The organism is Morganella psychrotolerans, assembly GCF_001676055.1.
GTDB classification, from domain to species: domain Bacteria; phylum Pseudomonadota; class Gammaproteobacteria; order Enterobacterales; family Enterobacteriaceae; genus Morganella; species Morganella psychrotolerans_B.
In genome coordinates this window covers 1-212,018 of sequence record NZ_LZEX01000044.1, presented here as the reverse complement: position 1 = coordinate 212,018, position 212,018 = coordinate 1, and the positions used below count along the sequence as shown (strand labels likewise).

General features: G+C 50.0%; 166 protein-coding genes, 2 tRNA genes, 1 rRNA gene, 13 pseudogenes, 2 riboswitches and 1 other annotated feature. Of the genes and pseudogenes, 60 read left to right on the top strand and 122 right to left on the bottom strand.

Annotated elements, in window-relative coordinates; all coding sequences use genetic code 11:
- Window positions 1–341 precede the first annotated feature (341 nt).
- Complete coding sequence (gene gmhB, locus AYY17_RS18970; RefSeq protein ID WP_067426359.1) at window positions 342–896, bottom strand: D-glycero-beta-D-manno-heptose 1,7-bisphosphate 7-phosphatase; 555 nt, start codon at window positions 894–896, stop codon at window positions 342–344.
- A gap of 169 nt (window positions 897–1,065) precedes the next feature.
- Here gmhB and metN point away from each other — a divergent pair, with 169 nt between their 5' ends.
- The 6 genes from metN (at window position 1,066) to proS (ending at window position 6,743) form a co-directional block, all read left to right on the top strand.
- Window positions 1,066–2,100 carry a methionine ABC transporter ATP-binding protein MetN gene (gene metN, locus AYY17_RS18965; protein WP_067426357.1) on the top strand — a complete coding sequence of 345 codons (1,035 nt, stop codon included), beginning with the start codon at window positions 1,066–1,068 and terminating at the stop codon, window positions 2,098–2,100.
- Window positions 2,093–2,746, top strand: coding sequence for a methionine ABC transporter permease MetI (locus tag AYY17_RS18960; RefSeq protein WP_067401675.1), 654 nt, complete (start codon window positions 2,093–2,095; stop codon window positions 2,744–2,746). Before metN ends, AYY17_RS18960 begins: the two co-directional genes overlap by 8 nt.
- Window positions 2,747–2,804: 58 nt before the next feature.
- A complete protein-coding gene (locus AYY17_RS18955) occupies window positions 2,805–3,620 on the top strand; it encodes a MetQ/NlpA family lipoprotein (protein WP_067401674.1) in 816 nt (271 codons plus the stop codon).
- 170 nt (window positions 3,621–3,790) lie between these two features.
- The gene (gene rcsF / locus AYY17_RS18950) at window positions 3,791–4,201 is read left to right on the top strand and encodes an Rcs stress response system protein RcsF (protein ID WP_067401673.1); all 411 of its coding nucleotides are present in this window, start codon (window positions 3,791–3,793) and stop codon (window positions 4,199–4,201) included.
- Window positions 4,194–4,901 carry a tRNA (N6-threonylcarbamoyladenosine(37)-N6)-methyltransferase TrmO gene (tsaA, locus tag AYY17_RS18945; RefSeq protein WP_067426355.1) on the top strand — a complete coding sequence of 236 codons (708 nt, stop codon included), beginning with the start codon at window positions 4,194–4,196 and terminating at the stop codon, window positions 4,899–4,901. The genes rcsF and tsaA overlap by 8 nt, the downstream gene beginning before the upstream one ends.
- Window positions 4,902–5,021: 120 nt before the next feature.
- Window positions 5,022–6,743 carry a proline--tRNA ligase gene (proS, locus tag AYY17_RS18940; protein ID WP_067426353.1) on the top strand — a complete coding sequence of 574 codons (1,722 nt, stop codon included), beginning with the start codon at window positions 5,022–5,024 and terminating at the stop codon, window positions 6,741–6,743.
- A 73-nt stretch (window positions 6,744–6,816) separates the two neighbouring features.
- Here the strand turns inward: proS and nlpE are convergent, their stop codons facing one another.
- Window positions 6,817–7,476, bottom strand: a complete 660-nt coding sequence (gene nlpE, locus AYY17_RS18935; RefSeq protein ID WP_067426351.1) for an envelope stress response activation lipoprotein NlpE — start codon at window positions 7,474–7,476, stop codon at window positions 6,817–6,819.
- Window positions 7,477–7,743: 267 nt separating this feature from the next.
- Here nlpE and rof point away from each other — a divergent pair.
- Window positions 7,744–8,009, top strand: a pseudogene (gene rof, locus AYY17_RS21385) (Rho-binding antiterminator).
- On the opposite strand, the pseudogene tilS reads toward rof, so the two are convergent.
- The 18 genes and pseudogenes from tilS to rpsB all read right to left on the bottom strand — a co-directional run bounded on the left by tilS (window position 7,987) and on the right by rpsB (window position 29,136).
- Window positions 7,987–9,382 (bottom strand): annotated as a pseudogene (tilS, locus tag AYY17_RS18930) (tRNA lysidine(34) synthetase TilS). The pseudogenes rof and tilS overlap by 23 nt on opposite strands.
- Before the next feature lie 9 nt (window positions 9,383–9,391).
- Window positions 9,392–10,351, bottom strand: a complete 960-nt coding sequence (gene accA, locus AYY17_RS18920; RefSeq protein WP_067426343.1) for an acetyl-CoA carboxylase carboxyl transferase subunit alpha — start codon at window positions 10,349–10,351, stop codon at window positions 9,392–9,394.
- 12 nt (window positions 10,352–10,363) lie between these two features.
- Window positions 10,364–13,843, bottom strand: coding sequence for a DNA polymerase III subunit alpha (gene dnaE / locus AYY17_RS18915; protein WP_067426342.1), 3,480 nt, complete (start codon window positions 13,841–13,843; stop codon window positions 10,364–10,366).
- Window positions 13,844–13,857: 14 nt separating this feature from the next.
- Window positions 13,858–14,450: pseudogene (rnhB, locus tag AYY17_RS18910) on the bottom strand (ribonuclease HII).
- Window positions 14,450–15,604 carry a lipid-A-disaccharide synthase gene (lpxB, locus tag AYY17_RS18905; protein ID WP_067426340.1) on the bottom strand — a complete coding sequence of 385 codons (1,155 nt, stop codon included), beginning with the start codon at window positions 15,602–15,604 and terminating at the stop codon, window positions 14,450–14,452. Before lpxB ends, rnhB begins: the two are co-directional and overlap by 1 nt.
- A gap of 14 nt (window positions 15,605–15,618) precedes the next feature.
- Window positions 15,619–16,410: an acyl-ACP--UDP-N-acetylglucosamine O-acyltransferase gene (gene lpxA, locus AYY17_RS18900; RefSeq protein ID WP_067401651.1), complete on the bottom strand. Its 792-nt coding sequence runs from the start codon at window positions 16,408–16,410 to the stop codon at window positions 15,619–15,621.
- Between the two features lie 3 nt (window positions 16,411–16,413).
- Window positions 16,414–16,865, bottom strand: a pseudogene (fabZ, locus tag AYY17_RS18895) (3-hydroxyacyl-ACP dehydratase FabZ).
- A gap of 225 nt (window positions 16,866–17,090) precedes the next feature.
- On the bottom strand, window positions 17,091–18,119 hold the full coding sequence (gene lpxD / locus AYY17_RS18890) for a UDP-3-O-(3-hydroxymyristoyl)glucosamine N-acyltransferase (RefSeq protein ID WP_067426336.1): 1,029 nt from the start codon (window positions 18,117–18,119) through the stop codon (window positions 17,091–17,093).
- 3 nt (window positions 18,120–18,122) lie between these two features.
- Window positions 18,123–18,623, bottom strand: a complete 501-nt coding sequence (locus tag AYY17_RS18885; RefSeq protein WP_067401644.1) for an OmpH family outer membrane protein — start codon at window positions 18,621–18,623, stop codon at window positions 18,123–18,125.
- Window positions 18,624–18,790: 167 nt separating this feature from the next.
- Complete coding sequence (bamA, locus tag AYY17_RS18880) at window positions 18,791–21,184, bottom strand: outer membrane protein assembly factor BamA (RefSeq protein ID WP_067426335.1); 2,394 nt, start codon at window positions 21,182–21,184, stop codon at window positions 18,791–18,793.
- A 37-nt stretch (window positions 21,185–21,221) separates the two neighbouring features.
- Window positions 21,222–22,577, bottom strand: coding sequence for a sigma E protease regulator RseP (rseP, locus tag AYY17_RS18875; RefSeq protein ID WP_156656740.1), 1,356 nt, complete (start codon window positions 22,575–22,577; stop codon window positions 21,222–21,224).
- Window positions 22,578–22,604: 27 nt separating this feature from the next.
- Entirely contained in the window at window positions 22,605–23,462 is an 858-nt protein-coding gene (gene cdsA / locus AYY17_RS18870; protein WP_067426330.1) for a phosphatidate cytidylyltransferase, read from the bottom strand.
- A complete protein-coding gene (uppS, locus tag AYY17_RS18865; RefSeq protein ID WP_067401682.1) occupies window positions 23,455–24,168 on the bottom strand; it encodes a polyprenyl diphosphate synthase in 714 nt (237 codons plus the stop codon). Before uppS ends, cdsA begins: the two co-directional genes overlap by 8 nt.
- Window positions 24,169–24,434: 266 nt before the next feature.
- Window positions 24,435–25,631 (bottom strand): 1-deoxy-D-xylulose-5-phosphate reductoisomerase, encoded by a 1,197-nt coding sequence (gene ispC, locus AYY17_RS18860; protein WP_067426328.1) that lies wholly within the window; start codon window positions 25,629–25,631, stop codon window positions 24,435–24,437.
- A gap of 227 nt (window positions 25,632–25,858) precedes the next feature.
- Window positions 25,859–26,417, bottom strand: a pseudogene (gene frr, locus AYY17_RS18855) (ribosome recycling factor).
- A gap of 118 nt (window positions 26,418–26,535) precedes the next feature.
- Complete coding sequence (gene pyrH, locus AYY17_RS18850) at window positions 26,536–27,264, bottom strand: UMP kinase (RefSeq protein ID WP_067401629.1); 729 nt, start codon at window positions 27,262–27,264, stop codon at window positions 26,536–26,538.
- Window positions 27,265–27,418: 154 nt separating this feature from the next.
- Window positions 27,419–28,272: pseudogene (gene tsf / locus AYY17_RS18845) on the bottom strand (translation elongation factor Ts).
- A gap of 144 nt (window positions 28,273–28,416) precedes the next feature.
- On the bottom strand, window positions 28,417–29,136 hold the full coding sequence (gene rpsB, locus AYY17_RS18840; RefSeq protein WP_067401626.1) for a 30S ribosomal protein S2: 720 nt from the start codon (window positions 29,134–29,136) through the stop codon (window positions 28,417–28,419).
- 370 nt (window positions 29,137–29,506) lie between these two features.
- Between rpsB and map the strand changes: the two genes are divergently transcribed.
- From map to AYY17_RS18820, 4 genes are all read left to right on the top strand, one after another.
- Window positions 29,507–30,304 (top strand): type I methionyl aminopeptidase, encoded by a 798-nt coding sequence (gene map, locus AYY17_RS18835; RefSeq protein WP_067426326.1) that lies wholly within the window; start codon window positions 29,507–29,509, stop codon window positions 30,302–30,304.
- 168 nt (window positions 30,305–30,472) lie between these two features.
- Window positions 30,473–33,127 carry a bifunctional uridylyltransferase/uridylyl-removing protein GlnD gene (gene glnD / locus AYY17_RS18830; protein WP_067426324.1) on the top strand — a complete coding sequence of 885 codons (2,655 nt, stop codon included), beginning with the start codon at window positions 30,473–30,475 and terminating at the stop codon, window positions 33,125–33,127.
- A 37-nt stretch (window positions 33,128–33,164) separates the two neighbouring features.
- On the top strand, window positions 33,165–33,989 hold the full coding sequence (dapD, locus tag AYY17_RS18825; protein WP_067426322.1) for a 2,3,4,5-tetrahydropyridine-2,6-dicarboxylate N-succinyltransferase: 825 nt from the start codon (window positions 33,165–33,167) through the stop codon (window positions 33,987–33,989).
- A gap of 107 nt (window positions 33,990–34,096) precedes the next feature.
- A complete protein-coding gene (locus tag AYY17_RS18820) occupies window positions 34,097–34,483 on the top strand; it encodes a DUF3461 family protein (protein ID WP_067426319.1) in 387 nt (128 codons plus the stop codon).
- A gap of 118 nt (window positions 34,484–34,601) precedes the next feature.
- Here AYY17_RS18820 and AYY17_RS18815 read toward each other — a convergent pair whose 3' ends face one another.
- From AYY17_RS18815 to syd, 4 genes are all read right to left on the bottom strand, one after another.
- Window positions 34,602–35,051, bottom strand: a complete 450-nt coding sequence (locus AYY17_RS18815; RefSeq protein WP_067401618.1) for a flavodoxin — start codon at window positions 35,049–35,051, stop codon at window positions 34,602–34,604.
- A 50-nt stretch (window positions 35,052–35,101) separates the two neighbouring features.
- Window positions 35,102–35,827: a tRNA pseudouridine(65) synthase TruC gene (gene truC, locus AYY17_RS18810; RefSeq protein WP_067426317.1), complete on the bottom strand. Its 726-nt coding sequence runs from the start codon at window positions 35,825–35,827 to the stop codon at window positions 35,102–35,104.
- Window positions 35,824–36,147 (bottom strand): YqcC family protein, encoded by a 324-nt coding sequence (locus AYY17_RS18805; RefSeq protein WP_067426315.1) that lies wholly within the window; start codon window positions 36,145–36,147, stop codon window positions 35,824–35,826. Before AYY17_RS18805 ends, truC begins: the two co-directional genes overlap by 4 nt.
- Window positions 36,148–36,572: 425 nt before the next feature.
- Window positions 36,573–37,124, bottom strand: coding sequence for a SecY-interacting protein (gene syd / locus AYY17_RS18800; RefSeq protein ID WP_067426312.1), 552 nt, complete (start codon window positions 37,122–37,124; stop codon window positions 36,573–36,575).
- A 108-nt stretch (window positions 37,125–37,232) separates the two neighbouring features.
- Between syd and queF the strand changes: the two genes are divergently transcribed.
- The 3 genes from queF to xni all read left to right on the top strand — a co-directional run bounded on the left by queF (window position 37,233) and on the right by xni (window position 40,341).
- Window positions 37,233–38,084 (top strand): NADPH-dependent 7-cyano-7-deazaguanine reductase QueF, encoded by an 852-nt coding sequence (gene queF, locus AYY17_RS18795; RefSeq protein WP_067426310.1) that lies wholly within the window; start codon window positions 37,233–37,235, stop codon window positions 38,082–38,084.
- Between the two features lie 63 nt (window positions 38,085–38,147).
- Window positions 38,148–39,515: a nucleotide 5'-monophosphate nucleosidase PpnN gene (gene ppnN, locus AYY17_RS18790; RefSeq protein WP_067365588.1), complete on the top strand. Its 1,368-nt coding sequence runs from the start codon at window positions 38,148–38,150 to the stop codon at window positions 39,513–39,515.
- Window positions 39,516–39,576: 61 nt separating this feature from the next.
- Window positions 39,577–40,341, top strand: coding sequence for a flap endonuclease Xni (xni, locus tag AYY17_RS18785; protein ID WP_202906440.1), 765 nt, complete (start codon window positions 39,577–39,579; stop codon window positions 40,339–40,341).
- Between the two features lie 180 nt (window positions 40,342–40,521).
- Here xni and rlmM read toward each other — a convergent pair whose 3' ends face one another.
- From rlmM to AYY17_RS18770, 3 genes are read right to left on the bottom strand one after another with little or no spacing between them, the layout of a single operon-like run.
- Window positions 40,522–41,619: a 23S rRNA (cytidine(2498)-2'-O)-methyltransferase RlmM gene (gene rlmM, locus AYY17_RS18780; RefSeq protein WP_067426305.1), complete on the bottom strand. Its 1,098-nt coding sequence runs from the start codon at window positions 41,617–41,619 to the stop codon at window positions 40,522–40,524.
- The gene (locus tag AYY17_RS18775; protein WP_067365583.1) at window positions 41,612–42,007 is read right to left on the bottom strand and encodes a DUF423 domain-containing protein; all 396 of its coding nucleotides are present in this window, start codon (window positions 42,005–42,007) and stop codon (window positions 41,612–41,614) included. Before AYY17_RS18775 ends, rlmM begins: the two co-directional genes overlap by 8 nt.
- 27 nt (window positions 42,008–42,034) lie before the next feature.
- Window positions 42,035–42,961: a transcriptional regulator GcvA gene (locus AYY17_RS18770; protein ID WP_067401601.1), complete on the bottom strand. Its 927-nt coding sequence runs from the start codon at window positions 42,959–42,961 to the stop codon at window positions 42,035–42,037.
- 559 nt (window positions 42,962–43,520) lie between these two features.
- Here AYY17_RS18770 and csdA point away from each other — a divergent pair.
- Both csdA and csdE read left to right on the top strand, forming a co-directional pair.
- Window positions 43,521–44,729, top strand: a complete 1,209-nt coding sequence (gene csdA / locus AYY17_RS18765; RefSeq protein WP_067426303.1) for a cysteine desulfurase CsdA — start codon at window positions 43,521–43,523, stop codon at window positions 44,727–44,729.
- Window positions 44,730–44,754: 25 nt separating this feature from the next.
- The gene (gene csdE, locus AYY17_RS18760) at window positions 44,755–45,201 is read left to right on the top strand and encodes a cysteine desulfurase sulfur acceptor subunit CsdE (protein WP_067426377.1); all 447 of its coding nucleotides are present in this window, start codon (window positions 44,755–44,757) and stop codon (window positions 45,199–45,201) included.
- Between the two features lie 8 nt (window positions 45,202–45,209).
- On the opposite strand, the gene tcdA is transcribed toward csdE, so the two are convergent.
- Complete coding sequence (gene tcdA / locus AYY17_RS18755; protein ID WP_067426301.1) at window positions 45,210–46,025, bottom strand: tRNA cyclic N6-threonylcarbamoyladenosine(37) synthase TcdA; 816 nt, start codon at window positions 46,023–46,025, stop codon at window positions 45,210–45,212.
- A 91-nt stretch (window positions 46,026–46,116) separates the two neighbouring features.
- Entirely contained in the window at window positions 46,117–47,214 is a 1,098-nt protein-coding gene (gene mltA, locus AYY17_RS18750) for a murein transglycosylase A (RefSeq protein WP_067426300.1), read from the bottom strand.
- Between the two features lie 243 nt (window positions 47,215–47,457).
- Between mltA and AYY17_RS18745 the strand changes: the two genes are divergently transcribed.
- Window positions 47,458–47,534: transfer RNA gene (locus tag AYY17_RS18745), tRNA-Met, on the top strand.
- 257 nt (window positions 47,535–47,791) lie between these two features.
- Here AYY17_RS18745 and amiC read toward each other — a convergent pair.
- Complete coding sequence (gene amiC, locus AYY17_RS18740; RefSeq protein ID WP_067426299.1) at window positions 47,792–49,042, bottom strand: N-acetylmuramoyl-L-alanine amidase AmiC; 1,251 nt, start codon at window positions 49,040–49,042, stop codon at window positions 47,792–47,794.
- A gap of 338 nt (window positions 49,043–49,380) precedes the next feature.
- Between amiC and argA the strand changes: the two genes are divergently transcribed.
- Window positions 49,381–50,706, top strand: a complete 1,326-nt coding sequence (gene argA / locus AYY17_RS18735) for an amino-acid N-acetyltransferase (RefSeq protein WP_067426297.1) — start codon at window positions 49,381–49,383, stop codon at window positions 50,704–50,706.
- Window positions 50,707–50,730: 24 nt separating this feature from the next.
- Here the strand turns inward: argA and recD are convergent, their stop codons facing one another.
- From recD to rppH, 12 genes and pseudogenes are all read right to left on the bottom strand, one after another.
- Window positions 50,731–52,566 carry an exodeoxyribonuclease V subunit alpha gene (recD, locus tag AYY17_RS18730; RefSeq protein ID WP_067426295.1) on the bottom strand — a complete coding sequence of 612 codons (1,836 nt, stop codon included), beginning with the start codon at window positions 52,564–52,566 and terminating at the stop codon, window positions 50,731–50,733.
- Complete coding sequence (recB, locus tag AYY17_RS18725; RefSeq protein ID WP_067426293.1) at window positions 52,563–56,177, bottom strand: exodeoxyribonuclease V subunit beta; 3,615 nt, start codon at window positions 56,175–56,177, stop codon at window positions 52,563–52,565. Before recB ends, recD begins: the two co-directional genes overlap by 4 nt.
- A 4-nt stretch (window positions 56,178–56,181) precedes the next feature.
- Window positions 56,182–59,064, bottom strand: coding sequence for a pitrilysin (gene ptrA / locus AYY17_RS18720; RefSeq protein ID WP_067426292.1), 2,883 nt, complete (start codon window positions 59,062–59,064; stop codon window positions 56,182–56,184).
- Window positions 59,057–62,458: an exodeoxyribonuclease V subunit gamma gene (gene recC, locus AYY17_RS18715; protein WP_067426289.1), complete on the bottom strand. Its 3,402-nt coding sequence runs from the start codon at window positions 62,456–62,458 to the stop codon at window positions 59,057–59,059. The genes ptrA and recC overlap by 8 nt, the downstream gene beginning before the upstream one ends.
- The gene (locus AYY17_RS18710) at window positions 62,433–62,795 is read right to left on the bottom strand and encodes a prepilin-type N-terminal cleavage/methylation domain-containing protein (RefSeq protein ID WP_067426288.1); all 363 of its coding nucleotides are present in this window, start codon (window positions 62,793–62,795) and stop codon (window positions 62,433–62,435) included. Before AYY17_RS18710 ends, recC begins: the two co-directional genes overlap by 26 nt.
- Complete coding sequence (locus AYY17_RS18705) at window positions 62,788–63,303, bottom strand: DUF2509 family protein (RefSeq protein ID WP_235845432.1); 516 nt, start codon at window positions 63,301–63,303, stop codon at window positions 62,788–62,790. Before AYY17_RS18705 ends, AYY17_RS18710 begins: the two co-directional genes overlap by 8 nt.
- On the bottom strand, window positions 63,278–63,859 hold the full coding sequence (locus AYY17_RS18700) for a prepilin peptidase-dependent protein (protein ID WP_067426285.1): 582 nt from the start codon (window positions 63,857–63,859) through the stop codon (window positions 63,278–63,280). Before AYY17_RS18700 ends, AYY17_RS18705 begins: the two co-directional genes overlap by 26 nt.
- A gap of 2 nt (window positions 63,860–63,861) precedes the next feature.
- Window positions 63,862–64,452: a peptidase gene (locus tag AYY17_RS18695; protein WP_235845431.1), complete on the bottom strand. Its 591-nt coding sequence runs from the start codon at window positions 64,450–64,452 to the stop codon at window positions 63,862–63,864.
- 138 nt (window positions 64,453–64,590) lie between these two features.
- Complete coding sequence (gene thyA / locus AYY17_RS18690) at window positions 64,591–65,385, bottom strand: thymidylate synthase (protein WP_067398758.1); 795 nt, start codon at window positions 65,383–65,385, stop codon at window positions 64,591–64,593.
- Window positions 65,382–66,263 carry a prolipoprotein diacylglyceryl transferase gene (gene lgt / locus AYY17_RS18685; RefSeq protein WP_067426283.1) on the bottom strand — a complete coding sequence of 294 codons (882 nt, stop codon included), beginning with the start codon at window positions 66,261–66,263 and terminating at the stop codon, window positions 65,382–65,384. Before lgt ends, thyA begins: the two co-directional genes overlap by 4 nt.
- Before the next feature lie 107 nt (window positions 66,264–66,370).
- A complete protein-coding gene (ptsP, locus tag AYY17_RS18680; RefSeq protein WP_067426282.1) occupies window positions 66,371–68,617 on the bottom strand; it encodes a phosphoenolpyruvate--protein phosphotransferase in 2,247 nt (748 codons plus the stop codon).
- Window positions 68,618–68,626: 9 nt separating this feature from the next.
- Window positions 68,627–69,158: pseudogene (gene rppH, locus AYY17_RS18675) on the bottom strand (RNA pyrophosphohydrolase).
- Between the two features lie 560 nt (window positions 69,159–69,718).
- Window positions 69,719–69,826: riboswitch (TPP riboswitch) on the top strand.
- Window positions 69,827–69,896: 70 nt separating this feature from the next.
- Between rppH and thiB the strand changes: the two are divergent.
- From thiB to rluA, 6 genes are all read left to right on the top strand, one after another.
- Window positions 69,897–70,907, top strand: coding sequence for a thiamine ABC transporter substrate binding subunit (gene thiB, locus AYY17_RS18665; protein WP_156656743.1), 1,011 nt, complete (start codon window positions 69,897–69,899; stop codon window positions 70,905–70,907).
- Complete coding sequence (gene thiP, locus AYY17_RS18660) at window positions 70,883–72,493, top strand: thiamine/thiamine pyrophosphate ABC transporter permease ThiP (RefSeq protein WP_067426278.1); 1,611 nt, start codon at window positions 70,883–70,885, stop codon at window positions 72,491–72,493. The genes thiB and thiP overlap by 25 nt, the downstream gene beginning before the upstream one ends.
- Window positions 72,490–73,188, top strand: coding sequence for a thiamine ABC transporter ATP-binding protein ThiQ (thiQ, locus tag AYY17_RS18655; RefSeq protein WP_067426277.1), 699 nt, complete (start codon window positions 72,490–72,492; stop codon window positions 73,186–73,188). The genes thiP and thiQ overlap by 4 nt, the downstream gene beginning before the upstream one ends.
- Window positions 73,189–73,269: 81 nt before the next feature.
- The gene (locus tag AYY17_RS18650) at window positions 73,270–75,642 is read left to right on the top strand and encodes a DNA polymerase II (RefSeq protein ID WP_067426275.1); all 2,373 of its coding nucleotides are present in this window, start codon (window positions 73,270–73,272) and stop codon (window positions 75,640–75,642) included.
- Window positions 75,643–75,855: 213 nt separating this feature from the next.
- Complete coding sequence (rapA, locus tag AYY17_RS18645) at window positions 75,856–78,762, top strand: RNA polymerase-associated protein RapA (protein ID WP_067426370.1); 2,907 nt, start codon at window positions 75,856–75,858, stop codon at window positions 78,760–78,762.
- A 57-nt stretch (window positions 78,763–78,819) separates the two neighbouring features.
- Window positions 78,820–79,470 (top strand): bifunctional tRNA pseudouridine(32) synthase/23S rRNA pseudouridine(746) synthase RluA, encoded by a 651-nt coding sequence (rluA, locus tag AYY17_RS18640; RefSeq protein WP_067426273.1) that lies wholly within the window; start codon window positions 78,820–78,822, stop codon window positions 79,468–79,470.
- 249 nt (window positions 79,471–79,719) lie between these two features.
- On the opposite strand, the gene djlA is transcribed toward rluA, so the two are convergent.
- Complete coding sequence (djlA, locus tag AYY17_RS18635; RefSeq protein ID WP_067426270.1) at window positions 79,720–80,538, bottom strand: co-chaperone DjlA; 819 nt, start codon at window positions 80,536–80,538, stop codon at window positions 79,720–79,722.
- A gap of 179 nt (window positions 80,539–80,717) precedes the next feature.
- Here djlA and lptD point away from each other — a divergent pair, with 179 nt between their 5' ends.
- The 6 genes from lptD to apaH all read left to right on the top strand — a co-directional run bounded on the left by lptD (window position 80,718) and on the right by apaH (window position 87,599).
- On the top strand, window positions 80,718–83,090 hold the full coding sequence (lptD, locus tag AYY17_RS18630; protein ID WP_067426268.1) for an LPS assembly protein LptD: 2,373 nt from the start codon (window positions 80,718–80,720) through the stop codon (window positions 83,088–83,090).
- A 191-nt stretch (window positions 83,091–83,281) separates the two neighbouring features.
- Complete coding sequence (surA, locus tag AYY17_RS18625; RefSeq protein WP_067426266.1) at window positions 83,282–84,580, top strand: peptidylprolyl isomerase SurA; 1,299 nt, start codon at window positions 83,282–83,284, stop codon at window positions 84,578–84,580.
- Complete coding sequence (pdxA, locus tag AYY17_RS18620; protein WP_067426264.1) at window positions 84,564–85,562, top strand: 4-hydroxythreonine-4-phosphate dehydrogenase PdxA; 999 nt, start codon at window positions 84,564–84,566, stop codon at window positions 85,560–85,562. The genes surA and pdxA overlap by 17 nt, the downstream gene beginning before the upstream one ends.
- Window positions 85,559–86,371, top strand: a complete 813-nt coding sequence (gene rsmA / locus AYY17_RS18615; RefSeq protein WP_067398779.1) for a 16S rRNA (adenine(1518)-N(6)/adenine(1519)-N(6))-dimethyltransferase RsmA — start codon at window positions 85,559–85,561, stop codon at window positions 86,369–86,371. Before pdxA ends, rsmA begins: the two co-directional genes overlap by 4 nt.
- Before the next feature lie 10 nt (window positions 86,372–86,381).
- A complete protein-coding gene (gene apaG / locus AYY17_RS18610) occupies window positions 86,382–86,759 on the top strand; it encodes a Co2+/Mg2+ efflux protein ApaG (protein ID WP_067398781.1) in 378 nt (125 codons plus the stop codon).
- 6 nt (window positions 86,760–86,765) lie between these two features.
- Window positions 86,766–87,599, top strand: coding sequence for a bis(5'-nucleosyl)-tetraphosphatase (symmetrical) ApaH (apaH, locus tag AYY17_RS18605; RefSeq protein ID WP_067426260.1), 834 nt, complete (start codon window positions 86,766–86,768; stop codon window positions 87,597–87,599).
- A 93-nt stretch (window positions 87,600–87,692) separates the two neighbouring features.
- Here the strand turns inward: apaH and folA are convergent, their stop codons facing one another.
- Window positions 87,693–88,187 (bottom strand): type 3 dihydrofolate reductase, encoded by a 495-nt coding sequence (gene folA, locus AYY17_RS18600; protein WP_067426258.1) that lies wholly within the window; start codon window positions 88,185–88,187, stop codon window positions 87,693–87,695.
- 189 nt (window positions 88,188–88,376) lie between these two features.
- Here folA and AYY17_RS18595 point away from each other — a divergent pair, with 189 nt between their 5' ends.
- Together AYY17_RS18595 and AYY17_RS18590 are read left to right on the top strand one after the other, a co-directional pair.
- Window positions 88,377–88,598, top strand: coding sequence for a hypothetical protein (locus AYY17_RS18595; protein ID WP_067426256.1), 222 nt, complete (start codon window positions 88,377–88,379; stop codon window positions 88,596–88,598).
- A gap of 5 nt (window positions 88,599–88,603) precedes the next feature.
- Complete coding sequence (locus tag AYY17_RS18590; protein WP_235845430.1) at window positions 88,604–89,359, top strand: nucleotidyltransferase domain-containing protein; 756 nt, start codon at window positions 88,604–88,606, stop codon at window positions 89,357–89,359.
- A 63-nt stretch (window positions 89,360–89,422) separates the two neighbouring features.
- On the opposite strand, the gene ftsP is transcribed toward AYY17_RS18590, so the two are convergent.
- The 7 genes from ftsP to nudF form a co-directional block, all read right to left on the bottom strand.
- Window positions 89,423–90,850 (bottom strand): cell division protein FtsP, encoded by a 1,428-nt coding sequence (gene ftsP, locus AYY17_RS18585; RefSeq protein ID WP_067426251.1) that lies wholly within the window; start codon window positions 90,848–90,850, stop codon window positions 89,423–89,425.
- A 228-nt stretch (window positions 90,851–91,078) separates the two neighbouring features.
- Entirely contained in the window at window positions 91,079–91,825 is a 747-nt protein-coding gene (locus AYY17_RS18580) for a 1-acylglycerol-3-phosphate O-acyltransferase (protein ID WP_067426248.1), read from the bottom strand.
- A 78-nt stretch (window positions 91,826–91,903) separates the two neighbouring features.
- Window positions 91,904–94,165: a DNA topoisomerase IV subunit A gene (parC, locus tag AYY17_RS18575; RefSeq protein WP_067398791.1), complete on the bottom strand. Its 2,262-nt coding sequence runs from the start codon at window positions 94,163–94,165 to the stop codon at window positions 91,904–91,906.
- A gap of 42 nt (window positions 94,166–94,207) precedes the next feature.
- Window positions 94,208–96,103: a DNA topoisomerase IV subunit B gene (gene parE / locus AYY17_RS18570; RefSeq protein ID WP_067426246.1), complete on the bottom strand. Its 1,896-nt coding sequence runs from the start codon at window positions 96,101–96,103 to the stop codon at window positions 94,208–94,210.
- A 91-nt stretch (window positions 96,104–96,194) separates the two neighbouring features.
- A complete protein-coding gene (yqiA, locus tag AYY17_RS18565; RefSeq protein WP_067426244.1) occupies window positions 96,195–96,776 on the bottom strand; it encodes an esterase YqiA in 582 nt (193 codons plus the stop codon).
- Window positions 96,776–97,609 carry a 3',5'-cyclic-AMP phosphodiesterase gene (cpdA, locus tag AYY17_RS18560; RefSeq protein WP_067426242.1) on the bottom strand — a complete coding sequence of 278 codons (834 nt, stop codon included), beginning with the start codon at window positions 97,607–97,609 and terminating at the stop codon, window positions 96,776–96,778. The genes yqiA and cpdA overlap by 1 nt, the downstream gene beginning before the upstream one ends.
- 106 nt (window positions 97,610–97,715) lie before the next feature.
- Window positions 97,716–98,354, bottom strand: a complete 639-nt coding sequence (gene nudF, locus AYY17_RS18555) for an ADP-ribose diphosphatase (protein WP_067426240.1) — start codon at window positions 98,352–98,354, stop codon at window positions 97,716–97,718.
- Between the two features lie 218 nt (window positions 98,355–98,572).
- Between nudF and tolC the strand changes: the two genes are divergently transcribed.
- From tolC to AYY17_RS18540, 3 genes are all read left to right on the top strand, one after another.
- Window positions 98,573–99,931, top strand: a complete 1,359-nt coding sequence (gene tolC / locus AYY17_RS18550; protein ID WP_067426239.1) for an outer membrane channel protein TolC — start codon at window positions 98,573–98,575, stop codon at window positions 99,929–99,931.
- Window positions 99,932–100,240: 309 nt separating this feature from the next.
- Entirely contained in the window at window positions 100,241–100,924 is a 684-nt protein-coding gene (locus AYY17_RS18545; protein WP_202906438.1) for a DUF1190 family protein, read from the top strand.
- Between the two features lie 6 nt (window positions 100,925–100,930).
- Complete coding sequence (locus AYY17_RS18540) at window positions 100,931–102,091, top strand: glutathionylspermidine synthase family protein (protein ID WP_067426237.1); 1,161 nt, start codon at window positions 100,931–100,933, stop codon at window positions 102,089–102,091.
- Between the two features lie 70 nt (window positions 102,092–102,161).
- On the opposite strand, the gene ygiD is transcribed toward AYY17_RS18540, so the two are convergent.
- Together ygiD and ribB are read right to left on the bottom strand one after the other, a co-directional pair.
- A complete protein-coding gene (ygiD, locus tag AYY17_RS18535; RefSeq protein WP_067426234.1) occupies window positions 102,162–102,941 on the bottom strand; it encodes a 4,5-DOPA-extradiol-dioxygenase in 780 nt (259 codons plus the stop codon).
- Window positions 102,942–103,276: 335 nt separating this feature from the next.
- A complete protein-coding gene (gene ribB / locus AYY17_RS18525) occupies window positions 103,277–103,930 on the bottom strand; it encodes a 3,4-dihydroxy-2-butanone-4-phosphate synthase (RefSeq protein WP_067426231.1) in 654 nt (217 codons plus the stop codon).
- A 155-nt stretch (window positions 103,931–104,085) separates the two neighbouring features.
- Window positions 104,086–104,234, bottom strand: a riboswitch (FMN riboswitch).
- 141 nt (window positions 104,235–104,375) lie between these two features.
- On the opposite strand from ribB, the gene ubiK reads away from it, so the two are divergent.
- Window positions 104,376–104,636 (top strand): ubiquinone biosynthesis accessory factor UbiK, encoded by a 261-nt coding sequence (gene ubiK / locus AYY17_RS18520; RefSeq protein WP_067426230.1) that lies wholly within the window; start codon window positions 104,376–104,378, stop codon window positions 104,634–104,636.
- Window positions 104,637–104,851: 215 nt separating this feature from the next.
- Here the strand turns inward: ubiK and hldE are convergent, their stop codons facing one another.
- The 3 genes from hldE to AYY17_RS18505 all read right to left on the bottom strand — a co-directional run bounded on the left by hldE (window position 104,852) and on the right by AYY17_RS18505 (window position 110,232).
- On the bottom strand, window positions 104,852–106,279 hold the full coding sequence (gene hldE / locus AYY17_RS18515) for a bifunctional D-glycero-beta-D-manno-heptose-7-phosphate kinase/D-glycero-beta-D-manno-heptose 1-phosphate adenylyltransferase HldE (RefSeq protein ID WP_067426228.1): 1,428 nt from the start codon (window positions 106,277–106,279) through the stop codon (window positions 104,852–104,854).
- Window positions 106,280–106,383: 104 nt separating this feature from the next.
- On the bottom strand, window positions 106,384–109,215 hold the full coding sequence (gene glnE / locus AYY17_RS18510) for a bifunctional [glutamate--ammonia ligase]-adenylyl-L-tyrosine phosphorylase/[glutamate--ammonia-ligase] adenylyltransferase (protein ID WP_067426226.1): 2,832 nt from the start codon (window positions 109,213–109,215) through the stop codon (window positions 106,384–106,386).
- 51 nt (window positions 109,216–109,266) lie between these two features.
- Window positions 109,267–110,232, bottom strand: coding sequence for a CYTH domain-containing protein (locus tag AYY17_RS18505; RefSeq protein WP_067426224.1), 966 nt, complete (start codon window positions 110,230–110,232; stop codon window positions 109,267–109,269).
- A gap of 228 nt (window positions 110,233–110,460) precedes the next feature.
- Between AYY17_RS18505 and AYY17_RS18500 the strand changes: the two genes are divergently transcribed.
- Together AYY17_RS18500 and AYY17_RS18495 are read left to right on the top strand one after the other, a co-directional pair.
- On the top strand, window positions 110,461–111,078 hold the full coding sequence (locus AYY17_RS18500; protein WP_067426367.1) for a TIGR04211 family SH3 domain-containing protein: 618 nt from the start codon (window positions 110,461–110,463) through the stop codon (window positions 111,076–111,078).
- A gap of 25 nt (window positions 111,079–111,103) precedes the next feature.
- The gene (locus AYY17_RS18495) at window positions 111,104–112,279 is read left to right on the top strand and encodes a multifunctional CCA addition/repair protein (RefSeq protein WP_067426222.1); all 1,176 of its coding nucleotides are present in this window, start codon (window positions 111,104–111,106) and stop codon (window positions 112,277–112,279) included.
- 41 nt (window positions 112,280–112,320) lie between these two features.
- Here AYY17_RS18495 and exbD read toward each other — a convergent pair whose 3' ends face one another.
- Window positions 112,321–112,743, bottom strand: a complete 423-nt coding sequence (exbD, locus tag AYY17_RS18490; RefSeq protein WP_067369432.1) for a TonB system transport protein ExbD — start codon at window positions 112,741–112,743, stop codon at window positions 112,321–112,323.
- 6 nt (window positions 112,744–112,749) lie between these two features.
- Entirely contained in the window at window positions 112,750–113,691 is a 942-nt protein-coding gene (exbB, locus tag AYY17_RS18485; RefSeq protein ID WP_067426221.1) for a tonB-system energizer ExbB, read from the bottom strand.
- A 341-nt stretch (window positions 113,692–114,032) separates the two neighbouring features.
- On the opposite strand from exbB, the gene AYY17_RS18480 reads away from it, so the two are divergent.
- From AYY17_RS18480 to dkgA, 3 genes are all read left to right on the top strand, one after another.
- Window positions 114,033–114,731 (top strand): DedA family protein, encoded by a 699-nt coding sequence (locus AYY17_RS18480; RefSeq protein ID WP_067426219.1) that lies wholly within the window; start codon window positions 114,033–114,035, stop codon window positions 114,729–114,731.
- A gap of 145 nt (window positions 114,732–114,876) precedes the next feature.
- Window positions 114,877–116,034, top strand: coding sequence for an alcohol dehydrogenase (gene yqhD, locus AYY17_RS18475; RefSeq protein WP_067426217.1), 1,158 nt, complete (start codon window positions 114,877–114,879; stop codon window positions 116,032–116,034).
- A gap of 31 nt (window positions 116,035–116,065) precedes the next feature.
- Window positions 116,066–116,890 (top strand): 2,5-didehydrogluconate reductase DkgA, encoded by an 825-nt coding sequence (gene dkgA, locus AYY17_RS18470; RefSeq protein WP_067426365.1) that lies wholly within the window; start codon window positions 116,066–116,068, stop codon window positions 116,888–116,890.
- Between the two features lie 506 nt (window positions 116,891–117,396).
- Here the strand turns inward: dkgA and AYY17_RS21955 are convergent.
- The 9 genes and pseudogenes from AYY17_RS21955 to ribF all read right to left on the bottom strand — a co-directional run bounded on the left by AYY17_RS21955 (window position 117,397) and on the right by ribF (window position 130,811).
- A complete protein-coding gene (locus tag AYY17_RS21955) occupies window positions 117,397–118,590 on the bottom strand; it encodes a YadA C-terminal domain-containing protein (protein WP_067426215.1) in 1,194 nt (397 codons plus the stop codon).
- A gap of 202 nt (window positions 118,591–118,792) precedes the next feature.
- Window positions 118,793–122,019, bottom strand: a pseudogene (carB, locus tag AYY17_RS18460) (carbamoyl-phosphate synthase large subunit).
- Window positions 122,020–122,034: 15 nt separating this feature from the next.
- A complete protein-coding gene (carA, locus tag AYY17_RS18455) occupies window positions 122,035–123,174 on the bottom strand; it encodes a glutamine-hydrolyzing carbamoyl-phosphate synthase small subunit (protein ID WP_067398823.1) in 1,140 nt (379 codons plus the stop codon).
- 432 nt (window positions 123,175–123,606) lie between these two features.
- Window positions 123,607–124,422 carry a 4-hydroxy-tetrahydrodipicolinate reductase gene (dapB, locus tag AYY17_RS18450; RefSeq protein WP_067426213.1) on the bottom strand — a complete coding sequence of 272 codons (816 nt, stop codon included), beginning with the start codon at window positions 124,420–124,422 and terminating at the stop codon, window positions 123,607–123,609.
- A 305-nt stretch (window positions 124,423–124,727) separates the two neighbouring features.
- Window positions 124,728–125,678: a 4-hydroxy-3-methylbut-2-enyl diphosphate reductase gene (ispH, locus tag AYY17_RS18445; RefSeq protein WP_067426210.1), complete on the bottom strand. Its 951-nt coding sequence runs from the start codon at window positions 125,676–125,678 to the stop codon at window positions 124,728–124,730.
- A 303-nt stretch (window positions 125,679–125,981) separates the two neighbouring features.
- On the bottom strand, window positions 125,982–126,413 hold the full coding sequence (gene fkpB / locus AYY17_RS18440; RefSeq protein ID WP_067426208.1) for an FKBP-type peptidyl-prolyl cis-trans isomerase: 432 nt from the start codon (window positions 126,411–126,413) through the stop codon (window positions 125,982–125,984).
- Between the two features lie 60 nt (window positions 126,414–126,473).
- Complete coding sequence (gene lspA / locus AYY17_RS18435; protein ID WP_067369461.1) at window positions 126,474–127,022, bottom strand: signal peptidase II; 549 nt, start codon at window positions 127,020–127,022, stop codon at window positions 126,474–126,476.
- A gap of 3 nt (window positions 127,023–127,025) precedes the next feature.
- The gene (gene ileS / locus AYY17_RS18430) at window positions 127,026–129,839 is read right to left on the bottom strand and encodes an isoleucine--tRNA ligase (RefSeq protein WP_067426206.1); all 2,814 of its coding nucleotides are present in this window, start codon (window positions 129,837–129,839) and stop codon (window positions 127,026–127,028) included.
- A gap of 27 nt (window positions 129,840–129,866) precedes the next feature.
- Window positions 129,867–130,811, bottom strand: a complete 945-nt coding sequence (gene ribF, locus AYY17_RS18425) for a bifunctional riboflavin kinase/FAD synthetase (RefSeq protein WP_067398834.1) — start codon at window positions 130,809–130,811, stop codon at window positions 129,867–129,869.
- Between the two features lie 350 nt (window positions 130,812–131,161).
- On the opposite strand from ribF, the gene rpsT reads away from it, so the two are divergent.
- Window positions 131,162–131,422 (top strand): 30S ribosomal protein S20, encoded by a 261-nt coding sequence (gene rpsT / locus AYY17_RS18420; protein WP_067398952.1) that lies wholly within the window; start codon window positions 131,162–131,164, stop codon window positions 131,420–131,422.
- Window positions 131,423–131,480: 58 nt separating this feature from the next.
- Here rpsT and nhaR read toward each other — a convergent pair whose 3' ends face one another.
- Window positions 131,481–132,410 carry a transcriptional activator NhaR gene (gene nhaR / locus AYY17_RS18415; protein ID WP_067398836.1) on the bottom strand — a complete coding sequence of 310 codons (930 nt, stop codon included), beginning with the start codon at window positions 132,408–132,410 and terminating at the stop codon, window positions 131,481–131,483.
- Between the two features lie 90 nt (window positions 132,411–132,500).
- Window positions 132,501–133,679, bottom strand: coding sequence for a Na+/H+ antiporter NhaA (gene nhaA / locus AYY17_RS18410; RefSeq protein ID WP_067426203.1), 1,179 nt, complete (start codon window positions 133,677–133,679; stop codon window positions 132,501–132,503).
- A 282-nt stretch (window positions 133,680–133,961) separates the two neighbouring features.
- Between nhaA and AYY17_RS18405 the strand changes: the two genes are divergently transcribed.
- The gene (locus AYY17_RS18405; protein WP_067426201.1) at window positions 133,962–134,804 is read left to right on the top strand and encodes a DMT family transporter; all 843 of its coding nucleotides are present in this window, start codon (window positions 133,962–133,964) and stop codon (window positions 134,802–134,804) included.
- Here the strand turns inward: AYY17_RS18405 and AYY17_RS18400 are convergent.
- From AYY17_RS18400 to tal, 6 genes are all read right to left on the bottom strand, one after another.
- Complete coding sequence (locus tag AYY17_RS18400) at window positions 134,801–135,445, bottom strand: hypothetical protein (protein ID WP_067426199.1); 645 nt, start codon at window positions 135,443–135,445, stop codon at window positions 134,801–134,803. The two genes, AYY17_RS18405 and AYY17_RS18400, sit on opposite strands and share 4 nt — an antisense overlap.
- A 127-nt stretch (window positions 135,446–135,572) precedes the next feature.
- Window positions 135,573–136,709, bottom strand: a complete 1,137-nt coding sequence (gene dnaJ / locus AYY17_RS18395) for a molecular chaperone DnaJ (RefSeq protein ID WP_067398842.1) — start codon at window positions 136,707–136,709, stop codon at window positions 135,573–135,575.
- A gap of 104 nt (window positions 136,710–136,813) precedes the next feature.
- The gene (gene dnaK / locus AYY17_RS18390) at window positions 136,814–138,736 is read right to left on the bottom strand and encodes a molecular chaperone DnaK (RefSeq protein ID WP_067426196.1); all 1,923 of its coding nucleotides are present in this window, start codon (window positions 138,734–138,736) and stop codon (window positions 136,814–136,816) included.
- Between the two features lie 494 nt (window positions 138,737–139,230).
- A complete protein-coding gene (locus AYY17_RS18385; protein ID WP_067426195.1) occupies window positions 139,231–140,529 on the bottom strand; it encodes an MFS transporter in 1,299 nt (432 codons plus the stop codon).
- Window positions 140,530–140,650: 121 nt separating this feature from the next.
- On the bottom strand, window positions 140,651–141,235 hold the full coding sequence (gene mog, locus AYY17_RS18380; protein WP_067426193.1) for a molybdopterin adenylyltransferase: 585 nt from the start codon (window positions 141,233–141,235) through the stop codon (window positions 140,651–140,653).
- Window positions 141,236–141,341: 106 nt separating this feature from the next.
- Window positions 141,342–142,295, bottom strand: coding sequence for a transaldolase (gene tal / locus AYY17_RS18375; RefSeq protein ID WP_067398850.1), 954 nt, complete (start codon window positions 142,293–142,295; stop codon window positions 141,342–141,344).
- A gap of 321 nt (window positions 142,296–142,616) precedes the next feature.
- Between tal and yaaA the strand changes: the two genes are divergently transcribed.
- Entirely contained in the window at window positions 142,617–143,390 is a 774-nt protein-coding gene (gene yaaA / locus AYY17_RS18370) for a peroxide stress protein YaaA (RefSeq protein ID WP_067426191.1), read from the top strand.
- 84 nt (window positions 143,391–143,474) lie between these two features.
- Here the strand turns inward: yaaA and thrC are convergent, their stop codons facing one another.
- The 3 genes from thrC to thrA are packed head-to-tail and all read right to left on the bottom strand — an operon-like array spanning window position 143,475 to window position 148,172.
- Window positions 143,475–144,767: a threonine synthase gene (gene thrC, locus AYY17_RS18365; protein ID WP_067426189.1), complete on the bottom strand. Its 1,293-nt coding sequence runs from the start codon at window positions 144,765–144,767 to the stop codon at window positions 143,475–143,477.
- Between the two features lie 9 nt (window positions 144,768–144,776).
- Window positions 144,777–145,709, bottom strand: coding sequence for a homoserine kinase (gene thrB / locus AYY17_RS18360; protein WP_067426187.1), 933 nt, complete (start codon window positions 145,707–145,709; stop codon window positions 144,777–144,779).
- A gap of 3 nt (window positions 145,710–145,712) precedes the next feature.
- Complete coding sequence (gene thrA / locus AYY17_RS18355) at window positions 145,713–148,172, bottom strand: bifunctional aspartate kinase/homoserine dehydrogenase I (RefSeq protein ID WP_067426185.1); 2,460 nt, start codon at window positions 148,170–148,172, stop codon at window positions 145,713–145,715.
- A 30-nt stretch (window positions 148,173–148,202) separates the two neighbouring features.
- Window positions 148,203–148,317: a sequence feature (Thr leader region), on the bottom strand.
- 651 nt (window positions 148,318–148,968) lie between these two features.
- Between thrA and arcA the strand changes: the two genes are divergently transcribed.
- Window positions 148,969–149,685: a two-component system response regulator ArcA gene (arcA, locus tag AYY17_RS18350; protein ID WP_004237112.1), complete on the top strand. Its 717-nt coding sequence runs from the start codon at window positions 148,969–148,971 to the stop codon at window positions 149,683–149,685.
- Between the two features lie 149 nt (window positions 149,686–149,834).
- On the opposite strand, the gene creA is transcribed toward arcA, so the two are convergent.
- Window positions 149,835–150,326 carry a protein CreA gene (gene creA / locus AYY17_RS18345; protein WP_067398858.1) on the bottom strand — a complete coding sequence of 164 codons (492 nt, stop codon included), beginning with the start codon at window positions 150,324–150,326 and terminating at the stop codon, window positions 149,835–149,837.
- A 207-nt stretch (window positions 150,327–150,533) separates the two neighbouring features.
- Between creA and robA the strand changes: the two genes are divergently transcribed.
- Complete coding sequence (gene robA / locus AYY17_RS18340) at window positions 150,534–151,448, top strand: MDR efflux pump AcrAB transcriptional activator RobA (RefSeq protein WP_067426182.1); 915 nt, start codon at window positions 150,534–150,536, stop codon at window positions 151,446–151,448.
- 84 nt (window positions 151,449–151,532) lie between these two features.
- Here the strand turns inward: robA and gpmB are convergent, their stop codons facing one another.
- A complete protein-coding gene (gene gpmB, locus AYY17_RS18335) occupies window positions 151,533–152,180 on the bottom strand; it encodes a 2,3-diphosphoglycerate-dependent phosphoglycerate mutase GpmB (protein WP_067426181.1) in 648 nt (215 codons plus the stop codon).
- 203 nt (window positions 152,181–152,383) lie between these two features.
- Between gpmB and yjjX the strand changes: the two genes are divergently transcribed.
- On the top strand, window positions 152,384–152,923 hold the full coding sequence (gene yjjX / locus AYY17_RS18330) for an inosine/xanthosine triphosphatase (protein ID WP_067398862.1): 540 nt from the start codon (window positions 152,384–152,386) through the stop codon (window positions 152,921–152,923).
- 65 nt (window positions 152,924–152,988) lie between these two features.
- On the opposite strand, the gene AYY17_RS18325 is transcribed toward yjjX, so the two are convergent.
- On the bottom strand, window positions 152,989–153,531 hold the full coding sequence (locus AYY17_RS18325) for a GNAT family N-acetyltransferase (protein ID WP_067426179.1): 543 nt from the start codon (window positions 153,529–153,531) through the stop codon (window positions 152,989–152,991).
- Between the two features lie 174 nt (window positions 153,532–153,705).
- Here AYY17_RS18325 and AYY17_RS18320 point away from each other — a divergent pair, with 174 nt between their 5' ends.
- Window positions 153,706–154,572 carry a helix-turn-helix domain-containing protein gene (locus AYY17_RS18320; protein ID WP_067426177.1) on the top strand — a complete coding sequence of 289 codons (867 nt, stop codon included), beginning with the start codon at window positions 153,706–153,708 and terminating at the stop codon, window positions 154,570–154,572.
- A gap of 4 nt (window positions 154,573–154,576) precedes the next feature.
- Here AYY17_RS18320 and trpR read toward each other — a convergent pair whose 3' ends face one another.
- A complete protein-coding gene (trpR, locus tag AYY17_RS18315) occupies window positions 154,577–154,900 on the bottom strand; it encodes a trp operon repressor (RefSeq protein ID WP_067398868.1) in 324 nt (107 codons plus the stop codon).
- Window positions 154,901–155,009: 109 nt separating this feature from the next.
- The gene (gene sltY / locus AYY17_RS18310; protein ID WP_067426363.1) at window positions 155,010–156,932 is read right to left on the bottom strand and encodes a murein transglycosylase; all 1,923 of its coding nucleotides are present in this window, start codon (window positions 156,930–156,932) and stop codon (window positions 155,010–155,012) included.
- Window positions 156,933–157,621: 689 nt separating this feature from the next.
- Between sltY and ettA the strand changes: the two are divergent.
- The 3 genes and pseudogenes from ettA (at window position 157,622) to AYY17_RS18295 (ending at window position 159,931) form a co-directional block, all read left to right on the top strand.
- Window positions 157,622–159,288: pseudogene (gene ettA, locus AYY17_RS18305) on the top strand (energy-dependent translational throttle protein EttA).
- Between the two features lie 139 nt (window positions 159,289–159,427).
- Window positions 159,428–159,679 (top strand): YoeB-YefM toxin-antitoxin system antitoxin YefM, encoded by a 252-nt coding sequence (yefM, locus tag AYY17_RS18300; protein WP_067426175.1) that lies wholly within the window; start codon window positions 159,428–159,430, stop codon window positions 159,677–159,679.
- Window positions 159,676–159,931, top strand: a pseudogene (locus tag AYY17_RS18295) (Txe/YoeB family addiction module toxin). The gene yefM and the pseudogene AYY17_RS18295 overlap by 4 nt, the downstream one beginning before the upstream one ends.
- 377 nt (window positions 159,932–160,308) lie before the next feature.
- Here AYY17_RS18295 and nadR read toward each other — a convergent pair.
- Genes nadR through serB form a run of 4 tightly spaced genes read right to left on the bottom strand, consistent with a single transcriptional unit; the run spans window position 160,309 to window position 163,962 of the window.
- Window positions 160,309–161,409, bottom strand: a complete 1,101-nt coding sequence (nadR, locus tag AYY17_RS18290; protein WP_328585550.1) for a multifunctional transcriptional regulator/nicotinamide-nucleotide adenylyltransferase/ribosylnicotinamide kinase NadR — start codon at window positions 161,407–161,409, stop codon at window positions 160,309–160,311.
- On the bottom strand, window positions 161,342–161,557 hold the full coding sequence (locus AYY17_RS22465; RefSeq protein ID WP_235845428.1) for a helix-turn-helix domain-containing protein: 216 nt from the start codon (window positions 161,555–161,557) through the stop codon (window positions 161,342–161,344). Before AYY17_RS22465 ends, nadR begins: the two co-directional genes overlap by 68 nt.
- Before the next feature lie 10 nt (window positions 161,558–161,567).
- Window positions 161,568–162,959: a DNA repair protein RadA gene (gene radA / locus AYY17_RS18285; RefSeq protein ID WP_067426173.1), complete on the bottom strand. Its 1,392-nt coding sequence runs from the start codon at window positions 162,957–162,959 to the stop codon at window positions 161,568–161,570.
- Between the two features lie 25 nt (window positions 162,960–162,984).
- On the bottom strand, window positions 162,985–163,962 hold the full coding sequence (gene serB, locus AYY17_RS18280) for a phosphoserine phosphatase (RefSeq protein WP_067426171.1): 978 nt from the start codon (window positions 163,960–163,962) through the stop codon (window positions 162,985–162,987).
- A gap of 125 nt (window positions 163,963–164,087) precedes the next feature.
- Here serB and AYY17_RS18275 point away from each other — a divergent pair, with 125 nt between their 5' ends.
- Complete coding sequence (locus tag AYY17_RS18275) at window positions 164,088–164,750, top strand: YtjB family periplasmic protein (protein WP_067426168.1); 663 nt, start codon at window positions 164,088–164,090, stop codon at window positions 164,748–164,750.
- A gap of 2 nt (window positions 164,751–164,752) precedes the next feature.
- Here AYY17_RS18275 and crcB read toward each other — a convergent pair whose 3' ends face one another.
- The 16 genes and pseudogenes from crcB to AYY17_RS18195 form a co-directional block, all read right to left on the bottom strand.
- Window positions 164,753–165,136: a fluoride efflux transporter CrcB gene (gene crcB, locus AYY17_RS18270; RefSeq protein ID WP_067369525.1), complete on the bottom strand. Its 384-nt coding sequence runs from the start codon at window positions 165,134–165,136 to the stop codon at window positions 164,753–164,755.
- Window positions 165,137–165,144: 8 nt separating this feature from the next.
- Window positions 165,145–166,230, bottom strand: a complete 1,086-nt coding sequence (locus AYY17_RS18265) for an FUSC family protein (protein WP_067426166.1) — start codon at window positions 166,228–166,230, stop codon at window positions 165,145–165,147.
- 12 nt (window positions 166,231–166,242) lie between these two features.
- Window positions 166,243–167,409: an NAD-binding protein gene (locus AYY17_RS18260; protein WP_067426164.1), complete on the bottom strand. Its 1,167-nt coding sequence runs from the start codon at window positions 167,407–167,409 to the stop codon at window positions 166,243–166,245.
- Window positions 167,410–167,421: 12 nt separating this feature from the next.
- Window positions 167,422–168,414 (bottom strand): urea transporter, encoded by a 993-nt coding sequence (gene yut, locus AYY17_RS18255; protein WP_067426162.1) that lies wholly within the window; start codon window positions 168,412–168,414, stop codon window positions 167,422–167,424.
- An 83-nt stretch (window positions 168,415–168,497) separates the two neighbouring features.
- Complete coding sequence (locus AYY17_RS18250) at window positions 168,498–169,463, bottom strand: urease accessory protein UreD (RefSeq protein ID WP_067426160.1); 966 nt, start codon at window positions 169,461–169,463, stop codon at window positions 168,498–168,500.
- The gene (ureG, locus tag AYY17_RS18245; RefSeq protein WP_067426158.1) at window positions 169,460–170,098 is read right to left on the bottom strand and encodes an urease accessory protein UreG; all 639 of its coding nucleotides are present in this window, start codon (window positions 170,096–170,098) and stop codon (window positions 169,460–169,462) included. Before ureG ends, AYY17_RS18250 begins: the two co-directional genes overlap by 4 nt.
- A gap of 32 nt (window positions 170,099–170,130) precedes the next feature.
- Window positions 170,131–170,817 carry an urease accessory protein UreF gene (locus AYY17_RS18240; protein WP_067426156.1) on the bottom strand — a complete coding sequence of 229 codons (687 nt, stop codon included), beginning with the start codon at window positions 170,815–170,817 and terminating at the stop codon, window positions 170,131–170,133.
- Window positions 170,818–170,842: 25 nt separating this feature from the next.
- Window positions 170,843–171,532 carry an urease accessory protein UreE gene (locus AYY17_RS18235; RefSeq protein ID WP_067426154.1) on the bottom strand — a complete coding sequence of 230 codons (690 nt, stop codon included), beginning with the start codon at window positions 171,530–171,532 and terminating at the stop codon, window positions 170,843–170,845.
- Window positions 171,533–171,617: 85 nt separating this feature from the next.
- Window positions 171,618–173,336 carry an urease subunit alpha gene (locus AYY17_RS18230; RefSeq protein WP_067426153.1) on the bottom strand — a complete coding sequence of 573 codons (1,719 nt, stop codon included), beginning with the start codon at window positions 173,334–173,336 and terminating at the stop codon, window positions 171,618–171,620.
- A gap of 63 nt (window positions 173,337–173,399) precedes the next feature.
- Window positions 173,400–173,822, bottom strand: a complete 423-nt coding sequence (locus AYY17_RS18225; protein ID WP_067369545.1) for an urease subunit beta — start codon at window positions 173,820–173,822, stop codon at window positions 173,400–173,402.
- A 30-nt stretch (window positions 173,823–173,852) separates the two neighbouring features.
- The gene (locus AYY17_RS18220) at window positions 173,853–174,155 is read right to left on the bottom strand and encodes an urease subunit gamma (RefSeq protein ID WP_067369547.1); all 303 of its coding nucleotides are present in this window, start codon (window positions 174,153–174,155) and stop codon (window positions 173,853–173,855) included.
- Window positions 174,156–174,610: 455 nt separating this feature from the next.
- Window positions 174,611–175,412 (bottom strand): annotated as a pseudogene (locus tag AYY17_RS18215) (ATP-binding cassette domain-containing protein).
- Window positions 175,412–176,218, bottom strand: a complete 807-nt coding sequence (locus tag AYY17_RS18210; RefSeq protein WP_067426151.1) for an ABC transporter permease — start codon at window positions 176,216–176,218, stop codon at window positions 175,412–175,414. The pseudogene AYY17_RS18215 and the gene AYY17_RS18210 overlap by 1 nt, the downstream one beginning before the upstream one ends.
- Window positions 176,215–177,183 carry an ABC transporter permease gene (locus AYY17_RS18205; RefSeq protein ID WP_067426149.1) on the bottom strand — a complete coding sequence of 323 codons (969 nt, stop codon included), beginning with the start codon at window positions 177,181–177,183 and terminating at the stop codon, window positions 176,215–176,217. The genes AYY17_RS18210 and AYY17_RS18205 overlap by 4 nt, the downstream gene beginning before the upstream one ends.
- Entirely contained in the window at window positions 177,183–178,778 is a 1,596-nt protein-coding gene (locus tag AYY17_RS18200; RefSeq protein WP_067426147.1) for an ABC transporter substrate-binding protein, read from the bottom strand. Before AYY17_RS18200 ends, AYY17_RS18205 begins: the two co-directional genes overlap by 1 nt.
- A 658-nt stretch (window positions 178,779–179,436) precedes the next feature.
- Window positions 179,437–180,213 carry an energy transducer TonB family protein gene (locus tag AYY17_RS18195; RefSeq protein ID WP_067426145.1) on the bottom strand — a complete coding sequence of 259 codons (777 nt, stop codon included), beginning with the start codon at window positions 180,211–180,213 and terminating at the stop codon, window positions 179,437–179,439.
- 190 nt (window positions 180,214–180,403) lie between these two features.
- Between AYY17_RS18195 and AYY17_RS18190 the strand changes: the two are divergent.
- The 5 genes and pseudogenes from AYY17_RS18190 to AYY17_RS18170 all read left to right on the top strand — a co-directional run bounded on the left by AYY17_RS18190 (window position 180,404) and on the right by AYY17_RS18170 (window position 189,263).
- Window positions 180,404–180,942, top strand: a pseudogene (locus tag AYY17_RS18190) (RNA polymerase sigma factor).
- Entirely contained in the window at window positions 180,942–181,907 is a 966-nt protein-coding gene (locus tag AYY17_RS18185; RefSeq protein ID WP_067426143.1) for a FecR family protein, read from the top strand. Before AYY17_RS18190 ends, AYY17_RS18185 begins: the two are co-directional and overlap by 1 nt.
- A gap of 89 nt (window positions 181,908–181,996) precedes the next feature.
- A complete protein-coding gene (locus AYY17_RS18180; RefSeq protein ID WP_067426142.1) occupies window positions 181,997–184,744 on the top strand; it encodes a secretin and TonB N-terminal domain-containing protein in 2,748 nt (915 codons plus the stop codon).
- Window positions 184,745–184,786: 42 nt separating this feature from the next.
- Window positions 184,787–186,487, top strand: coding sequence for an ABC transporter ATP-binding protein/permease (locus AYY17_RS18175; protein WP_067426140.1), 1,701 nt, complete (start codon window positions 184,787–184,789; stop codon window positions 186,485–186,487).
- Entirely contained in the window at window positions 186,477–189,263 is a 2,787-nt protein-coding gene (locus AYY17_RS18170; protein WP_067426138.1) for a M16 family metallopeptidase, read from the top strand. The genes AYY17_RS18175 and AYY17_RS18170 overlap by 11 nt, the downstream gene beginning before the upstream one ends.
- Before the next feature lie 840 nt (window positions 189,264–190,103).
- On the opposite strand, the gene deoD is transcribed toward AYY17_RS18170, so the two are convergent.
- From deoD to AYY17_RS18110, 12 genes are all read right to left on the bottom strand, one after another.
- Window positions 190,104–190,823 carry a purine-nucleoside phosphorylase gene (gene deoD, locus AYY17_RS18165; RefSeq protein ID WP_067369579.1) on the bottom strand — a complete coding sequence of 240 codons (720 nt, stop codon included), beginning with the start codon at window positions 190,821–190,823 and terminating at the stop codon, window positions 190,104–190,106.
- 71 nt (window positions 190,824–190,894) lie between these two features.
- Window positions 190,895–192,118, bottom strand: a complete 1,224-nt coding sequence (gene deoB / locus AYY17_RS18160; RefSeq protein ID WP_067426137.1) for a phosphopentomutase — start codon at window positions 192,116–192,118, stop codon at window positions 190,895–190,897.
- A gap of 60 nt (window positions 192,119–192,178) precedes the next feature.
- Window positions 192,179–193,501, bottom strand: a complete 1,323-nt coding sequence (gene deoA / locus AYY17_RS18155) for a thymidine phosphorylase (RefSeq protein ID WP_067426135.1) — start codon at window positions 193,499–193,501, stop codon at window positions 192,179–192,181.
- 91 nt (window positions 193,502–193,592) lie between these two features.
- Window positions 193,593–194,375 (bottom strand): deoxyribose-phosphate aldolase, encoded by a 783-nt coding sequence (gene deoC, locus AYY17_RS18150; protein ID WP_067398911.1) that lies wholly within the window; start codon window positions 194,373–194,375, stop codon window positions 193,593–193,595.
- 637 nt (window positions 194,376–195,012) lie between these two features.
- The gene (locus AYY17_RS18145) at window positions 195,013–196,275 is read right to left on the bottom strand and encodes a NupC/NupG family nucleoside CNT transporter (protein WP_202906439.1); all 1,263 of its coding nucleotides are present in this window, start codon (window positions 196,273–196,275) and stop codon (window positions 195,013–195,015) included.
- Between the two features lie 374 nt (window positions 196,276–196,649).
- Entirely contained in the window at window positions 196,650–197,432 is a 783-nt protein-coding gene (locus tag AYY17_RS18140) for a TatD family hydrolase (RefSeq protein WP_067426132.1), read from the bottom strand.
- A gap of 9 nt (window positions 197,433–197,441) precedes the next feature.
- On the bottom strand, window positions 197,442–198,494 hold the full coding sequence (locus AYY17_RS18135) for a patatin-like phospholipase family protein (protein WP_067426130.1): 1,053 nt from the start codon (window positions 198,492–198,494) through the stop codon (window positions 197,442–197,444).
- Window positions 198,495–198,524: 30 nt separating this feature from the next.
- The gene (locus AYY17_RS18130; protein ID WP_067426128.1) at window positions 198,525–198,935 is read right to left on the bottom strand and encodes a BON domain-containing protein; all 411 of its coding nucleotides are present in this window, start codon (window positions 198,933–198,935) and stop codon (window positions 198,525–198,527) included.
- 199 nt (window positions 198,936–199,134) lie between these two features.
- Window positions 199,135–200,724, bottom strand: coding sequence for a peptide chain release factor 3 (prfC, locus tag AYY17_RS18125; protein ID WP_067426126.1), 1,590 nt, complete (start codon window positions 200,722–200,724; stop codon window positions 199,135–199,137).
- A 156-nt stretch (window positions 200,725–200,880) separates the two neighbouring features.
- A complete protein-coding gene (fliB, locus tag AYY17_RS18120; RefSeq protein ID WP_067426124.1) occupies window positions 200,881–202,113 on the bottom strand; it encodes a flagellin lysine-N-methylase in 1,233 nt (410 codons plus the stop codon).
- 100 nt (window positions 202,114–202,213) lie between these two features.
- Entirely contained in the window at window positions 202,214–202,666 is a 453-nt protein-coding gene (gene rimI / locus AYY17_RS18115; RefSeq protein ID WP_067426121.1) for a ribosomal protein S18-alanine N-acetyltransferase, read from the bottom strand.
- Entirely contained in the window at window positions 202,638–203,045 is a 408-nt protein-coding gene (locus AYY17_RS18110; RefSeq protein ID WP_067426119.1) for a DNA polymerase III subunit psi, read from the bottom strand. Before AYY17_RS18110 ends, rimI begins: the two co-directional genes overlap by 29 nt.
- Window positions 203,046–203,136: 91 nt before the next feature.
- Here AYY17_RS18110 and rsmC point away from each other — a divergent pair, with 91 nt between their 5' ends.
- Both rsmC and AYY17_RS18100 read left to right on the top strand, forming a co-directional pair.
- On the top strand, window positions 203,137–204,150 hold the full coding sequence (gene rsmC / locus AYY17_RS18105; protein ID WP_067426117.1) for a 16S rRNA (guanine(1207)-N(2))-methyltransferase RsmC: 1,014 nt from the start codon (window positions 203,137–203,139) through the stop codon (window positions 204,148–204,150).
- 101 nt (window positions 204,151–204,251) lie between these two features.
- A tRNA-Leu gene (locus AYY17_RS18100) sits at window positions 204,252–204,338 on the top strand.
- 62 nt (window positions 204,339–204,400) lie between these two features.
- Here the strand turns inward: AYY17_RS18100 and AYY17_RS18095 are convergent.
- The 5 genes and pseudogenes from AYY17_RS18095 to AYY17_RS18075 form a co-directional block, all read right to left on the bottom strand.
- Window positions 204,401–204,661 (bottom strand): DUF1435 family protein, encoded by a 261-nt coding sequence (locus AYY17_RS18095; protein WP_067369612.1) that lies wholly within the window; start codon window positions 204,659–204,661, stop codon window positions 204,401–204,403.
- 177 nt (window positions 204,662–204,838) lie between these two features.
- Window positions 204,839–206,502: pseudogene (locus AYY17_RS18090) on the bottom strand (Na/Pi cotransporter family protein).
- Between the two features lie 436 nt (window positions 206,503–206,938).
- A complete protein-coding gene (gene phoA, locus AYY17_RS18085; protein ID WP_067426114.1) occupies window positions 206,939–208,375 on the bottom strand; it encodes an alkaline phosphatase in 1,437 nt (478 codons plus the stop codon).
- Between the two features lie 540 nt (window positions 208,376–208,915).
- Window positions 208,916–209,578: an ATP-binding cassette domain-containing protein gene (locus AYY17_RS18080; protein WP_067426112.1), complete on the bottom strand. Its 663-nt coding sequence runs from the start codon at window positions 209,576–209,578 to the stop codon at window positions 208,916–208,918.
- 40 nt (window positions 209,579–209,618) lie between these two features.
- On the bottom strand, window positions 209,619–210,515 hold the full coding sequence (locus tag AYY17_RS18075) for a LysR family transcriptional regulator (RefSeq protein ID WP_067426110.1): 897 nt from the start codon (window positions 210,513–210,515) through the stop codon (window positions 209,619–209,621).
- Between the two features lie 111 nt (window positions 210,516–210,626).
- Here AYY17_RS18075 and AYY17_RS18070 point away from each other — a divergent pair, with 111 nt between their 5' ends.
- Window positions 210,627–211,070: a PACE efflux transporter gene (locus AYY17_RS18070; RefSeq protein WP_067426103.1), complete on the top strand. Its 444-nt coding sequence runs from the start codon at window positions 210,627–210,629 to the stop codon at window positions 211,068–211,070.
- Between the two features lie 345 nt (window positions 211,071–211,415).
- Here AYY17_RS18070 and AYY17_RS18065 read toward each other — a convergent pair whose 3' ends face one another.
- Window positions 211,416–211,598 (bottom strand): pertactin-like passenger domain-containing protein, encoded by a 183-nt coding sequence (locus tag AYY17_RS18065; protein ID WP_067426098.1) that lies wholly within the window; start codon window positions 211,596–211,598, stop codon window positions 211,416–211,418.
- 318 nt (window positions 211,599–211,916) lie between these two features.
- Window positions 211,917–212,018, bottom strand: a 5S ribosomal RNA gene (rrf, locus tag AYY17_RS18060); the annotation flags it as partial.

The following is a 212,018-nucleotide window of genomic DNA, read 5'->3' as shown; positions in this document are numbered from 1 at the left end:
GACTTCTCAAAAATAATATTTTTTGCGATATGTCCTGTGAGTGCCCACACAGATTGTCTGATAAATTGTTAAAGAGCGTTGCAACTTACGCTGCCGTTGCCGGTCTTCTGCGTTGTTGCGAGGCTGCATATATTACGTTTTCAGCCCCTTTGAGTCAAGCGTTGTTTTTCAACTTTTTTCGCTTTTCTCTACTGTCGGCGCGCTTGTCAGCGTGTTGTTCCGTGTCAGTGAGGGCGCATTATAGGGAGTTTCTGTCTGACCGCAAGGGCTAATTTCAATTTTTTTTCTGTTTGCAGAAAAATCACCCGATCCGGCTGTTTTTTAGGTAATTATGCGATTTTTTATACAGCTTTAAGCAGTGCAGGCAGATCAGCAATACTATTAATGACTATATCCGCTGCCGCTTCTGCTTCTTCAGTCAGTGGTTTACCGGTACGTACCAGAACTGTTTTACCTACTTTTGCCGCACGGCCAGCCTGCATATCTTCTAATTTATCACCTACCATATAAGAGTTACCCATATCGATATCAAGATGCTGCTGTGCATCAAGCAGCATACCCGGTGCAGGTTTACGACAATTACATACCTGGCGGTACTCTTCAACGGTGCCTTCAGGATGATGAGGACAATAGTAGATACCATCCAAATCAACGCCACGATCCGCCAGTGACCAATCCATCCACTCAGTAAGATGCATAAATTTATCTTCGGTAAACATACCGCGGGCAATGCCTGACTGGTTTGTGACTATAATTAACGCGTAGCCCATTTTTTTGATGGCCTGCATCGCTTCAATGGCGTTATCAATAAACTGAAAATCATCACTCTCATGGAGATAGCCGGTATCAATATTAATTGTGCCGTCTCTGTCCAGAAATACTGCGGGGATACCCATGGTTACACTCTTATTTCGTCATCAATAATGCGTTTAGTATCGCTTATTTAAGAAGGAATGAGAATGCAGCCTGATAACTAAATACTGTTGACTTAGCCGTCTGGACATCTTAACATCCATTAATCATCTGGTGGAAACCGGTTTCACGTAACAAGGTAATAATAATTACATGATAAAGCTGACAAATATAAATAAGGTTTTTCAGCAGGGTCATCGCGAGATTCAGGCGCTTTCTGATATTAACCTGCACGTCCCGAAAGGGCAGATTTATGGTGTGATTGGGGCATCCGGTGCCGGAAAAAGTACACTTATCCGCTGCGTGAATATGCTGGAACGTCCTACCTCGGGTCAGGTACTCGTGGGAGAGCGTGATCTGACAAAGATGAATGATAAAGAGTTAACCCGTGCCCGCCGCGGGATCGGGATGATTTTTCAGCACTTCAACCTGCTCTCCTCCCGCACGGTGTTCGGTAATATCTCATTACCGCTTGAATTAGATCGCGTACCTGCTGCTGAGATAGAAAAACGGGTTGTCACATTGCTGGACCTGGTTGGTTTGTCTGACAAGCGGGATGCCTACGCGGCAAACCTGTCAGGCGGACAAAAGCAACGCGTTGCTATTGCCCGCGCACTGGCAAATGAACCGGATGTTTTACTGTGTGATGAAGCCACCAGCGCCCTGGATCCTGCGACAACCCGCTCGATTCTGGCACTGTTAAAAGATATCAACCGCCGTCTGGGGCTGACCATCCTGCTTATCACCCATGAAATGGATGTGGTCAAACGGATTTGTGATCAGGTTGCGGTTATCAGTGGCGGACAGCTGATTGAGCAAAACAGTGTGAGCGAAGTGTTCTCTCATCCGAAAACACCTGTCGCGCAGGCCTTTATTGAATCCACGCTGCACCTGGATGTTCCGGAAGATTACCTTGCCCGGCTACAGCCGGAGCCGGCGGAAGGTCTGGGGCCGTTACTGAAACTGGAGTTCACCGGGCAATCTGTTGATGCACCGCTGATTTCAATTGCATCACGCCGGTTTAATATTGATATCAGCATATTAAGTTCTCAGATGGATTACGCAGGTGGTGTGAAGTTTGGTGTCATGCTGGCTGAGCTGGACGGCAACAGTCCGCAGGATGTTCAGGCGGCAATCGCCTTCCTGAAAGAACACCATGTCAAAGCAGAGGTTCTCGGTTATGTCTGAAGGAATGATTTTACTGTTAGTTAAAGGCATCTGGGAAACACTGGTGATGACATTTTCATCGGGCTTTCTGGGATTTCTGATAGGCTTGCCGGTCGGTGTACTGTTATACATCACGCGCTCCGGACAGATTGCAGACAATAAGAGTCTGTATCATACCCTGTCAACGCTGGTAAATATTTTCCGGGCCATCCCGTTCATTATTTTACTGGTGTGGATGATCCCGTTTACCCGGATAATTATCGGTACGTCTATCGGGTTAGAAGCGGCGATTGTTCCGCTGACAGTCGGTGCGGCACCGTTTATTGCCCGTATGGTGGAAAATGCATTATTAGAGATCCCGTCAGGGCTGATTGAAGCTTCCCGTGCAATGGGTGCGACACCGTTGCAAATCGTCAGAAAGATTCTGCTGCCGGAAGCATTACCGGGACTGATTAACGCCGCAACCATCACTCTGATAACACTTGTGGGTTACTCCGCAATGGGGGGAGCAGTGGGTGCCGGCGGGCTGGGACAGATAGGGTATCAATACGGTTATGTCGGTTATAACGCAGTGGTAATGAATACGGTATTAGCATTATTAGTTATTTTAGTCTTTATTATTCAGGTATGTGGTGACCGTTTAGTTAAAGCTGTTACACACAAGTAAGCGTCTCCTTGCGCCGCACAAACTGCGGATGCACCTTAAACAGAACGAGGAAAAAATAATGGCTTTTAAATTAAAATCGGTTGTCATTGCAGGTGCTTTGCTGGGTTCATTGGTTCTGGCAGGCTGCGGACAAAATGAAAAAGATCCGAAGAGTATTAAAGTAGGCGTTATTGTCGGGGCTGAGCAGCAAGTTGCTGAAGTCGCACAAAAAGTCGCAAAAGATAAATATGGTCTGAATGTTGAGTTAGTCACATTCAATGACTACGTCATGCCGAATGAAGCACTCAGCCGCGGGGATATTGACCTTAACGCATTCCAGCATAAGCCGTATCTCGATCAGCAGATTAAAGATCGTAACTATAAATTAGTGCCGGCGGGCAACACCTTTGTTTATCCGATTGCCGGATATTCAAAGAAAATCAAATCACTGGATGAATTGCAGGACGGCGCACAAGTTGCTCTGCCAAATGATCCGACTAACTTAGGCCGTTCTCTGCTGCTGTTGCAGCAACAGGGATTAATCAAACTGAAAGATGGTACAGGCCTGCTGCCGACCGTACTGGATGTCACGGAAAACCCGAAAGGACTGAAGCTTATCGAGCTGGAAGCACCACAGTTACCGCGTTCTCTGGATGATAACAAAATCGACCTGGCTATCATCAACACAACCTACGCCAGCCAAATCAACTTAACACCGGCGAAGGATGGTCTGTTCGTTGAAGATAAAAATTCACCTTACGTAAACATTATTGTCTCCCGCGAAGATAATAAAGACAGTGAGAATGTGAAACAGTTTGTTCAGGCATATCAATCAGATGAAGTATTCCAGGCTGCTGATAAAGTCTTTAATGGCGGGGCTGTGAAAGGCTGGTAATAAGAATAACCGGCAAGTTCTTCCATCTTTAATTGAAGAATATTACACTAAGGGCGAACAATAGTTCGCCCTTTTTATTTCAATAATGATCATCAAATGCTCTTCATATAAATAATAATACTTATTTTGTTTTAATTACTTGTTATGTATAGCCAGAGGATCCAATTTCCATGCGTGTGCTTATCGTAAGCCTGCTCACTTTTTTTATGGTGGGGTGTTCTGTCCGTGAAACACCCCGCGAACCGGAGCAGCCCAAATATGCTGACCTGCGACTGAAAAAGCCGGTCAGTAAAAAAACCAAAACGACATCCTCATCATCCCGTGTCAGGCTCTATACTCAACCGGAAGATCTGCTTGGCAAACCTTTCCGTGACCTGGGCGTTGTTTTAGGTCAGAATTGCCGGGGAGCGGCAAAATCTGTGCCCGCCAGTATTCCGGCGGCCCGTAAACAAATGTTACGTCATGCCGGAAAAATGAAAGCAGATGCCGTGTTACTCCATCAGTGTGAAATAACCACCAGCAAGGATTGTGAGCAACTGGCGGTTTGTGAAGGTACTGCAATTAAGGTTGATGATGTCTGAGTTTTCGTTTTCACCCATTGGTTTTATCCGCTCACCCTGGCAGGAGAAATTTGCGATCCCGCGCCAGCCCGGTCTGGTTGAAGACGGAACCGGTGAGCTGCATTTTGTTGCACCTTATAATAATGCCGATTGTGTCCGCGGACTGGAACAGTTCAGCCATGTGTGGATTATCTTTGTCTTTCATGAAATCCCCGCCAACAGTTGGCGCCCGTTAGTTCGTCCGCCGCGTCTTGGCGGCAATACGAAACTCGGCGTATTTGCCACCCGTTCCACTTACCGGCCTAATCCGGTTGGTATGTCACTGGTCAGACTAAACGAAATTTGTTACGAGGGTGAAACCGCCTACCTGTCACTCGGCAGCCTCGATCTCCTGAATGGTACACCTGTGCTGGATATCAAACCGTATCTGCCTTATGCTGAGTCAGTTCCCGGCGCTCAGGCCGGATTTGCGCAGGAAGAGCCGGCTGCTGATATGCCGGTGATATTCAGTTCTGCCGCACAGCATTTCATGACAGCTCAGTCCGCCCGTTATCCTGATTTAGCCCGCTTTATCACTCAGGTACTGGCGCAGGATCCGCGTCCGGCGTATAAAAAGCAGCAGACTGATGACAAAATTTATGCTGTCCATCTGCTGGATTTCGATGTCCGCTGGCAGATCCGTAACGGCGTAACAGAAGTCATTAGTCTGGAAAACCGTTAAAAATATTTCCCCCCTCTTTTGGGGCGTGTCAGTCACTGGTAAACTGTCAGGCTTAATCTCACTTCTGCGCAGAATAACTCTGCGATAAGACATGTTTGTCGTTCTAATGGAACCTAAATAATGCGTACTACCCAATATCTGCTCTCTACTCTGAAAGAGACCCCTGCTGACGCCGAAGTTATCAGCCACCAGCTGATGCTGCGCGCCGGGATGATCCGTAAACTTGCTTCAGGTCTGTACAACTGGATGCCGACAGGCGTGCGTGTATTACGCAAAGTTGAAAAGATCGTTCGCGAAGAGATGGAAAATGCCGGTTCTCTGGAAATTTCCATGCCGGTTGTTCAGCCTGCGGATTTATGGCTGGAGAGCGGGCGCTGGGAACAATATGGTCCGGAACTGCTGCGTATTACCGATCGCGGTGATCGTCAGTTCGTCCTGGGGCCGACACATGAAGAAGTGGTGACTGATATCATCCGTAACGAAGTCACCTCTTATAAACAGCTGCCGCTGAATGTGTTCCAGATCCAGACCAAGTTCCGTGATGAAGTCCGCCCGCGTTTTGGTGTGATGCGCTCACGTGAATTTATTATGAAAGATGCGTATTCCTTCCATCTGACACAGGATTCACTTCAGGAAACCTATGACCTGATGTATCAGGCATACAGCAAAATTTTCACCCGCATCGGTCTGGATTTCCGCGCTGTTATGGCAGATACCGGCTCTATCGGCGGCAGTGCCTCTCACGAATTTCAGGTTCTGGCGCAGAGCGGTGAAGATGATGTTATTTTCTCTTCAGAATCAGACTATGCGGCGAATATCGAGCTGGCTGAAGCGGTGTGTAATATCACTGAACGCCCTGCCGCACAAAAAGCGATGGAACTGATTGAGACACCGGATGCAAAAACAATTGCAGAACTGGTTGAGCAATTCAGCCTGCCAATCGAAAAGACAGTGAAAACACTGATTGTCCGTGCCAGCGAAGAAAGTGGTCATAAACTGGTTGCTCTGCTGGTTCGTGGTGACCATGAACTCAATGAAGTTAAAGCAGAAAAACATCCGTTAGTTGCCTCTCCGTTTGAGTTTGCAACAGAAGAAGAGATCCGCGCAGAACTGAACGCCGGTCCGGGTTCATTAGGGCCGGTGAATCTGCCGCTGCCGGTTGTTGCTGACCGCACTGTTGCAATGATGAGTGATTTTGGCGCCGGGGCTAACATCGACGGAAAACACTATTTCAACATCAACTGGGAGCGCGATGTCGCACTGCCGGATGTGGCTGATATCCGTAATGTTGTTGCCGGCGACCCTAGCCCGGATGGCAAAGGTACGCTGATGATCAAGCGCGGGATTGAAGTCGGTCATATCTTCCAGCTCGGTAAAAAATATTCCGAAGCACTGAAAGCGACTGTTCAGAACGAAGCCGGTCATAACGAAGTGGTCTTTATGGGTTGTTACGGTATCGGGGTCACCCGTATTGTTGCGGCTGCGATTGAACAAAACTTTGATGATCGCGGCATCATCTGGCCGGATGCTATCGCACCATTCCAGGTTGCGTTACTGCCGATGAATATGCACAAGTCATATCGCGTGAAAGAAGTCGCGGAAAAACTCTATGCAGACCTGACCGCACAAGGCATTGAAGTACTCTTTGATGACCGTAAAGAGCGTCCGGGTGTGATGTTTGCGGATATGGAACTGCTCGGCATACCGCATACCATTGTTATCGGTGATCGCAATCTCGACAGCGGTGTTATTGAATACAAATATCGCCGCAGCGAAGACAAATCACTGATCGCACTGGATGATGCAGTCAGTATTCTGAAAGAAAAAATCATTAACGCTTGATTATTAAGGTGTTAAATGTCAAAAGGCTGAGCAGATGCTCAGCCTTTTTTGTACCGGTCACACCGCGGATGACTTATTTACAACCGCGTGATTTATCTAAAACAGATTTACCTGTCTGGATAAGAGCCTGATCGAACTGACCATCCTCCATGGATGGGCGGATACTGTAATACCCTTCCACTTCCATATAAACCGGTGTACCGCCTTCGACGCCCAGTTTACTGTAACCGCGCTCTAACCCGGAATTATCTGCCACCGCATAAACAACGCCGGTTTCACAGTCTTTAAAGGTTGCGGCATCAGCAAGATAACGGTATTCCCCTTTCAACTGCACAGGTTTTACCATTCTCAGGGTATAGTTCAGATCAGATTCGATCGCATTCCCTTCGGTATCCAGCATTACCAGGGATTTCTCCTGTGGATCGTAATAAGAGCGCTGTCCCGAGGTATCGGTGAAACGGAATTTTTCTCCGTCTTTCGCCCAGGTGCCGGTTTCAAAAAAGGTTTTGTTTCCGTCACGGGTTTCCAGATAGGTCCGCTGCATTACGTAAGTGCCATCCGTTTCCAACAGCACAGTCACACCCATTCCGCTGCAATCAGCACACGGAACAACACCCGAATAGGCGCGATCAAGTACGTGTACTTCCGCCGTCGGCGTTACCGAAACAGTCGAACTACAAGCGGTTATGCTGAAAATACCCACCGCCAGCAAGAATTTTGTCAGATTTTTCATATTTATCCCCCCGAACATCAAGTGAGTTAATGTTAACAAATTGATTGTCAGTTTTTGTATATTCCAGATTTTTCAGACTATTACGCATTTCTTGTTCAGCTTATCAGCGATTTGGAAGAAAACAGTGACAAACAATACGTTTGCTCATAATAAAATATAATCATTAATAGCCAATATGCTAACTATGATATAGTCTGCTGGAAGCGATGAGGCTATTTGAATAACCATCAGCGGATGATACCGCGATCAGAAGTATGGTGAGGGAATATGTCTACAGAAAATGAGTACCAACCAATTAATTGCGATGATTATGATAACCTCGAACTGGCCTGTCAGAACCATATGGTACTGGAAGTGACCTTACAGGGAGGGGATGTTCTGACAGGAAAAGCAACCGATCTGGTACTCAGAAAAAAAGTGGAGTACCTCTTGTCAGTATTGACAACGAATTGCGCGAGCTTCGTCTGGACGCGATTATCAGTTACAGTCATCCCGACCTGGGAACAGTGGTTATTGATCACTCACCGTCCTGAATCTATCTGTAAAATTAGCCCCGCCAGCGGGGTTAATTTTTGTCCGTTTGACATAGAGTTTTGCCTCATCCGCTTTCGCTTCCCCTTCCCGTGTCACAAATATTCCCGGCGCTGCAATTAATGTGTCGTTATACCAGAGCAACGGTGTGCGATCGCGCAGCCAGGGCGCAACATGCAGCTCCTGCCACAGTTTTTTCGCTGATCGTCTGCGATCACGCCCCGAAATATGATGATTTCCCTGTAATCCAAAACGAACAGTAACCAGCTCACCGGCTTTTGGCGGACGCACTATTGAAAACAGATCTGTCAGATCAGGTGTCTCTGTTACACACAGATATCCGGCATCATCCGGTAATGTCAAAACAGATGATATATCCCATGACAGGCAATAGTCTGATAACCCTGTGGTTTTATCAACAGCAAACAGTTTCCCCTGATAGCGGCGAATAGTCAGAGGCTTCACGAAGTATCCCGGTTCCGCATCCGGTTTTGCCAGCGCCACTTCCTGCCAGATAAGCGCAAGCTGCTGCTGTGACGGCATCAGTGCGCCGCATTGATCCAACCAGCGGCGTAATATTGCATTTCGTTTCATCGCGGACATTACCAGCAGCGGGCTGACAGATAACCCATGATGACTGTCTGTCAGCTGAGCGACTTCAGGTAAAAGCAGTTCATCAAGCAGCGCTTCCTGCTCCGCACAAAGTGAGGCACTACGGGAAACGGCATGAGCAAAGTGTGGCCAGCGGGTATTGAGGTGCGGTAAAACAGAGTGGCGGAGAAAATTGCGGTCGTAACGGATATCCCCGTTACTGTCATCCTCAACCCAGGTCAGGTGATTTATTTCAGCATAATGCTCAAGCTGTACACGACTGAAAGAGAGTAACGGGCGAATGAGCGAATGCCCGCTGAAGTTCATATTTTCTGCCATGGCTGAAAGCCCTGCCGGGCCACTGCCGCGCTTTAATGCCAGAAAAAAACGTCTCGCTCTGGTCATCAAGATGCTGTGCCGTTACCAGTGCTTCATCCGGGGCAATAATATCGCGGAAGGCCTGATAACGTGCCTCGCGTGCCGCCGCTTCAATCCCTTTCTGACGGGGATCAACCTGTACCGGACACATCTGAAAAGGAACGGAATGCGCCTCACAAAATGCCCGGCAATGCGCAGCCCAGCTATCCGCCAGCGGATTTAATCCGTGGTGAATATACACCGCGCGCAGCCGGAGATCCGCCCGCTCCGTTATCTGCCACTGCCGCAGCGCATGCAGCAGGACAGTCGAATCCAGCCCGCCGCTCAGACCCGCCAGCAGTGCCCGCTGTGTGCTGAACACACGGCGGAACGTGGCAAAAAGTTGCTCGTCAAAGGCGGTATTCACAACAGGTTATCAGCAGTAGCCGTAGCTCATCAGACGCTCATAGCGACGATTTGCCAGAGACTCACTGTCCAGCTTATCCAGCTCTTCCAGATCAGAAAGGATCTGTGCTTTCAGTGATGCAGCCACCGCTTCATAGTCACGGTGTGCGCCGCCCAGCGGCTCAGGGATCACATTATCGATCAGTTTCAGCTCTTTCAGACGTGGTGCCGTGATACCCATAGCTTCTGCGGCAATCGGCGCTTTATCGGCACTTTTCCACAAAATAGAGGCACAGCCTTCCGGAGAGATAACAGAATAGGTGCTGTATTGCAGCATGTTTACTTTGTCACCAACCGCAATCGCCAGCGCACCACCAGAGCCGCCCTCACCCACAACCGTACAGATGGTCGGCACTTTCAGGCGGGACATTTCACGCAGGTTACGGGCAATCGCTTCTGACTGACCACGCTCTTCCGCGCCCACGCCGGGATATGCGCCCGGTGTGTCGATAAAGGTGATAACCGGCAGGTTAAAGCGCTCTGCCAGTTCCATCAGACGCAGTGCTTTGCGGTAGCCTTCCGGTGCCGGCATACCAAAGTTGCGGCGGATTTTTTCTTTGGTTTCGCGCCCTTTCTGGTGCCCGATGATCATGACCGGACGACCTTCAAGACGGGCGATCCCGCCGACAATGGCTTTATCATCCGCATACGCGCGATCGCCTGCCAGCTCCTGAAAATCGGTAAAGATCAGTCTGACATAATCCAGGGTATACGGACGACGCGGATGGCGTGCCAGTTGTGCAATCTGCCATGCGCCTAAATCTGCAAAAATTTTACGCGTCAGTTCCAGACTCTTAGCCCGTAAGCGTTCAACTTCTTCATCCAGATTAATATCGAGTGATTCATCCTGGCGGCTAACCGCGGTAAGCGAATCAATTTTCGCCTCTAACTCGGCAATCGGCTGTTCAAAATCCAGAAAATTAAGACTCATAATGTTCCTATTTTAGTCAAATTCTAATTCTACCTGCTCATTACCCAGCAGAGTTCGCAGATCAGTCAGAAGGGTATCGGTTGGTGTTACCCGCCATGTTGCGCCGAATCGCATCCGCGCTCTGGCATCTTCCTTCTGATAATAAAGATGAACCGGTATTGTCCCGGAACGGTGCGGTTCAAGTGCACCGCGCAACCGGTGCAGCAGTTGTTCGTCAATTTGCCCGTCCGTGAGCGAGATAGCAAGCCCCCGCGCATATTTTTCACGCGCTTCGCTGATATCCAGCAGCTCCCTGACCACCATTTTAAGCCCGCCGCTGAAATCATCAAAGCTGACCTGCCCGGAGGCAATCAGAATGCGATCTTGTTCAAGCAGGTGCTGGTAGCGTTCCAGTGCATCAGAAAATAACATAATATCCAGCCGGCCGGAACGATCATCCAGTGTACACACGCCGATCCGGTTACCCCGTTTCGTGGTGATCACTTTTGATGCCAGCACCAACCCGACAACGGTTGTCATTTGCCCGCGCGGTGTCGGGTTCACATCTTTGAGACGCAAGCCATTAGTATAGCGTTCTATCTCTTTAAGGTAGCGGTTTATCGGATGTCCGGTCAGATAGAGACCCAGCGTTTCCCGCTCACCTTCCAGAATAATCTCTTCCTGCCATTTAGGGATATTGGCATAAGAGCGCTCCACCTGTTCCGGCGCTTCGGCTAATACCCCGAACATGTCCGCCTGACCAATCGCTTCCGCTTTAGCATGCTGATCGGCCGCTTTCAGCGCATCTTCCAGCGCTGACATCAGTGCCGCACGATGCGGTCCCAGCCGGTCAAATGCCCCGGACATAATGAGTTTTTCCATCATGCGGCGGTTCAGTTTTTTGGTGTCCGTGCGGGCGCACAAATCAAAGATATCTTTGAAATGCCCCTCTTCACGGGCTTCCAGAATGGCTTCTATAGGCCCTTCACCGACACCTTTAATCGCCCCGATACCATAAACTATCTCACCTTCATCATTCACATGGAAGTGATACAGTCCGCTATTGATATCCGGCGGTAATACTTTCAGTCCCATCCGCCAGCATTCATCCACCAGCCCGACGACCTTTTCCGTGTTATCCATATCAGCAGTCATTACCGCTGCCATAAATTCCGCCGGATAGTGCGCCTTGAGCCACAGAGTCTGGTAAGACACCAGTGCATAGGCGGCGGAGTGAGATTTGTTAAATCCGTACCCGGCGAATTTTTCCACCAGGTCAAAGATTTTCATCGACAGTTCAGCATCAACGCCATTTTTTATCGCGCCGTCCCGGAATACCGAGCGCTGCTTAGCCATCTCTTCCGGCTTTTTCTTACCCATTGCACGGCGCAGCATATCCGCGCCGCCCAGCGTGTAACCCGCCAGCACCTGCGCAATCTGCATCACCTGCTCCTGATAGAGGATGATGCCGTAGGTCGGTTCGAGTACCGGTTGCAGAGATTCATGCTGCCATTCCACATCCGGATATGAAATCGCTTCGCGCCCGTGCTTACGGTCGATAAAGTTATCTACCATGCCCGATTGCAGCGGACCCGGGCGGAACAATGCCACCAGGGCTATCATATCTTCAAAACTGTCCGGACGCAGACGTTTGATCAGATCTTTCATCCCGCGGGATTCAAGCTGGAAAACAGCGGTCGTTTCCGAACGTTGCAGCATGTCGAAACTTTTCTGGTCATGCAGCGGGATTGCCGCAATATCAACCGGCGGCTTGCCGTTCTTCAGGTTGCGCGGGTTAATCATGCCCAGCGCCCAGTCGATAATAGTCAGGGTTCGCAGTCCGAGGAAGTCAAACTTCACCAGACCGGCGTATTCCACATCATTTTTATCAAACTGCGTAACCGGGTTTCCCCCTTCCGCATCGCAATAAAGCGGGGCGAAATCGGTAATTTTTGTCGGCGCGATAACCACACCACCGGCGTGTTTACCGGCATTACGCGTGACACCTTCAAGGATCCGCGCCATATCAATCAGCGCCCGGACTTCCTCATCAGCGTCATACACTTCACCGAGCTGCGGCTCTGCGGCAAACGCTTTTTCCAGTGTCATACCCGGATCCGGCGGCACCAGTTTTGAAATGCGATCAACAAAGCCGTACGGATGACCCAGCACACGGCCGACATCACGGATAACCGCTTTTGCCGCCATCGTACCAAAGGTAATAATCTGCGAAACCGCATCCCGCCCGTACATTTCAGCGACATGATCAATAACCATATCGCGTTTTTCCATACAAAAATCGACGTCAAAGTCAGGCATGGAAACACGTTCCGGGTTTAAGAACCGCTCAAACAGCAGATCAAACTCCAGTGGATCCAAATCGGTAATTTTCAGGGCATACGCCACCAGTGAACCGGCACCGGAACCACGACCGGGACCCACCGGAACATCATTATCTTTTGACCACTGGATAAATTCCATCACGATCAGGAAGTAACCGGGGAATCCCATCTGGTTGATAACTTTAAGTTCAATTTCCAGACGCTCGTCATACTCAGGACGCCGCTTTATGCGCTCATCCGGATCAGGGAACAGGAACGCAAGGCGCTCTTCCAGTCCTTCCAGCGAGCATTTAACCAGGAAATCTTCCGTGCTCATATCCCCGGTCGGGAATTGCGGCAGGAAATACTCGCCGAGACGGATGGTAACGTTACAACGCTTAGCAATCTCAACGCTGTTTTGCAGGGCTTCCGGGATGTCTGCGAATAACTCGCACATCTCTTCTTCACTGCGCAGGTATTGCTGAGGACTGTAGTTCTTCGGGCGTTTCGGATCGACTAAGGTAAAGCCGTCATGGATAGCCACGCGGATCTCATGGGCATCAAAGTCATCACTCTTAATAAAGCGGACATCGTTTGTCGCCACGACCGGCAGCGATTTTGCTGTCGCAAGTTCAACCGCAGCGTGCAGATAACTCTCTTCATCCGGACGACCGGTGCGGATAAGTTCCAGATAATAACTGTCGGGGAAATGAGTCTGCCAGAATTCCAGCGCCTGCTCCGCCAGCACATTATTGCCGCGCAGCAGGAATTTACCCACATCGCCCATGCGACCACCGGAGAGAATGAGTAATCCCTCTTTGTGATTGATCAGCCATTCACGCAGAATAGTCGGCCCCTGTGCGCCATACCCTTTCTGGTATGCCTCTGAAATCAGCAATGTCAGATTCTGGTAACCGATATTATTACGGGCAAGAATAGTTAATGACGCAAGTTCATCACCGAGCAGCTCGCTTTCCATCAGGAAATCAGCCCCGACAATCGGTTTGACCCCTGCGCCATGGGCGCTGCCATAGAATTTCACCAGCCCGCACAGGTTGGTAAAGTCAGTGATAGCTAACGCCGGCATATTCATAGACGCGACTTTTTTAACCAACGCACCGGTTTTTGCCAGTCCGTCAATCATGGAATAGTCACTGTGAATATTCAGATGAATAAAACGCGGATCCGCCATTACACCATCCTCACTTACTTAACCCCGGTCAGCACACGGCGAACCGGCGCAAAACTGGTGCGGTGATGCTCTGTTGCGCCATATTTTTCCAGCATGGCAAAATGCAGCGCAGTCGGGTATCCCTTGTGTTTTGCAAAACCATACTGCGGATACAGTTTGTCCAGCTCTGCCATTTCGCGGTCACGCGTCACTTTTGCCAGTATTGATGCTGCACTGATCTCCGGTACCAGTCCGTCACCTTTAATTACCGCCAGTGCCGGAACACCAAAGTCCGGGGCTTTATTACCATCGACCAGCACAAATCCCGGGCGGATAGCCAGCCCGGCAACCGCGCGCTGCATGGCAACAAATGTCGCCTGCAAAATATTTATCTGATCAATTTCTGCCGCTTCTGCGCGACCCAGGCTCCAGTACAGCGCTTTTTCCTGAATCTCAATAAACAAGCGCTCACGTTTTTTTCACTGAGCTTTTTGGAGTCCATTAATCCGTCAATCGGATTTGCCGGATCCAGGATCACGGCAGCGGTAACCACGGCGCCGACTAACGGCCCGCGTCCGACTTCATCCACACCCGCAATGAATGTGGCTTTCGGATAAATAAAATCCATTATTGACTCGCTATATCTAATACGGCCTGTGCAGCCTGATTGTCTGCATCCAGACGGATTTTCTGATGTAATTCCAGGAATGTCTCTCTAAGCCCTTCTACCGCTTCACCACCCTGCAACAAAGGCAGAAGAGCAGCAGCCAGCAGCTCACTGCGGCACTCGTCCTGTAACAGCTCCGGCACAATTTCCCGACCGGCTAACAGGTTCGGCAGTGATACATAGGGGGTTTTTACCAGACGCTTTGCCAGCCAGAAAGTGAAGGGTTTCATGCGATAGCCCACGACCATCGGACATTTTGCCAGCATGCATTCCAGCGCAGCCGTGCCGGATGCAAGCAAAGCGGCATCGGATGCGATCATGGCATCGCGGGCACGACCATCCAGCAGATGAACCGTAAGATCAGGTGCAATTTCCTGCTTTATCGCTTCAAACTCTGCGCGGCGCTTTGCATTGACTAACGGAACCACAATCTGTAAGTCCGGCAGTGTCTCACGCAGCTGTCGTGCTGTTTTCAGAAAATCACCGCTGAGCATAGAGACTTCAGCGTGACGGCTTCCCGGCAACATAGCGAGACAAGGCGCGGTGAGAGAGAGTCCCAGCGCATCACGGGCAGCGGTTTTATCAGGTTGCAGCGGCAGAGAGTCCGCCATGGTGTGACCGATAAAACGGCACGGCACATTGTATTTATCATAAAACGCTTTTTCAAACGGCAGAAACGCCAGCACAAGGTTGGTTGATTTGCCGATTTTAAAGACCCGTTTCTGCCGCCACGCCCAGACGGACGGACTGACATAATGGATTGTTTTAATGCCTGATGATTTTAAGCGGCCTTCCAGCGTGATATTGAAATCAGGCGCATCAATGCCGACAAACACATCCGGTTTGAGTTCACGAAAGCGACGGGTAAGGTCACGGCGGACAGAAAGCAGCCGTGGCAGACGCCCCAGCACTTCCACAATCCCCATGACTGCCAGCTCTTCCATTTCATACCAGGTTTCGCAGCCTTCGGCCTGCATCAGCGGGCCGGCAACGCCGACAAAACGGACATCCGGACATTTTTCTCTGAGTGCGCGCATTAAGCCTGCGCCAAGAATGTCACCGGAGGTTTCTCCGGCGACTATACCTATCGTGAGCGGACGAGGTGATACCGACATGGCAGCCCCCGAAATTACGGACGGATGATGCCGCGTTCTGCGGAATCCAGGAAATCAGCGAAGGTTTTAACGTGAACGTTTTCTTTCGCCAGTTCAGCCAACTGCTCTTTGGCTTCTGCCAGCGTCAGATTGTTGCGGTACAGTACTTTATAAGCATTCTGTAACGCACTGATATCTTCTTTGGTAAAACCACGACGTTTCAGACCTATAGCGTTCAGGCCATACGCAGTAACATGATTTCCCTGTGCAATCAGGAACGGCGGGACATCCTGCGCCACACCTGAACAGCCACCGATCATCGCATGAGCACCAATACGGCAGAACTGATGAACCGCTGATAAACCGCCGAGAATGACATAATCATCCAGTGTAACGTGTCCCGCCAGCGTACCATTGTTGGCAATGATACAGTGGTTGCCGACAACACAGTCGTGGGCAACGTGCGCATTGATCATCAGCAGGTTATCGTTACCGATGCGGGTAACACCCGTATCCTGCGCCGTACCCCGGTGAATAGTAACACTTTCACGGATGCGGTTACGATCACCAATCTCAACACGGGTCGGCTCGCCGTTGTATTTCAGATCCTGGTTTATTTCACCAATAGAGGCAAACTGAAAGATCTGGTTATCACGGCCAATTTTAGTGTGACCGTTGATAACAACGTGGGATTTGATGTCAGTCCCTTCACCGATTTCAACATCTGCCCCGATGCAACAAAAAGGACCGATGCGAACGTTGGCACCAATAACAGCGCCATCTTCAATAATTGAAGACGGATGGATCACGGCGGTTTTATCAATCATTTATCAGCCCTCACGGCGGCGTGCGCACATCATCGTGGCTTCGCAGGCAACTTCTCCGTCAACTTTCGCGACACCCGTGAAACGGGCGACTCCGCGTCGTTCTTTCAGGAAAGTCACCTCAAGGATCATTTGATCTCCAGGCAGTACCGGACGCTTGAAGCGGCAATCATCAATCGCTGCAAAATAATAAAGCTCGCCGGGTTCTAATTTACCGAGCTTTTGAATGCCAGAATACCTGTGGCCTGTGCCATGGCTTCCAGAATCAGGACGCCCGGAAAAATCGGTTTACCCGGGAAATGCCCCTGGAAGAACGGCTCATTAAACGATACGTTTTTAACCGCACGTAAAAAACGACCTTCTTCAAAATTCAGCACGCGATCCACTAATAAAAATGGGTAACGGTGCGGAAGGAGCTCTAAAATTTCATCAATATTGAGAGTATGGTTATCACTCATCAGAATACTCTTCCTGTCTCTTTGTCATATTTATTATGAATAACACGGCCCGCATACCCTTATTCATTCAAACCGCAGGTTCGTTGGCAGCACTCAGCCCGCCGGGTCACATAGTTTACCTATGCTCCCCGGCGGTCTGAGCTTGCCGCCTTCCTGCAACTTGAATGACGTTGGGTATATACCCGTAATATGGTCAGCAGGCCGCAAAAATCGCTGAATACGCGGTTACTTTTCGTCGTTATCCATCTGCCGTTCAACCGCCTTGAGGCGCTTGTTGATTTCGTTGATATTCATTACCAACGCAGCAGTTTTACGCCAGGTTTTATTTGGCTGTAACGGAATACCGGAGGAGTACACACCCGGCTCAGTGATAGGACGCATGACCATTCCCATGCCTGTCACAACGACGCGATCGCAGATTTCCATATGACCATTAATGACGCTTGCCCCGCCAATCATACAGTTACGACCGATTTTCAGACTCCCCGCCATAATCACACCACCGGCAACCGCCGTGTTGTCACCGATTATAACGTTATGCGCAATCTGGCACTGGTTATCAATGATAACACCATTACCGATCACTGTATTTTCTAATGCACCCCGATCAATCGTGGTACAGGAGCCGATTTCAACCCGGTCACCGATAATAACGGAACCCAGCTGAGGAATTTTAACCCACTGACCGCGATCATTTGCATAGCCAAATCCGTCTGCACCAATAACGGTATTTGAATGAACAAGACAGGCTTCGCCAATCACAATCTCATGGTAAACAGTGACATTCGCCCAGATACGGGTTTTGGCACCGATTTGTGTATTTTTGCCGACAAATGAACCGGCACCGATAATAACATCGTCACCCAGCACAACGCCGGACTCAATCACTGCATTTGCACCGACGCAAACATTGTTTCCGAGGGATGCTGACGGGTCAATCACCGCAGAAGGATGGATATTCACAGCCGGAGCCGGCGTGGTGTCCATAATCTGAGCCATGTATGCATACGCCAGGTACGGGTCTTTGACAACCAGTGCCGCGACCTGACAAAACGGTAAATCGCCTTCACGCAATACTACCGCGCCGGCCTGACAATCGGTCAGTTTTTCACGGTAACGGGCATCAGACAGGAAAGTAATTTGCCCGCTGTTTGCTGAATGCATGGGTGCGATACCGGTGATGGCAATATCGCCATCACCGTGTAACGTTGCATTCAACTGCTGAGCGAGGTCAGCTAATCGAATGGAAGACATTAATTATTTAACCTGTTTCAGAACATCAGCAGTGATATCGATACCGGATACAGAATACGCTACTGCATTTGCATCGATAACAACGTCATATCCGCCTTTGGCTGCAACAGATTTCACTGCATCTTCAACACGTTTCATGACTTTGCCGCGCTCTTCCATCTGACGCTTCTGGAAATCCTGGTCAAATGTCTGGGCTTTTTTAGCGAAATCAGCACGTTTGGCGTCGAATTCACCAGCCAGTTTCTGACGCTCACTGTCTTTCATGGTTGCGCCGTCTTTCTGCAGTTTCTGAGCACGGGTTTGCAGATCTTTTTCTAAGCTCTGCAGATCAGTACCACGGCTTTTGAATTCACTTTCCAGCTGTTTAGCTGCCGCTTCACGGCCCGGCATCTTCTGAACAACTTCACCGATATTCACAACCGCGATTTTATCAGCAGCCTGAGCAGCACCGGCAGACATCGCTAACACCATTCCCACGCTGGCAGCAGTTAATAACTTTTTCACAATAAAACCCCTTAAACCCATTCATTGGTTGGATATTAAACCCAATGGTAAAGATTCTCTTTGCACACTGAGCGTACTGGCTATTACGCATGGTAATTACATATATCCCCTTACTCATTCGAAATGCAGGTTCGTTGCCTGCATCCCGAATGACCAGGGTAATGTAATTACCAGGTCTTACCGATATTAAACTGGAACTGTTCGGTCCGGTCACCTGAGTAGTCTTTGATTGGTCTCGCATAAGAGAAGACCAACGGCCCGAGCGGAGAAATCCACTGAAGCGCGACACCGGAGGAGACACGAATATTTCCTGCTTTACTGTAATCAGGAATACCGAGATTTTGCATTTCTGCCGTATTATCCCAGTTGGTATCCCACACTGTACCGGCATCCACAAACAGAGAGGTCCGGACAGAGTTTGTATATTTCTCGTCGATAAACGGCGTTGGCGTAATCAGCTCAAGGCTGGCCACGGCCATTGCGTTACCGCCGATTGCATCACGTGACGGACTATCTGATTTTGGTTTGCCGGTGCTATCCAGATAAACCGCTTTCGGACCAATAGTATTGGAACGGAAACCACGGACAGTACCGGAGCCGCCTGCATAGAAGTTCTCATAGAACGGCAGTTCTTTGCCGCCGAGCCCGTCACCAAAGCCTAAACGACCACGACCCATCACAACCCAGCTGTTATTATCATCAATCGGATAATAACCGGTAGTATCAGCGATCAGCTTGTAGTATTCGTTATCAGAGCCCGGAACAGTCACTTTCGCACTGACGGTGGATTTCACCCCTGAGGTCGGGAAGAACCCGCGGTCAAGGTTGTTGTACACCCATGCAGTGGTAAAGGTGAAGTCATCCGCACGGAATTCTTCGCGATCTTCAAAGCCCGGAGTCTCACCCATTGATTCCAGGTAGCGCCACATAGCAACCTGTGGCTCCATACGGGACAGGGTATTATGTACGTAGCCCAGACCTAAACGGAATGAGTTATTTTCATTAATCGGGAAGCCGAGTGTTCCGTCCACACCATAGGTTTTATTGGTATAGCCGGACAGGTCTGCGTCATCAGCACGGAAGTCGTTATAGAAAATACGACCACCCAGGCTAACACCATCCACCGTGAAGTACGGGTCTGTCATTGACAGTTCCGCATAAGTGGAATAGTCATTTTTGCTGGCGTTAGCCGCAACCTGATAACCTGTACCTAACCAGTTATCCTGGGTCACACCGACCTGGAAGCTGACGCCGCTCTCTGTCCCGAAGCCCACACCAAAGTTCAGGGAACCAGTGTTACGCTCTTTGACTTTATAGACAACATCGACCTGATCCGGTACGCCCGGCACACGCTGAGTTTCCACTTCGACCGTTTCAAAGAAACCGGTACGGTTCAGGCGCTCTTTCCCGGATTCCACCAGGTCATTACCTAACCATGCACCTTCCATCTGACGCATTTCACGGCGCAGAACGGAGTCTTTACTCACGTCATTACCGGCAAAACGGATCTGGCGGACATAGAAACGGTTACCGGCATCCACATTGACATGCAGTGTAACGGTTTTATCTGCTTCATTGATTTCCGGCTGAGTCATGACGCGCGGATAAGCATAGCCATAACGGCCAAGCATATTTTTGACATCATTCTCCATCTTGGTAACTTGCGTACCATTATAGAGTGAGCCAGGCTCAATCATGGTCAGTTCAGTGATTTCAGCAGAGTGTCCGGCTGTTTCACCGGCAACCTGAACGCCGGCAATCTGATACTGCTCGCCTTCGGTCACGTTAACCGTGATATAAATGCCTTTTTTGTCCGGTGTCAGACTGACCTGAGTCGAATCAATATTAAATTTGGCGTAACCGCGATCCAGATAAAAGCTGCGTAACGTTTCAAGGTCACCAGCCAGTTTTTGTTTCTGGTATTTCTGGTCAGCCGCCAGGTTCCACCACGGTACATCATCACGCAGCTGGAAACGGTTCACCAGTTCTGCGGTAGTAAACGTGTCGTTACCCACGATATTGATTTGCTGAATAGTGGCAGAAACCCCTTCAGCAAAAACAAATTTAACATCAATACGGTTACGCGGAAGCGGTGTTACAACCGCTTTAACTGTCGCATTGTATTTACCGACACTGTGATAGAAATCTTCCAGTCCCTTTTCAATATTTGCCAACATCGTCCGGTCAAGCGCTTCACCAACACGGATGTTGGAGGCTTCCAGATTCTGTTTGAGCATGTCATCCTTCACGGATTTATTGCCCGAGAAAGTAATATTTGCAATGGTCGGACGTTCTTTTACCTGAACCAGCAATGCATTACCATCACGCAGGACGCGGACATCTTCAAAGTTACCTGTCGCGAAGAGTGCGCGAATGGTACGACCGATATCTTCGTCACCGGCCGTGTCTCCGACACGAACAGGCATGTTCAGTAATGCAGCACCAACGGCGACGCGCTGAAGACCTTCAAACTGAATGTCCTGAACCACGAATCCGTCTGAACCGTATGCAGTGAAGCTGCCAAGCAGCAGCGACGCTATGAGCAACTTTTTCATCGCCATCGTTGTTATGCGTTTTCCTTACCGGTCCCCTGCTTCTTCAGAAGCGGGAGAAATCATTAAAAAGTGCAAGCCCCATCAACAATATCAGTGCAATTACACCAATACGATAACTGAAGTCTTGTACACGCTCGGACACCGGCCCGCCTTTTATCTTCTCGATAAGCAGGAATAACAGGTGTCCACCATCTAAAACGGGCAGCGGGAACAGGTTAATGATCCCTAAGTTGACGCTAATCAGCGCCAGAAACATCAGATAATACACTAAGCCGGAATCGGCGGAAATACCGGCGCCTTTAGCAATTGATACCGGGCCGCTCAAATTATTGAGCTTCACATCACCGGTAATCAGTTTACCGGTCATTTTCACCGTCAGTTGCATTAACTGCCAGGTCTTCCCTGTTGCCTCCGCAATCGCCTCTACCGGCCCGTACTGATGCTCGGTAATATATTGCGGGTCCAGCGGAATGACATTTAATTCGACACCGGCAAAACCAATTTGTTTACTGCCTGTGCCACTTTTTACATCCGGCGTCAGCGGCACAATAATATGCTCACCATTACGCTCAATCAGCAAATCGAGCGTTTTACCGGGGCTATTACGCACAAATAATGTAAACGGCTGCCACGTACTAACCGGCTCACCGCTCACTTTAACTATCCTGTCCCCCGGTTGTAAACCTGCTTTTTCAGCCGGTGCTCCGGGCGTCAGTGCTTTAATCAGATTTTCTGCCTTTGCTGATACCGGCATAATCCCCAGCGCCAGGATAGGGTCTTGTTTTTCAGGATCAAATTTCCAGCGGGTGAGATCAAGGCGTTTCTCCGCCGGAGCAGAACCCGGCTCAGGGGTCACATTCAAAACAGTGAAATCATCACCGATTTTACTGACCATCGCCATACGCACACTATTCCAGTCAGGCGTTTCGATACCGTCAACGGAATTTAGTTCCATTCCCGGTAAAATATTTGCCTGTTCTGCAACCGAACCGGGCCGGATATCTGCCACAACCGGGCGAACAGCCGGAACACCAATCATGAATACAATCCAGTAAGCCACAATGGCTAACAGGAAATTGGCAATCGGTCCCGCACTGACAACAGCGGCCCGTTGCCCGATCGTTTTATTATTAAATGCCAGATGGCGCAGTTCCGGTGCAACCGGCGCCACACGTTCATCCAGCATTTTGACATAGCCACCCAGCGGAATTAATGCGAGAACAAACTCAGTGCCGTGTTTGTCTGTCCGCCGCCAGAGTGCTTTGCCGAAACCGACAGAAAACCGCTCGACAAAAATGCCGCAGCGCCGGGCCACCCAAAAGTGCCCGAATTCATGTACGGTAACTAAGATCCCCAGCGCAACAATGAATGCCGCTAAGTTCCAAATAAAAGTCATCATGCGCCTTTTGTCTGCACCGGCCTGTTATTAAAAGCCGGAGAATACTAACAAAATCAGACCGGCAAATACCGGTACTGCTGCCGTCAGGCTGTCAATACGATCCATTACACCGCCGTGTCCGGGAATAAGCTGACTGCTGTCTTTCACGCCGGACTGGCGCTTAAACATGCTCTCGGTCAGGTCGCCGAATACAGAGATCAGAACCACAATGACAGAGACCGGAATCAGATGCTCCGGTAAATTGTGTAACGGCGAATAGTGGCTGAATAACCAGGAGACCAGCCCGGCGGTAATCAACCCGCCCGCAAGACCTTCCAGGGTTTTACCCGGAGAAACACGGGGCGCCATTTTGTGTTTACCCATAAGGCGTCCGAATGCATACGCACCGGAATCCGCCGCCCAGACCAGTAACATGACATACAACAGCCACCAGGAGCCCTGATAGATATCACCACCTGCATAACCCTGCGTGCGCAATACCATCATTCCGCTGTAAAACGGCACGATTGTCACGACACCGAAGAGCAGACGGATAACCACCGAATTTTTCCACAATGCTGCGGATTTCGGGAAAGTGACCACTAACAGCACAGCACAAATCCACCAGACCAGTGCTACCCACAGGCTGCCGGTTACGGCAACATCCGCAGTCAGATAATTCATATCCAGTGTCAGCTGCCACGCAGCCAGACCTGCTGCAAACACGAGCCCGGTTACAATCCGTTGCCCCGCGCCAAATAAACCGGCGAATTGCGCCCATTCCCAGCCACCCAGACCACACACGGCAATCACGACAAAACCAAAGGCTGCCGGAGGTAACATAAACAGCGCCAGAATGACCAGCGGAATTAAAATAATGGCAGTAATAAGACGGTATTTAAGCAACGTATCCTCCCGGTGTTTGCTCAGAATGTTCGTCCGGCGTGGTTCCGCCGAAGCGACGCTCACGCTGAGTAAAGGCCGTCACAGCATTACCAAACGCTGTTTCGTTAAAATCCGGCCACAGAACCTCAGTAAAATAAAACTCCGCGTACGCCACCTGCCAAAGCAGGAAGTTACTGATACGATGCTCGCCACCGGTCCGGATAACCAAATCGATAGCAGGCTGTTCATGGAGAGAAATATAACGGTTGATGTCCAGTTCACTGACATCGTCAAGAGCCAGTTCACCGCGCTGAACTTCTGCGATAACCTGCTTCATACTGTTGGTAATATCCCAGCGTCCGCCATAGTTGGCGGCAATATTAAGCTGCAATCCGGTATTACCGGCAGTCAGAACCTGACCGCGGCGGATCCGTTCCTGCAATCGCGGGCTGAAGCGGCTGACATCACCAATAACGGACAGTCTGACATTGTGTTTATGCAGACTTTTGACTTCATTATCCAGTGCAAAGACAAACAATTCCATCAGTGAATGGACTTCCTGTTCGGGACGGTTCCAGTTTTCACTGCTGAAAGCATAAAGTGTCAGCGATTTTATCTGATTTTTGATTGCAAAACTGACAGAGCTGCGGACTGATTTGATCCCGGCGCGGTGACCTGAAATACGCAATTTTCCGCGTTTTTTTGCCCAGCGGCCATTGCCGTCCATAATAATGGCGACATGCTGTGGTCCCGGCTTATCTGAGGCATTTTCACTGGATACTGTCACGCAAGTTAATCCTTTGAGATATCGGCTAATGCATGGCGTCTGACACAAAAACACCGTGTAAGATCACGGTGCGGATATCTGTCAGTCAATGATGACGTCATACGGTTATTAACCGGTCATTAAAATTCAAATTTATAGAAATCGTAACGCTGAACTATACCACTTGCGTTATTCACCCACAAACGCAACCCGTTAATATAAATTAATTACTTCGCGATATTTCTGATTGATTTCCGGGTCATTTCACGGGCGTCCTTATCAATAATAAGGACATCGTCAATCGACTGAGGTTCCGTAAACCGATGATTTTCTACCACCATCCGGTTTATCTGTGCAATATCTGTGAAGCGGATTCTGTTTTGCAAAAATGCCTGAACGGTTTCTTCATTAGCCGCATTCATCGCCGTTGTCGCCGCCTGTCCGTCATCACAGGCCTCAATAGCCAGTTTCAGGCAGGGATAGCGCTCATAATCAGGCGTTTCAAATGTCAGCCCGCCCATGCGGGTAAAATCCAGTCGTTGTGCACCGGCAGTCATGCGTGAAGGGTAACTCATCGAGTAACTGATCGGCGTGCGCATATCCGGGGTGCCCAATTGCGCGATAATACTGCCGTCAGTATAGCGCACCATGGAATGGATAACGGACTGCGGGTGAATAATCACTTCCATCTGCGCGGGAGAGGCATTGAAGAAATAACGTGCCTCAATGTATTCAAGACCTTTATTCATCATAGTCGCGGAATCAACGGAGATTTTACGTCCCATCGACCAGTTAGGATGCGCGCAGGCCTGATCCGGTGTCATATTGACCAAATCAGCAAGCGCCGTTTCACGGAAAGGTCCGCCTGAGCCCGTCAGAATAATGGAATCAATGCCCGCAGCCTGTAAATCTGCATGACCCAGCGATAGCTGAACGCTCGTCGGCAGAGACTGAAAAATAGCATTGTGTTCGCTGTCGATGGGAAATAACTCAGCACGGCTGGCACTCATTGCAGCAAAAAAGAGGCGTCCGCTGGTAATAAGTGCTTCTTTATTTGCTAACAGAATGCGTTTATCCGCACGGATCGCGGCTAATGTCGGTAACAAGCCCGCCACACCGGTTATCGCCGCCATCACCTGGTCTATCTCATCCAGTTGAACAAGCTCGCAAATCGCATGGCTTCCGCTCAGCACTTCAGTTGTACTGCCATGAAGTTTCAGCTGTATCCGTAATTCACCGGCAGCCACTTCGTCAGATAACACCGCGTAACGGGGTTTAAATTCCAGACACTGTTCAAACATAATCCGGACGTTTTTTCCGGCTGCCAGAACAACGGCACGGAACAGATCAGGATGCTGACGAACAAGGGAGAGTGTGCTTTTGCCGATAGACCCCGTAGAGCCGAGGATTGCCAAACCTTTCATGGATAAATTACTCAATGTTGCTTTATACCCTTATCTCATTATCTCATTCAAACCGCAGGTTCGTTGAACGCATCCTGAATGATATCGGGTATATCGTTATTTCGAATCGCGAAAGTATAGCACTTTGGTGAACAGACAGTGAGTAGTCATTTCTCTGACTAATAGGTAAAAAAATAGTGCCGTCAGGCACTATTTCTATGTATGTTCTCTTAAAGATCATGTCAGGATTAGAAATCCATCAGCTCTTTTTCTTTTGCTGCCAGTGATTCATCGATTTTTTTTGATGAACATATCAGTCATTTTCTGAATGTCATCCTGTGAACGACGATCTTCATCTTCACTGATTTCTTTGTCTTTCAGTAACGCTTTGACTTTGTCGTTTGCATCACGGCGGACGTTACGCACAGCAATACGACCCTGTTCTGCCTCATTACGGACCACTTTGATCAGGTCTTTACGGCGCTCTTCAGTCAGTGCAGGAAGCGGAACACGGATAACGGTACCGGCAGAAGACGGGTTCAGACCGAGATCTGATGCCATAATCGCTTTCTCAACAGCAGGAGACAGTGAACGGTCAAATACAGTCAGCGCTAATGTGCGTGAATCTTCAACAACGACGTTAGCTAACTGACGCAATGGTGTCGGTGTGCCGTAATATTCAACAATAATACCGTCAAGCAGGCTCGGAGATGCGCGGCCGGTACGGATTTTACTAATTTGAGTTCTCAGCGACTCAACGCATTTGTCCATGCGTTCCTGCGCGTCTTTCTGGATGTCATTAATCACGTTATGAGTCCTTGGAAACGGGTAATTTTTCAGACTGCACTGGTCGCGCAGCCCGCGTTATAAGTTTGGCGAATCTATATATAAATGATACCGTCAAATGCCGCCGGTGTCCCGGCGTTTAGTCACGCGCAATCAAGGTACCTTCTTTCTCACCCATCACAACACGACGTAATGCACCGGGTTTGTTCATGTTGAAAACACGGATTGGCAGGTTGTGATCACGGGCCAGCGTAAAGGCCGCTAAATCCATCACCTTCAGTTCGCGCTCCAGCACATCCTGATAGTTGAGTTTTTCGTACAGTACGGCATCCGGATCTTTCGCCGGATCCGCCGAGTAAACGCCGTCCACTTTCGTGGCTTTCAGCACAACATCGGCTTCAATTTCGATTCCGCGCAGACAGGCCGCAGAATCCGTAGTAAAGAATGGGTTGCCTGTTCCGGCTGAAAAAATAACCACACGGCCGTGACGTAAGAGGCTGATTGCTTCAGCCCAGCTGTAATTGTCACAAACACCGTTCAGCGGGATAGCGGACATCAGTCGCACGTTAACATAAGCACGGTGAAGCGCGTCACGCATTGCCAGCCCGTTCATAACGGTCGCCAGCATCCCCATGTGGTCACCGACGACGCGGTTCATACCGGCCTCGGCCAGTCCTGCGCCACGAAACAGATTGCCCCCGCCAATAACGACACCGACCTGAATTTGCAGCTCAACCAGTTCCTTGATTTCCTGTGCCATACGGTCAAGTACAGCCGCATCAATCCCGAAACCTTCATTCCCTTGTAAAGCTTCGCCACTGAGCTTCAGCAGAATACGTTGATATACAGGTTTTGCATTGGTAGCCATGGTGTTCTGTCCTAAACAGATGATTTATTGCCAGAGATACCCGGACGATTGCCGGATAATAAACAGAGGTACTATTTTTTATACCGATACTATTTTTATACCGATACTAATACAGATAAAACAGAACCGCCTTCCGGCGGCTCTGATGCAATGATTATTTACCGCTCATTGCCGCGACTTCAGCTGCGAAGTCTGCTTCAGCTTTCTCGATACCTTCACCCACTTCAAAGCGGATAAATGCAGTCACGTCAGCGCCGTTTTCTTTTAACAGGTCACCAACAGATTTGCTTGGGTCCATGACGAACGGCTGACCGGTCAGAGAGATTTCGCCGGTGAATTTATTCATACGGCCGAGAACCATTTTCTCTGCGATTTCTTGTGGTTTACCGGATTGCATAGCGATATCCAGCTGAATTTGTTTCTCGTGAGCAACAACATCAGCAGGAACATCACCCGGTTTCACGTATTCTGGTTTGCTTGCAGCAACGTGCATTGCAATGTGCTTGAGCAGCTCTTCATTGGCGTTAGTACCTGCAACCAGAACACCAATACGTGCGCCGTGCATATAAGTACCGACCATGTCGCTTTCTAAAACAGCTACGCGACGGAAACTAATGTTTTCACCGATTTTAGTAACCAGTGTTACACGCTGTTCTTCAAATTTTGCAGCGATTTGTTCGACATCAGTCGTTTTTTCAGCCATAACGAAGTCAGGATATCCTGAGCAAACGCAATGAAACCGGCATCTTTGGCAACGAAGTCTGTTTCGCAGTTAACTTCAATCAGTGCGCCAAATTTTGCATCTGCGCTGACCGCAGATAAGATGATACCTTCAGCAGCAACGCGGCCTGCTTTTTTCGCTGCTTTTGCCTGGCCGGATTTACGCATGTTATCGATAGCTAATTCGATATCACCGTTTGCTTCAACCAGTGCTTTTTTACATTCCATCATACCTGCGGCTGTACGCTCACGCAGTTCTTTTACCAATGCAGCGGTAATTCCAGACATGTGTTTATTTCCTTGATGAGCTCGCAGAAACTGTTTCTGCGGGGAGTTTGTTCGTATATCAGATGCGTATAGGGAGCCATGAAGGCTCCCTAACCATTTGCAGCAATACCTGGTTAACAAGAGCGCTCTGAGAGCGGAACTCTATTATTCAGTAACTGTTTCTTCAGCCTGAACAACCAAATCCTGTGAACGGCCTTCGCGGACAGTTGTCGCTACTGCGCCCAGGTACAGCTTGATTGCACGGATTGCATCGTCGTTACCCGGAACGATGAAATCAACACCGTCAGGATCAGAGTTAGTATCAACGATAGCAAATACCGGGATACCCAGGTTGTTTGCTTCTTTGATTGCAATGTGCTCGTGCTCTGCATCGATAACAAACAGAGCGTCAGGTAAACCGCCCATGTCTTTGATACCACCCAGGCTGTTTTCTAACTTACCAAGTTCACGGGTACGCATCAGCGCTTCTTTCTTGGTCAGTTTTTCAAAAGTACCGTCCTGAGACTGTGCTTCTAAATCTTTCAGGCGTTTGATTGACTGACGTACTGTTTTCCAGTTAGTCAGCATACCGCCTAACCAGCGATGGTTAACAAAGAACTGGTCACAGCTGATTGCTGATTCCTGAATTGCTTCCACAGCAGCACGCTTAGTACCGACAAACAGAATTTTGCCTTTACGTGAAGCGATTTTGTTCAGTTCAGCCAGCGCGTGGTTGAACATAGGAACAGTTTTTTCCAGGTTGATGATATGCACTTTGTTACGGGCACCAAAGATGAATGGTTTCATTTTCGGGTTCCAGTAACGAGTCTGGTGACCGAAGTGAACGCCCGCCTGGAGCATATCGCGCATGGAAACAGTTGCCATTTTAAACCTCTGTAAATAGTTAGTTGGGGTTATGCCTCCACGGATCCCATGCTACCGACTCCCTGTCAGCTGAACGCTTCGGAGCACCCCGGCGCATGTGCCGATCCGTGTGTGTTATACACAGTTGAGTTATTAAAAGTCCGGCTTCCGGGCAAAAATACACGGAATACCGGCGCGCTTTATACCATAAATACCCCGGCGATACCACTTTTTCTTCATTTTTCACCTGAGAAACGACAGCGCATTACTCAATGATTGGCATGATCGGCGCACAATGATTGGCATCCTTTTCTCCGGCTGTTAACATACCGCCGACTAAATTCTCATTTTCCTAAGTGACGGGATAATCCCGGTTCGGATACCTACAATTATGGCAATCACAATTAAAACAGAAGACGACATCCGGAAAATGCGTGTCGCCGGTCGTCTCGCGGCCGAAGTTCTCGAAATGATCAAACCGCATGTTGTGCCGGGCGTCAGCACCGGTGAGCTGGACAGACTCTGCCACGAGCATATTACCGTTAAACAGGACGCGATTTCTGCCTGTCTCGGCTATCACGGCTTCCCGAAATCAGTCTGTATCTCTGTAAATGATGTGGTCTGTCACGGGATCCCGGACAATGACAAAATCTTAAAAAACGGTGATATTGTTAATATCGATGTGACCGTAATAAAAGACGGTTTTCATGGTGATACCTCTGCAATGTTTATTGCGGGAACGCCGTCAATTCAGGCTGAACGTTTGTGCAAAGTCACGCAGGAGAGTCTCTACCTCGCTCTGCGTATGGTCAGACCCGGAATTCGCCTGCGTACCCTGGGTGCGGCCATCCAGAAATTTGTGGAAAGCCATGATTACTCGGTTGTCCGTGATTACTGCGGGCACGGGATCGGCGAAGGTTTCCACGAAGAGCCGCAGGTTCTGCACTATGACGGTGATGATGGCGGCGTGGTGCTGAAAAAAGGCATGGCATTTACTATCGAGCCGATGGTTAACACCGGCGATTACCGCATCCGGACAATGAAAGATGGCTGGACGGTGAAAACCAAAGATCACGGTCTGTCCGCGCAGTATGAACACACCCTGGTCGTTACCGACGACGGCTGTGAGATAATGACGCTGCGCAACGATGAAGAAGGCGCACTTTCGCGTATTCTTATCGTGCAATAAGTGTCTCTGCTGTTCCGTCCGGTGCTGTCGCCGGACGGGATAACAGCCCCGGATCCCCCCGTCCTCTTACCCGCTCCGTTCCCTGACGATAATCGCCCCTGAACGCTGGTTATTTACCCGCTGACACAGTAATCTTATTAAAAACCGCATCCCCGAAAAGGATCTCTCATGGATATTGCCCGGTCTGCGGCACCTGCCCTCAAGCCCGCCTCGCCGCTGTCATTTACTGATGATGATTTGCAGCTTCCTGTCTTGCGGGAACACCTTGAACACTACCACCGCTGGCAGTCAGAAGCGTTCCGCGAAGGACAACCGGTGCATTCCCTGCTGCTGACCCGCAGTGATTATATTGATCAGTTGCTTATCCGCCTGTGGCAGTTTGCCGGGTTTGAGGATATTGCCGGATTTTCACTGATTGCTGTCGGCGGTTACGGGCGACGGGAGCTGCATCCGTTATCCGATGTGGATATTCTGCTGCTCAGTGAAGCACCGCTGCCGGAGGCACTCACACCGAAAATCGGTGAGTTTATCGCGCTGTTGTGGGATCTGAAACTGGTCGTCGGGCACAGTGTGCGTGACCTTGACGAGTGCATCCGTGAGGGGCTCAATGACCTGACTATCGCGACCAATCTGATTGAATCACGCCTTATCTGCGGCTCACTGCCACTGTTTCTGCAACTGCAAAAACGTGTATTCAATGATGATTTCTGGCCGTCGCCGCGTTTTTTTGCCGCCAAACTGGAAGAGCAAAACGCGCGCCATGCCCGCTATCACAGCACCAGTTATAACCTGGAGCCGGATATCAAAAGCAGTCCCGGCGGCCTGCGGGATATCCACACACTGCTCTGGGTCGCCCGCCGCCATTTTGGCGCAACGTCGCTCACTGAAATGGCCGGTTCCGGTTTTCTGACCAATGCTGAGCGGGAAGAGCTGAATGAGTGCCTGGATACACTCTGGCGGATCCGTTTCGCCCTGCATCTGTCTCTGACCCGTTACGACAACCGCCTGCTGTTTGACCGCCAGCTGAGTGTGGCAGAGCAGCTTGGTTATGACGGGGAACGCAATCAGCCCGTTGAACGGATGATGAAAGCTTATTATCGCGTTACCCGCCGTGTATCTGAGCTCAATGAGATGCTGTTGCAGCTGTTTGATGAAGCGATTTTACACTCAGGTCATCACGACGCCCCCTGCCCGCTCGATAACGAATTTCAGTTATACGGACACCGGATCGGCTTAGTTGACAGTGACACATTCAGCCACGACCCCGCTGCAATAATGCGGATGTTTTATTTGATGGCCTGCGATGAGCGTATTACCGGGATTGATTCCGCGACATTGCGTCAGTTGCGTCATGCCCGCCGCCACCTCACCCGCCCGCTGATGGAATACCCGCAGGCGCGGGAGCTGTTTATTGCTATTCTCCGCCATCCGCGCGGGGTAAGTGCGGCGTTTGTCCCGATGCACCGCCACGGCGTACTGAGCGCCTACATGCCGCTGTGGAGTAATATTGTCGGACAAATGCAGTTCGATTTATTCCATGCCTATACGGTCGATGAACACACGCTCCGCGTGCTGGGAAAAATAGACACATTCAAGCGGGAATCAGAGCGGGTAAACCATCCTGTTTGTGTGGATGTTTATCCGGCGCTTGCACAGCCGGAGCTGCTGCGCCTTGCCGCCCTGTTCCATGATATCGCCAAGGGCAGACAGGGTGATCATGCTGTCGTTGGCGCAGCCGATGCCCGTCAGTTCTGTGAATACCACTCGCTGAGTGAAGAAGATACCGATCTGGTCAGCTGGCTGGTTGAACAACACCTTCTGATGTCAGTCACTGCACAGCGCCGCGATATTCAGGATCCGGAAGTGATCCGCACCTTTGCCGACGAAGTCCGGACAGTTGATCGCCTGCGCTATCTTATTTGTCTGACAGTGGCGGATATCTGGGCGACCAATGCCTCGCTGTGGAACAGCTGGCGGCGCAGTCTGCTTCAGGAGCTGTTTATCAGTACGGAAAACCAGTTGCTGCGCGGAGTGCATAACAAACCCAATCTGCGCCAGCGTATCCGCCATCACCGCGATCGCGCCCTGGCACTGCTGCGCCAGTACGGTACGGATGAACAGCGCCTTCAGTTGCTCTGGTCGCGCTGCCACGCAGATTATTTTCTGCGCCATACCCCTGAACAACTTGCCTGGCACGCAAAAGCCCTGATAAGCCACGATACAGACTCGCCGCTGATCCTTATCAGCAACCAGCGCAGCCATGGCGGCAGTGAAATTTTTATCTGGTGCCACGACCGGCCTTCACTGTTTGCCTCAGTGGTCAGTGAATTGGATCGCCGCAATCTGAGTGTCCAGAATGCGCAGATTTTTACTAACCGGGACAACATGGCAATGGACTCCTTTGTGGTACTGGAGCCGGACGGTAAACAGCTTGCCGCCGACCGCCACGAATGCATCCGTCACGCGCTTGCCGCCGCGGTGACCACCGATTTTATCCCCAATCACCGCACCCGCACCGCACCGGCAAAGCTGCGTCATTTCGATGTACCGACCCGTATCCGATTTATCCACAACAAACGGGGATTGCGCAGTTATATGGAATTGTATGCCTTAGACAAGCCCGGATTGCTGGCGCAGGTCGGACAAATTTTTGCCGGGCTCGCTTTACAGTTGCATGGTGCGCGGATCACCACAACCGGCGAAAAAGTAGAGGATATCTTCATTCTGACGGATAAGGATAATAAAGCGCTGAATAAAAACATTCAGGAAGAACTGGCTAAAAGGTTGACAAAAGCCCTCAATTCAAAGGATAAAACAGAGTAAATTTGTCAAATCACCCGATAAAAGGAACATGACGTCAATGCAGCAATTACAGGCCATTATTGAATCCGCCTTTGAAGACCGCGCCGCCATCACACCGGCAACCACCACGCCTGCACTGCGCGAAGCAGTCAATCAGGTGATTGAGTTACTGGATTGCGGGAAACTGCGGGTCGCAGAAAAAATCGGCGATACCTGGGTAACCCATCAGTGGCTGAAAAAAGCAGTGCTGCTCTCTTTCCGTATCAGTGATAATCAGGTCATGGATGGCTCGGAGTCCCGCTATTTCGATAAAGTCCCGATGAAATTCGCCGGATACGACCAGGCTCGTTTTGAGCGCGAAGGCTTTCGTGTCGTGCCGCCGGCCGCAGCCCGCCGTGGTGCTTATATTGCCCGCAACACAGTGCTGATGCCGTCTTATGTCAATATCGGCGCTTATGTGGATGAAGGCACAATGGTTGATACCTGGGCGACTGTCGGCTCATGTGCACAGATCGGGAAAAATGTGCATCTCTCCGGCGGAGTCGGTATCGGCGGCGTGTTAGAGCCGTTGCAGGCGAATCCGACCATTATTGAAGATAACTGCTTTGTCGGCGCACGTTCAGAAGTGGTTGAAGGCGTGATAGTGGAAACCGGCTCGGTCATTTCGATGGGGGTTTTCATCGGACAGAGCACCAAAATTTACGATCGTGAAACCGGTGAAATTCACTACGGACGCGTACCGGCAGGCTCAGTGGTTGTCTCCGGCAATCTGCCGTCAAAAGATGGCAGCTACAGCCTCTATTGTGCGGTCATCGTCAAAAAAGTGGATGAAAAAACCCGGGGAAAAGTCGGGATTAATGAATTGTTACGCACCATAGACTAATCTCAGAAATAGCGGATAATAACTCCGCTATTTTATTATCCGTGCAGTTTATCTTTCGCCGCATCCGGTGAAAACAGAACAGAATATACTCTAAATAGGTGGCGCACATGTATGACAATTTAAAAAGTCTGGGAATTACGCATCCTGAAGATATTGATCGCTATACCCTTCGTCAGGAAGCGAACAATGACATTCTGAAAATCTATTTTCGCAAAGATAAAGGTGAGTTTTTTGCCAAAAGCGTGAAGTTTAAATACCCGCGCCAGCGCAAAACGATTCAGGACGCGCAGGGCTTTAAAGAAGTCAACGAAATCAACAGCAACCTTCGTTATGTTATTGAAGAGCTGGATAAAATTTGCATACAGGATGAAAGTGCGCTGCCGGAAGTTGATCTTAAACGCAAGATCCTCGACGATCTGCGCCATCTGGAGCATGTTGTGTCAAACAAAATCGCTGAGATTGAAAGCGATCTTGAAAAACTGACCCGCAAATAATCCTCAGCCAATACCCTTTATCATTCAGGATGCAGGCCTGCCAACGCACCTGCGTCTGAATGATAAAGGTATACTGCGCCGTTGTGCCGTGTCAGGCTTATAACGGCGAGGTTTTTAGTTACTTAATCAGCGCGGCCCACTGTGTTATCCACGCCAGTGCATACTCTTCAGGCACGGCAACGTCTGCGCCGTCAATCACCAGCATCTCACCAATGCGCTGCGCCTGTTGCTCTTGCAATAGTTCATCAAACTGCTGACCACCACCGGCAAAGTTATCATAACTGCTGTCGCCCAGCGCGATAATGCCGTAACGCAGGGATGGCTGATAACCAACGTCATCGCGCAGCCCGGCAAACAGCGCGCGGATATTATCCGGTAAATCACCCTGCCCGGTCGTGGAGGTAATCACCAGCGCCACATCCGTCAGATAGGCTTTCCACTGTGCAAGTTCCGGTTCATCAAATAATGTCACATCATGACCGGCGTCCGTCAGGACAGCCTGTGCTTCTTCACCCACAGCCAGCGAATTGCCATACACTGTGCCGACAAAAATACCGATACGCGCCATCATTTGTCCTTTTCAGTCAGATTTAATCAGAAAAATCATTTTTACGATGTTCAGGGTAACGTCCAGCCAAACTGTGCCGCAACCTGCTGCCATTGCTCATCAAAGGGGGCGCGGAACACTAATGGTACACCGGTAACCGGATGCATCAGAGACAGCTCAGAGGCGTGCAACATCAGTCTGCGGCTGCCGAAATGCTCAGTGAACCCCCGGTTTTGCCGCAGGTCGCCGTGAGCGCTGTCGCCGATAATCGGGTGGCGCAAATGAGTCATATGTCGGCGCAGCTGATGTTTTCGTCCGGTTTCCGGTTTCAGCTCCATCAGGGTATAGCGGGAGGTCGGATAACGCCCGACAGCAACCGGGCATTCAATCCGCGCCAGCGGTCGGTAGTGAGTCACCGCCGGTTGTGCCGGTTTTTCCGTGGCAAATTTATCCGCGATTTTATCCAGCTCTTCTGTCAGCGCATAATCCAGGGTGGCGGTTTCTTCTATCCAGCCACGCACAATGGCATGATACGTTTTCTGCATCTCGTGGCGCTCAAGCTGCTGAGACAGCAGCCTTGCCACATCAGAAGAGAGCGCCATCAGCAGCACACCCGATGTCGGGCGATCCAGGCGATGGACAGGAAAAACATGCTGACCAATCTGGTCGCGCAATGTCTGCATCACAAAAACCGTCTCATGGCGGTCAAGCCAGCTGCGGTGGACTAACCATCCGGCAGGCTTATTGATTGCAATAAGATATTCATCCTGATAGCAAATTTCTAATAACTGACTCACGCGAAAAGCCCGTCCAATGTCCGCAGATGATTTAATAATGCCAGATAGCGTGCCGATTCTGCATCATTGCGGTAATGCTCTTCAAAATACGGGGTTATCTGAAAGGCGGACGGTAATGCTGAACCCTGCTCAATCACAGCATACAGGCGCGGAATAAGGATCCACTGTAACCATTCGTGGGCATTCATGGTATCGACGGCAAACGGCAGTTTGCTTTCAAACGCATCTGCCGCAGGCGGCTGTCCCTGCCACAGATCAACTGCGCGCATTTCTTCTTCAATACCGGTAAGAATATCAACAATCTGCTGATGTTTTGTCATAACTGAAACCTGTTCACCCGCACAATAAGTTCATCTCAGGAAGGCGGAGCTTGCTGCCTGCATCCTGAATAATATTGGGTATAGCGTAACATTGGTGTCAATTAAGTAAAAATCAATTCCCGCGATCCGGGTACAAAAAAGGCAATAAAAAAGAGGGGGGAAAATCCCCCCTCATTTTTAATGAAATAACATCCTGTCCCTGAAGAAAATACGTCCGTTTATTTTCGTCCATTTCCTTATGAACACAGACAGGATGCAGGAACCCGCAGGTACAAACAACACAAGCACAGGTAACTATTTGTCGCATCAACGTGTAACAAAAAATAACCTGATGAATTGTCTGATTATTTTTAACAAACTGTCATGATTTCCGGACAGAGGCAGCAGGATAAAGCGACAGAATCCCACACGGATGTCAGTTATCGTTATGCTGTAAATTCAACAGTCAGCAGAGAAAGAAATGTCGCAATATCCGCAGCAAGTACCCGGCGCTTTTTAGTGCCGAATGTTTCCAGGAGAACTTCCCCGCTCAGATTACAGACTGAAATGATGTCAAACTCTGACTCAAGGGTGGCAATAAACAGGGTCGGCGGAAGTTTGAGACGCCGCTGTGTCACCAGGTGACCTATCAGGTTTTCCTGAAGACGGATAAAATCGTCTTCACTCCAGACCTGTACCAGACTGAGCGGCAGCCCCTCAAAGTTCGCCTGCATATCCCCCGCGAACTGCTGTGTGTAATATTCAGCCACATCCGGATGCACTTCAATTCCCAGCGCATTTTCAACCGGTTGTAAATGTGGATCAGCCGTAAATGCTGCCGGCATCCAGTACACACACTCATCACCTGTACGAATAATACACGGTGACGGAATGCTGTAAAGTTCATGACTGACCGGCGCTAAGCCTGTTTTTTCCTGACATAAACCGACATAATGTCGGGTAAACTGATGTAACGCCTGAGAAACCGTTCGGGTCATTTCGCAAAACCTGATAAAAATAAGTGTGCCATATCGCTATAGTAACGTATGACAGGCTATATTGGCGACAGGCGTACAATTTTGTCATCTGATGTTAAAAGGCTATATATGTCTCTGTATGAAGGAAAAGCTGAGTTAGCGTCTCTGACGCTGGGCAAAAAAACCGGCTACGAGCAGCACTACAATCCCGCATTATTGCAGGGTGTACCGCGCAGCCTGAACCGGGATGCACTGCATCTGCATGCAGATAACCTGCCTTTCCGTGGTGCGGATCTCTGGACGCTGTATGAGCTCTCCTGGCTGCAACCCAACGGGGTTCCCTGTATCGCGCTGGGTTATGTCTCACTCGATGCCGGCGGGCTGAATCTGATTGAATCAAAAAGCTTTAAGCTCTATCTCAACAGCTTTAATCAGACTGTTTTTGCCTCTGCTGATGATGTACGAAAAACACTGGAGCAGGATTTGAGTGCCTGCGCACAGGGTGAGGTAACCGTTAAACTTCTGCGCCCGGAACAGTTCGCTGAACAAAAAATCGTTGATTTTACCGGTGAATGTCTTGATTATCAGGATATTACTATTGCGGATTATCAGTTTAGCAGTGAGTATCTTATTGACGCGGTCAATGACAACGACGATTTCGTTGAAGAAACGTTAGTCAGCCACCTGTTAAAATCAAACTGCCTGATCACACAGCAGCCGGATTGGGGATCGGTCTCAATCCAATACCGTGGTCCACGGATCGATCGCGCCAAACTACTGCGCTATCTGGTGTCATTCCGCAACCATAACGAATTTCATGAACAGTGTGTTGAGCGTATTTTTACTGATATCAATACACACTGCCGCCCGGCAACCCTGACCGTCTACGCCCGTTACACACGGCGCGGCGGGCTGGATATCAATCCGTGGCGTACAAATACGGACTTTACACCATCCGCAGCCCGTCTGGCCCGCCAGTAAGGCCGACAGTACGGAACGTGCAGAGTGAACATATTTTATCCACGGGATAACAAGGAGTTTTACTTGATCACACATATCAGCCCGCTAGGTTCGATGGACCTGCTCTCTCAGTTCGAAGTTGATGTTTTAAAACGAACCGCGAGCAGCCACCTGTACCGCCTTTACCGCAATTGCTCGCTGGCGGTACTGAACTCCGGCAGCCAGACAGACAACAGTCACGCGTTGCTGTCTAAATTTCAGGATTTTGATATCAATGTGCTGCGCCGTGAGCGTGGTGTAAAACTCGAACTGGTCAATCCGCCGCAAAATGCCTTTGTTGACGGTAAAATTATCCGCTCACTCCAGGCAAATCTGTTCGCTGTATTGCGCGACATTCTGTTTGTGCAGACACAAATTACGGACGCCCAGCGCTGCCGTGGTCTGAATCTGGATGATGGTGCGCATCTGACCAACCTGATCTTCTTTATTCTGCGCAATGCCCGTGCCCTGCATATTGATGAAGATCCGAATATGATTGTCTGCTGGGGCGGTCACTCCATCAATGAAACAGAATACCTGTACGGGCGCAAAGTCGGTAACGAACTGGGACTGCGCGAACTGAATATCTGTACCGGCTGCGGACCGGGTGCCATGGAAGCACCGATGAAAGGTGCGGCTGTCGGTCACGCACAACAAGGCTACAAAAACAGCCGGTTTATCGGGCTGACAGAACCGTCGATTATCGCCGCTGAGCCGCCTAATCCGCTGGTCAATGAACTGATCATCATGCCGGATATCGAAAAGCGCCTTGAGAGCTTTGTCCGTCTCGCACACGGGATAATTATCTTCCCGGGCGGCGTCGGTACAGCGGAAGAGCTGCTTTATCTGTTGGGAATACTGATGCATCCGGATAATAAAGAGCAGGTATTGCCGCTGGTCTTAACCGGGCCAAAAGAGAGTGCAGACTACTTCCGTGTCCTCAATGATTTCGTGATCAATACTCTGGGCGAGGATGCAACACGCCACTATCAGATTATTATTGACGATCCGGTTGAAGTTGCCCGTGTCATGAAGCACGCTATGCCGATGGTGAAAGATAACCGCCGCAGTACCGGCGATGCATACAGCTTCAACTGGTCAATTAAAATTGCCGATGATTTACAGCATCCGTTTGACCCGACCCATGAAAACATGGCGGCGCTGAACCTTTACCGTAACCAGGCACCGGAAAAACTGGCGGCTGATCTGCGCCGTGCCTTCTCCGGTATTGTCGCCGGTAACGTAAAAGAAAATGGCCTACAGGCAATTGCACAACACGGACCATTTAAAATCCATGGCGAAGAAAGCATTATGCAGCGCATGGATGTCATGCTGCGCGGATTCGTTGACCAGCACCGGATGAAGCTGCCGGGCAGCTCCGCCTACGAGCCGTGCTACGAAATCGTCCGCTGATGATTACCTTTCTCTGAACTGACTTCCCCGCCTCCGGCGGGGAAATTTTATATATAAAGCGATTATGATCCATTTACTGATTATCGATGCAATGAATCTGATCCGCCGGATCTACGCGGTACAAAGCCAGTCCGGTCTGATTATCTGTGAACAGGCGCTGATGCAGATTCTGGGGCATGCACAGCCCACACATGCTGTCGCTGTCTTTGATGAAGATGACCGCAGCCACAGCTGGCGGCATCAGTTGTTGCCCGGTTATAAGGCCGGACGCAGCGAAATGCCGGATATTGTCAGGCAGGAGTTACCACTGCTACGGGAGATGTTTGCCCGCCACGGCATCAATGCATGGCACTCTGAGGGCGATGAAGCCGATGACCTGGCGGCAACACTGGCACACAAAGTCGGTCAGGCGGGACATCAGGCAACCATTGTCTCCACAGACAAAGGTTACTGTCAGTTGCTTTCTCCGCACATTCAGATCCGCGATTATTTCCAGAAACGCTGGCTTGATATGCCGTTTATCGCTGCAGAATTTGGTGTCACATCACAACAACTGCCTGATTTTTGGGGATTAAGCGGTATCAGCAGCAGTAAAATACCGGGAATTGCGGGGATCGGTCCCAAAACCGCAGCTACACTGCTCAGCACCTTTGCGGATTTGGATACCCTCTATAACAATACAGAGCACGTACCGGAAAAGTGGCGTAAAAAAATTATCGACGGAAAAGATATCGCTTACTGCTGCCGCGATATTGCCACTCTGAAGCGGGATCTTGAATTGCAGGGAAATTTAAACCAGCTTAGATTGCACCAGCTATTGCACTAAGGGAAAGAGCATTAGCTATATCTTAAATAATTCGGTCATGCCAAAAGTGAAATAATACAAAAAATAATCCCGGCAATATCAGCCGGGATTATTTATATCGCGAAGTAATCAGTCAGGATATACCCAACGTCATTCAGGATGCAGCCAACGCACCTGCAGTTTGAATGAATAAGGGTATAATCAGAAGACCCGATCCGGGTTGTATGCACCCCAGACGCGCTGGACGTGAACCGTTATCTCTTCACGGTCATGATATAGCTGCTTGGCATGAATAAGGACATTGATATCCTGAGCTTTCAGCTCTGCAGCCATTTTTTCCAGGATATGTGACACTTCTTCATAGCGCTTTTTCATCGGCAGTTTTAAGTTGAAAATAGACTCACGACACCAGCCGTTCGCCATCCAGGTTGTCATCAACGCTGCAACTTTTGCCGGTTTTTCAACCATATCACACACCAGCCAGGTGATATTTTTCGACGACGGTTCAAACTTAAAGCCGTCCTCGCGAAGATGGCGCACCTGTCCGGTATTCATCAGGCTTTCTGCCATGGTGCCGTTATCCACAGCCTGCACGCGCATGCTGTGTTTGACCAGCTGATAGGTCCAGCCGCCCGGGCAAGCGCCCAGATCCACCGCATGCATTCCGCCTTCCAGACGCTCTTCCCACTCTTCGTAAGGAATAAACATGTGGAAAGCCTCTTCCAGCTTCAGTGTGGAACGGCTCGGTGCATCGGAAGGGAACTTCAGGCGCGGAATACCCATATAGAATGAAGAGTTATTATTCGAATATGAATAACCCGCATAGCAACAACCCGGTGCAATAAAGAAAATGTGAATAACCGGACGACCACGGTTCTCTTTTGCCAGCAGTAATTTTTCCTGACGCAGTGCTGAACGCAGCGGAACAGTAAACTTACGGCAGAACTTCATCAGCTCTTTCGCTTCGTCATTATCAGGCACTTCAACACGCAGCTCACCGGCGCGATCCACAATTCCGGTCAGCATTCCGATAATCGGTGTAATGCGATCGTTTTCCGGTAAATGCTTGAGTAATTCACCCACCACAATCATCTGGCGGGCAAAAATCAATTCTTTAAACGGGATCTCTTTTGCAATGCGATCAGCATCATCCGGCTGATAACATTCAAAAATGACATACCCGCTGTTCTCTTTAACACGCGGGAATCCGAAAATTTCAAGACGTCCGGCTTTATCCGTGATCTCGGCTGCACACTCTTTTTCAAAGCCCGGACGGCAATATAATGCAATTTTATTCATGGCCGGAAGCCACTTTCCTTAGACGCACTGCGCCGATTAATACACAAACCCAACCTAACAGGAAACTTACCCCGCCAACCGGCGTGAAGTAGGCAAAGTATTTCATCTGCAAAAGCGCCATACAATACAGGCTGCCGCTGAACAGTAAAATACCGATCCCGAAAAATAATCCACTCCAGTAAAACCACAATACCACTTTTCGCATCAGCAATGCGGCAAGCCCCATCATTGCAAGCGTGTGGGAGATTTGGTATTGCAGACCTAAATTAATCCAGTCCATCTGGTGCTTTGCCAGCAGAGGCGTTAAGAGATGGGAGCCTATCGCGCCAAATGCAACATAAAAAAAGCCGCTGAAACCGGCAAAAATTAACATCAACCGACTATTCATTTGCCATTACCTTTTGTGATGATCAGGTCAATCCTGCTCACTTGTCATCCATCCTAATTTTTCCTGCTCGCTCGCCGCCTGTGCCATAATCCACTGACGGAACGCCGCGATTTTTCCGGAATCTGCCTGACTGTCCTGGCACACCAGATAAAACGCATTTTTGCTGACTAAGATATCTTTAAACGGGCACACCAGTCTGCCCCCATCCAGTTCATTCTTAGCCATCACATTATTGACCAGCGCCACACCTTGTCCGTGTACCGCGGCCTGAATAACCATTGCGCTGTGGCTGAATATCGGGCCATGCTGCACGTTTACCTGCTGTTGCAGATCCGCCTGGCGGATATACGCCTGCCAGTCGCGGCGGGACGAATCATGCAAAAGCGTATGATACGATAAATCAGTCAGCATTTTCAGTGGTCGTTCACCGGTCATCAGTGACGGCGCGCACACCGGTATCAGATATTCCGCATACAGCCGGTCTGTCCGCAGGCCCGGCCAGTTACCCCGCCCGTAAAAAATAGCCACATCCACATCATCAGCCAGTTTATCCTCTTCCCTGTCCACCGCCTGGATCCGGACATCAATGCCGGGATACGCCTGGTGAAAACCGGATAAACGCGGAACCAGCCACTGAATAGCAAAACTCGGCGACAAACTGACCGTCAGCGCCCCTTTTGCGCTGCGCGCCAGTAGCTTGCGGGTTGCATCATTAATAGAGGAAAAAATCTCTTTGATGTCGAGATAATAACTCTGCCCCTCTTCCGTCAGCAACAACGAACGATTCCGGCGGCGAAATAACTTCAGCCCGAGGAAATCTTCCAGACTTTTCATCTGATGACTCACAGCGGCTTGTGTGACAAATAACTCTTCTGCCGCCTTAGTAAAACTTAAATGACGGGCGGCAGCATCAAAAACACGCAAAGCATTAAGCGGAGGCAATCGTTTGGACATTTTCAGGCTTATTTATCAGGACCGGATACCGGTAACATGGTTTATACCCTTATTCATTCAAATTCATGGTGTCGGGTATAGAATAGGATTAGTTTTTTTAATCCGAAGCATTATAATTTGTCCCTTGATGATACACCAGTAAATACCTATAGTATGCCCACTTCCTGAGCCGGAACGAAAAGTCGGGCAGTAGCGATACTGCAAAACTTTTGGCTATGTGGTTGTGATGTTGTGTTTGCAAGTTGTCCGGAAATTCCGGACATAGTAGCTTAAGCTACTGTTTTTTTCACTTCCTGTACATTTACCCTGTCTGTCCATAGTGATTTTTTGTATGCACCGCCGATTGCGGTGCTTTTTTTTTGTTCTTCTTCCGCAAAACTCAGTCTGAAATCTGCCGGAAATCTGGAAAGACAGCGCAATCTTGATTATAGTAAACTGTCGCTGACGGTGCTACCTGACGCACTCAGGCCGGTCGCCGGCTGATTTACGCCGCAGATGTACCGGACACCGCACATTTTGCATAAGCTCTGTTTATCTCAGACCCTGATTAATTAAACCGATGAAAACCTTCTCTCCCGACACATTCCGCACCTGCTTTCCCGGCATAGCCAGTGACACCGTTTTTCTCGACAGTGCCGCCACCGCGCTGAAACCTGACGCAATGTCGCAGGCAACGCACCACTATTATCAGCATAACAGTGGTGCAACGGTTCACCGCAGCCACCATCAGCAGGCGCAGACAGCAACGGAGCAGTTTGAACAGGCGCGTGATGCCGTCTGCCGGCTGATTAATGCAGATGATGCCCGCCACTGTATCTGGACAAAAGGCACCACGGAATCCATCAATCTGGTCACACAGGGCTATTTCCGCCCGCGCCTGCAACCGGGTGATGAAATCATTGTCAGCGAACTGGAACACCACTCTAATCTGATCCCGTGGATAATCCTGGCGCAGCAAACCGGTGCAACACTGGTAAAGTGGCCGCTGACCGAAGACCGCACGCTCTGCTATGCTCAGCTGCAAACACTGCTTACGCCGCAGACCCGCGTAGTGGCGGTCACTCAGATGTCAAATGTCACCGGTTTTCAGCCGGATATTGACCGTACCGCCCGGCTGGCACACCAGTATGGCGCGCTGATTGTTGTCGACGGCGCACAAGGTGTTGTTCATCACCCTTGCGATGTCACGCAAAGTGATATCGATTTTTACGCCTTCTCAGCACACAAGATATACGGCCCGAACGGGCTGGGCGTACTGTACGGACGTGGTGAGCTGCTTGATGCCATGCAACCCTGGCAGGGCGGCGGAAAAATGCTGACGGACACCGATTTTTTCAGTTTCACCCCGGCCCCGGTTCCCGCACGGTTTGAAGCCGGCACGCCAAATGTGGCGGGCGTTATCGCTTTCGGTGCAACACTCCGCTGGCTTGAAACCTGTGATCTTCGTGCTGCGCACCATCATACCATTGCCTTATGTGACAGTGCAGAACAACAACTCGCCGCACTGCCCGGCTTTCGCAGCTATCGCGCGCCCGGCAGCCCGCTGCTGGCATTCAATTTTGATAATATTCATCACAGTGATATCGCCACACTACTGGCGGAGAAAGGCATTGCGCTGCGCCATGGACAACATTGCGCACAACCGCTTTGTCAGGCGCTGAATACAGACGGCTGCCTGCGTGTTTCATTTATGCCATATAATCAATCGAATGATATAGATAAGTTACTACAGGCAATCCGGTTTGCACTCGATATCCTGGCTGAATAACCCACTGATGACAAAAGAGACACAGATGATACATGCATTTCCGGTACATCCGTTTGGTCATGATATTCGCCGTGAACAACTCGCAGAAACATTTGCCGCCAGCCATTCATGGGAAGAAAAGTATCGTCAGTTGGTGATGCTTTCCCGTCAGTTACCGGCACTGCCGCCGGAAAACAGGACCGGGGATAGCGAAATTAAAGGCTGTGAAAACCGTGTCTGGCTGGATGGCGCACTGAATAATGACGGCACACTGCATTTTTGGGGTGACAGTGACGGGCGGATTGTCAAAGGACTGCTGGCGGTTCTGCTGACAGAGATTGAAGGATTGACGCCCGCGACACTGTTATCGCTTGATCTTCCGGCTGTTTTTGAACAATACAAACTGAGTGACCAACTCAGTCAGTCACGCCGCAATGGTATTGCGGCACTAATTAATGCCGCGCATATTATTGCACAAAAATTCAGCGACTGACCGGCACTTTATTCAGCCGCAGCCCGCGCGGCTTTTGCCATCAGTTTTTTCAGGGCGTGAGATACCGCAACAAACCCGAATGAGGCCGTCACAACAGTGGCGGCACCAAAGCCTGCCGCACAATCCATCCGCATGCTGCCTTCTGCCGTATTTTTCATGCCACAGACTGCACTGCCGTCTGCCTGCGGATAACGCAATGCTTCTGTTGAGAAAACACATTCAATCCCCAACCGCCCTTTGCTGTTTTTAAGTACGCCATGCTCTGATTTCAGGCGCTCACGCAGTTTTGCCGCCAGCGGATCCTGAAGTGTTTTCGCCAGATCAGCGACCTGAATCTGTGTCGGATCAATCTGTCCGCCCGCCCCGCCGGTTGTAACCAGCGGAATTTTATTGCGGCGGCAATACGCCAGCAGCGCAGCTTTCGGGCGAATACTGTCAATTGCATCAATCACATAATCAAACCCGGGCTGCATCATTTCCGGTACATTATCCGCCGTCACAAAATCATCCACACACTGCACCTGACATTCAGGATTGATCGCGAGGATCCGCTCACGCATCACTTCAATCTTAGGCTGCCCGATTGTTCCCTGCATCGCGTGGATCTGCCGGTTAATATTTGTCACGCAAACATCATCCATATCAATCAGTGTGATCGCGCCGATCCCGGTACGAGCCAGTGCTTCCGCCGCCCAGGATCCTACACCGCCGATGCCGATGACACAGAAATGAGAACGGGCAAATAAATGAAGCGCCTGCTGACCATAAAGGCGGCCAATACCTGCGAAGCGTTGCAGGTAAGCATCAGATAAAAGGGTTTGCATAATCGGGAACCTGAGGTGAAAAAGTCACAGAAACAACGGAGAAATAATCCCGGTGCATACCTTTGCAAGTATACACCGGACAGAAAAAAGACTACAGAACCGGATTTAAGATTGGCGGGGTACCTTTCTTCAGTACCCACACGCGCCCGTAATGGTTATAAAATCCGGCCATCATCCCCGCATCATGCCCGATACCATGATAGATATCGAAATGATGTCCTTTAATGGCACCGCCGACATCCAGGGCAACCATCAGGCGCATATCATAACGTCCGGTAAAATTACCCTGATTATCCAGTACCGGAATTTCTGCCAGCAGCGTGGTTCCCGGCGGGATCAGGCTTTTATCTGATGCCACAGAGGCTTTTGCGATTAAAGGAACGGCACTCGCCCCTTTCACCGGCGCAAACTGTTTTGGTGAGAAAAAGACAAAAGACGCGTTTTGCTCCAGCAGTTCCTGTACTTCCTGCGGGGAGTGATTGTCTGCCCACTGACGGATAGCCAGCATCGACATATCTTTCTTTTCAACCTCGCCACGTTCAATCAGTACCCGTCCGATACTGGTATAACCGTGTCCGTTCTTCCCGGCATAGGCAAAAAAGTTCAGCTCAGAACCATCACCGAAATCAATGTAAGCGCTGCCCTGCACATCCATCAGGAAGTTATCCATCAGCGAGTTACTGTATGCCAGCACATAATTGTCACTCAGTGCGCCCGCATAGATTTGCGCACGGCTCGGCAGGCGGCTGCCTTTTTTCGGCGGCATACGATAAATAGGATACTGAAATTCACCCTGACGGGTATGGCGCGCCTGAACAACCGGGGTGTAGTAACCGGTAAACTGGACGTTGCCGTAATTGTCCTTTCCTTCCATCTGATAACTGTGGAGATTGAACTGACGTAACTGCGCGGGATCTGCACCTGAGCGCAGCCAGTTTTCGACCGCGCGGAAGTTTTCATTATTCGCATTGTACAAACGCGGTGACGCTGTTTTAACCGCATCAACCTGTTTAAGGAAATCAGCACCATTCACCGGATTACCGGGACTATTAATACCCGCCACTTCCTGTAAATTCTGCGTCAGACGACCATCTTTATATTGCTGACCTTTATCTGTCGGATGCGACTGACAGCCGACTAACAGAGAGAACATCACGCCGCACAACAAAAACCTGCCGGTTTTGTTCATACTTATATTTATCCGCCAATGAATAATGAATAATGTGAATTAACTTAATTTAAGTGCAAACGATAGCAAATCACTTTTATTATGCAACCGATTTACGGAGCCGTTAATAAACAATAATCAGGCTGATTGTATTCAAAACAAACGATTCGGGGAATAATCATCCGAAACAGGATAAGAGATAGCTTTTTATCAAGAAATAACTTGCAACAGCGTATTTCCTGAGTATAGTAAGCGCCTCACAGACGCGGGATGGAGCAGTCTGGTAGCTCGTCGGGCTCATAACCCGAAGGTCGTCGGTTCAAATCCGGCCCCCGCAACCAATCTTATACCGACATTATCTGTCAAAATCCCCTGAAAAACACTTCCTGAATAATTCCTCTTTACTAAAAAATCCATATTTTCAATTTATTACCTCCCTATTATACTCTAAATAATTCGGGATGCCTGTAGGCGACAAGCTCCGACTGCCGGGGAGCATACATCAGTATGTGACCCGGCGGGCTGAGTGCGGTCAACACCCGGGCATCCTGAAGTATGACGAGTATAATCAGTGCCACATCCTTGTGACACACTACTTTTAATCTCTGCGCGCGACTGCGCCACCATTCGCAAAATAGGCTTTGATACCCTGGAAAACCGAATTCGCCATCTCCTGCTGGAATTTTGCTGTTTTCAGTAAACGCTCTTCTTCGATGTTACTGATAAAGGCAGTTTCCACCAGGATGGACGGGATATCCGGTGCTTTCAGTACCGCAAACCCGGCCTGGTCGACTGTTTTTTTATGCAGTTTATTAACTGAGTTCATCCGCTTGAGAACTTCTGAGCCAAATTTAAGGCTGTCTTTAATACTCGCGCTCTGCACCATATCAAACATGGTTTGATCGAGATATTTATCACCGCTTTTGCTTACACCACCAATTTTGTCGGCGTCATTCTGGGTTTGCGCCAGAAATTTTGCCGTATTACTGGTTGCTCCGCGTGTCGATAGTGCAAAAACGGACGAGCCTCTGGCTGAACGGTCGGTAAAGGCATCAGCATGAACAGAAACAAAGAGATCCGCACGCATCTTGCGCGCTTTTGCCACACGCACTGACAGCGGGATAAACACATCCTCATTGCGCGTCATATAGGCACGCATTCCCGGTTCCCGGTCAATAAGGGATTTCAGGCGGCGTGCTATTTGCAGTACGACATCTTTTTCCCGCGTTTTGTATTTACCAATCGCCCCGGGGTCTTCCCCGCCGTGGCCCGGATCAATCATGATCACAATCGGTCTGTCTTTCCCCGCTTTACCCGGTTTCGGCGTTTCACGCGGAAGACTCTCTTCCAGGTCACCCCGGTTGTAATCTTCCAGCAATGCAAGCAGAGGATCATCTTCTTCTCTGCTGCCATTTTTCGGATAAAAATCAAGTACAAGGCGATTTTTGAATTCAGCAACCGGCGTCAGTTCCAGCACCTGCGGGCTCATTGCCTGCTTCACTTCAAACACGAGGCGGACGGTCTGCGGATCATTTTGTCCGACACGGACCAGCTTCAGGTGCGGATCCCGGTTTTGTACCTGCTTATCCAACCCTTTCAACACGCTGTTGAGATGCACGTTTTTCAGATCGATAACAACACGTTCCGGGTTTTGCAGGGTAAATTGTTTATATTTCAGCGGACTATCGGACTCAATAGTCACACGGGTATAGCTTGATGCCGGCCAGATACGCACAGCCACAATTTGCGATGAAGCCGCAAACCCGAAAGGGCTTATACTCAGCAGACAAAATGCCGCTGTACCTTTGAGCAACAGACGGCGTGATGCATCGTGTTCAGAATGACTCATGAAAAGATATCCATAGCGTAAATCACATCAATATTGCCGAAATGTATATCCGGAAAACCAACGAAATTAAAAAAACAGAATGATACCCGACGTCATTCAAGATGCAGACAACAAACCTGAAGTTTGAATGAATAAGGATAATATTATTCTAAATAATTTAAACGGCACTTTATCTAATCATTTGCGCCCTGTCATTATGGATTTTTAGCTTATATGGCGATAATTCAGGCAAACTCAGCTTCCTTCTTTTCCGCCACCCAAAATTTAGGCTTGCTATTCCCTCACAAAAAGAATAAAAATACATAAATTACGAATAAAAATTCATTTGCGAGGGTGTTATGAAAGAACGTAGTATCGAACTGGTAGACGGTTTCCGTCAGTCAGTTCCTTATATCAATGCCCATCATGGCAAAACATTTGTGGTTATGCTGGGCGGCGAAGCCATCGAGCATGAAAATTTTCCTAACATTGTAAATGATATCGGCCTGCTGCACAGCTTAGGTATCCGCCTGATTGTCGTTTATGGCGCCCGTCCGCAAATTGAAAAAAATCTGCAGGCTCATCAGTGCGAGCCGGTTTATCACAAAAATACCCGTGTGACAGATGCCCGGACACTTGAGTTGGTCAAACAGGCTGCCGGGCAATTACAGCTGGATATCACCGCCCGCCTGTCAATGTGTCTGAATAATACGCCGCTGCAGGGCGCGCATATTAATGTGGTCAGCGGTAATTTTGTGATTGCCCAGCCGCTCGGCATTGATGACGGTGTTGATTATTGTCACAGCGGGCGGATCCGGCGGATTGATGAAGATGCTATCAACCGGCAACTGAATAACGGCGGCATTATACTGATAGGCCCTGTCGCTGTTTCTGTCACCGGCGAAAGTTTTAACCTGACCTCTGAAGAGATTGCCACACAAATTGCCGTTAAGCTCAAAGCCGAAAAACTGATTGGCTTTTGCTCCGCACAAGGTGTGGTTGCCGACAATGGCGCAATTATCTCCGAAATGCACCCGAATGACGCCGAACACTATGTGCAGGATATGGAAGGTCGCGGTGATTACTATTCAGGTACGGTCCGTTTTCTGCGCGGGGCAATCAAAGCCTGCCGCCGTGGTGTAAAACGCAGCCATCTTCTGAGTTATCAGGATGACGGGTCACTCATCCAGGAACTGTTCTCCCGTGACGGGATCGGAACCCAGGTCGTGATGGAAAGTGCGGAACAAACCCGCAGAGCAAATATCAATGATATCGGCGGGATCCTGGAGCTTATCCGTCCGCTGGAGCAGCAGGGCATTCTGGTACGCCGCTCACGCGAACAACTGGAAATGGAAATCGATAAATTTACGATTGTTGAGCGGGATAACACCACCATTGCCTGCGCCGCACTCTATCCGTATCCGGAAGAGAAAATCGGTGAAATGGCCTGTGTGGCAGTGCATCCTGACTACCGTAGCTCTGCGCGGGGCGAAGAATTACTCAACCGGATAACGCAACAGGCAAAACTGGCGGGGCTGGAAAAACTGTTTGTTCTCACTACCCGCAGTATTCACTGGTTTCAGGAGCGCGGGTTTGTACCGGCAGAAATTGAAAACCTGCCGGTCAAGAAACAAGCAATGTACAACTATCAGCGGCGCTCAAAAATTCTTATTCTGGATTTTTAGTAACCGGCTGCCTGTTATTGCTGTTCAGCGCAACCTTTCACTCAGCCCGCTGTAACGCTGAGTGGGCGTTTTCACCGCACGGCGCAGGCACTCTTCCCGGCTGTAAACAGTCAGGAACTGCTTTGCCCGCGTCAGTGCGGTATACAACAACTCACGGCTGACCAGCGGTGATATTTGTACCGGCAATACCAGCGCGGTATGTGCAAATTCAGATCCCTGGGATTTATGCACAGTCATCACATACGCCGTTTCATGAGCCGGTAACCGGCTCGGCTGAATGCTTTTTATTGTGCCGTCCGGCAGCTGGAAATACACACGAAGCTCGTTTTTATCATCCCGCAGCATTATGCCGATATCGCCGTTAAACAGCCCGAGCGGGCTGTCATTGCGGTTGATCATCACCGGTTTTCCGTGATAACCACGCAGCCGGTGAATAAGAGGACGCCGGATATGCCCCTGCTGATGCAACAGCCGTTCAATGCGCTCATTCAGACCTTCCACACCGAACGGCCCTTCCCGCAGAGCACACAATAGCCGGAACTGATTAAAAGCATGCAGAACAACCGCCGGATCTGCCTGTTTTTTCACCAGAGAGAGAAACGGCAGATAGGCGGTCATCGTATCGGTCAATACCTGCGGGTAGCCGTTTTCATCCTCCAGCGGTACGTAGCGGACATCAGAGCGCTGCCCGTTCAGAATAGCCATAGTTTCGCGGGCATCGCCCTGGTTTACGGCAGCTGCCAACTGACCAATCCCGGAGTTTTCATCAAAACGGAAACTTTTACGCAGCAGACAGAGGTGATCCTGCACATTTACAGGGTGAGCCGGTATCGTTTCCGGCAGGAGACAACCTGTCATCGCTTCCAGCACCAAACGTCTTTCCGGTGTATATCCCTCTTTGGCAAAGCGACAGATATCCCCCAGAACCGCCCCCGCTTCAACGGATGCCAGTTGGTCTTTATCACCCAGCAGAATCAGCCTTGCCTGCGGCGGCAATGCATCGATAAGCGCGGCCATCATCGGTAAATCCACCATGGAGGCTTCATCAACAATCAGAATATCCAGCGGCAACGGATTTTTATGATGATGGCGCATCTGACGGCTGTCCGGCTGTGCGCCGAGCAAACGGTGCAGGGTTTTTGCCTGCTTCGGTATCATCGTGCGCTGCTCATCTGTCAGAGTCAGTTGTTCAATCGCCGAACCCAGTGATTCAGTCAGGCGGGCCGCCGCCTTACCGGTCGGGGCAGCCAGTTCAATCAGCAACTGACGGGGTGCCGATTGCACCAGTGCCGCCAGGATACGGGCAACAGTTGTGGTTTTCCCGGTTCCGGGTCCGCCGGAGATAACAGCAGTCCGGCTGCTGACCGCCACCGCTGCCGCCACTTTTTGCCAGTCAGTTTCCGGCACTGATAAACCAAACAGCGCATCCAGCAACGGGCGGATACTTTCCGGGTCCTGCGTAGCCGGTTGTGGTTGTGAAAAATACGCGGCAACCTGACATTCATACTGCCACATACGGTGCAGATACAAATTAGTGCCGGATAACACGACAGGTGCGGGAAGTGAGCCATCACTAACCGCATCAGATACGCTGAGCGTGGAGCTGATCTGTGCAACTGACGGCTCACCCAGAGCCCGCCAGACAGACTGTAATAGTTCGGCGTGCCGCCCGCCCTGTTCCATCAGCGGCGCGATGCGGGATAACGGCAGGCAGACATGCCCCGCACCGGTCTGTGCGCTGAGCAGTGCAAAAACTAATTGCAACAGTGGTGCATCATCCGTTGCCAGCATTGCAGCGAACTGACAATCTAAAGGGCGCAGGATCTGCTCAGTACACAATGTTTGTAAGTGAGCATTCATTTACTTGTCTCCCCTTTAAACATCTCATCCAGTTGTTCGGTGAACGCCTGTTCCGGCCGGTAAAAATAAATTCCCTGCCCGGCTTGCTCCGGTGTCATTCCGCGCAAAAATAAATAATAGACCCCGCCGAAATGCACATCATAGTTATAATCCGGCAATCTGTGGCGTAAATAGCGGTGTAATGCCAGGGTGTAAAGCTGATACTGCAAATCATAGCGGTGCTCAATCATTGCGTCCGCCAGCGCCGCCTGTTGGTAGTCTGCCGCACTGTCACCGAGATAGTTTGATTTATAGTCCGCTATGTAATATTTACCGTCATGACAAAATACCAGGTCAATAAAACCTTTCAGCATTCCGGTCACCGTTGTGAAATCCAACGGACGCGCCCTCTCTGACAGTGGGTCAAAGGCTCGCATCAGTGCATCCAGCGCCTGCGCGGTCAGTTCACTTTCAATCGGCAGGAAAAATTGCATTTCATCCTGCTTCAGTTGTGCCGGAATCTGTTTCAGCGCCGGTCCTCCCCCACAAAGCGGGGTATTCAGCAGCTTAGTAAGCCAGGATTGCAGGAATGGCGCCCAGTGTGCGGAAAAACCAAACGATAATAACTGATCATTCAGCCACTCAAGTGAGGGCTCACTATCAAATTCAAGTGCTTCAAACAGACTGTGAAGAAATGTACCTGCCTGCGCGCCACGTGGAAACGTATAGGCCGTCAGTTCAGACCCGGCTTGCGCCTGTATCTCACCAACTGTTTCTGTATCCATGTCCGGGCTGAGTGCGCGGATCATCGCCATCATCTCTTCCTGCCGGTCCTGCGTATACACATTACCGCCGGATGCGGCGCCGTAACTCAGACCACTGTAGCTGGTTACCCGCCACTGTCCGCGAATGTGCCGGGTGAAGGCTTTCACCGCCAGAGATACCGGCTCGCGGGCTTGCGGCACCCATGGCGTGAGCGTCAGCCCCTGCACCGGAGTCAGTGCCAGTGAGTCATCATCCTGACAAAACGCTGTCAGCCGCCCGAACAGGGTTTCACTGTCACACGCCTGACCATTTTGTATCAGATATCCCAGCCCGCAGAGGTGTAAATCGGTGTTACCTGCTTTCTTGCGGTTGCCTTTTATAATGGGCGCGACACCCAGGCTGCAATGGTAAATTGCCCGCGTAACCGCAACATAAAGCAGGCGCAGGTCTTCCGCCAGGCGCTCTTTATCTGCCAGCGCGAGTTGGGTTTCATCAGGTGAAAGGGTCAGACATGGCTCAAACGTGGTTTCATCATGATAAAGGCGCTGCCCGCCGGCCTGAAAATTACAGATAAACGGCAGCCAGACCAGTGAATATTCCAGCCCTTTGGATTTATGAATAGTACAGATTTGCACCAGATTCTGGTCGCTTTCCAGGCGCATTTGCTGACTTTCGGATTGTGCATCCGGGCGCAATACCTGTTGCGCCAGCCAGCGCACCAGTGCGTGTTCATTTTCCAGCGTCTGTGAGGTTTCCTGAAGCAATTCACCGATATGCATAATATCGGTCAGCCGTCGCTCCCCCTCCTGACCGGCGAGCAGATTTTCAGCAACCTTCCGCCGGCTGAATACCGTGCGCAACATCGGCAGAACACCCTGCTGCTGCCAGACTTGCCCATAACCGGCAAATTCATCCACCAGCGCATCCCATGCGGTTTCATCGTGATTCAGCTCATCCATGTCAGGAGCATTAAGACCGAATAATCCCGATGCCAGCGCACTTCTCAGCAAACGTTCTTTTTCAGGGCTGAGCACCGCCTGTAACAGCCACAGCAATTCACGCGCTTCCGGTGTATCAAAAACACTGTCCCGGTTTGAGAGAAAGACTGACGGGATCGCCAGTTGGTTCAGTGCATCTTTTATCAGTTGTGCTTCCCGGCGGCTGCGCACAAGAACCGTGATATCGGCGGCACTTACGGGGCGCTGCTTATCACCACGCCCGAGTAATGCAGTACCGCTCTGCCCCTGCTGTAACCAGTCACGGATTTGACCGGCACACACACCGGCCATTGTTCTCTCATAGTCACCACTGCTGACACCCTCGGCCCCCTGCCACCAGAATTGCATTGCCGGTTGTATTTTTCCGTCAATGACAAATGCTGATTTATCGCTTCCGGGAGCGGGTAGCACCGGCTGAAACGGGATCTGTTTAAAACAGAAGGGTTCATCTGCCTGTAAAAACAGTTTATTTACCCCGTCCACCATCGTTTTTGCCGAGCGGTAATTTGTTCCCAGCGTGTAATGCGCACTGACATCCTGCCGGGCTTTGATATAGGTAAAAATATCAGCGCCACGAAACGCATAAATAGCCTGTTTCGGATCCCCGATAAACAACAGCCCGTGGGGTTCTGTTTGCGTACCGTCATCACAGCGCGCGGCATCGTCCTGATAAATTGTCCGGAAGATCCGGTACTGCTGTGGGTCGGTATCCTGGAATTCATCAATCATGGCGACAGGAAAACGTTTTCGCAGCGTTTGCGCCAGCAATGCACCATTTTCACGACGTAATGCCTCATCAAGCCGGGTCAGCAGATCATCAAACCCCATTTCACCGTGTATCTGTTTTTCCTGCGAAATTGTCTGACGGATTTCATACACCGCGCGGGTAAAAAGTACATCCTCCAGTGTCAGTGCCTGCTCTGCCAGGATTTCTATGGCAGAAAAAACCGGGTGAGACGGTGATGTACCGCCTTTTTTGGTTTTCTCACACAAAACGGCCTGACTGAAACGCTCAAGATTCTTAGGCAAGGCATAATGAGTGGTTACCCGCTCTTCTGCCCATGCATTGATACCGGCAATCCATCCCGGCACCAGATTGGCGCGGTAACTGCTTTTGTTCAGATCTGAATCCTGAATCAGACTGACAAAATCAACATCACTGTCCCGCCATTGCTGCTTTACCTCATCAATGGCGGTAATGATTTTCTGATGGCGGGAAAGTAATGTTTCATCTGACTCCGGGGCATCGGTGATCCGCGGCTCTTCTCCCTGCAACCAGGGGTAGATATCCCGCAACAGTGCATCCGGACCTGACCAGAGCTGAGTAACGGCCCTTGCCAGCTCAACCGGCAGCGGATAACAATGACGCCGCCAGAAGTCCGCGCACGCCTGTCTGCGGATAGGATGTTCATCCTGAATCAGTGTTTGCTCAAATAATACGCCGGACTCAAATGCATTATGTGTCAGCATCCGCTGACAGAATCCGTGAATGGTAAAAATGGCGGCTTCATCCATCTGGCGCTCGGCAAGTAACAGTCGCTGAGCCGCCATTTGCTTGTCCGTGATAAGTGCAAGCAGGGGAGCAAATGCATGACCCGGATCCTGTTCATCACGCAGACAGGCAATGCGTAGCGCGTGAATATTCTCACGGATACGCCCGCGCAACTCATTGGTTGCCGCTTCAGTGAACGTCACCACCAGGATCTCTTCCGCTGACAACGGACGGCTGAATGCGCCTTCCCCCAGCCCCAGCAACAAACGCAGATAGAGTCTGGCAATAGTGTAGGTTTTTCCCGTACCCGCAGACGCTTCAATTAACCGCTGCCCCCGCAGCGGTATTGTGACCGGGTTTAAAGATTCAGCCGCCATAGACTTACCTGATTTCCTCTTTCACAGGTAGCAGTGACTGAAACTCTGTCACTGTAGGATAGGTTGTCCAGCCTTCCGGCTTCGCATAATCATCCGCTTTACCGCTGGTTCCTGTTACCTGAGAATAAAGCGCCAGTCCGTTTTTCGACATAACCGCTTTCTCATAGAATGTCACCACATCCTGTTTTGTCATTTTTTTCACCGCGTCGATGGTCTGTGCGCGGGTATTAAAATCAAAATAGTTATTTTTGAAATCAAATGAATAACGGGATGCTTCTTCGGCAAAGGTTTCCGGTGGCTGGGTCAGTTCAGTCAGCAGAGCACTGCGGTATTTATCAAACTCCGCATTGTCCAGTGCCTGTAACCGTTTTTCCGTTTTCACATAAAAATCATTAAAACGCTGTGCCAGATATGTCGGATTTTTTTCATTGCTCTGTAACAGGAAACCGATCCCCCACTGGCGACCAAAACCTGGGTTAAAGGCAAACAGGGCATAACCCAGTTGTTCCTGTGTCCGCAGTTGATCATAGAACCACGGGTGCAGAATTTTTGATAATACAGAAGAGAATGCCGCTCCTTCAGTGCGCGAATACCCTGTCGGAATAAAGATATTTGCCAGTGCATTATCTGTGCTGTTCGCTTTCTCATCAAAATTCGGTTTCAGGGTTTTATCGATAACGTAGTAATCACCCACCCACCATTGAGTTCCCTGCGAGCCAAGCTGTACCTGTGCTTTTGCAGCGATCTGTTCTGCCTGAGGTGCCGTCACATTACCAAAAATAAACATCTGTAACGCACCTTCACGGATCAACCGATCACGGAAGTCAGTCACATCTTTTTCTGTAATGGTTTCAAGTGCTGCGAGACGATCTTTTTCCTCAAAATACGGGACATATTTCAGGCGGCTGAACGGGCGCATTGCCATTTCATACGCTTTGCCGTTATTTGAGACAGCAACCTGCTCACGATACCAGGATTTCGCCTGAACCAGTTCAGCAGCCGTCGGCGTAAAGGTCTGATACTGCCCGATTGCGGTTGTCAGAAGCTCAGGTAAGTGCTGAGAATAACCATCTGCGCTGATATTCAGACCATCATCATCACTGATGTTAATCCCCATTCCCGCCACACCGGCCTGATAACGAAGCTGGTTCAGTTTCAGTTCACTGATATAGCTGAGCACAGAACTGGTGACAAAATCTTTCGCGGTTCTGCTGGTATTTTTGTTGCGCAGTTCCAGTGCAATAATCGCTTTCGGTTCGTCAGCGAAATACTGGCTCGGCATATAAAACAGACGTAATTTTGCTGTGTCTGTCAGTTGTACCGGTTTTTCCTGTTTCTCTTTTTTGATCAAATCAAAGTTATCCGGAATGAACGGGTTCAGTGCCGGCAGAGAGAAATGAAAATCAGGTTCAGACTTACGCCATTTATCGAGTTGTGCGGCGGTGACATTATCCACCTGATACGGTGCATCCACAAAATAGGCTTTTTTATTGCTTGGTTCATCCGGGCTGGTATACCAGATACGGGCTTTTTCCGGGGTTAAATCACTGAACCGTGCTTTAATCGCAGCCGGATCCCAGTCATCCGCAAGGTAGCCGACATTCAGGATATTACTGACCGGATAATCCATCATGGTATTCGCCAGAGACTCAACATAGCCCATATCACGGACAATGGAGTTGTAACGGAATGCCAGTCCGTTGACCCGGGCTATCTCATCGAAATAGGCTTTACTGATCCCTTTTTCTTTAATCAGATTCAGATAAGAAAACACGGCAGCGGTGATTTCATCACGCTTTAACATGCCTTCATCTGTCAGCGCCACAGAGATAATAAAAATGCCCTGATTCCGCGCCAGATCTGAAGAGGCAGATGCACTGATATTCTCTGCAAGACCTTTTGATATCAGCCAGTTTGCCAGTGTTCCTTCACTGCGGTTTCCCAGCAGGTAAGCAATATAAGTGTCTGTTTGTTTACGGAAATCTTTGCTGTTGTTGTCAATGACAAATTCAAAATCCAGGGATTTCTGAGGCTGGGCCGGAACATAGTGAATAATTTTCTGTTGCTCGGCTGCGGTGATAAGCGGCACCGTAATCTGCGGAATGGCCGCTTTACGGTTCGGGATTGTCCCGAATGTATTGTTCGCAAGAACAGCCAGCTCTTCCGTGGATTCCGGTCCGTACAGCACACCTTTCATCAGGTTTGACGAATAGTATGTATTGTAGAATTTGAGCAATTCCTCATGCAGGATACTGCCCGGTTTATCTTTCAGTGTATCCAGATTACCACCGGAAAAACGGGAGATCGGGTGTGCCGGGTTCCAGGTTTCAGCCCGCACCTGATACATACGGTGCCCGTCGCGGGAGCGTGCCATTGTCAGCTCCGCATTAACCGCATTCCGCTCTTTATCTGCATTCACCGGATCAAGCAGCGGCTCAGCCAGCGCATCAGCCAGGCGCTCAGTGGCACCTTTCAGTGCGCTGTTTTCAACTTCAAAATAAAAGTCAGTGTAATTCGACCCTGTACTGGCGTTATGGCTTCCGCCATGTTTGGCAAGATAATCACTGAAGTTTCCGGGTTCAGGGAAACGTTTTGATCCCATCAGTACCATGTGCTCCAGATAATGCGCCAGTCCTGCCTGGCTCTGCGGCTCATCCATGCTGCCTATCGCCAGGCTGATTGCTGCCGCAGATTTACGCGCGGCACTGTCTGAAATCAGCAGAACGGTCATGTCATTTTTCAGGGTAATTGCCTGATACTGACGCGGATCATTCTCACTTTTCTCTATTTCATCCGGTAAAACCTGCCATGCATTCTGTGCAAGTGCGTTCGCGCCGGTAAAAAAGAAAAGCAGTGTAAAGATAAACTGCACTAGTTGTTTAGGCATCAGCCTGGTTCTCCCTGTTTTTCTGATGATGAAACATCGGCAAAAATAATTGTTGCGAAAGCTGCTTAACGGTATCGAGGAGCGCTGTATCAAAATGACGGAATGCACGAACCACATAGTCATCCTCAGCTTCACCATTAAACTGAAAACCACCCTGCAATGTCTGCAGCAACAGCGATGAAGCTTTATGTTGGAGTGCTTCATCATCAGAGAGTTCACCACTTTTTTCATCTGCCAGTGTGCTCAGCCATGCCCAGCCACTCTTAATGAAAACCGGCAGTGGTTCATTGAGACCCTGAACAAACACATCCAGTAATGGTTGCAGATACTGTTGTGCCTGTGCCGCTGTGAGCGGTTCAAAAATCCATGCGGTATCATTACGTCCGAATGCCCTGCTGAATTGCTGCCGGTCACTCAGGCTGTAAACCAGGTGCTCAATCCACAGGCGCAACCCGTCAACCGCAGTCAGCGCGGCGGCCCGCCAGCGCAGTAATCCGTCATTCTGAACACCGGTTAATTGCCCGGTTAATGTATAAGGCCCCACACCATAGCAGAACAACTCACTCTCTGATTCTGCCCGTGCCATGCGGATTTTTTCCGCCAGCACATCCATTTCCTGTAACTGATCTTCCCAGTAAACCTGTGCAAATGCCCCGGCGGGTAACGATCCGGCGGCTTTCAGGGTGGTAAACACCTGTTCTTCTGACTCACCGTCCACCAGCGCGTCAAGCAACTGTGTGTTAAACCCGTAGCGCTGTAAGTTATCAACGCTGAACGGCTCTTCTTCCGGCAGTGCGACATCTTCAATATCAAAATGGACTTTCAGACGCTGCTGAAAAAAGGCGCGGATCGGGTGGCGGTAAAACCGTAAAAGCTGATCCAGTGTAATATCCTTCACCGATTCATCCGGAACCGGCACATTAAACGGCCCCTGCGCCCGGCCCTGTCCCAGCGCCGCCGGCAGCCACTGAGGCGCAAAGCTCTGAAATTCAGTGCCTTCCCGGTAATTTTCCGCCGCAAAGGGAACACGTGAATGGCAGACTGTCAGGTGGTTTCCAACAGCTTTCCGGCTGATATCCAAATCTGCCGGACGGTCTTTTTCCAGGCAAAAATTTAACCCGATATATTCCAGTAATTCACTGACTAAGACTGACGGATTGCGCTCCTCGTTATCGCGGATAGAACGCCCGATATAACTGATATATAAATGCTCTTTTGCAGAACCTAATGCCTCAAGGAAAAGATAGCGGTCATCATCACGGCGCTTACGGTCGCCGCGACGCGCCTGCTCTGCCATCAAATCAAACCCCAGAGGCGGGATATTGCGCGGATACACACCGTCATTCATTCCGAGCAGACAAACAACCTTAAACGGGATCGAGCGCATCGGCATCAGTGTACAAAAATTAATCGCACCCGATAAAAAACGCTGACTGATTTTTTCATCATCCAGCCGCAGAGAAAGTTCGTCACGGATCAGAGAAAGCGGCACGTCATCGTCATAACAGGCTTTTATTGCCTGCTCCAGCACCTGCTGCCACTGTTGCAGCACCATGCTGAGCACCGGCTCGGTATCAGGTGCTACCGCAAAGAAAGCAGAAAGCAGCTCAGTACCGGTTTCACGCCACTGTACCGGGGTACGGGTTTCACTCAGAATATCCTGCCACCGGCTCAGAGTATCGATAAATGCCGCAAGCTGACCGACTCTCCCGGCGGCAATACCGGATGCATCATCATACGGAAGGATCCCGCGCCAGGTGCCCTCCTGCTGCGCCATAGCATACCCCAGCAACATACGCTCCAGCCCGAATTTCCAGGTATTCTGACCAAAAACCGGCAATGAAAACGATTCGATGTTGTCATCATCCAGCCCCCAGCGAACGCCCGAACCACTGACCCAGCGGCGTAACAACGGCAGGTCGCTTTCATCCAGACCGAACTGTTGTGCAATCGCAGGCACTTCCAGCAGACTGAGGACATGTTCTGAGGTGAACCGGCTCTGCGGCAGCTCCAGCAGGGTTAATACCGCTTGTAAAACAGGATGCGCCTGACGGGCTTTGCGGTCAGAAATAGCAAACGGCAGGTAACGGTTGTCATTACCATGACCAAATACCGCCTGAATGTACGGAGAATAGCTGTCAATATCCGCTACCATCACAATAATATCACGGGGGGTAAGAAGCGGGTTATTTTCCAGTAAATTCAGTAAGTAATCCTGTAAAATCTCAACTTCCCGCTGAGGGCTGTGACAGGAATGGAAGCTCAGGGAGCGGTCGTCAGCTGCAAGGATCCGCCGGTCTTTACTCACGGAAAACTCTTCTTTTGTCTTACCGACCCGGCTGTAGTCAGCCAAATCAAGAATATCCTGCTGAATACTGGTCAGTAGTGTATCCGGCGTGTGGTCAACAAACGCTTTAATAACATGAGCATCGTCAATCTCTTCCAGGAACCAGAGATTGTCCCGCCCTAAACGCCCCCAGGACGCCAGCAGCGGATTACCGATATTTTGCTCTCCATCTGCCTCAAAATTAAAAAGTGAGGGTGCATCGTCGTCAGATTTAAACCAGCTGACCGCCTTTTTATCCCAATAGCTTTGCGGCTTACGTGCCAGCATCCGGCGCAGTAATGCCGGGTTCTGAATATCGCCCCAGTAATATTGGCAGGGATTGGTAAACATCAGATGAATATGGGTATGCTGCCCGAGTGCGCGCAGCGCCTGTAAATAAACAGGCGGTAATGCAGAAATACCACAGATAAACAGCCGGGGAGGTAAATTTGCCATGATGTGCGGATCCCCCTGATTCAGCACATCAATAAAACGCTGATAAAGATTCGCGCGATGCCATTGCGGTTGATCCAGCGCACGCGTCAGTGTCTGTAAATCCTGCCACAGCGATTTTTGCCAGGCCTGGTTGTGACTCAGTCCGTCAACCAGCGTGTCGCCTTCCCATGCGGTCAGCCAGTCCGGACGGTAAACAAGATATTGGTCAAATAAGTCCGCAATACGACCTGAAAGCTGATGAAGTTTGCGTTTATCGTTATCATCATCAAGATAGTGGCGCAGCGGGGTAAAGTCAGGGTTCTCAAGGCGCTGCGGTAACAGAGACATCAGTTTCCATGTCATTGCACCTTTACTGAAGGCACTCTCTTTCGGAATACCCGGCAATACGCGGGTAAACATATCCCAGATAAAGGTTGCGGGCAGCGGGAAATCAATATTTGCCGCAATACCCAGTTTTTCCGCCAGCGCAATCTGTAACCACTGCGACATTCCCGGACTTTGCACGAGAACCGTTTCCGGGCGGAATGGATCCGCAATCTTATCAGTATCAATAATATGGCAGATAACATCTTTCAGCAGATCCAAATCATTGGAGTGATAAATCGTAAACATTTTTCTGCCCTTGCATGCAGTGCCATCGGCTGGCGGTTAACTGACGTTCTGAGACTAAACGGATAGTAACGGAAACACAGCCCGGTGCCACGTTTTCCTGTCTGTTTTCCCATTGCCACCGGGAAGATAACGTTGTGTTCATCATCTGCTGTAATGTACCGGGATCTGCGGTAAACCGCATCAACTGATGTAACCGGCGTACTGTTCTGACATCATCATACTGCCGGTGTTTTCCGCTGTTCAGAAGCTGATGATAACGCAATAAGCCGGTCATCAATACCGCAAAAACAAAAGTACAAATAAGCACTTCCGGTAACGACATCCCCCGCTCATTCATCTCTTTCTCCTGTCTCACTGTGCCCCGCACAACCGGGTTTCAGATCCGGAGGACAAAAATCACTCCATCCCTGAGCCTGCGCTGTCAGCGTGATTTCATTACCCTGCATCGTTGCAGTAACAAGCTGATAATGAGATATATTTTGTCTGAACCAGGGTGAAAAAGAACTACCCTGTAATAAAAAACGATTTCCCTTCAACCGCCGGAGACAACTTTTCAGAGCCGGGTCCGCCGCTGTCCTGCAATATAACGGCTCTCTGACAAGAGAGCTCCGGGACCAGTGCAGTGTCATTCCCCACGCCAGTGCGGACGCGGCTCCCGCATCTGCCTGATAAAAGGCGATTTCATCCTGTCCGTTGCGCCACTCAGTCTGATAAAACCGATGCAGGACGGATAACAACATCAGAGCAACCCCCAAAAGAAGCATGATCATCATCATCAACGCACTGCCCTGCATTGTTTTTTCACGCTGATCCACACTGTTACGGATGATAATTGGGTGTTGCAATCAGGCTTTCTCCGGTTCGTTGCAGCACCGGTTTTTCTTTACCGGCCAGTGTCAGCGATAACTGTAAGCCACGTTGCTGATGAAGGCTGACCGGCGTGACGGAAAAACGTGTCACCACAATCTGCCGGTTATCTGTCACTTTTTCCCATCCTGAATCCTGGCAGCTCAGCGCATTACGGGTCCATTCCAGCGCATTTTTGTTCAGGCGATAACCGAAATGCTCACCGGTTTTTCGTGTGTTGCGTTCCCAGCGGCTGTTATGGTTGAGATCATAGGCAACAATAATACAACTGTTTGCCGGTTCCCCTTTTTTTGCCGCTATCTGTAATGGTCTGCCCTGACAGGTTCCCCGGCAAAAAGCGGTTCGCCGGAGATCTTTTTCCAGCCGTAACAACGTCTCACGCATAATATTATCCAGTTTATATTGCCGGTATGTATTCGTTACATCCTGACAGAGAACCGGAAAAAAACGGGTAATCGTCACCAGCAATATCGCGCTGACGGCCATACTGACCAGCATTTCAAGCAAAAGTGAGCCCCTTGATGACAATGTCATTATCAACACGCCGGGATACCGGACAACTGCCCCGGAGTGCATAACCGGATACGCCCGGGGGCGGAAATAATCAGCTTTATCTGCCCTTGCCCGTTCTCCAGCAAAAAACTGGCAGCGGATGCAGTATGGCGGGTTCCCCAGAACAACACTGCATTGATTGTACCGGAAGCAATACGTACGCCATCCAGTGGCGTAAACCCGTCGGTTTCTCTGTCACAAAGAACCGGTGAAACCTGATGACAAGCACCGCTGTTATCACCAAAAAAAATGGAAATTTGTCTGGTTTCATTCAGGTATGTTGCCCGCAGTTTATGGCTGCTGAGATACTGATGAAACAGGGCGGCAGTCTCTGTCAGATACCGTTTTTCCCTGAAGTTTTCCCATGACACACCCAGCATAGTTACGGGTAATGCCATAATAAACAACACGATTATCATTTCCATCAGTGAGATCCCTTTTTCTGTCTGCATCGTTGCGTCTGCCCGGATTGATCCTGATGAAAAAATAACGGGTTTACCGGTATCCGGTACTGAAAGCGGTGATAAATGCGATGCAACAGGAAGAAATAACAGCCATACACTGAAAACGATCATCTTTTTTTCGTGTTGCGCCGAAGATTATATTTTGACGGGAAAACAGCAGTAGAGCCTGCGGGGTAAAAACGATAAAAAAGAGCGGACACCGCCGCTCTTTAACAATTTGGATTTTGCTGTGCGCTGTGTGCGCTGAAATCAGATAGCAACCGGTGCTTTAATTCCCGGATGCGGATCATAGCCTTCGATTTCAAAATCATCGAAGTGATAATCAAACAGAGATGCCGGTTTACGTTTGATAATCAGTTTCGGCAATGCACGCGGCTCACGGCTTAACTGCCGGTGAGTCTGTTCCATATGGTTGCTGTACAGATGGGTATCACCGCCGGTCCAGACAAAGTCACCGACTTCAAGGTCACACTGCTGCGCCATCATATGGACTAACAAAGCGTAGCTGGCAATATTGAACGGCAGCCCCAGGAAAACATCACAAGAGCGCTGATACAGCTGACAGGATAACTTACCGTCTGCAACATAGAACTGGAAAAATGCATGGCACGGCGCCAGAGCCATCTGATCCAGTTCACCGACATTCCATGCCGAAACAATAATACGGCGGGAGTCAGGATCACTTTTCAACTGTTCGATAACGCGTTTTATCTGGTCAATCTTAGTACCGTCTGCCGCACCCCATGCGCGCCATTGTTTGCCGTACACCGGTCCCAGGTCGCCGTTTTCATCAGCCCATTCATCCCAGATAGTCACGCCGTTATCGCGCAGATATTGCGTGTTGGTATCACCTTGTAAAAACCACAGCAATTCATGAATGATGGAGCGGATATGACAGCGCTTGGTGGTTACCATCGGGAAACCATCCTGTAAATTGAAACGCATCTGATGCCCGAAGATGGATAACGTACCGGTGCCGGTACGATCATCTTTTGGCGTGCCTTCATCAAGCACCTTCTGCATTAGTTCCAGATACTGTTTCATTTTACCTCTTCACTTTTCTTTTGGTTATCAGAACGTTTAAACGCCCATATCATCATTAACACACCAATGATTATCATCGGCACAGAAAGAATTTGCCCCATACTGATCCCGCTGAATAACCCGAGCTGTGAATCCGGCTGACGGAAGAATTCAACAATAATACGGAACAAACCGTAGCCTATCAGGAACAGTCCCGACACACTGCCCATTGGCCGGGATTTACGGACAAAAATATTCAAAATAATAAAGAGCACTATCCCTTCGAGCAGCATTTCATAAAGCTGTGACGGGTGGCGCGGCAATACGCCGTATTGTTCAAGCACCGGTAACAGGGACGGATCCGCCGCCGCCAGTTTCACATCCTCACCATAGGATGTCGGGAACAGAAACGCCCACGGCGTATCCAGCGTGACACGCCCCCACAATTCACCATTGATAAAGTTGCCGATACGCCCCATCCCCAGACCAAACGGAATAAGCGGTGCCACAAAGTCAGAAACCTGAAGAAAATTACGTTTTGTGCGATGGGCAAACCACCACATAGCAAGAATCACACCCAATAATCCGCCGTGGAAGGACATACCGCCGTCCCAGACTTTAAGCAGATAGAGCGGGTTATCCATAAACAGAGGGAAGTTATAAAACAGAACATAACCGATACGACCACCAAGGAAAACCCCGACAAATCCGGCATATAACAGTGTTTCAACCTCACTGCGCTTCCAGCCGCTGCCCGGTTTATCTGCCCTGCGGTTTGCCAGCCACATGGCAAAAACAAACCCCACAAGATACATCAGCCCGTACCAGCGCAGCGCCAGCGGACCTACAGAAAAAATGATAGGATCAATATCGGGAAATGCCAGATAAGTAATACTCATCGTACCTCACACAGTGGTTGCCCGGCAGACAGACGGCATAAAGCGTCCCGCTGACCGGTAAAATAGGACTATCAGAACAAGATGCCGCCGTGCGTCATTGTTGTCCGTTAAACACTGCCGCGGATAAGCTGCGCCAGCCCCTGATTCTCAATAAACAGCTCTGCTTTTTCACGGATTTCAGCAGCCGTATGTGCATCCAGTAATGATGCAAGCAGCGGTTTAAGTGCGCCTGTATCAAGATGGTGCAGTAAATATTTAATTCGCGGAATACTGCGCCCGTTCATACTCAACTGACGGTAACCCAGACCAACCAGAATCATGGCACCTAACGGATTCGCCGCCATTTCGCCGCAGACCGACACCGGAAGCCCCAGACGGGATGTTTCCTGCTGAACAAAATTCAGCATACGCAATACAGCCGGATTGAGCGAGTCATACAGCGGTGCCACATGGGTATTATTCCGGTCAACTGCCAGCAAATACTGGGTTAAATCATTTGTGCCGACAGAGATAAAATCAATACATTGCTTTAGTTCCGGCAACATAAACAGCAGTGACGGGACTTCCAGCATAACGCCGACAGGCGGTCGTTTTACGGTTTCGCCTGTCAGTGCGGAGACTTCTTCACAGGCGCGATCCAACAACCGGATTGCCTCTTCCACCTCTGCCAGTCCGGAGACCATCGGGAATAATACTTTCAGGTTATTCAGCCCGATATTCGCCCGCACCATTGCCCGTAACTGAATAAGAAAAATTTCCGGCTGATCCAGCATCACACGGATGCCACGCCAGCCCAGACACGGATTTTCCTCGCTGATCGGCATATACGGCAATTGCTTGTCAGCCCCGATATCCAGGGTGCGCAAAACAACCGGCTTGCCGGCAAAGAGTTGCAGCATATCCTGATAACGGACTTTCTGCTCCTCTTCTGACGGAAAACCATTATGCACGAGAAACGGAATTTCCGTACGGTATAAACCAATCCCGTCGATGCTTTTAACTATTTTTTGCTCATACTTCAGGCTGAGCCCGGCATTGAGCTGCACTGAAATACGCTCACCACTTTTCAGGGCGGCAGAGCGGCTCAGTTCATCTTCCGCCAACTGGCTGATGACCTGTTCCTGTTCAATAATCTGGCGGAATTCCTGCGCTATCAGCGGTTCCGGCTCGATATACACCACACCCCGGTAGCCATCAAGAATAAGCAGCCGGTTATGCAGCAGTTCAGGCTGGATATCGGCCCCCATAATAACAGGGATCCCCATCGCTCTGACCAGGATAGCAGAATGCGAATGTGTGGCGCCATCGCGCACAACAACCCCGGCAAGCTGCTCCTGCGGCAGTTCAGCCAGCAGGCTGACACTCAGTTCATCCGCCACCAGCACAAAACGCTCCGGCCACTGATTACTGCCGGTAAAGTTATCATCGAGATGAAACAGCAACCGCTGCCCCAGCGCCCGCAGGTCGGTTGCCCGTTCCCGCATATAACTGTCCTGTAACTCAGCAAACTGAGCGGCAAATTTTTCAATCACCGTTTTCACGGCCCATTCCGCCACAAAACCCTGATCCACAATACTGAACAGACCTTTTTTCAGTTGCGGATCATTGAGCAGATGAGAATAGAGATCAAAAATAGCGGCGCTCTCTTTCTGAGCCGCAGAATTAAAACGCTTGCTGATACGACGGCATTCCGCCGTAGCATCCTCCAGCGCTTTACTGAGACGTAACCGTTCCTGTGCGCTGTCCAGCGCGGACGCTTCAGATACCAGCTCAAGTACCGGCTGAGAACGATCTTCCCAGCCATACGCCATCACAATACCGGATGACACCGGAATCGCCTGAATCCTGGTCTGACGGAACTGCCCGAACAATCCTTTGGTTTGCGCCTGTGCCAGTATTACCGCCAGTTGCATCGCCAGTGTGACAATAAAAGACTCTTCTGTTTCACTGAACAGACGTTTCTCTTTCTGCTGAACCACCAGCACGCCAAGTAACTGACGGCGATAGACAACCGGCGCACCGAGAAAGGCACGCAGGTTATCTTCTTTAATCTGAGGGAAATATTTAAAAGCGGGGTGTTCGCGGACATCTGCGATATTGATAAGCTCGGCATGACGACCGACATGACCGACCACACCTTCGCCAAAAGCAAGGCTGACAGCACGGCCACGGGGTTTTTTCAGTCCCTGCGTTGCCATCAGATAAAAACAGTGATGCTGATTATCTGCCAGATAGATAGAACAGACATCTGTTCCCATCGCCTGACAGGTTTCCTTAACCAACAGCTCCAGCGCTTCCGCGAGATCGGCGGCGGCTGCCACTTTTTCAATCACTTCACGTAAACGCGTCAGCATCTGTTCTCCCTAATTCTGACGTCTGCGACGATAGGGAAATGGTGCCCGCACAGCCGTCGCTTCGCTGTTGGCAGGCATTACAATGGCAGAAAACTCTTTCATCACACGGCGATAAACATCGCGCTTGAAAGAGACTACCTGACGAACAGGATACCAATAGGTTACCCAGCGCCAGCCATCAAATTCCGGCGATTTACTACAGGTAACATTGACCTCTTTGTCTTCACAGAGCAGTTGCAGTAAAAACCAGCGCTGCTTCTGACCAATACAAACCGGTTTGGTATCCCAACGCACCAACGTTTGGGTAATTTGTAACGTAACCAGTTGCGCGTCACCGCGAGGATGCGCACATCTTTACGCGTTAAACCGACTTCCTCAAACAACTCACGGTACATGGCCTGTTCCGGTGATTCGCCGGGATTAATGCCTCCCTGAGGAAACTGCCATGAGTGCTGTCCGTAGCGGCGGGCCCATAAAACCTGGCCTTCCTTATTACAAATTACAATCCCGACATTCGGGCGGTAGCATCATCATCAATCACTCGACTACCTCGGAAACAAAAAACTGAAAGATAACCAATTGTTTCACACTCCCACCATGGGGTAAACCTCTATACTCAAAATCCTTCAGCCCGCCGCACTCCTGCCCCCGGTGCCTGCACAGCGGTATAAATCAGACAGGATTTCCCAACCGGTTTCACACCCGAAAATAAGCATCTAAGCGAATGAAATAATACAATATTACATACTGCACTAAATCATTTGTTCAGGCGCTACCCAGAATTTTACACAAAATCATACGTTCTGAGGCGGGATGTCATTTTATGCAAAATCATGTGTTCTGTGGCAAGGCGGCAACCGAAAAAAACCGGGGAGCATACACCAGTATGTGACCGGGGCTGGCGAACGCGACCAACACCGCTACAAGACAAAGGATGAAGCGCTGCGCAAAATCATTTGTTCTGTAGCAAGGCGGCAAAGTGAGCGCGTCCCCGGGAGCATACACCAGTATGTGACCGGGGCGGGCGAACGCGGCCAACGCCGCTACAGGACAAAGGATGAAGCGCATAATTGTATTTCCCGGGGAAAACACTACACTACTCTCATCTCAACGGGGTGCAGCGCGGTCTTCGGATACGCGCTGCTGAGATAACACCCGAGGAACCTGATCCGGTTAATACCGGCGTAGGGATTTGAGCCGCCACTTGCTGACAGGACTGCCTGTCGCCGCTTTGCTGCACTCAGATCCTTTGCCAATCCTTCTCTTACAGGAGCGCAAAGTGTTACGTAAACTGACAAAAAATCTTGCTGTCGGCAGTATTGCCGCCCTTCTCTCTTTTCATGCTGCGGCTGATAACAGCAAACCGGTTCTGACTATCTATACCTATGACTCTTTTGTGGCGGAATGGGGACCGGGGCCGGAAATTAAGAAAAACTTTGAGGCTCAGTGCGGCTGTGAACTGAAACTTGTCGGACTGAGTGATGGTGTGACATTACTCAACCGTCTGCGCATGGAAGGAAAAAAATCACAGGCTGATATTATTTTAGGTCTGGATAACAACCTGATGCAGGCCGCAGAAGACACCGGGCTGTTTAAAGAGAGTCATGCAGACCTGTCAAAACTGGTGCTGCCGGTTGAATGGCACAGCAAAACCTTTATCCCTTATGACTACGGCTGGTTTGCCTTTATCTACAACAAGGAAACCCTGCCTAACCCGCCGAAAAGTATGAAAGAGTTACTGAACAGTGACCAGAAACTCACGATTATTTATCAGGATCCACGCACCAGTACACCGGGTCTGGGTCTGCTGCTGTGGATGGAAAAACTCTACGGCACAGATGTGGCCGCGCAATGGGAAAAAATGGCGAAGAAAACCCTGACGGTCACCAAAGGCTGGAGTGAATCTTACGGCTTATTCCTCAAAGGTGAGGCGGATCTCGTTCTGAGCTATACCTCTTCACCGGGCTATCACATGCTGGCGGACAAAAAAGATAATTATGCCGCCGCACTGTTTGATGAGGGACATTATCTCCAGGTAGAAATGGCCGGCGTGCTTGCTGCATCCAAACAGCCTGAACTGGCAGAACAATTTATGCAGTTTATGCTGACACCGGATTTCCAGAACACACTGCCGACCACCAACTGGATGTATCCGGTGATTGATATCCCGCTGCCGCCGGTTTATGACAAAATGCCGAAACCGGTGAAAACGCTGGAATTTGATGCAAAAGAAGTGGCAAAAGAACGCAATCAGTGGATCCGTATATGGCAAAGCGCAGTCAGCCGTTAATTGCGTCCTATCTGATCCCGGGCGCGCTGGCGACAGGCCTTCTGATCCTGGTCGCCGTCAGCGCCTTTGGTGCGCTGTGGTTTAACGCCCCTGAGACAGACTGGCAGCAGATCCGCGATGACAGCTACCTGTGGCATGTTGTCCGTTTCACCCTCTGGCAGGCCTTTTTATCCGCCGTGTTCTCCGTGATCCCGGCGATTTTTCTCGCCCGCGCACTGTGGCGGCGGCGCTTTCCGGGACGGATTCAATTTCTGCGCTTATGCGCTATGACGCTCGTGTTGCCGGTACTGGTCGCGGTGTTCGGTATTCTGTCTGTTTACGGGCGTAACGGCTGGCTGGCACATATTTCAGATTTTCTGGGTCTGCACTATTCTTTCACGCCTTATGGCTTACAGGGCATTTTGCTGGCGCATCTCTTTTTTAATATGCCGCTCGCAACCCGCATGCTGTATCAGCAGCTCGACAGTATTGCCACCGAGCAGCGCCAGCTTGCCGCGCAACTGAATATGAATGAGTGGCAGCATTTTCGCATTGTGGAGTGGCCATATCTGCGCCGGCAACTGCTGCCCACTGCCGCACTGATTTTTATGCTCTGCTTTGCCAGCTTTGCTACTGTGCTGGCACTCGGCGGCGGCCCGGCGGCAACCACTATTGAGCTGGCTATTTATCAGGCGCTGAATTATGACTTTGATATTGGTCGTGCTGCATTGCTCGCACTTATTCAGCTTACCTTCTGTATCGGGCTGGTGCTGGTAAGTCAGCGGCTCTCAGGGCATTTTTCGGTTGGCTTTACCCAATCACTGCAATGGCGCAATCCGCAGGATACCCTGCCGCGTAAGCTGGCCGACGGCGCTATTATTCTCTGTGCTCTGCTGTTTCTGTTGCCGCCGTTTTTTGCGATTATTGCTGACGGACTGAACTCCGGACTCCTGCGGGTATTGCAACAACCGGCACTCTGGCGGGCTTTCTTTACCTCTCTGGGAATTGCGCTGGCTTCCGGACTTATCTGCGTAGTGCTGACCATGATGCTGTTATGGAGCAGCCGTGAGCTGCGCCTGCGCCGGGCAGTCAGAGCCGGGCAGGCGATGGAGCTTTCCGGATTGCTGATCCTCGCCATGCCGGGTATTGTGCTGGCGACCGGGTTTTTCCTGATCCTCAATAACACCACCGGCACCACTGATTTGGGGGCGATCCCCTACGGATTAGTGATTCTGACGAATTCCCTGATGGCTATCCCGTATGCTCTGAAAGTACTGGATAACCCGATGCTGGATTTGGCCGAACGCTATAATCCGCTCTGTACCTCACTGAATATTGAAGGATTTAACCGCCTGCGGCTGATTGAGCTGCGCGCCCTGCGCAACCCGCTGGCGCAGGCGCTCGCCTTCGCCAGTGTACTGTCTGTCGGGGATTTCGGGGTCATCGCCCTGTTTGGTAATGAAGATTTCCGCACATTGCCCTTCTATCTTTATCAGCAAATTGGCGCTTACCGCAATGCGGATGCCGCTGTAACCGCGCTCCTTTTATTATTACTGTGTTTCGGGCTGTTCAGTCTGCTGGAACGCTTACCGGGAAAACGTCCATGATCCACTTAAACAGGGTGTATTACCCGTATCAGCAACAAACGATGGAATTTGATTTTACTGTGGAGGCCGGTGAAAGAGTGGCGATCCTCGGTCCCAGCGGTGCGGGTAAAAGTACATTGTTGTCGCTGGTTGCCGGCTTTCAGTTTGCCCGGAGCGGGACTATCCGCCTCAACGGCGGCGATCACACCCGCACCCCGCCGGCAATGCGTCCGGTTTCCATGCTGTTTCAGGAAAATAATCTGTTTGCACACCTGACTGCCGCACAGAATATCGCCCTGGGGTTTCACCCCGGTATGAAACTGAACACAAAACAGAAAACAGAACTGGCTCAAATTGCAGAGCAGGTTTCCCTCACTCCGCTGCTCAGCCGGCTGCCCTCTCAATTGTCCGGCGGGCAACGCCAGCGCGTGGCGCTCGCACGGTGCCTGGTGCGCTCACAGCCCATCCTCTTGCTGGATGAACCTTTTTCCGCGCTGGACCCGGCACTGCGCAATGAAATGCTCGCGCTGCTGGAAACTATTTGTGAAACCCGTCAGCTTACCCTGCTGATGGTGTCACACAATCCGGATGATGCCGCCCGCATCGCATCGCGCGCAATGGTAGTCGATGTCGGACACATTGCCTACGACGGCTCCACCGCAGCGCTGGTCAGCGGAGAGGTTCCGGCAGCCCGGATCCTCGGTATCAGAAAGTAATCCGTTTCGCACATAAATACTGTATATAATCACACCTCTCTGATATAGTTATTTTTTATTCAGCAGAACGGATAAACAGTGATGACAGGGCTGGAGAACACTACCTCCCGTCAGGTGGCGGCACCGGCGGAGGCCGGTTTTATACTGACCCGCCACTGGTCAGACACGCCACGCGGTATTGAAGTCAGCTACTGGCTGGCGACAGATAATGGCCCGCGATACGTCTCTGTGCCGGTACAGCAGGCGGTCGGGTTTGTTCCGCACCGCGAGCTGGCAGAAAGCCGTCCGTTTATTGATAGCACGCCGGGTGCAATACTGACGGAACGCCCCCTGCGCGATTTTCAGCGTGATGCGGTCAGTGCCGTCTATTGCCGTCAGTACCGGAAGTTACAACAACTGGAAAAACAGCTGGGTGAAATGAATCTTCATCTCTATGAAGCCGATATCCGCCCCTGTGAGCGCTATTTAATGGAGCGCTTTATTACAGCATCCGTCTGGGTCCGGCCGCAACCCGGCGGTCATGTTCTGATGAAACCACACCCGGATTACCGCCCTACACTGAAAATTGTCTCTCTGGATATTGAAACAACTGAATTCGGGGATCTCTATTCTATCGGGCTGTCCGGCTGCGGGGCGGATACCGTGTTTATGCTCGGTCCGGAAAACGGCACACCACTGACCAACCCGGATTTTACCCTGGAATATGTCCCGCGCCGCCCGGATTTACTCCACCGCCTGAATCAGTGGCTGGCGGAGCACGATCCGGACATGATTATCGGCTGGAGCCTGATCCAGTTTGATCTGCGCGTCTTACAGCAGCATGCGGAAAAATATCAAATCCCGCTGCTTTTCGGGCGTAATAACACCCCGCTGTCATGGCGGGAGCACGGTTTCAAGCCGGGACAATTTTTTGCCGGTGCGCGCGGGCGGCTTATTATTGATGGCATTGATGCCCTGAAAGCGGCAACCTGGCAATTTCCCTCTTTCAGTCTGGAAGCAGTTTCACAGACGCTGCTCGGCGAAGGCAAAGACAGTGACACGCCGTATGATCGCATGGATGAAATCAACCGGCGCTTTCGTGAGGATAAACCGGCACTGGCGCGTTACAATCTTCAGGATTGCCGCCTGGTGATGCGGATTTTTGAACACACGCATCTGACCGAATTCCTGCTGGCACGCGCCGCTGTCACCGGACTGGCAGTGGATCGCATGGGCGGGTCTGTTGCAGCATTTACCCATCTTTATCTGCCGTCAATGCACCGCAAAGGCTATGTGGCCCCGGATCCGGGCGAAAAACCCGGTGAGCCAATCCCGGGCGGCTTTGTGATGGACTCTCTTCCGGGTTTGTATGACTCGGTTGTTGTGCTGGATTTCAAAAGCCTGTATCCCTCTATTATCTGTACCTTTCTGATTGACCCCATCGGCATGGTGGAAGGACTCGCCGCACCGCAGCCCGCCGTTCCGGGTTTTAAAGGTGCCTGTTTCTCCCGTGAACATCACTGCCTGCCTGATATTGTCAGCCGTATCTGGCGTGAGCGGGATATTGCCAAACAGCATGGCGACAAGCCCCTGTCACAAGCACTGAAAATTATTATGAATGCCTTCTGCGGCGTGCTCGGTGCCGTCGGATGCCGTTTTTATGATCCGCGTCTGAGCTCGTCTGTGACCATGCGCGGGCACGATATTATGCGTAAAACCCGTACCATTATTGAATCACTCGGCTATCAGGTTATTTATGGTGATACCGATTCCACCTTTGTCTGGCTGAAAGGTTCACACAGTGATGCGGATGCTGAGCAAATTGGTCGCCGGCTGGTGGAGGAAATTAATCTTTGGTGGCGCAATCATCTGAATGATGAATACGGCCTGACATCTGCGCTGGAAATTGAATACGAAACACATTACCGCCGGTTTCTGATGCCGACCATTCGTGGCACAGAACTGGGCAGCAAAAAACGTTACGCAGGGCTGGCGGGAGATACACTGGTGTTCCGCGGGCTGGAAACCGTGCGCAGTGACTGGACACCTCTGGCACAGCATTTTCAGCAAACACTGTACCGGCTGATTTTCGATAAAATGCCGTATCAGCAATTTATCCGTGATTATGTGCGCGACACCCTCGCCGGACGTTATGATGACCGGCTGGTTTACCGCAAACGCCTGCGGCGTCCGCTGGCAGATTATCAGCGTAATGTGCCGCCCCATGTCAAAGCAGCGCGCATTGCAGATGAGTATAATATCCGCATGAAACGCCCGCAGCAGTACCAGCGGGGAGCGCGGATAAGTTATATTATTACCCGCACAGGACCGCAGCCGCTGGAAATACTGACAGCGCCTGTGGACTATGAGCACTATATCAATAAACAACTGATGCCGATTGCAGATGCCATTTTGCCGTTTATCCAGGATGACTTCACCACACTGTTAACCGGGCAATTATTGATGCCGTTTTAATTTTGCCATTTTACAGGTGACGATGCGGATCTTATGGATTAACATAGCGCCCCTTTACTGCTTTTAACACCGGGAACGGAGCACTGCAGCAGACGCTGAGTTCCTGACTGACAGGTGTTTTTCCGCCGGCGTGATAATTACGTAGCGCTGCCGGTAATGATAGTCACAGCATTCATCAAACTAGCCCTGAATAATAGAATCGAGCCCAAAAATATGCCGTTTACTCTTGGTCAACGCTGGATCAGCGATACTGAAAGCGAGCTGGGATTAGGTACTCTTGTATCTGTCGACGCCCGGATGATTACCCTTCTTTTCCCTGCTACCGGTGAAAACCGTCTTTATGCTTCTGCCGATGCACCTATCACCCGCGTGATGTTCAACGAAGGGGATACTGTCACCAGTCATGAAGGCTGGCAGCTCAGTGTGACCGCCGTTGAAGAGAACGACGGACTGTTAACCTATATTGGTCAGCGTACCGATACCGGCGAAGAAAATGTCTGTCTGCGTGAAGTCTTTCTCGACAGTAAACTGACATTCAGTAAACCACAGGATCGCCTGTTTGCCGGTCAGATTGACCGGATGGATCGCTTTTCACTGCGCTACCGCGCGCGTAAATTTCTGAGCGAAGAATATCGCCGCACCACCAGTGGCCTGCGCGGGATCCGCGCCAGTCTTATCCCGCATCAGCTGTTTATCGCCAACGAAGTGGGCAAGCGCCATGCGCCGCGGGTCCTGCTGGCAGATGAAGTCGGTCTGGGTAAAACTATCGAAGCCGGGATGATTATCCATCAGCAACTGATGGCAGGACGCGCTGAACGTATCCTCGTCGTTGTACCGGAAAGCCTTCAGTACCAATGGCTGGTCGAAATGCTGCGCCGCTTTAATCTGCGCTTCTCTCTGTTTGATGACAGCCGTTACACCGAAGCTCTGAACCAGAGCGATAACCCGTTTGATACTGAACAACTGGTGCTCTGCTCACTGGATTTTGTCCGTAAAAGCAAACCGCGCTTTGAGCATTTATGTGACGCGGGCTGGGACATGCTGGTTGTGGATGAAGCACACCACCTGGTCTGGCACGAAGAGTCGCCAAGCCGTGAGTATCAGGTCATTGAAACACTGGCAGAAATTACACCTTCAGTACTGCTGCTGACCGCCACCCCGGAACAACTCGGTATGGAGAGCCACTTTGCGCGTCTGCGCCTGCTGGACCCGAACCGTTTCCATGACTTCCCGGCTTTTGTTGCCGAACAGCAAAAATACCAGCCGGTCGCCGATGCAGTAGCCGTGCTGCTTGAACGCGCACCACTGACCAAAGATCAGCAAAATGCGATTCATGAGCTTATCGCTGAACAAGATATTGAACCGCTGCTCAAAGCCGCGAATACCGACAGCGAAGATGGCGATAACGCCCGTCAGGAGCTGACCCGGATGCTGATGGACAGACACGGCACCAGCCGTTTACTGTTCCGCAACACCCGCAACGGTGTGAAAGGCTTCCCGCGTCGTGAACTGCGCGCCATTAAAATGCCGTTACCGGCACAATACCAGACGGCCATCAAAGTCGCCGGTATCATGGGCAGCAAGAAAACCACTGAAGTCAAAGCGCGCGAAATGCTCTATCCGGAGCAGATTTATCAGGAATTTGAAGGCGAAAACGCCACCTGGTGGAACTTTGATCCGCGCGTCGAATGGCTGCTCGGCTTCCTGCTGGCAAACCGCAATGAAAAAGTGCTGGTGATTTGCGCCCAGGCGGCGACTGCCCTGCAACTCGAACAGGTCTTACGTGAGCGCGAAGGTATTCATGCCGCCGTATTCCATGAAAACCTGTCATTGCTGGAGCGTGACCGGGCAGCGGCCTGGTTTGCCTCCGAAGAGAATGGCGCACAGGTGCTGCTCTGCTCTGAGATTGGCTCGGAAGGCCGCAACTTCCAGTTTGCCAACCAGTTAGTGATGTTTGACCTGCCGTTTAACCCGGATCTGCTGGAGCAACGTATCGGGCGTCTCGACCGTATCGGGCAGAAACGGGATATTCAGATAAGCATTCCGTATCTGGAAAATACCGCGCAAGCCGTACTGTTGCGCTGGTTCCATGAGGGACTGGATGCGTTCGAATATACCTGTCCGACCGGGCGTTCTATTTATGATCGCTATTACGATACGCTGATAACCATGATGGCGAACCCGACGGATCTTACCGGGTTTGATGATTTCATTACCGAATGCCGCAAAACCCATGATGTTCTGAAACAGCAACTGGAACAGGGCCGTGACCGCCTGCTGGAAATGCACTCCAACGGTGGCGAAGCCGGAAATGACATTGCCGCACAAATAGCCGCGCAGGATGATGATACTGAACTGGTAACATTTGCGCTGAATCTGTTTGATATCGTCGGTATCAATCAGGATGACCGCAGCGATAACATGATTGCCCTGACACCGTCCGATCACATGCTGGTACCGGATTTCCCGGGTCTGCCGGAAGATGGCTGTACGGTAACCTTCAAACGTGAGCAGGCGCTTTCCCGCGAAGATACTCAGTTTATCAGTTGGGAACACCCGATTATCCGCAACGGACTGGATCTTATTCTGTCCGGTGATACCGGCAGTTGTGCGGTTTCAGTGCTGAAAAATAAAGCACTGCCGGTCGGTACGCTGCTGACTGAACTTATCTATGTGGTGGAAGCTCAGGCACCGAAAAATCTTCAGCTTACCCGTTTCCTGCCGCCGACACCGGTTCGCCTGCTGATGGATGCTAAAGGTAACAATCTCGCCGCTCAGGTGGAGTTTGAAAGCTTTAACCGTCAGTTGAATGCAGTGAACCGCCATACCGGCAGCAAATTTGTCAATGCTGTGCAAAGTGATGTTCATCAGGTTCTGCGTCAGTCAGAAGACGTGATTGCCGTTCAGGCGCGTGAGTGTATTGATGCCGCAAAAGTACTGGCTGATCAGCATCTGACACTGGAGCATAACCGCCTGCTGGCACTGAAATCCGTAAACCCGAATATTCGTGATGATGAAGTTGATGCAATTGAAGAAGAGCGTCAGCAGATCCTGTCACACCTGGATGAAGCTAACTGGCGTCTCGATGCTATCCGCCTGATCGTGGTTTCACATCAATAACCCGCTGCCCGGCAGTGACAAACTGCCGGGCACCTCTCATCTGGTGACCCCATGCTAATGGAACCCTATAATCCGCCGGCTGATCCCTGGCTGGATATTCTCTTTCAGGATGAGCACATCATCGTGGTGAATAAACCGAGCGGACTGCTTTCCGTGCCCGGTCGTGCGCCGGAACATAAAGACAGTGTGATGACGCGGATTCTGCGGGATTATCCGCAGGCAGAGTCTGTTCACCGGCTGGATATGGCTACCAGCGGTATTATTGTAGTTGCCTTAACCAAAGCGGCTGAACGGGAACTGAAGCGGCAATTCCGTGAGCGTGAGCCGAAGAAGACCTATCTGGCCCGCGTGTGGGGCAGAATAGAGGAAAAAACGGGAATAGTGGATTTACCCCTGATTTGTGACTGGCCGAACCGCCCGAAACAAAAAGTGTGTTTTGAAACCGGAAAATCAGCGCAGACCGGCTATGAAGTGCTGGAATATGAAGCACACGCCACCAGGGTAAAGCTATCCCCTGTTACCGGACGCTCACATCAGTTACGGGTTCATATGCTGGCAATCGGGCACCCGATATTGGGTGATCGCTTTTATGCGCATGATGAAGCAAGAGCGTCAGCGCCCCGCCTGCAATTACATGCGCAGGCGCTGTCAATCACGCATCCGGCGCACGGAACGCCGCTGAATTTTATCTGTGAAGCTGATTTTTAATGAAATAACACGGTCACCGAATTCAGTGAGGCAAGAATCAGGCAAAGTGCTAACCCTGCTACTCCGATAAGAACACGGGCATTGGCCATGGATCATATCCTTAACATATTTAATAAAATATTTACGTGGATTTTCGACTATGATCGTCAACTACGGTTATATTTTATAGCAATTATATGAAAAGAATATGATCCGCCCGGCACTTCATTAATAACCGTGATTAACCCAGTAAAACACAAATATACAGCACTATTTAAAGCCTTTCTCTTTTTTAATGAGATCATATGCGGCTTGTATAGATTGTGCTTTCTCCTTTGCCAGTTCCATCATTTCCGGTGGTAAACCTTTTGCCACCAGTTTATCCGGATGGTGCTCACTCATGAGTTTGCGATAAGCACGCTTGATAACCGTGCTGTCATCGCTTTCCTGCACACCGAGCACCCGGAAAGCAGCCGCAAGGTCTGCACCCTGTGTGTGATAAGTGCCCTGCTGAGAGTACTGCTGATACCCGCCCTGTCCGCCCCGGTGCATTTGCCCCTGCATCATTGCCAGCACAGTTTCAAACTGATGGCGCGCAATGCCCAGCTCTTCAGCAATAACCAGAAGAACCTGGCGCTCGTTCGGGTGTAATTCACCGTCACCAAACGCGGCCTGGATCTGAATCTCAAGAAACATGCGCAGCAAATCAGCGCGTCCGTAACAGGCACGGCGCAGTTGCCGAAGTGCATCACGCAGCGGAAAACCCGCCGATTTTCCTTCACGGAAGGCATTTTGTGCCTGAATCCGCGAGTCACCGTGTAACTGCATCCGGTCCATCAGCGCGGTCGCAAGATAGATATCGGACTCTGTCACCCGGCCTTTGGATTTGGTCAGATGACCTAAAATCTGAAATGTGGTAATGAAAAAAAGCGCCTGCCGGGACTGATTGTTGGTAAAGGAGCCGTTTCTCTGTTGTGAGCGGACTTTATCAATCGCATGACCTATAAGAAAGCCAAGAAAAATGCCCCAAAAACCGGCGCCGGACATCATGCCTAATAAAATTCCGATGATTTTTCCCAAATAGTGCATATACTCCTCAATTCGACAATGCCCTTGACGCAATTTTGCATTATCATACTACCCATTCTGTACGATGCCTAACGCCATTTAGACACGGAAACGCGTTTCACCTGCGCCCTTTTTCCGTGTAAATTAAGCTTTTGGCGTTCGGGCACTGTGCTACCGAGGACGGAATTGCAGACATACTTATGAAGAAGAGTTATCCAACACTGCTGGCCACCATCATCTGGGCCGCATTATATAGTCAGGCGGCGCACGCCACTCTTGCCGAGCAATGTATGCTGGGCGTCCCGGTTTATGATGAACCAATTGTCGACGGTAAAGCCGGGGACTTCCCTGTCAATATCAACGCGACAGGTATGTCAGGACAGTATCCGCACGCGGTAAAATATACCGGCGATGTGAATATTCGTTCAGGTAACCAGAATCTGAAAGCCGATGAAGTGGAAGTCACACAAACCGGTGAAGATACACCGAACCCTGTGCGTATCGCGACCGCAACCGGTGATGTGAACTATTCCGATCCTCAGATCCGCCTGAAAGGGCCTAAAGCCTGGCTGAATCTCGATAATAACGATGCTGATGTTGATCAGGGTAATTATCAGATGGTCGGCCGCCAGGGGCGTGGTGAAGCGGATAAAATGAAGCTTCGCGGTGAAAACCGCTATACCATCCTGGAAAACGGTATTTTTACCTCTTGTCTGCCGGGTAATGACAGTTGGAGCGTCAAAGGCTCCGAAGTCGTTATCGACCAGGACGAACAAGTGGCTGAAATCTGGAATGCCCGCTTCCGCATCGCCAATGTCCCGGTTTTCTACAGCCCGTATCTGCAATTGCCTATCGGGGATAAACGCCGCTCCGGTTTTCTGATCCCGAACGGCAGCTATTCAAAATCGTCAGGGCTGGAATTTACCCTGCCGTATTACTGGAATATCGCACCGAATTACGATGCGACTATCACACCGCACTACTTCAGTAAGCGCGGCCTGAAAATGGATAACGAATTCCGTTATCTGACCGGTCTCGGCAGCGGTACGCTTGCGTTTGACTTTCTGATGGATGACAAGCAGTACCGTGATGACAAAAAAGCGGCATCAAAAGAAGAGTGGTCAAAACGGGCGTCAGACGACCGCTGGTTACTCTACTGGGGTCACAGTGGTTCATTTGCACAGGATTGGTGGTTCTCATCGGATTACACCAAGGTCAGTGATTCACGCTATTTTACTGACTTTACCTCCGCATACGGTAACTCAACTGACGGCTATGCCACGCAGAAATTAGCCGTCGGCATCCGTAAATCAAACTGGAACGCGACGGTTACCACCAAACAGTTCCAGATCCTGACCAATAATGACAATGCGACCTCGTATCGTGCAGAGCCGCAGTTAGATCTGAATTACTATAAAAGTGACCTCGGGGTCTTTGATTTCCGCGCATACGGTCAGGCTGCCCGCTTTACCAGCGTGGGCAAAAATAACCCTGATGCCACCCGGGTACATGCCGAACCGACAATCAGCCTGCCGCTGTCTAACGGCTGGGCAAGTTTTAATACTGAAGCCAAGCTGATGGCAACCCATTATGATCAGGATATTCCTGAATCTTATGGTGGCAAAGCTGAGCTGGAAAAAAATGTTACCCGGGTTCTGCCGCAGTTTAAAGCTGATGCAAAAATGATTTTTGAACGCCCGATGTTCTTTAACGATACCTTTACCCAGACGCTGGAACCGCGCGCACAGTACCTGTATGTCCCGTATAAAAACCAGGATAACATCAATAACTTCGACTCCACGCTGCTGCAATCAAGTTACAGCGGATTGTTCCGGGACCGCATGTACAGCGGACTGGATCGCATCGCATCCGCCAACCAGGTGACAACCGGGGTAACCAGCCGGATTTATGATGATGAATTAGTTGAACGTTTTAATGTTTCTGTGGGTCAAATCTATTACTTTGAACGTCCGAGAACCGGCGATTCACAAATCACGGTTATCGATGAAAAAGATAAATCAGGCTCGATGGTCTGGGCAGGTGACACCATGTGGCGCTATAACGACAACTGGGGGCTGAAAGCCGGGCTTCAGTATGACCGCCGTCTGGGCAGTGTCGCAATGTCCAACGCCACGATGGAATATCGTAAGGATGCCGAGCGCCTGATTCAGCTAAATTACCGGTATGTGGATCGCGATTATATTCAGGCAATGCGCCAGAATGCCAAAAATGATGGTGAATATGTCTCACCGGCAAACCAACAGGGTATTTCACAGGTTGGTGTGGTCGCAAGCTGGCCTGTCGCGGAGCAATGGGCATTTGTCGGTCAGTATTACTATGATACCAAAGAGCAGCAACCGGCCAGTCAGTTAGTCGGGCTTCAGTACAATACCTGTTGCTGGGCAGCCAACGTCGGTTATGAACGTAAAATCATCGGCTGGAAAAATGAAGCCAGTGAATACGATAATAAATGGACGTTTAATGTCGAATTACGTGGTCTGAGCAGCAATTACAGTCTGGGTAGTCAAAAAATGCTTGAACGCGGTATTCTGCCGTACGTTCCGGCCTTTTAACCCTACCCAACGTCATTCAGGATGCAGGCAGGCGGCAAGGGAAGATAGACGGGGAGCATACATCAGTATGTAACCCGGCTGGCTTCCCTGCGCCAACGAACCTGCAGTTTGAATGAATAAGGGTATATCGGTTGATACTATTTTCACCTGCCGTGCGATAGCACGGCTACTCGAAACATGATGGGATATATATGAAAAACTGGAGAACACTCATTCTCGGCCTGATGTTCACGGCAAGCACTACCGCGTTTGCCGCGCCACAGCAGATGGACAAAGTCGCCGCTGTGGTGAATAACGGCGTTGTTCTGGAGAGTGATGTAAACAATATGCTTCAGACCGTTGTCGTCAATGCCAAAAATGCCGGTCAGCAGGTTCCGGATCAGGCAACTCTGCGTCAGCAAATTCTTGAGCGCCTCATCATGGATAATATCGTGATGCAGATGGCCGGACAGATGCAGATAACCATCCCGGAACAGGCTATTGATGGTGCAATTGAAGATATCGCCCGTCAGAACAACATGTCTTCCGCTCAGATGAAAGAACGTCTGAAACGTGATGGCATGAGCTATGACAAATACCGCAGCGAAATCCGCAAAGAGATGATGATGGCGGAAGTGCGTAATAACGAAGTACGCCGCCGTGTGGTCATTTTACCGCAGGAAGTCGATGCGTTAGCAAACCTCATCAGTGCACAGAATTCAGCAGATTCTGAGCTGAACATCAGCCATATCCTGATCCCGCTGCCGGAAAATCCGACAGATGCACAGATGAATGCTGCCAAAGAAAAAGTCTCTGTGATTATGGGCGAACTGCAAAAAGGCGCTGATTTCGGTAAACTGGCTATCACTTATTCCGCTGATCCGCAGGCACTGAAAGGCGGTAATATGGGCTGGAGCCGTTTACAGGAACTGCCGGGTCTGTTTGTTGAGCGCCTGCAATCCGCTAAAAAAGGTGAGATTGTCGGACCTGTCCGCTCCGGTGTTGGTTTCCATATTCTGCGGGTAAATGATATGCGCGGAAACAGTCAGCCAATTTCGGTGACTGAAGTTAAAGCCCGCCATATTCTGATCAAACCATCACCGATCATGACGGATGAGCAGGCACGCAGCAAATTACAGCAGATAACCAATGATGTAAAAAGCGGCAAAACATCCTTTGAGGATGCGGCAAAACAATTCTCTGAAGACCCGGGCTCTGCCCTGCGTGGTGGTGAGTTAGGCTGGTCAATGCCTGATGTTTACGACCCGGCTTTCCGTGACGCATTAATGAAACTGAAAAAAGGCGACCTGAGTCAGCCTGTCCGTTCTTCTTTCGGCTGGCACCTTATCCAGTTGGAAGATACCCGCAATGTGGACAAAACCGAAGCGGCTCAGAAAGATCGTGCCTACCGGATGCTGTTTAACCGTAAATTCAGCGAAGAGTTACAGAGCTGGATGCAGGAACAGCGCGCTGGCGCTTATGTGGAAATTTTAGATGGCAGTAATAAATAATCTGAAGCCCGTTGTTATTACCCCCGGCGAACCTGCCGGGGTGGGTCCTGACCTGACAGTCGCGCTGGCACAGCGCGACTGGCCGGTAAAACTGGTTGTGTGTGCCGACCCGCAATTGCTGCTGCAACGCGCACAAAACCTGTCGCTCCCGCTTACACTTGAACCTTATTCACCTGATACCGCGCATCAGCCGCAACGTGCCGGTACACTGACGATCCTGCCTGTCACACTGAAAGCCCCTGTGATTGCCGGTGAGCTCAATGTCGCCAATGCACCCTATGTAACTGATACATTGGCACGAGCCTGCGACGGGTGTTTACAGGGCGAATTCGGCGCACTGATTACAGGACCTGTTCATAAAGGCATTATCAATGATGCCGGTATTGCATTTATCGGGCATACCGAATTTTTTGCCGATCGCAGCGCCTGCAAGCGTGTTGTGATGATGCTTGCCACCGAAGAAATGCGTGTGGCGCTGGCAACGACCCACCTGCCGATTTTACAGGTACCGGGTGCCGTGGACAGAACCTGTCTGCATGAAGTAATCACTATCCTTAATCATGACCTGCGTACCAAATTTGGTATTGCGCATCCGCATATCATCGTCTGTGGTCTGAACCCGCATGCCGGTGAAGGCGGTCATATGGGGCATGAAGAGATTGATACCATCATTCCTGCACTGAATGAATTGCGGGCACAGGGTATTGATTTAGAAGGTCCGCTGCCTGCCGATACTCTGTTCCAGCCAAAATATCTGGAGCGCGCAGATGCCGTTCTCGCGATGTATCACGATCAGGGGCTTCCTGTGCTAAAATATCAGGGATTCGGTCGCGCAGTGAATATTACGCTGGGACTGCCGTTTATCCGGACGTCGGTTGACCACGGCACCGCTCTTGAGCTGGCAGGCACCGGAAATGCAGATGTGGGAAGCTTTATTACCGCATTAAATTTAGCCATTACAATGATTAAAAACAGTCAATGAATACACGAGTCCATCAGGGGCATTTTGCCCGCAAACGTTTCGGGCAGAACTTCTTAACCGATCAATTTATTATCGACAGCATTGTTGCATCGATTAACCCACAGCACGGCCAGGCAATTATTGAAATCGGGCCCGGGCTTGCGGCATTAACCGAGCCGGTCGCAGAGCGCATGGACAAAATGACGGTCATTGAAATTGACCGTGATCTGGCTGCGCGCCTGGCAACCCACCCGTTTTTACAAAGTAAACTGACGATTATTCAGCAAGATGCTATGACCGTAGATTTTACTGCCCTGGCAGAAGAACGCGGTCAGCCACTGCGGATATTTGGCAATCTGCCTTATAATATCTCCACCCCGCTGATGTTCCACCTGTTTACCTTTACCAATGCTATCAGTGACATGAATTTTATGTTGCAAAGAGAAGTCGTTAACCGCCTTGTAGCAGGTCCCGGCAGTAAAACATACGGTCGCCTGAGTGTTATGGCACAGTATTACTGTCAGGTTATCCCGGTACTCGACGTTCCGCCGACTGCGTTCCGTCCGGCGCCAAAAGTGGACTCCGCAGTAGTGCGCCTTATTCCGCACCGTGAAAATCCGTACGGACTGAAAAATATTGCCTTACTCAGCCGGGTTGCCACACAAGCATTCAACCAGCGCCGTAAAACGATCCGCAACAGCCTGGGTGATCTGTTTACTGTTGATACACTGAAAGAGCTGGGAATTGATCCCGCAACCCGCGCGGAAAATATCAGTGTCGCGCAGTATTGCCTGATGGCAAATTACCTGGCGGATAATCCCGCCTCATAGGGGATACATGATGAATAACGACCCGAAAATTTGTATTCAGGTTCAGAGTGTTTATATCGAAAGCCAGTCTGAGCCGGACGCTGAGCGCTATGTTTTCGCATATACCGTTTCTATCCGGAATCTGGGTCGTCATGCTGTTCAGCTCATCAGCCGCTACTGGCGTATCACCAACAGCGAAGGCCGCCAGACTGAAGTTCAGGGGGAAGGCGTTGTCGGGGAACAACCGGTTATTGAGCCGGGTGAAGAGTATCGTTACACCAGCGGAACTGTTCTGGAAACACCGCTGGGCACCATGGAAGGTTACTACACCATGGTGGATCACAAAGGTGAGAATTTCATCAGTGAAATTCCTGTTTTCCGGCTCGCAATTGCAACTTTTATTCATTAATCCGCTATGGCAACCTATCTTATCGGCGATGTTCACGGCTGTTACCGTGAACTTCGCGCATTATTGGATCAGGCAAGTTTTGATCCGCAAACAGATACTCTGTGGCTGACCGGCGACCTTGTCGCCCGCGGCCCGGATTCTCTCAGTGTTCTGCGTTATGTGAAAAGCTTAGGCGACAGCGTGAAACTGGTGCTGGGTAATCACGATCTGCATTTATTGGGGATCTACGCAGGTATCAGCCGCAACAAGCCGCGTGATCATTTAAATACCCTGCTCAGTGCACCGGATCTGGATGAATTGATCAACTGGCTGCGCCGTCAGCCTCTGTTGCAGATTGACCATGATAAAAAGCTGGTGATGGCTCATGCCGGTATTACGCCGCAATGGGATCTGGAAACAGCGGCCATGTGTGCGCGGGAAGTTGAAGCAGTACTCAGCAGTGATACCTATCCGCTGTTTATTAATGCGATGTACGGTGATTTACCGAATGACTGGTCGCCATCGCTGACAGGCCTGGCGCGTCTGCGTTTTTCCACCAATGCGATGACCCGGATGCGTTATTGTTTCCCAAACGGGCAACTGGATATGGTGTGTAAAGATAAGCCGGATCAGATATCCGCACCTTTAAAACCTTGGTTTGCACTACCGTCAAAATTACCGGAAGATTACAGTGTGGCATTTGGTCACTGGGCATCTCTGGAAGGTAAAGGCGCGCCACGTAACGTATATGCTCTGGATACCGGATGTTGCTGGGGCGGACAACTTACAATGCTGCGCTGGGAAGATCGCTGTTATTTCTGGCAGGAATCCTTTTCTCCGCGTGATGATGATGGCGAATAATGTTTTTGCCTGTCCCTGAAAATGGAAAAGCAGAGCCGGTGCTCTGCTTTTTTATTAACATTATTTATCAGAAAATATGAATCAACTGATTAATCAGCTTTTGCGGCGCTCAAGAATTTCAAAGCAAAAACCGTGTGAGTTAGCGTCATCCGCATCATGGTATTCCATAAATGTAGAATCCCACTCATCAGGTTCATAATCCGGGAAATATGTATCACCGCTGACTTCAGCATCAACATGCGTCAGGTACATACGGTCTGCCAGTGACAGGAATTGTCCGTAAACTTTACCGCCACCCATTACCATGATTTCGCCGTCAGTTTCCTTCTGTGCAATCGCCAGTGCTTCTTCAACAGACGTTGCCCAGACAACACGGTCATCATTTCCCGGAGTACGGCTCAGAACAATATTGAGACGATCAGGCAGAGGACATCCGATAGATTCATAGGTTACCCGTCCCATGATCACCGGCTTATTTACCGTATTACGTTTAAACCATGCCAGATCTTCAGGCAACGTCCATGGCATCGCATTTTCCATGCCAATAACCCGATCCATAGCTAATGCGGCGATCAAGCTAATGTTCATTCATTTCACCTTAGGGCTGAGAGAAATTTTGTCGTCACTATACGTAAACAACTCAATACAGTCGACTGAATTCAGTGTTTCATCAATACAAATAATTTATTTATCTTCACACTTGCAGATGAGTCATACTTTTACTCTGCGTACCGGTCTTTTTCAGCAAGGATATCCCACATATATGATACTCTTCTGATGGTTAAAATGCTGCCCGCTGCCAATTCATCCCCTGAATATTTCTATTGCGGAATTTTTACACAAGCAGCGGATGTCAATTCAGGTTTTGGTGAAAAACTCTGGTATGCTGATTATACAGAGTGCTCCGGTACGCCGGGATCTGCAAGAAGTCAGAAATACAGAAATAAAGTACCCGGCATCGCCCTTATGGGTACTGGTGTCCGGGCTGCCATGGGCTGATAATAATGACAACACATAAAAAACATACATTCCAGCCTGAATTTCAGGCAGTTATACAGGATGCAGTGCAGTCACTGCGCGCCTCATTATCCGGGACATTGCACAGTATTTACGTATACGGCAGTGTGGCAGAAGGGCGTGCCGTCCCCGGGCGGTCAGATCTCGATCTGACACTGGTACTGAACTCGTCACTGACCTCTGCTGAAAAATATGCACTCACCTCTCTGGATACGGCATTAACCAGCCGGCACCACAGTGTGACAAAAATTGGTTTTGATACCGGACTGCTGACTGAAGCCACATCACCGGCACAACAGGCGGTCTGGTCTTACTGGCTGGCAAATTTCTGTCTGCCGGTGTATGGCGAAGATCTGACCCTTCAACTGCCTCCGGTATCCCTGAACCGGGAAATTGTTCACGGTATAAACGGGGATTTCCCTGTGCTTGTGCGCACCAATCTGATGCAGTTAGAAAAGAGACCGCCGCTCAATGAGATCCGCCGGATAAAACGGGAAACCGCCAGACGGCTCCTGCGTGCTACCGCCCTTTTGTGGCGGGATTACTCATCATGTACTTATCCGCTGCCGCTGGTGCTGATGGCAGAAAAAGCCGCCGGTTTATATCCGGACAAATGCCATGCACTGAATTTCCTGCTCAGGCAGGCGGAAGAACCGGATACCGCAATCACACATTTTAATGTGGTTGCCGGAACATTTTCCCGCTGGCTGCGGGAAGAAGAGAAACGGCTTTTAGGTCGCTGAATTCATAAAAAAACCGCTGAAAAATCAGCGGTTTTTTATAAGCTCGTCTGTCATTGTTAATTATTAATACTGGCTGACAGCCTCAATCTCCAACTGTCCGATAACACCGCGGTCAGCCTGCTCAAGGAACTGGCTGTAATAGAAGAACGGAAAATGGGAATAAGATGGCTGCATCATCTGCACCAGTAACTCTGTGCGTCCGTTAATCCAGACCGTATCTTTCCAGCCGTAATCCTGCGGCGACGGTGACTGGCCATCATGATTGATCACTTTAAAACGGACACCGCTGATATGGAATGGCTGCGGCGTATCAGTGGTAACAATCCAGCGCTCCCAGTTACCCTGCTGCGTACGGATATCCACCCGGCTCATGTCCCACATTGCACCGTTAATTGCCGGCGGTGAAAGGGTTAGTGCGATATCACGATTGCGGACACCCGTTGTAATCTCAGTCGGATCCTTAATCAGTGTTGCCGGCAAATCATCAGTTACCAGTGAAATCAGCCCGGTGGCTTTTATCGTCAGAACATTGGTATTCACCAACGTGTTTGATGTCTCAAACAAACTTTTAAAACGATCTGTCAGTGTTGCGGATTCCCCCGCCGTGATAGTCAGTGTTTCTGTTTTCGACATGTCTATCAACACTTCACGCCGCTCTCCGGGAGCGAGGCTCAATACCTCAACCGCTACCGGTGACGGCAGCAGTCCCTGATCGGATGCAATCATATAGAACGGACGACCATCACTGAGTTTCAGTTCAAAGCGACGTGCATTGGCAGCATTAACCAGGCGAAACCGGATCCAGCCCTTTGAGACTTCGAGATACGGATCTTCCGCACCGTTCACAATCAGGCGGTCACCGATAAACATCTCATTACTGTCTGTGCGGTACTCCGGTGAACCAAATGAATCCAGGCGCTTATCCTGTATGATCAACGGAAAATCATTCACCCCGTACTCTTTCGGCAGAGGCAAACTGCGGCTCTCTTCATCATCCACAATCCACATCCCCGCCAGTCCGTTATAGACATGCGGCGCCATACGATTAGGTGTGTTAGCGTGATACCAGCAGGTGGAGGCGGGCTGACGAACCGGGACAACCGGCGACCATTCTGTATTCGGGGAGATAAGACGGGCAGCACCACCGGACACCGTTCCCGGTACCAGCAGACCACTGACATTCACGGAGACAGGCTCAGAAAGCCGGTTACTGTAAATCATTTTGATATCATCGCCGTCGCGCACACGGACAGTGGGGCCGAGATAGCGGCCATTGAATCCCCAGACTGTTGCCTGGTTTTTGCCGTTAAACGACCAGTGTGTGCGCTGCATTGTCAGAAATAACGGCTGTCCGTTACGACTTTCCAACAGCGGCGGAACAGGTAATGGTTGGCTGCCACCTTCATCAGCAGCACGGACAGACAAGGGCAGTGATCCCAAACACACCGCCAAGCCGGATGCTTGAATAAACCGACGCCGACTTAGTGTCATAACATCTCCGGGAAAAACGTTTCCATGGTTACTACGAATGTTGAAGTGCGCCCGTATGCCGGTGAGCAGACAGATTGATCCGTGTTATATCTTAATGAAGTGCATACGCTTAACAACGGAGTGTTAAGCGTATGATATAGCGAATGAAGAGCAATTCCTAAACTTATCTATGATAAGTTGTAAAATAATAAGACCGGTATTTTCTGTCTGTCCGGACAATTATGGATATCAGTGATGCCTGATACCCATTTTTTTATCCATTTCAGCCACTTCCTGATCCAGTTCTGCTACCCGTTTGACCATCATCTGACGACAATCTTCAGCCAATTCACGGACTTGTTCACGGGTATATTTTGATGTATCGATCGCCGGCAGCATTTCCACTATGACCACGCCGTTATTGCGGCGATTCAGTTTAATGCGCCCTTCTGTTGTGGATACACACACAGGGATCACCGGAACACCTGCGGCGATGGCAGCGTGAAATGCACCTGTTTTAAAGGGTAACATGCCACGTCCGCGGCTGCGGGTGCCTTCCGGAAACATCCAGACCGATATATTGCGTTTTTTAATTTGATCCGCAACCTGGCTTATTGTGTTGTGTGCTTTGCTGCGGTTTGCGCGGTCAATCAGAATATTTCCGGAGAGCCAGTACAACTGTCCGAAGAACGGGATCCAGATCAGGCTGCGCTTACCGACTGTCACAGTGCGCGGCTGTACCGCGTTTGACATGGTTGCCATATCATAGTTGTTCTGATGGTTAGCCACATAAACACAGGAGCCGGCTGATTTGATATAGTCCGGAATACGGTACACAACCTTGATCCCGAAGATATAAGACAGTTTTCCGTACATGTGGGAGAAGGTCATCACATGTTTCGGATTACGCGGGCTGGTCAGACAGATAAGGATCCCCGCGATACTCCCGATAATACAATAAATTACAGCAATAATAATACGTAAAATGGCTAACATGCGTCCTCCGCAAAATGGCCGTTCAGAAAAACCGGGGCCAATTGCCCCGTGAATACGATAACTGACGAAGCCCGGTTATCAGGCTTTTTTCTCCGGAATAACAATCTCAACCCGCTCAATCTTTTTCTGCATCCCGCGCGGTAACGCAGTACCACGTCGTCCCCGTTCAGCCCGGAATTTCTGTAACTCTTCCGGACGCATGACCAGCTTACGTTTACCGAAATGCAGCGTCACACTTGCGTCAGCCGGGATAACAAACAGATGCGCCAGCCCGTCTTCACCGGCAGCCGCCGCCGCAGACGTAATGGAGATAATTTTATTTCCTTTACCCTTAGATAACTGCGGCAGGTCGCCCACAGGGAATAACAGCATCCGCCCTTCCTGTGAAATGGACAGCAGAAGATCGTTCTCTTCGTCATTCACTTCTATCGGCGTCATGGCTTTCGCGTTATCCGGCAAGGTTATCAGCAATTTACCGGCTTTATTTTTTGCCACCAAATCACTGAATGTACAGATAAAGCCATAACCGGCATCCGATGCCATCAGGTATTTCTGAGTATCATTATTCATCAGAACCTGTTCAAACACAGCACCCGGCGGCGGTGTCAGTTTACCCGTCAACGGTTCACCCTGACCTCTCGCAGAGGCCAGTTCCAGCGGATCAAGAGAATAGCTGCGCCCGGTTGAATCCAGGAACACCACCGGCTGATTGCTCATTCCTCTTGCCGCGCCAAGGAAATTATCTCCCGCCTTATAGTTCATTCCGGACGGATCGATGTCATGCCCTTTGGCACTGCGTACCCATCCCATCTGAGATAACACAACCGTGACCGGCTCAGACGGCAGAATTTCATGCTCGCTCATGGCTTTTGCTTCTTCGCGCTCATTCAGCGGAGAACGACGATCATCACCATACTGCTTCGCATCATCTTCGATCTCTTTTTTCAGCAGCGTATTCATACGCCGCTCAGAGCCGAGGATCGCCTGCAATTTGTCGCGCTCTTTAGCTAACTCATCCTGCTCGCCACGAATTTTCATCTCTTCGAGTTTGGCTAAATGGCGTAATTTCAGCTCAAGAATCGCTTCTGCCTGGGTATCACTCAGTGCGAAACGTTCCATCAGTACCGGTTTTGGCTCATCTTCTGAGCGGATAATCTCAATCACTTCATCAAGATTGAGGTACGCCAGTAATAAACCATCCAGAATATGCAGGCGGCGTAACACTTTTTCCAGGCGGTGATTCAGGCGGCGGCGCACAGTTTCGCGCCGGTAAGTCAGCCACTCAGTCAGCACCTCAACCAGACCTTTCACCGCAGGGCGGTTATCCAGGCCAATCATATTCATGTTGACGCGGTAGCTTCTTTCCAGATCGGTGGTTGCAAACAGGTGAGTCATCACCTGATCCAGATCGATCCGGTTACTGCGCGGCATGATAACCAGACGGGTCGGATTCTGATGATCTGATTCATCACGCAGATCGTCGACCATCGGCAATTTTTTCGCCCGGATCTGAGCGGCTATCTGCTCAAGAATTTTTGCACCGGAAACCTGATGCGGCAGTGCGGTGATCACCGCATTACCGTCTTCGATAGTCCAGACCGCGCGCATACGCACAGATCCGCGCCCGGTTTTATACATCTTACGGATATCATCCGGGCTGGTGATAATTTCAGCGTCTGTCGGATAGTCCGGTCCCGGAATGTAGCTCATCGCTTCATCAAGGGTCAGGGACGATTTATCAATCAGCGCCAGCAGCGCATTCGCCACTTCACGGACATTATGCGGCGGAATATCTGTCGCCATCCCGACCGCAATCCCGGTGGTACCGTTCAGCAGAATGTTCGGCAGGCGCGCCGGTAACATTTTCGGCTCCTGCATGGTGCCGTCAAAGTTCGGCACCCAGCTTACCGTACCGTGTCCCAGCTCACTGAGCAGCACTTCTGCGTATTTTGACAGGCGGGATTCGGTATAACGCATCGCGGCGAAAGATTTAGGATCGTCAGGCGCACCCCAGTTTCCCTGTCCGTCCACCAGCGGATAACGGTAAGAGAACGGCTGTGCCATCAGCACCATCGCTTCATAGCAGGCGCTGTCTCCGTGCGGATGGTATTTACCCAGTACGTCACCGACAGTACGGGCCGATTTTTTATATTTGGCTGAATTACCCAGCCCCAGTTCAGACATGGCATAAATAATGCGCCGCTGAACCGGTTTTAAGCCATCGCCGATAAAAGGGAGCGCCCTGTCCATGATGACGTACATGGAGTAATTAAGGTAGGCGTTCTCCGTAAAGCTATGAAGCGGCTGGCGCTCCACTCCGTCCTGAGTTATTTCACTCATTCACTCTGTTCCTCTGACCTTTGTGCTGTCACGGGGGTAACATTACACATCTAATTCCACCCGATCGCCTTTTTCCTGCAACCAGTTACGGCGATCTTCCGCACGTTTTTTGCCCAGCAGCATATCCATTACCGACAGTGTTTCCTGAAAATTCTCCTCACTGATAGTGAGCTGAACCAGGCGCCGGGTATTCGGATCTAAGGTCGTTTCACGCAACTGCCCCGGGTTCATTTCACCCAGGCCTTTAAAACGCTGCACATTTGGTTTGCCGCGCTTGCGGCTTAATTTATCTAAAATGGCATTTTTTTCGTTCTCATCGAGCGCGTAATGCACCTCTTTACCGAGATCGATACGATAAAGCGGCGGCATCGCCATATAGATGTGACCGGCTTTAACTAATGACGGGAAGTGACGGACAAACAGCGCACACAGCAAAGTGGCAATATGCAGACCATCGGAGTCCGCATCCGCCAGAATACAGATTTTGCCGTAACGCAGTGTCGTTAAATCATCACTGTCCGGATCGATACCGATCGCGACTGAAATATCATGAACTTCCTGTGACGCCAGCACTTCATCGGAAGAGACTTCCCAGGTATTGAGGATCTTACCGCGCAGCGGCATGATCGCCTGAAACTCGCGGTCGCGGGCTTGTTTTGCCGAGCCGCCTGCCGAATCCCCTTCCACGAAGAAAATTTCGGTCTGATTCATATCCTGGGAAGAACAGTCCGCCAGCTTGCCCGGCAGCGCCGGACCGGAGGTCAGTTTTTTACGCACCACTTTTTTAGCGGCGCGCAGTCGCCGCTGCGCGCTGGCAATCGCCATTTCCGCGAGCTGCTCTGCCACCTGAACGTTTTGGTTAAGCCACAGACTGAACGCATCTTTCACCACACCACTGACAAATGCAGCGCACTGGCGGGAGGAGAGCCGCTCTTTGGTCTGACCGGCAAACTGCGGATCCTGCATTTTTACTGACAGTACATAGGCACAGCGCTCCCAGATATCATCCGCAGACAATTTCACGCCACGCGGCATAATATTGCGAAATTCACAGAACTCGCGGATCCCGTCCAGCAGCCCCTGGCGCAAACCATTGGCATGTGTGCCGCCCAACGGGGTAGGGATAAGGTTCACGTAACTTTCTGTCAGCAGCTCGCCACCTTCCGGCAACCACAGCAGTGCCCAGTCCGCAGCTTCATTATCACCATGGTGTTTTCCGGTAAATGCCACGTCCGGTAATGTGACCAGTCCGTTCACATTTTCCATCAGATAGTCAGTCAGTCCGTCCTGATAGCACCAGCGCTGCTGCGTATCATTCACATTATCTTTGAAAAGGATCTCAACGCCCGGGCACAATACGGCTTTGGCTTTCAGGAGATGTGTCAGACGGGAAACGGAGAAACGCGGGCTGTCAAAAAACTGTTCATCCGGCCAGAAATGGACGCTGGTTCCGGTGTTGCGTTTGCCGCACTGTCCAATCACCGCCAGTTCGCTGACTTTATCGCCATTTTCAAAGACAATCTGATATACCTGCCCGTCACGGCGGACAGTCACTTCAGTGCGTTTTGACAACGCATTGACCACGGAAATACCAACGCCGTGTAATCCACCGGAGAACTGATAGTTCTTATTGGAGAACTTACCCCCGGCATGCAGACGGGTCATGATGAGTTCCACCGCGGAGACTTTTTCTTCCGGGTGCAAATCCACAGGCATTCCGCGCCCGTTGTCGATAACTTCAACCGACTGGTCTTTGTGTAAGATAACCTCGACGGACTTAGCGTGACCGGCTAAAGCCTCATCGACGCTGTTGTCGATAACTTCCTGAGCCAGATGATTCGGCCGCGTCGTATCCGTGTACATTCCCGGACGGCGGCGGACAGGCTCCAAACCACTGAGGACTTCGATATCCTCTGCGTTATAAGATGATTGCGTCATGTTGGCTTATCGGTTATTAGCTAAAAAATAAACAAAATTCGTGAGTGATACTGGCGATAATACCAGTCACAGGGAAATTAAAACATGGTTTTCAGTTATTGCCGAGTCCGAGAAAATTAATTATCTGCGGAAAATACCGGGGAAAACCCGTAAAAGCGTGGCTTCCGCCGGGTTCAATCGTCTGTTTGCATGCCACCAGATGCGTGACAGCCTGACGGTAATCAAGAATTTCATCGCCGGTCTGTTGTAATAACCAGATTAAATCCGGTGATTCAGGTGAATCAACATACACAGCCCGTAAATCCTGCATGTGGCGGGGCTCAAGTGTGTAACGTTCATGTGTATAGGGATTAACATTTTCCCCTAAATAATTTTGTAATAATTCAAAAGGATAAACCGCCGGATTAACAACCACTGCGGGCACATCAAATGTTTGTGATAACCAGATAGCAAAATAACCGCCCAGAGAAGAGCCGACAATTCCGGTATTTTCACCGGCCAGAGAGCTCATCAGGTTTTCCAGACAGAGGGTGGCCTCATCCGGATAGCAGGGAAGTTGCGGGATAATCATCCGGATCTCAGGGTGATGTTCTGCCAGCCAGGATTTCAGCATCATTCCTTTCTCTGACAACGGAGAGCTGTTAAAGCCGTGCAGATACAGGAGTGTGGCCATCAGTAACCTTCCGAGCCCAAATCAGGGCTGAATTCGTCGGTATCCAGGCGATGTACTGTTGTTTTCAGTGCCGGCAGTTCACCCGTGGTCAGTTCCAGATAACGCCAGCCCGGTGCCACAGTATCAAGCGTAAACGTAGTGCAGTGCGGTTTAAACTGAACACAGGTTGACGGTGTTGCCAGCACGCGCATACCGTTCCATATCATATCCAGATCCTGATGAATGTGTCCGCACAAAATCGCATCAATATTCTGATACTTCACCAAAACATCAGCCAGCTCATGTGAATTGCGCAGACTGTGCTGATCAAGCCAGGTACACCCGGACGCCAGCGGATGATGATGCAGCATCACAACCGTATGACGATCACGATATTGTGCCAGGCGCTCATCCAGCCACGCAAGCTGATACTCACTGAGCTCACCGTGCGGTACGCCCTGCACCTGACTGTCCAGCAGCAGTACCTGCCACTGTTTACCTAATAAAATATGTTTGGCGGGGTTGATACCGGCGTCAGCCAGTTCTTTTGCCATTGACGGCTGATAATCATGATTTCCCGGCAGCCAGACACAAGGCGCCGGTAAACGGGCAACACCCTGCGTAAACCGCTGATAGGCACGGATGCTCTGATCCTGAACCAGGTCACCGGTCGCCACAATCAGGTCGGCAGGCAGTTGCTGCTTTTTGATAGCATCAAGCACGGCGTGATAACTGTGCAGGGTATTAATTCCTAACAATGTCTCAGTTTCACCGGCAAAAAGGTGCGTATCTGTAATCTGTAAAATTCTGACCGCAGCGCCGTCAGCTACGGTCAAATGCAACGGGATTTCCAATCGATGTCCTTGTTATTTTAACAACTAACGCATAATAATAACGTGTTTTAGCTGAAGAGATCTGCAATCCCGCACACAATTCCCCGGTCTGAGAAAAAAATCCGGGTTATTTATCCCGCCAGCTTGCTCGTATACCCTCATAGTGCAATGCAAGCCACTGAATTGCAATGACAGTTGCTGCGTTATCGATCACACCTTTTTCAATCCACTGATATGCCTGTTCACGACTGACAACATGCACGCGGATATCTTCGTTTTCCTGCGCCAGACCATGCACACCTCCGGCTGTACGACTGTCAGCTTCACCGATATACACATACATCCGCTCAGAGGTGCCACCGGGACTGGATAAATAGCTCAGGGCAAACGTACAGCGCCCGATGTGTACCGAAGCCTCTTCCATAGCTTCCCGCCGGACAACCTCTTCAGCAGACTCACCCGGTTTATCAATCATACCGGCGACGGCCTCCAGCAACCACGGCGTGCTGCTGCTCTCTATCGCCGGAAGGCGGATTTGCTCAATCAGAATGACTTCGTCACGCACAGGATCATACGGCAGGATCACCCCGGCATTGCCTCTTTCAAATACTTCACGGCAGATTTCCGGACTCCAGCCGCCGTCAAACAGGCGATGACGGAAGCGGTACTCATTAATCTTAAAAAAACCGGAAAATACGTTTTTTTTGCTGAGGATCTCCACATCTTTGTTACCAAAAGAAAAAGGTAATTTCGGTTCATCTGCCATATTATTTTCTCCGTCACTAAATCAATTCTTTATGATAAAGGAGTTTTTCATCATTTGAGATAAAGAAATTTTCAGGACAATGAGGTAAAATTAATCTAATTTAACCCGGATGGCACAAACAGCTACCTTTAATAGTAAGTTGACTCTGCTAGAATTAAAGTCATTTGAAGCTTCCCGGGAAGCAACTAACAGATTATCGCTGTGCAAAAGGAATCCTAATGAAGAAACTGCTTTCTCTTCTCATTGCTGTGAGTGTGGCAGGTTTCAGTACTGTTACTCAGGCTGAAGACCTCCTCCAGGTTTATCAAAAAGCAAAAGAGACGAACCCGACCCTGCGTCAGACTCAGGCTGAACGTAACCAGGCCTTTGAGAAAATTAATGAGGCACGCAGCCCGTTACTGCCGCAGTTAGGTTTAGGCGGCGGTTATGAATACGGCAACGGTTACCGTGATCTCCGGAACCAAAACAGCAATACACTGAATGCGCAGCTGAAATTAACTCAGACTATTTTTGATATGAGTAAGTGGCGTCAGCTGGACTTGCAGGAAAAAACTGCCGGGATCAGTGACATTACATTCCAGAGCGCACAACAGCAGCTGATTGTTGATACCTCTGTTGCCTATTTTAATGTTCTGCGCGCACTGGATACACTCTCTTATGTGCAGTCACAGAAAGAAGCGGTGTACCGCCAGTTAGATCAGACCACACAACGCTTTAATGTGGGTCTGGTGGCAATCACTGACGTTCAGAACGCCCGTGCCAACTACGACAGTGTTCTGGCACAGGAAGTATCCGGTCGTAATGATGTTGAAAATACGATTGAACAACTGCGTCAGGTGAGCGGAATTTATTACAGTGACTTAGCGTCTCTGGATGTTAACCGGTTTAAAACCAGTGCACCGGATGCTATCGAAGTGCTGCTCAAAGAAGCGCAGGAACGTAACCTGAATCTGCTGAGTGCCACTCTGGGCCGCGACCTGGCAAAAGAACAAATCAGCATGGCGCAATCAGGCCACTACCCGACTGTTGAACTGAGCGCGGGTACTGGTGTAACCAATCAGGATTACAGTGGCAGCAATAATATTCGTGCGAATAGTTACGCTGGTCAGAGTACCATCGGCGTAAATGTCAATATTCCGCTGTATACCGGTGGTATGGTGTCTTCTCAGGTGGATCAGGCTCAGTATGGTTATACTGCCGCCAGTGAAAAACTGGAAGCGACGCTGCGTCAGGTTATTCAGGTTACCCGTTCGTCATACAACAATATCAATGCATCTGTCAGCAGTGTTAACGCCTATAAACAGGTTGTCACTTCTGCGGAAAGCTCCCTGAATGCAACCGAAGCCGGTTATCAGGTAGGTACACGTACTATCGTTGATGTGCTGAACGCGACCACAACGCTGTATGAAGCGAAGAAAAGTCTGTCAAATGCCCGTTATGATTATCTGATAAGTCAGCTCTATATCGGTCAGGCACGCGGTACGCTGAATGAAGAAGATGTCCTGCGCCTGAATCAGGTGCTGGGTAAATCCATTCCGACGGCGCCCTCTTCTGTGACAGGTAAAACAGCCAACTAAGCATTTTTATCTTCATCATAATGAAACCCGCTCACCGGCGGGTTTTTTTATACTTTATTCTGGTTAGTGATAACTTATCCGCGAAACAGGTAAAACATCCGGTTTTATCCGGAGAACCGGAGGGTTATTACCCTGAGTGATATTTTTCCGGTATAAAAAGACCTTAACCGGCGCGCATCTTCCTTTTCTGTTAATCTGATTTAATCTGCATCAATCGCAAAAAACAGATTACTGCTTTAATTTCACACAGTTTTCCCCTATCCTAGACAGCAATTACCTCTTATGAAACCGTTTACGGATATAACGACAATGACAATAAAACGCACAAAAAATATTAACCGCGACGCTTTCCGTAAAACCTGGCGTCAATATCGCTTAGCCCCGGTTGCTGCCGCCGTCGGTGCTGTTCTGATGCTGGCTGCCTGTGATGAAGCCGATGAAACCGTCGCGCTCTACACCACAGCAGAACAGTGCACAACAGCAAACCCGGGACAGGCCGGTGAATGTACTACCGCATACAATAATGCCGTTCAGGAAGCAGTAAAAACCGCCCCGAAATATGCAACCCGCGAAGATTGCGTAGCTGAGTTCGGTGAATCCCAGTGTACTCAGGCTCAGGTGCCTACTGAGCTGGCAAATAATAACCAGACTCAGCAACAAGAGCCTGCACAGGCTTCCGGTGGTTTCTGGATGCCGCTGATGGCCGGTTATATGATGGGTCGTATGATGGGCGGCGGTGCTGCATCCCAGCCACTGTTCACCTCACGTAATGCGGCAAGCCCGGCAAACGGTAAGTTTGTTGATGCAACCGGTAAAAACTACGGCTCCGCAACCGGCGGACGCTCTGTGACTGTACCGAAAACCGCGATGGCGCCAAAACCGGCGACCACCACAACCACAACCCGTGGCGGGTTCGGTGACAGTGTTGCCAAACAAAATACAATGCAGCGCTCATCCGGCAGCAGCTCTTCTTCACGCTCAATGGGTGGCTGATTAGCCATGAAACGAGTCCCGATTAGCGAGCGCCCGGACTGGCGTGAGAAAGCCGATGAATTCGGCTTTCATTTCCATACTATGTACGGCGAGCCGTACTGGTCAGAAGATGCCTGTTATCAGTTCTCTTTAGCACAAATCGATGAAATCGAAGAAGTGACCAATGAGCTGCATCAGATGTGTCTTCAGGTGGTGGATAAAGTCACACAAAGTGATGAACTGATGGCCCGTTTTCAGATCCCGAAACACTGTTGGGATCTGGTGCGCGAATCATGGGCAACCCGCCAGCCTTCTCTTTATTCACGTCTTGATCTGGCTTACGACGGTGTCAATCCGCCTAAGCTGTTAGAAAACAATGCCGATACGCCGACATCTCTGTATGAATCCGCTTTTTTCCAGTGGATCTGGCTGGAAGATCAGATTGCGGCCGGTAATCTGCCGGAAAATGCCGATCAGTTTAACGGCATCCAGGAAAAACTGATTGAGCGCTTTGGTGTATTAGCCGAAGAATTCGGATTCCGTTATCTGCACATGGCCTGCTGTCAGGACTCTGTGGAAGATCGCGGCACTATTCAGTATTTACAGGATTGCGCGCAGGAAGCGGGGATCACCACTGATTTCCTGTTTATCGAAGATATCGGGCTGGGCGATCGCGGTGAGTTTACTGATCTTCAGGATCAGATAATCAGCAACATGTTTAAACTCTATCCGTGGGAGTTTATGATGCGCGAGATTTTCTCAACCAAGCTGACAGATGCCGGTGTACGCTGGCTGGAGCCGGCATGGAAGAGCATTATCTCCAATAAAGCCCTGTTGCCGCTGCTGTGGGAAATGTTCCCGGATCATCCGAATCTGTTACCGGCGTATTTTACTGATAAGCCGTATCCGGAGATGGACAGCTATGTCATTAAGCCGCTGTTCTCCCGCGAAGGGGCGAATATCCGGATTATTGAGAACGGAAAAGAGATAGCAGCCGCTGACGGCCCGTACGGTGAAGAGGGGATGATTGTTCAGCAGTTCCATCCTCTGCCGAAGTTCGGCGACAGCTACACACTCATCGGCAGCTGGCTGGTGAATGATGAATCCGGCGGTATCTGTATCCGTGAAGACAGAGCACTGATAACGCAGGATCTCTCCCGTTTCTATCCGCATATTATTATTGACTGACGAATAGTATTCAGCTGATACAAAAATCCCCGGCACATCTGATGTACCGGGGATTTTTTATTAAAGGTCGTTAACCAACCTGAACTGATAACATACTCAGTGATGCAGATTCTATTCCGTCGACAGTGACAGTTACCGGCTCGGCACCTTCGCGCATGCCCAGAATATACAGCAGCGGCAGGAAGTGCTCCGGTGACGGATTAGCACGTTTGCCGTCTTCCCGGTCAAGCGCATTAATCAGCGGATGCGGTACAATTTCGCTGTCCAGATTATCCCGCACAAAGGTATTAAAGCTTTCCGCCCACGGATAAGGTTCAGCCTGCGCATTCTGCCAGTCCATTTCCCGCAGATTATGCACCACATTTCCGCTGCCGAGCACCAGCACACCTTCATCACGCAGAGCCGCCAGTTTTCGTCCGGTATCATAATACCATTGCGCCGGTTTGCTGCCGTCGATACTCAGCTGAACCACCGGGATATCCGCATCCGGGAACATTTTAACTAAAATCCCCCAGCTGCCGTGATCAAGTCCCCATTCGCCGTTATCTTCGCCGATATTATCCTCATTCAGCAAATTTTTAACCCGTTCCACCAGCGTCGCCGATCCCGGAGCAGGATATTCTGTTTCCTGTAAGGCCTGCGGGAACCCGCGAAAATCATGGATAGTGCGCGGGTGTGAAGCGGATGTCAGCCATGAACCCTGTGTATACCAGTGTGCTGACACCACAAGAATAGCAGACGGACGCGGGAGTTGTTCTCCCGGTTGTCGCCAGGTTTCAGTATAGCGGTTGGTTTCCAGGACATTCATCGGGCTGCCATGACCCACAAACAGAGCCGGTAATCGTTTCATTGTTAACCTCGCATAAAATTCGTTCACTGAGATCAGTGTATGCCATTTAACGCGCAATCACGCGGGGTAATCATGATGAAGTTATTCAAAAAATATGATAAAAAAAATGCCGTTGACAAACCAGCAGGGTTTGGCGACGACAAATCAGAGGTTGTAAAAATAAACCAGGAAAATCAATATATTGATTTTCGGCTGATAACACAACGTGTGAAAAACCACGTTTTTTTCGCGCGTTGTCGATATATTAATGCCGCTGTGTCAGCAGCGGCATTTAGTAAATTTCAGTATGTTCAGTTACTGACCCTGTTATAGCTGACCTGTTTATAAATGAATGGTCAGACCGCTTTTGCCATTAACTGCCCGCGGTACTGCACCAGGTCATCAATTGTCACCACCGGCATATCATGTGCTTTCGCAAAGGTGATAACTTGTGGCGCGCGCGCCATCGAGCCATCATCATTGGTCAGTTCACACAGTACACCGTACGGCTTCAGCCCTGCGAGTGTCGCCAAATCAACCGAGGCTTCAGTGTGACCGCGACGGGTTAATACTCCGCCGTTCTGTGAACGCAGCGGGAACACATGGCCCGGGCGATGCAGATCAGCAGGTGTTGCGCCATCGGCAACGGCAGCACGGATAGTGGTGATGCGATCAGCGGCGGAAACGCCGGTGGTAACACCGCGTGCCGCTTCAATTGTTACTGTAAAACCGGTTTTAAACTGACTGGAGTTGTTTTCCACCATCATCGGCAGGTCAAGCTGCTGACGGCGTTCGTCAGTCAGGCACAGACAGACAATGCCACTGCCGTGACGGATGGTCAGTGCCATCTGCTCAACAGTCATGGTTTCGGCGGCAAACACCATATCGCCTTCGTTTTCGCGGTTTTCATCATCGAGCACCATAACACCCCGTCCCTGACGGATAGCTTCAATGGCTCGTTCTGCACGTTCAATCGGATTACCGTAATCTGAAAGTAGCGTCTGATTCATGGTAAATAAACCTCATCGTAATTAAAAATGATTACCAGAACCAGGGCAGTCTTAGGAGTTGCATACATATCATAAAACAAACCATAGCAGGCAATAACCTGTACAGATCAGTATATGAATATGCTATCGGACGGGCACATAATGCCCGGCTGATGCTGATTTCTCTCCCATCCGGACTTTAACCGTCGGCCCCGGAATTACACCGGATCTGCTGACCTTCACGTGAGGTGAAGCGCTCGCGGGCTTCATTCGCAATGGAATGTTTACCGCCGGTGGGGACTTTCACCCCGCCCTGAGATAGCAGGATCACTATACCTCCAACAGGTAAGCCCGGCCAGCGGTTATTTTTACAGGAAGCTCAAAATGAGAACTCAGACTGGTTCAAAATCCCGTACCGGGTTACTATTTGCAACATTAAGACTCTCCGGCTCATAAAGGAAAAATCATGATTGACCCGAAAAAAATTGAACAAATTGCCACACAGTTGCAAAGTGCGCTGCCGAAAGGCGTGCGGGAGATCGGGGCAGATATTGATAAAAAAATGCGGGCAGTTTTGCAGTCTCAGCTCGGTAAGCTGGATATGGTTAACCGCGAAGAGTTTGATGTACAGACTCAGGTGCTGTTGCGCACCCGCGAGAAACTGTCTCAGATGGAAAAACGTCTGACAGAATTAGAAACCCGCCTGTCGGCGAAAGACGGCGAGTAATAACAACAGGTGATACACCGCGTGTATCGCCTGTTTATAAGATGCAACCAACGAACCTGCCGTTTGAATGAACCGGGGTATATACCCAACGTCATTCGGGATGCAGGCAGGCGGCAAGCTCCGACCGCCGGGGAGCATACATAAGTATGTGACCCGGCGGGCTGAGCGTAGCCAACGAACCTGCAGTTCGAATGAATAAGGGTATAATCAGTCAGTTATTTTGATTTATTGATCGCGTTAATGATATTGGTGGTGGAAATGCCATCTTCAAAATTGAGCACTTTCACTTCTCCGCCCGCCGCCCATACTTCTTCACTGCCGGCGATATCTTCAGGGCGATAATCCCCGCCTTTTACCAGAATATCCGGCAATACGGCGGCAATCAGGCGCTGCGGCGTATCTTCTTCAAACGGAACCACCCAATCCACAGCACCCAGCGCGCCAAGCACAATCATACGCTGATCCAGCGGATTGACCGGGCGGCTTTCACCTTTCAGGCGTTTGGTGGAGGCATCACTGTTCACTGCCACAATCAGGCGATCGCCCAGTTTGCGCGCGTTCGCCAGATAGGAAACATGTCCGGCGTGCAGAATGTCAAAACAACCGTTGGTCATCACCACTTTTTCACCGCGCTGACGCGCTGCGGCAACAGCCTGATGCAGTTCATTTTCTGTCATCACACCAAACCCGTTTTCACTGCGTCCGCGTACGGCATTTTCCAGTTCAACCGGGGATACGGTCGAGGTCCCGATTTTACCGACTACCACACCGGCGGCAGCATTTGCCAGCGCACAGGATTCATCCAGAGTTTTTCCGGCAGCCAGAGAGGTCGCAAGTACACCGATCACCGTATCACCGGCACCGGTCACATCAAACACTTCCTGCGCCAATGTCGGCAGATGTAATGCAGGCATTCCCTGACGCAGCAGGCTCATTCCCTGCTCCGAGCGGGTGATAAGCAGTGCCTGTAAATCAAAATCACGGATAACCTTCAGACCTTTCTCTTCAATATCCGCATTATCTGTGCATTTCCCGGCGACGGCTTCAAATTCAGACATATTCGGTGTCAGCAGGGTTGCGCCGCGATAACGGGCAAAATCGGTTCCTTTCGGGTCGATCAGAACCGGAACACCTGATTTGCGCGCCAATGCAATCATCTCTTCGACATGGGCAAGCGCGCCTTTTGCATAGTCAGACAGCACCAGGGCGCCAATGTGCGGCAGCGCCTGTTCAATACGCTCCAGCATCGGCTGCGGATCAACATCGGCAAATCCTTCTTCGAAATCCAGACGGAGCAGTTGCTGATTACGCGATAACACCCGCAGCTTGGTGATGGTCGGGTGTGTCGGCAGCCCGACAAAATCACAGCGTACATTGACTTCATTGAGACGCTCAGTCAGAGCGCGGGCAGCATCATCGATTCCGGTTAATCCGACCAGGCGGGAATTAGCCCCCAATGACGCGATATTCATAGCGACGTTGGCCGCACCCCCCGGGCGCTCTTCAATCTCAGTGACTTTTACCACCGGCACCGGTGCTTCCGGGGAGATCCGGCTGGTCGGGCCGTGCCAGTAGCGGTCTAACATCACATCACCGACGACTAAAACAACTGCCTTCTGAAAATCCGGGAGTGTTACTTTCATCCCCTGCTCCACCTTATAAATAACGAAATTATTGCTGATATTATCACAAACACGCCGCTGAACAGAAAAGCCTGTATCACAATTTCTGTCCCGTGGGGCGGGGCTTACTCCCCGAGCCAGTGCTGCCAGCAGTCACGGACAAATTGACGCTGTGAGGCAAATTCTGTCTGCGGTACCACGCCGGATTTTTCCTGTAACGCCAGATGATGCAAAGTATCGCGCATTGTGGTGTAGGCCGCGGTCAGTTGTTGCGCGTCATCTTCCGGCATCACGTCATAGTTTGCCATCAGTTCAAAAATCCGCACATTATCAGACCAGCGCGTGAGTGCCGGGGTCTGCGGCGCAAATCGCAACACCAGATACTGCGCGATAAACTCAATGTCAGTGATCCCGCCCGGATCCAATTTAATATTAAATACCGCACTGTCACGCCCGCCCAGATGCTGATACATTTTTTCACGCATCTCGCGGACATCCTGTTTCAGTTGTGCATTATCGCGCGGGCGGCACAATATCTCACGACGGATAGCATCAAACCCGGCGGCAATCGACACATCCCCATACACCTGGCGGGCACGGATCAATGCCTGATGCTCCCACGTCCAGGCACTGTTTTTCTGATAATCCGCAAAGGCTTCCGGGGTACTGACCAGCATCCCGGCTTCACCGGACGGGCGCAGGCGGGCATCCACTTCATACAATACGCCCGACGATGTGCGGGTACTGAATAAATGCATAATGCGCTGTGCCAGTCGCAGATAAAACTGGCGGGCATCGATTTCACGCGGTCCGGTGGTCTGCGTCCCTTCCGGACAATCCAGCAGAAAGACCAAATCGAGATCGGAACTGTAACCCAGCTCCCAGCCGCCCAGTTTGCCATAGCCAATCACGGCAAATCCTTTGTCTCCATTATTGCGGATCAGATGTGCCGGCTCGCCGTAGCGTTTGACCATCTGTATCCATGCCTGCTGAACCACAGCGTCAATCATGGCTTCCGCCAGATACGTCAGATGGTCGCTGACCTTCATGACCGGCAGGACACCCGTGATATCTTCCGCTGCAATGCGCAATAATTGTGCCTGCTTAAACTGACGCAGTGCTTCAAGCTGCTGTTCTTCATCCTCTTCCGGCACCCGCATCAGATACTGGCGCAGCTCATCACGGTACGCCGTCAGCGGCAGAGGCTGATAAAGAGATGCAGGATCCAGCAGTTCATCCAACAGCAGCGGGTGACGTGCCAGTTGTACTGCAATCATCGGGGATGCTGCACACAGCCGGACAACGTGGGTCAGAACCACATCAGATTCCAGCAGCAGTTCCAGGTAGGTCGTGCGGCTGACGATGCCGAGCAGCAGCGGAGTCAGTCGTTGTAAAATAACCTGAGCATCCGGCTGTTGTGCCAGTTTTGCCAGCAGTTTGGGTAACAGTTGATCAAGCACATCACGCCCGCGCGGCCCGATGGTCCGTTTACCCAGATCCCGGCGGAACAGCTGTAAATCGGCCAGAAACTGAGCTGACTGAACTTCATCGAGAGAGAATATGGCTGTAATATCAGTCAGTTCCGGTTCGCTCTCCCACAGGGCAATAAAGGGCTGCAATCCGGTTTCATCTTCACCGGCCTCATCATCCTCACCAATCAAATCAGTAAAAATATGATGAACCCCGGTCATTTTTTCATTCAGAACGGTTTCCAGCGCCGCCCACGACGGCGCATCCATTCCATGCGCCAGCCGTTCTTTATCCAATTCCGTATCCGGCAGTGTCTGAGTCTGGTTGTCATCAATCGCCTGTAACAAATTTTCCAGACGCCGCAGATACGCGTAAGCATCCAGCAGCAATGCCACCTGTTCATCACTGAGCAGCCCCAGGCGCGCAATTTCAGCCAGTGCTGCCGCCAGTGATTGTGTCTGTAACCCAGGCTCCCGTCCGCCACGGATCAACTGAAAGACCTGGGTGATAAACTCGATTTCCCTGATCCCGCCCGCACCCAGCTTGATATTATTTTTCAGCCCGCGCCGCCGGACCTCTCTGCCAATCATACTTTTCATGTTACGTAGCGACTGAATGACACTGAAATCAATATAGCGGCGGTAAACAAACGGGCGCAGCATTTTACGCAGCACATCACTGTATCCGCGGTCGTCGTGCCCGAGAATACGCGCTTTTACCATCGCGTAGCGCTCCCAGTCGCGCCCCTGTTCCTGATAATAATCTTCCAGAGCAGAGAAACTGAATACCAGTGGCCCGCTGTCACCAAACGGGCGCAGGCGCATATCCACGCGGTAAACAAAGCCGTCCGCCGTCAGTTGATCCAGCATTTTGATAATTTTTTGCCCCATCCGGGTAAAAAACTGTGCATTTTCAAGCTCGCGGCGGCCACCTTGTGTCACGCCGTTTTCGGGATAAGCAAAGATGAGATCGATATCTGAGGAGAAATTCAGTTCACCACCGCCGAGCTTACCCATACCGAGGATCAGCAATGGCATAGCTTCGCCGTCAGCGGAACACGGCGTTCCCCACTCCGCGCAGCAGCGCTGATACAGCCAGTCGCGGGCGCCGATAATCAGAACCTCCGCCAGTTCACTCAGCTGACGCAATGTGGTATGAACCGGGCTCTGACGCAGGATCTGCATCCATGCAATGCGCATCAGCATCTGATGACGGAACAGGCGCAGTACCCGCATAACATCCTCTTCCTGAGTGATACCTGCCATCGCATCCGCCAGCCGGGGCGCATAATTTTGCCATTCATCCGGCTGCGGCGGCTGGTTTCTCAGAGCCTGCAACCAGTCAGGGTGGCAGATACACAGCTGTGCCACAAAGTCACTGCCCGCAAAAACACACTCTTCCTGTGCAGAATACGGGGCCAGATTTGCATCAAGCCGGGCGGAAATCCGCTCAGCCTGTTGCCGGAGTACCGGAGTCAGCGGCAGCATCAATGTTCCTTTTGTCATCAGATTCACATTACAGGGCAACATACCCGTAAATTATATGGCGGGTTCCGCCATCCATAGTGCGAAAATCCATTGCGTGAAAGCCAGTTTACACTGCAACCAGGCTGGACTGAAACAGACATCAGACGCGTTTGCCGCGGTCCCGGAGAGCGCAGCGGCAATGTCTGCCAGCGGGCAGTCACGGACAAAATCCGGGACCGAGCCCGGATAAATATCCGCAAGACTCATCAGTTGTACAACTGTCTGCTGCAATGCGGGCAGTGCGTTGTCTGTATCCAGTAACCACGCCTCTTCCAGGCTCTGCCATTGTTTAATCAGTGCGGTGAGCACATCCGCCACAGCTGCCTGCAGATCCGGTGCTGTTAATAACGCCGGCAGCACCGGTTTTGGTGAGCCCTGTACCAGCCAGTAGCCCCGCGCAGCTTTACTGCGTCCTGCGAGACGTAATCCCGCCAGAGGTGCCAGTACTTTTGCCGCCAGCAGCAGATCCCCGACTGTCCCTTCTTTCAGCTCCAGCTCAAATTCACAGATAGGGGATTGTGCATCACCCGCCACTACACTGCCCTGATCCAGTACGGCTTCCACCAGACTGTTATTAACAGTAAGCAGCCACTTTTCACGGGCAAAATCGGTGGAAAAACGGGTACTGAGTGCAGATTGCAATGCGGTCACATCCGTTTGCACCGGCCAGACATCCGCCGGCAATGCTGATAAATCAAGCTCCTGCAGGGAAAGCGGAATATTATATTCCGGACGCTGATGCAATCCGCCGAGATCATTTCCCGCCGTTTTCAGTGTCATTTCATATTCCGTATCACAACCGCGGATCCGCAGGCCCATATCCCACCCGCGCAGCGTGTCGTCAGCAGTTTCAAAATAGCGGTTAGTCAGACGGACAGCCCGGAAATGCTGATGAGGAAACACCGTCAGTGCGGCTATCGCCGCGGCGATAGCCTCCGGCTTTACTGCAAATTTAAGTTCTGTTTCGTAAGTGTTCATAAACTGTCCCGTAATCTCACTCAGATGATTATATTAACTTTATTTATTCATTTATGATGAAAGTGCCTTTATCGCACCATTAATCACCGGATTTTTTGCTGTTTATCGACGTTATGCCATTTTTTATTCCGCTGTTAAGAATGTTCTCATGGCTGTTTAACGTTTGCACCCGCACACTTAACTCATTAGTATGCTATTTCATAACCAACGAATGATAAGTCTATGACGATGAAAAAACTCGCCTTATTACCTTTGTTCTTTGCAGCCCTTGGCAGCCTGACCGCATATGCTGAAGAAACCCGCTATGTGTCTGATGATCTGTCCACTTATGTTCACAGTGGTCCCAGTGCCCGTTATCGTATCGCAGGTTCACTGAATTCGGGTGAAAAAGTCACCGTAATTAATGTGAATAATGAAACTGGTTTTGTCCAGGTCCGCGACAGTAAAAACCGCGATGTCTGGCTGCCGAAAGAAATGCTGAGTGCCACGCCAAGCCTGAAAGAGCGTGTCCCGGCAATGGAAGAAGAAATAAAAACACTGCGCGGAAAACTCGCCAATATCGACGGGACCTGGAATGACAAGACCTCCGATATACAAAACCGCGTGGCCGCCAGTGATGACATCATCAATAATCTGAAAAAAGAGAATGACAGCCTGCGTAACCAGGTCGTGGTCGCGAAGAAAAAACTCGATGCTATCAGTGTCCAGTTAGATGATAAGCAACGCGATATTATCCTGCAATGGTTTATGTACGGTGGCGGTGTTGCCGGTGTAGGCCTTCTGCTGGGTCTGTTACTGCCGCATATGGTTCCCCGCCGGAAGAAAAAAGATCGCTGGATGAACTGATGCCGTATCAGTTCAGGAGGTTATAGTGGAAATTTACCTGGTCGGCGGAGCGGTCCGCGACACCCTGCTGGGACAGCCTGTTACAGATAAAGACTGGGTTGTGGTCGGTGCCGCACCTGAGACAATGCTGGCACAGGGCTATCAGCAGGTCGGGCGGGACTTCCCGGTATTTCTTCATCCGGTAACACGGGAAGAATACGCACTGGCGCGCACGGAACGAAAAACGGGTGCCGGTTATACCGGATTTGCCTGTTACAGCGCGCCGGATGTGACGCTGGAAGACGATTTACAGCGCCGTGACCTGACCATCAATGCGATTGCACAAGCAGCTGACGGCACACTGTATGATCCGTACCGGGGTACGGACGATCTGCGAAACCGGATTTTGCGTCATGTCTCTGATGCTTTCACTGAAGATCCGTTGCGTGTTCTGCGCGTGGCGCGCTTTGCTGCCCGTTTTACCGCGCTGGGTTTTACCATTGCACCGGAAACCCTGGCGCTGATGACCACCATCACTGAACAGGGCGAACTGACTCACCTTACTGCCGAACGGGTCTGGAAAGAGACAGAAAAAGCGCTGAACAGTGCACATCCGGAGATCTATTTCTCTGTACTGCGCCGCTGCAAAGCCCTTGCGGTTCTGTTTCCGGAACTGGATGCACTCTACCGGGAAACTGACGGACAAACAGATTACGGCACACTGACTGAACAGGCATTGCAGCAGATAACCACGCTGACTGGCAGCACAGAGATCCGCTTTGCCGTCTTATGTCTGTATCTGAGTCATAAGGGGATGACAGAAGGCGTTGCCGCAATTAAGGCGCTGTCAACACGTTTGCGGGTACCAAACCCTGCGCGGGATCTGGCGCTGCTCTCAAGTCGTTTTTATCACTGTGTCCACCGCATCAGCCATCTTAGTGCAGATGATATTATTACGCTGTTTGACAACCTGGATGCCTGGCGGAAACCGGAACGAATTAAGCAGCTTGCCCTGGCAGGTGAAGCAGATTACCGCTGCCGGATGTCACCCGGGACTGATGATTATCTGCCGGGACAGCTGTTATCTGACGCATTTGCTGTCGCGCAGCAGGTTGCTGTCAAACCGGTTATCGATGCTGGCTTTAAAGGGGCAGATATTAAAACAGAACTGACCCGCCGACGCATTGATGCCATCAATGAATGGCAACAAAAAAGCCGCTGATATCAGCGGCTTTTCAGTCATTTAGCTGCGTTATTGCTACGTTATTTATCCGCAGACTCCATACCGACTAATCCGACTTTCAGATACCCCGCTTTACGTAAGGCATCCATAATGCCCATCAGGGTTTCATAATCCACGGTTTTATCCGCCTGGAAGAAAATCGTCGTTTCTTTGTTCGATTCTGTGGTTTGATCCAGAATCTGAGCCAGTGTCTCTTTTGTGACTTCCTGCTCACCAACCAGCAGCTGATTGTCGGCTTTCACTGTCAAAAATACCGGTTTTTCCGGACGCGGCTGTGGTTTTGCCGTTGATGCAGGCAGATTCACTTTGATATCAACCGTTGCCAGCGGAGCCGCTACCATGAAGATGATCAGCAGAACTAACATCACATCAATGAATGGTGTGACGTTAATTTCATGCAATTCGCCGCTGTCATCAAGATCTTCGTTAAGACGCATTGCCATCAGTCATTACCTTGCTTTGCTGTCAGCCAGATCCAGGTCACGACCCAGCCATAAAATTGTGTGAGCCGCCGTGTCACCCAGATCACCACGGAAAGACGAGATCATACGGGCAAAAATATTATAAATAACCACCGCAGGAATAGCCGCAACCAGACCTAATGCTGTTGCCAGCAGCGCTTCAGCAATCCCCGGGGCAACAACGGCCAGGTTTGTGGTCTGGGAGTGTGCAATACCGATAAAGCTGTTCATGATCCCCCAGACGGTTCCGAACAGACCCACAAACGGCGAGATTGCACCAATGGTGGCCAGATAACCGTTACCTCTGCCCATGTGACGGACAACCGCAGCAACAATGCGCTCCTGGCGGAAAATTACGCGATCTTTGGTGCCGGCAGGATCATTACTTTTCTCGGACAGTGTACGTTCTGTCACAGCATCCTTCACCAGCATCCCGGTAATACTGTCTTTCCCGAAGGTTTCAGCAATTTCGGCAGCTTCATCCAGAGAGCGCGCACCTCTCAGTGCCTCGGCCTCACGGCAAATCCGGCGGCGTGACGTGATAAGGTTATACCCTTTGGAAAAGAAAAGTGCCCAGGTAATTATTGATGCAATAATAAGGCCGATCATTACCGTTTTAACGATAACATCCGCTCCCTGGTACATTGAAATAACAGACAGTTCTGCGGCAAAACCCCGGTTATTGTCTGACGGTGCTTCTGTCAGAGTGCCGGTGGTATCCGGAACAGAAACGTCTGTAACCGTACCTGATGCGGCCGGTTGCTCAACCGCAGCGCCTGTGGCATTACCGGCGGCAGATGTCTGAACAGACTGTCCGACGGCGATGGCCGGGCTGTTTGCTGTTGTGGCTGGTGGTGTGGCAGTATTATCCGCAAACGCACTGCCGGTTAAACTTAACGCCAATAGAACAGAAACGGTCAGATTACGCATCAGTTGGCCTTCAACTCTCTTTTGTTATGAACTATTTTTCAGCAAAAAATAAAATATGTTATTCATCGCTACCCATAAAACGAAACCCGCTGATCATACCAAATCTTGTGTGATTTGATAGTAATTATCATTACCGTTTACCAAAAAAAAACCATTTCCTGTTAAAATCACACACGAAAAGCTAAGTGTTTACATCAGTCTGCTGACGAAACGGTCTGGTTTTTGTGCTCTTTATACCGTCAGTGAATCAGAATAAAAACCCGATCAAATCAAACGACTGTTCTTTTTTTGCGATACACTATCTGCATTATGATTCCGGATCTCGTTTTACAGGAAACCTCATGCATAGTTTATCCGAGATTGTGAGCGCGCTCTGGTCGCACGATTTCGCAGCCCTCTCCAACCCCGATGTTATCTGGCTGGTTTATGCCATTCTCTTTACCGTGATTGTTCTGGAGAATGGCGTGTTACCCACCGCCTTTTTACCCGGCGATACCCTGCTGATATTGTCCGGGGCGCTGATAGCCAAAGGTGTGATGGACTTTTTACCGACACTGGCGATTCTGACTGCCGCCGCCGGTCTGGGCAGTTGGCTCGGATTTGTACAGGGGCGCTGGCTGAGTGACACTAAGACCGTCAGGCGCTGGATGATGCAAATACCGAAAAATTATCATCAGAAAGCGGAGGTTTTGTTTAACCGCCACGGACTATACGCTCTGCTGATTGGCCGTTTTCTCGGTTTTGTCCGCACACTGCTGCCACTGCTGGCGGGATTATCCACCCTGCCGAACCGCCGGTTTCAGTTTTTTAACTGGATCAGCGGATTTCTCTGGGTAGCCATCATTACAACATTTGGTTATGTGCTCAATCAGATCCCGTTTGTAAAGGCCCATGAACAGCTGGTGATGACCGCACTGCTGCTGATCCCGGTTTTCTTCCTGGTTATCGGTATTCTTGCCTCTGCGTATCTGTTTATCCGGCATTACCGCAGACGCCGCGCGCTGCTTAACCGCCGCCACCGGCGCGCACACAAAAAATAATCTGAGAGCTCCTGCGGGAGCTTTTTTGTCTGTCTGCCCACTGATATTTACAGCGCATATTCAGATTCAGCATCACACCTTCGCTGAATTACACTACACTTAGTGGTTATCCGCCCCATTTTTCCAAATCATTCACGGAGAAATAATGAACAACTTTACACTTTATACCCCGACTAAAATCCGCTTTGGTAAAGGCCAAATCGCCAAACTCAGCAGTGAAATTCCGAAAGACGCAAAAGTACTGATGCTGTACGGTGGCGGCAGTATCAAGCGTAACGGTGTTTATGAGCAGGTTATAGGGGCGCTGGATGGCTACGATCTTCATGAATTTTCCGGGATTGAACCGAACCCCGCTTACGAAACACTGATAAAAGCCGTCGCGTATATCCGTGAAAACGGCATTAATTATCTGCTGGCAGTCGGCGGCGGCTCGGTTATTGACGGCACAAAATTTATTGCCGCAGCGGTGGATTACCCGGGTGACCCGTGGAAAATCGTTACAAACGGCGGGCAGGATATCCGTAGCGCACTGCCAATTTCCTGTGTTCTGACACTGCCGGCAACCGGCTCTGAAACTAACTGTTTTTCTGTGGTCAGCCGCCGGGAAACCGGGGATAAACAATCATTCGGCAATCCGCTGGTGCATCCGAAATGCGCGATACTTGATCCGCAGACCACCTTTACACTGCCGCCACGCCAGACGGCAAACGGTGTGGTTGATGCATTTATTCACACCCTGGAGCAGTATCTGACCTACCCGGTCAATGCGAAAATTCAGGACAGGTTTGCGGAAGGCATTTTACTGACGCTGATTGAAGAAGGCCCGAAAGTACTGGCAAATCCGGATGATTATGACAGCCGTGCGAATGTGATGTGGGCCGCAACCCAGGCACTGAGCGGATTGATCGGTGCTGGTGTGCCGCAGGATTGGGCAACCCATGCACTGGGACATGAAATTACCGCTCTCCACGGTCTGGATCACGCACAAACACTCGCGATTGTGTTACCGGCTCTGCTGCATGAAAAACGCAAAACCAAACGGGAAAAATTATTACAGTATGCAGAGCATATCTGGCATCTGACTGATGGTTCTGAAGAGAGCCGGATAGAGTGTGCGATTGAAGCTACCCGCGTCTTTTTTGAAGAAATGGGGGTGAAAACCCGCTTTTCCGATTATCAGATAGATGACAGCGGGATCCCGCAATTAGTGGCAAAGCTTATCGAACACGGACAGACTGCATTAGGTGAGCAGCAGGATATTACGCCGCAAGTCAGTGAACGAATTTACCGTGCTGCCGTCTGAAACATCTTTAACGTTTATTACCGGAGGTAACATGAATAAACCCGCACTAATTACCTTATCCGATGGTCATTTGATGCCACAACTGGGATTAGGTGTCTGGAAAGCCGGTAACGATGAGGTGGGCGTTGCTGTCAGCACCGCGCTGGAAACCGGCTATCGTCTGATTGATACGGCTGCAATTTATCAGAATGAAGAAGGTGTCGGTGACGCGCTGAAATCCACTACGATTCCCCGTGATGAACTGTTTATTACCACAAAGTTGTGGAACAGTGACCAGCAGAACGCCGGAAAAGCACTTGAAGAGAGCCTGAAAAAATTACAGCTCGATTATGTCGATCTCTATCTTATCCACTGGCCCGCTCCGGCGGCCGATCACTATGTCAGTGCCTGGGAGCAATTGATTGAGCTGCAAAAATCAGGTCTGACCCGCAGTATCGGCGTGTGTAACTTTGATGTCGGCCATCTGCAACGCATTATCCATAAAACCGGCGTGAAGCCTGTGCTTAACCAGATTGAGCTTCATCCGCTTTTGCAGCAGCGCGAATTGCAGGCATGGAATGCAACTCACTCTATCCATACTGAGTCCTGGAGTCCGCTGGCACAAGGTGGCGAAGGTGTGTTCGATACAGAGATAATTCAGTCGCTGGCAGCAAAATACCAGAAAACCCCGGCACAGATAGTGATTCGCTGGCATTTGGATCGCGGGCTGATTGTTATTCCGAAATCAGTCACACCGATACGGATTCAGGAAAATTTTAATGTCTTTGATTTCCGACTTGAGAAAGAAGAGCTTGCCCTTGTTCAGCAACTCGATACCGGGACGCGCTTAGGGCCGGAACCAAAAGAATTCAATTAATTATACCCTTATTCATTCAAACTGCAGGTGTGTTGGCTACGCTCAGCTAACCGGGTCACATACTAATGTATGCTCCCCGTTTATCTTCACTTACCGCCTGCCTGCATCTTGAATGACGTCGGGTATATATTATTATTTAAAAGTCATTGATATTATTTTTATCGATGACTTTTTATTTTGGTTATAATATAGAGGCTTATTCATCCAATAAAAAAGGGAAATATACCAATAATTGATATATTTCCCAAAGTATGGCAAATATAGCAGGAACAATTATCTCAAATGCAGTAAACCTGTCATTCTCATAAAACATTATACCCGTCAGATTTCAGGATGTATGAGTCCCAAATTATGCAGGGTATATATTCCTGTTAAAAAACAACCCAAAACGCCAATTTGAAAGGAGGAGTATATACCCGACGTCATTCAAAGTGCAGCCAACAAATCTGCGAATTGAATGAATAAGGGTATGAAGAACATGACTATTCAGTCACCATCACACAGCATTACCACTCAAGGTTAACTGCCATGTTGTACATCACATCGTTTGAATCGGTGTATGAAACACCCGTTTTCATCGCGATGTTCTCGTTGAACCGGTAACCGGTTCCCACAGCCACTGCCTGGGTGGAGTTGTATCCTCCCATCGCTGCCGTGATATTCATTTTTCCGATACCGTATGGCTGGAACAAACCATTAAGTGCCGCATTGGCCGCTAAGCCATTATCAAGACGTTCATTGGTTTCCCGCAGATCGTTTTCCAGACCGCGTAAATCCTGTCGGTTTTTCAGCATATCAAGCGCATTTTTCTCGATTTTCACTGTATGTTGATCAATATCTTTTCTGTTCCCGGTGGCAACGTTATTGGTTACATTGGCTTTTTTAGATGCATTACTAACCCGGGTATTCAGTGCATCAACGTCAGCTTCCAGGCGGGTTGTTGCATCCATAATTACACCTGTAACCACTTTTGCTGATTCTATTGTTTTTTCCACTTCCTGAACAGCAAACTCAGTGTGATCGGCCTGACGCTTAAGAGGCTCAATCACATATTCATCATAATCACCCAGGCTATCTCTTACATTATCTTTAATCATACCGGGAATAGTGCCGATAAGCATATTATTATGCAGTGATTTTCGCGTGGTAATGTCCAGTTGAGTATCCAGTTGCTGTGTTTTACTTTCTAATGACTCTGTACGCTGCGCTAACGGTAAAACCTTCTGTTCAAATACTGAGGTGATATGCTCACCAAATTTTTCGTCAACGACTTGCGGCAAGACAGCATCAACATAATCAGGAATAACACTTCCTCTTACATCGTCCATAACCGCATCAATTCTATGACTGTTTTTATCCACCATCTCACTGACAGATGTTATTTTATCATCCAATTTACTATTATCACTAATAGCTAATCGCTGATTTTTGGTAATATCATCCTGAGCAATACCTATACTTTCATTATTATCTCTGATATTTCTTCCGAGATAATTAACTATATAATCTAATTCAGATATACCAACAGCACGATCACCATTTGTTTTTTTATCTGCAAATGTTACAGGATTATCATAATACAAAGAAGTCGTTATAACTTTAGTTATTTTTTTTTCGTTCTGTCGTTGACCATTATGTTCAGCATCTGTTGCATGCACAATTAAAGGGGCAATAATTAAAGCTAATAAATTTTTTTTCACAGGAGAATCCTTATATCTGGTTAGAATTAACTTCCCAAAGTATACCTCCAGTCACTGATAAAAAAATAAACAGAAACTAAACATAAAAAAAAGCAAATTAGATAATTAACATACTAATTTATATTTAATCTAATAGGGTTTAATTATAAGCATATAAAATAAGAAACCCGCCGTAGCGGGTTTCTTATTTTACTTAATCACTTTATTTATTTTTAATCTGGCGGTGCATTTCCTGTACTGAAATAACCCGGTCTGTCGGATCCATATTCAGTGACAGGGTTGTGGCAAACCCACCGTTCATTGTGGTGTCATAATGCACTTTGTATTGCAGGGCACTGCGGCGGATAACTTTAGAGTCCTCAATTGCCTGACGACCTTCAGTAGTATTCACGATGTAATCGTATTCGCCGTTTTTAATTCTGTCCTGAATATGCGGGCGCCCTTCATGCACTTTGTTAACCAGGCGCGGATTAATTCCGGCTTCGCCAAGCACAATCGCCGTACCGTGAGTCGCATCCAGTTCAAAGCCCTGTTTCAGCAGTTTCGCCGCGAGATCCACCACCCGGGCTTTATCCCCTTCGCGGACAGAAAGCAGAGCACGACCTTTCTTTTTCAGAGCGGAAGAGCTGCCGAGCATGGCTTTGGCAAAGGCTTCCGCAAAGGTGCGGCCTACGCCCATCACTTCACCCGTTGAGCGCATTTCCGGCCCTAAAATCGGGTCTACACCCTGGAATTTATTAAACGGCAGAACCACTTCTTTGACCGAGTAATACGGCGGGATCACTTCTTTTGTTACGCCCTGCTGTGCCAGTGTTTGTCCTGCCATGACACGCGCCGCCACTTTTGCCAGCGGCACACCGGTCGCTTTTGAGACAAACGGGACAGTACGCGCCGCACGCGGGTTTACTTCAATCAGATAACTTCGTTATCTTTTACCGCAAACTGGGTATTCATCAACCCGCGCACACGCAGTTCCATCGCCAGTTTTCTGACCTGGTCGCGCATTACATCCTGAATTTCCTGACTCAGTGTGTAAGCCGGTAAAGAGCATGCAGAGTCGCCTGAGTGAACACCCGCCTGCTCTATGTGCTCCATAATGCCGCCAATCAGCACCTGTTCACCGTCACAGATAGCATCCACATCCACTTCAATCGCATCATCCAGGAAGCGGTCGAGCAGTACCGGTGCATCATTTGACACACTCACGGCGTTCTGGAAGTAACGGCGCAGGTCAGTTTCGTCATAGACGATTTCCATTGCGCGCCCGCCCAGCACATAGGAAGGGCGCACCACCAGCGGATAACCAATCTCTTTTGCGCGTTCAGCCGCCTGCTCAATATTAGAGACAGTCGCATTCGCCGGTTGCTTCAGCCCTAAGCGAACAACAGCCTGCTGAAAACGCTCGCGGTCTTCGGCGCGGTCAATCGCATCCGGACTGGTACCGATAACCGGCACACCGGCAGCTTCAAGGCTGCGCGCCAGTTTCAGCGGAGTCTGTCCGCCGTACTGAACAATCACACCGGCCGGTTTTTCAACCCGTACAATTTCCAGCACATCTTCCAGGGTTACCGGCTCAAAATAGAGACGATCTGAGGTATCATAGTCCGTGGAAACCGTTTCCGGGTTGCAGTTCACCATGATAGTTTCGTAGCCGTCTTCGCGCAGCGCCATGGCGGCGTGAACACAGCAGTAGTCGAATTCAATGCCCTGACCGATCCGGTTAGGCCCGCCACCGAGGATCATGATTTTCGGTTTATCATCATTCGGCTGTGCTTCGCACTCTTCTTCATAAGTCGAGTAAAGGTAAGCCGTATCTGTCGCAAATTCTGCCGCACAGGTATCCACCCGTTTGTATACCGGCCAGAGCTGATAGCTGTCACGCAGTTTGCGGATTTCCGTTTCCGCGACACCCACCAGCGTTGCCAGGCGGGTATCCGCAAAACCTTTGCGTTTCAGGTGACGCAGAAATTCCGGTGTCAGCCCGTTAACACCGACCTCAGCCACCTGCTCTTCCAGACGAACCAGTTCTTCGATTTGAACCAGGAACCAGCGGTCAATATTTGTCAGATTAAAAACACCATCGACAGACAATCCGGCACGGAAAGCATCCGCGATATACCAGATACGCTCAGCGCCTGCTTCTTTTAGTTCGCGGCGGATTTTTGTCAGTGCATCCGGTTCATCCAAATTGACTTTCGGGTCAAACCCGCAAGCGCCGACTTCCAGACCACGCAGGGCTTTTTGCAGTGATTCCTGAAACGTGCGCCCGATTGCCATCACTTCACCGACAGATTTCATCTGGGTGGTAAGACGGTCATTAGTACCGGCAAATTTTTCAAAGTTAAAGCGCGGGATTTTTGTCACAACATAGTCGATGGATGGCTCAAACGACGCCGGTGTCAGTCCGCCGGTGATGTCATTTGATAATTCATCGAGGGTATAGCCGACCGCCAGTTTTGCCGCAATTTTTGCAATCGGGAAACCGGTCGCTTTTGATGCCAGAGCGGAAGAGCGGGAAACACGCGGGTTCATCTCGATAACAATTAAACGTCCGTTTTTCGGGTTTACCGAGAACTGAACATTCGAGCCGCCGGTTTCGACGCCGATTTCACGCAGCACTGCCATCGAGGCATCGCGCATGATTTGGTATTCTTTGTCTGTCAGAGTCTGTGCCGGTGCTACTGTAATGGAGTCGCCGGTATGAATCCCCATCGCGTCAAAATTTTCAATGGCACAAACGATAATGCAGTTATCGTTTTTATCGCGCACCACTTCCATTTCATACTCTTTCCAGCCAATCAGTGATTCATCAATCAGCAATTCATTGGTAGGAGAGAGATCCAGCCCGCGTGTACAGATTTCTTCGAATTCTTCGCGGTTGTAAGCAATACCGCCGCCGGTGCCGCCCATGGTAAATGACGGGCGGATAATGCACGGAAAACCGACTTCATCAGTCACCGCGAAGGCTTCTTCCATCGTGTGTGCGATGCCGGAGCGCGCAGTGTCCAGCCCGATTTTTTTCATTGCGATGTCAAAACGACGGCGATCTTCTGCTTTATCAATCGCATCGGCGGTGGCGCCAATCATTTCGACGCCAAATTCTGCCAGCACACCATGGCGCTCAAGCTCCAGCGCACAGTTCAGTGCGGTCTGTCCGCCCATGGTCGGCAGCACTGCATCAGGGCGCTCCTTTTCGATGATTTTGCGCACCACTTCCCAGTGAATTGGCTCGATGTATGTCGCGTCCGCCATTTCAGGGTCGGTCATAATGGTTGCCGGATTGGAGTTCACCAGTACAACACGATAGCCTTCCTCGCGCAGCGCTTTACACGCCTGTGCGCCGGAGTAGTCAAATTCACACGCCTGGCCGATAACAATCGGACCGGCGCCTAAAATCAGGATGCTTTTAATATCAGTACGTTTTGCCATTTTTTCTGCTCCTGATTAGTGACGGGCGTTTTTCATCAACTCAATAAAGTGGTCAAACAGCGGTGCGGCATCATGCGGTCCCGGGCTGGCTTCCGGGTGTCCCTGGAAGCTGAATGCCGGTTTATCATTGCGGTGAATACCCTGTAATGTGCCGTCAAACAATGACTTATGTGTCACGCGCAGCGTATCAGGCAATGTTGCTTCATCCACAGCAAAACCATGATTTTGCGCGGTGATCATCACCACACTCTTTTCAAGATCTTTGACCGGATGGTTACCGCCGTGGTGACCAAATTTCATTTTGATGGTTTTTGCACCACTGGCGAGTGCCAGCAACTGGTGTCCCAGACAGATGCCGAACAGCGGAATATCGGTTTTCAGGAAGCTGCGGATAGCGTCAACAGCATAGTCACACGGTGCCGGGTCGCCCGGACCGTTGGAGAGAAAAATACCGTCCGGTGCCATTTTCAGCACCTCTTCCGCCGGAGTCTGTGCCGGAACGACGGTCAGACGGCAACCTCTGTCCACCAGCATCCGCAGAATATTGCGTTTGGCTCCGAAATCGTATGCCACCACATGAAATGGCAGTTCATCTGTGTTTTTATCTGCAGGCAGGCCACCTTCCAGTGTCCATGAACCCTGAGTCCAGGTGTACGGCTGACGGGTAGTGACTTCTTTCGCCAAATCCAGTCCGTTCAGACCACTGAAACTCTGTGCATTTACCAGTGCCTGTGCAGCGTCCGGGTGTTCTCCGGCAATAATACAGCCGTTCTGTGCGCCTTTTTCGCGCAGCAGGCGGGTCAGTTTGCGGGTGTCGATATCAGCAATGGCCACTACATTGTGGCGCTTCAGGTAATCAGACAGGTTCTCTTCACTGCGGAAATTGCTGGTGATAAGCGGCAGGTCGCGGATTACCAGACCCTGAGCATAAACACCTGAGGATTCTTCATCAGCACTGTTAGTGCCGGTATTGCCGATGTGGGGATAAGTGAGAGTGACTATCTGGCGGGAATAAGAGGGGTCGGTAAGAATTTCCTGGTACCCCGTCATCGAGGTATTAAAAACAACTTCGCCGGTAACGGCTCCCTCAGCGCCGATGGCGCGCCCGTGAAATGTGGTTCCGTCTTGCAGAACCAGGATCGCTGACTTAAACAAAACACCCTCCGGAAGAATAATAAATCACATTTAATGCATATTAATTCAGAATCGGGCTATAAAGCAATGCCGGAATGAACTTTTAATCAATTTTCGGCAAATTGGGCGCATTCTAAAGAGCCGGCGGGCTGTTGTCCAGAAAAAAAATGTTTTTTTATCTATTTTTAATCATCATGACAAAAAAATCAGCAATCAGGGCAATAACATTACCTCATAATGGGATTTAAACTGAATTTTGTATGACATTAATGAAAAAACAAAGGAAAGGCAGAAAAAGTATAACAAAGGGCATAAACAGGTATGAAAAAAAGACAATAATGATATATATCTTATAAAAACACGCATTTAACTATAGAAACAAATAAAAAATAAATATCAGCAATTTTTATAATTTAATTGCTGATATATCAATAAAATAAAAAACAATATTAATTACAAATCATCAAGACCAAGCACGTCTTTCATATTAAATAATCCGGATTTTTTATCACTTAACCAAAAAGATGCCTTTACTGCACCATTTGCAAATGTCATCCGGCTGGATGCCTTGTGACTAATCTCTACGCGCTCACCAATATCCGCAAACATAGCAGTATGCTCGCCCACAATATCACCGGCACGGACAGTGGCAAAACCGATACTGTGACGCTCGCGCTCTCCGGTATAACCTTCACGACAATATACCGCGCAATCTTTCAGATCACGACCCAGCGCACCGGCAATTGACTCTCCCATCGCAAGTGCAGTACCGGATGGCGCATCCACTTTATGGCGGTGATGTGCTTCAATGATTTCGATATCGGTATAGTCGCCCATCACTTTGGCTGCTTTTTCTAACAGTTTCAGGACTAAATTGACGCCAACACTGAAGTTTGCTGCAAAAACAACAGGGATCTGCTTCGCTGCCTGCGCAATAGCTGATTTTCCCGCATCATCAAAACCGGTGGTGCCGATAATCATACCTTTGCCGTGTGCCGTACAAAAAGCCAGATGCGCAAGTGTGCCTTCGGGCCGGGTGAAATCGATCAGGATATCAAAGTTATCTTTCTGACTGTTCAGATCACTGGCCAGTGTGATCCCGTTATGTCCGATCCCCGCAAGTTCACCGGCATCGGTTCCGGTAAGTGATGACCCTTCACGCTCAAATGCCGCGCCCAACACCACATCATTACTCTGTGCAATCGCCTGAATTAACTGCCGTCCCATGCGGCCTCCGGCACCGACAACAGCGACCCGTGATTTACTCATGTTGTTATCCTCAGTTGTTTTATACCCTTATTCATTCAAACCGCAGGTTTGTTGGCTGCGCTACGCCCGCCGGGTCACATACTAATGTATGCTCCCCGGCAATCGGAGCTTGCCGCCTCCCTGCAACTTGAATGACGTTGGGTATATATATCTGTGTACCGGCAGATTAACGGGTGTCTGTGATGATTACCAGTTACCTGCTGTTATCATCAGAAAATCACAATATTGCCCGCAGATTATCAGTAAAACTGTATTTCCCCGGTTTCAGGCAAAAAAAAGCAGAACCTGCGTTCTGCTTATTTGTATCAGACTTCTTTAATATCGACCCGCAGCTCTTTCGGCACCTCGAAGATAATATTCTCTTCGCGGCCTTCCAGTTGCCGGACATCATCCGCGCCCAGTTCCTGTAAACGGCGGATCACCTGCTGAACCAGGACATCCGGCGCGGAAGCACCGGCAGTCAGCCCGATAGTATCCACACCCTTCAGCCAGTCAGGGGAGATATCATCCGCAGAATCAATCAGATAGGATGGTTTACCTACCCGTTCAGCCAGTTCGGCAAGACGATTGGAGTTTGACGAGTTTTTTGATCCCACCACCAGCACCAGATCGGCTTTTCCGGCCAGATCCCGCACCGCTTCCTGGCGGTTAGTGGTTGCGTAGCAGATATCATCTTTGCGTGGTCCGATAATCTTCGGAAAGCGGGCATTCAGAGCATCAATCACTTCAGATGTATCATCAACGGACAATGTGGTTTGCGTCATAAAGCTGAGGTTGGCCTCATCTTTAACCTGCAATTTCCACACATCTTCCGGGGACTCCACCAGATACATGCCGCCTTCCGGGTTACTGTATTGCCCCATTGTCCCTTCCACTTCCGGGTGGCCGGCGTGGCCGATCAGAATCGCTTCTTTGCCTTTGCGGCTGGCGCGGGCAACTTCCATATGAACTTTCGTTACCAGCGGACAGGTGGCATCAAACAACATAGTGAGATTACGGGAGCGCGCTTCCTGGCGGATCGCCTGCGACACACCGTGTGCAGAGAAGATAAGGATAGCGCCGTCCGGTACTTCTGCGATTTCTTCAATAAAAATCGCCCCACGCTCACGCAAATCATTCACCACATAGCGGTTATGCACAACTTCATGGCGGACATAAATAGGTGCGCCATACAGTTCAAGTGCTCTGTCCACAATACTGATAGCACGGTCAACCCCCGCACAAAAACCCCGTGGGTTTGCCAGTAAAATACGCACGTTCAGCCTCCGGAACATCACCCTGACGGGTAATAAAACAAAAAATCAACATTTGCGCAATACTATACCAGAGCAGTCACTCTGGCCGTAATGCTAATTATCGCTATACCCTTATTCATTCAAGCTGCAGGTGCGTTGGCTACACTCAGCCCGCCGGGTCACATACTAGTGTATGCTCCCCGTCTGTCTTCCCTTGCTGCCTTCCTGCATCTTGAATGACGTTGGGTATATAACCTTTATTCATTACTCATTCAAACCACAGATTCGTTGGCGGCATCCTGAATGACGTTGGGTATATATGAATTATTCGGTGACTTCACGGACAATTATGTCAAACGTGATGTCCTGCCCGGAAAGAGGGTGGTTGAAATCCACTTCAACGGACTCATCCGAGACGGATTTGACAAGTCCGGGCATTTCGCTGCCGTTCATCGCACTAAACAGCATAATTGTGCCGGTTTCAGGTAAACCAGTCTCTGTAAAATCAGCCGGAGAGAAAAATTGAATAAGATCCGGGCTTGGCTTGCCGAAAATAGTCTCACCGGGCAGCGTGAAGGTTTTTTTATCCCCGGCTGACAACCCGAGCAGTTCCTGCTCGAGTTCCGGTGACAAACTGCCGTCACCCAGGCGGAACAGTGCCGGCTTACCCTGTGCTTCTGTGGAGTCGGCAACGGAACCATCCGCCAGTTTTAAGGTGAAATCCAGTAATACGCTGTGATGTTTTTCTGCCTGCATTATTATTATCGCCTCTGTACCAGATAAAAAATATCCGCCGGAAGGCGGATATTTTCTTAATCAATCAGATGATGGTGTTTTGCTTTCCGGTTTATCTTCCGGCTTATCTACCGGTTCAGCGTGCTTCTTACCATCCGGAATAAAGCTTTCGATGATAATCAGCCCCGCCCCGATGATAATCCAGGAATCCGCCAGATTGAATGTCGGCCAGTGCCAGTCACCGACATAAAAATCGATGTAATCCACCACAAAACCGTGCATCAGGCGATCGAGTAAATTACCAATCGCCCCGCCGATAATCAGTGCATACGCAATATTGCTGATTTTATTGCGCGCACTGGTGCGGTACATCATCACTAACAAGGTGACGGAAATACCGATTGCCACGACTGTGAAGAACCAGCGCTGCCACCCGCCCTGTGAGGCGAGGAAGCTGAATGCGGCACCATAGTTGCGAACATAGGTCAGATTAAAGTACGGGATCAGCGGTGAGGATTCATGCAGCCCGAAATTCGATAATACGAGCTGCTTCGAGATGATATCCAGCACCAGAACCAGTACAGAGAGCCATAACCAGCGCAATCCGGTAGAACACAGTGTTTTTTTCATTTATCAGGCAAACTTACGTTCTTCACCGTTTCCGGCTACGTTAGTGACACAGCGACCGCACAGTTCCGGATGTGCACTGTCCTGACCAATATCAGACGCATAATGCCAGCAGCGCGGACATTTACTGCCTGCCGCTTTATTAAAGCCGATGCGCAGACCGTCCAGCTCACTGTTTACCGCACTTTCCGGTGCATCAGACAGCGGTTTCACATCTGCCTGAGAGGTCAGCAGCACAAAGCGCAGCTCGTTACCCAGTTTGTTAAGTTTCGCTGCTAATGCATCATCTGCATACAGCGTCACCGCCGCTTCGAGTGAACCACCGATAAGTTTATCCGCACGCGCCTGCTCCAGCACTTTATTGACTTCACCGCGCACCGCCAGCAGCGTTGCCCAGTAATCATCATTCATGCTTTCCTGTTCGTTCAGACCAAACAGGCCGTCATACCACTCTTCGGTAAAGACATACTGCGCACGTTTGCCCGGCATCTCATTCCAGATTTCATCTGCCGTAAAGGACATGACCGGCGCCATCCAGCGTACCAACGCTTCAACAATGTGATACAGCGCGGTCTGGCAACTGCGGCGTGCCAGTCCGTCACTTTTCGCGGTGTACTGACGGTCTTTGATGATATCCAGATAGAATGACCCCATCTCAACCGAGCAGAACTGCATCAGACGCTGAACAACTTCATGGAAATCATAGGCTTCATACGATTTTAGCATATCATTCTGAGCTGCAAGCGCACGGCCCACTGCCCAGCGGTCTGCCACAATCATCTCTTCCGGTTTCACCATGTCGGTTTCCGGATTGAAACCATTAAGGTTTGCCAGCAGGAAACGTGCGGTATTACGGATTCGGCGGTAAGAATCCGCAGAGCGCTTCAGAATTTCATCAGATACGGCGATCTCGCCCGAATAATCTGTTGATGCTACCCACAGACGCAGGATATCCCCGCCCAGTTTGTTCATCACATCCTGCGGACTGACTGTATTGCCCAGGGATTTGGACATTTTACGTCCCTGACCATCGACAGTGAAGCCGTGAGTCAGTACTTCGCGGTAAGGCGCTTTGCCTTTCATCGCAGTAGACAGCATCAGTGAAGACATAAACCAGCCACGATGCTGATCCGAACCTTCCAGATAGATATCCGCAGAATTGCCATGGAATTCAGGGCGTGCGTCAATCACAGAGGAGTGTGTTGATCCTGAGTCAAACCAGACATCCAGGGTATCCGGCACTTTTTCATAGATATCAGCGTCATCGCCCAGCAGGTCACGCGGATCAAGATCCCACCATGCCTGAATACCGTGCTCTTCCACACGTTTGGCAACCGCTTCCATCAGCTCTAATGTGCGCGGATGCAGTTCCTGAGTCTCTTTATGAACGAACAGGGACATTGGTGTGCCCCATGTGCGCTGACGGGAGATACACCAGTCAGGGCGGTTTTCCACCATAGCGGTAATACGTGCTTCACCCCAGCCCGGGATCCACTTAACGCCTTTGATTTCACTCAGCGACTGCGAACGCAACCCATTGATATCCATCCCGATAAACCACTGCGGCGTGGCGCGGAAGATAACCGGTGTTTTATGACGCCAGCAGCACGGATAGCTGTGAGAAATATTTTCACTGTGCAGCAGTGCACCTTTCTCTTTCAGCAAATCAAGGATGATATCGTTGGCTTTCAGCACAAACACGCCATCGAGTGACGGATAGGTTCCGTTCACATAACAACCGTTCGGACCAACCGGATTGGCAGTTTCCAGACCGTATTTCTGACCGATAACATAGTCATCAGGACCATGGCCGGGTGCTGTATGAACCGCCCCGGTACCCGCTTCCAGTGTAACGTGGTCACCCAGAATTGCCGGAACATCAAAGCCCATAAACGGATGATTAAAGCGCAGCAGTTCCAGGTCACTGCCTTTGCAGTCAGCCAATACGATCCAGCTTGTAATACCGGCGCGTCTCATGACACTTTCAATCAGGTCGGCTGCCAGGATAACCAGTTCGTCATTAATACGGACTAACTGATAATCAAATTCCGGATTCAGTGAAATAGCGCGGTTCGCAGGTAATGTCCACGGTGTGGTGGTCCAGATAACCAGCGACAGCGGCAGACCTTCGTTTCTCACACCAAATTTGGCACAGACAGCATCTGCATCAACGGCCGGGAAGCGCACATCGATGGATGGCGAGGTTTTGTCGTAATATTCGACTTCCGCTTCTGCCAGAGAAGAGGCGCAAGATGTACACCAGTGAACCGGTTTTGCCCCTTTCACCAGATGGCCATTGGCAATCACTTTTGCCAGTGCGCGGATAATATGGGCTTCAGTTTTGAAATCCATCGTCAGATACGGATGATCCCAGTCGCCCAGCACGCCTAAGCGAATAAAGTCCGCTTTCTGACCTTCGATCTGCTCTTTCGCGTATTCACGGCAGGCAGCACGGAACTCAGCCGGAGTGACTTTGTCACCCGGTTTGCCGATAAGCTGCTCTACTTTATGTTCAATAGGTAAGCCGTGGCAGTCCCAGCCCGGGATATACGGGGAGTCAAACCCTGACATGCCTTTGGATTTAATAATAATATCTTTGAGAATTTTATTTACTGAGTGACCAATATGAATGCTGCCGTTTGCATACGGAGGGCCGTCATGCAAAATAAAGGTTTTTTTACCTGTTTTCGCTTTACGGATCGCCTGATACAAACTGTCTTTGTACCAGCGTTTGAGCATATCAGGTTCGCGCTTTGCTAAGTCCCCGCGCATCGGGAATCCTGTTTCCGGAAGATTCAGGGTATTTTTATAGTCACTCATCAGTTTCTCAGTTCCACTATTATTCCGTTAAACACATAACGAGGGATGCAATTGTAAGAATTCCCTTGCCGCAATTTCATCCTGTGCGATTTGCGCTTTCAGCTCATCAAGCGAGGCAAACCGCTGTTCATTTCGTAATTTTTTGCGTAATACCACATCCGGATGCTGCCCGTATAAATCCATAGCAACATCAATCAGATGCACTTCCAACTGCCGCTCTTTGCCCTGCACTGTCGGGCGGGAGCCGATATTCGCCACCCCCGGAAGCGGTTTCGGTCCGAGGCCGTAAACATCCACCGCATAAACACCGCTGACCGGTGCGGTCAGGCGTTTCAGGGGAATATTGGCGGTCGGAAACCCGATTGTGCGCCCGAGTTCGTTGCCGTGAACCACCCGCCCGCTGATACGGTAGGGATGCCCGAGCAGCGCTTCGGCCTGCGCTAAATCATCACATTCCAGCGCACGGCGGATAGCTGTACTGCTGATCCGTGTGCCGTTATCACAGAAACTTTCTGTGCTGCGCACGGTAAAGCCAAACCGTTTACCCGCTTCACATAACCCGGCAAAATCACCCTGCCGGTTTTTTCCGAAGCGGAAATCGTCCCCGACGACCAGAAATTTCACTCCCAGTTGTTCAACCAACAGGTGTGAGATAAAGGCTTCCGGCGTCAGCGAGGCAAACTGTTTATTGAATTTAACACACAATAAGTAGTCCGCACCGTAGTGTGCAAGATATTTTACCTTATCGCGCAGCCGGGTCAGGCGTGCCGGTGCTTTATCAGGCGCAAAAAATTCCGGCGGCTGTGGCTCGAAGATCATGACGACCGACGGCAATCCCAGGCGCTTTCCTTCTTGTGCCAGATGTGACAGTAATGCCTGATGCCCGCGATGAACACCATCAAAATTACCAATAGTCAGCACGCATCCGTGATGTCGCGCGCGAATATTATGAGTACCGCGAATTAGCTCCATAGCAGGCTCAATACAGTCAAAATTAGGTCGATTATACCTTGTCCGCCGCGTGAGGTTAACCCACTATTACGGTTGAATCATGAATTCTCTGTATGAAAAGCGATACGTCCGCCTCCCGGGATACCGAAAAACACTTTTTTCATCAGAATGTTGTCTGTCGCGTGACTTTTTTCGGGGGAAAGACTGTATTCCCGCAGAGTAAACTGATAAAATCCCCGCCCATCACAACGTACATTTGCGTCGCTGTACAACGACGCTTATTTGCACAAATCCATTGACAAAATAAAGTTGAGCAGGCATATTCCTCCACCTTTGTATTGTCCTCGAAGAATATATTTGGGAGTTGGACCTTGGCTAATATCAAATCAGCTAAGAAACGCGCCATTCAATCTGAAAAACGTCGTCAGCATAACGCTGGTCGTCGTTCGATGGTGCGTACCTTTATCAAGAAGGTTTACGCTGCTATCGCCACCGGCGATAAAGAAGCTGCTCAGAAAGCATTTAATGATATGCAACCACTTGTGGACCGTCACGCTACTAAAGGCCTGATCCACAAAAACAAGGCTGCCCGTCATAAGGCAAACCTGGCTGCTCAGATCAAAGCAATGTAATCTGTATGCAGACATAAAAAAACCGGCTTTTGCCGGTTTTTTTATGTCTTTTTTTTGGCTAATCGAGCAAAATTCCCGTCTCAACCGATTGTGAACCGCTGAACAGTGCAGAAAAATCCTTATTACAGACCCGCTGAACTGCCGGGTGCTGGATCATCCGTTCTGCAAAAATCACGTAATACTCTTCTTTGATGGTATCCACCGTGCCCAGTTCCACAATGTCACTGTCAGCAAAAATCCCGTTGGTATAGAGTGACGGCGCCACAAAAATAGCATTGTGATACATACCGAAAGCTTTCATCAGCGCGGCATCATCAAACTCACCTAAAATTTCCACTTCCAGATTTTTATTGCGGATCCACGTCAGCAACTGACGCCCCAGCATGGAACGACGGCCGGGTACCAACAGGCGGCGCTCTTCCAGGCAGGCGGGAAAAGGCTTCTGCGGTGCGGGCTGACGGCAGAAAAAGCTCATACTGCACTCACCCAGTTTGACCGAAAACAACCCTTCCTGCTGAGTGGAATCCACCGGACAATCAGACAAAATCATATCCAGTTTATGCTGGCTCAGCTGTTCGAGCAGCATTTCATGGGTAGATTCAAAACAGCGCAGATGAATTTGTTCCTGCTCCACAACCGCTGTTTCCAGAACTTTACTGACCAGCCGTTTTGACAGGGCATCAGCGACGCCGACATCAAACAACAGATTGGATTCCCGGCTGTAAGTGACAATATCCAGCATTTCCTGGCTGAGCATAAACATTTTATCCGCATAGCGGAACACCAGTTGCCCCAGCTCTGACGGAACAAGCCCGCGGCCCTGTCGTTTAAACAGCTTGCCGTCCAGACGCTCTTCCAGTGCTTTGATTTGTCCGGTGATGGTCTGTGGTGTCAGGTACAGGGCTTCTGCCGCACCTACCACTGAGCCTTCTTTGCAGACATGCCAGAAATAATAGAGGTGATTGTAGTTTAAATGGGAGACGCGCATAGTTTTTCCCGACACGTACCTTATCTTTTTATGATAGTTAACACGGAAATTCCGTTGTATTCACCGGCCGGGAGGCCGGTGAATAATCAATTACCGCCGGACAGTTTTCTTCGGTAACACTGAGTGCAGTAAAAATAACCCGGTGACCGCCGCCATTGTGGAACCAATCAGAATTCCCAACTTAGAGTAGGTGTTAAACGCTTCCGGTAGTCCGTCAAATGCCAGTCCCGCGATAAAGATTGACATAGTAAAACCGATCCCGCACAACACTGATACCGCAAATATATGGTTAAGAGTAATCCTCTCCGGCAATTTTGCAAAGCCCAGTTTTACCGAAATCAGACACGCCGTGAAAATCCCCAGCGGTTTACCGATAAATAATCCGAGTAATATTCCCAGCGGCAATGCTCCCGTCAATGCATCCATTGAAATGCCCTGTACGTTGACGCCCGCATTCGCAAACGCAAACAGCGGCAGGATAAGATACGCCACCCACGGATGCATAACATGCTCCAGCTCTTCAGACGGAGAGTGTGTACCATCTTTGCTGCGCAGCGGGATAAGGAACCCGACAATCACCCCGGCCAGCGTGGCGTGGACACCAGATTTCAGAATACAGACCCATAATATCAGTCCCGCAACCATATGCGCCGCGGTATTGTTAACATTGCGCCAGTTCATCAGGCACAGCACCACAACCATTAATGCTGCCAACAGCAATGCCGTGAGCGATACCGTTTTGGTATAAAATAAGGCAATAATCACAATGACACCAAGGTCATCAATGATTGCCAGCGCCAGCAGAAAGACTTTCAGTTCTGTCGGTACCCGCTTGCCCAGCAGTGCCATAACACCGAGTGCAAAAGCGATGTCGGTTGCCGCCGGTATTGCCCAGCCCTGACTGGCTGCGGGATCAGTCCCGTTGAACAAAAGATACACCAGCGCAGGGGCAACCATGCCGCCAAGTGCGGCAATCGCCGGAAACATCGCTTTGTCGCGTCCGGCCAGAGAGCCGACCATCAGCTCCCGCTTAACTTCCAGCCCGACGACGAGAAAAAATATCGCCATCAGAGCATCGTTAATCCATAATAACAATGGCTTATCAATTTCCAGTGCGGAAAATTTCACGGCAACCGGAATATCAAGGAACTGCTGATACACGACCGATAACGGCGTATTCGCCATTATTAATGCAACCAGAGCTGCAATAATCAGCAGTATGCCACCCGCGGCTTCAAGTTTTAAGAACTGTCGGATAATTGCTGTCATAATTTAACTCCGCTCACATAGCCGATGTTTACACGATCGACACTAATATTATTGACGTTAATACTATGCGAACTATTAGCTCGAAAAAAGTAGATTATTTATCATATAAACATCGGTTTTTTCGATTCAAATGATATTTGCATCACAGAATAATCTTAAATAAAAATATTAATTAACATTAAATAAACACGTAATGATAGTGATGAATAGCTTTTTATTCATCGCATTGGCTGATATTTTAATATCAAACCACTCTTACCCTGAATAGAAACAGGTTGTTTTATGTCCGCCACGCTGTTTATTGCCGTTCTGTTTGCCGCCATTTTCCACGCAAGCTGGAATGCGGTGATAAAATTTGGTCAGGACAGGTTTCTCGGCATCGCCGTCATGACGATTTATTCAGGTCTGGTGTCTGTTCCCGCCCTGTTCTGGTTAGGATTGCCCGATGCCGCGACACTGAAATGGCTGGTACTCTCCGCACTGTTTCATATCGGTTATGCTGTCTGCCTGAGCCGGGCGTATGCGCGCGGGGATCTCAGCCAGATTTATCCTGTCTCACGCGGGTGTGCGCCCTTACTGACCACGCTTTTTGCCATCACGTTGTTTGGTGAGCACCTGGCGTGGCTCTCATTTGCCGGTATTATGCTGATTGTATCCGGTGTTATCCTGCTTGCTTTCAACCGTCGCTCACCGTCACATGCCCGCACCGGGCTGGTTTATGCCATTATTACGGCCTTTTTTACCGCCTGTTATACCCTTTCCGATGGTTTCGGGGCACGCAGCAGTTCAGATCCCCTGACCTATATTTTCTGGCTGTTTGCATTAAACGGATGTGTGATGCTGATATTAGGATTTGCCCGCTACCGCCATAATTTTACGCGAAACTTTTTGCGCTACAGCAAGCCCGGGCTTACCGGCGGCATATTGCAGATATTCAGTTACGGCATCGTGATTTGGGCAATGGGGCAAGCACCGATTATGATTGTCGCTTCATTGCGGGAAACCAGCGTACTGTTTGCCTTACTGATTTCTGCTTTTTTCCTGAAAGAACGACTGACACAGGCGCGGATAGTTGCCGCCTGTATCATTGTCGCAGGCGTTATTGTGATAAAACTGGGAAGCTAGCGCTTACTCTCCTGCCCGTACAGCCCGGCCAGTGTCTTAAAATCAATCTCTCCGGGCCTTATCTCAACAGGGGTTTTAATAAAAGGTTTTGCCCTGTTAATCACCGGTTTTTGTTCCTGTCCGGTGATTTGGTCTTTATAAAATTTCAGCTGTATCAGCATATCAGCTAATGCCGGCTGCTCATTTTTCCCGGCGGCCTGAACCGCTTCATTAAGATCCCTGTTTGCCGTCGCCGCTATATCTCCCGCAGCCAGGTACGTGTTGAATGTCGCTGAGTGTTGTTCCGCATTTTGCTGCTGTATCGCCTGTTCACAATTATTCTGAATTTTTATCAGATAACTGTTCTCCGGTAATACCGACTGAAGATTCACCAGACTGATATATGCTGAAAGATACGTTAATGGCGCAGTATCGATAAGCGTCATATCAATATCTGCCAGCTCTGTCAGTACAGATACATTCCCCGCCCCTATCAATGCCGCTTGTGTTGCATCACACCTGAACAGTATTTCTGAGGTATTTTGTACACCAAACACTAATAGTCCGATCAGATTGTTATTTTCACATCCTGCGGTACTGCTGATAAATCGTGTGACAGAAACATCCTGCACGATTGCAGGTGACTGCGTAATATTATTCATTTCGTTACCCTCATGATGATCACAGAGGGAACAGTAACGAAACGGGATAAAACAACTTTTATAAAGCGCACAAAAAAACCGGCCGGAAATAATATTCCGGCCGGTTCAGTTCTTATCGGAATCTGACTTACTTCGTCAGATCATCAAAGAATTTTTTCACCCCGTCGAGGAAGCGTTTTGCTTTCGGGCTGTTGTTGTGACCACTCTGGCCTTCCACCGATTCACCGAACTCACGTAACAGTTCTTTCTGTTTTTCGCTCAGTTTAACCGGCGTTTCAACCACAACACGGCACATCAGATCGCCCTGCATTCCGCCGCGCGCCGGTTTAACACCTTTGCCTTTCATGCGGAACTGCTTCCCGGTCTGGGTTTCAGCCGGTATTTTGAGCTTAACGCGCCCGTCCAGTGTCGGCACTTCGATTTCGCCGCCCAGTGCTGCAACGGAAAAACCAATCGGCACTTCACAATAGAGGTTGCTGCCTTCGCGCTCAAAGATATTGTGCTGGCGAACGTGGACTTCAACGTACAGATCGCCCGCCGGTGCCCCCATTTCGCCTGCTTCGCCTTCACCGGTCAGACGGATACGGTCGCCGCTGTCCATCCCTGCCGGAATTTTGACTGACAAGGTTTTATAGCGCTCAACACGACCATGACCATGACATTTGTTGCACGGATCTTTGATGATCTGACCGCGTCCCTGACACGTCGGGCACGCCTGCTGAACCGCAAAGAACCCCTGGCGCATCTGCACCTGACCCATACCATGACAGGTCGGGCACGTTTGTGGGTCAGTGCCTTCTTTCGCGCCGCTGCCGTGGCATTTATCACAGGTTTCCAGCGTCGGAATACGGATCTCTTTGGTCACACCACGAACCGCTTCTTCCAGTGTCAGCTCTATGCTGTAACGCAGGTCGGCTCCGCGCGATGCGCGCTGCTGACGGCGTCCGCCACCGAAAATATCACCGAAGACGTCACCAAAAATATCACCGAAATCAGCGCCGCCGAAACCACCTTGTCCGCCGCCGCCCATTCCGCCTTGTTCAAATGCGGCATGACCATACTGGTCATACGCAGCACGCTTTTGGCTGTCGATGAGAATTTCGTAAGCTTCTTTGACTTCTTTAAATTGCTCTTCTGCGTCTTTATCGCCCTGATTACGATCAGGGTGGTATTTCATTGCAAGGCGCTTATAGGCTTTTTTAATCTCTTTTTCATCTGCTGATTTAGAGACGCCCAACACCTCGTAGTAATCTTTTTTTGCCATCCGTTTTGTCCCTTAACACACACGCACACGGGCGCAGAGTTTCCTCAACGCCCGTGTGGGTTTTCAGTGATTAGTCTTGTCCATCACCGCGCCCGCTAAGGGCCTTATTTTTTGTCTTTGCTATCATCAACTTCTTCGAATTCAGCATCGACAACATCATCGTTCTGACCGGCATCCTGCGCGGCGTCAGCACCCGCAGCACCTGCCTGAGCCTGCTGCTGAGCCATTTCCATCAGCTTGGCAGACGCGTCGATCAGCGCTTTGGTTTTCTCTTCAATAGCGGCTTTATCTTCGCCTTTAACTGCGATTTCCAGCTCACTCAGTGCCTGCTCGATTTTAACTTTATCGTCGCCCGGCAGTTTGTCGCCTGCTTCTTCAATCTGTTTGCGGGTTGCGTGAACCAGTTGATCTGCCTGGTTACGAACCTGTACCAGCTCTTCAAACTTACGGTCAGCTTCGGCGTTAGCTTCAGCATCACGAACCATTTGCTGGATCTCTTCTTCATTCAGACCGGAAGAGGCTTTGATGGTGATGTTCTGCTCGCGTCCGCTATTTTTATCTTTAGCAGATACATGCAGGATACCATCCGCATCAATATCAAATGTAACTTCAACCTGCGGCATACCGCGTGGTGCCGGCTGGATACCGTCTAAGTTAAACTGACCCAGTGATTTGTTATCAGATGAACGCTTACGCTCACCCTGTAACACATGGATAGTCACCGCAGACTGGTTATCTTCCGCTGTGGAGAACACCTGGCTGTGTTTGGTCGGGATAGTGGTATTTTTGGCGATAAGCGCCGTCATCACACCACCCATGGTTTCGATACCCAGTGACAGCGGAGTAACATCCAGCAGCAGAACGTCTTTCACTTCGCCGCCTAACACACCACCCTGAACTGCCGCACCAACAGCAACGGCTTCATCCGGGTTCACGTCTTTACGTGGCTCTTTACCGAAGAAATCAGCTACGGTTTTCTGAACCATCGGCATACGGGTCTGACCACCAACCAGGATAACATCCTGGATGTCACCAACAGACAGGCCGGCATCCTGTAATGCAACTTTAACCGGCTCCATAGAACGCTTAACCAGGTCTTCAACCAGTGACTCCAGTTTTGCACGGGTCACTTTAATGTTCATGTGTTTAGGACCAGACGCATCCGCCGTGATGTACGGCAGGTTGACGTCGGTCTGCTGCGCGGAAGAAAGCTCAATTTTTGCTTTCTCAGCCGCTTCTTTCAGACGCTGCATTGCCAGCGGGTCGTTACGCAGATCGATACCCTGATCTTTCTTAAATTCTTCAACCAGATAGTTGATCATGCGGCTGTCGAAGTCTTCACCACCTAAGTGAGTGTCACCGTTCGTTGCCAGCACTTCATAGGTTTTTTCGCCATCAACTTCATCGATTTCGATGATAGAGATATCGAATGTACCACCACCAAGGTCAAATACCGCGATAGTGCGGTTACCAACTTCACGGTCAAGGCCGTAAGCCAGCGCTGCTGCCGTTGGTTCGTTGATGATACGTTTTACATCCAGACCTGCAATTCGCCCTGCGTCTTTTGTTGCCTGACGCTGTGCGTCATTAAAGTATGCAGGAACGGTGATAACTGCTTCAGTTACCGGCTCGCCGAGATAGTCTTCAGCGGTTTTCTTCATTTTTTTCAGCACTTCAGCTGAAATCTGTGGTGGTGCCATTTTCTGGCCTTTCGCTTCCACCCATGCATCACCGTTATCTGCGCCGACAATTTTGTACGGCATGATATTCATGTCACGGCTGACTTCTTCTTCATCAAAACGACGACCAATCAGTCGTTTGATAGCAAACAGTGTATTTTGCGGGTTAGTCACCGCCTGGCGTTTTGCCGGCTGTCCGACTAAAATTTCACCATCGGCGGTATACGCAATGATTGACGGTGTTGTGCGATCGCCTTCCGCATTCTCCAGTACACGAGCTTTGTTGCCATCCATAACAGCAACACAAGAGTTAGTTGTACCTAAGTCGATACCAATAATTTTACCCATCTAAACGCCTCCGAATAATTCTGTTCTGCCTTACGCTACGATATATATGAGGTTCGATTTTCACTTTTCAAGAAAAAATTTTCGCCATCCCGGACCCGGATTCTCCCCTGACGGTACAGGACATCCGCAACGCTAAAAGAAATTCAACTGAGATTCAGTTTCCGATGACAACTAGATGGGGTCATAAATGTATTCATCAAGGGTAAAACAGAAAAAAAACAGATTTTTTAAAAGAAAATGATCAATTGCTGAAAAATGCCGCAATAACCGTGTTGTCATTGCAGCATATACGCTAAATAATTCGGGATGCCTGCAGGCGACAAGCTCCGACCGCCGGGGAGCATACATCAGTATGTGACCCGGCGGGCTTCATGCCACCAACGAACCTGCAATTTGAATGAATAATAAAAGGTATATACTCTAAATAATTCGGGATGCCTGCAGGCGACAAGCTCCGACCGTCAACACCCAGGCATCCTGAAGTATGACGAGTATCAGGAACTAAGCACCACCATCCGCCGGTATACTGTGGCTTTGCGCATATAAAGCCCCGTGAATAAACCAATCAGTGACAATCCCGCCATATAATAAGCAGGTGCAAGAGGCGTCCATTTCAGAAAGAGCGTCACCACAACAGGCGTCAGTCCGCCAAAAATGGCGTAAGAAACATTATAGGAAAATGAAATGCCGCTGAAGCGGATTTCAGCCGGGTAGCTGTTAACCAGAACAAACGGTACCGCGCCAACAACGCCGACACTGAACCCCGCCAGCCCGTAAGTCAGTGACAGTGGTGTTCCCGGGTCACCGGCAGTCAGATAAAAATAGCCCGTACATGCCGCCAGCAGAATACTGCCGCCAATAAAAACAAACGCGGCGCCCAGTTTGTCACATAAGAATCCGGCAACCAGGCAACCGGCACATAATGCGAGGATCGCGGTCATATTGGCGACTGAAACCACCGCTTTTGCCAGCCCGAATTCTGTCTGCAAGTATGCAGGCGTCAGCAGGATCACCACCACCACACCGGCAGACAGCAGCCACGTCAGCAGCATTGAGATAACGATTGCTTCCCGGTGATCCGCAATCACGGTTTTCAGCGGCAATTCTTTCGCTAATGCTTTCTGTTTCTGCATTTCCTGAAAGACCGGCGTTTCCGCTAACCAGCGGCGTAAATAGAGTGCGACAAACCCAAAAATACCGCCGAGGAAAAAGGGTACACGCCAGCCCCAGCTCAGTTGCTGCGTGTCAGTAAGCTGCGTCGCTATCATCATCGCCACCAGAGAGCCGAGGAGGATCCCGACCGTCAGCCCGGCGGTCAGCGTGCCGCAGGCAATACCAATGCGGTGCTTTGGTACGTGTTCGGAGACAAATACCCACGCCCCGGGAACTTCCCCGCCGATAGCCGCACCCTGCATAATCCGCATCAGCAGAAGCAGTACCGGGGCGGCAATACCAATGGTTTCATAGGTCGGCAGCAGGCCGATACAGAGCGTCGGCACCGCCATCAGCAGAATACTGAGAGAGAACATCTTTTTGCGCCCGACAAGATCGCCGAAATGCGCCATCACAATGCCACCCAGCGGGCGCACCAGATAACCGGCGGCAAAAATTCCGAAGGTTTGCAACTGTACCAGCCAGCCGGGAATGTCCGGCGGAAAGAATAATTGCCCGATGGTAACCGCAAAAAAGATAAAGATGATGAAATCGTAGAATTCGAGTGCGCCGCCCAGAGCTGCGAGAGAGAGCGTTTTGTAATCCTGCCGGTTCAGCGTCCGGAGAGCCGTTTGAGCCATGAGTTCACCTTTCCTGTCTTTACATTGCTGTGATTTTTACTTTACATAAGTAGGTAACCGCATCATAGGACAAGAAAGGTGCTCAGGGGAACGTTTTTTATTTTATGCTGAATACCCTGAATTACTGTGGCTTTATGGCTGATTTAGGACGAAATGCCGCGACAACCTGAGGGTCAGTTTCAATATAGGGACCATCCAGCAACTGTATACAATACGGTACACTGGCAAAAATACCGGCAACCGTGACGTTTCCGCTTTCATCTTTCAGCCCTTCCAGGGTTTCTGCAATGGCTTTCGGTTGACCGGGCAGATTTAGGATCAGGGACTGATTGCGGATCACGCCCACCTGACGGGACAGGATAGCCGTCGGTACAAATTTCAGGCTGATCTGACGCATTTGTTCACCAAACCCGGGCATTTCGCGATCGGCGACTGCCAGCGTTGCATCCGGGGTAACATCGCGTCTGGCAGGTCCGGTGCCGCCGGTTGTCAGCACCAGATGGCAGCCAAATTCATCCACCAGCTCACATAGTGTCTGGCTTATCATGGTTTCTTCATCCGGGATCAGGCGGGTTTCTGTCTGAAAGGGCGTGGTGATGGTTTTTGCCAGCCATGCCTGTAAAGCCGGGATACCTTTGTCTTCATAAATACCACCGGATGCGCGGTCAGAAACCGAGACAAGACCGATGCGCAACACATTATTCATAATTACCTCTGCGTCATTTTGACTCCGGCGCCAGCATAGCATTGGTGCCGGAAACAAAAAAGGCAGCCAACCGGCTGCCTCTCACAATCATGCTGTTAATCAAACATTACAGCAGATCGGCGATCATTTTTTCCAGTTTACCCTGGTCTACTGCAAACTTGCGGATACCGTCCGCCAGTTTCTCAGTTGCCATAGGATCACTGTGATGCGCCCAGTAGAATTCAGCTTCAGTCAGTGGCGCAGGGCGCGCTTTAACGTCACCTTTGTACTCCAGTTTACGCTCAACAGCCCCGGTCGCTTCTGACAGCTCTTTGAGCAGTGCAGGTGCGATGGTCAGACGGTCACACCCGGCCAGTTCCAGGATTTCGCCTGAGTTACGGAAGCTCGCACCCATAACCACGGTTTTGTAACCGTGCTCTTTATAGAAATTGTAGATTTCAGTAACAGAAATCACGCCCGGATCTTCTGCCGGAGCAAACTCTTTTTTGTCGCCGTTAGCTTTGTACCAGTCAAGGATACGGCCGACAAACGGGGAGATCAGATACACACCCGCTTCTGCACAGGCGCGCGCCTGGGCAAAGGAGAATAACAGTGTCAGGTTACAGTTGATGCCTTCTTTTTCCAGCTGTTCTGCCGCGCGGATCCCCTGCCAGGTAGAGGCAAGTTTGATAAGGATACGGTCATTGCTGATACCGGCATCGTTATACAGTTTGATCAGACGTTTTGCTTTGGCAATACTCGCCTTGGTGTCATAAGAGAGACGCGCATCCACTTCTGTTGAGATACGGCCCGGGATCAGTTTGAGGATTTCCAGACCGATATTTACCGCCAGCTTATCACCGGCATCGATAATCTGCTGTTCACGTGAATCACTCTGCCCGCGCGCCCAGGTTACCGCTTCATCAATTAACTGACGGTATTCAGGGATTTGCGCTGCGTTGAGGATCAGAGAAGGGTTAGTGGTGGCATCCTGAGGCTTATAAAGCTTCATTGCTGCAATGTCACCGGTATCGGCCACGACCGTGGTCAGATTACGCAGGGAAGTCAATTTATCGGTCATTTTCGTCTCTCATCTTATGTCAGAAGATACTCTAAATAATTCGGGATGCCTGTAGGCGACAAGCTCCGGCATCCTGAAGTATGACGAGTATAGATGGCAATATGCCGCAACTGCGTTTGATAATATCACGGTCAGGCTGCTGCGCAAGCAAGGAAAATCCGTATCACCGGAGCCTGTTTTTATCTAACCATCTGTAATTATGATAATTTCATCTAATCTGCACTGTTCCCCTTTCCGGCTATTACTGTGATTTGCCCGTTGCTGTATTTTTTTTGATAGAGTAGAGCGCATAATGATGAAAACAGACCGGAGCCGACTATTATGCTGCTGACGATTTCCCCTGCCAAAACACTCGACTATGACAGCCCGCTGACCACTCAGCGCTATACACAGCCTGAGCTGCTCGCACAATCAGAAGAACTGATGCAAACCTGCCGCAAACTGACACCGGCGGATATCGGCTCTCTGATGCATATCAGCGATAAACTCGCCGGTCTGAACGCTGCCCGTTTCGGGGAATGGCAGCCGGATTTCACGCCGGAAAATGCACGCCAGGCGATCCTTGCCTTTAAAGGGGATGTCTACACCGGCATGCAGGCTGAAACTTTCAGTGAAGCGGATTTTGATTTTGCCCAGCAGCATCTGCGGATGCTTTCCGGACTCTACGGTGTGCTGCGCCCGCTGGATTTAATGCGCCCGTACCGCCTGGAAATGGGCACAAAGCTGGCTAATCCACGCGGAAATAATCTCTATACTTTCTGGGGCGATATCATCACTGAAAACCTCAATCAGGCGCTGGCGGCACAGGGTGATAATGTTCTGGTGAATCTGGCCTCTGATGAGTATTTCAAAGCCGTGAATCTGAAGAAACTGGATGCAATCATGATTAAACCAGTCTTTCTCGATGAGAAAAACGGCAAATATAAAGTGATCAGTTTCTATGCGAAAAAAGCGCGCGGGCTGATGAGCCGCTTTATTATTCAAAACCGCCTGACGCAGCCGTCTCAGTTGCCTGATTTTGACCTGGATGGTTACCACTTTGATGAACATCAGTCCACTGAGCGGGAGCTGGTGTTTACCCGCCCGGAACAGTGATTATCGATTCCGGCATGTAAATTAATAAAAACACCCGCGCTGATAATTATCAGCGCGGGTGTTTTTTACCGGTAAATAAAAATATTACGGCTTCACTGTCTTCAGTAAATAGTCACGCAGTGCTGCAAAATCGGCCGGTAATACCGCAGAGAGCAGCGGTAAATCTGCCCGCTCAGCCAGTTCTGCCGGTAATGGCAGTTTTTGGTCAAGAATGGCTTCCACGCTCTCCAGGAATTTTGCCGGATGTGCCGTGCCGAGGAAAATGCCGTATTCACCCGGTTGCAAATCCTTGCGCAGCAAGCGATACGCAATAGCGGCATGCGGTTCAGAAATATAGCCCTTTCCTGCCAGTTCACGCATTGTTTCACGGGTTTCATCATCATTTACCGCACCGGAACGCAAATCTCGCAGTGACCAGCCCTGACGCGCAAACAGCGCTTCAATCCGCGGCCAGTTATTCGGCTGGCTGACATCCATCGCATTCGACAGTGTGGCAACCGTCACCGCCGGTTTCCACTGTCCGTCAGCCAGATAGCGCGGCACGGTGTCATTGGCATTGGTGGCGGCGATAAAACGCTTCACCGGCAACCCCATTGCTTTTGCCAGAACACCTGCGGTCAGGTCACCGAAATTTCCGCTCGGGACAGAAAAGACCAGTTCGCCGCGTTTTTCCGCCGGAGCCTGTGCCACCGCTTCAAAGTAATAGCAAATCTGCGCCAGCAGGCGGCTGATATTAATTGAGTTCGCCGAATTGAGATGCAGAACCTGTTTCAGTTCTTCATCATCAAACGCTTGTTTTACCAGCGCCTGGCAGGCATCGAAATCATCCTGTACGGCTACCGTATGAATATTTTTACCCAGGGTGCAGAACAATTTTTCCTGTAGCGGGCTGATTTTTCCCTGCGGATAAAGGATAACCACCTGCACATTTTTCAGACCATAAAAGGCATGTGCGACTGCCGCCCCGGTATCGCCGGAGGTTGCGGTCAGAATAGTAACGGGTTTATCACCGGCAACCGCTGCCAGTGCCTGCGCCATAAAACGCCCGCCAAAATCTTTAAACGCCAGGGTCGGGCCATGGAACAGTTCCAGGCAGCTCACATCACTTTCCACCGGTTTCAATGGTGCCGGGAATGCAAACGCGGCACGGACACGCGTATCCAGCTCAGCCCGGGGAATTTCATCACCAATCAGTGCATGCAGAATAACCACACTGCGGCTGACAAAATCCATTGCCAGCAGGTTATCCATCGCCTCAGAGTCAAAGAACGGAAGGTCACGCGGGAAAAACAGCCCCTGACCACGCCCCAGACCCTGTTTTACCGCCTGTGCAAAACTGACTTTCTCACTTTCGTCTTTTAAATTGTACAGTTCCATTTTTTAACCTTATGCACTCACTTGTCGTGCGCCCGCGAGATCCAGGCGGCACAGATGAACAAACCCTTCGCTGTTTTGCAGATATTGCGTACTGAATACATCTGCGGCCTGCTCTGCCGCCGCTTTGTTATCACAAACGGCAAACAGTGTCGGTCCGGAGCCGGAGATCCCGCAGGCTTTCGCGCCGCAGGACATAACCTGTGCGCGCACAGCATCAAAATTCGGTAATAACTGCCGGCGGTACGGCTCGGCAACCACATCGCGGATCATGGATGCCGCCAAATCCGCCTGCCCGGTGTGACAGGCGTGGATAAACCCGGCCAGGTTGCGCCCGTGATCCACTATGTCAGCCCGGGAATACGCCGCCGGTAAAATCGCCCGCGCCTGCGCCGTGGAGACTTTAATACCCGGATACGCCATCACCCAGTACCAGTTATCAAAACACGGCACCGCCTGACTGACGCTGTCCGGCGTTTCAATATTGAGCTGTAACCCCCCCAGGAAGCACGGCGCAACATTGTCATAATGTACACTGCCGGAGATGCGCCCTTCCATCTCGCCCATCAGGCGCAGCAGCGTCATATCATCCAGCGGCCTGCCGGCGTAATCATTCAGTGCAACCAGGGCTGCTACAACGGAACAGGCGCTGGAACCAAGCCCGGAGCCAATCGGCATATTTTTTTCCAGTGTCATCGCCACAGGTAGTACATCCCCGATCACTTCACAATAACGCTCCCAGCACTGGTAAACGATATTGTGCTTCGGGTTATCGGGCAGTTTTTTGACAAACCGCCCGCTGTTTGTCAGTGAAAACTGCGTGGCTTTTGCAACAGAAACACAGTCACCGAGCAGTTCTCCGCTGACCGGAGACACTGCCGCACCCAGCACATCGAACCCCACACTTACATTCCCGATTGACGCCGGTGCATAAATTTTAATCACCCGTTACACTCCCAGTTTCCATGACATTGTGCGCAACACATCTGCAAAAATCCCGGCGGCTGTCACATCATTACCCGCACCGTAGCCGCGCAAGACCAGCGGGATCGGCTGATAATAGCGGGTGTAAAATGCCAGGGCGTTCTCGCCGTTTTTCACTTTATACAACGGATCGTTACCATCCACATCCATGATTTTTACCTGACAGCAGCCGTTATCAATCACGCCAACATAACGTAAAACACGTCCGGCTTCTGCAGCCTGAGCCACACGATCAGCAAAGGCGGCATCAAGAGAAGGCAGATTGGCCATAAACGTATCCACATCACCTGTGGCATCAAAGTCCGGCGGCAGAACTGACTCCACCTGAATATCAGAGAGCTCAAGCGCAAGACCGGTTTCGCGGGCGAGGATCAGCAGCTTACGCGCGATATCCATGCCGGAGAGGTCATCGCGGGGATCCGGCTCCGTAAAGCCTTTTGTTTTGGCGATAGCCGTTGCGGCTGAAAGCGACATTCCCTCATCGAGCATCCCGAAGATAAATGAGAGCGAGCCGGAAAGAATACCGTTGAACTGCACTAATTCATCCCCCGCACTCAGCAGGTTCTGAAGGTTTTCAATAACCGGTAATCCCGCACCGACGTTAGTATCATAACGGAACTGGCGTTTTGACTGTGCCGCCGCGCGGCGTAATTCATGGTAGTAATCCATGGATAATGTATTGGCTTTTTTGTTCGGCGTGACCACATTAAACCCGTCTTTCAGGAAAGCCGAATACTGGCGGGCAATATCCTCATTTGATGTACAATCCACAATCACCGGATTCAGAAAATGGTACTCTTTTTCCAGACGAATCAAGCGACTGAGGCTGAACGGCTCTTTTGCCTGCGCCAGTGCCGGACGCCAGTCCTGCAAATCAATACCGCGCATATTTGTCAGCATCGCTTTCGAATTAGCTATTCCGCACACCCGCAGATCAATATTGCGCGCTTTCAGCCACGATTGCTGGCGGTGAATTTGCTCCAGCAGCGCACTGCCGACTCCGCCGGTACCGATAACAAACACTTCCACAATCCGGTCAGTGTTAAACAGCATCTGGTGACAAAGACGAACACCCGATGCGGCAAGGTCATTATCCACCACCGCCGAAATCGAACGCTCGGATGAGCCCTGGGCAATCGCGATAATATTGATATTGGCGCGGGTCAGTGCCGAGAAGAAACGGGCGGAAATTCCCTTGAGCGTGCGCATACCGTCACCGACCACAGAGACAATCGCCAGGTTATCCAGCACATCCAGCGGATCCAGCACGCCCTCTTTCAGCTCAAGATAAAATTCCTCTTCCAGCGCCTGCTGAGTGCGGACTTTGTCTTTCTGAGTCACACAAAAACTGATGCTGTACTCTGACGAAGATTGCGTGATCAGGACAATTGAGATATTGCGCCGCGACATCACAGTAAATACACGCGCCGCCATCCCGACCATGCCTTTCATGCCCGGACCGGAGACATTAAACATCGCCATATTGTTGAGATTAGTGATCCCTTTCACCGGTGTGCTGTCATCGCGCTGACCATCGCCAATCAGTGTGCCGGGCGCTTGCGGGTTAAGGGTATTTTTGATCAGGCACGGGATCTGAAATTGCGCAATCGGCGCAATAGTGCGGGGATGCAGTACTTTTGCCCCGAAATAAGAGAGCTCCATCGCTTCCTGATAAGACATGCCTTTCAGCAACCGGGCGTCCGGGACAAAGCGCGGGTCACAGGTATAAACGCCATCCACATCGGTCCAGATCTCGCAACATTTGGCACGCAGACAGGCAGCCAGAACAGCCGCAGAGTAATCAGAGCCGTTGCGCCCCAGTACAACCAGCTCGCCCTGTTCATTCCCTGCAGTGAAGCCCGCCATCAGCACAATATGATCCGCCGGAATATTCAGTGCCGCTATGCGTTTGGTGGATTCATTGATATCAACTGTCGATTCAAGATACGCGCCGACCGCCAGCAAGCTTTCCACCGGGTTGATCACCGTCACTTTGTGCCCGCGTGCTTTCAGCAGTGATGCCATCACCGCAATAGAGAAGCGCTCACCGCAACTAATCATATTCGCGTTGATGCTGTCCGGGCACTGCCCCAGCAGGGATACACCGTGCAGAACCTGTTTGATGCGGCTGATTTCCTGCTCAGTTTCACTCTTCAGACGGGCATATTCAAACCCGGGAACAGTGGCGTTCAGCCCGTCCAGAATACTGTTCAGAATAGCGTCTGCATCGTGTACCAGCGTGTGTGCGTCCTGACCACTGACGGTCTGCTCTACCATCGCCACTAAATAATTAGTTATTTTTGCCGGTGCGGAAAGCACCAGCGCAACCTGTCCCTGTGCGAGTTTTTTCTCTGCAATTCCCGCGATGTTAAGCATACGTTCCGCGTTTGCCACGGATGTGCCGCCAAATTTAAGTACACGCATGTGTTACCTGCTCCTGCCGTTTTTAGTCCAAAAAAAAAAGCCCGCACAATTTTTTGTGCGGGCTTTTTTCGTGATTCAGATATGCGTCAGCCCGCACCGCCGGTGGTAATGGTGGTGGTGGTCGTAATAATAATCATGTTCAGGCTGTGATTACGCATTGAGTTCCTGTCCGTCCTTTATCTGGTTTACCCTATTACGGTTAAAGGAAAGGCAGGTTGATGTCAAATTATTCTTCAAAACAAACTGAAAAACCGGACTGTCCGGCTCCGGTTGCATAACATATTAAAAAGAGATTCCGGTAAATTCGCACTGCCATTTACCCATAAACCGGAATTTAATTTCATATGATGAGGATTTTTTATTTTTTTAAACTTTTCTTACGCAAGTTGCATTTTTCGCCGTTTACCCGGAAGAAAAATGTACAATAATCAGACATGTCAGATATACTGCTTAACATTGTATATCTATTTATTTGACAATCATTAAAACTAGCAATTAACAATTGAAGAATGTGTTAACGTGCTACAATTGATTTTGATATGTATCAACAAAGGTTAGTTTTCCAGATGGTAAATGAATGGGTTGCTGTTATATTGGTGTTAATAGACTAATATTGGTACGAATCGTTTCAATTCTTTACTTTTTGAATTGAGTGATTGTAAAAACGCGGTCTGAACCAGATTTTTTTTCTGTTCACAGGTTTCGTGTCAGACATAACCAAAACTACACCGACACAGAAAGCCCGGGCAGATAATCCAATTTCTTATAATTCTAAGTGATTTAGGTAGCGACTATTATGCAAACCCCGCATATTTTAATTGTTGAAGATGAGATCGTCACACGTAACACTCTGAAAAGTATTTTTGAAGCAGAGGGTTATGTTGTACATGAAGCCACTGACGGTGCAGAGATGCATAATGTACTGTCAGACCATGATATCAATTTAGTTATCATGGACATCAACCTCCCGGGAAAAAATGGTCTGTTATTGGCGCGCGAGCTCCGTGAACAGGCAAATGTGGCATTAATGTTCTTAACCGGCCGTGATAATGAAGTCGATAAAATTCTCGGTCTGGAAATTGGTGCTGATGACTATATTACCAAGCCGTTTAATCCGCGCGAACTGACTATCCGTGCACGCAACTTACTCTCCCGGACCATGAATCTGGCCGGTGGCAGTGAAGAGCGCCGCAGTGTGGAAAGTTACAAGTTTAATGGCTGGGAACTGGATATTAACAGTCGTTCATTAATCGGGCCGACCGGTGAGCAGTATAAGCTCCCGCGCAGTGAGTTCCGTGCCATGCTGCACTTCTGCGAAAACCCGGGCAAAATTCAGACCCGTGCTGAATTGCTGAAAAAAATGACCGGCCGTGAACTGAAACCGCATGACCGGACTGTGGATGTCACTATCCGCCGTATCCGTAAGCATTTCGAATCCACACCGGATACCCCGGAGATCATCGCTACTATCCACGGCGAAGGTTACCGGTTCTGTGGTGATCTCGAAGAGTAATCTTCTGCCACAGCAGTAACGTAATATCAGCCCCGGTGCCGTGCTGCGACACCGGGGCTTTGTCACATCTGCTATACCCTTATTTATTCAAAATGCAGGTTCGTTGGCTGCATCCTGAATGACGTTGGGTATATAAGTAATGGAACAAATTAGTTATTCCACGGCATTATCGGTACGGCACTCAGTGCATTCTTTGGCGAGCCGTCAACGACTTTATCCGAATAAGTCAGATAGACCAGTGCGTGACGTGCTTCATCATAGAAACGTACAACCTGTAACTTCTTGAATACCATAGATGTTCTTTTCTGGAAAACAACCTGCCCTTTGTCTTTTTTACCTTTTTTCACTTTATCACTGACCGTAACCGGTCCGACCTGCTGGCAGGAAATTGCAGCATCTGAGGTATCTTCAGCCAGTCCCAGCCCGCCTGTAAATCCACCGGTTTTTGCACGGCTCAGGTAACAGGTGATATTTTTCACATCCGGATCATCAAATGCTTCCACCACAATTTTATGGTCAGGACCAAATATTTTAAATACGGTGTCCACCGAGCCAATTTCTTCGGCATGGCTCAAAAAGGATAACGAACTCAATGAAATAGCTGTAATAATACACAGTAATGATTTATTTGTCTGATTCATAATGTTGATAGCCCGAGAAAATCATTTGAAAATTATATGATTTTAAAGATAATTCATATTGTCGTTTTATGATAGTCACAGCACTCTTAAAATATTCTCCGGCCAAAAGTAATAATGAGTAAATGATTATCTCGCTGATAATTAATCAGGTTAGAATATTATTCGTTATATAATTTCATAACGTCATCAATCCAATAAGGGAGATGTATGGATCAGACCAGCATCATTCGCGATTTACTCCGTTGGTTAGATGAGCACTTAGATCAGCCGCTTTCTCTCGATAACGTTGCAGCGAAGGCAGGCTACTCCAAGTGGCATTTACAACGTATGTTCAAGGATGTTACCGGCGAAGCTATCGGGGCTTATATTCGCGCCCGTCGCCTGTCCCGTGCAGCTATTGCTCTGCGCCTGACAGCACGTCCGATTTTAGATATCGCACTTCAGTACCGCTTTGACTCACAGCAAACGTTCACCCGTGCATTCAAAAAGCAATTTAATAAAACACCCGCACTGTATCGCCGTCTTGACGAATGGTGCTCTGACGGTATCTGCTCTGCTATTTTGCTCAATGATGCCCCTATGCCGGAGTATGAATTTGTCACATTCCCGCCACGTACGGTGATAGGGATAGAAAACAACTGCTCCCATCGTCTGGAAGACTGGGCTACTTCCTGTACACACATGCGTCAGGAGTTCTGGCTGCGCTATATTTCTGCGGCAAAAACTATTCCGGACTATGTTTACGGGTTATACAGCACGTCCCGCAATCCGGATAAAGAAGATGAGCAGAGCGTCAGCTATACCACGGCTGTTGATAAAGAATCTGCTGAATTCACAACCCGGGAAAATCTCAGTGAGCTGGAGATGCCCGGTGGCGAATATCTCTGCTTTACGTTTAACGGTATCCCTTACCGTGGCGCTATGCAGGAGTTTCTCTTCACAATTTACGGACAATGTGTACCGCGTCTGGGGATCACCCGCCGCAGAGGGTATGATATTGAGCGTTACAAGCTGAGAAAAGATACGGATGTTGTGAATGCAACTGATGTCGATGAAGCTGACCCGCGCAATCATATTGAAGAGTTTAAATACTATATTCCTGTCCGGCACGATCCGCAGTAATGACCTTCCGATCCCGCTGAACACATGCCGCTCCGGGCGGTATCTGTTCCTCCGGGAGCGGCATTCGTTATGTTACCTGTCTGTTCAGCGTTGCACTTCATCCAGTGCCGCTTGTGTAAGATGCGTGGTATCCCCCGCGGTCTCCACCACCCAGCCATCTGCCAGCCACGGGCTTTCCTGGTATTCCAGTACAGACAACGAACAGTTGCGCAGGCGCAGACGACGCTCCGCGTATGGCGGCAGTCCCATCACCGAGCCAATCAGACAGCCAAGCGCAATACCGTGACTGACCAGCAAAACCCGGCTGCCTTCCGGCAAATCACGGGTGCTTTCCAGAGCAGCACGCATACGGCTTTCCAGCTCTGTGAGTGACTCCCCCTGAGGAATACGTCCCTCTTCTGCACCGTTGAGCAGGCTCTGACGCCAGCCCTCTTCTTCGGCATTCAGAGTATGGATCTGACGTTTTTCCAGAATCCCCATATTCAGCTCACGCAGACGCGGATCTGCAATCACATCACAGCCGCAGGCATCTGCTATCAGTTGCGCAGTCTGTTGTGTACGACCCAGATCACTGGCAATAATATGTGTGATCCCTTCATTTTTAAGACGCGCGGCAACCTGCCCGGCCTGATCAATACCACTTTGCGTTAACGGGCTGTCGGAATGCCCCTGGATACGGCGCTGAACATTCCATTCGGTTTCACCGTGACGGACAAGAAATACCTGTGTCATAACTATCAATCTCTGCTCTTGCTGTGTGGAAGTCTGATTACCCCGTTACCATACCGTAAAAGTATTCACCTGATCACGCTTTATCCCGTAAACAGATAGCCCCGGCGGTATCGTCCGCCATGAGGAGGGTAAAAAATACTGCGGAAAGCCGCTAATCTTCGCTATACTGCGCCAAACAAAATAACGTGGGTAGTTTAATTATCATGTTTCATATTATCGCAGCGACGACTAACCCGGCTAAAATTCAGGCAATCCGTGCCGCTTTTGAAGTGGTTTTAGGCAACGGAAATTTTGATATTGAAGATGTGAATGTGGACAGCAGTGTGCCACAGCAACCCATCGGGAATACCGAAACCCGTACCGGTGCCCGTCAGCGCGTAAATGCCGCTCGTCAGGTAAGACCGGAAGCAGATTTTTGGGTCGGTGTTGAAGCCGGTATTGACGGCGATATGACCTTTGCCTGGATTGTTATTGAACACCAGCAACTGCGGGGCGAATCGCGTTCAGCCAGTCTGATGCTGCCGGAAAAAATTCTGGCGGGGATCCGCGAAGGCCGCGAGCTTGGCGATGAAATGGCGGATCTGACCGGCGTAGAAGATATTAAACAAAAAGGTGGCGCGATTGGTTTCTTCACCGGCGGCGCACTTACCCGCACCAGCGTGTATGAGCAGGCAACCATCCTGGCTCTCGTCCCTATCCAGCACGAAATCTACAAGTCACTGAATACCAAAGAAGAAAAATAAAAAAAACCGGACCGGTAACAACCGGCCCGGCGACTTTTCCCGCAGCGTTGACTTTTTCCACACCTTTATCGTTGTGCAAGCCACTCTTCCCGTGTGATGCGGCTGATATGCTCAGTCCTTCTGTCCTGCAAAAACGAATTATATTTGTTTTCTTCAGTATGATGATGACGAAAGCCACATTTAGTCTGTGCGCGCTGTGATTGCACGTTATTATCGAAATATCCGCACCATAATGCATCCAGCCCCACCGTTTCGAAGGCATGGCGCATCACTTCTCTGACCGCTTCCGGAATCAGCCCCTGTCCCCAATACGGAACACCAATCCAATACGCGATTTCGCCTTCACGCTGACTTATCTCAAAATTGCTGTTTTCACCGATCAGGATCCCGACACAGCCGATTGCCCGCTGATTTTCTTTCAGCACAACAGCATAGACTTCATCGAGATTAAAAACGGTATTGATTACATCGGCACTCTCTTCAACACAACTGTGTGGCGGCCAGCCGGCGATCGGTCCGACGCGGTCATCTTTTGCCACCTCATATAAATCGGCAGCATCCGTTTCTGCCCACGGGCGCAGGATCATTCGTTCTGTTTCTAATTTCATATGGCTTACCTTAGTTCAGTTATACCCTTATATATTCAGCCGGAGGGCTGCTGTTGACGGGATGCAGTGTAGCGGCTGAACAACCGATGGATAAGCAACAAACCTGCTCATTTTCGGTACTTTTGAAAACTATTGTGATAAATTTTCATTTATATCTGCAATACTAAGGTGAAAATGGAAACTCAAGAAATTCTGCTGACCAGTAAAATCCCTGCGCTGACAGAAGAAACAGACTCTCTGCTGACAGGCGAAAGCACTCTGGCGGAAAATACCGGTGCTCCGCTGACCTTCGGAAAAACCTATCTCACGCTGATGATTTGCCTTGAAGGGTGTGCGCACATGAATATCAATTTCAAGTCGCATGCTGTCTGCCCGGGGAATATCCTGGTACTGGCGGAAGATACTATTGCGCTGATTAAAAAACGCTCGCGGGGGTTCCGGGTCTTTTTCTGTCTGATGCCGAAATCCTTTTCAGCTGAGGTCGCGTATCTGTTACCCAACCCGCTATTTTTATTTTTGCATGAATACCCGCGCTGTATTCCCTCACCGGCAGAAAAATCCCTGCTGACTGTATGGCTGACGCTGATGCAGGATCTCACCCGTAACAGTCCGGTTTACCGGCATATTTCGCAGCGCAATCATTTACAAAATCTGTTTTTACGGATAGCGGAAAGAATGCCGCCGGATGCGCCGGCAGTGGTTCAGGTTTATGGCAGAAAGGAAAAATTATGCTGGCAGTTCTGGGAGTTGGTCGGGCAGCACTGTACCCGGCACCGGGATGTTAAATTCTATGCGCGGCAATTAAATATCACGCCGTTTTATCTTTCACAGATAACCGGCACCTTTTTTAATGATCCGCCCAAGGCACTGATTAACCGGCAGGTTCTTCTTGAAATTAAATCACTGCTGCGTCACAGCACCTGCTCTGTTGAACAGATAGCGGACAAGTTGAATTTCAATGATCCGTCCTATCTGTGCCGCTGGTTCAGGCGGGAAACCGGGGTTTCCCTGACAGACTACCGGCGGGAGAATAAAGGGTGATTACTCACCCTTTTTTTGTCATCAGTTCCTGTTCCAGCCAGGCTTTGACCGTTTCCGGTGCATACTTCAGGCTGTTGGAGCCGCGGGTAATGGTGGCAATCCCCACGCCTAATTCATTTTTAAGCTCGCGCTGGCTCATTTTACCGCGCAGCAATTCTTCCACAATACGGACACGGGTGCCCAGAGCGGTGCGTTCATCAGGTGTAAAAAGAAGCTGAAAAATATGGGATTCAATATCCTGCGAATATGCGTTACGCAATAGCCGGACAAAGCGCTGCCAGTCACTGTTCTCATCGGACGCGCTGTCCTGAAGGTGTTCTGCTGTCATGTGTTACCCCATATTGACCGGGAGTACAAAATATACTCATTAACTAGTACGGACAGGATAGCACATGCCCGGCACAGCTGTCTCCTGCTGTGCCGGGCAGAAAAAGCAATCAATAACGCATTGATTTTTCAGAAGGTGTAAGAACATCCGCAGGTGTCTGACCTTTCAGGAAGTTTTGATAAAAAATATCAAATGCCAGCACATTTTTCACATAACCCCGGGTTTCAGCAAACGGGATAGTTTCCACAAATGCCACCGCATCCAATCGTCCACCGCTGTTACTCAGCCAGCGGTTAACCCGGGACGGACCCGCATTATAGGCCGCACTCGCCAGGATCCGGTTCTGACCAAACTGGCTGTAGACGCTGTCCAGATACGCGGTACCAATCTCAATATTTTTACGCGGGTTTACTAACTGGCTGGTGTTAGTGTAATCGATAATTCCGCTCGCTTTGACTGTATGGCTTGCCGTTGCCGGCATCAGTTGCATCAGCCCCGTTGCACCGACCGGTGAACGAGCCTGCGGGTTCCAGGCACTTTCCTGACGCGCTATTGCCATCGCGTAACTTCTGGTGATGCTTTTATTCTGTGTGAACTCATCAAACTCACTCAGCCACGCCAGCGGGAAACGCTCTTCCAGATGATCCCACAACTTGCCGTTAATGGTTGCCAGTACACTCAGATCCGCCCAACCCTGTTCGAGCGCATAGCGTGCCAGTTGTGCTTTACGCGCCGGTGGCTGACTATCCACCAGATTCAGCCATTCAGTGCGCGCCTGTCCTTCCAGCTGCCAGTACAGCAACTCACTGACGCGTTGTACTTCCGCCTGATTGCTGATGGTATAGTCCGGTTTATCTGCGGCATTAATCAGCATGACATAAGGCTTGCCCAGGTGCTGAGCCGCTACCATCGGATAGAAACCACGCCCCTGGGTAATTTTTTCCAGAATGGCATCTGCCGCGGCCTTATTTCCGCCTTTTTCCAGCAGAATCGCGCGCCAGTATTGCCACTCTTCTTTTTGCTGAGCCTCTGCCGGTAACCGGGTCAGCCAGCGATCTAAATCACGATCATCAGCATTGCCCAGCGCCAGACGCACCCGACGCTCACGCAGTGTGACAGAATCCGTTTCCTGAATAACATCATCACGCCACGCCGCCTGCTCTGTTGTTGCATCGCCCATGTATTGCCACGCGATCGCATCTTTCAGCTGCTGACGCTCGCTGTCATTCATTTTCTGAGCGCGGGCGACACTGCTCAGACCCGCACGGGCTGCATCAGGTGATTTGCGGGCATAGGCCGAAAAAGCAGAAATAGTTGCCTGGCGTGTAAAATCGGTCGGATTGATTTGTGCAAACGTCACCACCGACGCCGGATTTTTTTGCAGATCAATCAATCCGTTACTGATGGTTTGATATTGCGGCGGCAACCGTTTTGCCAGATAACTGACCATGGAAGTATTGCCGGACTTCAGCGCCAGACTGATGCGCTCAAGCACCCGTTCCGGTGTCAACCCACCGGTCTGCTCCCAGACATCAAATAATTTATCGCAGTTTGCCGGCAGCGAGTTACCGGACAGCCAGACAGATTTTGCTCCGTCCAGCGCAACCTGCCGGTTACCGGTCTGCCAGTTCGCATAATAATAATCACACTTCGCCCCGGCCGGTTTTGGCACCGTCGTGCTGAAACTGACCAATCCCTGCCAGTCATTACGTTTTGCCAGCTCACTGATAAATTTATTTTTCAGGCTTGCCGCAGAGGGCAGGTTAGGATGAGTCGCTGTAAATGTATTGACCTGATTACTGGTCAGCAGGCTCATATCCTGTGTCAGTTCGCGGTATTCCAGATACGGATAAAGCGGGTACTCTTTCAGCATCGGCATCAGGCGTTCGACCTCTGCCATATCATTGGTATCCCAGGCGGATTTTACTGCCTGATAGCGTATACGCTGTTCACCCAGTGAATCTGCTGATGCCGGTACTGAAAATATCAGTACACCAAGGGCTGCCACGCCCGGCCACACACTTTTCCTCATCATCTTCCCGTCTCCTTAATTACCGGTTACCTGCTCAGGCATTCTCTCAGCCCTTTGACCATAAAAAATACAGTAAGTGCAGGGAATGTATTAAATAAATAATACCTTGCTGCCAAATAATATTACACAGGTGCGCAATTTTAGTTACCAGATACAGAAAACAAATACAAAATGATAAAATGCCGAAACTCGGAGTTGTATCTTTATTTGCCCTTAGGTTACAGAATATACCTCTGATTATTCTTATTATGCATTCCTCTTACAATAAAAAATGGTATATTATCCATACGGCAGCGTTATCATCTGGATCGGAGACTATTTTTGATATATAGTAGGAACAATTCTCAGCATCACAGATGTTAAATAATTTCGGATATGGGTAACCGACCGGATCATTGTGCCGGTTAGCGGTGTCCAAAATACTACCTATAAAACTATATAAATCGTGAACATACTTAGACGACTGCGGTCGTCTTTTTTTTTACCGGCAGCCCGGCCTTGCTTTTTCAGACCTGATACGGGAAGGTAAACACGGGATCGTCACAGCGTGACCGGAATAACACCGACTGACGATGAGAAGTACACCGAACCATGCTAAAATCCCGCCTCAGAAATCATAATGCCTCACAGATGCCCGACTTATCATAAACCATTAAATAATTTACTTATTTTTCAAAAAGGTATACACATTGGCTCAATACGTCTATTCGATGCACCGCGTCGGCAAAATCGTGCCACCGAAGCGTCATATACTGAAAAATATTTCACTGAGTTTCTTTCCCGGCGCAAAAATTGGTGTTCTCGGCCTGAACGGTGCCGGTAAATCAACGCTGCTGCGTATCATGGCCGGTATCGATACCGACATTGAGGGCGAAGCCGCCCGCAGCCGGGACTGAAAATCGGTTACCTGCCGCAGGAACCGAAACTGAACCTGGAACATACTGTCCGCGAAGCAGTTGAAGAAGCGGTCGGAGAAGTAAAACATGCACTGACCCGTCTGGATGAAGTGTACGCTCTGTATGCTGATCCTGATGCGGATTTCGACAAGCTCGCCAAAGAGCAGGGTGAGCTGGAAGCGATTATTCAGTCACATGATGGCCATAACCTGGATAACCAGCTGGAACGCGCGGCAGATGCCCTGCGTTTACCGTCATGGGATGCCAAAATTGCCAATCTGTCCGGGGGTGAACGCCGCCGTGTGGCAATCTGCCGTCTGCTGCTGGAAAAACCGGATATGCTGCTGCTGGATGAACCGACCAACCACCTGGATGCTGAATCTGTTGGTTGGCTGGAGCGCTTCCTGCATGACTATGAAGGTACTGTTGTGGCGATTACCCATGACCGTTACTTCCTGGATAATGTCGCAGGCTGGATCCTGGAACTTGACCGCGGTGAAGGTATTCCGTGGGAAGGTAACTACTCCAGCTGGCTGGAGCAGAAAGATGCGCGCCTGGCACAGGAAGCGTCATCTGAAGCCGCCCGCCGTAAATCTATCGAGAAAGAGCTGGAGTGGATCCGTCAGAATCCGAAAGGCCGTCAGTCCAAAGGTAAGGCGCGTCTGGCCCGCTTTGATGAACTGAACAGTGTCGAATACCAGAAACGCAACGAGACCAACGAACTCTTTATTCCGCCTGGTCCGCGTCTGGGTGATAAAGTGCTGGAAGTGGAAAATCTGAGTAAATCTTATGATGACCGCACCCTGATCGATAACCTGAGTTTCTCTCTGCCGAAAGGTGCGATTGTCGGGATTATCGGGCCAAACGGCGCGGGTAAATCGACGCTGTTCCGCATGATAAGTGGTCAGGAACAACCGGATTCCGGCTCTATCTCCCTGGGTGATACTGTAACCATCGCCTCTGTCGATCAGTTCCGTGACGCCATGGATGATAAGAAAACCGTCTGGGAAGAAGTGTCCGGCGGGCAGGATATCATGCGTGTCGGTACAACGGAGCTGCCGAGCCGTGCCTACGTCGGGCGCTTTAACTTCAAGGGTGTTGACCAGGGCAAACGCGTGGGTGAACTGTCCGGTGGTGAGCGTGGTCGTCTGCATCTGGCGAAGCTGTTGCAGGTCGGCGGAAACATGTTACTGCTCGATGAACCAACCAATGACCTGGATATCGAAACCCTGCGGGCGCTGGAAAATGCCCTGCTGGAGTTCCCGGGCTGCGCCATGGTTATTTCCCATGACCGCTGGTTCCTTGACCGTATCGCCACTCACATCATCGATTATCAGGATGAAGGGAAAGTGGAATTCTTTGAAGGTAACTTCAGCGAATACGAAGACTACAAAAAACGGACACTCGGCGAAGCCGCACTTCAGCCGCACCGCATGAAGTACAAGCGTATGACCAAGTAACCGGACGTTCTCAGAAAAGCCGCGCCATGAAAATTGCGCGGCTTTTTTTGTATCCCCGCACGCATTGTACAATAACCTGTACCTGAAAGGCCGGCAAGCTATACTCTTTCTGTACAGAATTCGTACATAAGGAATCAATATGAAAACATTAACATACAGTGAAGTGCGGCAAAATCTCACCGCTGCGATGAATGAAACAGTGGATGACCGCATCCCTATTTTGATCACACGGCAGAAAGGTACTGCATGCGTGTTATTATCACTTGATGAATATCAGTCTCTGGAAGAGACCGCCTATCTGATGCGCTCACCTAATAACGCACGGTTTTTAATAGATTCCATTGATGAATTAAATGCCGGAAGAGGGCTCAAAAAGGAAATCAATGAATGACATTGACGTTTTCGTCTCAGGCATGGGAAGACTATCTGTACTGGAAAAACACAGATAAAAAAAACGCTCAGACGTATCAATGAATTAATTAAAGCCGCACAGAGAACACCTTTCACAGGCATAGGAAAACCGGAACCACTGGAGAATAATCTGTCCGGCTGGTGGTCACGGCGGATAACGGAAGAGCACCGGTTAGTTTACCGTGTTACTAACCAAGGTGTTGAGGTGGCGGCCTGCCGGTATCACTATTGAAAATGCCGCGCAGTAAAGATTGCGCGGCATCGGGGTTGGATTACTTAATGATACAGATACTACTTTGTAACGTTTGTAACGGATATTACATTAAACCTGATATTTATGGTGCAATAAAAGCTGATTCACTAACTACTTAATACTTACGCTTACCGCTTTCTACAACATTCCGCGCGTGATAATTCAACTTCTTCGCGCAATCAGTAAAGGGATCCTTTACTCTTCATCTTTCCTCCCTTTGTGACCCTGAATTCTGTCGGACGATGTGTTTTGTCCTTATGATTTCAGTATAGACGGGGAAAAAAATCCTGCACAGAAATCCGATAAAAAAATCAATATTGATACAAAACTGTTATCTGCATCAACTATTCGTGCGATCACCATCGGACTTCCGGGGTATCCAGCATCAGCAGGCGCTGTACCAGCTCCACACACTCGAGAAAACGGGTGTCATAATCGGAAGAGGTTACATGAACAAATTTGATACCGTTATCTCTGAGCATCCCGATAAGCAGTGTCTGAAACGCCATACGGTCATTATCACTACCCAGGCTGCGTAAGCCATCTGCTACCCATGGCGTGTTATTTTCCAGCAAAATAACCAGGTCAAACCGGTACTCGGCAATCAGGGCCTGAACGAACGGATGATCTTTACCTTCATAGCGCCGGCAAAATGCCTGAGTGGTAACAAAATCCGTATCCACAAATGCGACTTTATTCGCATATTTAACTGCAAAATCAATATATTGTGCATGACCTAATGCAATTTTATCATAGTCTGAATATTGCAGCGCCATTTCATCCCCGCCCAGATGAGAGAAAACATAGTCACGTCCGTATTCCCATGCACTGGTGGTGTTAAACATATTTGCCAGTTTGTTAACCAGGGTGGATTTCCCGCTGGATTCTCCGCCGAGCACCGCAACCGTGCGCACAAAGAAAGGTTTAACCTCTGTCGGAATGTAATCCCAGTAGCGGAAAGGCGCCTGACGGATCTGGCGTCCGCTGATATTCATAAAGCTGCGCTCCGGATCGATCAGTACCGTTTCAATACCAAACGATTCGCGGTAGCGCGGAACATCCGCTTTTTCACCTGAATAAATAAAGTCAGGAACAATGCCTTTCTCCTGCATAAACTGACACACACCCTGACTCCAGTGCTCCCAGCCGTGTGGATACGGGTCATAAGCATGTTCATCAAAGGAGTGGATGCGGATATTTTTCTGATATTTAAACGTCTGTAACAACCAGCGCAGGCGATCGCTGACCGTCGGCTGCTGTGACATCGAACTGTTGATAAACAAAGCCTTATCACGCGGCTCATCATGACAGAGGATGACATGCAGCTCATCCACCTGGCTGCATGCCCGCTGGATAAGATAGATATGTCCGGTGTGCAGCGGGTAAAATTTACCGAACACCACACCGACACGTTTTTTTTTGCAGCGGATAATCCAGCCCCAGCGCACTGTGCAGATCAGCCATTTTCTGTCCGCCCGGGCTTTTGATTTTGTTGTTAATAAGCTGGCTGAGATAGCCTTTGGTTACACCGCACTGGTCTGCCAGTTGTTGCAGGGTCAGACCCGCCTGTTTAATAGCATGTTTCAGATAGGAAAAATCAGTCATTCACGCCTCTCTATTCCAGCTCATCCAGAACGGATAATGCATCTGCCAGTTTTTTCACGCCGAACACCTTCATGCCCGCAGGCGGGTTTTTCGGACAGTTGGCATTCGGTACAATCGCCCGTGTAAATCCGTGTTTGGCGGCTTCGGCAATTCGCTCCTGTCCGCTCGGCACCGGTCGGATTTCCCCGGCCAGCCCGACTTCCCCGAAAATAACCACATCACGCGGGATAGGCCGATTACGGAAACTCGATACCAGCGAGAGCAGCAATGCCAGATCCGCACTGGTTTCTGTCACTTTCACCCCGCCGACCACATTGACAAAGACATCCTGATCAGACATCTGCAACCCGCCGTGACGGTGTAATACTGCCAGCAGAATAGCCAGCCGGTTCTGCTCCAGACCCACAGCCACACGGCGCGGATTTGACATCATCGAGTGATCCACCAGCGCCTGAATTTCCACCAGAAGAGGACGTGTTCCTTCCCAGACCACCATCACTGAACTGCCGGAGGTAATTTCATCGCCCCTGCTCAGGAAAATAGCGGAGGGATTACTCACCTCACGCAACCCCTGCTCTGTCATCGCAAAAACACCCAGTTCATTTACCGCACCAAAGCGGTTTTTGTGGCTGCGCAATGTGCGAAAACGCGAATCTGATTCACCGTCGAGCATCACCGAGCAGTCAATACAGTGCTCCAGCACTTTAGGCCCCGCCAGTGAGCCGTCTTTGGTCACATGGCCCACCATGATAATCGCCACGCCACGGGTTTTGGCAAAGCGTGTCAGGTAAGCGGCGGTTTCACGCACCTGCGCCACACTGCCGGGCGAAGACTGAATATCCGCCATGTGCATCACCTGAATGGAGTCGATCACCATCAGCTTAGGCTGTTCCTGATCTGCAATCAGGCAAATTTGCTCAATCGCTGTTTCTGACAGCATATTGAGATTGTCCATCGGCAGCGTAAGACGATGAGCGCGCATCGCGACCTGCTGTAAGGACTCTTCCCCGGTGACGTACAGGGTTTTCATCTGTGAGGCGAGCTGGCACATAGTCTGTAACAGCAGGGTACTTTTCCCTGCACCGGGATTCCCGCCGATCAGAATCGCACTGCCGGGCACCACACCGCCGCCCAGTACGCGGTCAAATTCTTTAAAACCGGTAGAGAAACGCGGCAGCTCTTCCAGGCTGATATCAGACAGTTTCTGAACTTTGCTGATCCCGCCCTGCCCCGCATAGCCGCTGAGGCGCTCTGCCCGCGCCGCAGAGGTCGATGAGGCAGCCGCAAGCCGGATTTCTGTGATAGTATTCCACGCCTGACACGCGGTGCACTGCCCCTGCCAGCGGGGATAATCTGCTCCGCACTCATTACAGACAAAGGCGCGTTTTGCTGGTTTTGCCACTCGTGACCCCGTAATAACTGATTAATTAACGTTCTTCGTGTTTCAGCCCGCCGCTCAGGGTACACATCACCCCCATCAGGTCGGCGTGACGAATAGCTACTTTTGCCCGCGCATAGACTTTCGGCTTGGCATGAAACGCAATACCAAGACCGGCTTTTTTCAGCATTTTCAAGTCATTAGCGCCATCACCAATCGCCACTGTCTGCTCAATCGGGATATTAAGAAACTCTGCCAGTTTGAGCAGCGCCTGAGCTTTGTATTTTGCATCCACTATGGGACCTTTTACTTTGCCGGTCAGCTTGCCGTCTTTGACCTCCAGCTGATTGGCATACATCGCAATCAGGCGCAGAGAGTCTTTCAGGTGATTGGCATAAAAGGTGAAACCGCCGGAAGCAATCGCCACATGCCAGTCCATTGCCTGGAGTTTGCGCACCAGACTGGTCAGCCCCGGCATCAGCGGCAGGTTATCCAGAACCTGCTGTAAAATGTTGGCGTCCGCGCCGGCAAGCAGGCCGACACGCGCTTTCAGGCTTTCGCTGAAATCCAGCTCACCCAGCATGGCTCTTTCTGTAACATCAGCAACTTCATCACCGACGCCCGCCAGACGGGCAATTTCATCAATACACTCAATCTGAATCGCGGTGGAGTCCATATCCATCATCAGTAAGCCCGGTGAGCGCAGTTTCGGGATATTGCCTAATGGTACGACATCCATCTGAAATTCATCTGCCACACGTTTAATGCGTCCGCTCAGACTACCCGCTATCCGCACCACCTGATAATCATCAATCCGCCATGATGACACCACCACGATAGCCGCGCCCAGACGATGCTGAAAGTCGCTTATCCGTGCTTTGTCCAGCCCGCGCCCGTATAACAACCAGCCGCTGTCACCCGCCCGGTAGTCCAGCGGCATCACTTCGTCGCCGCTCAGAGAGAGCGGCAGACCCGGCCACTTATGGATCTCATTCGGCAAATAACAGTAGGTCAGACTCGTCGACATCAACAGATACTCCTATAATCTCTGATAATATTCATGATGGTAGCGGACAAAAATGTGGGTTTCCGGCTATCCTGACAGCATCGCTTCTGGCAATATGATGATGACAAGAGAAAAACGGATAAAAAATGGCCAAAACGAAGTTAACATTCCGGCTGCATAAAACAGCCATTATTCTGATTTGTCTCGCCCTGATGGTCTGCCTGTTACAGGGCGTTTCCTATTTCAGCCGCGTGCATCAGCAATCGTCTATGGAACAGTTTAATGAACTGGCCTATTCGCTGGCACAACAAGTGGCATTTAACCTTTCCGATGCTATAGACGATAACGGGAAAGTTCTCAATAAGAAACAGATCACGGCAAATTTAGCGCAACTGACAACAAACAGCCGCATTCTGGATGCCACAGTGTATCAGGATGACGGGGTTCAGATAGCCACAACCGGCGAAAATATTACAGTCCGTGACCGGCTGGCGCTGGACGGACAAAAAGCAGGCAGCTATTTCAATCATCAGATTGTCGCCACCATTCCCGGGAAAAACGGGCCGAAAGGCTTTTTGCGCCTGACTATCGACACCCACCGCCTGGCGACAGAGTCCACACAGGTGGATAATACCACCAACCTGCTGCGTGTGATGTTACTGCTGGCGCTGGCGATTGGTTTTGTGCTGGCAAATAATCTGCTGCAACTGACTCCAAGCCGCTGGCAGCAGTCACTTTATCTCCTGACCGCCAATCTGAAAAATGATGAAGAAACACCGGAGAAGAAGCCGGAAGATAAGAAAGAGTAACGCTACCGCTGCTGCAACATCTGCCAGGTGAGCAGACCGAGGTAAGTCATCAGCAGGGAGCTTGCCACGTGCAGCACAATCTCTGCCATACCGTGATGAATGCGCCCGGCCTGGAACGCCTGGACGATTTCCAGCGAGAAGGTGGAGAACGTAGACAACGCCCCGCAAAACCCGGTGACAATAAATAACCGCCATTCTGCGGGCAGTGTCGGGTGTGAGGCGAAAAAGGCCACCGCCAGCCCGATAATGTAACCGGCGATAATATTCGCAAGATATGTCCCCAGCGGCATCATTGCCAGAACCGGGTTAAATTTATTACTCAACACCCAGCGACCGAGGCCGCCGAGTACCGATCCCGCGGAAATACTGAGGATCACATTCAACATAAAAAACCTTATTTAAGTATCTGCTTTGAAATATCAATTTGTACCAGGCCACACACCTCATCCAGCAGTTTGATCACTTCCACACTCATCCCGACCATCATGGCATCGGACGTGTTGCTTTCCGGCTGTGCATTAATTTTCTGGTGCAGCTCATGTGTGGTCGCCCGCAGTGCCTGAAGGCGTGTAAGTTTATCATTATCTTTCCCCTGCACAAAAATATCCGCGAGGATCTTCATTATTGCACTGTTGCTTTTCTGCAACTGCACAATGTACGGATTTTCTGTATTCAGTGCATGGCTGAAATAGTCTTTGCTGAATGTATCGGTCAGCAGTTCGAGGATAGCAACCAGCCGCCGGATCCGCCCGTGAATGGCAGAAAACGTCGTCGCCGGAACATGGGTTTCTTTTGCCGACGGTGCAATATAGGTGTTACAGGCAAGCAATGTTGATAATGTGTCTTTAAGCTGATTATCCCACTTATCCGGATCAGTGACGGTCAGTTTCATAATGTGCTCATCATAAAGCCTGGCCGTGTCATGCAGAATTTTACTGATATTCATGCGCCAGAAAACAAAGCCTTTCAGCGGCAGGATAGCCGAGAAAACCAGCGCCAGAACAGAGCCGCCGACCGTCTGTGCCGAGCGGATAAGTGCAGAGTCCATATCTCCGACCGGAGCGGTGGCAACAATACTGATGGTCATGCCGATAAGCATCCCGACATACATATTTTTGCCCAGCGCTATCAGCCCGCAGATAAACATCGCGACTGTCGCCAACGCCAGCATCAGCGGGAAAGAGTGGGTTTCTGTATACAGCAGCAACATCCCGGCCAGTGAGCCGATAATCGTCCCGAGAGTGCGCTGCATGGAGCGGATCAGCACATTTCCCCAGTACGGCATCGGCATCAGGATAGAAATGAGCGTCATGATGATGTAATCGAGTTTATCGCTGTGCATTTCCCGGAACACCAGAAATGTCAGAGTAAAGGCCAGCGCAATACGCATGCCGTGCAGTTGCTTAAACCGGGTATAGAAGAATAACTGAGCCCGGGAAATCCCGTGGCTCAGATTAATGTTTTTATGTTTATGTTTCACCGGCAGATCTGCTTACGGCGTTTTGGCTAATAAAATATCAGCCATGACATTGTTATCAATATTTTCACCGCACAGCATTTTCATCAGCACTTCACTGCCGAGCTGTGACAGGGAAAATGACATGTCTGCATGCAGCAGGCGCATTTTGCCGCGGTTCTCTTCCTGATTGACAATGGTCACTGTTTTCACCCCTTCACCGGCAAGCTGTTTCACTGCCAGCAGAGTGAATGTGTTGTCCGCATCACTGTCACTGACCGCCATAACACAGCGCGCATCTTTCACATTGGCGCTGCCCAGTGTGGCTGCATCTGCACTGTCACCGATGACACTGATGGTGCCGTCCGGGAAATTGGCTTTCTGATCAGCCGTACAGATAACAACCGCTTCCAGGCTGCGTTTTTTCAGTCCTTTATAAAGATTGACCGCCAGCGGGTTCGCGCCGATGACAACATAGTGCTCTTTCATGTGTAACAACCTCTTTTTGACGATCTCACGCGTGCCGCGCAGAACAACACCCACAATGTAGACAATGGATGTGGTAAAGATAGTGATCCCGAAAACAACCACAGTCAGGGTAAACATCCGCGCTTCAGTGCTGATCGGGATAATGTCCCCGAACCCGACCGTTGTCATACAGACCAGGGCAAAATAGAACGCAGAAGACACATCGGTGACGTGCGGCTGGAACTCGTTGCCGAGATACAGTGTGCCGAACACAGAATAGACTACCAGCAGGATCACACTGCTTATCGCAACAACTCCGGCGCTGGTCAGACTGTGAAGCGGGAATTTCCGCCACAGACAGCCGGAAGCAATCAGAAGCGCCAGAGAGAAATAGCCCTGCCCGGAATACTCACGCGCCAGCCCCAGATCCATCAGCGCCATGATCAGCAGAATAAACAGAGAGAACAGCCACGCGATACGCGCTCCGGTCAGCATCAGCAGTGACAGCAGCACCAGCAGTAATCCCATCATAAAGCGGGGAATATCCAGCAGCTTCATAAAGCCGAGGGATTGCAGCCACGCGGTGAAACCGCCATTCTGCCAGGCTATATCGCCGGTGTAAGAAAACAGAACCGGCGACAGGATCATTATCCCGTCAGCCAGCAGCAGTAACGACAGGATCACTCTCAGATTCAGCAATCCGCGCACCCCTGCCATTAATTTATTCATCAGCATATCACTCCCCTTTTACTGACGGTGTTCCGGCATAATATCCTGATTAGGAACAAGAAAGAGCCAGGATGCCAGGACAAACGGCATTGTCAGTGTCGGGATACCGAATGGTGTTAATACCACGTCCAGCGCCCCCTGCACAAAAACCGTAAAAATCACGCCCACGATGGTATAGACCAGCACTTTGAAACTGGGTTTATTAAAGGTCGATCCCAGTGCGATCGCCGTTAATACGGCACTGAAAGAGTAAAGCCCGGTGTGAACACTGCCGAAATCTGCTTTCAGGAAAGAGGCAACGCCAAAGGCCAGCAACGATCCCAGCACAGCAAAGACCGCCGCCCACAGAGAGCTTACCGCCAGCCCGATAACAAACAGCACGCCGACAGTGATACTGCTCAGCAGAAATACTTCCGATACGCCACGGAAGATGTCCGGGAGAAGATCAGAGTACGGAATACCGTCAACGGGAGCCACATACTGTGCAGGCAGTGCAGGTTCCGGCAGGCTGACGCCTTTGATCCCGAAGAAACTGTAACTTGCCAGCAGGATAGTCCAGGTCACCAGTACAAAAGGTGCGGTGAGAGCAGCAACTTTCCAGTTTTTCAGGAAATCCGTCAGGGAGATTGTGGCTATCACCGCGACAATACTGCCGAGGACAATGGATGCCCACATAAACGGGGTGTTTTCCAGAAAAGTCGGCAACGCCACCCCGACCAGGCAGCCGTTGTAGCCATACAGCCCGGCGCTCAGTGAGCCGGTATCCAGTTTGCTGATATACGCCGTCAGTGTTGATACCACTGTGCCCAGCAGACAGCCCCAGGCAACTGCCGGAAGACCTTCACTGTATGCGCCGGCAAAAATGGCCGCAAAAAAGAATAATCCGGTCAGCGGGTTATTCTGAAACATCACCTGCGCGCAACCGCGCAACGTGATATCAATAAAATGGATGGCAGGATTGGAGCCCGCCAGTTTATTCCAGCCGTTCAGACTGATTGTTGAATCTGCCATGGTTTTGCTCCTGAAAGTGAACCATACAAAGGGATTGATTATGACCGGCACAATCAATCCCCTGAGTAACCACCGATGGCGCGTCAGCGCCACAGGAACGGCTTTTGCAGTGTTATCCCGAGGATCTCTTCCCGGGCTATCTGCCAGAAGTAACGAACCGCTTCTTTGGTTTTCGGGCTGTCCACGCCCAGCACTTTAAACACCAGCCCGCATTCATTGGGTAATTGTGTTGCCCCGAATGCGACCTCTTCATCGGTGTTATAACGCGCTTCCAGACGCTCAAGGATCCGGGCATGATGCTCTTTCGGGGTCAGTAAAATGACATTACCGAACACATCAAATCCGCCCATCACCCCCACCACATTCAGCGGCTCTTTTTTAGGCTCCAGCACATATTTCTCAACGAATAACTCTTTTCCGTCAGGATCTTGCGCGCGGATCTTTGAGGAGAAAATATCAAACCCGAACTGCTCGTCAGGATGGTGATATTTCCGCCCGGACATCAGGATCTCGGAATAGATCAAGGTTGCCGTCGGATCAATCGTGATCTGCGTGTCTGTAATAAAACGCGCCGTACGATGCGGAATTATCGGATCAGGCAAAAACTCCAGATAGCCGCCCGCTTCCACCACCACATTCTGATATTGGGTGGCGTAGTTCGCTTCCATCATGTGGATTTTGGTGGCGGATTGCGTAGTGACATGCGCACACGCCCCCTCCTCCACAATCAGATCCAGCGCCTGCCGGTCGCCCTGTAACAGGCAGCCGGAGGTTGAAATCATGGTTACGCACGGCATTTGCGGCATCAGTTCGTCCCAGTACAGCGCCCGCTGTACCAGAGACGGCACCCGGCGTTCCATTTCCGCCAGTTCGCTGCGGTATTCCCGTTTGGCAAACCGCAGTTTCAGATAACCGCTCTTTCCGATGGCACCACTTTGCATCTGCTTCGGCTCATCCTGGTAAGGCACCATTTCCGGCGCCTTTTCCCCTAAGAGATGAGCCCGCAGACGTGTTGGCGTCCCGGTAATCTCAGCCCTCAGTTGTGTCATGCTTTTGCTCCTGCCGCCTGATGTGTAAACAGGAATTTGTCCATGATCATGTCCACCAGCTCAACAACACCTTCGCCGGTTTTGCAGTTGGTCAGGATATAAGGACGGTTGCCGCGCACCACTTTAGTGTCGCTTTCCATCACATCAAGACTTGCTCCGACATACGGTGCAAGATCGATTTTATTGATAACAAGGATATCTGCCTGCACCAGTCCCGGGCCATTTTTGCGCGGAATTTTCTCGCCTTCGGCCACATCGATAACATAGATGTAGAAATCCGCCAGCGCCGGGCTGAAGGTCAGTGTCAGGTTGTCGCCGCCGCTCTCAATCATGATGACGTCACTGTCCGGGAAGCGCTCTTCCATATCTTCCACCGCGGCAATGTTCATACTCGGATCTTCACGCACCGCAGTATGCGGACAAGCGCCGGTTTCCACACCAAGAATTTTTTCTTCGTCGAGGATCCCTTTCAGGGTGCGTTTGACTTGTTTTGCATCTTCCGTGGTCACAATGTCGTTAGTGATGATTAAGGGTTTGATCCCGCGTTCAATGAGGATCGGGGTGATCACTTCAATAATGGCCGTTTTACCTGATCCTACCGGGCCACCGATTCCGATCCGTGTCATTTTTTTCATGAATAACTCCCTAAAAATAAGTCAGCCGCCTGTCAGTTCATAAACAGGCGGACAAAAGATTTGGTATGAACCGCTGCAAGGACATCAATGACCGGTACATACGAGGACATCTGTTCAATATCTCCGCAGGCCGCGATATCACAGAACGCCTCAATATCGTTGTTCAGTTCGAATAAAATGTGCTGTGTTTCAAAGTGCGTGATCCGCATCAGGCGCATTGCCGCACTGAGGATGGTCATCGCAATTCCGTACTGATGCATCACCACCACTTCGCGTTCACCGATCCCCTGCACAGCCATCACCATCGCCTGGGTGACCGGCTGCGTTCCGGGCGTGGCACCGCTTTTAATCTGTGCCAGCCACCAGGAAATAGTCGGATTATCAAAAATATGGATAGATATTTCTGCCAGTTTTTTGCCCATCCGCGTTGCCATCAGGCGGGCTTCTTCATTTAGTTTGCGGTTATTAACCGCCCGGTCCACCCGCATAATGGCCTCATTATCTTCTGCCATTACTGCGCGGTGTGCCGCGACAACGGCAATGCCGTCACCGTTTGCTGCTTGTTTCAGTGCTGTGCGGACAAAGCCTTTCAGCGTTTCTGCATTGTGCACAACGCCTGTCTGGATAGCCGATTCCACCCCGTTTGAGAAGGTAAAGGCACCGACAGGAAGTGCAGAATCACCAAACTGCATGATCCGGATAAGATCAGACGCTTTCATCTTACTTACCCTCCTGTCTGGTTGATCAGTGCTTATGGTCATGATCGTGGTCATGCCCGTGACCATGATCGTGATTATGATCGTGGCTATGCTCGTGACTGTGTCCGTCCCCGTGATCGTGGCTGTGAGAATGCCCGTGATCATGACGCGGGTGATGAGCAACATGCACATGAGTATCTGTTTCTTCAGCACCACCAAACAGCAGACGCGATTCTGAATTTGTCAGGATCGGCAGAATAGTTTCACCTTTTACAAAGGCAAATGTGTCATTGCCGAAGTTATGAGTGCGCATGACCGATTCCATCACTTTTTCACTGACCGTCAGCGGAACATAGACTTTGTTTTCTTTAATCACGGCTTTCCAGTGCTGGTTGCCGAGCGCATGTCCCAGTTCGAAACTGATGCGGATTTGCTCTGACGGCGTACTGCCCTGCAGACGCTGAAGATCAATGACCATCACATCGCGCAGATCAATCTGAACCACCACCATGGTATTTGTTGCATCATCGGTATAGATAACATCGCCATCAGACAGCAGAACATTGCGATCCAATGCTATCCCGAGATCCAGCCCGTTTTGGGTATGCTTACGGCAGCGACTTTTCTGCGCTTCCCGCTGATCGAGGAGAAGCATATCCACTGTCATTTCGTTCGCTTTTTCAGCCCACGCCGTTTCTTTTTTGACGTTACCGAGAATGTGCTCAATGAGGATCATGGAATTACCTTTTTATTATGCCCGGCAGGCAAATATCTGCCTGCCGGGGTATCAATCAACTCTGACGTTGTTAACCCGGACGTTGTTAACCAAAGAAATAACGCTGGTTCATCGCTGCCACCGAAATCGGCTGACAGGTTGCATGCTCCCCGTTCACTTTCACGGCGAAGGTTTCCGGATCCACTTCAATATCCGGCATCTCACCGTTACGGACCAGGTCACGCTTGGATGTTGTCCGGCATCCCTGAACCGCCACAACCTGACGCTCCAGACCCGCTTTCTCTTTCACGCCGTCATCCAGAGCTGCCTGAGATACAAAGGTCACACAGGTATCCTGCAGGGTTTTACCCATCGCACCAAACATCGGACGATAGAAGACCGGCTGCGGTGTCGGCAGAGAAGCGTTAGGATCACCCATTGCCGCCCAGTTGATCATGCCGCCTTTGATAACCAGTTTTGGTTTGGCGCCAAAGAAACGCGGATCCCACAGTACCAGATCCGCCATTTTGCCCACTTCAATCGATCCAAGCACATGACTAATCCCCTGCGCGATCGCCGGGTTGATAGTAATTTTTGCCACATAGCGCAATACGCGGAAGTTATCATTCCCCGCCGCATCTTCAGGCAGTTTGCCGCGCGATGCTTTCATCGCATTTGCCGTCTGAACAATGCGCAGCCAGTTCTCACCAACGCGCCCCATCGCCTGAGAGTCACTGGAGAACATGGAGATTGCCCCCATATCATGCAGGACGTTTTCTGCGGCAATAGTTTCCGGGCGCACACGACTTTCAGCAAAAGAGACGTCCGCAGGCACGTTCGGGTTCAGGTTATGACACACCATAATCATGTCGAACAGTTCCGCCTGGCTGTTGACCCCGTATGGCAGTGTCGGGTTCGTTGAGCTCGGCAGCACGTTTGGCTGGCTGACTACTTTGATAATGTCAGGAGCGTGACCGCCGCCTGCGCCTTCTGTGTGGTAAGTGTGAATGGTGCGGCCTTCAAAGGCTTCAATGGTATCTTCCACATAACCGCCTTCGTTCAGGCTGTCGGTGTGAACGGAGACCTGGATATCATAGTCATCAGCCACACGCAGGGCATGGCGCAGTGAGTTGGATGTCGCACCCCAGTCTTCGTGAACTTTCAGACCGGCAACACCGGCAATAATCTGTTCAACCAGCGGATCACGGGCAAACGAGTTACCTTTACCCAGCATCCCGACGTTAACCGGCAGACCTTCCAGTGAGCGCAGCATGGCGCGGATATTCCACGGCCCTGCGGTAACGGTTGTCCCGTTGGTGCCGTCTGTCGGCCCGATACCACCGCCGAAGAAGGTGGTTACACCGTTGGACAGTGCTGCATACGCCTGCTGAGGTGAAATCAGGTGAATGTGTGTATCAATACCCGCCGCGGTCAGAATAAGATGCTCGCCGGAGATGGCATCTGTTGACACACCGGCAACCATCCCCGGGGTAATACCATCCTGGAGATTCGGGTTTCCGCTCTTACCGATACCGACGATTTTGCCGTCTTTCACACCAACGTCTGCTTTGATAACCCCTAATTTGGCATCAAGAATCGTCACGTTAGTGATAACCAAATCGAGTACACCATTGTCACTGGTCAGGGTGTTGTTTGCGCCCATCCCGTCACGCAGGGATTTACCCCCGCCATAGACAGATTCTTCACCGTAGCCGCGTAAGTCTTTTTCAATTTCGATATAGAGATCGGTATCACCCAGGCGGATTTTGTCCCCTGTGGTCGGTCCGAACAGACCGCAATATTCTTGTCTGGAAATCTGTGGCATAACATGTTCCTTTTTATTCAGGATGCTTTCGCATCACAGCCGGGAAATCATAGGTACGGAGAATTACTTTTTCTCTTGCGCTTTATGGCTGAAACCCCGGGCAACCGCATTGTTCAGTGCAATCACTTTTGCCGGACGTTCGCTGCTGTTCACATTTGTGCCGGTCCAGCCGTCCACCAGGTTGTTGAACCCGTAAACTGTCTGTTTGCCGCCGTAAGGAATAAGGGATACTTCTGTTTCATCGCCCGGTTCAAAACGGATAGCCGTCGTTGATGAAATATTCAGGCGCTTGCCGTAAGCCGCTTCGCGATCAAATTCCAGTGCATGGTTAACTTCAAAAAAATGAAAATGAGAACCTATCTGGATAGGACGGTCGCCGGTATTGCGAACCTTGATTTTTGTTTCCGGTTTGCCGGTATTAAATTCAATCGGGGTATCCGCAAAAATGACACCGCCTAATGGAGTGGGTTGTTTTGTATTGCTCATGATAAGAAACCTCACCTTTTTGCTATGCGTTTACTTGATTGGGTTATGAACAGTGACCAGGCGGCTGCCGTCGGTAAAAATAGCTTCAACCTGAACATTCGGGATCAAATCATCAACGCCTTCCATTACATCGGCTCTGGTCAGAACCGTGGCGGCTTCCTTCATCACATCTTCCACTGTTTTACCGTCCCGGGCGCCTTCCAGAGCAGTCACCGTAATAATGGCGACGGCTTCCGGGTAATTCAGTTTTACGCCCCGGTCCCGGCGTCGCTGTGCGACATCGGCCAGGGTATAAATCATTAGTTTTTCAACTTCTCTCGGGGTTAATTGCATAGTGCCTCCACAATGGATTGAAAACAGACTATTGAAAACAGAACCATAAAAATACGGGAGCGGAACTCTTTATTCATCCGTATCACCGTAGTTTCCGTTTTTTGTTTCAGTGCATATCCGCCTGAAATAAAAATATTTTATCTTTCAGGCACAACACATCACTGATCGCCGGACACGCGCGTACGCACCACCGGAAATACTGATAGCGAAATATGTAACCAACTAATTAATAATAAAAAATAAATCATTCACCGCTGTTCTCCTTATAAGAAAACGAGGTTTTGATTCCTTTTCAGATTATACGGCGCTTCCGTTACCGCATATAAGAGAATAAATATTTGTCACTGTATTTAAATGTAAAATTTTACGTTGCGCTGATTTTCAGCGAATAAAACAGTAATACTCATATCCGGATAAAATAAAGCATATTATTACATCCGGATCGCCGGTCATTATTATTGGTGCCACTGCCGGTTCTGTTTTGTACCATTGAGAAAACGATGCTCCGGTAATGCATCCCATAACGATTGCAGCCACGGGCTGCCTTCTCCGCTCAGCAATGCCTGTGAGGTCAGCGTTTCCTGTAAAACCCCATGACGCAGAACGGCTATTCTGTCAGCAAAACGCGCCGCCATTGCCAGGTCATGTGTAACCCACAACACACCACGCCCGTCTGCGCACAATACTTTCAGGTGCGCGAGCAATTGCCCTGCATGTTCATCATCCAGCCAGGACGTTATTTCATCCGCTAAAATATACTGCGCGCCGGTCAGTGTTGCGCCACAAGTCAGCACCCGCTTAGCCATTCCGCCGGACAGCCGGTTCGGAAATGCATCCGTCAGCTCCGGGCGCAGATTATAACGTTGCAGCTGACGCGCCACATCATGCATTTTTACGTGCATTCCGCTCAGTGTTGCCGCGCGTTCAAGCTGCGGGCCGACACGCACCAGCGGGTTCAGCGCACTGACACCCTGAGGCACATAACACAGGGTATTTCCGCGGTGACGCTGTTTTGTTGCTTCCGTCAGCGTTTCCCCTGCCAGAGAAATGGCACCGCGGCAGCGCATATTGTCCGGCAGTAATCCCAGCGCACTTTGCAGTAACAGGCTTTTACCTTCACCGCTGCTGCCAATCAGTGCCACCAGTTCTCCCGGATGGATAGTCAGGGAGATATCCGTCAGCAGCGGCTGCCAGCGTTTTTTTTCTCAGCCAGTTAAACTGAGCGACATCAATAGCAAGCTGATCAAATTTCAGCATTATGCGATCCTCAGCCAGAGCTGTTGTAACGCTTTTGCAAACTGGTCAAACAGTAAGACCAACCCCACCAGCACAAACCCCGGGAAGAACGCCAGCCACCAGGCACCGGTACTGAGATAGCGCAGCGCATCTGATAACAAAATACCCAGCGATGCTTCATGCGGTGCCAGACCAAAGCCCAGAAAACTGAGCGCTGCACTGTGCAGTACAGAGTGCGGGAACATCAGTAATGTGCCGACAATCCACTGCGGTAATAACATTGGCAGATAATGATGACGCCAACAATACAGTCGCGAATTTCCCATGCGCTGTGCCAGCATCACATAATCCGTTTCCCGTACCCGCAAAATCTCCGAGCGCAGGATCAGGGTCAGTTTCGGCCAGTGCGTCAGGGCTATCGCCCAGATAACCCCGGCTTTCCCGCCGCCCAGCGTGAAGCAGATTAAAATCAGTAACAACAGGTGCGGCAGTGCCAGCAGGGCATCAATCACACCACGGACCAGATAATCTGTTCCCTTGTTCACCGTGGACAACCCTGCCATGGTCAGCGCCACCAGGCCACTGGTCATAGCGGAAATCAGCCCGATTTGCAGGCTGGTCGCCATTCCCTGAAAGGTGCGATCCCACAGGTCGCGCCCCAGGCTGTCCGTACCAAACCAGTGAGCGGCAGACGGCGCCTGACGCCGCGCCAGGAAGTCCATATCAATATCAAGATGCGTTATCCAGATGGCGTACACGCCCAGCAGGACAAGCATCAGTAATGTGCCGGTCAGTTTTAACAGTGCGCGGTTCGGGTTATAGGTCATGATTCGCGGATAACCCCCCGGTTAATACGGCGCAGCAGAATATCCGCTGTGCTGTTCCCCATAAAAATCAGGATCGCGCAAAACATCACAATGCCCATCAGTAACGGGATATCTCCCCGTAAACCCGCATCTATCGTAGCCTGCCCCAGTCCGGGATAGGCAAATACTTTTTCCGCCAGCAGTGAGCCGCTCAGTAACTCCCCGACAGACGCAAACTGCAAACAGAGCGCCGGTGTAATCGCGTGGCGCAGCACATGAAATTTAATCATCGGCCAGCCTTTATCCCCCTGCGCTTTTGCGTAGTGGATAAATTCAGTGCTCATCACTTCAGCCACTTTTGCCCGCGTATGCAGCGCAATATTTCCGACACCCAGCAGCCCCAGCGCCAGTACCGGCAGGATCAGATGGTGAACCTTCTGTCCGAATGTTGCACTGTCAGCATCCTCGCCCATCGGCCAGGCGCAGCAGACCGGTGCCCATTGCAGGGAAACCGCAAACAGGGACAATAACAGCAGCCCTATCCAGAATGTCGGGATCGAGGCCAGCAGATACGCAAATGCTGAAATAATCTTATCCGGCCAGCGATTCAGATACCGCCCGGCCACCAGACCCATCAGCAACCCGGCAATACCGGAGAAAAGCCAGGCGCTGATAAGCAGCGCCAGTGACGGCCCCAGCCTTGCTGAAATCACCTCAGACACCGGCGCGTTATACAGCATCGAATACCCGAGGTCACCGCGGATCATCTGTGAAAACCAGATCCAAAAACGCTGCCACAGCGGTTGATCCAGCCCCCAGCGGGCGGCGATCACCGGATATTGCTCCGGTGGTACGTGCAATAAATCGTTTCCGATATAGGCACGTATCGGATCTATCGGTGAATAGCTGAGGAGGATAAACACCCCCGCAGCTGTCACCGTCAGCAGACAAACAAACCGCACAAAAAGAAATAGGGCACTGCGCATTATTTACAGGTCCAGGCCCAGTCATCCACGCTGTTTAACAGTGACCACGAGCCGTGTATTTCCGGCGCACCTGTGCCAAGTTCCACACAATTATTCACAACATAGGTATGCTGAACATTGAGTAACCATGCCCAGGCAGCGTCACCTTTAATCCCGGTACCGGTTTTACCGTTCCAGTCCACCTGCTGCCAGACAGGGATCGCTTGTTCCTGATCGGCGGCACTCATGGCTTTTTCCAGGATGGCATCCACCTGCGGATTTTTATAGTAGCCCGGGTTGTAGAACTCCACACCGGCGGCCTTGCTGCTGTAATGATGGACTAATTCCATCGGATCCAGACTGCCCCAGCCGAACAGTGTCGGGTTCGAATGCATATGGCGTTCAACGGTTTCCCAACTGCCGGATTGTAAATCCAGTTCGATTCCGATTGGTTTCAGGAATGCACGCAGCGCCTGGGCCAGGTCACGGCGGGTAGTATCTCCGCTGGTGTACCACAGAGTCAGCTTCGCGACTTTTCCGTCTTTTTCACGCAGACCGTCTTTGTTCAGTTTCCAGCCGGCCTCTTCCAGAATCTGTTTTGCTTTTTCCGCATCACCATCTTTAAATGCAGCGTCCGGATTATTCCACGGCAACCCGTGAACCCCGGTAAAGGCAGGGACGGCATAGCCTTCCATCACTTGTTCCGCCAGCAATTTACGGTCAATCGCATAGTTAATTGCTTTACGGACAGCCACATCAGAGGTGATATCGTTTCCGATCGGATTACCCTGCGCATCTTTTTCGCCGGCTTTCGGAATAGGGAACACAATGCCGCGGTTTTCCACACTGGCGCGTTCAACCAGCTTCATGCCCTTAACATCCCCGGCGGTCGCTGCGATCACCGGCGGAATACGGACAACTTCGAGCTGGCGGCTTTGTGCTGCGGCAAAGGCGGCATCTTCATCGAGGAAAACAAAAATCAGTTTATTAAAGTCATTTTTCGGTCCGGCGTAGTACGGGTTGGCCTCAACAATCAGTTGCTGACCAGGCTGGAAACTGACCAGACGGTACGGACCCGCACCGATTGGTTTCTGAGCATATTGTTTGGCGTCGTATTTATCAGCTGAAACAATCCCCAGAGAGCCTAAGACATTAATAAACGTACTTTGCGGAGCGGAAAGGGTAATTTTGACGGTTTGCGGGTTAATTTCTTCGGCTTTGGCGAAGTTCCCCATATCGATTTTGCCACCGCTTGCTGCCGCATTATTATAAGTAAATACGACATCTTTCGCGGCCAGCGGAGAGCCATCCGAGAATTTCAGGTCTTTTTTCAGCGTCAGCGTCCACTCTTTTCCGTCATCACTGTGGGTATAGTTGTCCAGCATATAGCTGTGCCAGGAAAGATCGGCCTTTTGTTTCAGTAACGGGCTGTGCAGTAATAAATAACTGCCGTGGCTCCAGCCGAGCATCGGGTCAAACCCTTCGGTCGGCTCCGCGCCGATAGCCAGCCGTAATGTATGACCGGTGTTTTCTGTCGCAGCCAGTGCAGAAGCACTGATAGCGGTACCTAACAGCAGAGAAACGAGTGTTCGTGCAAAAATCGACTTATTGATCATTATTTATCCTTACCTAACTAAAATTCACAATTTTTAATTAATCCGGAATTGCGCAAAATTACCTATACAGAAATGAATCCGAGTGTACAGAGTTTATACCTCTGAAGCTCAGTCTGAAAATGATGCATATTAATGAATCATCGTAAAAATCAGATTTCTTATATATTAAATTCTTTTATTCGACATGCCTGTCAACGGGTAACAACACTACCTGTTTTCCTGATAATTTCGCCCTGAAATAACAAGTAACACCTGACACAAATACCGGGTGAAAACACTGACTTCCTACTGAATTAAATCAGCATAATGCCGGGTTCCCACCGATATCACATGAACATAAAGTGACACGCTCTGCAGTGTAACATACTCTTTTTTATATTCACCCTTGGTGTATTTGCCACCAAAAACATAAATATCTCTAATTAATATTGTGTACTCATCTCCGGTTTATTCTGCCGGCATTGCACTTTCTTCAGATATACACAGGCTTTACCGATACAGTTACGATATGAGTAACTAAAACTCATTTAGATAAATTAAGAAAACCCATAGAAAAACCGAAAGATTGATGAAGAAAAGCTGATGTAAGAAGGGAAAAATACAGAAAATACAGACAATTCCTAATTATAACCACGTAATTTCGGGAATTGTCTGCTGGTTACAGGTAAAAACCAATAGGGGTCACTATCTCAATATGCCCGTCACGGATACGGTCATGCGGCGGTAACGGAAAAGGCGCTGCCCGCTGAACAGTGGCAAGGGCTTCTTTGTCCAGCTGTGTTGTGCCGGAAGAGTTAACCAGTTCAGCTGAAATCACATTTCCCTGTGTATTCAGGATAACTTTTACATGGGAAACCCCGGTCGATTTATAACGCAACAATGCCCGCGGGTAGCGTTTGTATTTCGCCAGATGTGTATGTACCGCACTTTCCCAACCGGTACTGCCGCTGACGGCTTGTGGTGCATAACTGGTAAAATCAGCACGGCTGGCAGAACTGTCTCCCTGACGCGGTGCCGAGGTGCTCTCCGCCATCACAGGCGAAGGACTTTGTATTTCCGGTGTTTTCACGACAGTAACCGGCTTTTTCTCTGCTTTTTTCTTGGGTTTTTCTGCTTTTCGCGTCCAGGTTCCCCGGTCAGATTGTGCCAGTTTATCGGTCAGTGCCTCACGCTCCGGCTCGGTTACCGGCTGTGGTGCCGGTTGTGACATTACCTGTTTTATACCTTCCGCTTTTTCCGGCGGTGCGCTTTCCAGCTGATAAATCCCCGCGGTCAGTTCAAACGCCGGGGGCAACATTCCTTTCTGTTCTTCAGAAGAGAATGTCAGCCAGCCCAGAAACAGCACCGGCACAAGCGCATGAACCCCCAGACTCGCAACCATTGCGCCTATCGGATATCGCCTGTTTTGATAACAGGATGCAGCCACATTCAACATCACTCAGCTCACTTTTTTAATCGTTATTTACGTATTTCAATTTATAAAATTACAGGCATAATGATAATGCAAATGATATTCTTTTTTATTATTAATAATAATTCTAATAACAACAATAAGATTTTTGGATTTTTCCAAGCCGTGCGTAATGATCCCTTCATTTACAATCACGTTGATATACACCAGAGAAATGACAACTGAAAAATCGGTAAGCAGGCTGATCGCCGGCGCCTATCACTCAACCTATCATCAGCTTGTCCGCTTCTTCCACAAGCGGCTGGGCAACAGTCAGGATGCCCGCGATCTGTCACAGGATGTATTCGCACGCTGGCTTAAAGGCGGCGGGGACACTTCTGTGCAGGAAACCCGGGCGTCTTGTTTAAAATCGCCAACAATGTGCTGGTCGATCACTGGCGTCACAGCCAGCGCAAAGGCCGTGATCAGGTAAGTGAATGGGATGATTCACAGGCGGCTGATATTGCACAGGATAATGCAGATCCGCAGGTACAGCTTGAGCATCAGCAGCGCCTGACGCGGCTGTACGAAGTGTTAAACCAATTACCTCCCCGCCAGCGGGAAGCGTTTGTGCTTTACCGCTTTGACGGACTGTCACAAAGTGATATTGCGGAACAAATGGATATCTCAGTCAGTATGGTGGAAAAACATATTGCCCGCGCCCTGCTGCAATGCAAGCGCGCCATGAACGCCGGAGAACAGAAGGACGGATAATGGCAGATACCGCGCAGGAGCAGGACGAACGGGATGATGCCGCCGCGCTGTGGTTCACGCGCTGGCACAGTCAGAGCATGAACGCACATCAGCAGAATGAGCTGCGCTCATGGCTGGCGGCATCCCCTGAAAATCAGCAGGCATTTGATGAGATGGCGCAGATGTGGAGTGATATGTCCTCTCTGCCGCGCCCGGCGGTTGCCGCAGAAAAACCTGTCCGTACTTTTTCCGTTCTGCGCCCGCTGCGCCACACACTCGCCGGTTTTTTTATCCTGATCATGCTGTTTCTGCCTTACAGTCAGTTACCTGCGCTGCTGATGGATAACCTGACGCTGGCCACCACATCAGATAGTAAATCCATGATATTACCGGATGGCAGCCGGATCTTTCTCAACCGCGACAGTGAGGCCGACATCGCTTACGAGCAGACACACCGGCGCATCACACTTGTCCGGGGTAATGCCTTTTTTCAGGTGAAAACCAATCCCTGGCGGCCTTTCATCATTCAGGCAGACGGGCGGGAAATTACTGTTGTCGGGACCGAATTTGATGTCCGCAAACAGGGCACTGAAATCACCGTATCCGTTGCCCGCGGCATTGTTGCCCTGCGTGATGCAACAAAAGAGAGCCCGGTTTATCTGAGAGCCGGTGATGAAGCGGTCAGTACGGCGCGCGGACATAAACCTGTCATCCGCCATATCCTGCCGGAGCTGGCCGGAGAGTGGCGCAACGGACAAATCAGCCTGACCGATATGCCTCTTCGCGACGTGGTTTCCCGCCTCGCCCCTTATCACAACCGCACCATTTCACTTGCTGCCAATGCCGGAGAGCTGCGCGTCTCCGGGCGGGTCAATATTGATGATGCCGGATCCTTTTTTACTGCCCTGCCGCAGGTTCTGCCGGTCAGCGTGACAGAACAGCCAAATGGCACGCTGTTGATTATTAAGAATAATAAAAATAAATGAAAAAAAGAATGATTCGCAGGTGAGGATAATTATCATTTCCGCGTCTTCTGTCATAGGGGATACCTATGGCATATTCGGAAATAATAACAATGACAATAAAATCTTCACCATACACCGCAAAAGCACTGCGCTCAGCCATTGTGCTGGCACTCGGGCTGGCGGTGACACCACTGGCAGTGGCCGATATCACGCTGGATCTGCCGGAACAGGCGCTTACCAGCTCACTGAACACCATCGCAAAACAGGGGCAGATCCAATTACTCTATGATGCCGGTCAGTTAAACGCCTTGCGCGCACCGGCACTCCACGGCAGCTATTCACCCCAAACGGCGATCCAGACTCTGCTCGCAGGCTCCGGCCTGACCATGGTACAGACCGGAAGCAGTTTTGTTATCCGTCCGCTGACCACCGGCGGGGATACCATTCTTATCCCGGAAACCCGCGTGCAGGGTGAAATGGCGTATCACCCGGCAACCGATGTGATGTCGGCTCCGCAATATATTACGTCAGAAGAGATAAGCCAGCGCAGTACCGGCGACGGCAACGTGACAGAATTGCTGCGTACGAACCCGGCGGTACAGTTTGCCGGAAACGACAGCTCTTCCCTCAATCAGGGTGAAATCAAACCGGCGCGTATTTCTATTCATGGTGCATCCAGTTTCCAGAATGCGTATAAACTCGACGGCATCAGTTTTAACAACGATTTTGACCCGGCAAAAAATACACTCGGTGAAACCTCCACCCGCGTGGATACCGGCGACCAGGGACTGTATATCGACAGCCGCCTGATCGACAGTGTGACGGTTTATGATAATAATATCCCGGTGGAATTCGGCGGATTTACCGGCGGCAGCGTGGATGTCACCAGCCGCCGCTGGAACGGTGAAAATAGCGGACACGTGTATTACCGTACTACCCGCTCCTCCTGGAACACCTTATTTGAAGACTCTTCGCAGCCGATTGATTCATCCAAAAATGACATCAGTAACCCGGCTCGTTTCCAGAATGAATATAACAAACAGGATTTCGGTGGCTGGTTTGAAGTCGGTGTGACTGAAAACAGCGGTCTGACCGTTTCTGCGTCCCGCCGAACTTCCGACATTCCCGCCAATACCTCGGTGCTGATGGCGGTAATGGATGGCGACACGCTTGTCGGTTATGATTTCGATAAACGCAAACGCAACCAGAAACGCACCTCCGATAACCTGTTTGTAAAATATGCAATGGATATTTCCCCGGTGACAACCGCGGATATCTCCATGAATTATTCCGATTATAAATCCCGTCTATTTGCCTCAAACATTGCCAACTCCGGTTATGACAATAACCATAAAGGGTTAGGATTCACCAGCGTCCTGAAACATCAGACCAGCCTGGCGGATCTGGAATTCACCCTGGGCTATCAAAAACTGAAAGATGACCGGATAAATGATGAGCAGCACTTTTATGAGCTGAAAGATATATTACCGGACGGCAAAACCATTATTAACACCAAAATGGGCGGGCTGGGCGACCTGCGGACAGAGCAGGATAATGTCACCACCAAAGCCGTTGCCCGCTTCCTGCAATCAGAAGGTTGGGGCATGACACACCGCCCGACACTGGGAATGGAAACCACCTACACCAAAGGTCGTTATATCCGTGATAAATCGCACTATCACACCAGTGATGACTACGCCACTTATGCAGGAATGGGTATGGACATAACTAACATTCACCGTTTCCTGCCGGGTACCGCATCCGTCAGTTATAACAACTATTCCCTGTTTGCCGATGACAACATTGAGATTGGCCGCCTGACACTGCGCCCGGGTATTCGTGTTGATCGTGATGATTTTGTGCAAAGTACCAATATTGCCCCGCGTTTAGCGGCAACCTATGACCTCTTCGGTAATAAAAATACCCTGCTGATCGCCGGTGCCAACCGCTATTACGGCCGTTCGATGCTGACGTATGCACTTTACGGCGCGCAGAATGCCGGGCTTGAAAAATGTTATATGTGTAATTGGAACGAAGAATGGGTTCCGACTAATGATTTCGAGGGTCTGGATTCACTGAAAACCCCGTATAACGACGAAATTTCACTCGGTCTTCAGCAGGAAATTCTCAGCACCACCTGGCGTCTGACCTATGTCCACCGCGAAGGCTATGACGAAGTGCGCAGCCGGACAAAATACGAAAACTTAACCGGTCCGGACAAATACAGCGACAAAGGAAAGATCCGCACCTTTGATAACGCCGGACGCAGCAAGCACGACTCAGTCACACTCGCCGTCAGCAACAGTCAGCCGTGGGAATGGGCGCAGGCATCTCATGTTTTCTCTTCCTCCGTTGTCTGGCAGCAGACCAAAAGCAACTTCCCGTCTGACCAGGGTTATGCGTTCTTTGAACCGGGCTCGGCAATTAACTCCGACAAAGTTATGTATGGCGGCAAGGTGATTGATGTCAGCGATCTACCGGCAAGTAACTTCAATTCACCGCTGAAACTCAATGTTGAACTGACCAGCGACTGGGATAACTACGGCGTTTCTTTATATAACCGCCTGCAATGGTGGGGTGCGCGCAGCCAGGCTGTCCGTCATGAAAACGAAATTATCCGTGATCCTCAATACGGTGAGTTACGTGTGTATCAGAAAGAAAACTTTGCCTCTAAATTCACCTGGGATACCCGCGTGAACTGGAAACCGGAGTTTGCGTACGGCGCATCAGTCTCTGTTGAAATCAATAACGTACTGAATAATAAAAATGTCGCCGATACCTTTATTTACGGCGGAAACAGAGTGATTGCCTACGATCCGGGCCGTCAGTTCTGGTTACAGATGAATTACGATTTTTAATCTGAGCATGTGAGCAATGTCTCTTAACTTTATGAATAATAAATGAAAACAATAAAACACTTTTTCTGGTTGGTAAAACCGTTCTGGGGGCAGCGCGCTGCCCTGTTTTGCTGGTTCTTACTGTTACTCTCCCTCGGGCTGACACTCTCCTCCGTCTGGTTCAATATCCGCATGAACCAGTGGAACGGGGATTTTTATAATGCATTACAAAAGCTGGATGGTGCGGCGCTGTATCAGCTTATCAAATTCTTTGTGATCCTGGTCAGCGGGCTGATACTCGTGGTGGTGCTCGGTACGTATTTCCGGCAAAAACTGGCTATCCGCTGGCGGGAAGGCATGACAGAGCAGATCCTCAGCCGCTGGTTGTCGCCGCAGAGCCGTCACTATCTGCTGCGCCTTACCGCACAGGAGCCGGATAACCCGGATCAGCGTATCGCCGAAGATGTGCGGCTGCTGGTGGAGTCCACACTCAGTCTGTTGATTACCTTTCTGCACTCGCTGCTGACCCTGGTCTCTTTTGCCGCGATTCTCTGGCAGCTTTCCGGCAGTATTCTGCTGTCTGTCGCCGGTCACGACTGGCGGATAGACGGTTATATGTTCTGGGCCTGTATTGCCTATACCCTGGTGGGGATCGCGCTGACACAGCTTATCGGCGGCCCGCTGCGTAAACTCAATATGGAAAAACAGCAGCGCGAAGCGGATTACCGTGCGGCGCTTATCACCCGCAAGCAGCATGGTGATGCCATAGCCGGTCAGCGGGGCGAAAACAGGGATAAACAGCAATTGCTGTCACGCTTTGCCCGCGTCGCGGCAAACTGGAACCAACTGATCCGCTGCGAGCGGAATCTGTCATTCTATACAGTGGGTTATCAGCAGGTTACCGCGCTTGCGCCAATTCTGTTTGCTCTGCCGAAATTTCTTGCCGGTGAACTGATGCTCGGCGGGCTGATGCAGCTGCGTCAGGCATTCAGCAGTGTCGCCACATCCCTCGGCTGGTTTATTTTTGCTTATAAAGAGATTGCCGCCTGGCAGGCGACCGTGACCCGTTTGTATCACTTTGTCCGTCTGCTGGACAATGACACAACATCTGATATCACACAGACAAATCATGCCTCTGTGCGGTTGGACGCCACCACCGATATTCTTCTTCAGGACAATACCCTGCTGTTGCAAAATTTCTCTCTGTCACTGCGCGCAGGGGAATTTGCCATTATCAGCGGACGCTCCGGATTGGGAAAATCCACTCTTTTGCGCACCCTGAGCGGGCACTGGCCATATTACCGGGGCTCAATCAGTCGTGAGCAGGATGTACTGTGGGTTCCGCAATCAGTTTATCTGCCTTCAGACACCCTGCGATCTCTGCTTGCCTATCCGCTGCCGGCGGCGCAATTCACAACAGCGTCTTACCATGATGTGCTGGCTGCCGTCGGGCTGGAAAAACTACAGCCACAGCTCGATGTTGATACCGACTGGCGTCAGCGCCTGTCCGGCGGAGAGCAACAACGCCTGCTGTTTGCCCGTCTGTTACTGAATAAACCCCGGCTGATGCTGCTTGATGAAGTGACCTCTGCTTTAGATGATGACTATGCCATCCGTATGATCCGCCTGCTCAGGCAGCGCCTGCCTGACAGCACTATTTTACTGGTCAGCCACCAGCGTTTTCTTCAGCAGGAGGCAGATCAGGTGATCACCCTCAGCGCCCCTGCCACAACCCGTACATCAGGAGTCAGTTATGCGTTATAAATTTATTATGGCCGGGGTGGCACTGACCCTTACCGGCTGTGCTGCGGTTAATAATAGCGGCGCAGATAACCGCCCGCTGGCACAGCGCAGCGATTTACAACACATCCGCCTGGCGAACGGCATGAATGTGTATCTGCTCTCAAGGGCACAGCCCGGTGTTGAACTGCGTCTGCTGGTAGAAAGCGGATCGTTGCAGGAAACAGAAGAACAGCGCGGTCTGGCACATTTTACCGAGCACATGGCGTTCAAAGGCACCACCCATTTTCCTGACACACAGAGTTTTAAACAGCTTGAAAAACAGGGGCTTAATCTTGGCAGCCATGTGAACGCCGCCACCAGCCTCAACTCCACTGTCTATAAATTGTCATTACCGCAGGCCACTCCCGCGCAGGTTGAAACCGGCTTACAGGTACTTGCCGACTGGGCGCAGGGCATGACATTCGACCCGGTTGCCTTTGATAAAGAGCGTCCGGTTATTATTGAAGAGTGGCGTCTGCGTCAGGGGATCGGTTTTCGTATTAACAATGCGCTGGAACAGCTTCGCTACGCGGGCAGCCGCTATGCACAGCGTGATCCTATCGGATTATTGGACATTATCCGCAATACCCCGGTCAGTACCGCAAAGGACTATTATCAGACCTGGTATCAGCCGCAGCGTATGAGCCTGGTGGTTATCGGGCAATTTAATCATCACGATGTCAGTGAACTTGCGAAAACCTATTTTAATCAGCCCGCACAAACCACTGCCGCACAGGATGACCCTGCATGGCAGCACTTTGCGCCGCAGCCGGATCTGCTGGTAAAACCGGTCTTTGATAAAGAGCAGGGGCAGCGCATTATGCAGTTTGCGCTGCAACGGGATATCCGCGCACCACTTGATACCCGGCAGGGACAATATGATGATTTACTGGATAACCTCTGGGTCGCTATCCTCAACCAGCGTCTGACGGCACTGGTGGACAACGGGCAATTACCGTCTGCCAGTATTAACCCGCAGGGCGCCATGCTGGATAAAAAACGCCTCCAGCAGCTGATGATTATCCACCCGCAAAACGGCGATTACCTCAGCGGTATCTCTCTGCTGTGGACTGAAATTCAGCGCCTGGCCACTCAGCCGGTGACACAGGCAGAGCTGGATGATGCAAGACAGAATCTGCTGGCAAAACTCAGTCAGCAGGCCGCCGGGGAATCCCGCTACGGTAATGATTATCTTGCTGATAATATCACGACCGCTCTGGAGTACCGGATGCCGGTGCAGGACAAGCGCCAGCAACTCACCACAACATGGGAACTGATTAAACCGGTCACACCGGACACACTGAAAAACCATGTAGCAGGGTTCCTGCAAACATCCTCACCCCGCCTGGCGATCATCGGTCCGGATAGTGAGAAATCTCAGTTTAACGAAAAAGCATTCACAGAGCGCTGGCAGCAGATCCGTAAATCCGCACCCGGTCCTTTCACTCTGAAGGTGCGGCAGGTAGCGCTGAATGTTACCCCTGCCGGACAGGGCACTATCGTGCAGGAACAATCTCTGCCGCTGCCGGCAACCGAATCCTGGCAGTTATCTAACGGGATGCGCATTATTGTGCATCAGGATAAATCCCTGAAAGACAATATTCAGATAAACCTGCGTATTCCGGGCGGCCGCTCACTCGAACCGACAGGTCAGGAGGGATTAACCGAGTGGGCGCTGAAACTGCCGGAAAGCAGCGGTTACGGGGAGTTGAGTGCACGGGAGCTGGCGCTGTTCAGTAAACAGCACAGCCTGACATTACGTCCGTACAGCGAATTGCTGAACCACGGTTTCCGTGGTGAAGCCCCGCCGGAAGAGCTGGATACACTGCTGAAATTATTGCACCTGAAAATAACCCAACCACAGTTCAGCGGTGAAAAACTGCTGCGTAATCAGCAGGCGACGCTGGAAAGTCTGAGTAGCATGCCGGTTGAGCGCCGTTTTCTCGATGCTATCAATCAGGAAAGCCATACCAATGGCGGGCGTCTGGTTATCAATGAAAATGGCGGATGGCGTCATTTTACCGCAGCACAATTGCAAAATAATAATCACCTCCTGCTCAGTCCGGTACAGGATATGACACTGGTTATCAGTGGTGCTGCTGATAAAAAACAGATTAAACAGTCCGTCGAAAAATGGATAGCCGCCCTTCCGGCATCCCCGCAGCGCCTGCAATGGCGTGACCCGAAAATCGCACCAAAGATGGAACCACTCAGCCGCACTTATCCGATTGCCAGTTCAGACAAAACCATGGTCAGCATTCAGTATGCGGCCCCGGCACAATGGTCACAGAAAGAAACACTGGTGCTGCAACTGCTCGACAGTGTTATCAGCCGTCAGTTACGCAGCGCATTACGTGAACAGGCGGGCGGGATTTATGCTCTGAGTTTTTCATCCATGCTGGCAAAACTCCCGGCACCGTATTACAGCGCCCGGCTGAACTTTACCACTGATCCTCAGCGCGCAGCTGAAATGACCACACTGAGCCGTAATGTTCTTAACACCCTTAAATCACAGGGCGTTCCGGAAGAAGCGCTGAAAGAAGCCAGAGCAAACTGGTTACTGGAAAAACAGCAGGTTTATCAGAGTGCCGCATTCTGGACTGAATCCCTGGCACAAATTGCCGGTGATGATAATAATTTTATCCGGATAATCCAGGAAGAAGCGTTAATTAAAAATATAACGACAGATGACCTTAATCAGGCATTATCCCGTTACAGCGGAGAGAATGAAAAAGTATTTATGCTGACACCGCCATAATATATACAGAGCCTCTTGATAGAGGCTTTTTTATTATTTAATCTAAAATACAAAAGTAACAATAGTTGTATTTAAATATGACAGTTATTTGTTATGTGATATATATCAATATTATCATCGGAATTAACACTACACACACCAACTCTCTCTGTTATTCTCTTCGCGGGTGCCTGATTCTGTCCGGATCAGGTTATATTTTCCCTGTTCCGGTCAGAAGAAAGCCCCGGTTACGTTTTTCAACATAAACCGAGGCCGATTCACTCACCTGAACAGTAGTGATTCTGCCTCCTTCACTTTTAGGAGTCAAGAGAAATGACCAGACTACCCGTTAAAGATTCAACTGTAATTACAATGACTTTAATTCTTTGTATTACATTTTCACTCAATAACACCGGCTATTTTTCGTTGTCAGTGAGTGACGGTAATATCCTGGTTCAGACACAATCACCTCATAAAGGTAATTAATGCTGAGGGGGGAGAAATCCCCCCGTTTCTCTCTGTTACAGGTAGCAGTAAATCAGGCACCTTATTTTTATTATCTGTAAATAAAACAATTAACTTATGGCACTATTATTATGAAACTCCCATCATTATTACATTCTTTTATTAAGAATATAGAACTGACTAAATCAGATACAATGGCAATAATAGCTACAATAACAATATGTTTTACTATTATTTTATCCTCAATTTTAAAAAACAATGAAATACGTCTATTCTTACTGAGTGACGGAAGTTCTGACGTTAATATACGTTATATCTGCGCAGACAATTAATAAAAAAAACCTCTGCGGGAGAATAACACCGGCAGAGGTTTTTTATTATGATGACGAAAATAAATTACTGTTTATCGCCCAGTAATACTGATTCCAGTGCAATCGTAATCATTTCATTAAATGAAGTCTGACGCTCATCTGAAGGCAGATTATCACCGGTACGGATATGATCAGAAACAGTGCAGATAGTCAGTGCTTTCGCACCAAACTCAGCGGCAACGCCGTAAATACCGGCCGCTTCCATTTCCACACCTAAAATACCGTATTTTTCCATCACATCAAACATCTGCGGATCCGGCGTATAGAATAAATCAGCAGAGAAAATGTTCCCCACACGCGCAGGAATACCCGCTTTTTCTGCGGCATCAACCGCATTACGCACCAGACCAAAATCGGCGATTGCGGCAAAGTCATTATCTTTAAAACGCAGACGATTTACCTTGGAATCTGTACTTGCGCCCATCGCAATAACCACATCGCGCAGTTTGACATCAGGGCTGATTGCCCCGCATGAACCGACACGGATAATAGTTTTTACGCCAAATTCAGTAATGAGCTCTTTTGCATAAATAGAGCAGGATGGGATCCCCATTCCGTGACCCATTACTGAAATACGGCGGCCTTTATAGGTTCCGGTAAAACCCAGCATGCCACGCACATCATTAACTTGTTTAATGTCGTCTAAGAAATTTTCTGCGATATATTTCGCCCGCAGCGGATCGCCGGGCATCAGAACAACATCTGCAAAATCACCCAGTTCGGCATTAATGTGAGGGGTAGCCATAAGAAATTCCTTTCAGTAAATCGCAAAGGGAAAGGGCAGGCAATCGCTGCCTGCCCGAAAGAAGTGACACATTACAGCATGTTTTTACCATAATCCATCGGGGATAAATTAAAATAAGACGCGACAGTCTGCCCGATATCAGCAAAGGTTTCGCGATATCCCAGAGAACCCGGTTTTACTTTTGGTCCGTAAATCAGAACAGGGATATGCTCACGCGTATGATCTGTTCCCGGCCAGGTCGGATCACAGCCGTGGTCAGCGGTGAAGATCAGAATATCGTCTTCTTTAACCAGCTTCAGCATTTCCGGCAGGCGGCGGTCGAACAGTTCCAGCGCTGCTGCATAACCCGCAACATCACGGCGATGACCATAAGAAGAGTCAAAATCCACAAAGTTGGTGAACACGATCGTGTTATCACCCGCCAGCTTCATTTCTTCCAGAGACGCATCAAATAATGCATCAATTCCGGTCGCTTTGATTTTCTTCGTGATCCCGACATGGGCGTAGATATCCGCAATTTTCCCGATAGAAACCACTTCACCCTGCTTTTCTTCCACCAGCTTTTGCAGCATGGTCGCAGCCGGTGGCTCTACCGCGTAATCATGGCGGTTACCGGTACGTTCAAATGAACCGGCTTTTTCACCCGTAAACGGACGGGCAATAACACGGCCAATATTATAATCACCCGCCGTCAGTTCTTCACGGGCGATTTCACACAGCTCATACAGTTTTTCCAGGCCATAGGTTTCTTCATGGCAGGCAATCTGGAATACGGAGTCTGCGGAGGTATAGAAAATCGGCTTACCGGTTTTCATGTGCTCTTCACCGAGCTTATCGAGGATCACAGTACCGGATGAATGGCAATTTCCGAGCCAGCCCGGTAAATTGGCACGCTTAACCAGTTTATCCAGTAATTCCGGCGGGAAGCTGTTTTCTTCGTCTTTAAAATAGCCCCAGTCAAACAGAACCGGTACACCGGCAATTTCCCAGTGACCTGACGGCGTGTCTTTACCGGAAGAGAGTTCGCCCGCATACGCGTAAGCGCCGATAATGTCTGCATTTTTATCCAGACCTTCCGGGAACGTACCGGTGGATTCTTCCGCCGCTTTACCCAATCCCAGGCGGGACAGATTAGGCAGATGCAGCGGACCTTTACGTCCTTTATCTGCATCACCACGGGCACAAACCTGTGCGATATGACCTAACGTGTCAGCACCGGTATCACCAAAATCAGCCGCATCATGTGCAGCACCAATACCGAATGAATCCAGTACCATAATAAACGTACGTTTCATAATTTTCTCCTGTGACAGATCACGTCAGAATGCAGGCTCCACGTGAATAACAAAATCGTTTTATCCGCCTATCCGGCGGTAAATCAGCGGTGTGTCCGCAACCGGATGCTCACTGAGAGTGATAGCCTGACGCACAGTCTGAGCCGCCTCATGCCACTCTCTTTCGCTGTTTGCATGGATCATTGCCAGTGGTGTCTGACCATCTGCAACGGTATTTATCGCAGCAATGTCACTTAGCCCGACGCTGTAATCAATCGGGTCACTGGCTTTGCGGCGTCCGCCGCCTAATGATACCACCGCCATTCCCAGTGCCCGGGTATCCATGGCAGTCACAACACCTTCGGTTTCAGCATAGACCGGTTTACTGAGAACTGCTGATGGCAAATAGTGCGAATAACGTTCAACAAAATCAGACGGGCCGCGTTGCGCTGCCACCATCCGTGCAAAGACTTCCGCAGCCTTACCATTATCCAGTACGCGCTGTAATTTTTCTTCCGCGTGTGTGCGATCGTCGGCTAATCCGCCGGAAACCAGCATCTCAGTACACAGTGCCATGGTAACTTCATAAAGACGCGGATTGCGGTATTCGCCGGTCAGGAAACGCACGGCTTCACGCACTTCAACTGCATTTCCCGCGCTGGATGCCAGCACCTGGTTCATATCCGTCAGCAGTGCCGTTGTCCGGCAGCCCGCACCATTTGCGACCTGTACAATCGCCTGTGCAAGCTGCTCTGATAATTCGTATGTCGGCATAAATGCACCGGAGCCGACCTTCACATCCATCACCAATGCATCCAGACCTTCGGCTAATTTTTTACCGAGGATCGAGGCGGTGATAAGCGGGATAGAATCGACTGTTGCCGTGATATCGCGGGTAGCATAAAAGCGTTTATCCGCCGGTGCTAATGAATTTGTCTGACCGATAATCGCAACACCGGTCTCTTTAATGATACGACGAAAAGTTTCATCATCGGGAAAAATATCAAACCCCGGAATCGCTTCCAGTTTATCGAGTGTACCCCCGGTATGACCCAGTCCGCGACCGGAGATCATCGGAATAAATCCGCCACAGGCTGCAACCATCGGACCTAACATCAGAGACGTCACATCCCCGACACCGCCTGTGGAGTGTTTATCCACAACCGGGCCCGGTAAATCAAGGCTTTTCCAATCCAGAACAGAGCCGGAGTCCCGCATCGCCAGTGTCAGAAAAACACACTCCTGCGGGTTCATATCATGGAAATAAATGGTCATTGCTAGCGCAGCAATTTGTCCTTCCGAGACGGAATTATCGCGGACCCCGTTGATAAAGAAACGGATCTCTTCATCTGACAGAGGGTGCCCATCCCGTTTTTTACGAATAATTTCCTGAGCCAGAAACACAGTTATCTCCTTAATACCGGACACGTACCGGACACATACCGCCGGACGTTAATCAGAAAAACGGACAGCGAATGCTGTCCGTTAAGAGTGATTAATACTTGCTGTCAGATTTGGCGTCAGCGTAGCCCAATGCATTGAGCAGGCTGGCTAACAGGCTGGATGCGCCAAAACGGAAATGGCGGGAGTCTGTCCAGCCTTTACCCATAATACGGTCAGCCATTGCCAGATATTGCGCCGCTTCTTCAGCAGTACGGACACCACCGGCAGGTTTGAAACCAACGGTTTTACCGACACCCATGTCGCGGATCACGGTCATCATGATTTCTGCGGTTTCAGGCGTGGCATTAACCGGCACTTTACCTGTGGAGGTTTTAATGAAATCGGCACCGGCTTTGATTGAGATTTCAGATGCCTGACGAATTAACGCAGGGTCTTTCAGCTCACCGCTTTCGATAATCACTTTCAGCAGCACGCCCGGATGTTTCGCACATGCGTCTTTACAGGCTTTCACCAGATCAAAACCGACCTGAGCATTACCCGCCATCAGCGCACGATACGGGAACACAACATCCACATCATCTGCGCCATAAGCAATAGCCGCATTAGTTTCAGCCAGGGCAATCTCAATATCATCATTACCGTGCGGAAAGTTAGTCACTGTTGCGATACGGACTTCCGGTGTGCCCTGCTCACGCAGAACTTTACGTGCCAGCGGAATAAAGCGGGGATAAATACAAACAGCCGCAGTCTGTCCTGCCGGGCTTTTCGCCTGATGACACAGAGCGGTTACTTTCGCATCAGTATCATCATCATTCAGGGTAGTTAAATCCATTAAGGACAGCGCATGCTGCGCTGCAGCGGTTAAATCGGTCATAAAAACTCTCCAACGGTACCGGTCTGTTCCGTTTCCGGACAGACACAATGTCTGAACGATGCAAAATGTGTTGGCGAGCGGGACTTGGTTCCGTGAAGACGTTGCCTCTCTTGCGATAACGCTAACGCTGAGATCCTTCTCACCGCGCTGTAATACAGGTGACAGTTATAAGACAGTCACCGAATCCATTACATGGTATCCATGCCTTATTGGAGCATGTCTTGGCGCTATAATACGTGCCTTTCATCACGTTTATATAACAGCATTTACATCAATACATATAATTATGTGATAAAAATCACACCAATAGGGCTATATACACAAAACAGCTGTGCATATTCGTTGAACAGTATAGCGCAGGTAACGGGTAAACAGGGAGAGACAGAAAGGCAAGTACACTGAATCAGTGGGCGGAAAAAGAGTATACAGGGATATACCCTTATTCAGAATGCAGTTTGAATGAATAAGAGATATACCCAACGTCATTCAAGATGCAGGCAGGCGGCAAGCTCCGACTGCCGGGGAGCATACATCAGTATGTGACCCGGCGGGCTGAGTGCAGCCAACACACCTGCAGTTTGAATGAATAAGGGTATATAGCACAGGTGAATAGGTATCACCTGTGCTGATAAACTAATTACAGTGCCAGGAAGAAACCGGCAATGGTTGCACTCATTAAGTTAGAGAGCGTACCTGCCATCACAGCTTTCATACCTAAACGGGCCACATCTTTACGGCGCGTCGGTGCCATACCGCCCAGACCACCCAGCAGGATAGCCACGGAAGACAGGTTTGCGAAACCACACAAGGCAAAGGAAATAATTGCTTTGGTGTGATCTGACAATGGTTGCAGACCTGCGGCGATCACCTGTGCATCCGGCTTCATATATTCACCGAAATTCATAAAGGCAACGAACTCATTCACCACCACTTTCTGACCGATGAAAGAACCGGCGGTCATCGCTTCACTCCACGGTACACCGATGAGGAATGCGATTGGTGAGAACAGCCAGCCGAGGATTAACTCCAGTGACAGCTGCGGATAATCAAACCAGCCGCCGACACCACTGAGTATTCCGTTCAGTAATGCAATCAGGGCAATAAAGGCCAGCAACATCGCACCCACGTTCAGGGCTAACTGCATACCGGCAGATGCGCCACTTGCCGCTGCATCAATAATATTTGCAGGGCGCTCTTCCTCTGATTCCAGGAGAGCTTCCGCTTTATCGTCAAACCTTTCGGTCTCCGGCACCATCAGTTTGGCAAATAATAATCCGCCGGGTGCTGCCATAAAGGAAGCGGCAATCAGATACTCAAGCGGTACGCCCATCTGTGCGTAACCCGCCAGAACGGAACCGGCAACCGATGCCAGACCACCACACATTACCGCAAACAGTTCAGAGTTGGTCATACCGGCAATATACGGACGAACCACCAGCGGTGCTTCTGTTTGTCCGACAAAGATATTGGCTGTTGCAGACATGGATTCCGTGCGGGAGGTGCCCAGTATTTTCTGTAAGCCGCCACCGAGAACTTTAATAACAAGCTGCATGATACCGAGGTAGTACAACACCGCGATCAGAGAAGAGAAAAAGACAATAACCGGCAGAACACGCAGTGCGAAAACGAACCCGCCGCCGCCGAATACTTCAAACATTTTAGGCGAAACCAGTCCACCGAAAATGAAATCCATCCCTTTCTGCCCGTAGCCGATAACACTGGCAACGCCGTCAGACATGCCGAGAAGAATTTTCCGGCCCATCGGAACATAAAGAACTAATGCCCCGATCAGCACCTGAATAATAAATGCACCAATGACAGTACGGAGTTTAATTGCCCGGCGATCACTGGAAAACAGCACTGCGATAAAAACCAGCACTGCCATTCCGACCAGACTCATGAGGAGTTGCATGGAAGTATCCCTGTTCACGATTGTGTAGATTAATAGCCTGATTTTGCATGCAGCTCAAAAAATAAGGCCGTGTGGCGCTGATTATACCCGGTCGCTCCGGCTAACAACCAACATGCGTCACAAATAACGACTGAAAAAAGTAACAAAAAATACAAAAATATGATGACAATCACATTATTCAACTGTTTTTATCTGAAAATGGCCCGGAGGGATAAAAAACTGCCGGAAATTTAATCAAAAAACGGAGGCAAAATAATACCTGATCACACACATACATTATTTTGTATATTTTGACACACAACATGCGTATCCGCACAGAACAAAATTCCGGAAAAATCGATTCAGGAGCCTGAAAGAGATGATTACAAAGAAAAAAGCCGGCAGCTGTTGTGATAAATCTGAGCAGCAATCTCATCCGGGGATTCTTCCCGCAGGGAACAAAGTACCTGAAAAGTACTGACAATCCGTTCAGGGCGGTTTGGTTCCCCCTGAAATCCGCTCAGTGGCATATCCGGCGCATCCGTTTCCAGCAGCAGGGCTGTCAGCGGAAGCTGTGCAATCGCTTTACGTGTTTTCTGCGCACGTTCGTATGTTATCGTCCCGCCCACACCAATGTAATACCCCAGTTTTACAAACGCCTGCGCCTGAGCAAAACTGCCGGAAAAACCATGAACCACGCCCCGCCGGGGAACCGGATGGCGTTTTAAAATAGCCGCAAGTGTGTCATGGGTTTTACGTGAATGGAGTATCACCGGGCGATCTGCGCGTGCAGCTAACTGTAATTGCGCAATAAAAAATTCAAGCTGTTTTTCCCACTGCGGCGACGCCATATAACGATCCAGGCCAATTTCACCGACAGCAACACATTCCGTACCGGCCTGCATTATAAGGGTTTCAAGCTGTTCCAGATGCGCCTGCGTGTGTTCGGCAATATAAAGCGGATGCAGCCCCAGCGCGGCATGCAGACGGGGAAGCGCATCCGCGGATGTCCGGCACAGAGTGGTGACCGTTTCAACATTCCAATGACTGACTGACGGAATAATGATATCGGTCAGTCCGGCTTGTGCGGCATTGGCTTTATGGCGGGGTAAATCATCCGTGAAAAAAGGGAAGTCAAAATGGCAATGTGTATCGATAAATAACATTGCGGCCTCTTAATCCAATAATTCATTCGGTGAATGCAAGATGGCAGCGGAACCGTCCGTTTCCGGCAACAGCACGTCATTATCATTGGATGCAACCGGAACCCGCAGAACTGATGTATGCATCGGCTGATGTGATGCCCAGCGCTCCCCGAGGGTCGCAAGAAAATACCGCCCGCTGCGCCGGCCCAGCCGGTAATCCTGCATCAGCGTATTCACCCTGCTGCCCAGCGCATTACTTGCCAGTGGTGAACGTGGATAAATTTCAACAATTTCAACACCATCAGGTGGTGACTCAATAAATTTCTGCGTCCGGTAATAGCTGACAGCATGCTGTTTCATCATCGCCACCATGTGTTTCAGATTACTTTTTTCCAGCCAGCGCTCCATCCGCTTCACCCATTCAGGTGTGTAGTAGAGCTGTGACGGCACGGTCCGGATCACCACAATACGGGTCGCACCACGCCGCCACGCCTCAATAACCGGAACCGCATCACTGATCCCGCCATCATGATAAGTGACACCATTAATCTCCACGCCTTCGCGGTAAAATCCCGGAATAGCACTGGAGGCTTTGATGATATCCAGCCAGTTTTCCGCGTGAGGACTGAAGTAATCAGCATGCAGATTATCCGCCCGGCTGGCACACATGTAAAACGCCTGCCCCTGCTCAAAACGCTGCAGTGCATGAGTGATATCAAGAGGGCATTCAACGGATGTGGCAGAAATCAGCCAGTCGAGGTCGATCAGATGTCCGCCGCGGATAAACCGCAGCGGATTAAAGAATTGCTTATCCGTTGTGTAACGGGTAATAACGTGACGGGCGTAGCCACGCTGCCCGCAAATATAAGCAGAAAGGTTCTGCGCCCCGGCAGACGTGCCCAGCAGCAGATCAAACGGATTAAATCCATTTTTCAGAAACTCATCCAGCACACCGGCGGTAAAAATACCGCGCTGACCGCCGCCTTCACAAACCAGCGCCAGTTTTCCGGTCGCCAGCAGCGGGTCAGGCAACCATGCCAGCGGTGCAATTTTTCCCGGTGTAACCGGAATATAGGTTCCCATATTCTTTGTCAGCTGAAATCAGACAGAAACTTATTTATACTGACCAATACTGACTTCAACAGCACGGACACCCGGTACATTTTTTGCAATATCAATGATTTGCGCGCGTTGTGCGTCTGTCGTCACGAAACCGGAAAGATACACAGTCCCGTTGATGGTTTTCACTGCAATATCATTACTGTCAATACCGGACGCATTTAATAACTGCCCGCGGATTTTTGCTGTAATAGTACTGTCATCCACCAGCAGAGAGGCATCTTTAACTGTACTGTCGAGTTTCTGCTCTGCTTTTTTACCAAAGGATTCAACGGACTGAGATGCATTATCCCATGTCTGCCCGGCTTTTTGAGTCAGAGAGCTGTCTGCTGCAGCATAAGTACTGAATAATGCGCCGCTGACCAGCAGGATACTCAGTGATTTCAAATTCAGATGCGTTTTCATGTCCTCTCCTTTTCAAAATAATCGCAAGATGATGCTTAACCATACCCCGGATATACATTAGTTAATACTACGTATCCGTCAGTATATCTTAACAATAGCACGGATGATTAATGTCAGTATCCGGTAAAAGTATGTAATACGGAATAGTCCTGCATAGTCCGGCAGGTAAAAAAAAATGCGCCCGCAGGCGCATTTTTCATCAGTGTTCGCGGGTTTTATGAAAACTCACATCCGGATAACGCTCACGGGTGAGATTCAGGTTTACCATAGTCGGGGCAATATAAGAGAGGTTGTCACCGCCATCAAGCGCCAGATGCAGTTCGTTCTTGCGTTTGAATTCTTCCAGTTTCTTCACATCATTACATTCAACCCAGCGCGCCGTTGAGACATTGACCGCCTCATAAATGGCTTCCACGTTGTACTCGCTTTTGAGGCGCGATACCACGACATCAAACTGAAGCACACCCACCGCACCAACGATAAGATCGTTATTTGTCAGCGGACGGAACACCTGAACTGCGCCCTCTTCAGATAACTGAACCAGCCCTTTCAGAAGCTGTTTCTGTTTCAGCGGGTCACGCAGACGGATGCGGCGGAACAGTTCCGGTGCGAAGTTAGGAATACCGGTAAATTTCAGCAGTTCACCCTGGGTAAAGGTATCCCCGATCTGAATCGTTCCGTGGTTATGCAGCCCGATAATATCGCCCGGGAAAGCGGTTTCCACATGCGCACGGTCGCCGGCCATAAATGTCAGTGCATCCGCGATCACCACGTCTTTCTTCAGACGCACCTGATGCAGTTTCATGCCTTTTTCATACACACCGGAAACGATACGCAGGAATGCCACGCGGTCGCGGTGTTTCGGATCCATATTCGCCTGAATTTTAAATACAAACCCGGTAAATTTATCTTCCTGCGCAGTCACTTCGCGGACATCAGCCTGACGCGGCATCGGCGTCGGTGCCCATGACACCAGACCATCCAGCATGTGATCAACGCCAAAGTTACCCAGAGCCGTACCGAAAAAGACCGGCGTCAGTTCACCGGCAAGAAACAGCTCTTCATCAAATTCATTTGATGCGCCCTGCACCAGTTCCAGCTCATCACGCAACTGACCGGCAAAATCTTCACCGACAGCCGCATCCAGCTCAGGCGAGTTCAGCCCTTTAACAATACGCACGTCCTGGATAGTGTGCCCCAGCCCGCTCTGATACAGATAAGTTTCATCACGATACAGGTGATAAACCCCTTTAAACGCCTTACCGCAACCTATCGGCCAGGTGATAGGTGAACAGGCAATTTTCAGCTCATTCTCCACTTCATCCAGTAACTCCATCGGGTCACGGATCTCACGGTCAAGCTTGTTCATAAACGTCAGGATCGGCGTATCACGCAGACGCGTAACTTCCATCAGTTTACGGGTCCGGTCTTCAACCCCTTTTGCCGCATCGATTACCATCAGACAGCAGTCTACGGCGGTCAGTGTGCGGTACGTATCTTCGGAGAAGTCTTCATGCCCCGGGGTATCCAGCAGGTTTACCAGCGCATCCTGATACGGAAACTGCATCACTGATGTGGTAATGGAAATACCACGCTGTTTTTCCATTTCCATCCAGTCAGATTTTGCATGCTGATTAGAGCCACGACCTTTGACGGTACCGGCTTTCTGGATAGCGTGTCCGAACAGCAGGACTTTTTCGGTAATGGTTGTTTTACCGGCATCGGGGTGCGAAATAATCGCAAAGGTGCGGCGCTTGGCCACTTCCTGTAAAAAAGTATTAGTCGACATCAAATTGTTCTTCTGGGGCTGTGAGGTCAAAACACACTGGTTTTCACCTCTGATTTCTCATTAATGATGCTTATTTTCGCCCGGTTTGCCCCCTGAGACAACAAAAGCTTCTGATTGCCGCGCTATACTCTGAATAATCAGGGATGCACGGGTGTATCAGCCATCCAGTAAGCAGATACATGCCAGCGCATCACTCATCTGACACGTTTCCATCAGAGCCAGTAATTCAGTATTAATGTCTTTCATATGCATTTTCAGTGAAAAGTAGGCACTCACCACTAATTGCACATCCGTTTCCGCTACCATGCATGTTTCTGTTGCCGCCAGAGCAGACAGGTTTGTACGCAGATAAAAGTAATCCATCACCAGCAAACTGAAGTGCGACAATGCATTTTTTTCACCCGCGACCTTTTGGCTGAAATTTGCCACATGAGGAAACTGACTGTGATACAGCAGATAAGCAAAAAGATTGCGCAATGTGTGTGGTTCGCTCAGGCAGGAGTCCTGCATCAGGGCTTTCCATCCGGTCAGAAGCTGTGCCATATTCTCTTCAGTACGCTCAGGTGTCTGATTTTCATCCAGTTCCAGCTTGTTCAGCGTATTAATATAGGTTGAAAGTAAAAGAGTACCGCTGCGGGACAGCCGCGGGATAAATTTGCCGTAAACACCCAGAACAGCAACCTGAAAACTAACCGGATGCGGCAACGCTCTGCGCTCTGCCGCCAGATCACCATTTTCAGTCGCCGCGAGTAAAAATTCATACACGCCCTGAATACGATCAAAATTGGCTTCAATCTCATAATTTAATTTGTCGATAAAGATAAGCAACTGCATGACAGCATAGAGATTATCTTCAAATTCAGATGACTGCGCCTGAACCAGATTCAGACACCAGAGGTACATCAGATATTGTGGATCGGTCAGTGCTGCGTCTTGCGTGGCTTTTTTCAGATACTGGTCTTCTTCCGTCAGTTGCATTGCATCGGCGGAAAACAGCAGTTGCCGTACCACTTCCGGGCAGGAGAGAGATAGACGCTTAAAGGTCGCATTCTGATATTTCACCTCACTGCGCGGATAAATGCGACAGGTACGGCTCATCGCAGACGGACCCAGTTTGCTGTAAATATTGCACAGCCGTTTTTCGGTCAGAAACGGGCATTTTTTCTCATCTGTCAGACGGATAAATGCATAATCGCCACCACTGTCAGATTTGAGCACATGATCGTGTGAAATCTGTTTAATTTCAATACTTTCAGCACTGTGATATTTTTTATAGGTTTTTTTATCAATACTGATAAGCCAATCCTGACAGCAATGAGAAAGGCAGTCAGAACCAACACACTGAAAGCGTTTGATAAACATCGGTGTAATAATTTTATGAATAAACATGGCGAGGCGCACCCGTGATGAATGTATCTCATCACGGTAACACGCAAAAATTTGCTGAAAGGGATGAAAAAAACGCCGATTTATCTGACTTATTACCGTATTACATCCCGATATCAAGAAAAAGCGCCATAATTAGTGCATCCTCTTTTCCTTGCTTAGCCGGATAATAATTTTTCCGCACTGATACTTCATTGAAGCCCAGAGATTCATACAGTGCAATCGCCGGACTGTTGGATGCCCGGACCTCCAGCCAGAGTGTGACGATGCCTTTCTCTGTCAGATCCTCAATCACTTTCATCAGCAACTGACGACCATAGCCTTTCCCCTGATGTTCCGGTGCAACCGCGATATTAAACAGCGTGGCTTCATCAAGAACCGTCTGGTTAACGGCAAACCCCGCCAGTTCACCATCGGCTTCCAGCCTGAGATTGTGGTAACGTTCGCCCTGATTGCTTTTAAATGTACTTTCACTCCAGGGATAGGCGTGTGCGGCCTGTTCAATGCGAAACGCTGCATCGAAATTATCAGGAAGCAGCGGTAATATTTTGATCATATTGATAAATTTGTGTCCATAACCCGCGTTTCGCCTGCACATCCTGATACAGATTGGCAAGTGACGGAGTGTGTAATAAAGGAAGTGTATCCGGTAAGTCTGCATCAACGCCCGGTAACCAGCACAGGCAGGATGTCTGTTCCGGAATGCTCTGTATATTCTCAGGCGCGATGCAATAAACGTCATCTGCCGTGATATTCAGACAACGAAATATATCGCTGAATAAATCACAGGTGAGATCTGTCTGCTCATCGGTTATGATCAGCAGGCGTGCCGAAGCCGGGATCTGTACCGACAGTTCCCCTTTCAGGCGCTGTGGTTGCCGCAGCGTCCATTGGGTAATCCCCATCTGAGCCAGCATTCTGTCTCGTCGCGTCATAATGTATCCCTGAAAGACCAAACGACCGTATAGTAGCAAAGCGCGCTGCATGCGCCAATGCTGTCAAATCATGATTTACAGGAGTTAACGGATGTCCATGCTTACCCCGGCCAGTGAAGTTATTTTACGTCACGCAGAAGAATTTACCGAGAGCCATGTCCTGCTTGCCGGGGACATTCAGGATCTTATTGCAGCTCAGCTTACTGCAAAATCAGTGTATGCCAGCACCACACAGTATCATCAGTGGCAGGCGATGCACCCGCAGCTTGGTGATAACAGCGCGTTTGAGCTGACTGTCAACGCTGAAGCAGCGGCACGTTGCGATACCCTGATCTATTTCTGGCCGAAGAGCAAACAGGAAGCCTTATTTCAGCTGACACAGATTTTCTCCTGCCTGCCGGTCGGCAGCCACGTGTTTATTGTCGGGGAAAACCGCAGTGGTGTGCGCAGTGCTGAAAAAATGACGGAGGCATTTGTCTCCCTGCACAAAGTAGACAGTGCCCGCCGTTGCGGTCTTTATTACGGCGAACTGACGGCTGCTGCTCAGTTTACGCTGACTGACTGGCTGAAAGAATATCAGGTTGGTGATGCAAACATTGCCACACTGCCGGGCGTATTCAGCCAGGATAATTTTGATAACGGCAGTGCCCTGCTGACAAACGCGCTGACCCGTCCATTGAGCGGAAAATTGCTTGATATCGCCTGCGGCAGTGGTGTTATTGCCACCGTACTGGCAAAACGTAACCCGGATCTTGTTCTGACGCTCAGTGATGTGTCTGCCGCCGCCCTCGCTGCAAGCCGCGAAACACTCACCCGTAACCAGCTGGAAGGTGACATTATTGCCAGTAATGTCTATTCTGACCTCAGCGGAAAATATGACTGGATAGTCTCTAATCCGCCGTTCCATGACGGACTGAATACCAGTTACAATGCAGCACAGCAGCTTATTACCGGTGCTAAAGCGCGCTTAAACCGCGGCGGGAAAATCTGTATCGTGGCAAATGCCTTTTTACCGTACCCGGCACTGCTGGACAGCACGTTTGGTCAGCACCAGGTTCTGGCACAAACCGGAAAATTCAAAGTCTATCTGGCGACAAATGCCTAATAATCACGCGAAGTCTTCAGGTTCCGCAAAAAAATATTGACGGCACGGATAAAACCGCTAAAATCCGCCTCCATGCTATCGGTACAAGATAGTTCTGGTTTGCGAGGATGGCGGAATTGGTAGACGCGCTAGCTTCAGGTGTTAGTGTTCTTACGGACGTGGGGGTTCAAGTCCCCCCCTTCGCACCACTGTTATTACACACTCATTACGCGCTCTGCGTACACAGATCCAATTCTGTTATCTCCCCCGGCTATATCCTCAGATGCTCGAACCAGAGCAGACTTCCCAGAACAAATGCAATGCCTGCCGGTATCAGCAGGAAATGACGCAATACGCGGTTATATAACATCGGCATTGTCAGCAACATGACGACCACCAACGCAATGCGTGCTGCGTCCTCTTCATGTCCCGGCGACAGAAACAGCAACACCGGAACCAATGCAAGCATTACCCCACCGACACCGGTAATGTGCTGCCAGAAAAATGATGAAAGCGAGTTTTTGATTTGCATGACACCCACCCTTTACGATAACGCAAATGAGAACAATTCCCGTTATCATAAATAGTCTGCCGGATGTTGCAAGCCTTTTCAGTCTTAACATGCAAAAAAGGCATATAACTATATGCCTGTAAATCATATACCTATAAACTATGTATCTATAAATTAAACAGCACAACTCCCTGAGTTTCAGGGTGTTCCGGCAGTCTCATGAGACGTATCATCATTTGCTGTTTCGCTTCTTGTATCGGCTACACCTTCCAGCACATGATACGCCACAGAGCAAAACAGAGAGTTCAGACGCTTCATATCACCCAGTAACCCGATATGTAAACGGCTGCTGCTCATACTCTGCATATTATTGACATGCAGGCGCTCCACATGCGCAAACGAGTAACGCTGATTCAGCAAACGGAACCGGTGTTTTGCCCGGCGCAAACGCCGTGCGTTATCCACATCTGCGGACACAAACACCGACATCGCCAGATTGAGATTATTTTGCAGCCGCGACATCATGGTAGTCAGTTCACTGTAACCATCTTTCGAGAAAATCCGCTGCGGATCGGCGGTCTGGTTTGCAACATCATGTGCCATACGCGCAATAATTGATGAAGACTGCTGTAAACTCATCGCCGTATCAATAACTTCTGCCCAGCGGCGGGAATCACTCTCTCCCAAATCAGCCTGCTGCAATTGCGCCAGATATAATTTTATACTGCTGTGCAACAGCTCAGCTTCATCTTCCAACTGATTAATCAGCCGTTTTTGTTCACTTTTCCCCGACAGCTGACTATCAAAGCGCTGTAACATCTGCTCAATAACATCACCCAGCCGCAGCGTTTCCCGCACAGAATTTGCCAGCGCAAGTGATGGAGTATCCAGCGCGCTCTGATCCAGATAACGCGGAGCGATACTCTGCGTATCCACCGGCGGTTCGGCTATCAACAACCGGCAGAATCGGGCCATTGGTTTAACCAGTGCCAGCATCAGAACACAGCGGACAAAGTTATAGACGACATGGAAATAAATCACCACTTCTGCCGCCGGCAAATTGTACTGCGCTATCCGGACTGACAGAGGCTGTATCCACGGCAGCACCAGTGCGCAACCAATAAGCTTGAACAGCATACTGCCGAGCACCACCTGGCGGGCAACCGCATTCTGTCCGCGGCTGCTCAGCAGAGCAAGAAACCCGCTGCCGAGGTTTGACCCTATCACTATTGCCAGGCTGATATGCAGCGGCACCAGCCCGGTGGCGCTCAGAGTGGCGGTCAACAGCACGGCGGCAAGGCTTGAATAGCTCACCATCGCAAACAGTGCGCCCACCAGCAGTGCCAGCACCGCATCGCCGCTGAGGGAGGTGAAAATTGCCTGAACCGCCGATGCCTGTGTGATAGGCTCTGCGGAGGAGACAATCAGCTGCAGGGCAAGGATAATCAGCCCCAGACCTATTCCCACGCGACCCAGTTGCCCGGTACGGCTTTTCTTCTGACTGAGAAACGTACTTACCCCCGCCAGGATAAGCAGCGGCGACAGCAGGAAAGATCAAACGTCAGCACCCGTGCCATCAGTGCGGTACCGACATCGGCTCCCAGCATAATCACCAGTGCGGGCGGCAGTGCAATCATGCCTTGCGCCACAAAAGAGATCACCAGCAATGCCGTGGCATTACTGCTCTGAACCAGGGCAGTTACCCCCAGTCCGGCCAGAAATGCCCGCGATGTTTTCCGGATACTTTTTTCCAGCAGGCGACGTAAATCAGCGCCGAAAACCCGCATAATCCCGGTGCGCACAATATGCGTTCCCCAGACCAGCAACGCCACTGATGAAAGAAGATGGAGTAATGTCAGCATAGTGTTCCCGTTATAACGATCAGATAAACGGTATATCACAAAGTCACCATGTGATAATGATAAAAAACACCGTCGCTATCAGAAAAAAATATCGCATAAAACACATAGTTTTACGGAATAAAGCGTGCCGCCCCGGAGCCGGGACATCAGAATAGTATATCTGATGTAAAATATATTTCAAAAATCATCATGTTACAAACAATAACAAAAAAACCACCGGCACATAGTACCGGTGGCAGCCACTGCTGAAATCAGCAAAACAATCAATATAAGAAATCAGAGCAAAAAATTGTGAATATCAGTTGATATATACCCAACGTCATTCAAGATTCAGGAAGGCGGCAAGGGAAAACAGACGGGGAGCATACATCAGTATGTGACCCGGCTGTCCTCGTTCTGCCAACGAACCTGTAGTTTGAATGAGTAAGGGTATAGGTTACTTCAGTTCCATTGCTTCACGCATAGTGAAAAACAAATCAGTCTGATCCGTTAAACCGACCACATTCGCCGCCCCCGGTCCAAATGCCGCTATACGCAGCTGCGAGCCGGTATGCTCCTGCGAATCTGATTCTGAGTTGCCGTAGTTCACTGCCATCACGCTGCCGTCTTTGGTCATCAGAGCCTGAGTCAGGCCCGGTGATACCACATCGGCTTCGATAATCTGGCTGGAATGCGCATGGTCAGCGGTCACAATCACCAAGGTATCACCGTGCTTCTTCGCATATTCCATACCAATTTGTACTGCTTCATCCAGCGCAACAGTCTCACCAATCTGGCCACAGGCATTTGCCGCGTGATCCTGTTTATCGATTGACGCACTCTCAACCTGTAAGAAGAAACCGTTTTCATGACTTTCCAGCAGATTGATCGCTTTTTCTGTCATCTGAGCCAGTGTCGGCGCATTCGGATCCAGTTTGGAGTTTGGTTTACACTCAACAACTGCTTTATCCAGATTTCCGCGATAAGAGGCTTTCGGCCCTTCCCAGGCAACCGCCATATTGCCGTCACTGAATAATCCCAGCACCGGTTTATCCTGATTTGCCGCTTTCACTTCCGCCAGAGATTTTGCGTCTTTTACAATGTGATACCCACGAATAACTGCCTGTTCTTCCAGTGTTTTTCCTGAGTATTCACCCGCTTTGGCGGTTTGACCGAAACTTTTCGCACCGCCGCCCAGCGTAACATCGGCACGGGCATTCAGTAACTGCTCACTGATAGAGCCCAATCCGCCGTTTTCCAGGGCGTCCGGTGTACAGCGCTCTGCCGTTTCTTCCGGACCATAGCATTTACGCTGGCTGATATGAGAGATGAGTGCAGCCGGTGTCGCATCCTGAATTTCAGAGGTTGTGACGTTGCCGGTCGCTTTGCCGTTTTTCTTTGCCAGTTCGAGGATGGTGGTGTGAGGTTTGCCATAAACATCAATGCCCAGCGCACCATTGTAGGTTTTAACACCAGACGCCCAGGCAGTTGCTGATGCGGCAGAATCTGTAACATAATTAGGTTTCTGTGTTTTTTTATCCAACGCATACGTGGTGTACTGCCCGGTCAGCGGCAGGGCATCAATCCCTTTAAACACACCGCCCGCGCCTTCGGCATAGTTACGGGCAACCGTAATTTCGGAATCTCCCATGCCGTCACCGATAAACAAAATCACATTTTTTGCTTTGGTCTGACCGATGGCCGCATTCAGTGCTTCGGTCTGATCGGATGTCAGGCGGCGCGCACCGCCAAACTCCGTAATATTTCCTTTGGCAGCGCGATCCTGCGCCATAATAGTATCTGCATTTCCCGCCGCAACTGCCGGCAGCGCAGAACCTGTTAACAGAGCCAGAACGGCAACAGCAACCCGTGTTTTAATCATCGCATGAAGCATCAGCAGGATCCTTGTCATTAAATAAAGTCGTCGGTTATCAACGCAGGGAAGCTTAGGCTGCTCAGATGACATTAACGTGACACTATTATGACTTCCTGGTGTCAGTCAGCGTTTGTAAGCCGTAAGTTTATTAGTAATTACTAACTTCAGGGCTCACCACTCAGCCGCCCCCCCCAGGAGACTACCAAGAATAGTCCGACACATTGCCAAACAGACCTGACGAACAGCACAATATAAGAGCAGAGCCAGATATCAGTATCATTAAGACGCGCCATAGAATAAGGCTGTCCGCCGGTTGAGAGAAAATACCCTGCTCTGGCGGATACGGATAGTTAGTAAGTGCTAACTTCCATTTGCCACCCGGTATCCCCGGGGTGAATACATCCGGGTATCAGACTGCGCCATCTGTAAGTACGCCTGTCCGTGCTTATCAAATAGTCCCGTTATAATGTCAGTCTGGTTTTCATCCGTTACGTAAAGGGGCTGACAAGAAGAAGAGAAAGAAACTGAAGCCCGCGCGGAAAATGTAAGATCTGCAGCTCACACCGCCGCCAACCTGTTCAGCAACGGTGCATCCGGTGTGCGATCCTTTGCTACCGGAGAACGGGGGGATTCACCAACAATCCACAGAGAGGTACACACTTTCTCAAGCAGCGCTTTATTGTGGCTGAACACAATTAGTCCAAGCGGGCGTCGCTGTGACTCATCTATCAGGACCTGCCAGATCTGCGCCTGAATATGGGCATCCAACTGTGCCGTCACCTCATCTGCAATCAAAAAGCGGGTACGCGGGTCTAACGCACGCAGCAGCGCAATACGCGCCAGTTCCCCGCCGGATAACTCATTCGGGCGGCGCAACAACCACTCCGGCTCAATACACAGTTTATCCAGCCATTGTGCATCCGGTTTCCACGCATCATACAACCCGGCACCGGTAGTACGGTAAGGATTAAAGCACTTCTCCGGATGCTGCGGCACCAGTTGGACAGGACAATAGCCGGACTCCGGAACAGGCTTTCCGTCAAGCAACAATTCACCGGAACGTGGTTTTTGCCACTGAGCAAGAATTCGCCCCAGAGTCGTTTTTCCGAAACCACTCGGCGCTGAAATACCAAAACGCTCACCTGCATTCAGCCGGAAAGAGAGGCTCTCCCATAATGTTTTACCACCCTGAATCACCTGTAAATCACGGATTTCAAACATACGTGCTCCTGTGGACTGATTTATCTTATTATCATAGCAACTAATTTCCGGTACACACATGGCTTTCCGTCAGCAGCCCGATACAATCTTGTGCACCGCGTTTAAGCACATCCCCTTTCCGGCTGACAATGTGCACCGGCAGTACCAGACCATTGCGGGTATTGCGGAACGATAAAATTTTCAGCGAACCGGCAGCAACATCAGCACGGATCAATGATTCCGGCAAATTACCCCAGCCGATCCCGGCCTTAACCAGTCCGAGTGCCATAGCAAAATTATCCGTTTGCCAGGTTTTCGTCGCCATCTGTGAGCGAACGTCACTGAGAGAATGGTGAAGACTGGCAATAACAATCTGCTTTATCTGTACCAAATCTTCAATATAAACAGATTGTTGCTGTGACAAAGACGGATGTGCGGCTGAAATGGTTGCCACCAGAGATTCATGACCGATACAGTGAAACTGCTCACCAGGATCCACATACAACCCGCCGAAAACCAGTGCCAGTTGAATCCGCCCCTGATGCAGCAAGGGTAAAATATCATCCTGCGATCCGGATAAAATTTCTGTTTTCAGCAACGGATAGCGCTGATTAAGTATCTGCAATGCCGCAAACAGACAATCCGGATTTACACAAGTCGCTACCCCGACCGCCAGTGTACTCTCCACATCCTGCGTCAGCTCACGGGTAAAAACATTAAGCTGATGAATCTTATCGGTTATTTCTCTGGCATAGGGAGCCAATGCCAGCGCTCTTTCTGTCGGCACCGGTGCCCTTCCATTCCGGTCAAACAGAGCAAATCCCAGCTCAGCCTCCAGATTACCGATAGCCATACTTACCGCAGAGGGCACCCTGTGCAAGGCCCGTGCTGCCGCTGAAAATGATCCCTTCTCCAGCACCGTCAGAAAGAGCTGTAAATTATCACTGGTAAAAGGCATTCATTCCCCCTTCTGTCAGAAAAACTGATAGTAGCTGACTTTTATTATCATCTCTATTGATTTAATTTTGCATTCCGGTTCACACAGCAAAAGAAACAGGATGAAAAAAACATGCAGGGTTTAAAACGAAAAATAGTCTTTATTACCGCCTATGAAGTTATTGGCTGGATGATCTCCTCTCTGGGACTGGCGTTACTCTCCGGCAATTCTGCCGGTGTTACCGGCCCGTTGGCACTGGCTATTACCACTATTGCAGTGAGCTGGAATTTTATTTTTAACAGTTTGTTTGAATATTGGGAATCCCGTCAGATATCACACACCCGGACACTGCGCCGCAGGCTGGTGCATGCTGTATTATTTCAACTGACACTCGTGGTATTCCTTATTCCGTTAATTGCATGGTGGTTATCTGTTAGTTTATTACAGGCGTTCCTGCTGGATTTCGCATTAATTATCTTTATTCCGATTTATACTTTTTTCTTCAATTGGGTATTTGACAAAATATTTGGTGTCCCGAATTCAGCCCGTCCACGACAGGAAAAAATTCTTCTCTGACGTAATAATAAAAGCCATACCGACAATAGTATGGCTAAATATAGTACGCAAATAAAAAGCCAAAAACTGACTTTTAATCCGATATATGCGTTGACAGGTGATTCTGCTTTGTCACCGTGACTATACCCTTATTCATTCAAACTGCAGGTTCGTTGGCGGCGTGAATGACGTTGGATATATAACCCGGACTCACGGAAAGCATTATATCCGGCACTAACGCTACTGTGGTACCCATCTGATATTTCCCGGTTACAGACTCATCACCATTAGAAAATACTTTTCCATTCAATGCTTCTTTATTATTTTTAATAAATTCACCACACTATTAGCTCCGGTCAGTTTAAATTAGTTATTATTTTTATTAATTTCAATTAACCCGACTACCGGGTCAGGATTAATAATTTCTTTATCCACGCCCTGAATGTTTACTTTAAAATCACCGGTTACATTGTTTATTACAACTAGTTTATCACTGACATCGTCTGCTATTTGCGAATGAAATGAAATATATCCGTTTCCGGTACTCACTTGGTAATGGAATATCCTCTGTGTTATTTGTCGCTGTTACGTAATCAGGGATGTGGTGCTTTCTGACACGGACATTTAATTTACCGTCAGCAGCGCAAAATAGAAACCGTTGTTTCATTCACGGAAATTTATTCATAAAAGTATCGGGATTTACTGAATCAGGTCAGGATTACAATGGCAGAGGGTTATCAGAGCAGGTGAAAAATAGCGATGATGTTGTTTATTCAGAGGTTTTTATAACATTCAGGCGGAGTATTGATTTTTTTCGTCCAAACGCAAAAAAGCCACCCAAAGGGTGGCTTCTCGGCTTAAATAATAACCTGGCGGTTCCCTACTCTCACATGGGGAGACCCCACACTACCATCGGCGCTACGGCGTTTCACTTCTGAGTTCGGCATGGGGTCAGGTGGGACCACCGCG

Excerpts from the sequence above, each read along its gene's own strand:
- gmhB (WP_067426359.1), bottom strand. The coding sequence starts at position 896 with ATGGGTATCCCCGCAGTATTTCTGGACAGAGACGGCACAATTAATATT.
- metN (WP_067426357.1), top strand. The coding sequence starts at position 1,066 with ATGATAAAGCTGACAAATATAAATAAGGTTTTTCAGCAGGGTCATCGC.
- AYY17_RS18960 (WP_067401675.1), top strand. The coding sequence starts at position 2,093 with ATGTCTGAAGGAATGATTTTACTGTTAGTTAAAGGCATCTGGGAAACA.
- AYY17_RS18955 (WP_067401674.1), top strand. The coding sequence starts at position 2,805 with ATGGCTTTTAAATTAAAATCGGTTGTCATTGCAGGTGCTTTGCTGGGT.
- rcsF (WP_067401673.1), top strand. The coding sequence starts at position 3,791 with ATGCGTGTGCTTATCGTAAGCCTGCTCACTTTTTTTATGGTGGGGTGT.
- tsaA (WP_067426355.1), top strand. The coding sequence starts at position 4,194 with ATGTCTGAGTTTTCGTTTTCACCCATTGGTTTTATCCGCTCACCCTGG.
- proS (WP_067426353.1), top strand. The coding sequence starts at position 5,022 with ATGCGTACTACCCAATATCTGCTCTCTACTCTGAAAGAGACCCCTGCT.
- nlpE (WP_067426351.1), bottom strand. The coding sequence starts at position 7,476 with ATGAAAAATCTGACAAAATTCTTGCTGGCGGTGGGTATTTTCAGCATA.
- accA (WP_067426343.1), bottom strand. The coding sequence starts at position 10,351 with ATGAGTCTTAATTTTCTGGATTTTGAACAGCCGATTGCCGAGTTAGAG.
- dnaE (WP_067426342.1), bottom strand. The coding sequence starts at position 13,843 with ATGGCGGATCCGCGTTTTATTCATCTGAATATTCACAGTGACTATTCC.
- lpxB (WP_067426340.1), bottom strand. The coding sequence starts at position 15,604 with ATGTCGGTATCACCTCGTCCGCTCACGATAGGTATAGTCGCCGGAGAA.
- lpxA (WP_067401651.1), bottom strand. The coding sequence starts at position 16,410 with ATGATTGATAAAACCGCCGTGATCCATCCGTCTTCAATTATTGAAGAT.
- lpxD (WP_067426336.1), bottom strand. The coding sequence starts at position 18,119 with ATGTCTTCCATTCGATTAGCTGACCTCGCTCAGCAGTTGAATGCAACG.
- bamA (WP_067426335.1), bottom strand. The coding sequence starts at position 21,184 with ATGGCGATGAAAAAGTTGCTCATAGCGTCGCTGCTGCTTGGCAGCTTC.
- rseP (WP_156656740.1), bottom strand. The coding sequence starts at position 22,577 with ATGATGACTTTTATTTGGAACTTAGCGGCATTCATTGTTGCGCTGGGG.
- uppS (WP_067401682.1), bottom strand. The coding sequence starts at position 24,168 with ATGGACGGCAATGGCCGCTGGGCAAAAAAACGCGGAAAATTGCGTATT.
- ispC (WP_067426328.1), bottom strand. The coding sequence starts at position 25,631 with ATGAAAGGTTTGGCAATCCTCGGCTCTACGGGGTCTATCGGCAAAAGC.
- pyrH (WP_067401629.1), bottom strand. The coding sequence starts at position 27,264 with ATGGCTACCAATGCAAAACCTGTATATCAACGTATTCTGCTGAAGCTC.
- rpsB (WP_067401626.1), bottom strand. The coding sequence starts at position 29,136 with ATGGCAACTGTTTCCATGCGCGATATGCTCCAGGCGGGCGTTCACTTC.
- map (WP_067426326.1), top strand. The coding sequence starts at position 29,507 with ATGGCAATCACAATTAAAACAGAAGACGACATCCGGAAAATGCGTGTC.
- glnD (WP_067426324.1), top strand. The coding sequence starts at position 30,473 with ATGGATATTGCCCGGTCTGCGGCACCTGCCCTCAAGCCCGCCTCGCCG.
- dapD (WP_067426322.1), top strand. The coding sequence starts at position 33,165 with ATGCAGCAATTACAGGCCATTATTGAATCCGCCTTTGAAGACCGCGCC.
- AYY17_RS18820 (WP_067426319.1), top strand. The coding sequence starts at position 34,097 with ATGTATGACAATTTAAAAAGTCTGGGAATTACGCATCCTGAAGATATT.
- AYY17_RS18815 (WP_067401618.1), bottom strand. The coding sequence starts at position 35,051 with ATGGCGCGTATCGGTATTTTTGTCGGCACAGTGTATGGCAATTCGCTG.
- AYY17_RS18805 (WP_067426315.1), bottom strand. The coding sequence starts at position 36,147 with ATGACAAAACATCAGCAGATTGTTGATATTCTTACCGGTATTGAAGAA.
- syd (WP_067426312.1), bottom strand. The coding sequence starts at position 37,124 with ATGACCCGAACGGTTTCTCAGGCGTTACATCAGTTTACCCGACATTAT.
- queF (WP_067426310.1), top strand. The coding sequence starts at position 37,233 with ATGTCTCTGTATGAAGGAAAAGCTGAGTTAGCGTCTCTGACGCTGGGC.
- rlmM (WP_067426305.1), bottom strand. The coding sequence starts at position 41,619 with ATGAATAAAATTGCATTATATTGCCGTCCGGGCTTTGAAAAAGAGTGT.
- AYY17_RS18775 (WP_067365583.1), bottom strand. The coding sequence starts at position 42,007 with ATGAATAGTCGGTTGATGTTAATTTTTGCCGGTTTCAGCGGCTTTTTT.
- AYY17_RS18770 (WP_067401601.1), bottom strand. The coding sequence starts at position 42,961 with ATGTCCAAACGATTGCCTCCGCTTAATGCTTTGCGTGTTTTTGATGCT.
- csdA (WP_067426303.1), top strand. The coding sequence starts at position 43,521 with ATGAAAACCTTCTCTCCCGACACATTCCGCACCTGCTTTCCCGGCATA.
- csdE (WP_067426377.1), top strand. The coding sequence starts at position 44,755 with ATGATACATGCATTTCCGGTACATCCGTTTGGTCATGATATTCGCCGT.
- tcdA (WP_067426301.1), bottom strand. The coding sequence starts at position 46,025 with ATGCAAACCCTTTTATCTGATGCTTACCTGCAACGCTTCGCAGGTATT.
- mltA (WP_067426300.1), bottom strand. The coding sequence starts at position 47,214 with ATGAACAAAACCGGCAGGTTTTTGTTGTGCGGCGTGATGTTCTCTCTG.
- amiC (WP_067426299.1), bottom strand. The coding sequence starts at position 49,042 with ATGAGTCATTCTGAACACGATGCATCACGCCGTCTGTTGCTCAAAGGT.
- argA (WP_067426297.1), top strand. The coding sequence starts at position 49,381 with ATGAAAGAACGTAGTATCGAACTGGTAGACGGTTTCCGTCAGTCAGTT.
- recD (WP_067426295.1), bottom strand. The coding sequence starts at position 52,566 with ATGAATGCTCACTTACAAACATTGTGTACTGAGCAGATCCTGCGCCCT.
- recB (WP_067426293.1), bottom strand. The coding sequence starts at position 56,177 with ATGGCGGCTGAATCTTTAAACCCGGTCACAATACCGCTGCGGGGGCAG.
- ptrA (WP_067426292.1), bottom strand. The coding sequence starts at position 59,064 with ATGCCTAAACAACTAGTGCAGTTTATCTTTACACTGCTTTTCTTTTTT.
- recC (WP_067426289.1), bottom strand. The coding sequence starts at position 62,458 with ATGTTTACGATTTATCACTCCAATGATTTGGATCTGCTGAAAGATGTT.
- AYY17_RS18710 (WP_067426288.1), bottom strand. The coding sequence starts at position 62,795 with ATGAATGAGCGGGGGATGTCGTTACCGGAAGTGCTTATTTGTACTTTT.
- AYY17_RS18700 (WP_067426285.1), bottom strand. The coding sequence starts at position 63,859 with ATGACATTGTCATCAAGGGGCTCACTTTTGCTTGAAATGCTGGTCAGT.
- AYY17_RS18695 (WP_235845431.1), bottom strand. The coding sequence starts at position 64,452 with ATGATCGTTTTCAGTGTATGGCTGTTATTTCTTCCTGTTGCATCGCAT.
- thyA (WP_067398758.1), bottom strand. The coding sequence starts at position 65,385 with ATGAAACAGTATCTGGAACTAATGCAGAAGGTGCTTGATGAAGGCACG.
- lgt (WP_067426283.1), bottom strand. The coding sequence starts at position 66,263 with ATGAGTATTACTTATCTGGCATTTCCCGATATTGATCCTATCATTTTT.
- ptsP (WP_067426282.1), bottom strand. The coding sequence starts at position 68,617 with ATGCTGACGCGTTTACGTGAAGTGATTGAAAAAGTGGCAGCCGCCGCC.
- thiP (WP_067426278.1), top strand. The coding sequence starts at position 70,883 with ATGGCAAAGCGCAGTCAGCCGTTAATTGCGTCCTATCTGATCCCGGGC.
- thiQ (WP_067426277.1), top strand. The coding sequence starts at position 72,490 with ATGATCCACTTAAACAGGGTGTATTACCCGTATCAGCAACAAACGATG.
- AYY17_RS18650 (WP_067426275.1), top strand. The coding sequence starts at position 73,270 with ATGACAGGGCTGGAGAACACTACCTCCCGTCAGGTGGCGGCACCGGCG.
- rapA (WP_067426370.1), top strand. The coding sequence starts at position 75,856 with ATGCCGTTTACTCTTGGTCAACGCTGGATCAGCGATACTGAAAGCGAG.
- rluA (WP_067426273.1), top strand. The coding sequence starts at position 78,820 with ATGGAACCCTATAATCCGCCGGCTGATCCCTGGCTGGATATTCTCTTT.
- djlA (WP_067426270.1), bottom strand. The coding sequence starts at position 80,538 with ATGCACTATTTGGGAAAAATCATCGGAATTTTATTAGGCATGATGTCC.
- lptD (WP_067426268.1), top strand. The coding sequence starts at position 80,718 with ATGAAGAAGAGTTATCCAACACTGCTGGCCACCATCATCTGGGCCGCA.
- surA (WP_067426266.1), top strand. The coding sequence starts at position 83,282 with ATGAAAAACTGGAGAACACTCATTCTCGGCCTGATGTTCACGGCAAGC.
- pdxA (WP_067426264.1), top strand. The coding sequence starts at position 84,564 with ATGGCAGTAATAAATAATCTGAAGCCCGTTGTTATTACCCCCGGCGAA.
- rsmA (WP_067398779.1), top strand. The coding sequence starts at position 85,559 with ATGAATACACGAGTCCATCAGGGGCATTTTGCCCGCAAACGTTTCGGG.
- apaG (WP_067398781.1), top strand. The coding sequence starts at position 86,382 with ATGAATAACGACCCGAAAATTTGTATTCAGGTTCAGAGTGTTTATATC.
- apaH (WP_067426260.1), top strand. The coding sequence starts at position 86,766 with ATGGCAACCTATCTTATCGGCGATGTTCACGGCTGTTACCGTGAACTT.
- folA (WP_067426258.1), bottom strand. The coding sequence starts at position 88,187 with ATGAACATTAGCTTGATCGCCGCATTAGCTATGGATCGGGTTATTGGC.
- AYY17_RS18595 (WP_067426256.1), top strand. The coding sequence starts at position 88,377 with ATGGTTAAAATGCTGCCCGCTGCCAATTCATCCCCTGAATATTTCTAT.
- AYY17_RS18590 (WP_235845430.1), top strand. The coding sequence starts at position 88,604 with ATGACAACACATAAAAAACATACATTCCAGCCTGAATTTCAGGCAGTT.
- ftsP (WP_067426251.1), bottom strand. The coding sequence starts at position 90,850 with ATGACACTAAGTCGGCGTCGGTTTATTCAAGCATCCGGCTTGGCGGTG.
- AYY17_RS18580 (WP_067426248.1), bottom strand. The coding sequence starts at position 91,825 with ATGTTAGCCATTTTACGTATTATTATTGCTGTAATTTATTGTATTATC.
- parC (WP_067398791.1), bottom strand. The coding sequence starts at position 94,165 with ATGAGTGAAATAACTCAGGACGGAGTGGAGCGCCAGCCGCTTCATAGC.
- parE (WP_067426246.1), bottom strand. The coding sequence starts at position 96,103 with ATGACGCAATCATCTTATAACGCAGAGGATATCGAAGTCCTCAGTGGT.
- yqiA (WP_067426244.1), bottom strand. The coding sequence starts at position 96,776 with ATGGCCACACTCCTGTATCTGCACGGCTTTAACAGCTCTCCGTTGTCA.
- nudF (WP_067426240.1), bottom strand. The coding sequence starts at position 98,354 with ATGGCAGATGAACCGAAATTACCTTTTTCTTTTGGTAACAAAGATGTG.
- tolC (WP_067426239.1), top strand. The coding sequence starts at position 98,573 with ATGAAGAAACTGCTTTCTCTTCTCATTGCTGTGAGTGTGGCAGGTTTC.
- AYY17_RS18545 (WP_202906438.1), top strand. The coding sequence starts at position 100,241 with ATGACAATAAAACGCACAAAAAATATTAACCGCGACGCTTTCCGTAAA.
- AYY17_RS18540 (WP_067426237.1), top strand. The coding sequence starts at position 100,931 with ATGAAACGAGTCCCGATTAGCGAGCGCCCGGACTGGCGTGAGAAAGCC.
- ygiD (WP_067426234.1), bottom strand. The coding sequence starts at position 102,941 with ATGAAACGATTACCGGCTCTGTTTGTGGGTCATGGCAGCCCGATGAAT.
- ribB (WP_067426231.1), bottom strand. The coding sequence starts at position 103,930 with ATGAATCAGACGCTACTTTCAGATTACGGTAATCCGATTGAACGTGCA.
- ubiK (WP_067426230.1), top strand. The coding sequence starts at position 104,376 with ATGATTGACCCGAAAAAAATTGAACAAATTGCCACACAGTTGCAAAGT.
- hldE (WP_067426228.1), bottom strand. The coding sequence starts at position 106,279 with ATGAAAGTAACACTCCCGGATTTTCAGAAGGCAGTTGTTTTAGTCGTC.
- glnE (WP_067426226.1), bottom strand. The coding sequence starts at position 109,215 with ATGCTGCCGCTGACTCCGGTACTCCGGCAACAGGCTGAGCGGATTTCC.
- AYY17_RS18505 (WP_067426224.1), bottom strand. The coding sequence starts at position 110,232 with ATGAACACTTACGAAACAGAACTTAAATTTGCAGTAAAGCCGGAGGCT.
- AYY17_RS18500 (WP_067426367.1), top strand. The coding sequence starts at position 110,461 with ATGAAAAAACTCGCCTTATTACCTTTGTTCTTTGCAGCCCTTGGCAGC.
- exbD (WP_067369432.1), bottom strand. The coding sequence starts at position 112,743 with ATGGCAATGCGTCTTAACGAAGATCTTGATGACAGCGGCGAATTGCAT.
- exbB (WP_067426221.1), bottom strand. The coding sequence starts at position 113,691 with ATGCGTAATCTGACCGTTTCTGTTCTATTGGCGTTAAGTTTAACCGGC.
- AYY17_RS18480 (WP_067426219.1), top strand. The coding sequence starts at position 114,033 with ATGCATAGTTTATCCGAGATTGTGAGCGCGCTCTGGTCGCACGATTTC.
- yqhD (WP_067426217.1), top strand. The coding sequence starts at position 114,877 with ATGAACAACTTTACACTTTATACCCCGACTAAAATCCGCTTTGGTAAA.
- dkgA (WP_067426365.1), top strand. The coding sequence starts at position 116,066 with ATGAATAAACCCGCACTAATTACCTTATCCGATGGTCATTTGATGCCA.
- dapB (WP_067426213.1), bottom strand. The coding sequence starts at position 124,422 with ATGAGTAAATCACGGGTCGCTGTTGTCGGTGCCGGAGGCCGCATGGGA.
- fkpB (WP_067426208.1), bottom strand. The coding sequence starts at position 126,413 with ATGCAGGCAGAAAAACATCACAGCGTATTACTGGATTTCACCTTAAAA.
- lspA (WP_067369461.1), bottom strand. The coding sequence starts at position 127,022 with ATGAAAAAAACACTGTGTTCTACCGGATTGCGCTGGTTATGGCTCTCT.
- ileS (WP_067426206.1), bottom strand. The coding sequence starts at position 129,839 with ATGAGTGACTATAAAAATACCCTGAATCTTCCGGAAACAGGATTCCCG.
- ribF (WP_067398834.1), bottom strand. The coding sequence starts at position 130,811 with ATGGAGCTAATTCGCGGTACTCATAATATTCGCGCGCGACATCACGGA.
- nhaR (WP_067398836.1), bottom strand. The coding sequence starts at position 132,410 with ATGCGCGTCTCCCATTTAAACTACAATCACCTCTATTATTTCTGGCAT.
- nhaA (WP_067426203.1), bottom strand. The coding sequence starts at position 133,679 with ATGACAGCAATTATCCGACAGTTCTTAAAACTTGAAGCCGCGGGTGGC.
- AYY17_RS18405 (WP_067426201.1), top strand. The coding sequence starts at position 133,962 with ATGTCCGCCACGCTGTTTATTGCCGTTCTGTTTGCCGCCATTTTCCAC.
- AYY17_RS18400 (WP_067426199.1), bottom strand. The coding sequence starts at position 135,445 with ATGAATAATATTACGCAGTCACCTGCAATCGTGCAGGATGTTTCTGTC.
- dnaJ (WP_067398842.1), bottom strand. The coding sequence starts at position 136,709 with ATGGCAAAAAAAGATTACTACGAGGTGTTGGGCGTCTCTAAATCAGCA.
- dnaK (WP_067426196.1), bottom strand. The coding sequence starts at position 138,736 with ATGGGTAAAATTATTGGTATCGACTTAGGTACAACTAACTCTTGTGTT.
- AYY17_RS18385 (WP_067426195.1), bottom strand. The coding sequence starts at position 140,529 with ATGGCTCAAACGGCTCTCCGGACGCTGAACCGGCAGGATTACAAAACG.
- mog (WP_067426193.1), bottom strand. The coding sequence starts at position 141,235 with ATGAATAATGTGTTGCGCATCGGTCTTGTCTCGGTTTCTGACCGCGCA.
- tal (WP_067398850.1), bottom strand. The coding sequence starts at position 142,295 with ATGACCGATAAATTGACTTCCCTGCGTAATCTGACCACGGTCGTGGCC.
- yaaA (WP_067426191.1), top strand. The coding sequence starts at position 142,617 with ATGCTGCTGACGATTTCCCCTGCCAAAACACTCGACTATGACAGCCCG.
- thrC (WP_067426189.1), bottom strand. The coding sequence starts at position 144,767 with ATGGAACTGTACAATTTAAAAGACGAAAGTGAGAAAGTCAGTTTTGCA.
- thrA (WP_067426185.1), bottom strand. The coding sequence starts at position 148,172 with ATGCGTGTACTTAAATTTGGCGGCACATCCGTGGCAAACGCGGAACGT.
- arcA (WP_004237112.1), top strand. The coding sequence starts at position 148,969 with ATGCAAACCCCGCATATTTTAATTGTTGAAGATGAGATCGTCACACGT.
- creA (WP_067398858.1), bottom strand. The coding sequence starts at position 150,326 with ATGAATCAGACAAATAAATCATTACTGTGTATTATTACAGCTATTTCA.
- robA (WP_067426182.1), top strand. The coding sequence starts at position 150,534 with ATGGATCAGACCAGCATCATTCGCGATTTACTCCGTTGGTTAGATGAG.
- gpmB (WP_067426181.1), bottom strand. The coding sequence starts at position 152,180 with ATGACACAGGTATTTCTTGTCCGTCACGGTGAAACCGAATGGAATGTT.
- yjjX (WP_067398862.1), top strand. The coding sequence starts at position 152,384 with ATGTTTCATATTATCGCAGCGACGACTAACCCGGCTAAAATTCAGGCA.
- AYY17_RS18325 (WP_067426179.1), bottom strand. The coding sequence starts at position 153,531 with ATGAAATTAGAAACAGAACGAATGATCCTGCGCCCGTGGGCAGAAACG.
- AYY17_RS18320 (WP_067426177.1), top strand. The coding sequence starts at position 153,706 with ATGGAAACTCAAGAAATTCTGCTGACCAGTAAAATCCCTGCGCTGACA.
- trpR (WP_067398868.1), bottom strand. The coding sequence starts at position 154,900 with ATGACAGCAGAACACCTTCAGGACAGCGCGTCCGATGAGAACAGTGAC.
- sltY (WP_067426363.1), bottom strand. The coding sequence starts at position 156,932 with ATGAGGAAAAGTGTGTGGCCGGGCGTGGCAGCCCTTGGTGTACTGATA.
- yefM (WP_067426175.1), top strand. The coding sequence starts at position 159,428 with ATGAAAACATTAACATACAGTGAAGTGCGGCAAAATCTCACCGCTGCG.
- AYY17_RS22465 (WP_235845428.1), bottom strand. The coding sequence starts at position 161,557 with ATGACTGATTTTTCCTATCTGAAACATGCTATTAAACAGGCGGGTCTG.
- serB (WP_067426171.1), bottom strand. The coding sequence starts at position 163,962 with ATGTCGACGAGTCTGACCTACTGTTATTTGCCGAATGAGATCCATAAG.
- AYY17_RS18275 (WP_067426168.1), top strand. The coding sequence starts at position 164,088 with ATGGCCAAAACGAAGTTAACATTCCGGCTGCATAAAACAGCCATTATT.
- crcB (WP_067369525.1), bottom strand. The coding sequence starts at position 165,136 with ATGTTGAATGTGATCCTCAGTATTTCCGCGGGATCGGTACTCGGCGGC.
- AYY17_RS18260 (WP_067426164.1), bottom strand. The coding sequence starts at position 167,409 with ATGCTGATGAATAAATTAATGGCAGGGGTGCGCGGATTGCTGAATCTG.
- yut (WP_067426162.1), bottom strand. The coding sequence starts at position 168,414 with ATGGCAGATTCAACAATCAGTCTGAACGGCTGGAATAAACTGGCGGGC.
- AYY17_RS18250 (WP_067426160.1), bottom strand. The coding sequence starts at position 169,463 with ATGACACAACTGAGGGCTGAGATTACCGGGACGCCAACACGTCTGCGG.
- ureG (WP_067426158.1), bottom strand. The coding sequence starts at position 170,098 with ATGAAAAAAATGACACGGATCGGAATCGGTGGCCCGGTAGGATCAGGT.
- AYY17_RS18240 (WP_067426156.1), bottom strand. The coding sequence starts at position 170,817 with ATGAAAGCGTCTGATCTTATCCGGATCATGCAGTTTGGTGATTCTGCA.
- AYY17_RS18235 (WP_067426154.1), bottom strand. The coding sequence starts at position 171,532 with ATGATCCTCATTGAGCACATTCTCGGTAACGTCAAAAAAGAAACGGCG.
- AYY17_RS18230 (WP_067426153.1), bottom strand. The coding sequence starts at position 173,336 with ATGCCACAGATTTCCAGACAAGAATATTGCGGTCTGTTCGGACCGACC.
- AYY17_RS18225 (WP_067369545.1), bottom strand. The coding sequence starts at position 173,822 with ATGAGCAATACAAAACAACCCACTCCATTAGGCGGTGTCATTTTTGCG.
- AYY17_RS18220 (WP_067369547.1), bottom strand. The coding sequence starts at position 174,155 with ATGCAATTAACCCCGAGAGAAGTTGAAAAACTAATGATTTATACCCTG.
- AYY17_RS18210 (WP_067426151.1), bottom strand. The coding sequence starts at position 176,218 with ATGACCTATAACCCGAACCGCGCACTGTTAAAACTGACCGGCACATTA.
- AYY17_RS18205 (WP_067426149.1), bottom strand. The coding sequence starts at position 177,183 with ATGCGCAGTGCCCTATTTCTTTTTGTGCGGTTTGTTTGTCTGCTGACG.
- AYY17_RS18200 (WP_067426147.1), bottom strand. The coding sequence starts at position 178,778 with ATGATCAATAAGTCGATTTTTGCACGAACACTCGTTTCTCTGCTGTTA.
- AYY17_RS18195 (WP_067426145.1), bottom strand. The coding sequence starts at position 180,213 with ATGTTGAATGTGGCTGCATCCTGTTATCAAAACAGGCGATATCCGATA.
- AYY17_RS18185 (WP_067426143.1), top strand. The coding sequence starts at position 180,942 with ATGGCAGATACCGCGCAGGAGCAGGACGAACGGGATGATGCCGCCGCG.
- AYY17_RS18180 (WP_067426142.1), top strand. The coding sequence starts at position 181,997 with ATGACAATAAAATCTTCACCATACACCGCAAAAGCACTGCGCTCAGCC.
- AYY17_RS18175 (WP_067426140.1), top strand. The coding sequence starts at position 184,787 with ATGAAAACAATAAAACACTTTTTCTGGTTGGTAAAACCGTTCTGGGGG.
- AYY17_RS18170 (WP_067426138.1), top strand. The coding sequence starts at position 186,477 with ATGCGTTATAAATTTATTATGGCCGGGGTGGCACTGACCCTTACCGGC.
- deoD (WP_067369579.1), bottom strand. The coding sequence starts at position 190,823 with ATGGCTACCCCTCACATTAATGCCGAACTGGGTGATTTTGCAGATGTT.
- deoB (WP_067426137.1), bottom strand. The coding sequence starts at position 192,118 with ATGAAACGTACGTTTATTATGGTACTGGATTCATTCGGTATTGGTGCT.
- deoC (WP_067398911.1), bottom strand. The coding sequence starts at position 194,375 with ATGACCGATTTAACCGCTGCAGCGCAGCATGCGCTGTCCTTAATGGAT.
- AYY17_RS18145 (WP_202906439.1), bottom strand. The coding sequence starts at position 196,275 with ATGAGTCTGGTCGGAATGGCAGTGCTGGTTTTTATCGCAGTGCTGTTT.
- AYY17_RS18140 (WP_067426132.1), bottom strand. The coding sequence starts at position 197,432 with ATGTTATTTATCGATACACATTGCCATTTTGACTTCCCTTTTTTCACG.
- AYY17_RS18135 (WP_067426130.1), bottom strand. The coding sequence starts at position 198,494 with ATGGGAACCTATATTCCGGTTACACCGGGAAAAATTGCACCGCTGGCA.
- AYY17_RS18130 (WP_067426128.1), bottom strand. The coding sequence starts at position 198,935 with ATGAAAACGCATCTGAATTTGAAATCACTGAGTATCCTGCTGGTCAGC.
- prfC (WP_067426126.1), bottom strand. The coding sequence starts at position 200,724 with ATGTCGACTAATACTTTTTTACAGGAAGTGGCCAAGCGCCGCACCTTT.
- fliB (WP_067426124.1), bottom strand. The coding sequence starts at position 202,113 with ATGTTTATTCATAAAATTATTACACCGATGTTTATCAAACGCTTTCAG.
- rimI (WP_067426121.1), bottom strand. The coding sequence starts at position 202,666 with ATGATCAAAATATTACCGCTGCTTCCTGATAATTTCGATGCAGCGTTT.
- AYY17_RS18110 (WP_067426119.1), bottom strand. The coding sequence starts at position 203,045 with ATGACGCGACGAGACAGAATGCTGGCTCAGATGGGGATTACCCAATGG.
- rsmC (WP_067426117.1), top strand. The coding sequence starts at position 203,137 with ATGTCCATGCTTACCCCGGCCAGTGAAGTTATTTTACGTCACGCAGAA.
- AYY17_RS18095 (WP_067369612.1), bottom strand. The coding sequence starts at position 204,661 with ATGCAAATCAAAAACTCGCTTTCATCATTTTTCTGGCAGCACATTACC.
- phoA (WP_067426114.1), bottom strand. The coding sequence starts at position 208,375 with ATGCTTCATGCGATGATTAAAACACGGGTTGCTGTTGCCGTTCTGGCT.
- AYY17_RS18080 (WP_067426112.1), bottom strand. The coding sequence starts at position 209,578 with ATGTTTGAAATCCGTGATTTACAGGTGATTCAGGGTGGTAAAACATTA.
- AYY17_RS18075 (WP_067426110.1), bottom strand. The coding sequence starts at position 210,515 with ATGCCTTTTACCAGTGATAATTTACAGCTCTTTCTGACGGTGCTGGAG.
- AYY17_RS18070 (WP_067426103.1), top strand. The coding sequence starts at position 210,627 with ATGCAGGGTTTAAAACGAAAAATAGTCTTTATTACCGCCTATGAAGTT.